Below are 226,001 nucleotides of genomic sequence, written 5' to 3' on the forward strand. Positions count from 1 at the left end.
TGTCCGAATTGAGCCTGAACGCCAGCACACGTTTCATCGTCAATAATCCATCTCGTATTCTTGATCAGGTTCTTGATCATTTTGTCGAACATGCTGATGTAGAGCGGCAGGAAAACAGTGCGCGACTTGTGTTAAGCTTCGGACAGGCTGATGTTCAGTGGGACAAGGACGCAGTATCGGTCGATGTGAAAAGCCGCGACGAAACTAGCCTAGCCTATATGAAATACTCCATCGTTGAACATGTGATGGAATTTCTTGAAAAGGGCAGCCCAAAGCCTCGGATCATCTGGGAAGGTGACGGTGCAGCAGGTCTGCCACTGCCTTACTTCCGCGAAATGCAGGTAGTCGCTGTCAGCAATGTTACGCCGCACATGCGCCGTGTCCGCCTGAAGGGAAACGAACTTGCGCGCTTTGCCCATACGGGTCTGCATATCCGTCTGTTGTTCCCACCAAAAGGTCTCGCTACGCCGCAATGGCCTGTGTCCGGTGAAGACGGTCGCCCCGTCTGGCCGGAAGGCGAAGCCAAGCTCGCTACCCGTGTTTACACGATCCGCCAGATTGATGCTCAAGCTGGCTGGGTTGATATCGATATGGTTGTTCATGGTGACGATTGCGATGCGCCGGGTTCCGGTTGGGCTATAAGCGCCAAGCCGGGCGATATTGTTGGCATGACAGGGCCTGGGGGTGGTGATGCTGCCGCTGATGCGAACTGGTATCTGCTGGCGGGTGATGAAACGGCTCTGCCGGCAATCGGACGGATTCTGGAGCGTCTTCCAGAAGGTGCCAAAGCTGTCGTACGCATTGAAATCGACAGTGATGCGGAAGAACAGGCCATTCAATCGCGTGCTGACGTTGATCTGCAGTGGCTACACCGCAAAGGTGCTGAAGCTGGAACCACGACGCTTCTGCAGGATGCCGTACGCGCAGTTGAACTGCCCGAAGGCGAAGAGAGCATCTATGTGTGGGCGGGATGCGAATTCAACGCATTCAGGTCCATCCGCACCTATATGCGTAAAGAGCGGAATATTCCAAAGGATAAGCAGCTGATCGTTGCCTATTGGCGCCGTGGTCTGGATGGCGATAGTGCACGCCGCGGTGCAGACGACTAAAGTACCAACCGTGCATTGATTTACAGCGTTTCCAACGATTCATTCTTAACTGGAACCGCTGTAAGCCGGTTTTATCCGACGTGCGTTTCACGCTTTTCAGAATGGCTATTGAAAAAGGGGACCTTTTGGTCCCCTTGTTTTTAGCGCCTGAAGCCTTCACTGGCCCTCATCAGGTTCTTTGTATAGTCAGCATTGATATTGCCTCTGACAAGATCCCCGGCTTCAAGCTGCTCGACAACTTCACCGTTGCGCATCACCGCCAACCGATCACACATATGCGTAACGACTGCGAGATCGTGGCTGACCATAACGAAGGTCAGCTTGCGGTCGCGCCGCACTTGTTCAAGCAGGTTGAGTACCTCAGCCTGTACGGAGGCATCGAGCGCAGATGTAGGTTCGTCGAGAAGCAAAATACTTGGCTCGATGATGAGTGCGCGTGCAATGGCGATACGCTGACGCTGACCGCCCGATAGCTGGTGCGGATAGCGGAAACGGAAGCCTGAACCCAGGCCCACCTCATCAAGCGCGCGAACGATGCGCTTTTCTGTATCACCTATGCCATGCACTGCAAGCGGTTCAAGCAGCAGGCGATCGACCGTCTGACGTGGATGCAGAGAGCCGTAAGGGTCCTGAAACACCATCTGAACATTGCGGTAGAACGCTTTGTCGCGCGGTGTCTTAAGTGGCTTTCCGTCAATACGGATTTCACCGTCGTCGACAGGTGCAAGCCCGGCTACTGCACGCAGAAGCGTGGATTTACCGGAGCCGGACTCGCCCACCAGTCCATAAGATTCCCCGCGTGCGACATCGATGCTGACCGATTTGAGCGCGTGGAATTCGTCGAAAAATACGTCGATCTTGTCGACGCTGAGAGCTGGTGCGGTGCTCATAGACGCCATGCCTCCTCACGCTGCAAGGTAGGTAGCGGATGGCGGTCAGCTCCGAGTTTGGGCATGCAGTTCAGCAATCCTTGCGTATAAGGGTGTTTCGCATTTGCAAGATCACTTGCCGCAAGTTCCTCAACGATCTTACCAGCATACATGACGATGACGCGGTCGCAGAAGGACGATACGAGACGCAAATCGTGGCTCACGAAGATGAGGCCCATGCCGCGCTCTGCCACGAGCTTGTCGAGAATGCCAAGCACTTCGAGCTGAACTGTCACATCAAGTGCAGAGGTTGGCTCATCTGCGATCAGCATTTCCGGTTCCGCGACCAGCATCATAGCGATCATGACGCGCTGTCCCATGCCGCCCGAAACTTCGTGCGGATAGAGTTTCATCACGCGTTCAGCATCTCTGATCTGTACGGCTTCCAGCATGGCAATTGAACGAGTGCGGATTTCCGAACTCGAAAACTTGCCATGTGCTTTCAGCGTTTCCGCGATTTGCTTGCCGATAGTCATGACAGGATTGAGCGAATATTTCGGGTCCTGCAACACCATGGCAACCCGGCCGCCGCGCAAGGCGCGACGTTCACGAGGTGACGCATTGAGAAGATCGATTCCGTCAAATTCAAGCTTCTTGGCGGTGATCTTCGCGTGCGGTGGGGTAAGCCCCATGATCGCGCGTCCGGTCTGCGATTTGCCGGACCCGGATTCACCAACGATCCCGAGACGCTCGCGACCAAGCGTAAAGCTTACGCCACGTACTGCTTCAATCGCGCCTGTGCGGGTAGGGAAAGTGACGCGGAGGTCTTCAACTGTCAGAAGTGGCTTCATTGGTTGTTACCCCGCGGATCGAGTGCATCACGCAGGCCATCGCCAAGGAAGTTGAAGCCAAGGCTGACCACGAGAATCGCAATACCCGGCATGGCTGCTACCCACCACTGGTCGAGAATGAAGCGACGGCCAGACGCAATCATTGCGCCCCACTCAGGCAATGGTGGCTGAGCACCAAGGCCAAGGAAGCCAAGGCCCGCTGCTGTCAGAATGATGCCAGCCATATCAAGCGTTACGCGCACAATCAGCGAAGATGTGCAGAGCGGCATCACATGGCGCAGGATGATGCGGAAAGGTGACGCGCCCATCAGACGCACGGCGGAAATATAATCCGAGTTGCGAATCGTAAGGGTTTCAGCGCGCGCAATACGCGCGTAGGGCGGCCATGAGGTGATCGCGATTGCGATGATGGCGTTTTCAATGCCCGGTCCCAAAGCTGCGACAAAGGCGAGTGCCAGAATGAGCTTCGGGAAAGCAAGGAAAATATCGGTGATGCGCATGAGAACAGCATCGACCCAGCCACCGGCGTAACCAGCAACTGTACCGACGAGAAGGCCGATAGGCGCAGCAATGACGGCAACCAGCAAGACGACGTAAAGTGTCAGGCGTGAGCCATAGATCAGGCGTGAGAGAATATCACGTCCCTGATCATCGGTTCCAAGCAGATAGCCCGGTGTGCCCGGAGGCAGCAGACGAGCATTGGCCAAGTCGCCACTATAAGGCGAATGCGGTGCCAGTAAATTGGCGAAGGCTGCAACGAGCAGCAATGCAATGATGATAAGCAGACCGAGAACGGCCAGCTTATTGGCCGTAAAGCGGCGCCAGACCATGTAAGAACGGCCGAGGCGTGCCTGCATACGCGATTGCGGACGCTCGGAGAGCAGCCAGTCGCGCCACGAAAGATTGGATGTTTCTGTCATTTGGCTCATCGTGCGCGCGTCCTTGGATCGAGAAGCCGATACAGCAGATCGGATACCAGGTTGAGCGCGATAAAGACCGACCCGATGATGATTGTGCCACCGAGGACGGCATTCATGTCAGCATTTTGCAGCGAGTTGGTGATGTAAAGACCAAGACCCGGCCACGAGAAGATTGTCTCGGTCAAAACTGAACCTTCGAGCAAGCCTGCATAGGAAAGCGCAATCACCGTCACAAGTGGCACTGCGGCATTGCGAAGAGCATGGCCCCATATGATGCGGGTTTCCGAAATGCCTTTCGCGCGCGCTGCTACGATATATTCCTGTTCAAGCTCGTTGAGCATGAAAGAACGCGTCATGCGGCTGATATAGGCCAAGCTGAAATAGCCTAGCAGAGCCGACGGCAGAATGAGATGCGAAACGATGTTGCGCAGTGCTTCCCAATCGCGCTGGATGATGGCGTCGACAAGGTAGAAGCCAGTGATCGGTGTGAAGGTGTATTCGAACGTGATATCGATGCGTCCGGGGCCAGACGTCCAGCCGAGGCGCGCATAGAAAATCAGAAGTGCGAGCATACCGAGCCAGAAGATTGGCACAGAATAGCCGACAAGGCCGATCACGCGTACGATCTGGTCAATGATGCTGCCGCGCTTGACTGCCGCCAGAACACCGAGCGGAATTCCGAGCAGGGCGCCGATGATCGTTCCAATGGTTGCGAGTTCCATCGTTGCTGGGAATACGCGGCGAATATCAGTCATGACCGGATTTGTGGTCAGTACCGATGTGCCGAAATCGCCTTGCAAGACACCTTTCACATAAAGGTAGAACTGCTGGTAATAGGGGAGGTTGAAGCCCATCTCCTGACGCACGCGCTCGACCACATGTGCGGGTGCGCGGTCGCCGACAATGGCGAGAACCGGATCAATCGGCACAACGCGGCCGATGAAAAACGTGACGGCCAGAAGGCCGAGATAAGTGGTAATAACGATGACCAGAAAGCTGGCAATCGCTTTAGCGATGGAAGAGGAGCGCCGTCGGGCGCCCCTCTTTTTAGTTACAGTTGTTGTCGTGCTCAATTGTCTGACCGTTCTTCAGATCAGTCTTTGCTGATCGGTGCGAGGAAGTTCGAGTCGAATGTCGGGCCGAGCTTGTAGCCCTTCACACCGCCACGAACGCCGGCAACTTCGGTCTGCTGGAACAGCATTACGAATGGGCTCTGATCAAGAGCTTCCTGCTGAAGCTTCTGATAGATTGCGGCGCGCTTGTCGTTGTCGCGTTCCAGAAGTGCAGCCTTGGTTTCCTCGGTCAGTGCAGGAATGTCCCATGCATTACGCCATGCGAGCGTCTTGTTGGAAGCATCGTCGCCATTGTCCGGGTTGGACGTGAAGGCTTCAGCATTGGAGTTTGGATCCCAATAGTCCATGCCCCACTGGCCGATGTAAAGATCGTGGTTACGCGCGCGATACTTGGTCAGCGTCTGCTTACCGTCGCCCGGAATGATCTCGATCTTGACGCCAGCCTTGGCGGCGGACTGCTGGAAGGATTCGGCAATGCCGGTCACAGGCTGTGTGTTGCGAACGTCGAAGGTGATCGAAAGACCGTCCTTGAGACCAGCTTTTTCGAGCAGTTCCTTCGCCTTTTCAACGTCGAGCTTGTAGGGGGCAGCGTCAAGAGCGCCGAGAACACCCTTTGCCTGATAGGTCTGGCGAACTTCGCCGATGCCCTTGATGAGAGTAGCGCCGATTGCATCGTAATCAACCAGATATTTGAAGGCTTCGCGAACTTCTGGCTTAGCCAGGTTCGGATTTTTCTGGTTGAGCGAGATATAATAAACGGTACCCTTTGGAGCACTGGCGACGGCCAGATCCTTGTTTTTCTGAACTGCTTCCAGATCGCCCGGCTCAAGATTGCGCGCGACATCGACGTCACCCGATTCAAGCATCAGACGCTGCGTGGCGCTTTCCTTGACGTGACGATAGAAGACGCGGGCGAGCTTCGGCTTTTCGCCATAGTAATTGTCGTTGCGTTCCAGAACGACAACTTCATTGGCGCGCCAGTCACGGATCTTGAATGGACCCGAACCTGCATAGCCGGTCTTGAGCCATGCTGCGGCATAGTCGGTTTCGTACTTATAATCGTCAGTCGGAGTGACCTTTACAGAATGCTCTTCAAGCAGCTTCTGATCCACAACCGCGCCAATCGTAGCGGTGAGACAGTTCAGCACGAAGCTTGGAGCATAAGCCTTGTCGACCTTCAGAACGAAGGTGGTGTCGTCAACCGCCTTGGCATTTTCCGTGACGTTTTCACCATTGAGACCGAACTGGGTCAGAATGAACGCCGGGCTCTTGTCGAGACGAACAGCGCGTTCGAACGAGTAAGCCACGTCCTTTGCAGTCAGCGGGTTGCCGGAAGCAAACTTGATGCCCGGCTTCATCTTGAACGTGTAGGTGAGGCCGTCATCAGAAATGGTCCAGCTTTCTGCCACGCCCGGCACAACTTTCGATGTGTCGTTGATGTCGAGACGAACCAGCATGTCATAGGCGTTGCCGATGAATTCTGCTGGCGAAAGTTCGAAGGATTCGGCCGGATCGAGCGTGATGGTGTCATCGATAGCCCAAGCCTGAACGAGTGTATCGGCCGGCGTTGCCGACAATGCCGGATTTGCAGCCATAACTGCAGCAAGAGCTGCACCGGCTGCAAGAATACGAAAACGTCCGAAATGCATCATTTTAGTTCCCTTTCTGTCATTTTGTTTTGGGATTTTGTTATCGAGCGATCAGGCTGCTTCGTGCCAAGCCTGTTTAAGCACTCTTATCCAGTTGTCGCGGCAAAGCTTCGCGAGTTCATCTTCACTATAACCTGCTTCCCGCAGCGCCGTGACGAGATTTTGCGTACCTGCTGCATCACCGATTTCGTTTGGAATGGTTGCGCCGTCGTAGTCAGAACCGAGCGCCACGCAATCGATGCCCATGCGCTCAACCATGTAATCTACGTGGCGTACCATATCTGAAAGCGGTGTATTTGCATTCTCGATGCCATCGCTGCGCAGCATGGTGGTTGCGTAGTTGAGACCGGCAAGGCCTTTACTGTCACGGATCGCATCAAGCTGACGATCTGTCAGATTGCGTGCGACAGGGGTGAGAGTATGTGCATTGGAATGGCTGGCAATAAGTGGCTGATCGCTAAGCTTTGCCACATCCCAAAATCCTTTTTCGGTGATGTGCGCGAGGTCGATGAGGATGCCTTTGCGATTGCATTCCTTGACCAAACGTTCACCGGCTTCTGTCAGGCCTGGACCTGTGTCAGGGCTCATAGGGAACGCAAAGGGTACGCCATGTGCGAAAATATTGTTTCGGCTCCAGACCGGGCCGAGCGAGCGCAGTCCTGCGGCGTAAAAGACGTCTAGTGCTGCCAGATCGGCGTCGATGGCTTCGCAGCCTTCCATATGAAGAACTGCCGCGAATGTGTCGCTCGTCAGTGCCTCGTCTAATTCTTTGCCGTTGCGGCAAAGTTTCCAGCCGCCAGCTTCTTCGAGGCGGAGTGCCAGCGAAGCAAATTCAAGAGCGATGTCAAGAGATGGAGCGCGTTCCAGTGGAGGCGAAAGCGGCGTTTCGTAATGTCCGTTCTGATCTGGCTTGCCCAGTTTGATATGGTGGCCAGATGGGATGTAGATGGCGCAGATACCGCCAGCCAGACCGCCCTTCAGCGAGCGGGGGCGATCTATGTGGCCAATCGACGTGCCGTCGATGAATTCCTTGATTGGGTCGCCACCATTGCGCTGGTTTTCCCAAAGACGCAGAAGGACATCATTATGTCCGTCAAAAACGCGCTGCATTTTCCATTCCTAGCTGAACGGCGAAGATATGTCTCGCCACCCAATTGAAAGCCGGTTCCCAATAGGGATTCAACGCTGCCGGAATTCACTTGAGAATTACTGGTGATGAGCGCCCCACTCGAACCGTTGATATATAAGAAGTTGGGAGCTAGCGAAGTCAAGTGGCATGAGGGGTGGCACGATAGCCGCTGCAGCCTTTCCAGCCTGAGAAATTGTGCAAAAGAAAAGGCTGCGCCGGTAAGCGCAGCCTTTTGTGCAAAAGCAGAATGAGCTTATGCGAAAATGGACTGAAGTGTCCTTCGTCAAGAATCAGAAGCGGTAGTTTACACCGGCCTTGATCGAATGATTCTTCAAATTGTTCGTCTGGCTAACGCCATTTACCTTCGACTTCACATCGTTGAAGCGCTGGAAGTCATATTCAGCCTTGATGGAAATTGGACCAGAAAGTGCCTGTTCAACGCCTGCGCCGATCAGTGCTCCGCCTTCCCAGCCTGGAGCGGACGTGGTTGCATCCTTGGCCTTGAACTTCGTTACGCCATAGCCAGCAGTGCCGTAAACCAATGTTTTGTCGAAAGCATAGCCGACTTTGCCCTTGGCATTTGCATTCCAAGACTGCTGGAGGCTGCCGCCATTGCCGATACGATGTTCAGCTTCTGCGAAGTTACCCTCGAGCTCACCACCGAAAACAACATTACCGCTCTGCATATTTTTGCCGACAACCGCGCCACCAAGGAAGCCAGTACGGTTCGTGAATGGGCCAGGAACGCGGGACGACGAAGCGCCGATCTGTGCGCCGACGTAGTTGCCCGACCAGTCATGAGGACCGGATGCAATCGGCTCGTTGTAGGTGTAATCCGCGCCGCCCATCATGTCAGCAGCAAAGGACGGGCCAGCAAAGGCAACGATTGCGGCACCGAACGCCGCGGCGATGTAAGAACGCTTCAACATTTTTTACTCCAGTTTTCCCGCCGAAAACGCTGACGAGAAATATACTTTAACTCTTATGACAGGGGCGGATTTGAAGCCCCTTGAACTATTCGCTTCGTCGCTTGTGATTGTGTCTAAATTTAAGAAAATTCGAGCTAATTTGTAGAGGTAAGCCCGCGTTTCCGTTCATATGCTTAATGAATGGTAACCATTCACAGGTCCGAGAATAGAGCATTTCCAGTTTTGATTGAGTTATTGGAAATGCACTGTTCATTTGTTTCTACGGCATCTTTTTCCGAAAACCGCGCCGCACTTTTAGGGATGCGCTCTAAATCAGTTTCAGGCCTCGCATACTGATATGACCGTGCTTGCCGATAATGATGTGGTCGTGGATCGAGATACTCAAAGCTTTGGCCGCATCGATCAGAAGTTTCGTCATGTCGATGTCAGCCCGCGATGGTGTCGGATCGCCAGACGGATGATTGTGAACGACGATTATCGCGGTTGCAGAAAGCTCCAGTGCTCGTCGTACGACCTCGCGCGGATAGACTGGCGTGTGATCGACCGTTCCCTGTTGCTGCACTTCGTCTGCGATGAGGCGATTTTTCTTGTCGAGGAAAAGCACGCGGAACTGCTCTCGCGTTTCATAGGCCATTGCGGTCGTGCAGTATGCGATTACTTGGCTCCATGAGCCTAAAACTTCGCGCTCCATCACCATGCTACGTGCGGAACGTTTGGCTATTGCCTCAACTATTTTGAGTTCAAGCGCTATGGAAGGGCCAACGCCCGGCGTTTCGGCAATAAGTTTTTCGGGTGCACCAAGAACTTCGGCGAGAGAGCCAAAACGGGTAAGCAAAGACTTTGCGATCGGCTTGGTGTCGGCCCGCGGAATAACGCGGAACAGAAGAAGTTCGAGCAATTCATAGTCCGCGAGCGCATCTGATGCCGCCTTGAAACGCTGGCGAAGCCTGTCACGGTGGCCCAAATGGTGCGGTTTTTCGAGCCGCAGGCCGATCTGATTGCCTTCATTGAATCCGGGGAGGTCTAAACTCCCCGTTTTTTTATCTTTCGGTGCCATTCTGTTTAAACCCCCGCAGAAACAGACAGACAATATTTACTTACGCTTACCGCATGGATGGCGGGCCAAAAACATTCTTTGGTGACAGTGTGAATATTTCACAGCCATCTTTAGTAACGCCGACAGTGTGTTCGTATTGTGCCGTCAGCGAACGGTCGCGTGTAACTGCCGTCCAACCATCCGACAGCACTTTCACGCCCGGCTTGCCCAGATTGATCATTGGCTCGATCGTGAAGATCATGCCTTCCTTGATTTCGACGCCTTCGTTGACAGTGCCATAATGCAGAATGTTCGGTGCATCATGGAAAAGCTGACCAACGCCGTGGCCGCAAAAATCGCGCACTACAGAGCAGCGCTCGCCTTCGGCATAGGTCTGGATGGCTGCTCCAATTGCGCCGGTTTTTGCACCGGGTTTTACCGCAGCAATGCCGCGCAGCAGGCTCTCATAGGTGACTTCCAGCAGGCGCTCCGCCGCACGCTTGATTTCACCTACCGAATACATGCGGCTGGAATCGCCGTGCCAGCCATCGAGCAGATAGGTGACGTCGATGTTGACGATGTCGCCTTCACGGAGAGGCTTATCGTCCGGAATGCCGTGGCAAACGACGTGATTGATTGAGGTGCAGGTCGATTTTGTATAGCCGCGATAATTAAGTGTCGCCGGGAAGGCGCCATTATCCATGCCGAATTCAAAGACGAAGCGGTCGATTTCGTTGGTAGTGACGCCCGGCTTGACAATGTCATTCAATGCATCAAGGCAACGAGCGGTGAGGTTACAGACCTTGCGCATACCTTCAAAGGCATCCGGGCCATAGAGCCTGATCTGCCCAGTATATTTCATCGGCGCGCTCGTCGCTTCGATATAAGTCACCATTTCGATCCGTCTTTCTCAAGCGCTTTAAAATCCGTTTTTATCAGACCGGCGCTCTAATCATTTATTCTTACTCATGCGCTGCCCGGAAACCGTTTTAAACAATTCGGGATGCGCTCAGTATTCAATGGGCACCAGAGTTTCAGCGGTGATGCCATTTTCTGTTATTTGGCATCGAATGGCCCAAGCCTCAACCCCGGCCGCTCGTGCGCGTTCAAATGCGCGGGCATAAGCCGGATCAAGATCGCCTGAGATGCTGAATCTGTTGCAATCGCTTCGCTGGATAATAAACACCATCACGCCCCGATATCCAGCGGATACGACATCAACAAGTTCATCAAGATGTTTTGCACCGCGCGCGGTGACAGTATCGGGAAATTCGGCAAGGGAAGGTGTGCGGATGAAGTGGACATTTTTCACTTCGACATAGGCGCGGGGCTGCTCACCTTCATCAAGTAGAATGTCGATCCGCGAGTTTTTGCCATATTTCTGTTCGCGTTTGAGAAGCCCGTAGTTTTTTAGATCAGGAATCATGCCGCAAAGAATGGCTTCTTCCGCGATCTTGTTTGGGAGTCCCGTATTGACGCCGACCAGTGTGTTGTCTGCTTCAACGATCTGCAACGTATGTGGATATTTGCGGTGAGGGGCGTCTGAGACGCTCAACCAGACGCGGGAGCCGGGAGCAGTCAATCCGAGCATGGAACCAGTGTTGGGAACCGATGCGGTGATGAAGCGCCCATCGTCGAGCGTGACGTCGGCGAGAAACCTTTTATAGCGCCGCTCTAAGCGACCGGTGACAAGGGAGGTTTGGAAAAGCATGAGCCGGTGTAGGCTCATGATTGCTTTGTTGCAAGTATGTGCGGAGGAGGATCAGAACAGTACCTTGGCGACGTCTGCCCAGCTCATATCTGCGCCGAGTACCAGCATTGCTGCAATAAGGCCTGCACTGAGCAGTGTCAGTGTCGTTCTTGTTTCACTGTTCATCTTCACCGCCACCAAATCATCTCTGTGTTGGTGAGAATTTTGCGTGGGATTTAGCCCGCAATGTGATGTGAAGATGACTATTCGGGGCAATTTGCGGGCAATTTATCGGAGGGCTGAACGGGCGCCAAAGCGCCTATTCCTTCACCCAGTTGAAGACCAGTTCTTCGCGGAACGCAAAGCGCACGATGTGGCTTGCGACGACGTCTTCCATTTGAGAGAGGCTTTCTTCAGGTGCCTCGACCGTTGCGACGAGATTTTCCGGATTAGCGTCCATCAGAACCAAGCGATTCTCGCCAAGATCGATTCGACCATGCTCGGGTGTGAATTCAACAGTGAATTTATGAGCCCAATGTTTGCACAGCTGCTGTAAATAGCGACTGGCATGGGCGGTCGGTACGATTGCTTTGGTTTTAGCCATAATCTTGCTGTCCATTTTCAAGTTTTACGGACAGTGCGTAACATTGCTGTCGAAGCTATGTCACTTACCAAGATATCAACTTTTCGGGAGAAAAACAAAACCAGCAAATGGTACGCCCAAGGGGAATCGAACCCCTGTCTGCGCCGTGAAAGGGCGCTGTCCTAACCGCTAGACGATGGGCGCCTGTTGCTGGTGTGGGTCGGCTTATAGGCAGGAAATTTCAGACGCGCAAGTCCTTTTTTAGAAAAAATCAAAGAAAATTTTCGAGGACGAACTTTCCGTATGATTCTTTGAAAACAACGAGATAGGGCGGCTTGTGCAAAAAGAACATGAACAACGAAAAGCGTTGGCGGCCATTGTGGCCTTCAACGTACAAGCTGCGAATTATAGTATTCTGGAAAAGAAAAACCAGCAAGTGGTACGCCCAAGGGGAATCGAACCCCTGTCTGCGCCGTGAAAGGGCGCTGTCCTAACCGCTAGACGATGGGCGCCTGTTGCCGGTGTGAGTGGGCTTATATTCAGGAAGATCCTGACTCGCAAGCCCTTAATATAACTTTTCTAAAAAAAACTCGTCTGATTGTCGTTTTCATCTGGAAAAGCGGAGTGGGGAATCTGACAACTATATGAAAAATAACAAAAAAGCCGGACTTTTGATCCGGCGTGATTTGCTGTGATTACTTTTTACAGCTCCAGTTCCAGTCACGTTCCGGACCTACATCGACGTGGACTGAGGTTGTATGGCAATAGGTGCCGACACCGCCGCGGCCTGTCATGTTGCGCGCATATCGGGCGATTTCGTGCTTTGAAACACCATCGATCTGAATGTCGGCTGCTGCACAAATCATATGAAGCGATTTGCGGGCACCATTGACCTTGCGGTTGTAGGAAGGGCTACGATAGCCGGAAGTGACCATGACAGGTTTGCGGAAGTGCCGTTCCATGGTCTTCAGCATAGTGACAAGCTGAGGCTTAAGGCAGGCAACATCGACTGTTTCGCGCTGAACCTTCAGGCCATTTGGTGCGAGCCGCGCAAGACCCGGTGCCGATGCTAGCTGAACGGATGCGTAATCGTCATATTCGTTCGCATCGATATCGCTGTCGTCATAGATGCTCTTGCGATGCTTGATCTCGAAGCCGCCGTTCGGACGCACGCCAGGGAGGGCGTAATTATATTCGTGCTTCGATTTTCCGGCTGGCCTTATAACTGCGAGCTTCTTGTTCTGCGACGTACCAGAGCTGTTCGCTGATTCATCGGTGAAGAGACGAGCGATGCTGCCTTGGCTTGCTGTTGTGTTGGGGCGCTGGGGCGCTGCATATGCATTGGCATTTTTTGCAGAGCCAAAAAGCGATGTCACTTGAGTAGGTTTCTCTGATTCTGCAGGTTTTGGCGCTTCGGCTTGTTTGGCTTCTTCCGCAGTAGGCTTAGCTACCTGTGCGGCAGCCTGCTCTTTTGTCTCTTCAGGTTTTGCAGTCTCAGTTGTTTCGGGCGCCGTTGTTGAATTTACAGGCGGCTCAGCTGGCTTTTTGCCAAACATGCCAAACAGGGAAGTGGATTTCGTCTGTGGTGCGATAGCTGCAACCTGAATAGAGCCGTCTTGGGTCGGTTGCGCGTCGTTTGCGGCTGCTGTTGCTGGCTTTTGTTCTGTATCAGTTGACCTTGTTTCGGCGACAGTGGCTTTCGCCGTTTCAGTCGTTGCATCAGCCTTTTTCGTTTCAGCCTTACCTGCGTCTGCCGCTGCTTCGGCGGCAACTGTCTGATCGGCAGCACTTTGAAGAGTGTCAGCAATCATGGAACCATCGGCGTTGTTCGTCATTTGTAAAGGCGAAGTGCCGTTGCCAGTCGATGTGCAGGATGCGAGTACAAGTGCGAGCAAAGCTACGCTGCTTGTCAGCAATCTGCCGGTCTTCCGGTGTGAAGGTTCTGCAAATTTCAATGTCTGCTCCAGCTCGACGTCCCGGCTGTTTGATCAGCTTATCGGGATTTATCAGTCTGACGAACCGGAAGCCCGTGCCCGCCTGGTTTCGGGAGATCAAATCCCCCATGTGAGTCTCGCCAATTTTAAAGAAGGCGATTTTACTCACGGAAACCGGTCATTTGTACCGGGGTAGATAAACCAAGATTTTCAGCACTTTATAGCGATTACACCACATATGTAGGCGCATTTAAGCGTGAATATACAAATCACTCAGTGATAAGTAGTAACTAATTTTTAGGATTTTTAACTACCAAACGCAACTATTGAAAGTGCTATGTGTTTCAAAAGCGCTTATTAGGTCGTTCAATTACAGAGATATAACACAATATTACTGCTTGTAATTTTTGGTTATACTTATTTATCATTCATACATCCGTCGCCGCGGAATGAAGCCAATCGCAACTCACTTGTTGACATGATGCATCGAGTTAGTGCTATCCATTCCGCACCATACTATCTGTGACGCGCTAAGTAATGTACTAGCGTCTTCAGAGCACCAGGATCGGAACCGGACATATGACCAAAAGCACACGGAAGTTTGCCAATCTCATGCTGGCAGCAACAGCCGTGGTGCTTCTCGCGGGTTGTGCCGGTGGGCCTGAGTTTCAGGGTACGCCTCAGGAAGGTGCCAAGCGCACCGATACCTATCCGACCTTTGGCCGAATGCCAAAAGCTGCGACTACACAGATTACGCCTGAAGAGAAGGCGCAGATGATGTCCGGCCTTGATTCTGACCGCACGCGTCTCGCGGCCACACGTTCTTCCAATGCGGCTCTCACGCCAGCTCAGGCTGCTGCTTTGCGCAAACAGGCGCAGGAAGAAACAGACGCCACCCTCAAGCAGATCGAAGCCGGGGAATAACGGGCTTTTCTTTCTATAAAAGCTTCGTCGCAGAACTGTAACAAGTCTCGACCCGATTCGATAACAGGTGTATAGCTCCTAACCCGGCGCATACGCGCCGTTTCATTCAACTCCCTTCTGGAACAGGATCATGTCGGAAGAATTTCATAAAGTCCGTCGCTTGCCACCTTATGTCTTTGAGCAGGTAAATCGCCTGAAGGCATCGGCGCGAGCGGCCGGAGCCGACATCATTGATCTCGGAATGGGTAATCCTGATCTGCCGACGCCAAAGAACATCGTCGACAAGCTTTGCGAAGCTGTTCAGGACCCGCGCGCGCATCGATATTCGTCGTCGAAGGGCATCCCCGGTCTTCGCCGTGCGCAGGCACAATATTATGCGCGTCGTTTTGGTGTGAAGCTCAACCCGGATACACAGGTCGTTGCGACGCTTGGTTCCAAGGAAGGCTTCGCCAATATGGCGCAGGCGATCACGGCGCCCGGCGATGTCGTGCTTTGCCCGGATCCAACCTATCCGATTCATTCGTTCGGCTTCATCATGTCGGGCGGTGTGATCCGTTCGATTCCTGCAAAGCCGGATGAGGATTTCATTCGTGCGCTGGATCGTGCGGTCAAGCATTCTATTCCAAAGCCGCTCGCGCTTATTCTTAACTTCCCGTCGAACCCGACCGCTTATATTGCTACCCTTGATTTCTACAAGGATGTGGTCGATTTCGCGCGTAAGAACGATCTGATCATTCTGTCGGATCTGGCTTATTCGGAAATCTATTTTGACGACAACAACCCGCCACCATCGGTTCTTGAAGTGCCGGGTGCGATGGATGTTGCTGTCGAGTTCACTTCGATGTCGAAGACGTTTTCGATGCCGGGCTGGCGCATGGGCTTTGCGGTTGGCAATGAACGCCTGATTGCGGCACTGACGCGCGTTAAATCCTATCTGGATTATGGTGCATTCACGCCTATTCAGGTTGCAGCAACCGCAGCACTTAACGGCGACGGTACTGACATTGCTTATGTTCGGAATGTCTATAAGCAGCGTCGCGATGTGCTGGTCGACAGCTTTGGCCGTGCAGGCTGGGATGTGCCGCCACCAGCGGCAACCATGTTCGCATGGGTTCCGATTCCAGAGCGGTTCCGTGCGCTGGGCTCGCTCGAATTCTCCAAGCTTCTGGTTGAAATGGCCGATGTGGCTGTTGCGCCGGGCGTAGGCTTTGGCGAACACGGTGATGAGTATGTTCGTATCGCATTGGTCGAGAACGAACACCGCATCCGTCAGGCTGCTCGTAACATCAAGCGCTTCCTGTCCGCCAAGGACGAGAATGTGCAGAACATCATTCCGCTTGAAGGTCGCCGTTAAGCGATTTTAACCGGACAAAGCAGGGGCCGTCTTCTGGTCGGCCCTTGTTTCCCACCACATAGAAATTCAACGAATCGGAAAGACAGAACAATGAGTGATGCATTGCGGATCGGCGTTGCCGGACTGGGCACCGTTGGTGCTTCGGTGTTGCGTATTCTACGTGACAAGGCCGAAATGCTCACTCGTCAATGCGGCAAGCAAGTTACAGTTACTGCGGTGAGCGCACGCGACCGCACTCGTGATCGCGGTATCAATCTTGATGGCATTGAATGGTTTGACGATCCCATCGAGCTTGCCAAAAGTGCTAATATTGATGTTTTCGTTGAGCTGATCGGTGGCGATGAAGGTCCGGCCAAAACGGCTGTTGAAGCTGCATTGCGTGCGGGTCATCATGTTGTGACTGCCAATAAGGCACTTCTTGCAAAGCACGGCGTGGCGCTTGCCAAGATTGCCGAAGAGAAGGGCGTTCTTCTGAATTTTGAAGCAGCCGTTGCTGGCGGCATTCCCGTCATCAAGGCGATGCGTGAATCATTGACCGGCAACACGGTTTCGCGCGTTTACGGTATCATGAACGGCACCTGTAACTACATCCTCACCCGGATGTGGGAAGAGGGCATTTCGTTTGAAGATTGCCTCGCAGACGCGCAGCGTCTCGGTTATGCCGAAGCTGATCCGACCTTTGACATTGAGGGCAACGATACGGCGCACAAACTTGCGCTGCTCACAAGTCTTGCATTTGGCACTCAGATTGCTGCCGACGACATTTATCTTGAAGGCATCAGCAATATTTCACTGGCCGATATTCGTGCTGCTGACGAGCTTGGCTATCGTATTAAGCTGCTCGGCGTTGCGCAGAAGACCGATACCGGTATAGAACAGCGCGTGCATCCGACCATGGTTCCAACCTCGTCGGTAATTGCACAGGTCCATGGCGTGACCAATGCAGTTGCAATCGAAACTGACCTCCTGGGTGAGTTGCTGCTTTCCGGCCCGGGCGCCGGAGGCAATGCCACGGCTTCGGCTGTGATCGGCGATCTGGCAGATATTGCCAAAAGCCGTCCTGGCTTCCAGCATGGCCCGGTTTTCGGTACGCCTGCGAAAGCCTTGCAGCCATATAAGCGTGCAAAGATGCGCAAACATGCAGGCGGTTATTTCATTCGCCTGACGGTTTATGATCGTATCGGTGCATTTGCTGGAATTGCCAAGCGTATGGCTGAGAATGACATTTCGCTTGAGTCAATCGTTCAACGTCCTTTGATGGACAGCGACGTAAGTGATGGCATCAAGACTGTTATCCTCGTTACGCACGAAACGACTGAATCCGCTGTGAAGAAAGCTCTTGAAGCAATTCTCAAGGATGATCATCTGGTCAACAAGCCACAGATGATCCGTATCGAACGCGCAGGCTGATTATATCCAATAGTGTTGCCACTCTTGAAGGGCGGCAACGACTTTGCTAAGAAGCACTCATCGGAATAGTCCGGTTTAGAGACAATATGGAAAAGGAGGGCTGTAATATGGATGTGACGCGTCACGACCGTCATCGTCAGTATGGCCCTGATTTTGCCCTGCAACATTAAATTGTGCAGGGCCGATTAAGACTGAAACAAAGGTCTTTTTCTGCCTTTTCTGAAGGCTCAGCTTCAATTGCTGTAGCCGCAAATTTGCAAGCATGTTGATTGAAGCTGTTTGAGAACTGCTCGTCAGTGCTTGGCCAAATTGGGCCTATCGTAATGTCTCTTATATCTGTTCAGAATCTTTCGCTTAGCCTCCATCAGACCTTGTTTGCAAACCTCGATTTCGTCGTAGGCGATGGCGAGAGGCTTGGTATCGTTGCCGCCAATGGTCGTGGAAAGACCAGTCTTTTACGATTGATCGTCGGAGAGGGTGAGCCCACCAGCGGTACGATCACGCGCTCGCGTGGGCTCAAAATCGGTTATGTCAGCCAGTATGTCTCAGACGATCTGATGGATCTGTCTTTCTATGACGTCGTGCTCAGCGGACTGGATGAAGACGCACGCGCTTATGAAAGCTGGCGTGCTGATATCGTGCTTGACGATCTCAATGTTCCGGTCGAATTGCGTGAACTTGCAATTCGGCAGTTGAGTGGTGGCTGGCAGCGGCTTGCGCTTCTGGCACGCACATGGGTGTCCGAGCCTGACGTGCTATTGCTGGACGAGCCGACAAACCATCTCGACCTTGAGAAAGTGCATTTGCTGGAAAACTGGCTTGATGCGCTCCCGCGTTCAGTAGCCGTCATTGTTTGCAGTCATGACCGCGCCTTTCTTGATGTGGTCACGAAACGCACGCTTTTCCTGCGTGCGGATAAGTCGTTCGTCTTTGCGTTGCCGTACAGCCAAGCGCATGTGGCGCTTGACGAGATAGATGCGGCTGACGCCCGCCAGTTTGAAAAGGACATGAAGACTGTCCAGCAATTGCGCAGACAGGCCGCGAAGCTCAACAATATAGGCATTAACTCGGGAAGTGATTTGCTGGTGGTGAAAACCAAGCAGTTGCGTGCGAGAGCCGAGAAAATCGAGGAAAGCGCGAAAGCAGCACATGTCGAACGCTCTGCTGGCAAGATAAGGCTTGATGGTCGGGGTAGCCATGCCAAGGCACTGATCGTAATCGATCAGGCCGAGATTGCGACCCCTGACGGTCGCCCCCTCTACAAAGCCGGGCAGTTGTGGGTCAATCCCGGTGACAGAATCGTGCTGCTTGGCGCTAACGGTACGGGTAAGACGCGATTGCTTACACTGGTTCGTGAAGCAATCCTTCAGCCGGAACAATCGCTTGCGGGCATCAAAGCGACGCCTTCACTCGTGTTGGGCTATAGTGATCAGGCTTTATCCGAGCTGAATGGTAACTGGACGCCATTTGAGACGATCATGAAGCGTTTCGATGTCGGCGACCAGCGAGCACGATCCTTGCTTGCCGGCGCCGGTATGACGCTTGAGATGCAGGCCAAACCTTTGTCGCGGCTTTCGGGCGGACAAAAGGCGCGGCTTGCCATGCTGGTTCTGCGTCTGACCAAGCCGAACTTCTACATTCTCGATGAGCCGACCAATCATCTGGATATCGATGGGCAAGAAGCGCTGGAAGCAGAACTGTTGAGCGATGAAACAGCAAGCCTCATCGTATCACATGATCGCAGTTTCGTGCGTAACGTTGGAAATCGTTTCTGGGTAATCGATAGAAAAAAGCTGGTCGAAGTTGATAGCCCAGAGTTTTTCTTCGAAGCAGCTTTAGGTTGATCTGCAGAAGCTTCTTCTGGTTGCTTTCAGCTTTCTGGTCTCAATGGTTGGGTGTGTTCGTTCACGCCCGACCAAGACATGAAACCAAGTGTGTGACCTTAAATCGATTAAGCGCTTGAGTGCAAAATCTTTTTACCCTTCATTCTCTTGCAGGCGGCAGGGGACTTTGACAAAAGATTTGCATATTGTCGCTATAAGTGACGACACTGTCGTTCTGTCGACGCAGCAACCTCATTCGAATTCAGGACTTTGTTCACATGGCCAAGACCGCAGAGCAGCAACCACATGGATCAGCCCAGGGACTGGATCGCATTCTCACACTCGAACTCGTTCGTGTGGCAGAACGCGCGGCAGTGGCTGCAGCACGCCTTCGTGGACGTGGCGATGAAATGGCTGCCGATCAGGCCGCAGTTGACGCCATGCGTCAGGAGCTTAATCGTCTGCCGATTGCTGGTACCGTCGTAATTGGTGAAGGCGAACGCGATGAAGCGCCGATGCTCTATATCGGTGAAGAAGTTGGCACCAAGCAGGGGCCTGATGTCGATATTGCGCTCGACCCCCTGGAAGGTACGACGATTTGCGCCAAGAATCTGCCGAACTCGCTGGCTGTTATCGCCATCGCTGAGAAGGGGAATCTACTCTATGCGCCAGATGTTTACATGGAAAAGATTGCTGTTGGTCCGGGTTATCCGAAGGGCGTGGTCGATCTCGATGCAACACCGACCGACAACATCATGGCCATTGCAAAGGCCAAGGGCGTAAAGCCACATGAAATTACGGCCTGCATTATGGATCGTCCACGCCACGCGCGTCTGATCGAAGAAGTGCGTGCGACTGGTGCGTCCATTCGTTTGATCGGCGATGGTGACGTTGCGGGTGTTATGCACACGACCAATCCGGATGAAACCGGCATCGATATTTATATCGGTATCGGTGGTGCGCCGGAGGGTGTGCTGGCAGCTGCTGCATTGCGTTGCATTGGCGGCCAGATGCAGGGCCGACTTCAGCTTAATTCTGATGAGAAAATCGCACGCGCGGCCAAGATGGGCATTTCCGACCCGAAAAAGGTCTATACGCTGGAAGAGATGGCGAAGGGCGACGTGCTTTTTGCTGCAACCGGTGTGACGGATGGTAATATGCTTTCTGGCGTCAAGTTCGCCCGTGATTATATCCAGACCCACACAATCGTCATGCGCTCAAGTTCGCAGACGGTTCGTGAAATCAAGGCACGGCATCAGGATTTGTCGAAGTTCTAACAGAGCTATCATAGGGTTGTTTAAAAGGCGGCATTGCAAAAATGCCGCCTTTTGTGTCTTTAAGAAACCATGACAACAGAACGTTTTTTTCTTGGCATCCGTAAATCTGTCACTGGCCAGAAATGGATGGATCGGCTCGGCCCGCGTGAGGCCAATACGGCGCTCGCAATCGCGCAGCATCATGGCATTTCCGATCTGGTATCGCGCGTGCTTGCAGGGCGCGGGGTTTCTGTAGAAGGCGCGCCGGAGTTTATCGATCCGAGCCTGCGCAACCTGATGCCAGATCCAGCCATGCTGACCGATATGGATGAAGCCGCAAACCGCATCGCCGACGCTATTATGCGGCGCGAGACGGTTGCTATTTTCGGCGACTATGACGTTGACGGTGCATGTTCATCCGCCCTCATGGCGCGGTTTTTGAAACATTATGGTATCACGCATTCAATCTATATTCCGGATCGTATCTTTGAAGGATATGGCCCGAACCCCGATGCCATGCGTGAACTGGTCGCAAAGGGTGCCTCGTTAATCGTGACGGTTGATTGCGGCACCAACAGCGCGCCGTCGATTACGGCTGCAAAAGAAGCTGGTGCCGATGTCGTGGTTATCGACCACCATCAGGTAGGCGGTGATCTACCGGATGATGCGGTGGCCATTGTCAACCCGAACCGCGAAGACGATATTTCACAGCAGGAGCATCTGTGCGCCGCGGGCGTTGTTTTTCTGACGCTTGTTCAGGTGACAAAAGTTTTGCGCGAACGCGGGAAGGGGGCAGGGCCGGACCTTCTCTCGCTGCTCGATTTGGTGGCACTTGCGACAGTTTGCGACGTGGTTCCGCTGAAAGGTGTCAATCGCGCCTTCGTCGTGAAAGGACTCCTGGTTGCGCGTAGCCAGAGCAATGCGGGCCTGGCAGCGCTTGGCAGGGTTTCGCGCATTGGCGAGCCGCTCAATGTTTTCCATCTTGGCTATCTGATCGGCCCACGTATCAATGCCGGGGGACGTATTGGTGATGCAGGGCTGGGCGCTCGGTTGCTTACACTGGACGATTCAACCGCTGCTGATCCAATTGCCGCAGAACTCGACCGACTCAATCAGGAGCGACAGGCTATGGAAGCCGAAATGCTGATTGAGGCCGAAGCGGAAGCTTCACTTGAGCTTTCAGGCGGTGCAGGTGCATCGGTGATTGTGACGGCAAGTGATCGCTGGCATCCGGGTATCGTCGGATTGCTGGCATCGCGGCTCAAAGAAAAGGCGCGTCGGCCTGCCTTTGCCATTTCATTTAATGCGAATGGCATTGGCTCGGGGTCGGGGCGTTCTATTTCCGGACTTGATCTTGGCAAACTGGTTCGCGGTGCGATGGAGCGCGGGTTGCTGGTAAAGGGCGGTGGTCACGCCATGGCAGCTGGTATTACCATTGAGCGCGGCAAGCTTGGTGCGCTTCGTGCATATCTTGAGGAAGAATCGGCTGATACGGTCGCAAGGCTTCGTGAAAATCAGAGTCTTTCGATTGACGGGGCGGTTGCTGCTTCGGGCGCGACTGTTTCGCTTTATGAATCGTTGCAGAAAGCTGGTCCTTTCGGCTCAGCGCATCCACAGCCGGTGCTTGCACTTCCGCATCATATATTGGCAGATGTGCGTTTAGTTGGACGGGATCATGTGCGTGTTGCTCTGCGTGGCGCAGATGGCAAACGCGTCAACGCGATCGCCTTCCGCGTTGCTGAAGGCGATCTGGGGCGGTTTTTGTTTAATAATATCGGTCAGAGTGTCCATATTGTTGGGAATCTTTCGCTCAATCACTGGAACGGTTCAGTCACTCCTCAGATACAGATTCTGGATGCAGCTGTGCCTATTTGAATTTTCTCAACTTTTTTGTCTTCACGCTCTTGTGAAAACGGGGAGCGAATTCCCATATAATCACGGACTAAAATATTCTGTGATTACTCTATTGGGAGATACTTATGCCGGGTTCCGGAAACCGCCTGACCAAACTGACCGCTGCAATGGTCCTTGGGCTTATAGCCTCTTTTGCCGCTGTTGATTTCGCCGAGGCTCGCCGTGCTGGCGGGGGCGGTTTTGGTAGCCGTGGTGCACGTACATATCAGGCGCCTGCACCGACACGCACCGCACCAAACAATGCAGCGCCTATGGAACGGTCAATGACGCCAAACACTGGCGCAACCCAGACCAATCGTCCGGGTGCAGCGGCAAGCACACAGAATGCAGCTGCGGCTCGTTCTGGCGGCATGTTTGGCAATTTCGGCCGTTCGATGCTTGGTGGTCTCCTTGTTGGTGGTCTGATCGGCATGTTGCTGGGTAATGGGCTTGGCGGTATGGCTGGCATGTTAGGCCTTCTGCTGCAGGTCGCTGTCATTGCGCTGATCGCGATGTTCGTTATGCGCATTATTGCAAATCGTCGTCAGACGGCAGCAGCGGGTGCAGGCAACGCCGGTGGCCAGCCTTTTAATGCTGCACAGGTTTTTGGTTCTGCAAAGACTGCTGCACCACCGTCAAATACTGCAAGCCGCACGCCTTCGGTAAATCCCTTTGGCGCTAAGCAGGAAGAAACCCCGGTTGCAGCTGCGGTTGAAGAAGAGCCAATGGATGTTGGCCAGGAAGAACTGGATCGCTTCGAGCAGATGTTGTCAGAAATCCAGACCGCTTATGGCCGTGAGGATTATGCAGCACTCCGAAAGCTCGCAACACCGGAAGCCATGTCTTACCTGGCTGAAGAATTGGGTGAGATCGCTTCCAGCGGTATGCGTAATGAAGTCAAGGACGTGAAGCTGCTTCAGGGCGATGTTTCCGAAGCATGGCGTGAAGGCAATGTGGACTATGCGACTGTCGCCATCCGTTACTCGGCTATCGATGTTATGCTTGACCGCAATACAGGCGCAGTCGTTGAAGGCAACCCTGATGAGCCGGTTGAAAGCGTCGAAGTCTGGACGTTCACCCGCGTTGATGGTGGCGACTGGTTGCTCGCAGCGATTCAAGGCACCGAATAAGCCTAACAGTTTTAATGAAAAGGCCCGGTCGAGATACCGGGCCTTTTTCTTGATTACCAGCTGCCGATATTTTCGGCCGAAGCCCATGGCTCCTGCGGAGCGAGGCGCTCACCCTTCTGGATCAGTTCGATGGAAATGCCGTCGGGTGACTTGATGAAAGCCATGTGGCCGTCGCGTGGTGGACGGTTGATTGTGACGCCAGCGTCTTTCAGCTTCTGGCAAGTCTCATAGATATTATCGACCGCATAAGCGAGATGGCCGAAGTTACGGCCACCGGTATAGGTTTCCGGGTCCCAGTTGTAGGTAAGTTCCAACTCTGGAGCGCGTTCTGCCTTGGCCTTATCCTTGTCTGATGGCGCGGCAAGGAAGATGAGCGTAAAGCGACCTTTCTCATTTTCAGTCCGGCGAATTTCTTCAAGGCCAAACTTGTTCACGTAAAAATCGAGCGATTCATCAATGTCGCGAATTCTAACCATCGTGTGCAGATAACGCATAGTCTTCTCCTGGTTCGCATGTTTGCCGGTTGTAGGATTTAACGCTTTCCCCAGACAATGGTTCAGCTTTTCGTATCCTTCCGCCCGGTTTCCATTGCACGGCTTGAAAGAGCAATTTCGTGGATAGGCGGCTTACGTGAAAACGCAAGTACACAAGTTGTCGAATTGCCATGCTGCCATATGTTTTCGACGAGGTGCTTGATACGGCAATTTTCAATTTTAGAAATTGGCAAATTAACGCTGAGAGCACAAAGCCTGTGATCATCTTCATGACAGCAAAAGTTTAGGCTTGCCGCCTCCGGTTAAGGAAGTGTTATTCTTTGGGCAAGAATCAGGACAGAATCGCAACGGAACAACAGAGGAGGGACGAGCGCATGGCGGACAAATCTGTGTCGGATGACCAGTTTCGCAGTCAGGCCTCCTCAGAAGAGCTAGGCGAACTTATTGAAGTGTCCGGCCACATCAAGTGGTTCGACGTTGCAAAGGGGTACGGTTTCATCGTGCCCGACCAGCCTGGGCTTTCCGATATTCTCCTTCATGTCACATCGCTTCGCCGCGATGGCTTTCAAACAGCGCTCGAAGGCGCGCGTATCGTTTGTGAAGTGCGCAATGGCGATCGTGGTATGCAGTGCTTCCGCGTTCTTTCCATGGATACGTCTACAGCAGTTCATCCTGCTCAGATGGCGCCACAACGCACGCATGTAACGGTTACGCCATCAAGCGGACTGGAGCGCGTGATTGTGAAGTGGTTCAACCGCACCAAGGGCTTCGGCTTTCTGACGCGCGGCGAGGGCACAGAAGATATCTTCATTCATATGGAAACGCTTCGTCGCTTCGGCATGATGGAACTGCGCCCCGGTCAAGTCGTTCTGATCCGTTTCGGCAATGGAGACAAGGGCCTCATGGCTGCGGAAATCCATCCAGATATTGGCACGGCGATTCCGGTTTCTCATTGAGCAGCCCACCAAAGCTCATAGAATCACTCTATCTCTTCGCTTAATGCATCATCCAACGCAAAAACGTTTCGCACTTTTGCTGGAGATGATCGAACTCCCATTTCATATTCTGTAACAACCGGGTGATGCTGGCGACTTAGTCTTGCCGTACTACAACCTCGTTGTTATCTTCGCGGCTCAATCGCACCATTCGTGAGCGCCCGTGACAGCGCAATTGGCACGAACGCGCAGCACGAGAGCAGGGTATGGGACGGATTCTTTTCGCATTCGCTTTTCTATTTTTTGCTGTTTCTGCCCATGCGCAGGAAACCAAGCCAATGCTATTGCCTTTGGATAAAGAACCGCTGACCTTCGTTACCTCAAAGGGCAAGGTTTCATTCGGGTTGGAGATTGCTGCTACAGATGAAGCGCGTATGCGTGGCCTGATGTGGCGAACCGATTTTCCGAAAGACCGCGCTATGCTCTTTGTTTTCGGCGAAATGCGGAGCGTGATGATGTGGATGCAGAACACGCCTTCGCCGCTGGATATGGTTTTTCTTGACGATACCGGCCATGTGTCGGCGATCCATGAAAATGCAGAACCGTTCTCCGAGGCCATCATTTCTTCGCAAGGGCCTGCGGCTTATGTGGTTGAACTTCTGGCCGGGACTGTTAAACGAACCGGTATCAAGCGTGGTGACAGTGCGATCCACAGGGCCATTTGTGGCGAGTGTCGCAGTTAAGCCTGTCAAAAATCCCGCATTCTGAAATTCAAAAGGAATACAAAATTGAGCGCGCTCGATATCGAATATTTCGAACATGATGGTCTGCGTCTTGCGTATCGTCAGGACGGAGAGGGCGATCCGATCCTGCTCATCCACGGCTTTGCCTCGTCAAGCCTCGTCAATTGGGTGTCGCCGGGTTGGTTCCGCACTTTGACTGAAGCAGGTTATCGTGTGATCGCCATCGATGATCGTGGCCACGGATTTTCTGCAAAGAGCCATGAGGCAGCGGATTACACACCGAGCGCCATGGCGGGTGATGCCGCGGCTCTGCTTGATCATCTTGGCATCGAAAAAGCGCATGTCATGGGATATTCGATGGGCGCGCGCATCACTGCGTTTCTGGCAATCGAGCACCCCGAACGTGTTCATAGCGCCGTGTTTGGCGGCCTTGGCATCGGCATGGTGACGGGCGCAGGCGACTGGGAGCCAATTGGTGAAGCACTTCTTGCAGAAGATCCATCGACCATCACGCATCCGCGCGGGATGATGTTCCGTAAATTTGCCGACCAGACCAAGAGTGATCGAATTGCGCTCGCGGCTTGTGTCATTACATCCAAGGAACTGGTTTCTGCCGAGGCAATTGCGCGCATCATGCAGCCGGTCCTTGTAGCGGTGGGTACGACAGACGATATTGCAGGGAGCGCTCAAGAGTTGGCAGATATGCTGCCAAATGGCCGGGCGCTCGATATTCCTGACCGTGACCACATGTTGGCGGTGGGTGACAAGGTTTATAAGAAAGGTGTTCTGGCCTTTCTCGAAGAAAACCCTCTCTGAGTTCGGGCGCGATACGCTAACGACAGCGATAAGATTTATGCGGTGTAAAGGCACGGCATTTTGAGATATGTTGTCTGCCGAACTCGCATTGCAATGCAGGCTTTATGGGCAACGGGAGTGTTCAATTGTCTGCAATGAGCAAAATTGGAGTATGCATGATGTCCGTTCGTTCGAACGCAAAATTGTCCCCTTCGTTGGGGCAGGTTGATCCGATCTGGCATTCCATTCGCGCTGAAGCGGAGGAAGCGGCCAAGAACGATCCCGTGCTTGGAACGTTTCTGTATGCGACGATCCTCAATCAATCGACGCTCGAAGATGCAGTGATGCATCGCATCGCCGAACGTCTTGGTCATGCGGATCTGAGCGCGGATATCCTGCGTCAGACTTTTGATGCGATGTTTGAGGCCAATCCGGAATGGTCGCATATCGTGCGCGTCGATATACAGGCCGTGTATGACCGCGATCCGGCTTACAGCCGTTTTATGGACCCAATTCTTTATCTGAAGGGTTTTCATGCCATCCAGACGCATCGTCTGGCTCATTGGCTTTATAAAGAAGGTCGTAAGGATTTTGCTTATTACCTGCAAAGCCGTTCGTCTTCGATCTTCCAGACTGATATTCATCCGGCTGCAAAGTTTGGCAGTGGGTTGTTCCTTGACCATGCGACCGGGCTTGTGGTGGGCGAAACGGCTGTCATTGAAGACAATGTTTCGATTCTGCATGGCGTAACGCTGGGCGGTACGGGCAAGGCCAGTGGTGATCGTCACCCTAAGATTCGCCATGGTGTGCTGATCGGAGCGGGTGCGAAAATTCTCGGCAATATCGAAGTTGGAAATTGCTCAAAAATTGCAGCTGGTTCTGTCGTACTGAAACCTGTGCCGAATAATGCGACAGTTGCTGGTGTGCCAGCAAAGGTTGTCGGGGAAAGCGGCTGTTCCGAGCCATCGCGCGTTATGGACCAGACGCTGGGCGAAGCAGCCTTTGGTGAGCACATGTACGGCGAAGGTATTTAGCCCGGCATAGTTCCCATAAATCGTAACGATCTGCCGCGTCTGGTCTTTTCATCAGCGCGGACTATATCGACAAACAGTCATCCAAACTAACGGTGTATGCGCTGAGCCGCTCATGCGTTAGTGCTTTACATCAAACAATGCCGGGTGCATTAAACCGGCCTCAATTCAATATCAGGAGAAGCCGGTTGAAACCCGAAGAACTCAAGAAACTCGACGCATATTTCAAGCGGACTTTCAATAATCCGGGCCTTCAGGTGAAGGCGCGTCCACGTAAGGACGATTCCGCCGAGGTATATCTGGATGATGAGTTCCTGGGTCTGGTCTATAAGGATGAAGACGAAGGCGAACTTTCCTACAACTTCTCGATGGCTATTCTTGACGTCGATCTTTAAGATCCGTCTTGATAGATGAACCAGAACGCCCTTTCTGCTTTGCAGAGAGGGCGTTTTTTATTGGCTTGATGGTCCGAGGAGCGTTCTCTACAAAAGTTGGCGCTGATTGAGGAAGGTGGGAGAAATCATGATTGATTCATTTGCGCGCCATGTTTTGGGTGCCGCCGCAGCCCTATGTTTGGGCCTTGTGGCTTCCTCTGCGCAAGCGCAGGCGATTGACGATGACGGTACCTGTCCCGAACTGGCCCAGAAAATGAGCAAGATCTATTTTGGTTTTCCTGAGATTGTTGATGGTTCCATTGAACGTTTTGCCAGCTGGAAGGCATCCTGTGCCGCTAAGGCTCCTGCGGGACAGGGAAATGTCGTCGCTCTTTGTCAGGGCAAGCTTCAAGGTGAAGGCAATGTCTTCTTCTGGATCAAGGCAGCCGTGGAAGCTGAAAGCAGCGGCTATGAAATCTGCGATTGATCATGGCGCAAGACGACAGAGATAAACAGCTGCCTATCTTGCTTAATATCCGCAATCGTAAAACGCGCGATATTAAGCCGGATCCTGAAAATCGACCGCAATCTGAAATGCGAAAATTTTCGTCGGGTTCGCTTTGGGCCAGTACAGTGCTCGGGGGACTGGTGTCGTTCTTTTTGCTTCGTAGTGCTTTTAATAACGTAACCACAGGAAAAATGGCGGTTTCATCGCAGATGGGGAGGCTTCGCAGCACCTATTACTGGCCGGATGATTGGGGATTCTTCTCGACAATTGTTGGCTTCAAAGTGCTCTCCGGTATCATCTTCCTAGCGGCAACACTCTATTGCCTGAAAGCCGCATTCCGTTCCCATGATAATTAGCGCATGTTGTTCGAAGAATTTGTGATGGAGGAAAGCTCATGCCGATCTATGCGTATAATGGTCACAAACCTGAATTTGCCGACCGGGCCAGTAACTGGATCGCACCGGATGCAACGCTGATTGGTAAAATTCTCGTTGGCGAGAATGTCGGCTTTTGGTTTGGAGCGGTTCTGCGCGGCGATAATGAGATGATCTCGGTTGGTGCGAACACCAATGTGCAAGAACACACCATCATGCATACGGATATTGGGTTTCCGCTCAGCATTGGGGAGGGCTGCACGATTGGCCATCGCGCGATTCTTCACGGTTGCACAATTGGCGATAATAGTTTGATCGGCATGGGGGCCATTTTGCTCAACGGTGCGAAAATCGGGAACAATTGCCTCATAGGCGCGGGCGCGCTGGTGACAGAAGGCAAGGAGTTTCCGGATAATTCGCTAATTGTCGGCTCGCCAGCGCGCGTTATTCGCGAGCTTGATGTTACCGCTGTCGAAAAGCTGAAGTTGTCAGCCAAGCATTACGTCGAGAAAGGCCAATCTTTCATGCGTGGCCTGGAACCGGCATAAGCAGAATCTGACAAATATAAAAAGGGACGGGGAATGACGACCCGTCCCTTTTTAATGTGATATTTGATGAAAATCAGTTGCGGATGCTGCTGACGAAGGTTTCGCGGCCATCCTTGATAGAGACCCAGGTGCCAGTGTTGGTCGTCGATTGGCGCTTAAGATAGGTGTAGTCGGTTTCGTTCCAAAGGCGCACACGCTGATCGAGATTGTCGAGAATGAAGTCGCCGCGATCTGTGCGTACCGTCAGAACCGCATGACCTTCGCCATTTGCCTGACGAACGACTGTCATCAGGAGCGTGTTGACCGGGATACCGAGAGCAATAAGCTCGCGGCGCTTGAGCAACATATAGTCATCGCAATCGCCAGCCGTGGTTGGGTATTCCCAATATTCCTCGCGGCCCCAGACGTCCATATCGGTGCGTGGTGCGATTCGTTCATTGACGCTGGCGTTAACAGCGATGATTTCTTGCCAGACTTTCTGATTGAGCGTCAGCGGTGCGCTGTTAGCGCTGGTGATCTTGCACTCTGTGTCATGGCGCTCGCAAAATTCATAATGGCCGATCGGCTGAGATGTACGCTCACCCGTTGGCATCCAGTGCGACTTGGATGCTGGATTCGCTGCTTGCGCAAAAGCCGTACCCAGTATCAGCAGGATTGCTGCGATGATTGTTTGCTTCGTCATTCTTTTGTCTCCCTGTTGGAAACAAGAATGCGTGCAAGACTTTGAGGGCTGGGAAATTCAGACGCGAAAATGCGAATCTAATTTGAATAAAACTGCGCGGAACTCAGCAATGTTTTGTTCAGAAATGGCGCGTTTAAGACCATTTTAGAGGGTTTTATGGCCTTTTGATGCCCAAATTTCCCAAAAATGCGGTTTGCCAATCCGTAACCTTAGTGCGCGTTTACCTTTATATTGCTGACCTTAAATGTTTCCAGTCAGGCTTTGCCGCCATTGATGACCCGGAGAGCTGGCATATTGTGCGCAGGAACCGGCGTACCCCAGCGGCGTGTGCTGTTTGCTACATTGACGGTCATCACGGAAGGTTTGCGGACCTCCTGCTCAATGATTAGATCGGGTGCAAGCGGTTCAACACTGTTAAGATGGCCCAAGACCAGTGGATCAGCACCGGCCCATGCGACATCACTAAGAACAACGATGCTGCCAAGCAGATTGATTCTTCCGCCTTCACCTCTTTCGAGCGGTGCCAGCAACATCTCAAAGGCTAGGCTGCGCCCTGAGAGACTAATGCCGTCATTCTGGCTCAAAGCCGGGACCAACAGAGAATCAATGTTTCTGGCAAGTTCGTTAAGGGCAGAGCGATTGCGTTCAGGCCAGAGTGACAAGAACCGAGTGGCTTTAAGTTCGCGACCGAACAGGGCACAAACGCGTGTGCCCGCGAGGCGGAACATCAGGTCCCCCGTTTCATCTTCTTCAAGAATGAACAGATCCGACAAATGCCGTCCGAGCTTGCGAGGCTGGATCAGTTCGCGCTGCGGCGCATGGAGCGCGTTACCCTGACTTAAAGCCAGTCGCTGCCATTCGCTAAAGATTGCGATCGTGCTGCGGTTTTTCATTATGCGCTGCTTGCCGTTTTATCCTGATTTCGGGCAGTGCCCGTTGGTCAGCGCATTAAAATAGTATTAACGGCGAGGGCGCCAGCTTAACCCTTTCTTCATCCACTAGGGTTGGTTGTTAAGGTTAACAAGAAGTAATAGTTGCAAAAGTTCTTTTATAGCAGTTTGATGGGTTGTCAGTTGAAGCAATTGACTTGGTTGGCTTTTTTCTGATCTCCAGATTCTGTCTCGCAAAAGTCAGACATTTGCGACAAGGCCGTACGGGATACTCCGGCGGCCTTTATTTTTAACGAATTGTCACTTATCAAGAATCCATATCCAGATGAGCGCGGCCGCTAAGAGCGATCAGCGCGACAGGTCTTTCGCAGACGGAAAGTGGCAATCGATGAGCACGCCTCAGCCTGAAATGCGCGGAAACTCCAACGATTCGAGACGTTCGGGCGGCAGCGAACCAATATTCAACATACCAAGCGTCATTCTTGCGCTAATGGCGATCTGCGCTGGCGTCTATATCTATCAAAATTACATTATCAGTGAGCAGCAGAACTATGAGTTTATGCTGAATTTTGCTTTGATTCCCGCGCGGCTCTCACTTGCAGGTGGCTTTACCGATCCGTCCGCACTTTTCACGCTCATCAGTTACTCTTTAATGCATGGCGGGTTTGCGCATATTGCGGTCAATATGATCTGGTTTGCGGCTTTCGGTTCTCCGCTCGCGGGCCGTATCGGTACTGGTCGAATGATTATTTTCTGGATTCTAACGTCGGTGATTGCGGGCCTCACGCATTATGCGATCTATCCCGAAAGCGTAACGCCACTCGTTGGTGCTTCCGGCGCAATCTCCGGCATGATGGGGGCTGCCGCGCGTTACGGGTTCCGCCGTGTCGGCTTTGGGCGCAGGTCGGAATTTGCAGGGCCGGTGCTGCCTATTGGTCTCACGCTCACACTTAAGCCTGTGCTGACCTTCGTGGGTATCTGGTTTCTGATCAATATTTTCACAGGTCTTTATTCTACAGGCGGCGCTGACTTATCGGGAATTGCATGGGAAGCCCATATTGGTGGCTTCATCGCAGGCTTTTTCGGGATTTCACTGCTTGATAAGCCCCGAAGCTACGACGCTGTGATTAGGCGCTGAGCTTAGGTCTCCCAATTTAGTCTGCTTGCAAAGCGGCTAATCAAAGCGCACCATTATTGGAACGCAGCTGGAGGAGTTGCGTTAGAATCATGCAGCGATCCTGCAGATTGGATTGCTGAACCTTGGGAGGGACTTTGGCATGACTGTTAGATCGATTCTCGAGACAAAGGGCAGAGATGTTGTTGTTATAGGCCCTGAGGAAACGCTTTCTCATGCTGTTGCTGTCTTAGCTCAACACAAAATCGGTGCTTTGGTCGTCTGTGATGAAGCAGGTCGGATAAAGGGCATTTTTTCTGAACGTGATGTGGTGCGTGCTATCGCGTCTATGCAAGAAAAGATCGCCGACCGGCTTGTGTCTGAGTTTATGACTACAAAGGTACAGGTTTGTCGGGAACATCACACTGTGAATCAGGTGATGGAAATCATGACTCGAAACAGGTTCCGTCATATGCCGGTGGAAGAAAATGGCAAGCTTGCTGGAATCATCTCAATCGGTGACGTAGTTAAGCGGCGCATTGAGGATGTGGAGCGTGAAGCAGAGGATATTCGGACTTACATCGCCACGGCCTAAATCCGTGTGTCCTATTCTTCAAATCATCTGGAGCGCATGAAACGCTCCAGATAGAAACTTGAATCGCTTTTAAGAACCGTTGCGCGCACGCAGATAGCGTTCCGCTGCATAGAGCGAAATTGCTGCAGCATTGGAGACGTTAAGCGATTTGATTTCGCCCGGTATATCGAGACGTGCCAGTGCAGTCACCGTTTCGCGGGTCTTCTGACGAAGACCTTTGCCTTCTGCGCCAAGAACGAGTGCAACACGACCACCCTCAAGTGTCGCTTCCATTTCAAGCGGACCTTCCGAATCAAGGCCGATGGTCATGAAACCGAGCGAATGAAGTTCTTCGATCGCTTCTGCAAGGTTGCGAACCTCAATATGAGGAATCAGTTCGAGTGCACCCGAGGCAGCCTTTGCCAGAACACCGCTTTCTTGAGGGCTGTGACGGCTCGTGGTAATGATCGCTCCTGCACCAAAAGCCACTGCCGAGCGGATGATCGCACCAACATTGTGTGGATCGGTAACCTGATCCAGCACCAGCAAAAGCGGGCTATCTTTCAATTCTGACAACTTTTTATGACGAAGTGGTTCTGCTTCGATCATGACGCCCTGATGGACGGCATCCGAACCGGTCTCTTTGTCGATCTCTTTTGGTTCGACGATTTCGACTGGGAAGGGGAGGCTTTCTGCTTCGCCAATTTCAAGGCGCGCAAAGCCATTGCGAGTCGCACGCATACGCAAAATCGTGCGTGCGGAATTCTCTACAGCTGCGCGAACCGTATGCAGGCCATAAAGGCGTACGGTTCCATCCGCTACTCGACCGGCCGGAATAGGCGCTCGTTGAGGCCTGTGCGGTGCTTTGCCTTCTGCGGCTGCCTTATGGTCACGATGTTCGCGACGCAGGCGCGCATAATGAGAATCTTTAGGGGTACGGGGTGAGTTTTTATCATTCATGCGGCGCTTATACCCTGTCCACAACATGGAAGATAGCGTGCTCGATTTTATTTAATGTGAGAATTTATATCTCTTTATAGGCGTCGAATCCCGGTTTCGCGCGGTTCTCGGGGGCTGAGGGCGACCTGATCTGTCCAAGCTGTGGAATGTTCTGCATTCTTTTCACTTTTACCCTGTTGACAGGAGCGACGCATATCGGCATAAGCCCGCTCACAGAACGACGGCGGGCCCAGCGCCAACCGGAAACTCTGTGAAAAATGCCTAGTTACTCGACTCTGCTGATAGTGATATTAGGAGGAATGCCCGAGCGGTTAAAGGGGACGGACTGTAAATCCGTTGGCTAAGCCTACGTTGGTTCAAATCCAACTTCCTCCACCACTGTCGGATTAGAGTTTAGAGTGCGCGGGTATAGCTCAATGGTAGAGCAGCAGCCTTCCAAGCTGAATACACGGGTTCGATTCCCGTTACCCGCTCCAGATTTTCAAGAGCGGATAGGCGTGTAAGGAATCATCGACGGGCGGTTCGCCGTTCCGTTTTGGCATAAATGTCGGCCTGGAAATCTGATTGGTTTCTATGCGGGCGCTCGAGCGGTTCTAGAACAAAGAGAACAACGGCGATGGCAAAGAGCAAGTTTGAACGTAATAAGCCCCACGTAAACATCGGCACCATTGGTCACGTTGACCATGGCAAGACCTCGCTGACGGCAGCGATCACCAAGTTCTTCGGTGAATTCAAGGCATACGACCAGATCGATGCTGCACCAGAAGAACGCGCTCGCGGTATCACCATTTCGACGGCTCACGTTGAATATGAAACTGCAAACCGTCACTATGCACACGTCGACTGCCCAGGCCACGCTGACTATGTTAAGAACATGATCACCGGCGCTGCACAGATGGACGGCGCGATCCTGGTTGTTTCGGCAGCTGACGGCCCGATGCCACAGACCCGTGAGCACATCCTGCTCGCTCGTCAGGTTGGCGTTCCTGCGATCGTCGTGTTCCTGAACAAGTGCGATCAGGTTGACGATGCTGAACTTCTCGAACTCGTAGAACTCGAAGTTCGTGAGCTTCTGTCGAAGTACGACTTCCCAGGCGACGAAGTGCCAATCGTTAAGGGTTCGGCTCTTGCAGCTCTCGAAGATTCCTCGAAGGAACTCGGCGAAGACGCAATCCGTAACCTGATGGACGCAGTTGACTCGTACATCCCAACCCCAGAGCGTCCAATCGACCAGCCATTCCTGATGCCAATCGAAGACGTGTTCTCGATTTCGGGTCGTGGTACGGTTGTTACCGGTCGCGTTGAGCGCGGTATTGTCAAGGTTGGCGAAGAAGTCGAAATCGTCGGCATCAAGGCAACTGGCAAGACGACTGTTACCGGCGTTGAAATGTTCCGCAAGCTGCTCGATCAGGGCCAGGCTGGCGACAACATCGGCGCACTGGTTCGCGGCGTTGGTCGTGAAGACGTTGAGCGTGGTCAGGTTCTCTGCAAGCCAGGTTCGGTTAAGCCACACACCAAGTTCAAGGCAGAAGCTTACATTCTGACCAAGGACGAAGGTGGCCGTCATACACCATTCTTCACCAACTACCGTCCACAGTTCTACTTCCGTACGACTGACGTGACCGGTGTTGTTACCCTGCCAGAAGGCACGGAAATGGTTATGCCTGGCGATAACGTCACTGTAGACGTCACGCTGATCGTGCCGATCGCGATGGAAGAGAAGCTCCGCTTCGCTATCCGTGAAGGTGGCCGCACCGTCGGTGCAGGCATCGTCGCTTCGATCATCGAGTAAAGAATTTGACTGGCGGTTATGCCGCCGGTCTGGCATCTTGAATGCCAAATAGGGGTATAGCTCAGTTGGTAGAGCGACGGTCTCCAAAACCGTAGGTCGCGGGTTCGAACCCTGCTGCCCCTGCCATTTAAAACGAGTACTCATGGCTTGACTGTGAGTGCTCGTTTTTTGTATTAAGAGTTAGCGGTTTCGCTGACTATTCTGATTAGCGCTCTGGCCTTTTGGCAGCGAAGTCAGATATCGATAACTTTCCGCCGGTTATTCAGATCGGGCAGGGGAGGTCGCGGCGGCACGATTGAATGGTGCAGCAAGCGATGTTCGTAAGGATCGGATTTCCGATAAGCCTGTATGGTATTCTTTTAACTATTGGGCTTGTTTTTTTTGGGAATCGATTCTATGTAACGTCAACAGACACGCGGTGCGTGGGGCTGAATCTTCAGCTTTACGTGCCGTATACGCATGGGTATCGGGTTCTGATTCGTTTTGAACGGTCCGGTTTCCTCAAGCAAGAACAGAGTGGCAGATGGCATCTAAGACGAATCCGATCACCTTTCTTCAGCAGGTTCGCGCCGAAACGGCGAAGGTGAGCTGGCCGACCCGGCGTGAAACAGTCATTTCCACCATTATGGTGGTTGTAATGGCCTTTTTTGCTGCTGCATTCTTTTTTCTTGCCGATCAGCTTATGGCCTATGGCGTAGAATTTATACTTGGCCTTGGCCGCTAAGCAGGATTGGGGAGTTACGAGATGACAGCGCGCTGGTACATCGTTCACGCCTATTCCAACTTCGAAAAGAAGGTGGCTGAGGATATTCAGGCTAAGGCTGCACAGAAGGGTCTTTCTGGCCTTATTGAGCAGATTGTCGTGCCGACCGAGAAGGTTGTTGAAGTTCGCCGTGGCCGCAAGGTTGATGCTGAGCGCAAGTTCTTCCCGGGTTATGTTCTCGTTCAGGCTACCCTGACCGATGCTGTATTCTCGCTGATCAAGAATACGCCTCGTGTGACTGGCTTCCTTGGTGATTCCAAGCCTGTTCCGGTTTCACAGAAGGAAGTAGATCAGATTCTGAATCAGGTTCAGGATGGTGCAGAGCGTCCGAAGACTTCTGTGACCTTCGAAATCGGCGAAAATGTTCGCGTTTCCGATGGTCCGTTTGCCTCGTTCAATGGCATTGTGCAGGAAGTCGACGAAGAGCGCGCGCGCCTCAAGGTTGAAGTTTCCATCTTCGGGCGTGCTACGCCTGTTGATCTTGAATACGGTCAGGTCGATAAGCTCTGATCGTTTAGCTCGCGAGGGCGTTCACCGTAACAGGTGAAAAGGGTGGAAGGGTAGGTGGCTTTAGCCGGTCGCTGATCTCGAACCACCGAACTGCCAGTCAGTTTTACTGACGTCAGTCGAGAGCCGGATTTCCGGCATTAATCGAGAACGCCGGTTTCCGGTATTTTTATGAAGGCAGAATGCAATGGCTAAGAAAATTGCAGGCCAGCTGAAGCTCCAGGTAGCAGCAGGTGCGGCCAACCCATCGCCTCCGATTGGCCCAGCTCTGGGTCAGCGCGGCATCAACATCATGGAATTCTGTAAGGCATTTAACGCTGCCACACAGGAACTGGAAAAAGGTTCGCCGATTCCAGTCGTGATCACATACTACCAGGACAAGTCTTTCACTTTTGTGATGAAGACCCCTCCGGTAACCTACTTCCTTAAGAAGGCTGCCAACCTTAAGTCGGGTTCCAAGGCGCCTGGCAAGGAAAAGGCAGGCACGATTGCGCGTGATAAAGTTCGCGAAATCGCTCTTGTTAAGATGAAGGATCTGAACGCATCTGACGTGGAAGCGGCTATGCGTATGATCGAAGGTTCTGCCCGTTCGATGGGCCTGGAAGTGGTGAGCTAAGACCATGGCAAAGATTTCCAAGCGTGTAGCTAAGATCCGCGAAGGCGTTGACGTCAACAAGCTCTATGACCTGTCCGATGCTATCGGCCTGGTTAAGGAACGTGCAGTTGCCAAGTTCGACGAAACCATCGAAATCGCAATGAACCTCGGCGTTGACCCACGTCATGCTGATCAGATGGTTCGTGGCGTTGTTAACCTTCCAAACGGCACCGGCCGTACTGTTCGCGTTGCTGTTTTTGCACGCGGCGACAAGGCTGAAGAAGCCAAGAAGGCTGGCGCTGACATCGTTGGTGCGGAAGAACTGTTCGAAATCGTCAACGGCGGCAAGATCGACTTTGATCGTTGCATTGCAACCCCAGACATGATGCCACTCGTTGGTCGTCTTGGTAAGGTGCTCGGCCCGCGTGGCCTGATGCCAAACCCTAAGGTTGGTACTGTTACTGTCGACGTTGCAGCTGCAGTTACCGCTTCTAAGGGCGGCGCAGTTGAATTCCGCGTTGAAAAGGCTGGTATCATCCACGCCGGTATTGGCAAGGTTTCCTTCGACAACCAGAAGCTCGAAGAAAACATCAAGGCTTTTGCCGATGCAGTTATCAAGGCTAAGCCTTCGGCTGCTAAGGGTGAATACGTCAAGCGCGTATCGATTTCTTCGACCATGGGCGTTGGCGTCAAGGTCGACCCGTCAACCGTTAAGGTTGTCGCTTAAGTTATTTAGGCTCCGGCTCGCCGGAGCTTAGCCTTTCTTCGAGAAGGGCGAATGGTGGTACACCTGCATCGTGAAAGCGGTCAAAAGTGCAAGAATTCCGGATCGCAAGATCCGGATAGCCGGACGAAAGTCCGGTTATCCTGTCCGAGATTGCAGGCGGACATTCATCTTCGGGTGATTGTCCTTAAACATATGGCCTGCATGAGACGTGGAATAACCCTGTTTCGCATGAATGTGCATGCAAGGTTTGAACCGTAGTTGCCTTTGAGTGATGCCTGGTTTCCAGGATAGCTGAAGGGGACAGGATCCTCGAACGTCGGACTGACTGTGAAGTTCGTCCGGCAAAGGCAACCCGGCAGGACCATGTGGTCCTGTCTACTGGAGAGAGACAGTGGATAGAGCGGAAAAACGCGAATTTGTCTCGTGGCTGAACGGAGCTTTTAAAGATTCCGGTTCGGTCGTCGTGGCCCACTATACCGGTCTCACTGTTGCGCAGATGAGCGATCTTCGCTCAAAGATGCGCGATGCTGGTGGTACCGTTAAAGTCGCGAAAAACCGCCTTGCCAAGATCGCTCTTCAGGGCACGGAATCGGAAGGTATCTCTGATCTGTTTACAGGTCAGACGGTTGTTGCTTATGCAAACGACCCAATTACCGCTCCGAAAGTAGCCGTCGAATTCGCTAAGGCTAACGACAAGCTCGTTATCCTCGGCGGTGCAATGGGCGCAACGACACTTAACGCCGATGGCGTAAAGTCGCTTGCTTCGCTCCCATCGCTCGACGAACTGCGCGCAAAGCTGGTTGGAATGATCCAGACCCCGGCTCAGCGTCTCGCAGTACTTACCAGCGCACCAGCGGGCCAGATCGCTCGCGTTATTGGCGCGCACGCCCGGAAGAACGAGGCGGCGTAAGGCCGTTTTTCGCTGTCAATTGTTCAAACCTTGAAACTAAGGAAATACCAAAATGGCTGATCTCGCAAAGATCGTTGACGACCTGTCGGCACTGACCGTTCTCGAAGCTGCAGAGCTTTCGAAGCTTCTCGAAGAGAAGTGGGGCGTTTCGGCTGCTGCTCCTGTAGCAGTTGCTGCTGCTGGTGGCGCTGCTCCAGCTGCTGCTGCTGAAGAAAAGACTGAATTCGACGTCGTCCTCGCTGACGGTGGCGCAAACAAGATCAACGTGATCAAGGAAGTTCGCGCAATCACCGGTCTCGGCCTCAAGGAAGCTAAGGACCTTGTTGAAGCTGCTCCAAAGGCAGTTAAGGAAGGCGCTTCGAAGGACGAAGCTGAGAAGATCAAGGCACAGCTCGAAGCAGCTGGCGCTAAGGTCGAACTCAAGTAAGTTCGAAAATTCCGACGGACGGTTTCCGTCCGTCGGTTTCACTCTGGACTTGCATCTGGAGTAAATGCATGAAAAGAAACGAAAAGTGCGGAATTCGCTTTGATTTGTGCATCTTATAATCGGAACGGATATTTGAAGAGCGTTCTGATCCCGTTGAACCCTTTTTCTGATGGCCTTGAAGGGGCTTTCAGAAAACGGGTTTTAGCCCGTTAGAAGGACCGCCGAAAGGCGGCGCACGATAAAGGCCGCAAGGCGTGAGCAAGCCGTAAGGCTATAGAACGAGGAGCGACGATGGCTCAGACCCATTCTTTCAATGGTCGCAAGCGCGTACGCAAATTTTTCGGCAAGATTCCCGAGGTCGCGGAAATGCCTAACCTCATCGAGGTTCAAAAGGCATCTTACGACCAGTTCCTCATGGTTGAGGAACCAGCTGGCGGGCGTTCTGACGAGGGTTTGCAGGCGGTTTTCAAGTCTGTTTTCCCAATTCAGGATTTCTCCGGCGCTTCAATGCTCGAATTCGTTCGCTACGAATTCGATGCACCAAAATTCGACGTTGACGAATGCCGTCAGCGCGATTTGACGTATTCGGCACCTCTCAAGGTGACGCTGCGTCTGATCGTGTTCGATATTGATGAAGATACCGGTGCGAAGTCCATCAAGGACATTAAGGAGCAGGACGTTTACATGGGCGATATGCCGCTCATGACGGACAACGGCACCTTCATCGTCAACGGTACAGAACGCGTTATCGTTTCGCAGATGCACCGTTCGCCGGGCGTATTCTTCGATCACGACAAGGGCAAAACCCATTCGTCGGGTAAGCTTTTGTTCGCAGCTCGCGTTATTCCTTATCGCGGTTCGTGGCTTGACATCGAATTCGATGCCAAGGACGTAGTCTATGCACGTATCGACCGTCGCCGTAAGCTTCCAGCTACGACGCTGTTGATGGCGCTTGGCATGGACGGCGAAGAGATTCTGTCGACGTTCTATAAAACTGTCACCTATTCGCGTGACGGTGATAACTGGCGCATTCCTTATTCGGCTGACCGCTTCAAGGGTATGAAGATCATTTCTGATCTCGTCGATGCGGACACCGGAGAAGTCGTTCTCGAAGCTGGCAAGAAGTTGACCGCTCGCTCGGCAAAGCAGCTCGCTGAGAAGGGCCTCAAGGCTATCAAGGCGACTGAAGACGATCTGTTCGGCTCGTACCTTGCAGAAGACATCGTCAATTACGCTACCGGCGAGATTTATCTGGAAGCTGGTGACGAAATCGACGAAAAGGTTCTCAAGACGCTTCTCGACACCGGTGTTGAAGAGATCAACGTTCTCGATATCGACCATGTCAATATCGGTGCGTATATCCGCAACACGCTCGCTGTCGACAAGAACGAAAGTCGTCAGGAAGCTCTGTTCGACATCTATCGCGTTATGCGTCCAGGTGAGCCGCCGACAATGGACTCGGCTGAAGCCATGTTCCATTCGCTGTTCTTCGATTCGGAACGCTATGACCTTTCTGCTGTTGGTCGCGTGAAGATGAACATGCGTCTTGATCTGGATGCAGAAGACACCGTGCGTGTTCTGCGCAAGGAAGATATCCTTGCTGTGGTCAAGATGCTGGTTGAACTGCGCGATGGCCGCGGCGAAGTTGATGACATCGATAACCTCGGTAACCGTCGTGTGCGTTCGGTTGGCGAACTGATGGAAAATCAGTACCGCGTTGGTTTGCTCCGTATGGAGCGTGCGATCAAGGAACGTATGTCCTCGATCGAAATCGACACGGTTATGCCGCAGGATCTGATTAACGCGAAGCCTGCAGCCGCAGCAGTGCGCGAGTTCTTCGGTTCTTCGCAGCTGTCGCAGTTTATGGATCAGACCAACCCGCTTTCGGAAATCACCCACAAGCGCCGTCTTTCGGCTCTTGGACCTGGTGGTCTTACCCGTGAGCGTGCTGGCTTCGAAGTCCGCGACGTGCATCCGACCCACTATGGCCGTATCTGCCCGATTGAAACGCCGGAAGGCCCGAATATCGGTCTGATCAATTCGCTTGCAACTTTTGCCCGCGTCAACAAGTACGGCTTTATTGAAAGCCCGTATCGTAAGGTTGTCGACGGCAAGGTAACGAGCGACGTTGTTTACCTTTCGGCTATGGAAGAAGCGAAGCACTCGGTTGCTCAGGCAAACGTTGAGCTGGACGAGCAGGGCGGTTTTGTTGACGAATTCGTCATCTGCCGTCACGCAGGCGAAGTTATGATGGCTCCGCGTGAAAACGTGGACCTGATGGACGTTTCGCCGAAGCAGCTCGTTTCGGTTGCAGCAGCTCTTATTCCGTTCCTTGAAAACGACGATGCTAACCGTGCTCTCATGGGTTCGAACATGCAGCGTCAGGCCGTTCCACTCGTTCGTGCGGAAGCTCCGTTCGTTGGAACCGGTATGGAAGCAGTTGTTGCACGTGACTCAGGTGCTGCTATTGCCGCTCGCCGTGGTGGTGTGGTTGACCAGGTTGACGCAACGCGTATCGTTATTCGCGCTACTGAGGACCTCGATCCTTCTAAGTCTGGCGTTGATATCTATCGTCTGCAGAAGTTCCAGCGCTCGAACCAGAGCACCTGTATCAACCAGCGTCCGCTTGTACGCGTTGGTGATCCTATCGGTAAGGGCGACATCATTGCTGATGGCCCATCGACTGATCTGGGCGATCTGGCTCTTGGTCGTAACGTGCTTGTCGCGTTCATGCCTTGGAATGGTTACAACTACGAAGATTCGATCCTTCTTTCCGAGAAGATTGTTTCGGACGACGTCTTCACCTCGATCCACATTGAGGAATTTGAAGTAGCTGCACGCGACACGAAGCTTGGACCTGAGGAAATCACACGCGATATTCCGAATGTGTCGGAAGAAGCGCTGAAGAATCTCGACGAAGCAGGTATCGTTTATATCGGTGCTGAAGTGCATCCTGGCGACATCCTTGTCGGTAAGATCACGCCGAAGGGCGAAAGCCCGATGACGCCGGAAGAAAAGCTTCTGCGCGCTATCTTCGGTGAAAAGGCGTCCGATGTTCGTGACACCTCGATGCGTATGCCTCCAGGTACTTACGGTACTGTTGTTGAAGTTCGCGTTTTCAATCGCCACGGCGTTGAAAAAGACGAACGTGCAATGGCGATCGAACGCGAAGAGATCGAACGTCTTGCCAAGGACCGTGACGACGAACAGGCTATTCTCGACCGTAACGTTTACGGCCGTCTCGCCGACATGATCGATGGTAAGGTTGCTGCTGCAGGCCCTAAGGGCTTCAAGAAGGGCACGACCATTACTCGCGATATCATGACCGAGTATCCGCGTTCGCAGTGGTGGCAGTTTGCTGTTGAAGATGAAAAGCAGCAAGGTGAACTCGAAGCTCTGCGCGGCCAGTACGATGAATCCAAGAAGCTGCTTGAAGCACGCTTCATGGACAAGGTCGAAAAGGTTCAGCGCGGCGACGAGATGCCTCCAGGCGTCATGAAGATGGTCAAGGTCTTTGTCGCTGTTAAGCGCAAGATCCAGCCGGGTGATAAGATGGCTGGCCGTCACGGCAATAAGGGTGTGGTTTCCCGCATTCTTCCTGTCGAAGACATGCCATTCCTCGAAGACGGTACGCATGCCGATATCGTTCTTAACCCGCTTGGCGTGCCGAGCCGTATGAATGTGGGCCAGATTCTGGAAACACATCTTGGCTGGGCTTGCGCAGGTATGGGCAAGAAGATCGGTGAGCTGATCGATGTTTATCGCAAGACGGCAGACATTCAGCCGCTGCGTGATACGCTCGAGCACATCTATCCGGACAATGACCGCAATGAGCCTGTTCGCTCTTATGACGATGATTCAGTCATGATGCTGGCGAACCAGGTCAAGCGCGGCGTGTCTATCGCAACGCCGGTCTTCGACGGTGCGGTGGAAGCTGACATCAATGCGATGTTGACGGATGCAGGTCTTGCGACCTCGGGTCAGTCGACGCTGTATGATGGACGTACGGGTGAGCCGTTCGACCGTCAGGTGACAATGGGCTACATCTACATGTTGAAGCTCCACCACCTGGTTGACGACAAGATCCATGCTCGTTCGATCGGACCTTACTCGCTCGTCACTCAGCAGCCGCTTGGTGGTAAGGCGCAGTTTGGTGGTCAGCGCTTCGGTGAAATGGAGGTCTGGGCTCTGGAAGCATACGGTGCAGCTTACACGCTGCAGGAAATGCTTACGGTCAAGTCCGACGACGTTGCCGGCCGTACCAAGGTCTATGAAGCCATCGTTCGTGGTGACGATACGTTCGAAGCTGGTATTCCAGAAAGCTTCAACGTTCTGGTCAAGGAAATGCGTTCGCTCGGTCTCAATGTTGAGCTGGACGACACACGCGACGAGCAGCCGGCACTTCCGGACGCGGCGGAATAAAAAAACATCAAGGCGCGCCATGGTATTGCCGTGGCGCGCCCGTAAGGTGTTTCCAGACAATGCAAGAAGTGATTTGCGTGACGGAAATGCTGAAACGGAATGTGCAGTTTCAAACTGCTTAATACCGCGATTTCTTTTCAAGATGGCAGGGACTTTCAGCCTGTCATCGACGACACACAGGGCGGCGGATCGCCCTCAAGGAGAACGGCATGAACCAAGAGGTCATGAATCTTTTCAATCCTCAGGCTCCGGCACAGACGTTCGATTCCATCAGAATCTCGATTGCCAGCCCTGAGAAGATTCTGTCCTGGTCATACGGCGAGATCAAGAAGCCGGAGACGATCAACTATCGTACGTTCAAGCCTGAACGCGATGGTCTCTTCTGCGCGCGTATCTTTGGCCCGATCAAGGATTATGAATGCTTGTGCGGCAAGTACAAGCGTATGAAATACAAGGGCATTATCTGCGAAAAGTGCGGCGTGGAAGTCACGCTCTCTCGCGTTCGTCGCGAGCGCATGGGTCACATCGAACTCGCAGCGCCTGTTGCTCACATCTGGTTTCTGAAGTCGCTGCCTTCGCGCATCGGCACACTGCTGGACATGACGCTCAAGGATATTGAGCGCGTTCTGTATTTTGAAAACTACATCGTTACCGAACCGGGTCTGACTTCGCTTAAGGAGCATCAGCTTCTTTCGGAAGAAGAATACATGATCGCTGTCGACGAGTTCGGCGAAGATCAGTTCACAGCCCTTATCGGTGCAGAAGCTATCTTTGAACTCCTGGCTTCGATGGATCTGCCAAACATCGCTGCAGACCTGCGCGTTGAACTTGCAGAAACCACTTCGGAACTGAAGACGAAGAAGCTGATGAAGCGTCTCAAGATTGTTGAGAACTTCATGGAATCCGGCAATCGTCCTGAATGGATGATCATGAAGATCGTTCCGGTCATTCCACCGGATCTGCGTCCTCTGGTTCCACTGGATGGCGGTCGTTTTGCTACGTCCGATCTCAACGACCTTTACCGTCGTGTGATCAACCGTAACAACCGTCTGAAGCGTCTCATTGAACTGCGCGCTCCTGGCATCATTATCCGTAACGAAAAGCGTATGTTGCAGGAAGCTGTTGACGCGCTGTTCGATAACGGCCGTCGTGGCCGTGTCATCACCGGTGCTAACAAGCGTCCGTTGAAGTCGCTCTCCGACATGCTCAAGGGTAAGCAGGGTCGTTTCCGTCAGAACCTTCTCGGTAAGCGCGTCGACTATTCTGGTCGTTCGGTTATCGTGACCGGTCCTGAACTGAAGCTGCACCAGTGCGGCCTGCCGAAAAAGATGGCGCTCGAACTCTTCAAGCCATTCATCTACGCTCGTCTTGACGCCAAGGGTTACTCCTCGACTGTCAAGCAGGCGAAGAAGCTTGTTGAAAAGGAACGTCCAGAAGTTTGGGATATTCTTGACGAAGTGATCCGTGAGCATCCGGTTCTTCTGAACCGTGCGCCTACGCTGCACCGTCTTGGTATTCAGGCATTCGAACCCACGCTGATTGAAGGCAAGGCCATTCAGCTGCATCCGCTCGTTTGTACAGCGTTTAACGCTGACTTCGACGGTGACCAGATGGCTGTTCACGTTCCGCTGTCGCTTGAAGCCCAGCTTGAAGCACGCGTGCTAATGATGTCCACCAACAACATCTTGCACCCAGCGAACGGCGCACCAATCATCGTTCCTTCGCAGGACATGGTTCTCGGCCTCTACTATCTGTCGATCGTGGCAGACAAGGAGCCAGGTGAGGGCATGGTGTTTGCCGATATGGGCGAACTTCAGCATGCACTTGAGAACAAGGTTGTCACGCTGCACACCAAGATCAAAGGCCGTTTCAAGACGGTTGATGCGGAAGGCAAGCCTGTTTCCAAGGTTTATGACACCACGCCTGGTCGCATGATCACTGGTGAGCTTCTGCCGAAGCACGCCAATGTGCCTTTCGATATCTGCAATCAGGAGATGACGAAGAAGAACATCTCCAAGATGATCGACCACGTCTACCGCCATTGCGGTCAGAAAGAGACGGTTATCTTCTGCGATCGCATCATGCAGCTCGGCTTCGCCCATGCATGTCGCGCCGGTATTTCCTTCGGTAAGGATGACATGGTCATTCCAGACTCGAAGGCCAAGATCGTTGCAGAAACCGAAGCTCTAACGACTGAATACGAACAGCAGTACAATGACGGTCTGATTACTCAGGGCGAAAAGTACAACAAGGTCGTTGATGCCTGGGGTAAGGCGACTGACAAGATCACCGAAGAAATGATGGCCCGCATTAAGGCTGTTGAATTCGATCCGGTGACCGGACGTCAGAAGCAGATGAACTCGGTCTACATGATGTCTCATTCGGGTGCCCGTGGTTCGGTCAACCAGATGCGTCAGCTGGGCGGTATGCGTGGTCTTATGGCCAAGCCGTCGGGCGAAATCATCGAAACCCCGATCATTTCGAACTTCAAGGAAGGCCTGACGGTTAACGAATACTTCAACTCGACACACGGTGCCCGTAAGGGTCTTGCCGATACCGCATTGAAGACCGCTAACTCGGGTTATCTGACACGTCGTCTCGTTGACGTTGCACAGGATGCGATTATTTCGGAAGTCGATTGTGGCGCCGAAATCGGTCTCACCATGCAGCCAATCGTTGATGCTGGTCAGATCGTTGCTCCAATTGGACAGCGCGTTCTGGGCCGTACGGCACTTGATCCGATCATCAATCCGGCAACCGGCGAAGTCATCGTCGAAGCTGGCCGCATGATCGAGGAAAAGGACGTTGAAGTCATCGAGAAGGCCGGCATCCAGTCGATCCGTATTCGTTCGGCTCTGACCTGTGAAACCCGTAACGGCGTTTGCGCCAAGTGCTATGGTCGTGACCTTGCACGCGGTACGCCTGTTAACCAGGGTGAAGCAGTTGGCGTTATCGCTGCTCAGTCGATCGGTGAGCCTGGCACTCAGCTGACCATGCGTACGTTCCACCTTGGTGGTACTGCACAGGTTGTTGACTCGTCTTACCTGGAAGCTTCGTATGAAGGCACCGTCAAGCTGCGTAACCGCAACGTGGTTCGCAACTCGGATGGCAATCTCGTGGTGATGGGCCGTAACATGGCTGTTCTGATCCTCGACTCGACCGGCAAGGAACGTGCGGTTCACCGCGTAACCTACGGTTCACGCCTGTTCGTTGACGAAGGTGATGCAGTGAAGCGCGGCCAGCGTATTGCTGAATGGGATCCGTACACCCGTCCAATCTTGACGGAAGTTGAAGGTTACATCGAGTTCGAAGATCTCGTTGATGGCCTTTCGGTTTCGGAAACAGCGGACGAGTCGACCGGTATCACGAAGCGCGTCATCATTGACTGGCGTTCGACACCACGCGGTGCGGACCTCAAGCCTGCTATGGTCATCAAGGACAAGAGCGGCAAGATCGCGAAGCTGTCGAAGGGTGGCGAAGCTCGCTTCCTGCTTTCGGTAGAAACGATCCTTTCGTTCGAGCCTGGTGCACATGTTAATGCTGGTGATGTTATTGCGCGTCTGCCGATGGAAAGCGCGAAGACCAAGGATATTACCGGTGGTCTTCCACGCGTTGCGGAACTGTTCGAAGCTCGTCGTCCGAAGGACCACGCCGTCATCGCAGAGATCGATGGTACCGTTCGTTTTGGTCGCGATTACAAGAACAAGCGTCGCATCATCATCGAGCCAAACGACGATACGATCGAGCCTGTTGAGTATCTGATCCCTAAGGGCAAGCCGTTCCATCTTCAGGACGGTGACGTTATCGAAAAGGGTGAATATATCCTCGACGGTAACCCGGCACCGCATGACATTCTGGCGATCAAGGGCGTTGAAGCACTCGCTTCGTACCTCGTGAACGAAATCCAGGAAGTCTATCGTTTGCAGGGTGTTCTCATCAACGACAAGCACATCGAAGTGATTGTTCGTCAGATGCTGCAGAAGATCGAGATCACGGAATCCGGTGATACCGGCTACATTCCGGGCGATCACGTGGACCGCATCGAACTGGACGAAATCAATGATCGTCTGATCGAAGAAGGCAAGAAGCCAGGTTCGGGTAATCCGGTTCTGCTTGGTATTACCAAGGCGTCGCTTCAGACTCCTTCGTTCATCTCGGCGGCATCGTTCCAGGAAACCACTCGCGTACTCACCGAAGCTGCAGTTGCAGGCAAGATGGATACGTTGCAGGGTCTCAAGGAAAACGTCATCGTCGGTCGTCTCATCCCGGCTGGTACAGGTGGCATGACCAACCAGATCCGTCGCATTGCAACTGCTCGCGACGAACTGATCATCGACGAGCGCCGCAAGTCGACCGGTTCTTCGGAAGCCAACGTGATGCTGGCAGATATGACCAACAACGCCGCCGAGTAATCGGAAAGCAATCAACAAAGAAAAGGCCGCCTTTCGAGGCGGCCTTTTTGTTATGCAAATTTAAAAAAGAAAGGGCGGTTTAAAACCGCCCTTGAACATTATGCAAAGCGGAAGATGCTCCACATTTTTCGGTGTTCGCTTACGTCGAACTTATTCTTCTTCTTCATCGCCTTCGAACTCAATCAGTGCAACTTCGCCGGTGAGGGCGGTGTGCCATGCGCTCTTGTGTGGTTCTTCTTCTGGTTCTTCCGTGATGGTACCCATCTCGACCAGCTCTGCTTCGTGATAACCTTCTTCTGCCAGGATCGCGAGAACCGTCTGAACGAGATCTTCGTCTTCATCGGATTTCAGCAGGATATGGACTTCGATAGATTCCTCTTCACCTTCGTTCCAGACGTCGGCGATCACCAGGTGAACAATCGGCGAATCGTTCTCTGTGGATGTGGTGGTGGATGACATTGAGAATCCCTTAATATTGTGTTGCGTTTCGACTCGGATGTGCTTCAATAGCGACTGTTGATGTCTGGCGCTATGCTGGCATACGAAAATGACAGTTTTGCCGCGAAATATTAGCGATATGAAGCCTAATGCGGCGCAATAACCTGTCCGGCGGACCCCAAAACGCCCCCGAGCGGCCTTTTGGATAAGAAACTTAACGTCCTGCCCTTGACGAAACGCCTGTAAACACGTATCAGCAGCCCATCTGAGCCGATGTGAGGCTGGCATTTTCGGAGCGACGCGCTCTGGAGTTCGCCTCAAACAGGGTTCGTTTTACGATCGAAATGCAACTTGCCGTTCGCATGAAGCTTATGCTTCCTCTGCTTTTGTTCGGGTGGCCGCTGATGGAGTGGCTCGTCCCGAATTTGTGCATGAGCACTCCGGTGAAACGGCCCTTATTGGGCGCCGATACGAGATTTTTTATAGAGGAAGGTTCAATGCCTACCGTAAACCAGTTGATCCGCAAGCCGCGCACTGCGCCGGTAAAGCGTAATAAGGTTCCTGCCCTGCAGGCAAACCCACAGAAGCGCGGCGTTTGCACCCGCGTTTATACAACGACCCCTAAGAAGCCAAACTCGGCTCTCCGTAAGGTCGCCAAGATCCGTCTGACCAATGGCTTTGAAGTCATCGGTTACATTCCTGGTGAAGGTCACAACCTTCAGGAGCACTCCGTGGTCATGATCCGCGGCGGTCGCGTAAAGGATTTGCCGGGTGTGCGTTACCACATCATCCGCGGCGTTCTCGATACCCAGGGTGTTAAGAACCGCAAGCAGCGTCGTTCGAAGTACGGTGCGAAGCGTCCTAAGTAAGAATTTTCCGGGGATACCGGCCGCCGGAATGGCGAGTTGAGCCCGATGTAATTGAAAGTTGAGACGAAATGTCCAGACGCCATAAAGCTGAGAAGCGTGAGATTAATCCGGATCCAAAGTTCGGCGATCTCGTTATCACGAAGTTCATGAATGCAGTTATGCTTCATGGTAAGAAGTCGGTTGCTGAAAGCATCGTTTACGGTGCGCTGTCTGCAATCGAAGCTAAGGCGAAGTCAGAGCCGGTCGCGCTGTTCCATCAGGCGCTCGACAATGTTGCTCCGCACGTTGAAGTCCGTTCGCGCCGCGTTGGTGGTGCAACCTATCAGGTTCCGGTCGATGTGCGTTCAGAACGCCGCCAGGCACTTGCCATTCGCTGGCTGATCAATGCAGCTCGTGGTCGCAATGAAACGACGATGATTGACCGTCTCTCCGGCGAACTGCTGGATGCGGCAAACAATCGTGGTTCCGCTGTCAAGAAGCGTGAAGACACGCACCGCATGGCAGAAGCCAACCGCGCGTTCTCGCATTACCGCTGGTAATCGTCGAACCCTATTCAAAGAGCAAAAACATGGCCCGCGAATATAAAATCGAAGACTACCGCAATTTCGGTATTATGGCTCACATCGACGCCGGTAAGACGACGATGACCGAGCGTATTCTGTTCTACACCGGTAAGAACCACAAGATCGGTGAAACCCATGATGGCGCGTCCACCATGGATTGGATGGAGCAGGAACAGGAACGCGGTATCACCATCACGTCCGCTGCCACGACCACTTTTTGGCAGGGTCAGGATGGCAAGAAGCGTCGCTTCAACATCATCGACACCCCGGGCCACGTTGACTTCACCATTGAAGTTGAGCGTTCGCTCCGCGTTCTCGATGGCGCAATCGCTCTTCTCGATGCGAATGCTGGCGTTGAGCCACAGACAGAAACCGTATGGCGTCAGGCTGAGAAGTATCACGTTCCACGTATGGTCTTCGTCAACAAGATGGACAAGATCGGTGCTGATTTCTACCGTTGCGTAGAAATGGTTGGCTCGCGTCTTGGCGCAATCGCTCTCCCAGTCCAGCTGCCAATCGGCGCTGAAAACGAGTTCGAAGGCGTTATCGACCTTATCGAAATGAAGGCTTTGACTTGGGATGGCACGATCGGCGCAGCTGCGACCGTTAATGAAATTCCTGCAGACCTTAAGGATCAGGCTGAAGAATACCGCGAAAAGCTCATCGAGCTGGCCGTGGAAATCGACGAAGCTGCGATGGAAGCTTACCTCGAAGGCACCATGCCTACGAACGACCAGCTCCGCGCACTGATCCGTAAGGGCACGATCGACGTTAAGTTCCATCCGGTTCTTTGCGGTACTGCGTTCAAGAACCGTGGCATTCAGCCGCTTCTCGACGCTGTTGTTTCTTTCCTTCCAGCTCCAACCGATGTTCCTGCAATTAAGGGTATCGACGTTAAGACGGAAACCGAAACAACCCGTGAATCTTCGGATGAAGCACCCCTCTCGATGCTCGCATTCAAGATCATGAACGATCCGTTCGTTGGTTCGCTGACCTTCGCTCGTATCTACTCGGGCAAGATGACCAAGGGCATTTCGCTCGAAAACACTGTTAAGGGCAAGCGTGAGCGCATCGGCCGTATGCTGCAGATGCACTCGAACAGCCGTGAAGACATCGAAGAAGCTTTTGCAGGCGACATCGTTGCTCTGGCTGGCCTCAAGGAAACCACCACTGGCGATACGCTCTGCGATCCGCTGAAGCCGGTTATCCTTGAACGTATGGAATTCCCAGATCCGGTTATCGAAATCGCGATCGAACCAAAGACCAAGGCTGACCAGGAAAAGATGGGCATCGCGCTCAACCGTCTGGCTGCTGAAGATCCTTCGTTCCGCGTTAAGTCGGATGAAGAATCGGGTCAGACCATCATCGCCGGCATGGGCGAACTTCACCTCGACATTCTCGTCGATCGCATGAAGCGCGAATTCAAGGTTGAAGCTAACGTCGGTGCTCCGCAGGTTGCTTACCGTGAATCGATCACCCGTCAGGCTGAAATCGACTACACACATAAGAAGCAGTCGGGTGGTTCGGGTCAGTTCGCTCGCGTCAAGATTATCTTCGAACCGCATGACGGCGACGATTTCATCTTCGAATCCAAGATCGTTGGTGGTGCTGTTCCTAAGGAATACATCCCAGGCGTTCAGAAGGGTATCGAAAGCGTCATGGGTGCAGGCCCGCTGGCAGGCTTCCCGATGCTCGGCGTGAAGGCAACCCTGATCGACGGCGCATACCACGACGTTGACTCCTCGGTTCTCGCGTTTGAAATCGCGTCCCGTGCAGCATTCCGTGAAGGCGCACAGAAGGCTGGCGCACAGCTTCTCGAGCCAATCATGAAGGTTGAGGTGGTAACACCTGAAGATTACGTCGGTGACGTTATCGGTGACCTGAATTCGCGTCGTGGTCAGATTTCTGGCACCGAAGCACGCGGTATCGCTACGGTCGTCAACGCAAATGTTCCACTGGCCAACATGTTTGGTTATGTGAACAACCTGCGTTCGATGTCTCAGGGCCGCGCCCAGTACACGATGCAGTTTGACCATTATGAGCCGGTCCCAACTGCAGTCGCACAGGAAATCCAGAAGAAGTTCGCGTAACCTCCGGGTTACGCCAAACATTAAAAAGCCTGAGCAGGCTGTAATTTTAGGAGAGCTCAGATGGCAAAGAGCAAGTTTGAACGTAATAAGCCCCACGTAAACATCGGCACCATTGGTCACGTTGACCATGGCAAGACCTCGCTGACGGCAGCGATCACCAAGTTCTTCGGTGAATTCAAGGCATACGACCAGATCGATGCTGCACCAGAAGAACGCGCTCGCGGTATCACCATTTCGACGGCTCACGTTGAATATGAAACTGCAAACCGTCACTATGCACACGTCGACTGCCCAGGCCACGCTGACTATGTTAAGAACATGATCACCGGCGCTGCACAGATGGACGGCGCGATCCTGGTTGTTTCGGCAGCTGACGGCCCGATGCCACAGACCCGTGAGCACATCCTGCTCGCTCGTCAGGTTGGCGTTCCTGCGATCGTCGTGTTCCTGAACAAGTGCGATCAGGTTGACGATGCTGAACTTCTCGAACTCGTAGAACTCGAAGTTCGTGAGCTTCTGTCGAAGTACGACTTCCCAGGCGACGAAGTGCCAATCGTTAAGGGTTCGGCTCTTGCAGCTCTCGAAGATTCCTCGAAGGAACTCGGCGAAGACGCAATCCGTAACCTGATGGACGCAGTTGACTCGTACATCCCAACCCCAGAGCGTCCAATCGACCAGCCATTCCTGATGCCAATCGAAGACGTGTTCTCGATTTCGGGTCGTGGTACGGTTGTTACCGGTCGCGTTGAGCGCGGTATTGTCAAGGTTGGCGAAGAAGTCGAAATCGTCGGCATCAAGGCAACTGGCAAGACGACTGTTACCGGCGTTGAAATGTTCCGCAAGCTGCTCGATCAGGGCCAGGCTGGCGACAACATCGGCGCACTGGTTCGCGGCGTTGGTCGTGAAGACGTTGAGCGTGGTCAGGTTCTCTGCAAGCCAGGTTCGGTTAAGCCACACACCAAGTTCAAGGCAGAAGCTTACATTCTGACCAAGGACGAAGGTGGCCGTCATACACCATTCTTCACCAACTACCGTCCACAGTTCTACTTCCGTACGACTGACGTGACCGGTGTTGTTACCCTGCCAGAAGGCACGGAAATGGTTATGCCTGGCGATAACGTCACTGTAGACGTCACGCTGATCGTGCCGATCGCGATGGAAGAGAAGCTCCGCTTCGCTATCCGTGAAGGTGGCCGCACCGTCGGTGCAGGCATCGTCGCTTCGATCATCGAGTAATTAGATTTGTGCAGGAGCGTCTCTCCGGAGGCGCTCCGCGTAACAAGGAACAGATGAAATGAACGGTCAAAACATCCGCATTCGCCTCAAGGCGTTTGATCATCGGATCCTTGACGCTTCGACGCGGGAAATCGTGTCGACTGCCAAGCGTACCGGTGCCAACGTGCGCGGACCGATCCCACTTCCAACGCGGATCGAAAAGTTCACAGTTAACCGGTCGCCGCACATCGACAAGAAGAGCCGCGAGCAGTTCGAGATGCGCACGCACAAGCGTCTTCTCGATATCGTTGACCCAACTCCACAGACTGTAGACGCGCTGATGAAGCTCGATCTGTCTGCCGGTGTTGATGTCGAGATCAAGCTTTAATCGGCTTGAGGACGGAAGGAACGAACCCGATGCGTTCAGGTGTTATTGCACAGAAGCTGGGCATGACCCGCGTCTATAACGACGCTGGCGAACATGTACCAGTGACAGTTCTCCGTATGGAAGACTGCCACGTGGTAGCTCAGCGTACAGTTGAAAAAAACGGTTATACGGCTGTTCAGCTTGGCGTTGGGCTTGCCAAGGTAAAGAACACAACAAAGGCTCTGCGCGGTCATTTCGCGAAGGCTGAAGTTGAGCCTAAGGCGAAAGTAGCGGAATTCCGCGTTTCGCCAGATAACCTTCTCGAAGTAGGCTCGGAGATTCTTGCCGAGCATTTCGTCGCCGGCCAGAAGGTCGATGTGACGGGCACTTCTATCGGTAAAGGTTTTGCCGGTGTTATGAAGCGCCACAACTTTGCTGGTCATCGTGCTTCGCACGGTAACTCAGTTACCCACCGCGCTCACGGCTCGACCGGTCAGCGTCAGGATCCGGGTAAGGTGTTCAAGGGCAAGAAGATGGCTGGTCACATGGGTCAGACCCGCGTGACGACGCAGAACATCGAAGTTGTCTCTACAGATAGCGATCGTGGCCTTATTCTGGTTCGCGGCGCGGTTCCTGGCTCCAAGGGTGCCTGGATCCTCGTACGTGATGCAGTCAAGGTTTCGCTGCCTGAGAATGCACCTAAGCCGGCTGCCCTGCGTTCAAGCGCAAACAATGCAGCTGCGGATGCAGTCGCGACTGAGGGAGCCGAATAATGGATCTCACGATTACAACTCTTGAAGGCAAGGATGCCGGCAAGGTCAAGCTGAACGAAGAAATCTTCGGCCTCGACCCACGCGACGACATTCTTCAGCGCGTCGTGCGCTGGCAGCTGGCTCGCCGCCAGCAGGGCTCTCATGATGCCAAGGGCCGCAGCGACATCAGCCGCACCGGTTCGAAGATGTACAAGCAGAAGGGTACGGGTCGCGCTCGTCACCACTCGGCTCGTGCACCGCAGTTCCGCGGCGGTGGTCAGGCTCACGGACCAGTAGTCCGTACGCATGATCATGATCTGCCAAAGAAGGTTCGCGCTCTCGGCTTGCGTCATGCTCTGTCGGCTAAGGCTAAGGCATCCGACCTGATCATCATCGATGATCTGGCTGCCTCTGAAGCCAAGACAAAGCAGCTTGTTTCGCAGTTCGCAAAGCTCGGTCTTGAAAATGCACTCCTCATCGGTGGTGCAGAGATCGACGTGAACTTCCAGCGCGCTGCTTCGAACATCCCGAACATCGATGTTCTGCCAGTACAGGGCATCAATGTTTACGACATCCTGCGTCGTGGCAAGCTCGTGCTTTCCAAGGCAGCTGTCGAAGCCCTCGAGGAGCGTTTTAAATGACCGATCTTCGCCATTATGACGTGATCGTCAGCCCAGTTATTACTGAGAAGTCGACCCTTGTTTCCGAACATAACCAGGTCGTCTTCAACGTAGCTCGCAAGGCGACGAAGCCGGAAATCAAGGCTGCAATCGAGGCGCTTTTCGGCGTCAAGGTAAAGGCCGTTAACACCACTGTGCGCAAAGGCAAGGTGAAGCGGTTCCGCGGCATTGTCGGGCGCCAGAGCGATGTCAAGAAAGCGATCGTTACTTTGGCTGAAGGCCAGAGCATCGACGTTTCGACAGGTCTCTGAGAGGCCATGGAGTAAAGACAATGGCACTCAAGCACTTTAATCCGACCACGCCAGGCCAGCGTCAGCTGGTCATCGTGGACCGTTCGGAACTCTACAAGGGCAAGCCGGTCAAGTCCCTGACCGAAGGTCTGTCCAAGAAGGGTGGCCGTAACAACACCGGTCGTATCACTGTTCGCTTTCAGGGCGGTGGTCACAAGCGTTCTTACCGTTTTGTTGACTTCAAGCGTCGTAAGCACGACGTCGTCGCTACGGTTGAACGCCTGGAATACGATCCAAACCGCACCGCGTTTATCGCGCTGATCCGCTATGAAGACGGCGAGCTGAGCTACATTCTGGCTCCGCAGCGTCTGGCAGCCGGCGACAAGGTCATTTCCGGCCAGTCCGTCGACGTTAAGCCAGGCAATGCAATGCCGCTTTCGTCGATGCCTGTTGGTACCATTATCCACAACGTGGAAATGAAGCCGGGCAAGGGCGGCCAGATTGCTCGTTCGGCTGGTGCATATGCACAGCTCGTCGGACGTGACCAGGGTATGGCTATCCTGCGTCTCAATTCTGGTGAACAGCGTCTGGTTCCAGGTGCATGTTTCGCAACGGTTGGCGCAGTTTCCAACCCAGAGCATAGCAACATCAATGACGGTAAGGCCGGTCGTTCGGTCTGGCGCGGTAAGCGTCCTCACGTTCGCGGTGTTGCAATGAACCCAGTTGACCACCCGCATGGTGGTGGTGAAGGCCGCACTTCCGGTGGTCGTCATCCGGTCACGCCTTGGGGCAAGCCTACGAAGGGTAAGAAGACCCGTTCGAATAAGGCGACCGATAAGTTCATCATGCGCTCGCGTCATCAGCGCAAGAAGTAAGAGAGGTAGTCTGAAGTGGCTCGTTCAGTTTGGAAAGGTCCGTTCGTCGATGGCTATCTTCTCAAGAAAGCTGAGAAGGTACGCGAGGGCGGTCGTAGTGAAGTCATCAAGATGTGGAGCCGTCGCTCCACTATCTTGCCGCAGTTCGTTGGCCTGACCTTCGGTGTTTATAACGGCAACAAGCATGTGCCGGTATCGATCTCCGAAGAAATGGTTGGACACAAGTTCGGTGAATTCGCGCCGACACGTACCTATTACGGTCACGGCGCGGACAAGAAGGCAAAGAGGAAGTAACGATGGGCAAGGCCAAGGCTCCCCGCCAGCTTAAGGATAACGAGGCGAAAGCCGTCGCCCGTACGCTTCGCGTCAGCCCGCAGAAGCTTAATCTTGTCGCGGCATTGATCCGCGGTAAGAAAGTAAATGCGGCACTTGCTGATCTGACGTTCTCGCGCAAGCGGATCGCGGAAACAGTGAAAAAGACGCTCGAATCGGCTATCGCCAACGCAGAGAACAATCATGATCTCGATGTTGACGCGCTGATCGTTGCTGAAGCTTATGTCGGCAAATCCATTGTCATGAAGCGTTTCCACGTTCGTGGACGTGGTAAGGCAAGCCGCATCGAAAAGCCGTTTTCGCATCTCACCATTGTTGTCCGCGAAGTTGCGGAAAAAGGGGAGGCCGCATAATGGGCCAGAAGATTAATCCAATCGGTCTTCGTCTCGGCATCAACCGCACCTGGGATTCGCGTTGGTACGCGAATACCGGTGAGTACGGCAAGCTTCTGCATGAAGACGTGAAGATTCGCGAATATCTTAAGAGCGAACTCAAGCAGGCTGCGATCTCCAAGATCGTAATCGAGCGTCCGCACAAGAAGTGCCGCGTGACGATCCACTCGGCTCGTCCGGGTATCATCATCGGCAAGAAGGGTGCAGACATCGAAAAGCTTCGCAAGAAGCTTTCCGAGATGACGAATTCCGATGCGTCGCTCAACATTGTTGAAGTTCGCAAGCCGGAAGTCGATGCTACGCTGATCGCTCAGTCGATCGCTCAGCAGCTCGAACGCCGTGTGGCATTCCGTCGCGCCATGAAGCGTGCTGTTCAGTCAGCAATGCGTCTGGGTGCGGAAGGTATTCGTATCAACTGCTCCGGCCGTCTGGGTGGCGCTGAAATCGCACGTATGGAATGGTACCGCGAAGGCCGCGTTCCTCTTCACACGCTGCGTGCTGATATCGACTACGGTACAGCAGAAGCGCAGACCGCTTACGGCATCTGCGGCGTGAAGGTTTGGGTATTCAAGGGCGAAATCCTTGAGCACGACCCAATGGCTTCTGAACGTCGTGCGGTTGAGGGTGACAATCAGGGTTCCCAGCAGAACCGTCGCCGCGAAAGCGCTTAAAAAGCGGGCCGCGGGCGAGAAATTTGGAGTAGAGAACAATGATGCAGCCTAAGCGCACCAAGTTCCGTAAGCAGTTCAAGGGCCGTATTCACGGCAACTCGAAGGGCGGTACGGACCTTAATTTCGGTGCATTCGGTTTGAAGGCCGTTGAGCCTGACCGCGTCACAGCACGACAGATCGAAGCGGCTCGCCGCGCGATCACCCGTCACATGAAGCGTGCCGGTCGTGTATGGATCCGTATCTTCCCGGATCTGCCAGTAACATCGAAGCCTACCGAAGTCCGTATGGGTAAAGGTAAGGGTTCAGTTGACTACTGGGCATGCCGCGTAGCACCAGGTCGTATAATGTTTGAGCTTGACGGCGTACCCGAAGATGTGGCACGCGAAGCCCTGAGACTCGGCGCTGCAAAGTTGTCGGTCAAGACGCGCTTCATTCAGCGCATCGCAGAGTAAGAGAGGCAGTCATGAAAGCCGCAGACGTTCGGGCCAAAAGCCTCGATCAGATGAACGATGAGTTGGGCGCCCTGAAGAAAGAGCAGTTTAATCTGCGCTTTCAGAAGGCAACCGGCCAGCTCGAAAAAACCGCGCGCGTGAAGCAGGTTCGCCGTGACATTGCGCGTATTAAGACCATCGCCCGCCAGAAGGCGGCCGAAAGCAAGGCATAAGGAACAAGTATAATGCCTAAACGCGTTCTGCAGGGCGTTGTCGTCAGCGACAAAAACGATAAGACTGTTGTGGTTAAGGTTGAGCGTCGCTATTCGCACCCGCTCCTCCAGAAGACCGTTCGCCAGTCGAAGAAGTATAAGGCGCACGACGAAAACAACCAGTTCAAGATTGGTGATCAGGTTTCTATCGAAGAATCCAAGCCAATTTCGAAGGACAAACGCTGGGTCGTTCTTTCGAACGTAACAGCGGGCTAAATTACAAACACGCAGCTTAGGTAGGGCAGGAGCCCTTAACCAGCTGAAGGAAAAGAAGGCGGCCAGTCATGATTCAGATGCAAACAAACCTCGACGTGGCGGATAACTCCGGCGCACGTCGTGTCATGTGCATCAAGGTGCTGGGCGGCTCGAAGCGGCGTTATGCTTCCGTTGGCGACATCATTGTGGTGTCGATCAAGGAAGCTATTCCGCGCGGCCGCGTCAAAAAAGGTGACGTGATGAAGGCGGTGGTCGTACGGACCGCCAAGGACATCCGTCGCGCAGACGGTAGCGTTATTCGTTTCGATAATAACGCAGCTGTTCTCATCGATAACAAGAAAGAGCCTATCGGCACGCGTATCTTCGGACCGGTTCCGCGCGAACTTCGCGCAAAGAGCCACATGAAGATCATTTCGCTGGCTCCGGAAGTTCTGTAAGGAAGCAAGACGATGCAAAAGATTCGCAAAGGCGACAGCGTTGTCGTGCTGTCCGGTAAGGACAAGGGCCGTACAGGCGAAGTTCTTCAGGTTATGCCTAAGGACGACAAAGCCGTTGTTCGTGGCATTAATGTTGTGAAGCGTCATCAGCGCCAGACACAGACTCAGGAAGCCGGCATCATCTCGAAAGAGGCGCCGATTCATTTGTCGAACCTGGCAGTTGCTGATCCTAAGGACGGCAAGCCAACTCGCGTTGGTTTCCGCGTTGAGGACGGCAAGAAGGTTCGCGTCGCAAAGCGTTCGGGAGCAGTGATCTGATGGCTGAAGCTAAGGCACTTCCACGCTTCAAGAAAGTTTATCTGGATACGATCCGCAAGGCTCTTCTTGAAGAATTCAAATATGACAACGCGATGCAGATCCCACGCATCACCAAAGTTGTTCTCAATATGGGCGTAGGCGAAGCGACTTCTGATTCGAAGAAGCCAGCTGTTGCAGCAGAAGATCTGGGCTTGATTGCCGGTCAGAAGGCTGTCATTACTCGCGCCCGTAATTCGATCGCGACCTTCAAGTTGCGTGAAGACATGCCAATCGGTACGAAGGTAACTCTTCGTGCGGACCGCATGTACGAATTCCTTGATCGTCTGATCACGATTGCGCTTCCGCGCGTTCGAGATTTCCGCGGTCTGAATCCGAAGAGCTTTGATGGCCGCGGCAACTTCGCCATGGGTATTAAGGAACACATCGTGTTTCCAGAAATCAACTACGATAAAGTTGATCAGATCTGGGGCATGGACATCATCGTTTGCACGACCGCTAAGACGGATGATGAAGCACGCGCTCTTCTGCGCGCCTTCAACTTCCCGTTCCGGCAGTAACGGCAAGCGTAGCGAGGTATATTAATATGGCCAAGACTAGCGCAGTCGAAAACAACAAGCGCCGCGAAAAGTTGGTTAAGCGTCATGCTGAAAAGCGTGCACGTCTGAAGGCGATCGTAATGGATCAGAGCCTTCCGCTGGATGAGCGTTTCCGCGCTACTATCCAGCTCGCCGAACTGCCGCGCAATTCTGCTAAGGTCCGTATTCGCAATCGTTGCGAAGTTTCGGGTCGCCCGCGTGGTTATTACCGTAAACTGAAGATGTCGCGTATTGCGCTTCGCCAGTTGGGTTCGCTTGGACAGATTCCAGGCATAGTTAAGTCGAGCTGGTAAGGAGTAGCATATGTCTGTGTCAGATCCTATCGGCGATATGCTGACCCGTATCCGCAACGCAGTTGGCCGCAAGAAGACCAAGGTTTCGACCCCGGCTTCAAAGCTGCGCGCTCGCGTACTGGATGTTCTTCAGTCTGAAGGTTACATCCGCGGATACACGCAGAGTGAATTCGTGAACGGCAAAGCCGAGATCGAAATCGAACTGAAGTATTATGAAGGCGTTCCAGTCATTCGTGAACTGACCCGCGTTTCGAAGCCTGGCCGTCGCGTTTACGTGTCGGTCAAGTCGATCCCGCAGGTTGCGAATGGCCTTGGCATCTCGATCCTGTCCACCCCTAAGGGTGTGATGGCTGATCATGAAGCTCGTGAACAAAACGTTGGTGGTGAGCTGCTCTGCCGCATCTTCTGATGCGGCCGACAGTGAACAGATAAAAGACAGGTATAAAAATGTCTCGTATCGGTAAAAAACCCGTGCCGGTCCCGGCGGGCGTGACCGCCAGCGTTGAAGGTCAGACCGTCAAGGCTAAGGGCGCGAAAGGCGAATTGTCTTTCGTAGTGCACGATGAAGTTCTGGTTAAGCTCGAAGACGGCGCTGTAAGCGTCGATCCTCGTGACCAGTCCAAAGAAGCTCGCTCCAAGTGGGGCATGTCGCGTTCGATGATCGTTAACATCTTCGAAGGCGTCGAAAAGGGCTTTGAAAAGAAGCTTGAGATTAGCGGCGTTGGTTACCGTGCTGCTATGCAGGGCAAGAATGTCCAGCTTTCGCTCGGCTTCAGCCACGAAGTGGTCTATGACGTGCCTGCTGGCATCACTGTTGCTGTTCCTAAGCCGACGGAAATCGTCGTCACTGGTATCGACAAGCAACAGGTCGGTCAGGTCGCGGCTGAGATCCGCGAATATCGCGGCCCCGAGCCTTACAAGGGCAAGGGCGTCAAGTATGCTGGCGAGAAGATCGTCCGCAAAGAAGGCAAGAAGAAGTAAGGGAAGCGCGTCATGGCATCGCCAAAAGAAACTTTGCAGCGTCGCGCTGCTCGTGTACGCCGTCAGGTCAAGGCTGTCGCAAACGGCCGTCCACGTCTCAGCGTACACCGCTCTTCCAAGAACATCTACGTTCAGGTTATCGACGACGTTCGCGGTGTTACCATCGCAGCTGCTTCGACCCTGGATGGCGACCTGAAGGGCAAGCTCAAGACCGGCGCCGACTCCGCAGCAGCAGCTGCAGTTGGCAAGCTGGTTGCAGAGCGCGCTAAGAAAGCAGGCGTCAGTGAAGTAGTGTTCGACCGTGGTGCATTCATTTACCACGGTCGTGTGAAGGCTCTCGCCGAAGCTGCCCGCGAAGGCGGACTTAGCTTCTAATAATTTTGTGCTTCCGGAAAAAAATAAAGGAATAGGATATGGCACAGAAAGAACGTAACCGCGAAGATCGCGGTCGTGAGGAGCGCGACAGCGAATTCGTTGACAAGCTCGTTCACATTAATCGCGTCGCCAAGGTTGTTAAGGGTGGCCGTCGTTTTGGTTTCGCTGCGCTCGTCGTAGTTGGCGACCAGAAGGGCCGCGTTGGCTTCGGTCACGGTAAGGCACGCGAAGTGCCTGAAGCGATCCGTAAGGCAACTGAAGCTGCTAAGCGCGACATGATTTTCGTTCCGCTTCGTTCGGGCCGTACTCTGCATCACGATGTGCAGGGCCGTCACGGCGCTGGCAAGGTTCTCCTCCGTGCAGCTCCTGCCGGTAAGGGTATCATTGCTGGTGGTCCAATGCGTGCAGTGTTCGAGACGCTTGGCGTTCAGGACGTTGTTGCTAAGTCGCTCGGCTCCTCGAACCCTTACAACATGGTTCGTGCAACCTTTGACGCTCTGAAGCATCAGATGCATCCAAAGGACATCGCTGCACAGCGCGGTATCAAGTACTCGACCCTTCAGGCTCGCCGCCATGATGTGGTCGGTTCGGAAGAATAGCCGATAGTTTGTGCCAGTCCGGTGCACAAACACCGGATACGCCATAGACAAGGGATTTGAGTGATGGCTGAGAAGAAGGGTAAGACGGTTACGGTCGAACAGATCGGAAGCCCTATCCGTCGTCCAGCCGAACAGCGTGCAACGCTGATCGGACTCGGACTTAACAAAATGCACCGCCGCCGCACACTGGAGGATACTCCTTCGGTTCGTGGTATGATCGCCAAGGTTCAGCATCTCGTCCGCGTTGTGGACGAGGCCTGATAACGCAGGGGATAGAGACATGAAACTCAACGATCTGCGTGATAAGCCAGGTTCAGTAAAGGCGCGTAAGCGCGTCGGCCGTGGTATCGGCTCCGGCACCGGTAAGACCGCTGGCCGCGGCGTCAAGGGACAGAAGTCCCGTTCTGGCGTAGCGATCAACGGCTTTGAAGGCGGCCAGATGCCAATCTACCGCCGTCTGCCTAAGCGCGGCTTCACCAACATCTTTGCAAAGAGCTTCAACGTTGTTTCGCTCGGCCGTGTTCAGGCTGCGATCGACGCTGGTAAGCTGGATGCAAAGGCAGTTGTGAATAGCGATTCGCTTAAGGCTGCTGGCGTGATTCGTCGCGCTCTGGACGGTGTTCGCGTTCTTGCGGACGGCGAACTGAAGGCAAAGGTAGCCTTCGAGGTTGCTGGTGCTTCCAAGGCTGCGATCGAAAAGATCGAAAAGGCCGGTGGTAGCGTAAAGCTTCCTGAAGCTGCTGCCGAATAAGGCATCGACATAAAAATAAAAAGCGGCGGCCCTTGTGCCGCCGCTTGCACATTTATGCCAATGCGCATATCTGGGTAGGGTCTTCTTGTCCGAAGGGATGCGAGTTGGAAAAACGCGCGTCGATGGGAGTGGGGGACCGGAGACTTTTCACCGGAGAAATTTAATGGCATCGGCTGCTGAACAGCTAGTTTCCAATCTCAATTTTTCGGCTTTCTCTAAAGCTGAAGAACTCAAGAAGCGCATCTGGTTCACACTGGGCGCTTTGCTGGTGTACCGTTTCGGCACCTATATTCCGCTGCCCGGCATCAATCCTGATGCGCTTGCGCAGGCTTTCCAGCAGCATAGCCAGGGTGTGCTCGGACTTTTCAATATGTTCGCCGGTGGTGCGGTTGGCCGTATGGCTATCTTCGCTCTTGGCATCATGCCGTACATCTCTGCCTCGATCATCGTGCAGCTTATGACGTCGGTTGTTCCGACGCTTGAAGCGCTGAAGAAAGAAGGCGAGTCGGGTCGCAAGATTATCAATCAGTATACCCGCTATGGTACGGTGCTTCTTGCAATCGTACAGGCTTATGCCATTTCGGTGGGTCTGCAGTCGGGTAATGGGATTGTCACCAATCCTGGACCGATGTTCCTGATTTCGTCGGTGATTACGCTTGTTGGCGGTACCATGTTCCTGATGTGGCTTGGTGAGCAGATCACTGCTCGCGGCATTGGTAACGGTATTTCGCTCATTATCTTCGCCGGCATTGTTGCAAACCTTCCACATGCTATTTCCGGTACGCTGGAACTAGGTCGTACTGGCGCTCTTTCGACTGGTCTGATCCTCGGCGTTATCGTTCTGGCTATCGCGCTGATCGCTATCATCGTTTTTGTTGAGCGTGCACAGCGTCGTCTTCTGATCCAGTATCCGAAGCGTCAGGTTGGCAATCGCATGTTCCAGGGCGATACTTCGCATCTGCCTCTCAAGCTCAATACGGCTGGCGTTATCCCTCCGATTTTCGCGTCGTCGCTGTTGCTTCTGCCTGCCACCGTTGCTGGCTTCGCAAATACAGCTGAAATGCCGGCTTGGGGCACAACTATTCTCAACGCTCTCGGTCATGGTCAGCCGCTTTACATGCTGTTCTATGCGGGCTTGATGGCATTCTTCTGCTTCTTCTACACGGCTATCGTGTTCAATCCCAAGGACACAGCTGACCAGCTTAAGAAGCACTCCGGCTTTATTCCGGGCATTCGTCCGGGTGAACGTACAGCTGAGTACATAGACTATGTGTTGACACGCATCACTGTTGTCGGCGCCATCTATATTGTGCTTGTCTGTCTTCTGCCGGAATTCCTGATTTCCGCGACCGGTGTACCATTCTATCTTGGCGGTACTTCGCTGTTGATCGTGGTCAGCGTAACGCTCGATACGGTTGCGCAAATTCAGGGACATCTTGTCGCCCATCAGTATGAAGGGCTGATCAAGAAGTCCAAACTCAGAGGTGGGAAACGTAATAAATGAGACTGATACTTCTTGGGCCGCCCGGAGCAGGTAAGGGGACGCAGGCTGGACTTCTTACCAAGAAGCATGGAATACCTCAGCTTTCGACTGGCGACATGCTGCGTGCAGCAGTCGCTCAGCAGAGCGAGATCGGGAAGCGCGCCAAGGCAGTGATGGATGCCGGGCAGCTGGTTTCTGATGAAATCGTCAACCAGATCGTTTCAGAGCGCATTGATGCGCCCGACTGCGCAAGCGGTTTCATTCTGGACGGTTATCCGCGTACTGTGCCTCAGGCGCAAGCCCTCGGCGAAATGCTGGTTGGCAAAGGTCTCAAGCTTGATGCGGTCATCGAGCTTAAGGTTGACGAGAATGCATTGGTCAAGCGGATGGAAAGCCGCGTGGCTGAAACGATTGCCAAGGGTGGTCAGGTTCGTTCCGACGATAACCCTGAAGCCTTCCGTAAGCGTCTCGTTGAATACCGTGAGAAGACTTCGCCTCTTTCCAGCTATTACGCTGGAACCGGTGAACTTCGCGTCATCAATGGTATGGCTCCGGTTGAAGAAGTTACTGCCGAAATTGAGAGAATTCTCGTTCCGGCTTGAGGCTTGAAAAAGTCGTTTAAAAATTGCGGACAGGAAGACGTTTAGCGTTTTTCTGTCCGCTTCTCGCTTTCAAGAGTTGCTTTTAATGTCTGTGCAGTTGCTTTGGCAGCTTTACGGACAGTTAAGAGTTGACTTTTTCGGGCGATTCCGTCAAAGACTGCCCCACTTCAATTGGTTTGAATGGTCGGTTCTGGCGGAAATAGTAAGAGGCCGGGACCGGTCAAACAATGCTGTCTGGTTGATCGCATCTGCCAGATCGATTTTTATGTAACTCAAGGAGAACAGACGTGGCACGTATCGCTGGCGTCAACATCCCGACGAACAAGCGCGTAATCATTGCGCTTCAGTACATCCACGGGATTGGACCTAAATTTGCTCGTCAAATCGTAACGAAGGTCGGCATTGCTGACGATCGTCGCGTAAACCAGCTGTCGGATGCTGAAGTACTTCAGATTCGTGAAGCTATCGATGCTGAATACCGCGTCGAAGGTGACCTGCGTCGTGAAGTTTCCATGAACATCAAGCGTCTGATGGACCTTGGCTGCTACCGCGGTCTGCGTCATCGTCGTTCGCTGCCAGTTCGTGGTCAGCGCACGCATACCAATGCACGTACCCGTAAGGGTCCTGCAAAGGCTATCGCAGGTAAGAAGAAGTAATTTTCGGCAGAACCAATCGTTCTGCCGGGCTTGCCCGATAATCGGGTGGGTTCGGTGCTGGTCCTTATCAAAGGGCCGGTGGAGCCGCTGGAATTACGGCGGTGTCGAGATCGAGTTTTGAGAGGACTATCATGGCTAAGGAAGCCCAGCGTATTCGCCGTCGCGAGCGCAAAAACATCTCGTCGGGCGTTGCCCACGTTAATTCGACGTTCAACAACACCATGATCACCATCACAGATGCACAGGGCAATGCGATTGCCTGGTCGTCTGCAGGTGCTCAGGGTTTCAAGGGTTCGCGTAAGTCGACCCCGTTTGCCGCACAGATCGCTGCTGAAGATTGCGCCAAGAAGGCTCAGGAACATGGCATGCGCTCCCTCGAAGTCGAGGTTTGCGGACCGGGTTCTGGTCGTGAATCTGCGCTGCGCGCCCTTCAGGCTGCCGGCTTTGTGATCACGTCGATCCGCGATGTTACGCCGATCCCGCACAACGGCTGCCGTCCGCGCAAGAAGCGCCGGGTCTAATTTCTTTTATATGCCGCATGAACCTCGGACCATGTGTCCGGGGTTCCTCTACGGTTCTTCACAAGATCGCTACGATTGGATGGTAGCGACGGTTGATAGAGGAAAATAAAATGATCCAGAAGAACTGGCAGGAACTGATTAAGCCGAACAAGGTGGATTTTATCACCAACGGCTCACGCACGCATGCAACCGTCGTTGCTGAACCGCTGGAACGCGGTTTCGGTCTGACGCTCGGTAACGCACTGCGTCGCGTGCTTCTGTCGTCGCTGCGCGGCGCTGCTGTAACCGCCATTCAGATCGATGGCGTTCTGCATGAATTCTCTTCCATTCCGGGCGTCCGCGAAGACACCACGGATATCGTTCTGAACGTCAAGGAAATCGCTATCCGTATGGAAGGCGAAGGCCCAAAGCGCATGGTTGTCCGTAAGGAAGGCCCTGGCGTTGTTACGGCTGGTGACATTCAGACTGTTGGCGATGTCGAGATCCTTAATCCGGATCACGTCATCTGCACGCTGGATGAAGGCGCTGAAATCCGCATGGAATTCACTGTCAACACCGGTAAGGGCTATGTGCCTGCCGACCGTAATCGTGCGGAAGATGCTCCAATCGGCCTTATTCCGGTTGATAGCCTTTATTCGCCGATCCGCAAGGTATCGTACAAGATCGAGAACACCCGTGAAGGTCAGGTTCTTGATTACGACAAGCTGACGCTCAACATTGAAACCAATGGTTCCGTGAGCGGTGAAGATGCAGTTGCTTATGCAGCTCGTATTCTTCAAGACCAGCTGGCGATCTTCGTCAACTTCGAAGAGCCGCAGAAGGAAGCTCCGCAGGAACAGGTTGCGGAACTGGCTTTCAATCCGGCTCTGCTCAAGAAGGTGGACGAGCTCGAACTGTCGGTACGTTCGGCAAACTGCCTGAAGAACGACAACATCGTCTATATCGGCGATCTGATCCAGAAGACGGAAGCCGAGATGCTGCGGACTCCGAATTTCGGCCGCAAGTCGCTCAACGAGATCAAGGAAGTTCTGGCGTCGATGGGTCTCCATCTTGGTATGGAAATCCCAGCCTGGCCGCCTGAAAACATCGAAGATCTCGCTAAGCGCTACGAAGACCAATATTAAGACCGGACGTTTCCGGCAGAACTGAGTTAAAAGGAGAAGGCCATGCGCCACGGTAATGGACAGCGTAAGCTGAACCGCACTGCCTCGCATCGCAAGGCAATGTTCGCCAACATGGCGGCTTCGCTCATCGAGCACGAACAGATTGTGACCACGCTTCCTAAGGCTAAGGAAATCCGTCCAATCGTAGAAAAGCTTGTCACTCTCGGCAAGCGTGGTGACCTGCATGCACGTCGTCAGGCGATTTCCGCCATCCGCGACGTCAATCTGGTTGCTAAGCTGTTCGATACGCTGGCTGCACGTTATGCAACCCGCAACGGCGGCTACATCCGCATCATGAAGGCAGGCTTCCGCACTGGCGATAATGCGCCACTCGCAGTTGTCGAATTCGTTGAACGCGATGTTGATGCCAAGGGCAAAGCTGACCGCGCACGCGTTGAAGCTGAAGCTGCTGCAGAAGCTGACGCAGCGTAATCTACGCTTCGTACTTATTGAAAAGGGCTGCCTCGTGCGGCCCTTTTTTCGTTTGCAGATAGTTTTTATTGAATTGTTGCGAGGTTAGGAGAAGCGTAACGTAATTCATTACGAAGCTGTAATGCGCTTTGCCATATTCCAGCCCTTTATACTTGGCCTTGTTAGCTCCATATTGCCGATATTGGCTCCGAGGAATCGGATGCGAGATGAGGAAAACTGGAGTTTGCGAATGAATTGGCGGCGTTATGGAATTGCGGGTCTGCTTATCGCGTCGATCAGCACAGTCACTTTGCCTGCGATCGCGCAGGAAACAGCCGTTCCAGCTCAGGGCAAACAGATCCCTCTAAGCCGTGGCGATATGCAGCTTTCCTTCGCGCCTCTGGTGAAGGAAACAGCGCCTGCAGTCGTTAACGTCTACGCCGCGCGTCAGGTGCAGCAGCAGGCATCACCATTTGCAGGCGATCCGTTTTTTGAGCAGTTTTTCGGGAAGCAGTTTGGCGGCGGTGGCAAGTCGCGCACTGAGCAGTCGCTCGGTTCGGGCGTCATCGTTGATGCGTCTGGTATTGTTGTCACAAACAATCACGTCATTAAGGACGCCGACGAAATTAAGGTGGCGCTTTCAGATGGCCGCCAGTTCGAAAGCAAGGTGCTGCTGCGCGATGAAACGACCGATCTTGCGGTTTTAAAGATCGACGCGAATGACAAATTCCCGGTTCTGTCGCTGGGTGATTCCGATGGTGTTGAAGTTGGCGATCTTGTGCTGGCTATCGGCAATCCGTTTGGGGTAGGCCAGACCGTTACCAACGGTATTGTTTCCGCCCAATCTCGTACGCAGGTTGGCGTGTCAGATTTTGACTTCTTCATTCAGACTGATGCCGCTATCAATCCCGGAAATTCGGGCGGCGGTCTGATTGACATGCGTGGACGCCTGATTGGCATCAATACCGCAATTTATTCCCGCTCAGGTGGATCTGTCGGTATCGGATTCGCTATTCCTTCCAATATGGTACGCGCCGTTGTTGATGCCGCATTGAGCGGGAGCACGAGCTTTGAACGTCCATTTATCGGTGCGACCTTCCAGAACATCACGCCTGACGTTGCTGAAGGTCTCGGCATGGATAAGTCCTTTGGCGTGCTGGTGACAGCCGTCACCAAGGGCGGTCCTGCCGAACAAGCTGGCTTGAAAGTTGGCGATGTGGTGCTTTCGGTACAGGGTGTCAGGGCCGATAATATCGATGTGCTCGGTTATCGTCTTTCGACAGCTGGCATCGGCAATACAGTGACGCTGGATATTGTGCGTAACGGTAAGGACAGCAAACTGCCTGTTAAGCTTGCAAAAGAGCCTGAAGCCAAGCCGCAACAGAAGCAGACCATAGAGGGTGATAATCCCTTTGCAGGTGCCGTGGTTGAAGAAGTAACACCACAAACGGCTTCAAAAATGCGTCTGCGTGATGGGGCGCGGGGCGTTATTGTGACTGATGTCGTCATTAATTCGCAGGCCGCACGACTTGGTTTGCGTCAACGTGATATTATCAGAGGTATCAATGGTAACCCGATCCGCACGATTAATGATCTGACTGCAGCGCTTAATGATGGCCGAGGTTTGGCCTGGAGACTGGAAGTTGAGCGTAATGGCGCGCTGATCCGACAGTTTGTTCGCTGACCTCATCGCCAAGCATTTAAAGTTGCATGTCGTTTCAGGCGGGACTATGCCTGAGACGACATCTGTTTTTCTGGCATTGAGCGAAGCGAAATGAGCGACCTTTTTTCAACTGCGGTTGATCCGAATGCGGACCGTAACAGGCCACTCGCTGATCGCTTGCGCCCGCGCCACCTTTCGGAAGTGACGGGGCAGGAACACCTGATAGGACCAGAAGGTGTGCTGACACGCATGATCGCGTCCGGCTCGCTCGGCTCGATGATCTTCTGGGGCCCTCCGGGCACTGGCAAGACAACAGTTGCCAGGCTGCTTGCCGGAGAGACTGATTTGGCTTTCGAGCAAATTTCAGCGATTTTCTCCGGTGTTGCTGACCTCAAGAAGGTTTTTGAATCAGCGCGCGCACGACGCATGTCGGGTCGCCAAACACTGCTCTTTGTAGACGAGATTCATCGTTTCAATCGCGCGCAACAGGATAGTTTTCTGCCAGTAATGGAAGACGGCACGGTCATCCTGATTGGCGCTACGACAGAAAACCCTTCGTTTGAACTCAACGCCGCTTTGTTGTCGCGGGCGAGGGTGCTGACTTTTCATCCGCATAATGGCGAAAGCATCGCTACGCTTCTCACGCGTGCAGAAGAACAGGAAGCACGTCCGCTGCCGCTGGACGAAGAAGCACGAGCAAGCCTGGTTCGCATGGCCGATGGTGACGGTCGTGCCGCGCTAACACTTGCAGAAGAAGTATGGCGTGCAGCACGGCCCGACGAGGTGTTTGACGCTGCAAAGCTTCAGGATGTTGTTCAGCGTCGCGCGCCAGTTTATGACAAGGGACAAGACGGCCACTACAATCTGATTTCCGCTTTGCATAAATCGGTGCGGGGATCTGATCCTGATGCCGCTCTTTATTATCTCAGCCGCATGTTCGATGCCGGTGAAGATCCGCTCTATCTTGGGCGTCGTCTTGTCCGCATGGCGGTTGAAGATATTGGCCTGGCTGATCCACAAGCGCTTGTTATCTGCAATGCCGCGAAAGATGCCTATGACTATCTGGGTTCACCGGAGGGGGAACTGGCGCTTGCCCAAGCCTGCGTCTATCTCGCGACAGCACCCAAATCCAATGCGGTTTACATGGCTTATAAGGCTTCGATGCGTGCCGCCAAAGAGAATGGCTCATTGTTGCCGCCGAAGCACATTCTCAACGCGCCGACGAAGCTGATGAAAAATGAAGGCTATGGTGATGGTTATGCTTATGATCATGATCAACCTGATGCCTTTTCCGGTCAGGATTATTTCCCGGAAGCCATGGGACGGCAGGTTTTCTATGATCCGCCGGAAAGAGGCTTTGAGCGCGATATTCGCAAGCGGCTTGATTATTGGTCACGCCTAAGGGTTGAACGTCAAACACGTCGTTGAACGGATGGTTTTTTGCGTGACGTCAGAGTTGTGCTTCGATGCCTGCTTTATCGAGAACAGACCAGACCTTGCTGATTTTGTTGTCCGAAAACTCATAAAAGACGTTCTCGGAAAAACGGATATTCCTGCCATTTATGGGAAGGCCGAGAAATTGCCCGACAGGCGTGCAATCAAAATCTAATCTGCTTGCGACAACTGGTGGCTCAACAACCAACAAGCCTATCTTAAACTGTAGATCCGGTATCTGTTGATAATCTCGAATGAGCATGTCGCGATATCCGTCAACGCCCAATCTCTGACCATTATGCTGAGCATCTTCAGCCACATAAAGCTTTACCGATGGCCAATCCTGAGCATTAAGACAGGATATATATGCTTCGTAAACTTCACGCAGCTTTTGCACATTCATGAAAGCTCCTCCGTTGTTCTATGCATGAACACACTCTGCATCAGACACGTTTTAACAGCGTTTTTGACTTTAGTCACAATTCGGCCTTCATCCTGCGAGCCGCAGTCAATGTGTAAGCAATTAAAGGTTGTATTCGGTGGCCGTGCTGAAATTGGTTTTACCAATGAATTCAAACGTTCAGCAACCAACGGAAGAGGCTGTAAACATTGTAGTAACCATAAAGAAATCAATGCCTTAGTTTAAGTCCTCTTTAATTTTTACAATTTATCAATTTTTGTAATTGCAATGAGGTTTCCCATGACGCGCGTTTTGCTTCTCGTCGCGCTCGTTATTCTTGGCGGCTGCGCGACTGCTCCACGACAGGTCAGCAATGTTTGCGCAGTCTTTGATCAACGCGACGGTTGGATAAATAATTGGCAGAAAGACGCGACCCGCGCTTCGCGCGAGTTTGGCGTACCGGTCCATGTTCTAATGGCGACAATTTATACTGAATCCGGTTTCCGCCCTTATGCTCGTCCACCGCGTACCAAGCTGCTTGGATTTATCCCATGGAAACGCGCTTCGAGCGCCTATGGCTATTCGCAGGCACTGAACGGAACCTGGGATCGCTATAAGCGTGAGACTGGTCGCTGGACCGCTTCTCGCAGCAACTTCGGCGACGCGATCCACTTCATCGGCTGGTATCACAATCAGAGCTATCAGAAGAATGGTATCAATCGGGCTGACGCTTACAGTCTCTATCTCGCGTATTACTCGGGACATGGTGGATATTCCCGTGGAGTCTGGCGCGGCAATGCGACAGCGTTGAACGGTGCGAGACGCGCCCAATCCATGGCCAACCGTTACGCAACTCAGCTGCGTCAATGCGGGCGGATTGGCTAACGCGCGGCGATCAAATGTCGGCAAGCTGTTGTAAACAAGCCAAATTGCGTTCTAAAAGTCGCGGATGGGGATTTAAAGACACCATCCGGCCTTAATCGAAGCTATCATTCGCGACGAATCGACAATTGAGGATTACCAATACATGCTGAAGAAAATCGGGATTGCCCTAATTGGTGCCACATTTCTGGCAGGCTGCACCACCGATCCTTATACCGGTGAACAGAAGGTATCAAACACCGCCGGTGGCGCTGCAATCGGTGCGGCTGTTGGTGCGCTTGGCGGCCTCATGGTCGGCGGCTCCAGCCGCGCTCAGCGCAATGCAGTCCTGATCGGCGCCGGTATTGGTGCTTTGGGTGGCGGCGCAATCGGCAATTACATGGATCGTCAGGAATCCGAACTGCGCAATCAGCTGCAGGGCACTGGCGTTTCAGTTACGCGTAATGGCGACCAGATTATCCTGAACATGCCTTCAGCCATTACCTTCGATACAGATCAGGATCAGGTTAAGAGCCAGTTCTACCCAACGCTGAACTCGGTTGCGATTGTTCTGCGTAAGTTCAACCAGACTCTTGTTGACGTTCTCGGTCACACTGACTCGACCGGTAGTGCTAGCTACAATCAAGGTCTCTCGCAGCGCCGTGCGTCGTCTGTTGCAAGCTATCTGGGTTCGCAGGGTATCGATCCACGTCGCTTTGCGGTTATCGGTTACGGCGCTAGCCAGCCAGTTGCGACCAATGCGACGCCGGATGGCCGCGCACAGAACCGCCGCGTTGAAATTCAGATTTCGCCGCTTCGTGGCGCGAGCTGATAAATCAAGAATCAGTCAGATTCTTTTTCAGCGCAGTCCTTCGGAAGAAGGGCTGCGTTTTGTATTTTGAAGAATCGTGTATCAAAAACTTCAGTTTTTCTTAACTAATGCGTGGATAGCGATTCACATTTGCCATTTCTAATATTATAGAACAATAATAGAACAAAAAAATTATATCTATTTAAATCAATTACTTGACTAGGTTGCTAAATTGGAACAAAACGGATACAAATAGATATTGGCGATGAGCCCTATGGGCTTCTAGCGAGGCAAGAGGATGGTGTAAGATGTCTCAGAAATCATTGCGACTCGTTGAGGAAAATTCAGTGGACAAGACTAAAGCACTTGATGCGGCGCTGTCGCAAATTGAACGTGCGTTCGGCAAGGGCTCAATCATGCGGCTCGGTCAGAACGAGGTCGTCGATATTGAGACTGTGCCAACCGGCTCGCTTTCTCTCGATATCGCATTGGGCGTCGGCGGTCTGCCCAAGGGACGTATCGTAGAAATCTATGGCCCGGAAAGTTCGGGTAAAACCACACTCGCACTGCATACGATTGCAGAAGCACAGAAGAAGGGTGGTATTTGCGCATTCGTGGATGCGGAACACGCACTTGATCCGGTATATGCCCGCAAGCTTGGCGTTGATCTTGAAAATCTGCTGATTTCTCAGCCTGATACTGGCGAACAGGCACTTGAAATCACGGATACGCTTGTGCGCTCCGGTGCTATTGATGTTCTCGTTGTCGACTCGGTTGCTGCTCTTACGCCGCGTGCTGAAATTGAAGGCGAAATGGGCGATTCTTTGCCGGGCCTTCAGGCGCGTTTGATGAGCCAGGCTCTGCGCAAGCTTACCGCTTCGATTTCACGTTCGAACTGCATGGTCATCTTCATCAACCAGATTCGTATGAAGATCGGCGTTATGTTCGGTTCGCCTGAAACAACGACCGGCGGTAATGCACTGAAGTTCTATGCTTCTGTACGTCTTGATATTCGCCGTATTGGTTCGATCAAGGAACGTGACGAGGTCGTTGGTAACCAGACTCGCGTGAAGGTGGTCAAGAACAAGCTTGCCCCTCCATTCAAGCAGGTCGAGTTCGATATCATGTATGGTGCAGGTGTTTCCAAGACTGGCGAACTGGTTGACCTTGGCGTTAAAGCCGGTGTGGTCGAGAAGTCTGGCGCATGGTTCTCCTATAATTCCCAGCGTCTCGGGCAGGGCCGTGAAAACGCCAAGCAGTACCTCAAGGATAATCCGGAAGTCGCGAAAGAAATCGAAACGACGCTCCGTCAGAACGCCGGCTTGATCGCCGAGCAATTCCTTGAAGATGGTGGTCCGGAAGCGGATGACGGTCCAGACGCAGCCGAAGCATAAGTTTCCTGGCTCTATAATTTGACAAAAGCTCCGCATGAAAATGCGGGGCTTTTGCTTTTGAGCTGGGGCGCATCGCGTCAGGCATTACGCGCAGCATTTACCGTGAAGCCGAATTATTGGCTCTCCTATGGTTCAACACTGTTGCATAGTTGCCGTTTTCTGGGTTTCCGGGCGAAATTGCTTTTATAGCGCACACTGCTTATCTGGACAGAAAAGCAGCACGCCGCTAAAAGCGGACAACCGAAACTCTACCTCACGGACTTTCCATTATCGGGTAGTCGAAGCGTGGCGGCAGAATGTGCCGTATATCGCCGCATTCCTGCGGGTGGAGATTATATAATTGATGCGTATTTTATTGCGCATCTCATGCAGGGCAGAAAATGTCCAAGGGTGAATTATGGCTGGCGTCAACGAGATAAGGTCCACATTCCTCGACTATTTCCGCAAAAACGGACATGAAGTCGTTTCATCAAGCCCGCTCGTTCCTCGTAACGACCCGACGCTGATGTTCACCAATGCGGGTATGGTGCAGTTCAAGAACGTTTTTACTGGTCTTGAGCAGCGCCCTTACAGCCGCGCGACCACTTCGCAGAAATGCGTACGCGCTGGCGGCAAGCATAACGATCTGGATAATGTGGGCTATACAGCACGCCACCACACTTTCTTTGAAATGCTCGGCAATTTCTCGTTTGGTGATTACTTCAAGGAAGAAGCGATCAGCCATGCCTGGAACCTGATCACCAAGGAATTTGGCCTTAACAAGGACAAGCTGCTCGTCACCGTCTATCACACGGATGATGATGCTGCGAATTTCTGGAAGAAGATTGCCGGTCTTTCGGATGATCGTATCATCCGCATTGCAACGAATGACAACTTCTGGGCTATGGGTGATACCGGGCCTTGCGGTCCTTGCTCGGAAATCTTCTATGATCATGGCGATCATATTTGGGGTGGACCTCCCGGATCAGCTGATGAAGACGGCGATCGTTTCATTGAAATCTGGAACCTCGTTTTCATGCAGTTCGAGCAGGTTACTCCTGATCAGCGCATTGATCTTCCACGCCCGTCGATTGACACAGGCATGGGCCTTGAGCGTGTTGCGGCCGTCCTTCAGGGCGTGCACGATAACTACGATATCGATCTGTTTAAGGCGCTTATCCGTGCTTCGGAAGAAGCAACAGGCGTTAAGGCTGAAGGCGATTTCCGCGCCAGCCATCGCGTGATTGCCGATCATCTGCGTGCATCGAGCTTCTTGATTGCCGACGGCGTTCTGCCGTCTAATGAAGGTCGCGGTTATGTTCTGCGCCGCATCATGCGTCGCGCTATGCGCCATGCGCAGCTGCTTGGCGCGAGCCAGCCATTGATGTGGCGTCTGCTGCCAGCGCTGATCCGCGAAATGGGCCAGGCCTACCCGGAACTCATCCGCGCAGAAGCGCTTATTTCCGAAACGCTCAAGCTGGAGGAAACCCGTTTCCGCAAGACGTTGGAACGCGGCCTCGGCCTGCTTTCCGATGCTTCGGAAAACTTGGTTGAAGGTGATCGTCTTGATGGCGAAACCGCGTTCAAACTTTACGATACCTATGGTTTCCCGCTTGATCTGACGCAGGACGCTTTGCGCCAACGTGGCGTGACGGTCGATACTGATGGCTTCAATGTCGCTATGCAGCGCCAGAAGGCCGAAGCTCGCGCCAACTGGACCGGTTCGGGCGAAGCTGCAACGGAAACCATCTGGTTCGGCATCAAGGATAAGGTCGGCGCGACCGAATTCCTCGGCTATGAAACCGAAAGTGCGGAAGGCGTTATTGCTGCCCTCGTACGCGATGGCGCAGAAGTGGCATCGGCTGCCGAAGGCGAAACCGTGTCCGTCGTAGTTAACCAGACGCCATTCTACGGCGAATCTGGTGGTCAGCAGGGCGATACCGGAACAATTTCCGGGGAAGGCTTTGTCATCAACATCAAAGACACGCAGAAGAAGGGCGAAGGTCTCTTCGTTCATACCGGCGAAATTACCAACGGTTCCGCGAAGGTTGGTGAACCGGTTGAGTTGAAGGTTGATGGAGAGCGTCGCACGCGCATCCGTTCCAATCACTCGGCCACTCACCTCTTGCATGAAGCGCTGCGTGAAACTTTGGGTTCTCACGTTGCACAGAAGGGTTCGCTCGTCGCGCCTGATCGTCTGCGCTTTGACTTCTCGCACCCAAAGCCGATTTCGGCTGAGGAACTGACAGCTGTTGAAAATCTCGCCAACGAGATCATTCTGCAGAATGCGCAAGTCACCACGCGCTTGATGGCTGTGGATGATGCTATTGCCGAAGGTGCGATGGCGCTGTTCGGCGAAAAATACGGCGATGAAGTCCGCGTTGTTTCGATGGGCACGGCGAAGCACGGCGAAAAGGCTGGTAAGGCTTACTCGGTTGAGCTTTGCGGTGGTACGCATGTGCGCCAGACCGGCGATATAGGTCTCGTTCGCATTCTATCTGATAGCGGAGTTGCTGCCGGTGTTCGTCGTATGGAAGCTCTGACGGGTGAGGCGGCTCGTCTTTATCTCGAAGAACAGGACGAGCGCGTCAAGGCAATCGCTGGCGTGCTGAAAACCACGCCATCGGAAGCACTGGAGCGCGTCAATGCTCTGGTTGATGAGCGCAAGAAACTCGAACGCGAACTTACCGAAGCGCGCAGACAGCTTGCGTTGAGCGGTGGTTCTTCGGACGGTGGCAGCGCTGTGGAAACCGTCAACGGTGTCAATTTCCTTGGCAAGGTTGTGACAGGTGTCTCGCCGCGTGATCTCAAGCCACTTGCCGACGAAGGCAAGAAGCAGGTTGGCTCTGGTGTTGTCCTCTTCATCGGTGTTGGTGAAGATGGCAAGGCAAGCGCAGTTGCTGCCGTGACCGAAGATCTGGTTGGTCGTTTCAGTGCAGTTGATCTGGTTCGCACTGCTTCTGGTGCGCTCGGTGGCGCGGGCGGCGGCGGTCGCCCGGACATGGCTCAGGCCGGTGGTCCCGATGGCGCCAAGGCAAATGATGCAATCGCAGCGGTTAGAGCGCTGATCGTCTGATAAATTTTTTATAAAAATGAAAAGGCCGGGATTTTCCCGGCCTTTTTTTATGCTGCGTGAATCTTGCGGCTATCGTCAGGAGCTTCTTCGCGCTGATCGAGCCCGTAATCGCGAGTGACATTCGCAACACGTAGACGGTAGCTTTCAAAAACACCTTCGTGTCCCTTCGTCTGCGCTATCCGATGTGTTGGCAGATTACGCCACTGCTTTACGGCCTCTTCGTCCCGCCAGAAGGAGAGAGACAGCAGCTTTTCTGGCTCAACCAGGCTTTGAAAGCGTTCAATGGATATGAAGCCGTCAATTTTTGCCAAATCGGCGCGCAGGCTTGCGGCGATATCGAGATACTGCTCGCGCCTTTCATCATCTGCTGGCCAGACTTCAAAGATGACAGCGATCATGGCTTGATAAACTCCGCATGTGGAGCTGATTGAAGCTTAAGAAATATGCGTTCTTCAGACCGGATGAATTGCTCGCGCTTCGCGAATTCATAGTTTGCCCGGCCGATTGGGTCTGCGGCCAGACGTGCGCGAAACTGTTCATAGGCAGCAAGGTCTTCGACTGAATAAACGCCATAAGCGGTTGTGGTGGAGCCCTCATGCGGGCCGAAATAGCCAATCAGCTTCGCGCCACAACGGGGGCTTGCCTGTCCCCAGTTGCGTGCATATTCCGCGAAAGCATCGGCTTTGAACGGGTCGATTTGATAGCGGATGAAGCAGGTAATCATTCTTATCTCCTGAAATTGGCTGATTTGCTGGAGACGTTTTAGCGTATTGAACTTCATTCATGCTTCGGTTAGCATCGAAGTATGAAAGACGGACCGATCATAGCTTCTGTCGCAGCACTTTTGGGTGATCCGGCGCGCGCAAACATGCTCACTGCGCTGATGGACGGACGTGCTTTGACGGTAAGCGAACTTGCCGCAGCAGCAGGTGTGACACTTCAGACAGCCAGCGGGCATCTTTCCAAGCTTGATGCTGCCAATTTGCTGGTGGCTGAGAAGCAGGGCAGGCATCGTTATTTCAGGCTATCAGGTACGGATGTGGCGCAGGTTCTCGAAGTGCTTATGGGGCTTGCACAGCGAACCGGCGCCGTGCGTGTTCGCACTGGTCCGAAAGATCATGCGCTGCGTAAGGCGCGGATTTGTTACGATCATCTGGCGGGCGAGCGCGGCGTGGAAATGCTTGATGCATCGTATAAGCTCGGTTTGATCAATGATGCCAACGAGCCACTGCTTACTGATGAAGGAAAGTCATTCTTCTCTTGCATGGGCATCGATGTTGATACGCTGCAAAAGGGCAAACGGCCACTCTGCCGTCATTGTCTAGACTGGAGTGAGAGACGCAACCACTTGGGCGGTGCGCTCGGTGCAGCGCTTCTGAAAAACTTCATCGATAAAGGTTGGGCGCGTCGGGAGGAAGGTCGTGTTATTGCCTTCTCACCCAATGGCGCCCAGGCCTTTGTCAAGGCTTTTCAGCTTTAGAGCGGTTCCAGTTAATAGTGAATCATTGAAACTGCTATATCTCTTTGTTTTTGTAGCATTATCCATGCGAAATCGCTTCGCACTTTTGCTGGAAATGCTTTAACTAATGTTTTGAAGCAGCTGCGGCTGCGGCGGCATCATCCAGTTCATTGGCACGTTTCATCGCAGGACGATCTTTCAGACGATCCCAATAAGCCTTAAAGGCAGGCTTCGCTGGCAAGGTGCCGAAGCGCAAACCCCATCCGATATGTGAGCCGACATAGACATCAGCCGCATTAAAGCGTGATCCGGTGATGTAGGTATGGCGTGACACTGCATTTTCAAGCGTACTAACAACCGTATCGTAATTGCCATAGCCGACCATACCCTGCTTGTCGGCTGGCACTTCATAACCCAGCGCGTGGTTGGACAGAGCGGCTTCGACCGGGCCAGATGTGAAGAAAAGCCAGCGATAGAAATCGGCGCACTCGTCCGGATGCGGGGCAAGACCAGATTCAGGGAAGGTGGTCGCAAGATAGGCACAGATGGCTGCTACTTCCGTGACGATGTCGTTGCCATGACGAAGGGCAGGCACTTTGCCCATCGGATTGATGGCGCAATAGTCTGGCCCTTTCATTGGTGGGCCGTAATCCAGTATTTCAACATCATAGGGTTGCCCGATCTCTTCGAGCATCCAGCGTGCAATGCGTCCGCGTGACATGGGATTGGTGTAAAGCTTCAAATCGCTCATTGCTGATCCTCCCTGCAAACTCTGAGCAAGGATGCTCTTTCTTGCAGCAAAAAGAAACGGGAAACCAGCTTTTTTAGAGCGCCTTGCGATATTGAATGAAACCAGACTCTTGCGCGATGCTGTCATAAAGACGACGCGCTTTCGCATTGCTTTCATGCGTAAGCCAATAGAGGCGGCCAGCACCTTCTTCACGAGCAAGATCGACCACAGCCTCAATCAGTGCGGCACCTGTGCCTTTTCCACGCTGAGAGTTTTCGACATAGAGATCCTGGAGATAGCAGGTCCATTTTGGCAACCAGCAGGAGCGATGAAAGATCACATGGACGATGCCAACAAGGCGTCGATCGTCATCAAACGCGCCCAGTGCGTGCATGGGCTCAGACACATCGTGAAAGCGACCCCATGTAATGTCAGTTGTCTCTACGGGAATGTCGACTTCGTAAAAGACCTGATAGGCTTTCCATAATGGCTCCCACGCAGTCCGGTCTTGTGGCGTTAACGCCCGAATTGTCGACATATCAGTTCTCCCTGTTTCTGAATCAACAGACTATCGGGGAGCATTTGCGCTTACGAGCGATAAATAGTGCGGTGCAAACAAAAAACGGCGGGAAAATCCCGCCGTCTTTATGTGACTTTGCTTGCGTTTAAGCAGCCATTGCCTTCTGAAGGTTTTCGTCGATCTTGTCGAGGAAGCCAGTGGTCGAGAGCCAAGGCTGATCTGGACCGATGAGCAGCGCCAGATCCTTGGTCATGTAGCCGCTTTCGACTGTATCGACGCAGACCTTTTCCAACGTGTCGGCAAAGCGCTTCAGCTCAGCATTGTTGTCGAGCTTTGCACGATGTGCGAGGCCGCGGGTCCATGCGAAGATCGAAGCAATCGAGTTGGTCGAAGTTTCTTCGCCCTTCTGATGCTGGCGATAGTGACGGGTCACGGTGCCGTGTGCAGCTTCCGCTTCAACGGTCTTGCCATCTGGCGTCATCAGAACCGAGGTCATCAGACCGAGCGAGCCGAAGCCCTGTGCCACGATGTCGGACTGAACGTCGCCGTCGTAGTTCTTACAAGCCCAGACATAGCCGCCCGACCACTTGAGGGCCGAAGCAACCATATCGTCGATCAGGCGATGTTCGTACCAGATCTTTGCTTCCTTGAACTTCTCAGCGAATTCAGCCTGATAGACTTCTTCGAAGATGTCCTTGAAGCGGCCGTCATAGGCCTTCAGAATGGTGTTCTTGGTCGAGAGATAGACCGGATAGTTGCGCTGCAGGCCGTAGTTCAGCGAAGCGCGTGCAAATTCGCGGATCGATTCGTCGAGATTGTACATGGCCATTGCCACGCCAGCAGCCGGAGCCTGATAGACTTCGTGCTCGATGGTTTCGCCGTCTTCACCGACGAACTTGATCGACAGCGTGCCCTTGCCAGGGAACTTGAAATCGGTCGCGCGGTACTGGTCACCAAAAGCGTGGCGGCCAACGATGATTGGCTGGGTCCAGCCTGGAACCAGGCGAGGAACGTTCTTGCAGATGATTGGCTCGCGGAAGATAACGCCGCCGAGGATGTTACGGATGGTGCCGTTAGGCGACTTCCACATCTTCTTGAGCTTGAATTCTTCAACGCGGGCTTCGTCCGGCGTGATGGTTGCGCACTTGACGCCAACGCCGTGTTCCTTGATGGCGTTTGCAGCATCAATGGTAACCTGGTCATTGGTCGCATCGCGGTGCTCGACCGAAAGATCGTAATATTTCAGATCGATGTCGAGGTATGGATGGATCAGCTTGTCCTTGATGAACTGCCAGATGATGCGGGTCATCTCATCGCCGTCGAGTTCAACGACCGGGTTTGCAACCTTGATTTTTGCCATTGATAATGCCTCTCATTTAATGCGTCGCGCTCGTATAGCATCGGTAAACGCGAAGGCAAAGCGTAAGAGGCTTATTCTTTGGCCTATAGGCACATTTTCAGGCGGCGTGATGGGTGGATTTTCGCCATTCTGAGCGCTGATCACGATAAGTTTCCTGCTCACGCAGCAATATGGCATCTGCATCCAGTGTCGAGATCGCAGTTGATTTGTCTGTTGGTACCAAACCATTGACTTGTAGTGCCAGATAGCGCCCGCAGCAAACGCGCAGAAACGATGCGAAATTATCGAGGTCGTGGCCTTCCGTGCGGGATTCCTCATAGAGGCGACCGAGAAGGCGATTGACGGTCAGATCGTCACACGTGGCTACTTCTTCCAGCGTCCACCAGAAGAAATTTTCGAGCCGCACACTGGTTACGACGCCATGAATGCGCAGCGAGCGCGTGACGCTTTGCCAGAGTTCGGTATCCGCCCCGATGAACAACCTGCACATATGTTCCTCCCGAAATATCTCCCGTCCCAATGTCGCGCAGTTTGGAGCTGCCTGCAACCAGCTTAGCATTGCAGGCAGCTTACAATCAGGCGTGTATGATTTTGGTACCGAGAACGGCGAGGAATTGTGACAGCCATGCCGGATGGGCCGGCCATGCGGGCGCTGTTACCAGATTGCCATCAGTGACAGCCTGATCCACCGGAATATCAGCATAAGTGCCGCCAGCCAGCTCTACCTCAGGGCGGCAGGCGGGATATGCCGAGCAGGTGCGACCTTCCAGAACGCGTGCAGCCGCGAGCAACTGTGCGCCATGGCAGACGGCTGCAACAGGTTTGCCAGCTTCAAAGAAGTGTTTGACGATGGCGATGACCTTTTCATCAAGGCGCAGATACTCAGGGCCACGACCGCCGGGAATGACGAGTGCGTCATAGCCTTCGGCTTTGACGTCAGCGAAAGTAGCGTTGAGCGTGAAATTATGGCCTGGCTTTTCGGTGTAGGTTTGATGGCCTTCAAAGTCGTGGATAGCGGTGGCAATGGCGTCGCCTGCCTTTTTCCCGGGGCAGACGGCATGGACTTTGTGGCCTACGGCGAGCAGCGTCTGAAACGGAACCATGGTTTCGTAATCTTCGCAGAAGTCGCCGCAAATCATGAGAATCTTTTTGCCGGACATGATTTTCCTCCCTGTAAACGTCAATGTCGGTGCCGACAGTCTGACATGGATGGGAAGAAGACTGGTGTTATTCCGCTACTACACGCGATTTTCGATATGGAATGTAAGGGGAATCTTTGCGATTTTTCGTCAATTATGTCAGGGAAGCGCCGTGTTTATAAAGTAGTGACGGAAATTACCATGGCAGGAACAGACAAACAGCGCCCTTTGATCACCGAGGGACCGGCGATCATTCTGGTGAACCCGCAATTGCCGGAGAATATCGGCATGGTGGCGCGCGCTATGGCGAATTTTGGTCTTGCCGAATTGCGTCTGGTTGAGCCGCGCGAAGAATTTCCTAGTGAAAAGGCACGCGCAGCCGCAAGCAAGGCCGATCACATCATCGACAATGCCGTTGTTTATGACGATCTTCCATCAGCGCTTGCTGACCTCAATTTCGTTTATGCCACCACAGCACGCGAACGCGATGGTTTTAAACAGGTGCGCAGCCCTGTCGAAGCAAATGGCGAATTGCGTCGTCGTTTTACCGCTGGTGAAAAGACTGGCATCATGTTCGGACGCGAGCGTTTTGGTCTCAGCAATGAGGAAGTTGGCCTCGCAGATGAACTGGTGACATTTCCTGTCAATCCGGCTTTCGCTTCGCTCAACATCGCGCAAGCCGTGCTGCTTATGTCTTATGAGTGGATGAAGTCGGGCCTTGAGAGCGATACCGATACGGTTTTCCGTGGCCCGGAAATGGAAGCAGCGCCCAAGCTGGAATTGCAGAGTCTTTTCAATCATCTGGAAGAAGCGCTTGATATTCGGGGTTATTTCCGCCCCGAGGCGAAGAAAGAAATCATGGTCAACAATCTGCGCTCGGTGCTGACGCGCGCGGGTTTTGCATCTGCAGAGCTTAAGCTTCTGCGTGGCGTCATCACTTCGCTCGATGTTTTCACACCAAAAAAGCCGCGCGGCTCAGGCGCACCGGAAAGTCGGGCCCGCAAGCCTGCAACAGAGGACAAGGCTGAATGAAACACGCGCCCGCAGCAGACGTTTCTGCCAAACCGCTGGTGACAGATGAAAGACCCGTTCTGGTCTTCGATAGCGGTATTGGCGGATTGACGGTTCTGCGCGAGTTGCGGGTGATGATGCCGGACCGGCGATTTGTCTATATCGCGGACGATGCCGGTTTCCCTTACGGCGATTGGGAAGAGGAAGCACTGCGCGCACGCATCGTCGAGCTCTTTGGCAAGTTCATCGCCGGGTATGATCCTGAAATCGCGGTTATTGCGTGCAATACGGCCTCGACACTGGTGCTGGATGATTTGCGCCGCGCTTATCCTGCTGTGCCATTTGTTGGTACGGTGCCTGCGATCAAGCCTGCCGCTGAACGTACGTCGTCGGGGCTTGTTTCCGTTCTGGCAACGCCGGGCACAGTCAAACGCGCCTATACACGCGACCTTATCCAGTCATTCGCCACGCAATGCCATGTGCGACTGGTGGGAGCTGACAGGCTTGCAGGAGTTGCGGAAGCCCATATTCGCGGTGAAAAGATCGATGAGGCGCTGGTTGTTGAGCAGATCGCGCCATGTTTTGTCGAAAAAGATGGGGAACGGACGGATATCGTCGTGTTGGCCTGCACGCATTACCCATTCCTCGCAAATGTTTTCCGCAGGCTTGCGCCATGGCCGGTGGATTGGCTTGATCCGGCAGAAGCCATTGCGCGCCGTACTGTATCGCTATTGCAGCCAAGACAGATTGATGAGGAATTGCACCATCACGATGATCTGGCGGTGTTTACATCGCAGAAGCCGGATTATGCCATCCGCCGCTTGATGCAAGGCTTTGGCTTGCAGTTCGCCTGATCTAGCCTATGTTTTCCGTAGTCGCGATTTTATGCGCTTACTGAAGCATCAAGAGGCGAACCATGACCGGACAAATTCCGCAAGTGAAACTGGCGTCGGGCACCCATGTGCCAGCGCTTGGGCAGGGCACATGGTATATGGGTGAGGATGCGCGGCAGCGGCGGCTTGAAGTTGAGGCGCTGCAATGCGGTATAGAACTCGGCATGACCCTGATCGACACCGCAGAAATGTACGCAGACGGTGGAGCGGAAGAGGTCGTCGGCGAGGCGATTGGAGGCCGTCGCGATGATGTATTTCTCGTCAGCAAAGTGCTTCCCTATAATGCATCTGCTGAGGGAACGATTGAAGCGTGTGAGCGCAGCCTGAAGCGGCTTGGCACAGAAAAGATCGATCTTTACCTGTTGCATTGGCGTGGTCGCTATCCATTGGAAGAAACCCTGTCTGCATTTGAAGAGCTACAGCAGGCCGGTAAAATCGGCGCATGGGGTGTCAGCAATTTCGACACGGATGACATGCAGGAGTTGACCAATATTGCTGGTGGCAAGGCGGTCGCGACCAATCAGATTTTGTATAATCTCATCCGGCGCGGACCAGAATTCGATTTGTTGCCATGGTGTGCCGCTCGCGAAGTGCCATTGATGGCCTATTCTCCGATCGAACAGGGGAGGCTTTTGGGCAACAACGTTCTTCATGAAGTTGCGGATGAAATCGGCGTGTCGCCTGCTGCAGTCGCGCTTGCATGGACGATGCGAAATGGCAATGTCATTGCTATTCCAAAAACATCAAAGCTCAGTCATGTTCGCGAAAATCGAAATGCAGCAGATGTCAGGTTAACGGAAGAGCAGCTGACTTTGCTGGATCGGACTTTTGCGCCTCCAACCCGGAAAACGGCATTGGAAATGCTGTAGGTAATTTTACAAGAAAAGACTTCAATATATTGTTTTAATTGCCTCTCTCGATACGATTCCGCTCGAGAGAGGCTTGGATAAAAACGGGATCAGCTGGCGGCTTCCTGTCTGGAATCGCGCTTAGCCTGAGCGACGCTTGCAGCCTTTTTCAGACGGCCACGCTCCATAGGTCGTATCAAGCTATCGGTCTTTTCATTCGGTATGTTGCGCATCCCATGGCGCGCATGACGCGTGTTGAATGTTTTATCCGGCTTTTCATTGGCTTTCTTTGTTGCCAATGCTTTTTGCGCATTTGCCATAAGTTCATTGCTGGCTGACATGCTGCGGCGGCGGTCGACTTCTGCATTGATGCGACGCATGGCCATTGCCAGCACAGACACCTTCAAATGCGAACCTTCATCAGCCTTGGATGCAGAAGCGCCTCTTGCGGCAGTTTTTCCGCGCATCTCACGACGCCGCTGGTGGGCCTGATCGCGCGCCTTGCTGCGACGGTCGCGCAATAGCTTTGCCAATTGTGATAGCTCGGAGTCTGGTACGTCCTGAAGGTGAGGGTGATGAGATTTCTCGACCAGCTCCTTCTCTTCAGCATTGAGGGCGCGGGCTTCTTCCTTTCTTGTGATGGCCATAAGACGTCCTTTCTGTTTTTGATTAATTCGTCCACATTTTTGATATAGGCACGAGTTGTTTCAGGAAAAGGCGGCTGCGTCGTTTCATTCATTCTCTTCCTGCACGGCGGCGGCAGTTGCGCGTTTTTCGCCTTCCTGTTCGAGATGTTTTAAGATCAACTTGAGCTTATCGAGTGGGAGATGCTCTGCACCAATCGTCTCGCTTCGTGTTTTGGAAACGAGGTTTAGGATTTCATCGAGCTTTGCCTGGGTGGCGCTGGCTTCGCGGTCCTGTGAGTTTTGGATAAGGAACACCATCAGAAAAGTGATGATCGTCGTCGATGTGTTTATCACCAGCTGCCAGGTGTCTGAAAAATCGAAAAATGGCCCGCTGATACCCCAAACGACAATGAACAGTGTTGCCAGAATAAACGCAGCATAGTGCCCTGCAAGTTCTGCGGCTTTCTCACTCACTTGCGTGAAAAACTGAGACATCGCTTCCTCCCACAATTTGCCAGAAAACGTTTCAGCATGACACAGGTTCCTTTTCGGGAACTATCGTGGTCGTTTGCCGTTGTTTCAGCAGGTGAAACACGGAGGTAAAAGCCATGGATATCGTTGAAACCCGTGTCAGTTCGCTTGGCGGTTTCGCGACCTATATGGTCGAATTTGTAACCGAAAGCGAAGAACGCATTACCGTCAAGGTCGAGAACGACACAGGTGCCGAGCTTTCACGCGATGCTGTGATCCGCAAAGCAGCACTCAAGCTCGGTGAAGCGCTAAGCGTTGCCTGTATTGAATGCGGTATTGAACCGGCAAGCCAGATCACCATTCCAAGTGCGCGTCGCGCCGGTGATCGTACCGAGCTTGAACGACAGCTGGATGAGGGATTGGAAGATACTTTTCCGGCTAGTGACCCAGTGTCCGTGACAAGTTCTGCCATTGCAGGTTTCGCGGGACCGAAGAACTGATTGGATCTAGACAATGAGAAGCCGGACAATTCATCCGGCTTCTGAAACGGCTCATAAAATGAGTCTCATAGTGCCCGTATATTATTGATAATATTATAAATTGCGCCGCTTGCCTTCCATGAGGTCGAGTACGGCACGTGCGCAATCGAGTACATTGCTGCCGGGGCCGAATACTGCTGATACGCCGTGGTCGAACAGATATTGATAGTCCTGGCGCGGGACGACACCACCACATACAACGATGATATTTTCGGCACCTTTTTTGCGAAGTGTTTCGACTAGCTGCGGCAACAGTGTCTTGTGCCCGGCTGCGAGCGAAGACACGCCAAGCACATGTACCTTAGCCTTGATCGCCATGTCCGCGGCTTCATCGGGCGTCTGGAATAGAGGCCCAGCCAGTACTTCAAAGCCGATATCGCCAAAGGCAGAGGCAATGATTTTCGCGCCACGGTCGTGGCCGTCCTGACCGAGCTTGGCCACCATCAGGCGAGGTTTGTCACCGCTATGTCTGGAGAACTCTTCAAGGCGCTCTACGAGGGTCAGATATTCCGGCTCATTTTCGTAGGCGGTGCCATAAACCTTGCTAACGACCTTCGGCACCGCGGCATAATCACCGAAGGCGCTACGCATGACATCGGAGATTTCTCCAACGGTTGCGCGGGCGCGGGAAGCTTCGACAGCCGCCGCAAGGATGTTGCCTTCTCCGGTTTTCGCGACTTTTTCCAGCTCGGCAAGAGCCGCTTCAACCTTCGTCTTGTTGCGGGTTTCCTTGATCCGGTTGAGGCGCGCTATCTGCGAATTGCGGACGGCGGTGTTATCGATTTCAAGAATGTCGATATTGTCTTCCTGTTCGAGCCGGAACTTGTTGACGCCGACGATAACTTCTTCACCCTTGTCGACGGCTGCCTGTCGGCGCGTGGCTGCTTCTTCGATCAGGCGCTTGGGCAGGCCGCTTTCGACGGCTTTGGTCATGCCGCCAAGACCTTCAACCTCTTCGATCAGCGCCCATGCTTTTTCTGCTAGCTCGTTGGTGAGGCTCTCAATGTAATAGGAGCCCGCAAGCGGATCGACGACTTTGGTGACGCCGGTTTCGTTTTGTAGAATGAGCTGTGTGTTACGCGCGATACGGGCGGAAAATTCCGTTGGCAAAGCAATGGCTTCGTCAAAAGAATTGGTATGCAGCGATTGCGTGCCGCCAAGGGCGGCGGACATGGCTTCAAAAGCTGTGCGGACGATGTTGTTATAAGGGTCCTGTTCCTGCAGTGAGACGCCTGATGTCTGGCAATGGGTGCGCAGCATCAGCGAGCCGGGCTTCTTCGGGTCGAATTCCTTCATGATGCGCGACCAGAGCAGACGCGCAGCACGAAGCTTGGCGATTTCCATAAAGAAGTTCATGCCGATAGCGAAGAAGAACGACAGGCGCCCTGCGAACTCATCGACATTGAGACCTTTATTGAGCGCAGCACGGACATATTCGCGGCCATCTGCCAATGTGAAAGCCAGTTCCTGCACTAGCGTCGCACCGGCTTCCTGCATGTGGTAGCCGGAAATGGAAATCGAGTTGAATTTTGGCATTTCTGTCGCCGTATAGGCGATGATGTCTGCAATGATCCGCATGGATGGTTCCGGCGGATAGATATAGGTGTTGCGAACCATGAACTCTTTCAGAATATCATTCTGAATGGTGCCAGACAGCAGGTCGCGTGAAACGCCTTGCTCTTCACCAGCGACAATAAAATTGGCAAGGATCGGGATCACCGCGCCGTTCATCGTCATGGAGACGGATATTTTCTCAAGCGGAATGCCGTCAAAGAGGATTTTCATATCCTCGACGGAATCAATTGCCACGCCTGCTTTGCCGACGTCGCCTTCAACGCGCGGATGATCGCTGTCATAACCGCGATGGGTTGCAAGATCAAAAGCAACCGATACGCCTTGCTGACCAGCTGCAAGTGCCTTCCGGTAAAAGTTGTTGGACTCTTCGGCAGTCGAAAAGCCCGCATATTGGCGGATCGTCCACGGACGGCCCGCATACATGGTTGCACGCGGGCCACGCAGAAATGGTTCGAAGCCGGGCAGGGTGCCGAGGTGTCCTATCTGATCAAGATCGTCGGCGGTATAGAGCGGCTTCACATCAATGCCTTCGGGCGTGTGCCAGACGAGGCTGTCGGCGGGACGCTTCAGTTCCTTCTCGGCCGACGCCTCCCAATCCGCACGGGTTTTCTGCGTCATTGGCTTATTCTCCATCCCATAAAGCCTTTGTGTCCTTGAGAGGCGCAAGCGCGCTTCCTCAAAGCTTATTCAAATTCCATAATCAGTTCATCGACGGCGAGGCTCGCACCTGCTTCCGTGGTGATTCGTTTGACGGTAGCGCGGCGTTCCGCACGCAGGACATTTTCCATTTTCATGGCTTCAACCGTTGCCAGTGGCTGGCCTGCCTCGACCGTATCACCATCTTTGACGAGAACTGAGGTGATCACGCCCGGCATAGGGCAGAGCAGCATCTTCGACGTATCTGGTGGCAGCTTGACAGGCATCAGCTTTGCGAGCTCTGCCACGCGTGGCTTGCGAACATGAGCGATCACATCAATGCCGCGCCAGCGTAAACGCCAGCCCGTGCCGGAGCGCAAAACCTTGACTGCAATTGACTTGCCGCCGACCGTGAACGAGCCGAGCTGCTTCCCCGGATGCCAGTCACTGGCGACAGGGAGGCTGTTACCATCAGCGAAGTTGATTATCGTACCGCCTTCACCCTCAGCGATCCTGATAGGCAAATTGAAGCCGCCTAGGGTGACGACCCAATCGGTTGCAACAGATTGAGCCTGTGAAGAGATACGGCCGGAAATCAGGCCATTGCGTTGTTCAATAGCCATGTTGATCTGCGCTGAAACCGCCGCCAGCACATGTGCATCTTCTTCAGACACGGCAACGCCTGCAAAACCATCGGGATATTCCTCAGCGATGAAGGCTGTGGTGAGCGCGCCAGCACGAAAACGCGGATGTTCCATAACGGCGGAAAGGAATGGCAGATTGTGGCCGATGCCTTCCACTTCAAATGCATCCAGTGCGTCGCCCATCGCTTCAACTGCGCTGGTCCGGTCCGGTCCCCAACTGCAAAGTTTTGCAATCATGGGGTCATAATACATCGAGATTTCGCCACCCTCAAAGACACCTGTGTCGTTGCGGATGACAGTGCCATTATCGCGCCGACCTTCGACCGGTGGACGATAGCGGGTCAGCCTGCCAATAGAGGGCAGGAAGCTGCGATAGGGGTCTTCGGCATAAAGACGACTTTCGATAGCCCAGCCGTTGAGCTTTACATCGGCTTGGACGATGCGCAGCTTTTCGCCCGATGCCACGCGGATCATTTCCTCAACCAGATCGATGCCGGTGATGAGTTCCGTCACCGGATGCTCGACCTGCAAGCGCGTGTTCATTTCAAGGAAGTAGAAATTGCGCTCGCCATCAACGATGAACTCGACTGTGCCTGCGGAATAATAGCCGACAGCCTTGGCAAGAGCGACGGCCTGTTCGCCCATAGCCTTGCGTGTTGCTTTATCCAGAAACGGCGACGGCGCTTCTTCAATCACCTTCTGATTGCGGCGTTGAATGGAGCATTCGCGTTCGCCCAGATAGATGACATTGCCGTGCTGGTCGCCGAGTACCTGAATTTCGATATGCCGCGGCTGGGTGACGAATTTTTCGATGAAGATGCGATCATCACCGAAAGAAGCTTTGGCTTCGTTGCGTGAAAGCTGAAAGCCTTCGCGCGCTTCGTCATCATTCCATGCGATACGCATTCCCTTGCCGCCGCCGCCAGCGGAAGCCTTGATCATCACCGGATAGCCGACAGTACGTGCGATTTTTACCGCTTCGTCTGCATCCTCGATCAGTCCCATATGACCGGGAACGGTGGATACATCAGCTTCGGCCGCGAGCTTCTTTGAGGTGATCTTGTCACCCATGGCCTCGATGGCATTCACTGGCGGGCCGATGAAAGTGACATTGGCAGCTTTCAGTGCTTCAGCAAAACGTGGGTTTTCGGACAGGAAGCCATAACCCGGATGTACTGCGTCGGCACCCGTCTCTTTGATCGCCGCCAGTATCTTATCGATGACGATATAAGACTGGTTTGAGGGCGCTGGTCCAATATGCACGGCCTCGTCGGCCATTTTGACATGCAGCGCATTGCGGTCGGCGTCAGAATAGACCGCAACCGTTGCAATGCCCATTTTCTTTGCGGTTTTGATAACCCGACATGCGATTTCACCGCGATTGGCAATGAGGATTTTCTTGATCATCTGTATCGTACCCGTGGCTATCAGAGCGGAATCGTGTCGTGTTTCTTCCATGGCGTGTTCTGGCTTTTGTTACGAAGCGCAGAGAACGCACGGGCGATACGGCGGCGGGAAGAATGCGGCATGATCACTTCGTCGATGAAGCCACGCTCGGCAGCAACGAAGGGATTGGCAAAACGCTCTTCGTATTCCTTGGTGCGGGCGGCGATCTTTTCAGTGTCCCCCAGTTCTGAGCGGTAGAGGATTTCGGTGGCACCCTTGGCACCCATCACTGCGATTTCGGCAGTCGGCCATGCATAATTGATGTCAGCGCCAATATGCTTTGATGCCATCACGTCATATGAGCCACCATAGGCCTTGCGGGTAATGAGCGTGACCATTGGGACGGTCGCTTGTGAATATGCGAATAGCAGTTTTGCTCCGTGCTTGATGACACCGCCATATTCCTGGCTCGTGCCGGGGAGGAAGCCAGGAACATCGACCAGCGTGAGGATCGGGATGCTGAAAGCATCGCAGAAACGCACGAAACGCGCTGCCTTGCGTGATGAATCGATATCGAGACAGCCAGCCAGAACCATCGGCTGGTTTGCGACCACGCCAATAGTCTGACCATCCATGCGGATAAACCCAGTGATGATGTTTTTGGCGAAAGCTTCCTGAATCTCAAAGAAATCGCCTTCATCCGCCAACGCCAGGATCAGCTCCTTCATGTCGTAAGGCTTGTTGGCGCTATCCGGGATCAGTGTATCCAGGCGCATTTCAAGACGCGCGGGGTCATCGAAGACAGGGCGAGTGGGTGGCTTTTCCCGATTGTTGAGCGGCAGGAAGTCAAACAGGATGCGTACCTGTTCAAGCGTTTCGATGTCGTTTTCATATGCGCCATCGGCAACGGAAGATTTTTTCGTATGGGTCGAAGCGCCGCCGAGTTCTTCCGCCGTAACGATTTCATTGGTGACTGTTTTGACCACATCAGGGCCGGTCACGAACATATAAGAGCTATCGCGCACCATGAAGATGAAGTCTGTCATGGCAGGCGAATAGACCGCGCCACCAGCGCATGGCCCCATGATCACGGAAATCTGCGGAATAACACCTGATGCATCGGCATTGCGTTTGAAAACATGGGCATAGCCTGCGAGCGAAGCAACGCCTTCCTGAATGCGTGCGCCGCCAGAATCGTTCAGTCCGATCACGGGAGCACCGTTCTGCATGGCCATATCCATGATCTTGCAGATTTTCTGCGCGTGCGTCTCAGACAGAGAGCCGCCAAGAACAGTAAAGTCCTGACTGAAGACATAGACCTGCCGGCCATTGATCGTGCCCCAGCCGGTCACAACGCCGTCGCCTGCTACTTTCTGCTTTTCCATGCCGAAGTCGGTACAGCGATGCGTGACATACATATCGAACTCTTCGAACGAACCTTCGTCGAGGAGCACTTCGATTCTTTCGCGGGCGGTGAGCTTGCCTTTGCCGTGTTGCGCATCGATACGCTTTTGTCCACCGCCAAGACGGGCTTCGGCGCGACGGGCTTCAAGCTGTTCGAGAAGTTCCTGCATTCGCTATAACCTTGAAAGCTATGAATATGTCTAACTGCTTAGAGCCAGTATGCCGCATTCTGAAAGCTTGAAAAGGTACGATTGTGTAATTTATAAATTTGCAAATAGCGAAATGCAAAGTTGCAAACATGGCACCGAAAAAACTCTATGTCGGCAGGAAGATCCGCGAAATACGTGAGCAGCATAAGACGACACAGTCGGGCTTTGCTGAACGCTTAGGTATTTCAACGAGTTATCTGAATCAGATTGAGAACAATCAGCGTCCCGTTTCGGCAGCTGTGCTACTGGCTTTGGCTGAAAATTATCAAATCGATATCGGTGCGATTTCGCTTGGCGATGATGATCGGCTGTTATCGGCAGTATCCGAGGCGCTGGCCGATCCGGTGTTCGATAATTACAAGCCGAATTTGCAGGAGCTGAAACTCATCACGCAAAATGCGCCGGGTTTGGCTCATGCACTGATCGCTTGTCATCAGGCCTATCGGCGCAACAGTGAGCAGCTTGCAAGTCTCGATAACCAGCTAGGGCGCGCGCCTTCTATCGCCGAGCCCGCGCCATATGAAGAAGTACGAGACTTCTTTCATTTTATCGATAACTATGTTCATGAGCTTGATATTGCAGCAGAAAAGCTCGCGGATGAGCTGAAGATACCGGCGCGCGATATCGGTGTTGCCCTACCGCAATATATGGATGAGCGCTATCGTGTTCGTGTTGCACGCGCTGATCCCGATGAAGCTATTCTGCGTCGCTTCGATCCAATTGCTCGCGTCCTTTATCTTAATCCCTATTCGCCAGCTTCGACTCGCAATTTCCAGATAGCGTTTCAGATTGCCGAACTGGAGATGGAAGAGCTTGTGACTGCAATTGCTAAGCGTGCGGATTTCCGTTCGGCAGAAGCGGTCGAGATTTGCAAAATCGGTCTGCGCAATTATTTCGCTGGTGCGCTGGTCTTGCCCTATCAGACGTTTCTTTCAGCCGCCAAAGAGCTGCGGCATGATCTGGAATTGCTCGCCTCGCGCTTTGGAGCAAGTCTGGAGCAGGTTGCGCATCGTCTCAGCACATTGCAGCGTTCAGGCCAGCGCGGCGTGCCGGTGTTCTTCGCGCGGATCGACCGAGCCGGAAACATCACCAAGCGGCACAGTGCCGCCAAGCTGCAATTTGCGCGTTATGGCGCGGCATGTCCGTTGTGGAATGTTCATCAGGCATTCGAGACGCCTGGGCGGATTATTCGACAGTTGGCCGAAACCCCGGACGGTGCGCGTTATCTCTGTGTTGCCACCGAACTCACCAAGAGTGAAGGCGGGTTTCACGCGCCGCAGCGTCGTTATGCTATCGCTTTGGGATGTGAAGTCACACACGCGCAGGATTTTGTCTATGCGGATGGGCTGGATATTGCGACACGCTCGGCATTTGATCCGATTGGTGTTTCCTGCCGTATCTGCGACCGAGCTGAGTGTGTGCAGCGTGCGGTCCCGCCTTTGAAAAGTAGACTGGCGGTCGATCACGACCGCCGTGGTATCTTGCCTTACAAGCTGCTCTAACAATCAGAAGCCGGAATGCTCTTTGAGGAATTCGGCTTCCTCGCTGGTCGTTTCGCGATCCAGAACCTTGTTACGGTGCGGGAAACGACCAAAACGCTCGATAATATCGTGATGCTGGCGGGCAAAGCCCAACGAGAACTCATCACCCAGCTTTTCGTAAAGATCGACACAGCGTTTCTGATCACTGAGATGTTCGCTGTGCATGAATGGCAGGTAGAAGAACTGACGTTGCTCAGCTGAAAGTTTGCGGTCGAAGTCATGATCGAGCGCCTGCGCTGCAACATCACGGGCAAGGCCGTCGCTTTCAAATGAGCGTGGAGAGCCGCGGAACATATTACGCGGGAATTGGTCGAACAGGATAGTCAGCGCGAGTGCGCTTTCCGGCTGCTGTTTCCAGTCTTCCAGCTTGTCAGCGCGAGCATCTTCATAAGCTGCCAGAAACTTTTCGCGAATTTCCGCATCGATGTCATCGCTTTTGCTGAACCAGTTTTCGCGCATCTTTGCTGAAAACCAGAAATCGAGGACATCTTGGGGTTGAATGGCCATTACTGCCTCTTTTCAAGTTATGGATTTTGGTTCGGGTTGTCGGGCTGCGGGCAGGCCGTCTCGCCCTTCATGTTACGAGACATGCAAGCGAATCGATCAAAGCCTTTGCCTGCATCCATTGCCGCTTTTCCGGCACCACAGCCGGAAAGAACGGCCAGCGAGATCAGTAGGACAACTTTGTTCATCTGGAGCGTTTCCGGTTTCAAAATGATGCCAATCACGGGATTTAATAATAAGCATCGTGACTTCTAGCGGCAATAGTTACAGGGATTTGTGATCAACCGCGACCGCGATAATTGGGTACAGACTGTTCAGGAATCCAGACATTCTTTGGTGTTTCGCCCGTCTGATAAAACACATCAATCGGGATGCCGCCACGCGGATACCAATAGCCGCCAATGCGCAGCCATTCCGGGGCTAACAGTTCAGCAAGCCGTTTGCCGATTGTGACCGTGCAGTCTTCATGGAAAGCACCATGATTGCGGAATGAGAACAGGAAAAGCTTAAGCGATTTGCTTTCAACCAACCACTTGCCCGGAACATAATCGATCATCAGATGTGCAAAGTCCGGCTGTCCGGTCATAGGACATAGAGAGGTGAATTCTGGTGCTGTGAAGCGAATGCAGTACGGCGTTCCTGCTTGCGGGTTTGCGACCCTTTCAAGAACGGCCTCTTCCGGAGATTGCGGTATCGTGCTGTTCGATCCGAGTTGTTTGAGATCGGAATATATTGTCTTTTCAGACATTTGCGTGCCTTTTTAAAAGCCACGGTGCAGTCTTCACGCTTGCATATCAAGCGCTTGTCCTTGTTTTGACCGGGTAGGCTGCGACCGGTGGCAGATTGCCAATGGTTTCGAGTAGCAGTCTTGGTCAGGCAGGTAAAGCCCATAGAAAAACCCGCGCTGGGAGGGCGCGGGTTAGTCGGGAGGATTTTTTTGATCAGCGGCGATCGGAGGAGATCACGCAACCAATTGCAACGCCGATTAAAATTCCGAGCACACCGGCGGTGCCGAAAAGCGTCGTTGCCGTACCAGGGTTTTCCTTGACTGTTTCCGCGACAGCCTGACCACGCTCACGAACAACCTGTGCCGCGTGGCGAAAACGTCCGGATGCATCATCAAACGCATCTTCGGCAGAATCCCTCAGATCGCTTGAGCGGGATGCTAAGGATTTCGACAGGCGCTTCAGTTCACCACGAAGATCAGAAATCTGCTGTTCCAGAGCCTGTTGAACGTCGCTAGCAGTCTTATTGTCGGCCATTTGAAACCTCCATTGGAATTGATGCGGATAAAACGTACCGACAACCAATTGGTTCCATTAGAGGAAAGAGATTTTACCTCTTCAATTTGCTTTCAAAGAAAGGCAGGAGGCTCAAGCCTCGGCCTATACAAACGCCCGCAAGGGCACCAACCGCTTTGAAAAGGAAATCGGCAAATTCACCGTGCCGTCCGGGTGCGAGCCGCTGAAGCAGCTCAAACATGCCTGCGCAACCGACCGTCAGTAGCAGGACTGCCAGCCATTGGCGGGGGTAGGCCAGTGCAAAGAGAAAACCGACCAGAAAAAAAGCAGCAAAACGCTCCAGATCAGCAGGCTCGCCGGTGATCGGACGGAACTGGATTGGGCTGATCGTTACCACGAGGATTAAAACCAGAATCGACCAGGCAGCGATACGCAAAAGTCGCGTCATTAAATAAAGGCCTTCTATTCTGCCGTATAGTTGCCGACAGGTTCGTCCTGATTAGGGTCGCCGCAGCGCTGATACATGCGATCGGTTATTGCTTTTTTCAGCCCGTTCGCAAATGGCAATTCATAATGAGCGATGACATCGACGCCCATGCACCATTTTACGTTCTGCGGTGAGAGACCGTAATTGGTTTCGAGGAAGCCAATGGCATAGTTTATACCTTCTTCGCAATTCTCAGTTGTGCAGAAATTTCCATCTTTTGCCAGCTGACGGATTGAGCCTTCGCCGATCTTCTGGACGATTGGTTCAACGGCAAAGGGAGTTGCCCCGGCAAGCGCAACAATAACCAGTCCAATAAGGGTAAATTTGATAGAGCGCCGCATGAATCGCCGTCAGTTATTGATCCTATTGTCATTTCATAACGCATGGGTGGCACTATGATGGCAAGGTCATACGTTAAATGTAGTGGCTTGTATTAGCCAATGTGCGGGATTGTGACGGTTTAATATTGACTTTTACGTAAATGCGGTTGCACAACATTCGCCTGCATATTGCAAGATTGGAATATTGTGGTGCGCGAATATTATACGATCACAGAACTGACGCGGGAATTCGGGATATCGACCCGGACATTGCGTTTTTATGAGGATGAGGGGCTGATCTCGCCGGTAAGGCGTGGTCGCACACGCTTGTTCAGGCCTTCTGATCGGCATCTTCTGAAGCAGATTATGCGTGGAAAGCGTCTTGGTTTTTCAATCGCCGAGATACACGAAATCGTACAGATGTATCGCGAGCCGCCGGGTGAAACCGGCCAGCTCAAGCTATTGATGAAGCGCGTTGAGGAAAAGCGTGCCGATCTGCGCCAGAAGCGTCGCGACATTGACGAAACGCTTTCCGAACTCGATCAGGTTGAAGAAGCCTGCATTGAACGTCTTGCAGAACTTGGTGTTTCTACCTGATTTAAGGCTGATTATCCGGCACTGGTGAGCACATCTCGGCGATCTGCTGAACCGTGCTGTTATTGTTCTGGTCAGCCTTGCCGTTAAAGACGTCGTCGAACAGTTTTGCCTTGTCGAGTTCGCTCACAACACAGCCGCAGAACTGCGTGCATAGCGTTTCACTTCCATTCTGAATGCAGGATGCGACGCAGGATTGCGTAAAGGCTTGGCGTGGCGCTGGCTGTGCTGGCGGCATGATCTGCGAGAACAGATAGACAAGCGCAATCAGCACAGGCTGATGGATCAGATAGAATGCAAGACTGTGGCGACCGATAAAGGTGAGCGGCTTTTGCAGAAAGGCGGGCTTAATGTCGCCGGATAGTATCGGGAGCCAGTTAAAGCGCTTGAAGATACGTGCCGCCGCTATACCAATCAGCACAGCGCCAAACCATGGAAACAGCGGCACGTAATCGTTGGAGCGAGGCGGGACTGTCGAAAGCCCGATCCATGCAAGCCACATCTGGTTGAAAATATCTGACTGCGCATAAAACGGTGCGGTTATGACGAAAGCTGCCACGATCAGTGTAACAACAGGTGGCAGGCGCAAGAACAGTAGACCCAGCACGCTTGCCAGTGCGATCTGATGCAAAATGCCGAAGAAAATGAAGTTATCGGGTGACATATAGAATGTCACAGCGGAAATGGCTGCTGCTGCCGCTCCGATCTGCAACAGACGCTTTCCCATTGCTTCCCAGCGGATGGCTCTGCCATGCGCGAGCACAAGACTAAAACCGACCAGAAACAGGAAGCTTGATGCGATGCAGCGCGCAAAGAGCTTCCATCCGCCATGTGCTGTCGTTGCCGGTGCCATGTAGCCGAAGAACTCAAGATCCCAGCCGAAATGATAGATCGCCATCGCAATAAGCGCGACGCCGCGCGCAATATCAATGCGCGTCAGGCGCGGACGGCTTGCGGGCGTTACAGTCATTTCAGCATTGCTCTGCATGTTATTTCCTGAGCTGTGACACTAAGAGTCGAGCCGATTCCTATCACATGCGATTGCATGGCTGTAGCACTGGCACGAAAATCAGAATGATTTTTGGAAAGCGCGATGCACCGAATTGAACTATGTCAAAGGACCGGATTCGTTCGGTTCGAGTTATATCGTGCAGCTTATCGGTGGAGATCGCGTTGTTTTTCAGTGTTTCCAAGCTTTTCTGGCTGTTTTTTCAGCCGCTGACAATCATCCTCGTATTTCTGTTGATCGCACTTTTGCTGATCTGGACCGGCTTTAGAAAACTCGGGCTTACAACGCTTATTGCCGCTGTATTGGTGTTGTTTATCAGCGCTTATACAACGCTTGGCACCGTGTTGCTTGCGCCGCTGGAAGATCGCTTTGCAAAACAGACCGAGCTCCCGCAACGTGTTGATGGCATTGTAGTTCTGGGCGGCTATATGAATGGTGACATCAATACAGGACGTCCCGGATTTGAATTGAATAGCGCTGCCGATCGAATTTTTGAGACGATGCGGCTTGCACGACTTTATCCCGACGCGAAAGTCATTGTGTCCGGTGGGGACGGTGCTTTTTTTGAAGACACCAAGCCCGAAGCCGATAGCACACGCACAATGTTGTCTGATCTGGGCTTTTCAGGTGATCGCTTCATTTTTGAGAACAAATCCCGCAATACAGTAGAAAATGCGGAGTTTTCCAAGGCGCTCGCTGAACCAAAGCCCAGTGAAACATGGCTTCTGGTGACGTCGGCCTATCATATGCCGCGGTCTATCGGGTGCTTCCGCAAAGCAGGCTTTGACGTTGTTGCATGGCCGGTTGATTATAAGACACCAGCAAAGCAGGGCCTTTCAATCTATCTTGAATCGCCGAACGAAGCCTTGTCGCGCTTTAGTGTAGCAATGCGTGAATGGGTAGGGCTTACAGCCTATTGGATGACCGGCAAGACAGATATGCTGCTGCCTCAACCCTGATGCCCCATTTCTGCCGTGACTTTAAAGCTTTTGTTAAGCATAGCTGTTGTTAAGGTTCTGATACTAAATCAGTTTTTGAATCGTGCTGTTGCGAGATGATGAAATGCGCCGCATTTCCGCCATTTTTCACAGTTGCGTTTCATCTGCGTCAGGATTATATCTCCGGTAACAGCGTTGTGAAGGACGCTGCTTATAAGAGTTGCACAACAAGGTTGTAAAAAAATCTCCATGGACGAAACCGTTCAAAAATCCTGCTGGGGCGTGACGCTCTGGGCAGTCGTTGGCCTCGCTACAATCATTCTCATGGCTTATCTTTTCTCCGCTTGATGCAGATGCATTCGGTCCCGAAAAGTTGAATGGCTTTTCGGATATGGCTTTGCATTGAAAATGGACAGAACGTGCGTTCGTATCTTAATTGAGGTTCGACGTGCTATGGAGTTGCGTAAACCGGAAATTTAATGCCGCATTTCGGCATTCTGTTGGCGTTGTTCCTCTCCTACACTATCTGTTAATGGTGTAATATTATTGCGCATTGGCGCGTGACATTGCGCTGCCCGTTTGCGGGGCGAAATAGGTGTAGAATGTTTCTGTCGGTATTCGATCTGTATAAAATTGGTATTGGGCCTTCGAGTTCGCACACGATGGGTCCGATGACGGCTGCCCATATGTTCCTCGATGAACTGGTCAGCGGCAATTGGCCGAAGCCCGCCAATGCCAAGGTTTATCGATTGAAGGCGAGCCTGCATGGCTCACTCGCCTATACCGGCGTCGGCCACGCCACGGATCGCGCTGTGATTTTGGGCCTTTGTGGTTTCACACCTGATTCGATTGATCCGGATATTATGGATAGCGAAGTCGAGAAGGTTTCGCGTGCCAGGACGGTTCAGCCCGCTGGGCATCCGGCATATCAGTTTGATCCCAAGACCGATTTGGTTCTTGATCGTAAGACGCCTTTGCCCGGCCATGCGAATGGCATGGCTTTCGAGGCATACGACAAAAGTGACCGATTGCTGCTCCGCCGTGTGTACTTTTCGATTGGCGGCGGCTTTGTTGTGACTGCGGAAGAATTGAGCCGCGTGCAGACCAGTGGTGGAAAGCGCGAGGAAAAGGCCAATGTGCCTTATCCGTTCAACAATGCAGCTGAAATGCTCGCTATGGCACGTTCAAGTGGGCTTTCCATTGCCGACATGAAGCGCGCCAATGAAGAGTGCCATATGTCGTGCCTTGATCTCGACGAAGGTCTTGATCGCATCTGGGGTGCGATGCGCGGTTGTATCGAACGTGGCCTGAGCCGCGATGGTATCATGCCGGGGGGCTTGAAGGTCCGTCGCCGTGCGCGTCAGCTATTTGAGCGTCTGGAAGACGATTGGCGCAACAACAAGCTGAATCCGCTGCTCGCAAATGACTGGCTGTCCGTCTATGCGATGGCCGTCAACGAAGAGAATGCTTCGGGCGGGCGTGTTGTAACCGCACCGACCAATGGTGCGGCGGGTGTCGTGCCTGCTGTTCTGCGATATTACCTTCATTTCCACGACGATGCCGATGCAAAGGGCATTCGAGACTTCTTGCTGACGTCAGCGGCAATTGGTGGCGTGATCAAGCACAATGCTTCGATCTCAGGCGCAGAAGTCGGTTGTCAGGGTGAGGTCGGTTCTGCATCAGCTATGGCCGCTGCCGGTCTTGCGGCTGTTATGGGCGGCACGCCTGAGCAGATTGAGAATGCAGCTGAAATAGCCCTTGAGCATCATCTGGGCATGACCTGCGATCCGGTTGCCGGTCTCGTGCAGGTGCCTTGTATTGAACGCAATGCGCTTGGCGCTGTGAAGGCTGTTACGGCTGCATCGCTCGCTGTTAAGGGGGATGGTCAGCATTTCGTGCCGCTTGATGCCTGTATCGAAACCATGCGTCAGACGGGTCACGATATGAGCGAGCGCTACAAGGAAACCAGTCAGGGCGGACTGGCCGTCAATGTGGTTGCCTGCTGAGGATAACATTCTTATCACTTGAAGCCTGCATTCAGCTTGGCTAAATCAGCCTCATGGCACTTAATCTCGTCAAACTTTGCGTCGGCTGCGATAGCATCGAAGATCTCGCAGCCTGGATCGATTTCAGGCTTGCGGAGCAGCGCACTGCCGGGCTTGTCCCGGAACAGTTTCACACGACACGCATGGTTCCCAAACGTATTGATGAACTGCTTGAAGGCGGATCGCTTTACTGGGTGATCAAAGGCAATGTTCAATGCCGCCAGCGCTTGCTCGATATACGTCCGTTTACGGATGAGCAGGGCATCAATCGCTGCCATCTGGTGCTGGAACCGAAAATCCATCCGACTCAGTGGCAACCACGCCGCGCTTTTCAGGGCTGGCGCTATCTCAGTGAAAACGAGGTTCCGCTTGATGAAGCCGCTGGTAAGTCGGGCAGGGCAGCATTGCCGCCAGAGCTTCGACAGGAGCTTGCAGCGCTGGGATTGCTTTAGTTTATAAACAAAAAGGCCCGTCGAAATGACGGGCCTTTTTTGTTGGTGAGATATTTCAGCTCTCAATTGTGATGCGTACTGCCACTTTATCGGACGTAACCGGCAGGGTCATACGCATCATGGTGCGCGGCTGCACCATGCGGCGATTGCGAGCGGCGTGGCCAACCAGCAATCCAACCAGATCACGCGTATGGAAACCTTTTCCATGACGCACATCGGCAAGACGAATCGCAGCCTGCTTAAGAGCCTGAACGGAGAACAGTGAACCCAGTCCGGATGGGCGAGGCGCTTGTTCAGTCCATATGCTGGACTTCAGTGCATATTGTCCGATCGTTTCATTCATATTCGACATCTCGAAACCCTCTACGCAATACTATTTTCGGGTTTAAAGCGGTTACGAGAGAGCTTCCCCTCTCGCTCGGATTAATTTGCGACTGCGTAGCAGCCAAAGTTCTTCTTTTTGAGCGATGCGCATGCATCCCATGCAGCCTGCTTCGAGGAGAAGCCTACAAAGCGAGCACGGTAGAAAGTGGAGTTACCCTTCACGAATGTTTCCGTGTAAGGCGATGCGGAACGAAGTGGCGCACCGACTGATGAAGAGACCTTGGTCAACATATCGCGTGCCTGGCCTTCGCTTGGCAGCGAGCCGACCTGAATGGCCCAACCACCGGAAGCGGGTGCTGATGCTGTCGTTACAGGGTCGATATCGTGTGCTGGAGCCGATGGAACTGCGGCCTTTGGCGTTGGGCGCACAGCTGCCTGCGCTGCCATTGCAGCTGGGCGCTGTGTCGGTGCGGCGAGAGCCAGAACCTGTGGCTGGTCAATATCGCCTTCGCCGCTTTCGTTGTTGATGACATCAGCAACTTCAGTTGTCTGACGAGCAACTGGAACCGGTGCATTACGTGCCTTTGGCAGATCAACCGATGCGACAACCTGTGGAACTTCACCACGCATCGCAACAAGTGGTTCCGAAACGCGACCACGAGTGGCTGCAGGAAGATACTTGCGGATCAGCTGGGTCATGTGTGCATCGCGGCTGGCGCCGGTGTTGCCGCCCATGACAACGGCAACGAGACGACGACCGTCATAGTTGACCGATGAAGCGAGGTTGTAGCCCGATGCATTGGTGTAACCGGTTTTAATACCGTCAACGCCTTCAACACGACCGAGCAGGCGGTTGTGACCATTGATTGTCTGACCACGGAACACGAAGCTACGACGCGAGAAGTATGAAAACTCCTGCGGGAAGTGCTGACGAAGCGCAATGCTGAGGATTGCCATGTCGCGTGCAGTCGTAACCTGCGACATGTTCGGAAGGCCCGACGCGTTGCGGAAAGTGGTGTTTGCCATGCCCAGACGACGGGCTTTGGCCGTCATCATCTGTGCGAAACGCTCTTCCGAGCCGCCAAGGAATTCGCCAGAAGCAGTTGCAACGTCGTTGGCTGACTTGGTCACCATGGCGAGAATAGCATCTTCAACACGGATGGTCTGACCTGGCTTGAAGCCAATCTTTGTCGGTGGACGCGCTGCTGCATAAGAAGAGATAGGAATACGGGTATCTTTATTGATACGACCTGACTTCATGCCTTCAAATAGCATGTACATGGTCATCATCTTGGTCAGCGATGCCGGATAGCGTTTAGCGTCTGCGTTGGATGCAAACAGCGTTTTTCCGGTGTTTGCATCGATCACAATAGCGGCATATCTGTCATTTGCCACAGCAGGAACTGTCGTTGAGGCCGTAGAGCAGCCTGTTACAACAGCGAGAAGAAGTGTGGCTTGCGCCGCTCTTTTCAAGGCATATGCTACTTTGCTGAATGCGGTACGCACGATGATGACCTGCCTGTATTCCGGTTTTTTTGAACTGCGGCGCGAAGGGCACACAGCTGTCTAATTCCGTAACCTTACTGTCATCAGCGTTACCAATCCGTTTATGGTAACTACAATATTCATAAATTTTCAAAAAATGTGTCCAGCGGTTTCGGGTGCCCATTCGTCTTATTGATAGCTATTTTTGATTTTGAACATCTTTCGATGGTTGCCTACTCGTAAAAGTGACTGAGATAACTGTGCCAATGCAGCACCTTGCAATAAGTCTCGGTTGCAAGTGTCGATGAAGGGCTTAAAATCAGATCATGACGCCCTACATATGAGGGCAGGCAGGCCAGATAGTTGGGCATTCGGGTGTTAGGTTTCATGAGGCATTTTAATCCAGTCATGCAGAGCAAGACCAACGGCGGGAACGGACCGGATAACGGTACGGTTGTGGTCACGCGCACGCAGCCTAAAACCAAGAAGCCAAGCCTCTATCGTGTCCTGCTTCTCAATGATGACTACACTCCTATGGAGTTTGTCATTCATGTCCTGCAGCGGTTTTTTCAAAAGAATATGGACGACGCAACGCGTATTATGTTGCATGTTCATAACCACGGTGTCGGTGAGTGCGGTGTATTCACTTACGAAGTTGCCGAAACCAAGGTTAGCCAGGTCATGGATTTTGCCCGCCAAAACCAGCATCCATTACAATGTGTAATGGAGAAAAAGTGAGGTCATATGCCATCGTTTTCTCCCAGCCTTGAAAGGGCGCTGCATCAAGCGCTTACCATCGCGAACGAGCGGCATCACGAATATGCGACGCTCGAACACCTCTTGCTTGCCCTGATCGACGATCAGGATGCGGGCGCAGTGATGCGCGCCTGTAACGTCGATCTCGAGCATCTCAAACGGATCGTGACCGATTATATCGACCGTGAGCTGGACAATCTCGTCACCGGCTATGACGAGGATTCCAAGCCGACGGCAGCTTTCCAGCGCGTGATCCAGCGCGCCGTGATTCACGTCCAGTCCTCCAACCGCGAAGAAGTTACCGGTGCGAATGTACTGGTTGCCATCTTTGCCGAGCGCGAAAGCCATGCTGCCTACTTCCTGCAGGAGCAGCAGATGACGCGCTATGATGCCGTCAATTATATTTCGCACGGCATTTCAAAACGCACGCAGAGTAGCGAAACGCGTACCCCGCGTGGCGCTGAAAGCCCGAGCGAAGAACGTACGAGTGTGGAGCCGGAAGAAGGCGCAAAGAAAAAGCAGGATGCGCTTACTGCCTATTGCGTCAATCTGAACGAGAAAGCCAAGTCTGGTCGTATCGATCCGCTGATCGGTCGTGACAGCGAGATCAGCCGCACCATTCAGGTTCTCTGCCGTCGCTCCAAGAACAATCCGCTTTATGTGGGTGATCCGGGCGTTGGTAAAACCGCAATCGCCGAAGGTCTGGCAAAGCGAATTGTGGAAGGCGATGTGCCTGAAGCGCTTGCTGATGCCACGATCTTCTCGCTCGACATGGGTACGCTGCTTGCCGGTACACGTTATCGCGGTGATTTCGAAGAGCGTCTGAAACAGGTCGTAAAAGAGCTCGAAGAATATCCGGGTGCGGTTCTGTTCATCGACGAAATTCACACCGTCATCGGTGCCGGTGCGACTTCCGGCGGTGCGATGGATGCATCGAACCTATTGAAGCCAGCTCTTTCTTCGGGTGCAATCCGTTGCATTGGTTCGACGACATATAAAGAATATCGTCAGTTCTTCGAGAAGGATCGCGCTCTGGTGCGTCGTTTCCAGAAGATCGATGTCAATGAGCCATCGATTCCGGATGCGATTGAGATCATGAAAGGTCTGAAGCCGTATTTTGAAGACTTCCATAAAGTCAAATATACGGTTGATGCTATCAAGTCGGCTGTGGAGCTTTCCGCACGCTATATCTCCGACCGCAAGTTGCCCGACAAAGCCATCGACGTGATCGATGAAACTGGTGCAAGCCAGATGCTTCTGCCGGAAAACAAGCGCAAGAAGACCATTGGCGTCAAGGAAATCGAAGCAACCATTGCCACCATGGCACGGATACCGCCGAAATCTGTTTCGAAGGATGACGAGCAGGTGCTCGCACATCTTGAATCGGAACTGAAGCGCGTTGTCTATGGTCAGGATCTGGCGATTGAAGCGCTTTCCTCTGCGATCAAACTTGCCCGCGCAGGTTTGCGGGAAGCAGACAAGCCAATCGGCTCCTATCTGTTCTCAGGCCCAACAGGTGTCGGTAAGACGGAAGTGGCCAAGCAGCTTGCTTCTTCGTTGGGCGTTGAACTGCTTCGTTTCGACATGTCGGAATATATGGAGCGTCACACTGTATCGCGTTTGATCGGTGCCCCTCCAGGATATGTCGGCTTCGATCAGGGCGGCCTTCTGACCGATGGCGTCGATCAGCATCCGCATTGCGTGCTGTTGCTCGACGAAATCGAAAAGGCGCATCCAGACCTCTACAACATTCTGTTGCAGGTTATGGATCATGGCTCGCTCACCGATCACAACGGCAAGAAGATCGATTTCCGCAATGTGATTCTGATCATGACCACCAATGCCGGTGCTGCCGATATGGCAAAGGCTGCGATTGGTTTCGGTTCGACACGGCGCGAAGGCGACGACATGGAAGCGATCAACCGGCTGTTCACGCCGGAGTTCCGCAACCGTCTCGACGCAATCGTTCCATTCGGTCCGCTGCCGGTTCCGGTCATTCATCAGGTCGTTCAGAAGTTCGTGCTGCAGCTCGAGGCACAGCTTGCAGAACGTGGCGTGACATTCGAACTGACCGAGCCTGCTATCGCTTGGCTTGCTGACAAGGGTTATGACGAGCGCATGGGCGCGCGTCCGCTGGCTCGCGTGATTCAGGAACACATCAAGAAGCCATTGGCCAATGAAGTGCTGTTTGGCAAGCTCAAGCATGGCGGTACAGTTCGCGTCGATGTGACGACAAAGGACGACGGCAAGACCGATCTTGCTCTCGAGACTGTTTCCGACAAGCCGGTTACTCCGAAGAAGGATATTCCGGCTGAAAAGAAGCAGCCTGTGCGCAAGAAGGCAGCACCGAAGAAGGCTGAAAAGGAAAAGGTTCTGGCTGGCAAGGATGAGGCCGCGCCAAAACCTGTCACCAAGGCTTCGACGGCGAAATCGTCGGTTCCTAAAGTGCCTCGTAAGAAATAAGAACTTAAAAAGGCCCTTCACATGAAGGGCCTTTTTTATTGACGGCATTTGCGGCTGAAAAACCGCTTCGCAATTTTGGCTTAAATACATCTTCAGTTTTTAATATGCATTATCCTGCGCAAAACCGCTTCGCACTTTTGCTGGAAATGTTTTAGTTTGAAGCATGTCTTCGAGTCTTTCCCCCAGTTCCGACCAACAGTCAGCAGAGCAATCTGGCCATCTTGGCTGGTTTTTTCGCGGTACGCGCCGAATCGTGAGCGTGCCTGCCATTTTACTGATGAGTTCGTTCATCGGCTTTTCAGGGCTTGCAATTGAAAGCGGCATAACAGCAGGGCAGGCGGTGTTTATGACACTGACCATTTGGGCTCTGCCTGCAAAGGTCGTACTCATTGGTGCGATCAGCGCCGGGGTATCAATCCCAGCAGCGGCCTTGGCTGTCGGGTTGTCGTCTGTTCGCCTTATGCCGATGGTTGTCGCGCTTTTACCGGAATTGAAAGGCCCAAAGACACGCAAGCTGACACTTGCGGCCCTATGCCATTTTGTGGCGGTGACGGCCTGGGTCATGGCAATGGAAGAGCTGCGTAATGTGCCGCGCACGATGCGGACCAGCTATTTTGCAGGCATCGGCACTGTTCTTGTCGGCACGAATGCGCTTGTGGTCGCCCTGGTTTATATGCTGTCGGCATCTTTTCCACCTGTAGTGTTTGCAGCGCTTTTCATGCTCACGCCGATGTATTTTCTAACATCGCTCTGGAGATCGGCGCGCGAACGGGCAGGGCAGATTGCGATGGTTTCGGGCATCGTGCTTTTCCCGATCTTCCACCAGTTTGCACCGGGCTATGATCTGCTTCTGACTGGTGTTTTCGGCGGGCTGATTTCATTCGCCTTTCACCGCTCGCGCAAGGCGAGCAAGGAGGCTCTGCAATGAATTGGGACAGTTATTCCGATTGGTGGTGGCCGCTTGTATTCATCCTGCTTGCAGGAGCACTTCCGACATACATCTTCCGCGTCATGGGAGTGGTTGTCGGTGGCCGGGTACGTGAGGATTCGGAGGTTCTGGTGTTTGTGCGCTGTGTTGCGACGGCACTGGTTGCAGGCGTGATCGCACAGCTTATTCTGTATCCGAACGGGGAGCTCGCAAACTCCCCGATGTGGCTTCGTGTTGGATCGGCAGCTGCCGGATTCGTCGCTTATCTTATCGCGGGCAAGCGCTTGCTTGTCGGTATTGTGGTGGCTGAAGCGCTGCTGATTGCCGGATTGTTGAGCTTATAAAGACGATTCTTATCAAAGTGCTGCGCGGATTTTCTCAGCATTTGCTGTAAGAACGGCTGCGTCTGCCATTTTTCCGGTGTGAGGCTTCAGTTCTACGCCTTCAAAACGCGGGATGACGTGGAAGTGCAGGTGGTAAACTGTCTGGCCTGCTGCCGGTTCGTTAAACTGAATGACAGTGACGCCATCCGCGTCAAAAGCCTTCTTCACGGCATTTGCGATCTTCTGCACGGCTTTGATGGCTTCGGCGAGCGCTTCCGGCTTTGCATCAAGCAGGTTGCGTGAAGGGGCTTTTGGAACAACCAGCGTGTGGCCGGTTCCCTGCGGCATGACATCCATGAATGCCACAACATCATCCGTTTCATAGACGCGCGTTGACGGAATCTCGCCGCGCAGGATTTTTGCAAAGATGTTGTTGTCATCATAGGTGGCGGACATGCTGTTCTCTCCAGTTCAGTCTCTTATTCGGTTGTTATCGTCATGCCTGCTTGAAGGGCGTGTGCTCTTCCAGTGCTGCATGTATCTGATCGACTTCTCGCCGTTCACGTTCCAGATAGTCGCTGACAGCGCGGCGGAAACCTTTATGCGCAATATAATGCGCGGAATGGGTCGTAACAGGCACATAGCCACGCGCAAGCTTGTGCTCGCCTTGTGCACCTGCTTCCACAACCCGTAATTTGCGATCAATCGCGAAGTCTATCGCCTGATGGTAGCACACCTCAAAATGGAGGTATGGGTGATCCTCGATGCAGCCCCAGTGACGTCCATAAAGTGTATCGCTGCCGATGAAATTGATCGCACCGGCAATGTAACGACCATTACGTTTCGCCATGACCAGCAGGATATCCTGCGCCATCGTTTCGCCAATCAGCGAGAAAAACTTGCGGTTGAGATAGGGGCGGCCCCACTTGCGGCTGCCTGTATCAATATAGAATTCATAAAAGTCATCCCAGACCGATTCCGTCAACTCCTTGCCGGTCAGCCAGTCGATTTCGATGCCTTCTGAAAGCGCCTCTCGGCGTTCTTTTTTGAGAGCTTTACGTTTTCTCGACACAAGCTCATTTAGAAAATCATCATAATCGGAAAAGCCATTGTTTATAAAATGAAACTGCTGATCGGTTCGATGCAGAAAACCGGCTGCTTCGAGCGATGAAATCTCGGTCTGAGGCGCGAATGTAACGTGAGCAGAAGAAGCGCCTGTTTGATCAGTGAGTTGCCGCAGTCCCGTCGCGAGAGCAACCTGGATGGCTTCGGGTTCAAACTCCCGATGGTGAAGCAGGCGCGGGCCAGTTGCGGGTGTGAACGGAACTGATGCCTGAAACTTGGGGTAGTAACGCCCGCCTGCGCGTTCAAAAGCATCTGCCCAGTCGTGGTCGAATACATATTCGCCCTGACTATGGCCTTTCAGGTAATTGGGAATTGCCCCGATAAGATACCCCTGATCGTCCTCGAGGCGGAGATAGTGAGGCAACCAGCCAGCCTGTTGTGACACGGAGCCTGACTGTTCCAGCGCTAGAAGAAATGCGCGGGAAATAAACGGATTATAATTGCCATCCTGCCGGGAAGTTCCGGCAAGATGGTTCCATTCGTCTTCCGAAAAGTCGCCAACGCTTTCAACGATGCGAAGAGCGAAGCTTTGCTCAGTCTGCTTCTCGTCGTCACTCATGGCGAAATGTCCTGTTAAGCGACCAGTGCGTGCGGATCGAAGCCTTCAAAGGTGATCTGATCCACGTTGAGATCGCTATGCTTTTTCATTTCTGCATCGCGTACTGTCCAGCTGATAACCGGAAGGGCGAGCTTTTCACGAACGAAGCTGACGAATGGGTTCGGCAGGTGATGCACATTATAGGATACGAAGGAAATCTGATGCGCGAGCATTGAGAAATGTGCTTCGAAATCCTTTGTACGCGTGCCTTCTGCGGTCAGGCCTCCCGGGATGCCGGGAGCGTCGCTTGCAAACAGTCGAACCAGATGATGGTCGAAAGACATGATTGCAGCTTGGCCCTTATAAGAAGCGAGTTCTTTTGCAACAGCCGCCACGAGACCATCGTCGCGGCCTTCAATGCCCTTCAGCTCAATCACGACAGGCACGCGGCCAGCAATCAGATCAAGCATCTGTTTGAGCGTTGGCGCGCGATCAGCAGTGCCGCCAATATGAAGCTCAGTAGCCTCTGCGAGCGTCAGATCGCTGATACGGCCTTCGCGCCCGGTAAGGCGCTTGAGGTCGTCATCATGAAACACGATGACGCCGCCGTCTTTGGTCAGATGCACGTCGCATTCAATTGCAAAGCCAGCTTTCGCTGCTGCATCAAAGGCTGCGAGTGTGTTTTCCCAGCGCTCTTTATTGAGATCGTGGAGGCCACGATGCGCAATTGGCTGTTTCTTGAGCCATTCAGGAGATGACATTATGCAACCTCGATGATTGCTTCGATTTCAACCGGTGCATTCAGCGGCAGGCTTGCAACGCCGACAGCTGAGCGGGCGTGTTTGCCAGCATCGCCGAGGACAGCGACGAGAAGATCTGATGCGCCATTGGCAACCAGATGCTGTTCAACGAAATCAGCTGTCGAGGAAACGAACACTGTGATCTTTACGATGCGCTTGATCTTGTTCAGATCGCCAAGAGCAGCCTTTGCCTGTGCGAGAATATTGACGGCGCAGGCGCGTGCTGCGGCCTGGCCGTGAGCAACCGTCAGCGCATCGCCGATCTGACCAGTGTGAATGAGCTTGCCGTTTTCCAGTGGAAGCTGGCCTGAAGTCAGCAACAGAGGGCCGGTTTGCGCGAAAGGCACATAGTTTGCAGCCGGTGCTGCAGCTTCCGGTAAAGATATACCCAGATTTTTAAGACGGCTGTCGATTGTGTCGGTCATTCCATTAATCCTTGCTAACTTAATGCCTTTCGCACCCGATACATTAAATAGAATCGGTGAAGCTTTTGGGGAGGGTGCGTTTTTTGCCTCGCTTCCGCCACGAGTTTTTTTATCATGCTCCTCAATAGATCGGGAGATTCATGTATGCGTTTTTTGAGAATGGCATTTGCGGCGACTGGAGCGGCAGTTTGTGTTTGGGGTGGTTCGGCAACGATTGCCAATGCTGCTTCGACGGTAACGTTGGTTCCGCATCGCGCAGTGTATGATCTCACATTGGATCGTGCCGATGAGAAATCCGGGATTAGTGGCCTGACGGGGCGTATGGTCTATGAGTTCAATGGCTCGGCTTGCGAAGGCTATACGACGAATTTTCGCTTTGTGACGCGCATCGATATGGATGAGCAGCCGCAACGCGTGACCGATCAGCAGACGACAACGTTTGAAAGCGGCAACGGCAAGGATTTCCGTTTCGTCAACAAAACCTTCGTTGACAAGGAACTGGTCAAGGAAGTTCGTGGCGATGCCAAGGTTGCAGATGGCAAGACCCTTGTTGAACTGACCAAGCCGAAGGAGAACAAGCTCGATCTCAAGGCGACGCAGTTTCCGACGATGCATATGGAAGAGCTGATCGCCAAAGCGGCAGCTGGTGAAAAGTTCTATCAGACGTCTCTTTATGATGCGTCAGAAGATGCGGACCGCGTTGTCTCGACGACGGTTGTCGTTGGTAAGGAGCAGGAAGCCAAGAACGACGAAACCAAAGCCATGGGCAAGTTCACGAAGGACAATGTCTGGCCGGTGACGATCTCCTACTTCGATGACAAGGAAAAACAGGACGGTCTTCCAATCTATCGCATCAACTTCAAGCTTTACAAAAACGGCATCACCCGCGACTTGACTATGGATTACGGTGATTTCGCCATGCGTGGAAAGCTGGTTAAGCTTGATGTCTATGATGACAAAGCACCCAAAGCGGATTGCAAATAGGTCGTTTGCCACAGCCTTTGGCGTTATAATGGTCGCAAGGCTTGCATTTATTGGCGTGTTGGTTTAACAGCGCGCCTATTCCACACACGGGATTGGGCTTTTGCAGGGAGAAATCCTGCCTCAGCCTCCGGTGGCGAGCAATCGCCTCAGCCCGTGGAGGTTCAACCGGAAAAGGAAAATACAGATGGCATTGCCTGAATTCAGCATGCGTCAGCTTCTGGAAGCTGGTGTTCACTTCGGTCACCAGACCCACCGCTGGAACCCAAAGATGGCTCCTTACATCTATGGCGACCGCAACAACATCCACATTCTTGATCTGTCCCAGACCGTTCCTCTGCTGCACAACGCGCTGAAGATCGTTTCGGACACCGTTGCTCGCGGCGGTCGCGTTCTGTTCGTTGGTACGAAGCGCCAGGCTTCGGACATCATCGCTGACGCAGCAGCTCGTTCGGCTCAGTACTACGTCAATGCACGCTGGCTCGGCGGCATGATGACCAACTGGAAGACGATCTCAAACTCGATCCAGCGTCTGCGCAAGCTCGACGAAATTCTCGCTGGCGACGCTCAGGGTTACTCGAAGAAGGAACGCCTGAACCTCGAACGCGAACGCGAAAAGCTTGACCGCGCTCTCGGCGGCATCAAGGACATGGGTTCGGTTCCTGACCTGATGTTCATCATTGACACCAACAAGGAAGCAATTGCTATCCAGGAAGCCAAGCGTCTTGGTATTCCAGTTGTTGCGGTTATCGATTCGAACTGCGATCCAGACCAGATCGACTTCCCAATCCCAGGCAACGACGACGCTGCACGCGCTATTTCGCTCTATTGCGATCTGGTTGCTCGCGCTGCTCTCGACGGTATTGCACGTCAGCAGGGCGCTCTCGGCATCGACGTTGGCGCACAGGCTGAAGCTCCTATCGAGCCAGCTCTCGAAGCTCCAGCTGAAGGCGCATAATCAGCGCTCATGAATTTCATCCATCCGTCACATGACGGGTGGATAACTTCATTCGTTCCGATGCAATGAGCGTCGGTTAAAAGTTGGCACACCCATTCGGTGTGCCTTCGCTTTCGTGAAAGGCGACACAATGAGCATTTCCGCATCACAGGTTAAAGAACTCCGCGAACTGACCGGCGCAGGCATGATGGACTGCAAGGCAGCGCTTGCTGAAACCAACGGCGACGTAGAAGCCGCTGTTGATTGGCTGCGCGCCAAGGGTATTGCTAAGGCTGACAAGAAGGCTGGCCGTACGGCTGCTGAAGGTCTGGTTGGCGTTGCTGCTTCCGGCAACAAGGCTGTTGTCGTTGAAGTCAACTCCGAAACCGACTTCGTTGCTCGTAACGACGCTTTCCAGGATCTCGTCCGCAAAATCGCTCAGGCTGCTCTTTCGACCGACGGTTCGTCTGAAGCAGTTGCTGAAGCAAACATCGACGGCAAGTCCGTTACGCAGGTTGCTAAGGACGCAGTTGCTACCATTGGTGAAAACATCAGCTTCCGTCGTTCGGCAGCTCTTGAAGTTTCCAAGGGTGCAGTTGCTACCTACATCCACAACGGTGTTTCGGATGGCCTCGGCAAGCTCGGCGTTCTCGTTGCAATCGAAACCGAAGGCAATGCAGAAGCTGCAACGGCGTTCGGTCGTCAGGTTGCGATGCACGTTGCTGCTATCAACCCACTCGCTCTGACCGCTGCTGACGTTGATCCAGCTGCTGCAGAACGCGAAAAGGCGATCTTCATCGAGCAGGCTCGTGAATCGGGCAAGCCAGATGCAATCATCGAAAAGATGATCGAAGGCCGTATGCGCAAGTTCTATGAAGAAGTTGTTCTTCTTTCGCAGGCTTTCGTTATCAATCCTGATCTGACTGTGGAAGCTGCCCTCAAGGAAGCTGAAAAGTCGATCGGCGCTCCTGCTAAGATCACTGGCTTTGCACGTATCGCTCTCGGTGAAGGCATCGAGAAGGAAGAAAGCGATTTCGCTGCTGAAGTTGCTGCTGCAGCCAAGGGCTAATTCGTCTTTTCATCTGAAAAGGCTTTTGATTATGAAGGGCATCGCGTGACAACGCGGTGCCCTTCGTGTATCGGAACCCCAATACTAACAGTTGATCACAATCTGCGGAGAACACTCCATGTCCGTTAAGTCCGCCTATAAACGCGTTCTTTTGAAAGCCTCGGGCGAGGCATTGATGGGCAGTCAGGGCTTTGGCATCGATGTTTCGGTTGCTGACCGCATTGCCAATGATATCAAACAAGCGCGGGAACTTGGTGTTGAGGTGGGCGTCGTTATTGGCGGCGGAAATATTTTCCGTGGCGTAGCGGTTGCATCGAAGGGCGGCGATCGCGTGACAGGCGACCATATGGGGATGCTTGCCACCGTGATCAATTCGCTGGCGCTGCGTACTTCGCTTCACAAGATCGGCGTGGATGCGGTTGTTCTCTCCGCCATAGCAATGCCTGAAATTTGCGAGAGCTTCTCGCAGCGACAGGCAACTGCTTATATGGACGAGGGCAAGGTTGTGATCTTTGCAGGCGGCACGGGCAATCCTTTCTTCACGACAGATTCTGCGGCAGCTCTGCGTGCAGCTGAAGTGGGCGCCGATGCGCTTCTTAAAGGTACTCAGGTTGACGGCATCTATTCCGCCGATCCGAAGAAAGACCCAACCGCAACGCGATTTGACGCGCTTACGCACAAGGAAGTTCTTGATCGCGGGCTTGCCGTCATGGATACAACGGCGGTCGCCCTTGCACGCGAGAACAACATTCCGATAATAGTCTATTCCATCCATGAAAACGGCGGCTTGGCCGAAATTCTACAAGGCAAAGGACGCTGCACGATCGTTTCCGATAATTGATCGGCGTATTGATCGTTTGTCTTGTCGCGCACTGAAGGAGAACATGCATGAGCGATGTTTTTGACATCAACGACCTGAAGCGACGCATGGAAGGCGCTGTTAATGCCCTGAAGCATGACCTTGGTGGTCTGCGTACGGGTCGCGCTTCTGCAAGCTTGCTCGAACCAATCACGATTACGGCTTACGGATCTGAAATGCCGATCAATCAGGTTGCCAATATTACGGTACCTGAATCGCGTATGCTGTCAGTTTCCGTATGGGATAAGACCATGGTTGGCGCTGTAGAGCGTGCGATTCGTGATTCCGGTCTCGGCCTTAATCCGATTACTGACGGTATGACGTTGCGTATTCCTTTGCCGGAGCTCAACGAACAGCGCCGCAAGGAACTGGTCAAGATTGCGCATCAGTATGCGGAACAGGGTCGTATTGCAGTCCGTCACGTTCGTCGTGACGGTATGGATACGCTGAAGAAGCTCGAGAAAGACGGCGATATCAGCCAGGATGACAGCCGTGGTCTTTCTGAGAAGGTTCAGAAGCTCACCGATGATACGATCGCTGAAATGGATAAGATCGTTTCGGTCAAGGAAGGTGAGATCATGCAGGTCTAGTTTCCTGATTTTGGAGCGCGCGAATTCTTTTTTCAGAAAAGTGCGGCTTTGAAAGCATGGGCTACTAGAAACAAGTTGTTGCCAGTGTCTGGTAAGTTATGAAATTCTGATTGTGTTTTTCAAAGCGCTACAGATTTATGACGTTAGGCACTGGCTGTGCATGATTTACCAATGAGGAGAGCTTCGCCATGTCCGATCCGCGCCACATAGCCATTATTATGGATGGCAATGGCCGTTGGGCGAAGGCACGCGGTTTGCCGCGCAGCGCCGGTCACAGGGCCGGTGTCGAAGCTTTGCGTGAGACGGTGAGGGGCGCTGGCGACCGCGGCCTTGGCTATCTTACCCTCTTTGCATTCTCGTCAGAAAACTGGTCGCGCCCAAGCGGTGAAGTCGGCGATCTCATGGGATTGCTGAAGCTTTTTATCCGCCGCGATCTTGCCGAACTGCATCGTAATAATGTGCGCGTGCGCATTATTGGTGAGCGCGAAGGGCTGGCCGCAGACATTTGCAGCCTGCTTGGCGAAGCAGAATCTCTGACCCGCCATAATAGCGGCCTTAACCTCATTATCGCTTTCAACTATGGTTCTCGCGATGAAATCGTCCGCGCGGTGCAAAGCCTTGCGCGTGATGTGGCGGCTGGCCGTCTTGACCCATCATCGATTTCTGCGGAGCTGATCTCCGCCAATCTGGACACGGCCGGTATTCCCGATCCGGATTTGATTATCCGTACCAGTGGCGAAATGCGCCTGTCTAATTTTCTGCTTTGGCAGGCAGCCTATGCAGAATTTCTGTTCGTTCCTGGCCACTGGCCAGACTTCAAGCCTGCCGATCTTGATGCGGCTTATGAGGTCTTCCGTCAGCGCGAGCGCCGTTTTGGTGGTGTAGAGGTGCGTGACAAGCTCGAAGAGTGTTCACCTGCAATCGAATGCACTTCAGCAAAAGGTGCAGCGGTTTGATGCGGCCTGGCCGCATAGAGTGCCGTGCGGCCGGTGGGGCGCACAAAGGCCGCTCTAACAGTTTAGGTTAGCCGAAAGGTATCAATGTCAAATCTGCAAACTCGCATTCTGACCGCCATCGTTCTCGGCGCTGCAGCTCTCTGGCTGACCTGGGTAGGCGGACTGGGTTTCACGCTTTTTTCCATCGCGATCGGTTTGGCGATGTTTTATGAGTGGACGGAACTCAGTGCGACAAAGCAGACGTCCTTTTCCCGCCTCTTTGGCTGGGCTTGGCTTATTCTCACATTTATTCTTCTTGTGCTTGATCGTAGCGCGCTGCTGACTATCGGGGCGCTGCTTGCAGGTTCAATTGTTCTTCTCGTAACTCAGTGGAAGACCGGGCGTGGTTGGCCCGCTGCAGGCCTCTTTTACGCCGGTTTTTCTGCAATTTCGCTTTCGCTGCTTCGAGGCGATGAGCCGTTCGGTTTCACAACTATCTGCTTTCTTTTTGCCGTCGTATGGTCCACCGACATCGCAGCCTATTTCAATGGGCGCGCTCTGGGCGGACCGAAACTGGCGCCGCGTTTTTCACCAAACAAGACATGGTCTGGTGCTTTAGGCGGAGCCGCTGCTGCAGTTGCGGGTGGTATTCTGGTTGCATCGCTCGTTGCACCTCCCGGAAGCTGGGTTGTGCCATTGCTGGCATTGCTGCTGTCGATTGTTTCGCAGATTGGCGATCTCGCAGAATCATGGGTGAAGCGTCAGTTCGGTGCAAAGGATTCGGGCCGCCTTCTGCCAGGACACGGCGGCGTTCTGGATCGGGTTGACGGACTTGTTGCGGCTGCTGCACTTTTGTACATCTTCGGTGCGATTATTGCCGAGCCAGATGTTCCGTCTGCAATTTTCTTTAGTTTCTGATGCGTGTGAATTCGTAGGAGTGGTGATTTGCAGGAGGCTCTGGCCTTTTTTATCGGCAGCGAAAGTCTGCTTGTAGGAACGATAATTCCATTTCTATTTGTACTGACGGTTGTCGTCTTTGTGCATGAAATGGGCCACTATCTCGTTGGACGCTGGTGCGGCATCGGTGCGAGTGCCTTTTCCATCGGCTTCGGACCCGAACTGATCGGTTTCACCGACAAGCATGGCACGCGTTGGAAGCTTTCTGCGATTCCGCTCGGCGGCTACGTGAAGTTTTTGGGTGATGAGAGCGCCACAAGCTCACCTGTGGGTGTGGATAACTCCAATCTCAGTGCAGAAGAACAGAGCAGGGCATTTCATACCCAGCCTGTCTGGAAACGTGCCGCGACTGTTTTTGCAGGTCCCGCCTTCAACATCATTCTTACGGTTGTCATCTTTAGCGTGTTCTTTGCGCTTTATGGTCGGCAGATCGCTGATCCGCTTGTTGCTGGTGTTCAGCCCGGTAGCCCGGCTGCTGAAGCTGGTTTTGAGCCGGGCGACCGCTTTATCAGTGTTGAGGGACAGAAAATCACAACTTTCTCCGATGTTCAGCGGATAGTTTCTGGTCGCTCAGGTGATGAGTTAGACTTTACCGTTGAACGCGGCGGCAAGATGGTCGATTTGAAAGCGACACCTGCCCTTGTCGAACGCACTGATCCGCTGGGTAACAAGGTCAAGATGGGCGCTATCGGCGTGGAAACTACGCAGGCGGTCGGTAATTTTCGACGCATTGAGTATGGTCCGCTCGAATCAGTGGGGCAGGCGATTGTCGAAACCGGGCACATCATCAGCCGGACTGGTGAGTTTTTTCAACGCTTTGCCGTTGGCCGTGAAGATAAGTGCCAACTCGGCGGTCCAGTTAAAATTGCCAATATGGCTGGCAAAGCCGCAAGCCAGGGATTCGACTGGCTTATCCAGCTGACAGCCATGCTTTCCATTGGTATTGGGCTTTTGAACCTGTTTCCGTTGCCACCATTGGATGGCGGACATTTGGTTTTTTATGCTGTGGAAGCAATCAAGGGCAGCCCAGTGTCTGTTGGGGCACAGGAAATTTTTTATCGTGTTGGGTTCCTCGTTGTGATGGGATTCATGGGGTTCGTACTTTTCAACGACCTGTTTGCCTGCTAGATCACTGTCCGGCTGGCAAACGGGGAGCCGGGTCGCGCTGCTGATTGGCGAGACTCTCCACCGTAAGGAGCGCAACGTGTGGCGGAAGCCGTACGGAGGCGTTAATCAGAAATGAACATTGGGAGTGAGGACTGGAAAAGCGTAGTGATCTGTTTACCATAACAGTTAAATCGCGTGGCGCGGATGCCACGCCGGTTGTTTAAGTAAACAGTTTTTAACCGCGACGCTTGCTTGTATAGAAAAACCGGCTATTACGGTTGTATCTATACGTGCATTTCTGGGAAATTCGCCCCGGGGACAGAAAGAAACGAAGGTTCGGAAAGCCTATGACGGCAAGTTCTAAATTCTTTGGCGCCGCTTCAGCGCTCGCCATGTCGGTGGCTCTTGTAGCTTCGGGTACTGCTGCGCTCTCTCTGGCATCGATCAATGCTGCTGAGGCTGCGGTCGTCAATCGCATTGAAGTTCGCGGTAATACGCGCGTCGATGCTCAGACAATCCGTGACAACATCGACATTCGCCCGGGCAAAGCTTTCAACAGCAATGATATTGATGCTGCTGTTAAGCGCTTGTTCGCAATGGGGCTGTTCTCGGACGTGCGCATCAACCAGTCGGGTGGTTCGCTGATCGTTCAGGTGAGCGAGCGCCAGGTTGTGAACAATGTTCTCTTCCAGGGCAACAAGAAGGTCAAAGATCCTGATCTGGCTCGTGCTGTTCAGCTTAAAGCCCGTTCGCCGTTTGATGCGGCAACGATGGAAGCTGATAAGGAAGCCATCAAGGGTGCATATGCTCATATCGGCCGCAGCGATGCGACTGTAAACGCTCGCACTGTTGATCTCGGTCAGGGTCGCGTGAACGTGGTTTATGAAATCACTGAAGGTTCGCGCACGAAGATCGCCAGCATCAATTTCGTTGGTAACAGCGCATACAGCGCCCGTCGTCTGCGTGACGTGATCTCCACAAAGCGTTCGAACCCGCTTTCGTGGCTGACCCGTAATGACGTTTACGATGAAGGTCGTCTGCAGGCTGACGAAGAAACGCTACGCCGCTTCTACTACAATCGCGGTTATGCAGATTTCCGCGTACTGTCATCGAATGCGGTTCTGAATCCATCGACCAACGAATACGACATCACCGTTACGGTTGATGAAGGTCAGCGCTATACCTTTGGTAATGTCAGCGTCGAAAGCACCGTTGATGGCGTTGATACGCAGTCGCTCGGTCATTTGGTCAAGACCCGCGAAGGTAAGCCTTACAGCGCCAAGGAAATCGAAGACTCCGTTCTTGCGGTTACCGAAAACGTTGCTGGTAGCGGTTACGCTTTCGCCAAGGTTGAGCCACGCGGCGACCGCGACTTCGACAATCACACAATCTCGGTTGTTTATAGCGTTGATCAGGGTCCACGCGCTTACGTTCAGCGCATTGAAATCCGCGGCAACGACAAGACGCGCGACTACGTGATTCGTCGTGAATTCGACATGAACGAAGGCGACGCCTTCAATCAGGTCATGGTTCAGCGCGCTAAGCGCCGTCTTGAAGCTCTCGACTTCTTCCAGACCGTCAATATCTCGACTGCTCCAGGCTCCGAGCCAGATCAGGTTATCCTGGTGGTTGACGTTGTCGAAAAGTCGACCGGTGAGTTCTCGATCGGTGGTGGTTACACGACCGGCGGAGAATCGCCAGGTGCGCAGGTTGAAGCTGCGATTACCGAGCGTAACTTCCTTGGTCGTGGTCAGTTTATCCGAATCAGTGCTGGTGCAGGTCAGGACGAAATGCGTAACTACGCACTGTCGTTCACTGAGCCTTACTTCCTCGGTTATCGCATGTCGGCCGGTTTTGACGTATTCCGTCGTTCGTACCGCGTAGACAACGGTGGTCGTTATGACGTTCAGCAGACGGGTGGTACGATCCGCTTCGGCCTGCCGATTACTGACAACTTCTCGGCTGGTCTGGCCTATAACCTGGTTCAGGAAAAGTACGACCTGTACGTTTCTGACCAGAATGGCAATCCAGATCCTAACTATTATGCTCCAGCACTTATTGAAGCTGCTGAGCATAGCCCATGGCTGCGTTCGTCGATCAGCTACTCGCTGACGTATAACTCGATCGACGACATGAAGAACCCACATGAAGGTCTTTATGCCAAGTTCACGCAGGAATTCGCAGGTCTTGGTGGCGACGCGAAGTATCTGAAGACGACTTTCAAGGGTAACTACTACACCACGCTTATGCAGGAAGCCGACATTGTCGGTATGCTGGGTGTTGGCGGTGGTTACATCCACGAATTTGGTAGTGACGGCGTTCGTATCTTCGATCTGTTCAAGAACAACACCGACATTATCCGCGGCTTCAAGTTCAACGGTATTGGTCCTTATCAGGATGCTGCTAACGGCAACCGTTACTGGATGGGTGGCACCACCTACTTCAGCGGTACTGCTGAAGTTCAGTTCCCGATGCCGCTCGTTCCAGAAAGCCTTGGTATCCGTGGTGCTCTGTTCGCAGACGCTGCAACCTTGTACGGAAACGATACCCCGGGCGTCTTGGGCGATGACAAGAAACTCCGCGCTTCGGCTGGTGTGAGCTTGATGTGGGCTTCTCCATTCGGTCCGCTCCGCTTCGACTATGCGTTCCCGATTGCAAAGGCTGACACCGATAAGGTTCAGAATTTCAACTTTGGTGTTTCGACCAAGTTCTAATAGATTTGCCTTTTCCCGGGGCAGACATGCCCCGGGCAAGAAAGTGCTTTGATGGCAGATCCCATTTTCTTCAAGCCTTCTCGTGACCTCACGATTGGCGATATTGCTGATTTTACCGGTGCAAGCCTTCGCAACCCGAAGCTTGCACCGCGTTCTGTTGCGCGTCTGGCGTCATTGAATGACGCGAGTGATGATGCCCTCGTATTTGTCGATGGTAAGAAGAACGCACAGGCTCTTGCTGGCATAAAAGCCGCAGGTGTTTTGTGTTCTGAAGATGTTGCTGACAGCGTGCCTTCCGGTGTTGCTACGCTTGTAACCAGAAATCCACAACGCGATTTTTCGTCCGTTGGGCGAATGTTGTTTCCTGTTTCTGTGCGGCCTGAAAGCTGGCTCGGGGAAACGGGCGTTTCGCCAGCTGCTTATGTGCATCCTACTGCATCGATTGAGGCGGGTGCTACGATTGAAGCAGGCGCAGTCATCGGCAAAGGTGTGAGCATAGGCACAGGAACGCTTATTGCGGCGACAGCTGTGGTCGGTGAAGGCTGCCAGATCGGCCGCGATAGCTATATTGCGCCGGGCGTTGCTGTTCAGTTCGCTATGATCGGTAATCGCGTATCCCTGCATCCGGGTGTCCGTATAGGGCAGGACGGATTTGGCTATGTTCCCGGTCCTAGAGGCCTTGAAAAAGTCCCTCAACTCGGCCGCGTCATCCTTCAGGATGACGTTGAGATTGGTGCGAACACCACGATCGACCGTGGCGCTTTGAGCGACACTGTTATCGGTGAGGGCACCAAGATCGATAATCTGGTGCAAATCGCACACAATGTGCGTATTGGCCGGTTTTGTATCGTTGCCGCGCATTGCGGTATTTCGGGAAGTTGCGTGATCGGTGACCAGACGATGCTTGGAGGCCGCGTTGGTCTTGCGGATCATCTGGTTATTGGTTCGCGCGTGCAGATTGCCGCAGCAAGCGGTGTGATGAATGACATACCCGATGGCGAGCGTTGGGGGGGCTTCCCCGCTCGTCCTATTAAACAATGGTTCAGGGATATCGCAAATATCCGGAGCATCGGGAAACCAAAAAAGGAGCAATCCTCTGATGAGTGAAACTAATCAGAAGCTGGAAGTTGCAGATATTCAGGCTGTTCTGCGTGCGCTCCCGCATCGTTATCCATTTTTGCTGATTGATCGCATCATTAATATCAATGGTGATGAGTCTGCGACTGGCATCAAGAATGTCACGATCAATGAGCCGCATTTTACGGGTCATTTTCCCGACAAGCCGATTATGCCAGGTGTTCTCATCATTGAGGCCATGGCGCAGACGGCAGGCGCGATCACTGTTCTCAATCAGGGCTCTGACGCGCCAAGCCTCGTCTATTTCATGACAATCGACAAAGCCAAGTTCCGTCGTCCAGTTGTTCCTGGTGATCAGCTTCACCTTCACGTGAAGAAGGTTAAACAACGCGGAAATATCTCTAAATTTGAGTGCGTGGCTGAAGTTGATGGCGTAAAGGTTGCCGAAGCTGAAGTCGCCGCAATGGTTGGCGTAGCCGAAGAGAAGGCATGAGTACTTCAATGAAGGAAACTTTTATCCACCCTACCGCTCTCGTGGAGCCGGGTGTGGAACTTGGACAGGGCGTTTCCGTCGGTCCTTTTTGTCACGTTCAGTCCGGCGCCGTTATCGGCGATAATTCTGAACTGATGAGCCATGTTGTTATTAGCGATGCTGTTCGTCTTGGCGCCAATGCCAAGGTTTATCCGCACGCTGTTTTGGGTTGCGATCCACAGAACGGTAAGCACAAGGGCGGCCCGACGACGCTAGTTGTTGGCGATAACTGCCTTGTCCGCGAAGGTGTCACCATGCACCGCGGTTCTGACAGCAGTCGTGGTTACACGAGCGTTGGCAACAATTGCCAGTTTCTCGCCTATGCACACGTCGCGCATGATTGCGATGTCGGCGATCACGTCACATTTGCTAACAACGTTATGATTGGTGGCCACGTCGAAATCGGTCATCACGCCATTCTCGGCGGCGGTTCTGCTGTTCACCAGTTCACGCGTGTTGGCCATCATGCTTTTGTTGGCGGTATGGCGGCACTGGCCCATGATCTCATTCCTTACGGCAGTGCGATCGGCAACCATGCTTATCTCGGCGGTCTGAACATCATCGGAATGAAGCGTTCCGGTATGCAGCGCAAGGATATCCATAATCTGCGTCATGCAGTCCACATGCTGTTTGACCGAACCAAGCCGGTGCGTGAGCGTGCACAGGATGTGCTTAAGGCTATTCCTGATTCTGATGGTGTGGCTGATCTTATCTCCTTCATTCTGGTGGAAAATAAGCGCGCTTATTGCACGCCGCCGCTTGGCTCATCGGTAGGTGGAGCGATGGATGACGGCGACGACGATTGATAGCGCGACAAGCGCGGTAAAGCGTCAACGCACAGCCATTATTGCTGGCAATGGCCTTTTGCCGATAAAAGTAGCTGAAGCTCTGAAGGCGGATGGAAATCCGCCTTTTATGCTTCCACTGCGTGGTGAGGCTGACGCCTCGCTCTATGAATATGAACATCAGGAAATCGCAGCTATTGATTTTGGCATGCTCATCCGTGCCATGCGGTCGGCTGGCGTCACTCAAGTTGTCCTTGCCGGTGGCCTTCGTAACCGTCCGCATCTGAGTGATCTTAAACTCAATCTCCCGACGATAAGGGCTGTGCGCTATGTTCTGACCGCGCTCGGTCAAGGCGATGATGCGTTACTGCGTGCATTCATGCGCCTGCTTGAGCGCTATGGCTTCAAGATGGTCGGAGCGCATGAAGTTGTTCCTGATCTTCTCTCACCGACACCGCCGAGAGCGATCACGCGTCTGACGCCCGATTCCCGCGAACGCCGGAACGTTTTGCTCGCTATGGAAGCTGCGCTTCGTCTTGGCGAATTGGATGTCGGGCAGGGTGCAATTGCTGCAGGTGGCCGGGTTGTGGCGCTTGAAGGTGCAGAAGGCACCGATCAGATGATCGAGCGTGTTTACGCGCTTCGTCAGGCAGGTCGTATTCCCAAGCGTGGCGGCGTACTTGTCAAAATGGCCAAGCCAAGACAGGATGAGCGCGCAGATTTGCCGGCAATCGGCGTATCGACAGTGGAGAACGCAGCCCGTGCTGGCTTGTCCGGTATTGCGATTGAAGCTGGTCGCACTTTCATTCTCGGCCTTGGTGAAACCATGGCTGCGGCCAATGAAAAAGGTCTTTTCATTGAGACGATCAGTCGAAACCAAAGGGACTTAGCACGTTGAGCAAAACCAGCCGGCCATTGAAAATTGCGATCGTGGCCGGAGAGGAATCCGGCGATCTCCTCGGTGCTGATTTGGTTGATGCTCTTCGCGGCCAGACAGATCGGCTCGTCGATATCGTTGGTGTTGGTGGTGACCATCTTGCTGAACGTGGATTGAAAACCTTCTTTGACCCGCATGAAATAGCCTTGATGGGGCTTGGTGCTATTCTCAAGAATCTGCCTGGGCTTATTCTGCGTATAAATCAGACAGCAAAGCGGATCGTTGCAGAAAAGCCTGATTGTGTTTTGCTCATCGACAGCCCGGAATTCACGCATCGTGTTGCAAAAAAAATCCGCGCAGCCAGTCCTTCAATTCCAATCGTAAAATATATCGCTCCGAGTGTCTGGGCCTGGCGTCCGCAGCGCGCCAAAGCGATGCGTGCCTATGTCGACCATGTGCTCACGGTATTGCCGTTTGAAGTTGAGGTCATGAAGCGGCTTAACGGCCCGCAATCGACCTATGTCGGACATCGTCTCAGTAGCTACGCGCCGATTGTGAAAGTACAGGCTGCACAGCGCGACGCTGAAGCGCAACGCTGGCCTGATGGCTCACGCTGCCTGTTGTTGCTTCCCGGATCGCGCCGTGGCGAAATCCAGACGCTTATGGAACCCTTCGGCAAGGCTGTAGAAGAGCTGTCAAAGCGTGTCGAAAAGCTTGAGGTCATTCTACCTACATTGCCGCGCATTGAGGAAATGGTGCGTGAGCTTTCCAAGGATTGGGCTGTTAAGCCGCTTATCGTGACCGGTGATGAAGCCAAGTGGGATGCCTTTGCGCGTGCAGATGCAGCACTGGCTGCGTCGGGTACTGTCTCGCTGGAGCTTGCACTGTCGCGCATCCCGACCATTTTGTCATACAAGGCTGATTGGTTTGCACGCCAGTTTCTGCTGTCCAAGATCACGATCTGGAGTGCGGCTCTTCCGAACATTATCGCTGACGAACCCGTTGTACCGGAGTTTTTCAATGAATCGGTGAGGCCGGGTAATCTTGCCCGTTATGTCGATAAGCTTATGCAGAAAAGTGCGTCGCGTCAGGCGCAGCTTGATGGCTTTGATAAAGTGATATCAATAATGGCCACGGAGCGACCTTCCGGCGAGATCGGAGCAAAGGTCTTGCTCGATCTGGCCGAGAACGGCAGAAAACGCTGAACTCAAATTGAGAACAAACAAAAACCCCGGCAAATTGCCGGGGTTTTCTGTATTCTGGGATAGGATTATTTGCGCTTTGCAACTGGCACGTAATCGCGTTCTGGAGCACCAGTATAGAGCTGGCGCGGACGACCGATCTTCTGCTGTGGATCTTCGATCATTTCCTTCCACTGAGCGACCCAGCCGACGGTGCGGGCGAGGGCGAACAGAACCGTAAACATTTCGGTTGGGAAGCCGAGAGCCTTCAGCGTGATGCCGGAGTAGAAGTCGATGTTTGGATAGAGCTTCTTTTCGATGAAATATTCATCGGTAAGAGCGATCTTTTCGAGTTCCAGAGCTACGTCGAGAAGCGGATCGTCCTTGATGCCGAGTTCGCCGAGAACTTCATGGCAGGTCTTCTGCATGATCTTGGCGCGCGGATCGTAGTTCTTGTAAACGCGATGGCCGAAGCCCATCAGACGGAACGGATCGTTCTTGTCTTTGGCGCGAGCAATGAATTCCGGAATGCGGTCAACAGAACCGATTTCAGCCAGCATGTTGAGCGCTGCTTCATTTGCGCCGCCATGTGCAGGGCCCCAGAGGCAGGCAACGCCAGCAGCGATACATGCAAATGGGTTTGCGCCTGACGAACCAGCGAGACGAACGGTCGATGTCGAAGCGTTCTGTTCGTGGTCAGCGTGCAGAATGAAGATGCGGTCCATGGCGCGTGCCAGAACCGGATTGACCTTGTAATCTTCGCAAGGAACGCCAAAGCACATGTGCAGGAAGTTCGACGCGAAATCGAGGTCGTTCTTCGGATACATGAATGGCTGGCCAATGTGATACTTATAGGCCATTGCAGCGAGCGTAGGCAGCTTGGCGATCAGACGGATCGAAGCAACCATGCGCTGATGCGGATCAGTGATATCGGTCGAGTCGTGATAGAATGCTGACATTGCGCCGACGCAGCCGACGATGACAGCCATTGGATGTGCGTCACGACGGAAGCCGGTGAAGAACTTCGTCATCTGCTCGTGGATCATCGTGTGACGGGTCACGCGGTAATCGAAATCGGCCTTCTGGGTTGCTGTAGGCAGTTCACCGTAAAGCAGCAGGTAGCAGGTTTCGAGGAAGTCGCCATGTTCAGCAAGCTGATCAATCGGATAGCCACGATAAAGCAGCACGCCTTCATCGCCGTCGATATAGGTGATCTTGGATTCGCAAGAAGCGGTCGAAGTGAAACCTGGATCGTAAGTGAAAGCGTGGGCGTTCTTGTAAAGTGGACCGATGTCGACGACGTCCGGCCCGACAGTGCCTTGTCGTACAGGCAGGTCGAACGTTTTGCCGTCGAGGGTAAAGCTAGCTGTCTTATCTGACATCGTGTTTCCTTTCGTGTCCACTTTGCCGCCCGTGTGGCGGCTGAATTTTAATCGTCGTTATAACTTGTCTCTTGTAACATCTATGTGTTTCCCGCCAACGCGGGAAACCGCATTATTTTTATGTGTTAGCCGTTCCCGTAGAAGAACGGATTTTCAACGCATTATCCAAACGATTTCGCCCGCCAAACTATCCCAATGATTTTGCGATGCAATGCGTAATTTGGTCTAATTAAGTCCGATTTGTCACGTCAGCGTGAATGCTAACAGTTCAAACGATTTGATCTTTTATGCGTGCAAGTGACTCTTCACGGCCGAGCACAAACAGTACGTCGAATACACCCGGAGATGTAGCCCGACCCGTAAGGGCAGCGCGCAGTGGTTGTGCTACCTTGCCAAGTTTGAGGCCTACTGTTTCTGCATGGGCCCGAACAGCCGCATCGAGCGCGTCTACGGTCCATTCGCTGACTGATTCCAAATGCGGAAGGACAGCTTTCAGAACTTCGCGACCTTCGTCGTTAAGCAGAGATGCGGCCTTCTCATCAAATACAAGCGGGCGCTTTGCGAAGATAAACTTCGTACCATCAGCAAGCTCCACCAGTGTCTTTGCGCGATCTTTAAGGCCCGGCATTGCGGTGAGAAGCTGAGCGCGACCCTTTTCATCAAGGGAGGCTTCCAGTTCTTTGCCGCCTTCGATTTCCGGCAATACGGCAATCAGCGCATCAAACAGAGCCTTGTCGTCGCTTGCGCGCATGTAAAGGCCGTTGATGGCTTCGAGCTTCTGGAAGTCAAAGCGCGCAGCACCTTTGTTGATGTCGGTGACGTCAAACCACTCGATCATCTGTTCGGTCGACATGATTTCGTCGTCACCATGGCTCCAGCCAAGACGGACGAGATAGTTGCGAAGCGCTTCCGGCAGATAACCCATGGCGCGATAGGCATCGACGCCCAGCGCACCATGACGCTTGGAGAGCTTGGCTCCGTCTGCACCATGAATAAGCGGAATATGCGACATCTGAGGGACTTCCCAGCCCATCGCATCGTAGATCACGGTCTGGCGTGCCGCATTGGTCAGATGGTCGTCGCCACGAATGATGTGGGTGACGCCCATGTCGTGGTCGTCCACGACAACCGCGTGCATATAGGTCGGTGTGCCGTCGGAGCGCAGGATGATGAAATCATCAAGGTCTTTGTTCGGGAAGCGAACATCGCCCTGAACAGCATCGCGTACAAGGGTTTCACCTTCGCGTGGTGCCTTGATTCTAATAACGGGCTTTACGCCTGCAGGTGCCTCCGAAGGATCGCGGTCACGCCAGCGGCCATCATAGCGCGGCGGACGACCTTCAGCGCGTGCCTTTTCGCGCATTTCTTCGAGCTCTTCCGGCGTTGCATAGCAATAATAGGCTTTGCCATCTGCAACCAGTTCTTCGGCCACTTCACGGTGACGTGGAGCGCGCTCAAACTGAGAAATTGCATCGCCATCCCAATCAAGACCAAGCCAGTTCAGGCCGTCCAGAATTGCGGCTGTGGCTGCATCGGTGGAGCGTTCGCGATCGGTATCTTCGATGCGCAGCAGCATCTTGCCGCCGGTGTGCTTTGCGTAAAGCCAGTTAAAAAGAGCCGTGCGAGCTCCGCCAATATGCAGATAACCCGTGGGCGAAGGGGCAAAACGGGTGACGACCGGTTTCGACATGACAGCTCCACTGTGTCAGAGCCTCGCGGGACTGCGGCAGGACGCCGAGGGCGAGGCAGAATTAGAGTATATAGTGCCCGTTTGATTGTGTTCTACAGGCAATCGGGGTTCTCGACGCGAACCCTCTCGATTTTGGCTGGCGTTCATGTAGCATAGGTAGCACAGCGCGCAAGGGCTTGACGTCCCTTTCGCACCGATCCGGTATTCTTCTTTAGGTTAGCGGGGAGCACTTTTGCAGTCAGGCGGGGGCATGACGGGCACAAGGGAAGCACAGGAGATCAGCGAACGGACATTTGTCAAAGACATGCCAGATGGTTTGGCTCGCGCTTTGATGCCCGCTCCGTGGGCTCCGGATGAACACGAAAAAATTTATCCTATTGCCCTGCCAGAGCGAGTTCTAACGCCTTCTGAACGCGCGCGCGTTCTACTAGACGCCGCGTGGTTGAACTTAAGCAGAGCGCTGAGTCGGGAAGTGGGGCGCGGGATATTCTTCCTTCTGTTTCCCGTGATGATGGGTGTGGGAGCAGTTGTCTATTTCACGCTTTCTTTCGAGCCTGACTGGGTGCCGCTCCTTTCGATCGTGACAGCGGTCTTTATATTGCGTTTTTTTGTGCGCAAACGCTTCTTGCTATCGCAATTGCTGACGCTCGTCGTGGCTCTGCAGCTTGGCATGATAGCGGGGAAATTTGAGACTGAACGACAAAGCACGCAATTGTTGGGTTCAGAGGTTGCAACGCACGTTACCGGCGGAGTGGCTGGTCTCGAATATCGCGACAATGGCAGTTGGCGTGTGACGCTTGATCTGCTTGAAACGCAAAGGCCGAAACTTCGCTACGCACCGCACCGCATCCGCATTACTGCACGCGACATACCGGCCAAGACGACTATTGGTAGCGGGCTAACCGGCTTTGCGCGCCTGAGGGTGCCTTCGGGACCTGTGCGGCCGGGGAATTACGATTTTGCCTTCCATGCCTATTTCGGCGGTATCGGTGCCAACGGTTTCTTTCTTGGAACACCAAAGATTGCCGATGTGCCAGGACCGACCGACATGACGGCAAAAATTGCGAGTTCCATTGCTCAGTTACGCGTGCATGTTTCCGAACGTATTGCGGAAGTGCTCTCTGGTGAGGATGGCAGTGTTGCCGCTGCGCTCATAGCGGGTGAGCGAGCAGGGATCAGCGAAGAAACGAATGAGGATCTGCGCAAGGCAGGTCTGGCGCATATCCTGTCAATTTCCGGCCTGCATATGGTGCTGGCCGCTGGCGTTGTGATGATGTCGTTGAGATCGCTGTTTGCTCTGATGCCGGGGTTTAGCGCCCGATATCCGGTCAAAAAGTTTGCGGCTTTTCTCTCGCTTCTAAGCTGCACATTTTATCTCGCCATGTCGGGTGCGGATGTTGCAGCACAGCGCAGTTACGTCATGATTGTCGTGATGCTCTGCGCATTGCTGGATGACCGTGCTGCCATCAGTATGCGCAATTTGGCGATTGCGTCTGTCGCGATGATTGCAATTTCTCCGCATGAAATTCTTGGTCCGAGTTTTCAGATGTCTTTTTCGGCGACTGCGGGATTGATTGCTGCATTTGCATGGTGGAGCGACAGGAAAGCACGTAATCAAACGGCCAATGAAAATCGACGTTCTAACCCACGCGGGTTCGTATCAAAAATGCTCATTCCTGCGGTGGCGACAGGAGCAACATCGATTGTTGCCGGTATAGCGAGCGGAATATTCGCCGCCTATCATTTCAACAACACCGCACCCTTAGGCCTTGTCGGAAACGTATTGGCCTTGCCGGTTATCTCGATCCTTGTGATGCCCTTTGCAGTGCTGAGCTTGGTGATGATGCCATTGCAGCTTGATTGGCTGCCACTACAGATCATGGGATTTGGTGTCCTATTGGTCAGGCATATTGCAAGTCTGGTCGCTAGCTTTTCTCCTGACGGTAATCCCGGCGTCATGCCTGCAAGCACGCTTATCCTCTGGACTGTAGCGCTTGTTATCGCGGTTGTTTCCACGACCCGGTTGCGATGGCTGGCTTTACCTTTTGTCATTGCCGGGCTTGTCGTTTTTATACGAACGCCATTGCCGGATATTCTCGTTAGCGAGGATGCAAAATTTGTGGCCGTGCGCTTGCCTGATGGTAAATTCGCAGCCAATCGCAGCAGACCGCCAAAATTCACAGGTCAAAACTGGCAGACAGCCTATTTGATCGAAACGTTTATTCCGCCGCAGATTATAAAAAAGCAGAAGCTGGTATCCGCCACTGATGCGTTTGTCTGCGAAGAGGGACTGTGTACGATCCCTTTGCGGGACGGGCGGATGTTTGCTTATACCGCGCAGGAGGAAATGAAGGACATCGCCTGCAATATTGGCGACATCGTCGTTCTTGCGATAGCAGGCAAAAATCTGAGCTGCGAGCGCCCTGATGTGCTCGTGGTGGATCGAAAAGAGCTTGCCTTAAAAGGAACGCTTGAACTCAGGTTGGGGCAGAAAAAGCCCTCGAAAGGCGAAGCTGCAACAGTTTCGGCTGTCCATGAAGTCGACAACGAAGATAAGATCTACCGATTCGAACCGGCAAAACCTCGTAAATTAGCCGGCTATGCAGATGATCTGAGCTTTGCCATTGATGCGCCCGCGAGGCCTTGGCACCTTCATCGTCTTTATTCGCGAGCAGCGCGGGGGCTAGCTGAGCGCGAATATCAAAAGAAGGCTGGCTCTGAAAAGAACTCCAAGCTCGAAGCGGCTCCAGCTTTTACAGATAAATCAGAGCCACTCTAGTTCATGGTTTTCTGGCAGACTTACAGCCATTCCAGCTAAGAATGAATCGTTGGAACCGCTGAAATTGATTGTCTTTACGCATTATCCGACGCATCGCAGCAGAAAAAGAAATCAGTCCGGCGAACTGATTTCCCTGCGGAGACGCTTCGCACTTTTGCCGGAAATACTATGAACATTAACCGCCACATATCTCACGGAAGTGCAGCGGTTATGTGTAACATTTAATAGCGTCGGATCAGACCGATAAGCTTGCCCTGAACGCGCACGCGATCAGGTCCGAAGATGCGGGTTTCGTAAGCCGGGTTTGCTGCTTCCAATGCGATGGAAGCACCTTTGCGGCGAAAACGCTTCAATGTCGCTTCTTCGTCGTCCACCAGTGCGACGACAATTTCGCCCGGATTGGCTGTATCACCACGTTTAATGATGACTGTATCGCCGTCGAAAATACCGGCGTCGATCATCGAATCGCCTTTGACTTCCAAAGCGTAGTGTTCACCGGCACCCAGCATTTCCGGAGGAAGGCTCAGTGAATGTGTCTGATTCTGGATAGCCGAGATCGGCACACCGGCAGCGATGCGTCCCATCATAGGCACAGAAACCATTGTTGAGGAATCATTGTCCGCCATGACCGGAGCAGGGCGCGCCGGTGGAGGAGGGGGAGCTTTACCAAGGCTTCCTTCGATGACGCTCGGAGCGAACTTCTTTTGCGAGTTCAAGCCCGGTGCTATCGAATCTGGCAACCGCAGGACTTCCAGAGCGCGTGCTCTGTTAGGAAGTCTGCGGATAAAGCCACGTTCTTCCAATGCCGTGATGAGGCGATGAATGCCCGATTTCGAGGCTAGATCGAGAGCCTCTTTCATCTCGTCAAAAGACGGAGGGATGCCCGTCTCTTTAAGACGTTCATGAATGAACAGCAGAAGCTCGTGCTGCTTACGGGTCAACATGCGCTACACCCTCCAAACCAGAATCAAATAAAAACAAAACCAGAACGAACACTATATGTTCCAGTCTTGTTCTGCAATGGTTTTAAAATGATTAATGAGGGCGGGAATTGATGCCGTTCGTTACAGCATCAATATTGTGCAAGGATCTCCAAGCGCTGCAGCTGGCGCATTTTCTTCTCTGATCAGTAGTGCATTGGAACGCACAAGAGCAGAAAGCATCGAAGAATCCTGAACTGGAAATGGCTTTACAATCAATGTGCCGTCGATTGCCTTTTCTACCGTCGCACGAACAAAGTCCCTACGATGATCGTTTGCATTCATTGGCTGACCCAATTTCGCGGGACGAATATCTGCAGTTAAGTCAGTGCCCGATAGCTTTGCCACCAATGGGCGCAGAAATACGAGACTGCAGACGAGACTTGAAACCGGATTACCCGGCAGGCCGATGACATGCACGGTTTTACCCGAAACCGTCTTGCGGCCATACATCAGCGGTTTACCCGGGCGCATGGCGATCTTCCAGAAGTCTAGATCGACGCCGCAATTCTGTAAAGCCCCGTGAACGTAATCGCGATCTCCAACCGACGCGCCGCCAATCGTCACAAGAACATCGATGCCATCTTCGAGAACGGCACTAATTGCGGATTCGATCTTCGCAGGGTCGTCGATGATGATGCCCATATCTTCAGGCCTGCCGCCTGCGCGGCGAACGATTTCGGCGATGCCGACGCTGTTGGAGGCGACAATCTGGTCCTGGCCGGGAGCCGTACCGGGCGGTACGAGCTCGTCTCCTGTCGCGAGTATTGCAATGCGGGGTTGTTTGAAAACCGAGATGGCTGCGTTGCCGCTGGCCGCAGCAAGGGAAAGTGCCGGGGCGTCGAGTGCTTTTCCAACTGGAAGAACAACATTGGCCGGTGCAAAATCGAGACCTGCACGACGAATGTGGCGGCCTTTATCGAGACCTTGCCGGATCGTCAGCTTGTCGCCGGAGCGCTCCGTGTCTTCCTGGATAACGATGCTATCAGCGCCTGCTGGCATTGGTGCGCCGGTGAAAATGCGGACCGCCTGACGTTCGCCCAGCTGCCCATCGAAACGCTTACCGGCTGCTGATTCGCCAATTACGGTGAGTTCAAGCGGATAGCTGATATTTTCAGGTGAGATCAGCGCATAGCCATCCATGGCAGAGCAATCAAAGGGAGGTTGCAGAAGGTGAGCCTTCACAGGTTCAGCAACGACGCGTCCACCGGCTGAAGTCAAAGGAACCTGCTCAGAACCGTGTGGCTCTGCCGAGCTCAGGATACGTGCAAGGGCTTCATCGACCGGGAGAAGGGACATTGGCTTCCTCTCGTAGAAAATAATCTCGTTATTTCGCTTGTTCTGCGCATTATCTCACACAGGCTGCTAAATGCTCATGCTGGAAATGCTTCGCTGCTTAAAGCAGATTAACTGCGGCCATGAATTGATTTGCCGCAAGTTCGTTTGAAAATCAGGCTGTCCAGTCGCCTGATTTGCCACCACTTTTTGCGGAAACGCGAATATCGGTAATTTCCATGTGGCGATCAACGGCCTTTGCCATGTCATAGATGGTCAGGCAGGTGACTGATACGGCAGTCAGCGCTTCCATCTCAACCCCTGTGCGGCCTTTCAGCTTCGCAGTCGCAGAGACGCGTAGGCCGGGAAGTGATTGATCCGGTTCGATTTCCACCGAGACCTTTGTCAGCATCAATGGGTGGCAAAGCGGAATGAGATCAGCAGTCTTCTTCGCAGCCATAATGCCTGCCAGGCGGGCAGCACCGATAACGTCGCCTTTGGCGGCATTGCCTTCCAGAATGAGAGCCAGAGTTTCTGGCTTCATTTTGACTGCACCTTCAGCCGTTGCCTGGCGTTCAGTCTCAGCCTTATCGCCGACATTGACCATATGGGCGGCGCCAGTCTGGTCGATATGGGTGAGTTTGGCTGTCATGGCTTACACCTTGCCGGTCAGAAGTTCGCGGGTCGCCTGAGCAACGTCATCCTGGCGCATCAGGCTTTCGCCGATGAGGAATGTTCCGATATCCGACTTTTCAAGACGCAGGCAATCATCATGGGTGAAGATGCCGCTTTCGCCGACCAGAAGACGGTCCGAAGGCACCATCTTTGCGAGGCGTTCGGAAACAGCAAGATCGACTTCAAACGTGCGCAGATTGCGATTATTAACGCCAACAAGACGCGATGAAAGCTTCAGCGCGCGTTCGGTTTCTTCTTCGTCATGGACTTCAATGAGAGCATCCATACCGAGTTCGAAAGCGGTTTCTTCGAGCGCTTTGGCCAGATCATCATCGACGCTTGCCAGAATGATGAGGATACAATCTGCACCCCAGCTGCGCGCTTCATAGACCTGATAGGTGTCGAAAAGGAAATCCTTGCGCAAGGCGGGCAGCGAGCAGGCATTGCGTGCCGCTGTCAGAAATTCCGGTGCGCCCTGAAAAGATGGCGCATCTGTGAGAACGGACAGGCAGGCCGCGCCGCCGTCTTCATAAGCCTTGGCCAGCGCTGGCGGATCAAAATCAGGGCGGATAAGGCCTTTGGAAGGGCTCGCCTTCTTGATTTCAGCAATGAGCGCGAACTTGTTGGCTGCGCGCTTGGCTTCCAGTGCCTTGAGAAAACCGCGTGTTGCAGGCTGATCCTTGGCCTGCGCCTTCACTTCTTCGAGTGGAAGACGAGCCTTGGCAGCAGCGATTTCCTCGCGCTTGTAAGCTTCGATTTTCCGCAAAATGTCGGTGGACATGGTTTGATCCTCTCCGTCAGAGCGGGTTATCGTTTGACACAGCAATGACCTTTTGCAGAACGGCCAAAGCTGCTCCGCTGTCGATGGACTGCGCTGCAAGAGCAATGCCGTCCTTCAGGTCTTTCGCCTTGCCGGAAATCACCAGAGCTGCGGCAGAGTTCAAGAGCACAATATCGCGATATGCGTTCTGTGCACCTTCAAGAACACCAAGCAGCGCTTTTGCGTTAACTTCGGCCTCTCCACCCTTGAGCTCCGACATATCGACCCGACGAAGGCCAACGTCTTCCGGTGTAATCTCAAAAGTACGAATAGTGCCGTTTTCAAGTGCTGCAACCTTTGTGGTTCCTGCCGTGGTCATCTCATCGAGACCATCGCCATAGACCACCCAGGCGGTTTCAGAGCCCAGTTCTTTGAGAACCTGAGCCAGAGGCTCAACCCATTCTGCCGAGAACACGCCAACCAGCTGGCGCTTGACGCTTGCCGGGTTTGAAAGCGGACCGAGCAGATTGAAAATCGTTCGGGTGCCGAGTTCAACGCGCGATGGTCCGACATGACGCATCGCAGAATGGTGCATCGGCGCAAACATGAAGCCAAGACCGGCTTCATTGATGCTGCGGCCAATCGTGTTTGCATCGGCTTCGATGTTCACACCAAGAGCTGCCAGCGCATCTGCTGCACCTGATTTGGAAGAGAGAGCGCGATTACCATGCTTTGCAACCGGAACGCCTGCACCGGCCACGACAAAGGCGGAACAGCTGGAAACGTTGTAGGAGCCGGACTGATCTCCGCCAGTGCCGACAATATCTACAGCGCCCGCCGGAGCGGAAACTGGAAGCATTCGTGAGCGCATAGATGAAACAGCACCGGCTATTTCCGGCACTGTTTCACCGCGAACACGCAGAGCCATCAGAAAGCCGCCGATCTGTGACGGCGTAGCCTGTCCGGACATCATGATGTCGAAAGCTGCCTTGGAATCCTCGAGCGACAACGGATTGCCGGAGGCAGCCTTGGCGATATAGGGTTTTAAGTCAGCCATTATTCCATGTCCGCCGCTGATCAGAAGGCCAATGCATTGTTGATGACGGTCTGGTTGATCCGCACCGGATACTGCTTCTGCAGTTCGCCAACCATCTGTTCAAGAACATCATCTGTGAGTGTCGTTGACAGATAGGTCCGCTGCTGTTCAGGAATTGCTTCCGGACCTGCAGCGGTTGGTTCGGTGACTTCAACAACCTTGAACAAGATCTGCGCATCGTCAGATGCCGCAGCCGCTGTACCGGTGTGGTCGTTTGCGCCACGGAATACCTGAGCGGTTGCAGCCGAGCCAAAATCCGCATCGTTAGTGTTGCGGGTGATGCCGCGCTTGGTCTGCTTTTCAAGGCCAGCTTCAGCAGCAATCGCATCGAGCGTCTCACCGCCATCCAGGCGCTTCTTCAGCTCTTCCAGACGCTGGTTCAAACGCTTGACGGCTTCTTCGCCCTTCCATGCTGCAATGACCTTGTCCTTAACTTCATCAAGGGTGCGGTCGCGGGCAGGGGTGGTGCCATCAATCTGGTACCAGAGATAACCGGTGTTACCCATGGTGAGCGCATCGTTATCGAAGCCCTGTTCTGCCTGGAATGCGGCAGCGAGAAGCGCTTCGGAGTTTGGCAGTTCAACTGCTTTGCCAGTTGGATCGTTGCCTTCGGCATCGATCGCGTCAATAGTTACGGTCTTGAGGCTGAGACCCTTGGCAACATCGGCCATGCTTGCGCCGTCTGAACGCTGCTGTTCATAGGAATCGTGAATGCCGTTGATGCTGCTGATTGCAATGTTGGTTGCAACGGTATCGCGAATTTCGCCTTCAACATCCGACAGCGACTTGGTGTTTGCCGGATTAACTTTGGTAACGCGGAGAATGACCGGGCCGAATGCGCCCTTAACAACGTCACTTACGCCGCCTTCATTAAGGCCAAATGCTGCTTCTGCGATAATTGCATCTGGAAGAGCGGTCTTTTCGAAGGTTCCGAGAACCAGATCAGCTTCGCTCTTGCCCTGTTCTTTGCCGATATCGACAAAGCTTGTGCCTGCTGCGATTTTCTGCTGTGCGGCCGTAGCAGCTGCTTCATCAGCAAAGTTCAGCTGTTCGATGGTGCGCGTTTCAGTGGTGCTGAAACGGCTCTGGTTCTTTTCGTAATATTCCTTGATTTCATCCTGCGTGACAGCAGCAGCATCGGCAATGTCCGACGGCTCAAGCTTCACATAGGTAATCTTGCGGTATTCCGGAGCTTTGTATTCATCCTTGTGCTCTTCAAAGTAAGCCTTGAGAGCGTCATCGGAAGGCGCTAGAACAGCATCGGCCTTTTCAGCCGGGATTGTGATGTAATCCGCGCTGCGGCTTTCACCCTGATAAAGAGCAAGCGCCTTGAGCATGGTGTTTGGCATTTTCATGCCGTCGGTTGCTGCTTCAACAATCTGCTGGCGACGAGCAACTTTCGCGCGGTTATCGAGATAGTCCTGCGCACGAATGTTTGACTGGCGCAGAACTGCATCGAACTGTGCGCGGCTGAAGTTGCCGCTGGCATCCTGGAACGATGGGTCTTCGCCGGTCAGACGCGCAATGCCATCCTTGGAAAGACCAAGCTGCATGTTGCGTGCTTCTTCATCCAGAACAACGCCAGCTGCGAGCTGTGCAAGAACCTGATTGTCGACACCGAACTGTTGTGCCTGTTCGCGGGTCAGTCGCTGACGGAACTGCTGCGACAGACGCATCAGCTGTTGCTCGTAAGCAAAGCGATAATCTGTTGCGCTCACTTCCGACTTGCCAGCGCTCAGCGCTGCATTGCCAGACATGTCGCCTCGGAATGCATCAGCGATGCCCCAGACTGCAAAACTCAGAACGAGCAGACCGAGGAGAAGCTTAGCAACCCAGGATTTGGCGGCATCACGCATACTGTCGAGCATTGGAAACCCTTTAAGAACAAAACAAAGCCCGGCTATCGATAAAGATAACCCGTGTGAGGGGATAACCTTAAGCTAGGCCATGATGCAAGTTCTCATTGAGCGTCAACCACCAAGAACATCGCCAAGAACGTTGCATTGCGTGACGAATACGCTTAGTCAGTGGCAAAATTTGGCGCCGCTCACGCAAAAATATGCGGTCCGGTGTTCTTTAAGGCGAGGAGAATGAAATGACTCCGGGAATCCGTCCTCTGGTTGCTGGCAACTGGAAAATGAATGGTACAGGAGAATCCCTCACGGAATTGCGCGCGATTTCTGCGGGCCTGAGTTCCGATCTGGGTCGTAAGCTTGATGCCGTGATCTGCGTTCCGGCGACATTGTTGTCGCGCGCTGCTGAAACGCTTGAAGGTGAAACAGTTGCGCTTGGCGGTCAGGATTGTCACCAGAAAGTGTCTGGCGCACATACCGGCGATGTTTCGGCAGAAATGCTGAAAGAAGCAGGCGCAAGCCACGTTATCCTCGGCCACTCGGAACGTCGTACCGATCATCGCGAAGCCAGCGAGCTGGTGCGCAGCAAGACTGAAGCCGCCTGGGCTGCTGGTCTTATTGCGATTGTCTGCGTTGGCGAAACCGCTGATGAGCGCAAATCAGATCGTACACTTGATGTGATTGGCGACCAGCTTGCAGCTTCGCTTCCCGAAGGTGTGAAGGCTGAAAACACGATTGTTGCTTATGAGCCAGTTTGGGCCATTGGTACTGGTCTGACGCCAACTGTTCAGGATGTGCGCGCAGCCCACGCATTCATGCGTGACAAGCTCACCGAACGTTTTGGCACCAGCGGCGCGCATCTGCGACTTCTCTATGGTGGTTCGGTCAAACCAGCCAATGCCATCGAATTGTTGAGCGTGCCGGATGTCGATGGTGCATTGGTTGGCGGAGCCAGCTTGAAAGCAACAGACTTCCTCGCCATATGCGAAACTTATCGTAATCTGTGATGAGCATCTGCGTCCTTTAATCTATATCGGGCGCGGGGCTTGGATTATCATGCAATAGCGTGTAAAGAGCCGCTCTATCTATTTGTATCATCGCTATCCGGGGCGGAAATCGCTTGGTTTTTCCCGGTTATGCATTAGTCCAGAGATATAAAGACCGTAACCTATGCAGACCATAGTCATTGTCATTCATTTGTTGATCGTTCTGGCGCTTGTTGGCGTTGTGCTCATCCAGCGTTCCGAAGGCGGTGGCCTTGGTATCGGCGGTGGTTCGGGCTTCATGACGGCACGCGGCGCGGCTAACGCGCTGACCCGCACGACAGCTATTCTTGCGATTGGCTTCTTCGCCACTTCGCTCGTTCTCGGCATCATGGCCCGTTATGGCGAAAAGCCAACGGACATTCTGAACCGTATTCCTGCAGCTGGCAGCACGCAGAATCCTCCTGCTGGTGGAACTGGTACCGGTACTGGCGGTGGCATTCTCAATCAGCTGGGTGGTGAGTCTTCGCGCACCAATGAAGCTGAAACACCTGCTTCGGGTGAAGCTCCATCAACTGCACCAGCGCAGCCTGACAGCACTCAGCCACAGGCTCCACAGGTTCCAAGCTCACAATAAGAGCTTTGTAATTGCTGAAAATTTGAAAACCGGCTCGAAAGGGCCGGTTTTCTTTTTGTTAAGCATCAGATTGCAAAGTGTTGCACACGGGCAATAGCCCCTCTCGAATCGTGAGGGATAGCTATTGTGGATAATTGAGTAGTGCTGCCCTTTGCAGTATGGAGAGCGAAAGCCTGAACGCGATACTGCGACAGGTGTTTTCCGCACTGCTTGGGTTTTCGGGAACAGATCATGTCTTCACGTTTTATTTTGATGGCTGGCATTGCAAGCCTTTGCATTGGACTTACGGGCCCAAGTTTTGCAGCTGGTGCTGAAGCTGAACTTACGGCTGCGGCAACGGGTGTTCAGCAGGTCGCTATGGCAAACGATGCCAAGGAAAAGCCTGCAAAGAAGAAAAAGAAGAGCGCTTCGAACGCAGGTGCTGCGAAGAAGGTTGCCCTCAACCGCTACAATATCGACCCGCGCTATCAGGCGCAGACCGTATCCTTCACCGGTTACGAAGCTGGCACGATCGTCATCGATCCTGCGAAGTATTTCCTTTATCTCGTCGAAAGCTCGACCACTGCGCGCCGTTACGGCATTGCGGTCGGTAAAGTCGGACTTGAGTTCAAGGGAACAGCAACTGTCAGCGCAAAGCGCGAATGGCCACGCTGGATTCCGACTAAGGAAATGATTGAGCGCAATCCTGCTCAGTATGGTCGCTACAAGAACGGTATGGACGGCGGTCCAGGCAATCCACTTGGTTCGCGCGCCATGTATCTGTTCCAGGGCAACAAGGATACGTATATCCGTATTCACGGTACCACTCAGCCATGGACAATCGGCAGTCCGGCTTCGAACGGTTGCTTCCGTATGACCAATGACGACATTCTGGATCTCTATGATCGCGTCGGCATGGGCGCAAAAGTCGTCGTTCTCTAATTTTTTGTAGAAATACCCGAAAGGCCGGGATTTTCCCGGCCTTTTTTCGTGCGCGTGTAACAAACAACGCTACAGGCTGCGAGCAGGACTGAACTTGGTGGAAGCATCCGGTTATCCCATATGGGAGGCTGAACGGGTGTGATTTTGATGGAAAAAACGCTGTTCACACTTTTTTTAGTGGCGGAATCAGCAAGAAGGGTCTAACGACATAAGCCCATGGCGCGATATGTATTCATCACAGGCGGCGTGGTTTCTTCCCTTGGAAAAGGCATTGCCGCAGCAGCATTGGCTGCACTCCTTCAGGCACGCGGTTACCGCGTGCGTATCCGTAAACTCGACCCTTATCTGAACGTCGACCCCGGCACGATGTCGCCTTACCAGCACGGTGAGGTGTTCGTCACTGACGATGGTGCCGAAACAGACCTTGATCTGGGCCATTACGAGCGGTTCACCGGTCGTCCTGCAAATCAGCGGGATAACATCACCACCGGTCGCATCTACCGCAACATCATCGAAAAAGAACGCCGCGGCGATTATCTCGGCGCGACGGTTCAGGTCATTCCTCACGTCACGGATGAAATCAAGAACTTCATTCTTGAAGGCAATGACGATTATGATTTCGTGCTGTGCGAAATCGGCGGTACGGTTGGCGATATCGAAGCCATGCCGTTCCTCGAAGCTATTCGTCAGCTCGGCAACGAACTGCCACGCAACAGCGCAGTCTATATCCATCTGACATTGATGCCGTATATTCCAGCGGCAGGTGAACTCAAGACCAAGCCGACACAGCATTCGGTCAAGGAACTGCGTTCGATCGGTATTGCTCCGGATATTCTTCTGGTTCGTGCAGATCGCGAGATTCCGGCTTCCGAACGCCGCAAGCTGTCGCTTTTCTGTAATGTGCGCGAAAGCGCGGTTATTCAGGCGCTCGACGTCTCGACCATTTATGATGTGCCGATTGCCTATCATAAGGAAGGTCTCGACAACGAAGTGCTTGCAGCATTCGGCATCGAACCGGCACCTAAGCCACGTATGGAACGCTGGGAAGGTATTTCCCATCTTCTGCACAACCCTGAAGGCGAAGTTACCATTGCCGTTGTCGGCAAATATACCGAGCTGAAGGATGCTTATAAGTCGCTGATCGAAGCGCTGCAGCACGGTGGCATTGCCAACAAGGTCAAGGTCAATCTCGACTGGATCGAAGCTGAAGTCTTTGAAAGCGAAGACCCGTCGCCATATCTCGAAAAAGTCCACGGCATTCTGGTGCCAGGCGGCTTTGGTGAGCGTGGTGCGGAAGGCAAGATCCTTGCGGCCAAGTTCGCACGCGAACACAAGGTTCCTTATTTCGGCATCTGCTTCGGTATGCAGATGGCATGTCTCGAAGCCGCGCGTAATCTCGCCGGTATCGAAAATGCCTCTTCGACCGAGTTTGGCCCGACCAAGGAACCTGTTGTTGGTCTGATGACCGAGTGGCTCAAGGGCAATATGCTCGAAAAGCGTACGAAGTCGGGTGATCTGGGTGGCACGATGCGTCTTGGTGCGTATGATTCCACGCTCAAGGCTGGAACACGTATTGCCGAGATTTACGGTTCGACCGAGATTTCTGAACGTCATCGTCACCGCTATGAAGTGAACGTTGATTATAAGGACCGTCTTGAAGCAAGCGGCTTGGTATTTTCGGGCATGTCACCCGACGGCGTTCTGCCGGAAACGGTTGAGTATGCTGACCATCCTTGGTTCATCGGCGTTCAGTACCATCCGGAACTGAAGTCGCGTCCGTTTGAACCACACCCACTATTCTCTTCCTTCATCGCGGCTGCGATGGAACAGGGCAGACTGGTTTGATGCATGACAAATGATCTTGCGCGCAAAGCTCGTTCAGTTGACCATCTGGTGCTTCCAGTTTCTCAACTGAGTGAGGCGCGCAGGAGACTTTCCCTTCTGGGATTTACAGTGGCGCCGGACGCACAACATCCGTTCGGCACCGCTAACGTTTGCAGTTTCTTTGCAGACGATACTTATCTCGAAATGTTGGCTGTAGACCGTTCGCCGCTTTATGAAGCCGCCGCACAGCGAAACAACAGCTTTATCCAGCGTGACTTATCTTACCGTTTTCGAAACGGTGATGATGGTTTTTCCGGGATAGCCTTCAAGACCGACGATTCGCGTGGCGATCATGCGGAATTCAAGCGGCGCGGTATTTCCGGCGGTCGCATGGTCGAGTTTTCGCGCAGCTTCATCTCGTCTGAGGGAAAACGTGAGAAAGGCAGCTTCCGGTTGGCTTTTGCAGCGGATTTGCGCGCGCCGGACGCATTCTTCTTTACCTGTCAGCGTTTGGCATACCCCAAGACTGACCGTTCGCACCTGATCACGCATGAAAATGGTGTAACAGGCTTACGTGAGATATTGCTGTGTGAAGAACAACCGGAAAACTTCTCCGATCTCTTGCAAGGCGTATTTCATGCCGCTGCTCGGAGACGTGAAGATGGCTCCCTGGCAATTACGGCTAGAAATTCCAATATAGAGGTTATGACGCCGACACAGTTTAATCGCTGTTTCGGATGGTCGCCGGAACTGCATGGTCGTGGCCTGCGGCTATCAGGACTGGTTTTCTCGGTTGCTTCGCTTTATGCCGTTGAGCAACTCCTCACTCGTAACGGAATCGCTTTTACAAAGAGCGATGGTCGTGTTCTCGTCCATCCTGCCGCAGGTCAGGGGACATTGTTTGTATTTGAAGGTTCACAATCATGACGACCGCTAATTCTGCCGTGAAAATCGGCAATGTTACGTTCTCCAACAGCGCGCCACTGGCTTTGATTGCCGGGCCTTGCCAGATGGAAAGCCGTGAACATGCGTTCGACATGGCCGGACGTCTGGTGGAGATCACCAACAAGCTCGGCATGGGCCTCGTTTATAAGTCGAGCTTCGACAAGGCCAACCGCACCTCGCTTAGCGCACAGCGCGGCATTGGTCTGGATAAGGCACTCGAAGTTTTTGCCGATCTCAAAAAAGAGTTCGGCTTTCCTGTTCTCACTGACATCCATACTGAAGAGCAATGCGCAACCGTTGCTGAAGTTGTCGATGTTCTGCAGATTCCAGCGTTCCTTTGCCGCCAGACTGACCTTTTGGTCGCCGCTGCGAAGACAGGCCGTGCGGTTAATGTGAAGAAGGGCCAGTTTCTGGCGCCCTGGGACATGAAAAACGTGCTGGCCAAGATCACTGAGAATGGCAATCCGAATGTTCTGGCCACCGAACGCGGCGCGTCTTTCGGTTACAACACACTTGTTTCCGACATGCGTTCGCTGCCTATCATGGCAGGCTTCGGCTCGCCGGTGATTTTCGATGCAACCCATTCCGTGCAGCAGCCTGGCGGGCAGGGTGGTTCGTCCGGTGGCCAGCGCGAATTCGTTGAAACGCTTGCAAGCGCTGCGGTTGCTGTGGGTGTAGCCGGTGTATTCATCGAAACGCATGAAGACCCGGATAATGCACCATCTGACGGTCCAAACATGGTTCAGATCGATAAAATGCCTGCACTTCTCGAAAAACTCATGGCTTTCGACAGGATTTCTAAATCGATTTAAAATTTCATTAGAAATTCACAGGCGGGGGATGTTCCTCCGCCTTTTATTTCTGTAATGAAGTCTCACATCGGATTTCTTCAATGTGCCTCGCGGCAGGAGCGGGGCTATCTACAGGGAAGGACTTGCCCCTATGACTGCAATCATCGACATCGTTGGTCGCGAAATTCTCGACAGCCGCGGTAACCCGACTGTTGAAGTCGACGTCGTACTCGAAGACGGCTCTTTTGGCCGCGCAGCTGTGCCATCGGGCGCTTCTACTGGCGCACATGAGGCTGTTGAGCTTCGTGACGGCGGCAGCCGCTATCTCGGCAAGGGCGTTGAAAAGGCTGTTGAAGCAGTCAATGGCAAGATTTTCGACGCAATCGCCGGCATCGATGCTGAAAATCAGCTTCTCGTTGACCAGGCTCTGATTGAACTTGATGGCACGCCAAACAAGGGCAATCTCGGTGCAAACGCAATTCTCGGCGTTTCGCTTGCTGTTGCCAAGGCTGCTGCACAGTCGACCGGCCTGCCACTTTATCGTTACGTTGGCGGTGCTAACGCCCATGTTCTGCCAGTTCCAATGATGAACATCATCAATGGTGGCGCTCATGCCGACAATCCAATCGACTTCCAGGAATTCATGATCCTGCCAGTTGGCGCTCCATCGCTGCGCGAAGCTGTTCGTTATGGTGCGGAAGTTTTCCACACGCTCAAGAAGCGCCTCAAGGATGCTGGCCACAACACCAATGTTGGTGATGAAGGCGGCTTTGCTCCGAACCTGCTGAGCGCAGAAGCTGCTCTCGATTTCGTTGTAGAATCGATCGAAAAGGCTGGCTTCAAGCCGGGCGAAGACATTGCTATCGGTCTCGATTGTGCTGCGACTGAATTCTTCAAGGACGGTAACTACGTCTATGAAGGTGAGAACAAGACCCGCGATCAAAAGGCTCAGGCTGAGTATCTCGCAAAGCTTGCTGCTGATTACCCAATCGTTTCGATTGAAGACGGCATGGCTGAAGACGATTGGGAAGGCTGGAAGTATCTGACCGACCTGATTGGCAAGAAGTGCCAGCTCGTTGGCGACGATCTTTTCGTAACGAACTCGGCTCGTCTGCGCGATGGTATCAAGATGGGTGTTGCCAACTCGATCCTCGTCAAGGTCAACCAGATCGGTTCGCTCAGCGAAACGCTGGATGCCGTCGAAACCGCACACAAGGCTGGTTACACCTCGGTCATGTCGCACCGTTCGGGTGAAACCGAAGATTCGACCATTGCCGATCTCGCAGTTGCAACCAACTGCGGTCAGATCAAGACCGGCTCGCTGGCTCGTTCAGACCGTACTGCAAAGTACAACCAGCTCATCCGCATCGAAGAAGAACTTGGCAAGCAGGCTCGCTATGCAGGCCGCAGCGCATTGAAGTTCCTCTAAGATCGAATTGATATCTGAATTAAAAAGGCGGGCTTCGGCTCGCCTTTTTCTTTGTGTCTTCGTGCGGACATATTTGCTTGTTCTCTAAGTTTACAAACGGGGAGCAAGGTCATGTCGAACGATACGCTGGGTTTTTACGCCAATAACGCCGCGACTTATGCTGCGAGCTCCAGCATTAATCGCAAACTCGATAGCTTTCTCAAGCATGTTCGTCCAACTGGGCGCATTCTCGAACTTGGTACGGGAAGCGGGCAGGATGCGAAGGCAATGCTTTCGCGTGGCTTCGATGTCGATCCGACCGACGGTTCACCCGAACTTGCTCAGGAAGCCTCGGCGCTGTTGCAGCGTCCTGTTAGGCAGCTGCTTTTTCACGAGCTTGATGCAGTTGCCTGCTACGATGGCATTTATGCTTCGGCATCGCTTCTTCATGCAAAGCGTGCCGATTTACCAAATATCGTGAAACATATGAATCGTGCATTAAAACCCGGCGGTTGGCTGTGGGCCAGTTTCAAAGACGGCCCCGGTGAGGGCTATGACGCATTGGGACGTTACTATAATTATATGAGTGCTGAAGAGATCGCCCGCATCTGGAACGACAATGCAGCTTGGAATGTTGTGTCACTGGAGAGTTGGCAGGGCGGTGGGTACGATCAGAAGCCGACTTTGTGGCATTCGGTGCTTTCACAGCGCTGAGCTTCCTCGTAAACCATTCGAACTAAATCACGCAGAGCCTTTATCTTATAGTTGTCTTCCATTCCTCTTATGGCCTTTGCAGCCGTTATAGTCGATTTGACAAAACAAATTACATTGATATCAATATAAGTGCGGTTGCCCGTTTCAATCGGTGTCCTACTTCTAGGGAATGCTGACCGAGGGCAGGCGCATCTAATCAAAAATGGGTGGGCCAAAATGGGAGAGAGAAATGGCTTACATAGAAGGATTTGTCGTCGCAGTTCCTAAGGCGAACAAGGAAACCTATCAGAAACACGCAGCCAAGGCTTCGGCCTTGTTCAAGGAATTCGGTGTGACGCGGATGGTGGAAGCCTGGGGCGACGATGTGCCTGATGGCAAAGTTACCGATTTCCGCCGTGCGGTACAGGCCAAGGACGACGAAGAGGTTGTCTTCTCGTGGTTCGAATACCCGGACAAAGCCACGCGCGATGCTGCCAATGAAAAAATGATGAGCGATCCGCGCATGAAGGACATGGGCGATACCATGCCATTTGATGGCAAGCGCATGATCATGGGTGGCTTCTCAACAATTCTTGATGTGTGATTTGCACAGGATTCGTTGGTGAGATGGCGGCTTCGGCCGCCATTTCTGATTCAGACGAAAGCCATATGTCGTAAAAATTCTACGCCTGAAGTGTCCTGTCATCACTCCGCGGTAAAGCTCTGTTAAGCAAAATAATGCTTCATGGTGGAAATCGGATTGACGTGGTCAGAACGCGTGCGATCTGATTCTAACGGATCGGCACTCTGACTATCTTTATTAATGCGCAACCTGTTCCGAAGACTGGTTCCCGTTTTTCGGGGTGCGCTTTAATTCAGAATCAAAGCCGCTCTGAATGTCCGGGAAGGAAGTCGAAATGTGGACCAAGCAGAAACGTAAATCTATCCGCGGCCGTTTTGTGCTGCCTATTCTGACAGCTGCGTTTCTTAGCTATTTCGGCTTTCACGCCTATCATGGCGAATTCGGTCTTTATTCCCGCATCCAGCTTGAAGAACAGAAGAGCTTGCTGACGCAGCAGCTCGATAAGGTGACTGCCGACAGAGCAGCACTTGAAAAGCGAGTCACGCTTTTACGTGATGGTTCGATTGAAAAGGACATGCTTGACGAGCAGGCCCGCAGAGCGCTTAATCTCTCTCATCCCGATGAAATGACAATTATCGTTTCTCGGGAGGATCGATCGAATTAACCAAATCCCGGTTAATTGTCTTTTTGTGATATGTTTTTAAGGGCTTGGCGGCATAGCAGCTATGCTCTACGCGCATATTGTATCTTGTAAATTGCCCGTATAACGTCACAATAGAACGACAATCGTAGAGCGCCGCGCGTCCTTCGTGTGCGTGAATGTGCTCTGATAATTTGAATCGACGCATGTTGCTTTCAAAATCGATCCCGATTTTGGGTGCATGCTGTAGGGAGCGAGATATGGCACCGAAGGCTAATAAGGCGTCGGCTGGAAAATCGCAGGCGTCTTTTGGGAATGTTCCCAAGACTCCAGCGCCAGCTGATTTCACTAAAGAGCAGGAACTGAACGCTTACCGCGAAATGCTGTTGATCCGCCGTTTCGAAGAAAAGGCCGGACAGCTTTATGGTATGGGCTTTATCGGTGGCTTCTGTCACCTTTATATCGGTCAGGAAGCTGTCGTCGTTGGTATGCAGAGTGCGCTCAAGGAAGGTGATCAGATCATCACTTCCTATCGTGACCATGGCCACATGCTGGCAACCGGCATGGAAGCGCGTGGCGTTATGGCCGAGCTGACTGGCCGCCGTGGAGGTTACTCCAAGGGCAAGGGCGGCTCCATGCACATGTTCTCGAAGGAAAAGGGCTTTTACGGCGGTCATGGTATCGTCGGCGCTCAGGTTCCTCTTGGCACTGGTCTTGCCTTTGCGAACAAGTATCGCGGCAATGACAATATCTCCGTCACCTATTTCGGTGATGGTGCCGCCAATCAGGGCCAGGTCTATGAAGCTTTCAACATGGCATCGCTGTGGAAGCTTCCGGTGATCTACGTGATCGAAAACAACCGCTATGCAATGGGCACGTCGGTTTCGCGTTCTTCCGCTGAAACAGATTTCTCCAAGCGCGGCGTTTCGTTCAACGTTCCGGGCATCAAGGTTGACGGCATGGACGTTCGCGCCGTTGCTGCTGCTGCTGAAGCCGCTGCTGAATGGGCGCGTGCTGGCAAGGGCCCATTGATTCTCGAAATGGAAACCTATCGTTATCGCGGTCACTCGATGTCCGATCCTGCGAAGTATCGCTCGAAGGACGAAGTGCAGAAGATGCGCTCCGAGCACGATCCGATTGAACAGGTCAAACAGCGCCTGATTGAAAATAACTGGGCCACTGAAGAAGAGCTGAAGGAAATCGACAAGGAAGTCCGCGACATCGTCGCTGATTCGGCCGATTTCGCTCAAAACGATCCAGAGCCGGATGTTTCCGAGCTCTACACGGATATTCTGCTCTAATTCAGGAAAGGTATTGTCATGCCCGTAGAAATTCTCATGCCTGCCCTTTCCCCGACGATGGAAGAAGGCAAACTGTCCAAGTGGCTGAAAAAAGAAGGCGACAAGGTCACATCCGGTGACGTGATCGCTGAAATCGAAACCGATAAGGCGACGATGGAAGTCGAAGCTGTTGACGAAGGCACCGTCGGTAAAATTCTCATCGCAGAAGGAACCGAAGGCGTGAAGGTCAACACGCCGATTGCTGTTTTGCTCGGCGATGGCGAAAGCGCCTCCGACATCGGTTCTGCTCCTGCTGCAAAAGCTGAAGCACCGAAAGAAGAAGCAAAAGAAGCACCAAAGACTGAGGAAAAGAAGGCCGATAGCGTGCCTGCTGCTCCGAAAGTTGAAGTTGCTTCCGATCCGGACATTCCAGCCGGTACAGAAATGGTTTCGATGACTGTGCGTGAAGCACTGCGCGACGCCATGGCTGAAGAAATGCGCCGCGACGAGAACGTCTTCATCATGGGTGAAGAAGTAGCCGAGTATCAGGGCGCCTACAAGATCACACAGGGCCTTCTCGACGAATTCGGCGCACGCCGCGTTGTAGATACCCCGATCACCGAGCATGGTTTTGCCGGCGTCGGCGTTGGTGCTGCAATGGCTGGCCTGAAGCCGATTGTCGAATTCATGACGTTCAACTTCGCCATGCAGGCGATTGACCAGATCATCAATTCGGCTGCGAAGACGCTTTATATGTCGGGTGGCCAGATGGGCGCACCGATGGTGTTCCGCGGTCCTTCGGGCGCTGCTGCCCGCGTTGCTGCCCAGCACTCCCAGTGCTATGCAGCATGGTACAGCCAGATCCCAGGCCTGAAGGTCGTCATGCCTTACTCGGCTGCTGACGCGAAGGGTCTTCTCAAGGCTGCTATCCGCGATCCGAATCCAGTCATCTTCCTTGAAAACGAAATTCTCTACGGTCATCATTTCGATGTGCCGAAGCTTGACGATTTCGTTCTGCCCATCGGCAAGGCCCGCATTCACAAGCAGGGCAAGGACGCGACCATCGTTTCGTTCGGTATCGGCATGACCTATGCGGTCAAGGCTGCTGAAGAGCTGGCTGTACAGGGCATCGATGTCGAAATCATCGATCTGCGCACCATCCGCCCAATGGATATTCCAACGGTCGTTGAATCGGTCAAGAAGACCGGTCGTCTCGTCACCGTTGAAGAAGGCTACCCACAGTCTTCCGTTGGCACTGAAATTGCCACCCGCGTCATGCAGCAGGCTTTCGATTATCTCGATGCGCCGATCCTGACGATCGCTGGCAAGGACGTTCCGATGCCATATGCGGCAAATCTCGAAAAGCTGGCTCTGCCAACTGTTGCAGAAGTGGTGGAAGCGGTGAAAGCCGTGACCTACACCGCCTGAGGAGGTACTGGACATGCCGATTAAAATCACCATGCCAGCACTTTCGCCAACCATGGAAGAGGGCAATCTCTCCAAGTGGCTGGTCAAAGAAGGCGACAAGGTTACGTCCGGCGATGTGATCGCTGAGATCGAAACCGACAAGGCGACGATGGAAGTCGAAGCTGTCGATGAAGGTGTTGTTGCCAAGCTCGTCGTTCCTGCTGGAACCGAAGGCGTCAAGGTTAACGCGCTGATCGCAATCCTCGCCGAAGACGGCGAGGATGTTGCAGAAGCAGCCAAAGGCGGCGATTCCGCTCCTGCACCAAAGGCAGAAGCGGCTAAGGAAGAGCCAAAAAAGGAAGTTGCAACCGCAGCTCCTGCAAAGGCTGAAGCCCCAGCAGCTGCTCCGGCAGCAGCCAAGAGTGCTGAGAACAAGGGCGACCGCGTTTTCGCATCGCCGCTTGCTCGTCGCATCGCCAAGGATGCAGGCGTTGATGTTTCCGCTGTAAAAGGCACTGGTCCTCATGGCCGTGTCGTTCAGCGTGACGTTGAAGCTGCAATTAAATCCGGCGGAGCGAAAGCAGCATCCGCTGCACCTCAGGCAGCTGCATCGGCTCCAAAGCCTCAGTCGGATGATGCCATCCTCAAGCTCTTTGAAGAAGGCACATACGAAATCGTTCCTCACGACGGTATGCGCAAGACCATTGCCCGCCGCCTGGTTGAATCGAAGCAGACTGTTCCGCATTTCTATCTGACGATTGATTGCGAACTCGATGCGCTTCTGGCTCTGCGTTCGCAGATCAATTCGGCTGCACCGCTGACCAAGACGGAGAAGGGTGAGGTTCCTGCCTACAAGCTTTCTGTCAACGATCTGGTGATCAAGGCTGTTGCTCTTGCGCTGCGTGACATTCCTGAAGCCAATGTCTCCTGGACTGAAGGCGGCATGATCAAGCACAAGCGTGCGGATGTCGGCGTTGCTGTGTCGATCCCTGGCGGTCTGATTACGCCAATCGTGCGTCAGTCGGAATCCAAAACGCTGTCCGCCATCTCCAACGAGATGAAGGATCTTGCCAAGCGTGCGCGTGATCGCAAGCTGAAGCCTGATGAATATCAGGGTGGTTCGACCTCTGTGTCCAACCTCGGTATGTTCGGCGTGAAGGACTTTGCAGCAATCATCAACCCACCACATGCGACGATTTTCGCAATTGGTGCAGGCGAACAGCGCGCAGTGGTCAAGAACGGTGAAATCAAGGTTGCGACGGTTATGTCCGTAACCCTTTCCACCGATCACCGTGCTGTCGATGGTGCTCTGGCCGCTGAACTTGCACAGGCCTTCAAGCGTCACATCGAAAACCCGATGGGTATGCTGGTCTGATTGGATGACCTTTAAATGCGCCGCATTCTCAGAATGCGGCGCTTGAGGTTTTGAATGGCAGGACTACTCAAACTTCGCCCGGCTGAACGCCATGATGCTGCCGAGATAGCCATTTTGGTCGATATCTCTTCTCATGGCTTCGCACATTGGTTGTGGCAAAGTGTTATGCATGATTGCGACGCTGAGACCGTGATGGAGGCGGGCTTACGTCAGATGCAGGAAGCTGGCATGGAGGGCTGGCAAGGAACGACCATCGCCGAGTGGGATGGCGTTACAGCTGGATTATCCATCGGTTTTACTCTGGACGAAAGCTTGCATGAGCTAAAGCCACAGAACGAGGTTCTGGCTCAACTTATTGCACTTCAATGCAAGGTGATCGGCAGTCGTTTTATAGACAGCGTTGCCGTTTATCAGAAATTTCGTGGCAAGAGCATCGGTCGCGCACTCGTTGCAAATGAAATCGAGCAGGCAAAACTGAGCGGGAACGCCAGTCTCAGCCTGATAACAGAAAGCCATAATAGCGTAGCGCTTTCGCTTTATCGCGGTTATGGATTTGAAGAAATGGAACGGCTCGAAGCTGTGAAGCGTATCGGGCAGGACAAAGTTCATGACTGGGTATTGCTTACCCGGAATGTGAACTGAGCAAAGGCAGGAACAATATGGCCGACACTTACGACGTTATTGTTATCGGATCCGGTCCTGGAGGCTATGTTGCGGCGATCCGCGCAGCACAGCTCGGGCTCAAGACGGCTGTTGTAGAGCGCGAACATCTCGCTGGCATCTGCTCCAACTGGGGTTGTATCCCGACCAAAGCGCTTCTGCGTTCGGCTGAAGTGAAGCACCTCGCTGATCATGCCAAAAATTATGGTCTGAAGCTTGAAGGTTCAATCACTGCCGATATCAAGGCTGTTGTTTCCCGTTCGCGCGGCATTGCCGAGCGCATGAACGGTGGCGTCGGCTTCCTGATGAAGAAGAACAAGATCGATGTGATCTGGGGCGAAGCAAAGCTTTCCAAGCCGGGTGAAATCGTCGTTTCCAAGACTTCCAAGGCGCCGATGTTGCCACAGGCACCTCAGCCGAAGAACACACTTGGCGAGGGCACTTACAAGGCTAAGCACATCATCGTTGCAACAGGTGCGCGTCCGCGTGCGCTTCCAGGCATTGAGCCAGATGGCAAGCTGATCTGGACTTACTTTGAAGCGATGGTGCCGCAGGAACTGCCGAAAACCATGCTGGTCATGGGTTCGGGCGCAATCGGCATTGAGTTTGCCTCGTTCTATAACGAGATGGGCGTTGATGTTACCGTCGTTGAACTGATGTCGCAGATCATGCCTGTTGAAGATGCGGAAATTTCGGCTTTCGCACGCAAGCAGCTCGAAAAGCGCGGTCTCAAGATCATCACCGAAGCCAAGGTTTCCAAAGTTGAGAAGGGCGCAAACAATGTGACCGCTCATATCGAAACCAAGGATGGTAAGGTTCAGACACTCACCGTTGATCGCATGATTTCGGCTGTTGGCGTTCAGGGCAATATCGAAAATATCGGTCTTGAAGCACTTGGCGTTAAGACTGATCGTGGTTGCATTGCCATCGACGCTTATTGCAAGACCAATGTTGACGGCATTTATGCGATTGGTGATGTTGCTGGTCCGCCGATGCTGGCTCACAAGGCTGAGCATGAAGCTGTTATCTGCGTTGAAAAGATTGCAGGTCTGCCAAATGTTCATCCGCTTGACCGCAATATGGTCCCAGGCTGCACCTATTGTAACCCACAGGTTGCATCGGTTGGTTTGACTGAAGCCAAGGCAAAGGAAAAAGGCCTCGACATTCGTGTCGGTCGTTTCCCATTTGTAGCAAACGGTAAAGCGATTGCACTTGGTGAAGATCAGGGACTGGTCAAGACGATCTTCGACAAGAAGACCGGACAGCTGCTGGGCGCGCATCTTGTTGGCGCCGAAGTGACCGAACTTATTCAGGGCTTCGTCGTTGCGATGAACCTTGAAACCACTGAAGAAGAACTGATGCACTCGGTCTTCCCGCATCCAACGATTTCCGAAACGATGAAGGAAAGCGTACTGGATGCATATGGCCGCGCGCTGAATATGTAATTCAGAGATCTGATTCCGACATTTGCACCTCTTCACAACAAGTGTTGTGCAAATGTCGGTTTTCAAACTTTGAATTCAATTCACGAGGAAACGCTCTTAAAGGAGTGAACTCATTCCGCTGATTGATAATGGAGGGCCATGGCGGCGTGCCGCTTGGCCCATGATTAAATGGTGTACGACAGGCGGTCTTGCTTTAGGCTTTCTGGCAGGAAGCTTGAGCTTGCTCGGCGGAAACACCATATCGGTCAACGGAATGGCTATCGCTGGCTGGTACGGCGTCTGGATACTGACATTCGCTCTCGGATTAGGCGGCTTTCTGTTTGGCCTCATCTGGGCGTTGGTTTTCAGAGCATTAGGTATGGCAGCGAGACGGTAAGCCGCAGCAAATGCCATTGCATTGCAGCGTATCAAATTGTTAGGGCAAGCGTTAAGTCAGGGGTCTACCCATTATTGGAACAGATTAGCTCTCAGGCATTTGTTTCAGATAGGCAGGAAACAGCATGGTTACAGTTCTCGATACAGTGAACCAGAGACGTCAGCGGCACCCTGAAAAGGCTCACCGTCCAGACACCGAAATTCTGAAGAAGCCGGACTGGATCCGCGTCAAGGCCCCGGTTTCTCGCGGCTATAACGAGACGCGCGAGATCGTCCGCTCGAACAAGCTTGTTACCGTTTGCGAAGAAGCAGGTTGCCCGAACATTGGCGAGTGCTGGGAAAAGAAGCACGCGACCTTCATGATCATGGGCGAAATCTGCACCCGCGCCTGTGCTTTCTGTAACGTATCGACCGGTATCCCAACGGCTCTTGATCCAAATGAGCCGGAAAATGTCGCTAAGGCCGTCAAGCAGATGGGCCTTACCCACGTCGTTATTACCTCTGTTGACCGTGACGATCTGGCCGATGGCGGCGCACAGCATTTTGCCGAGGTTATTCGCGCGATCCGCGCGGCGACCCCGAAGACAACGATTGAAATTCTTACACCAGACTTCCTGCGCAAGGAAGGCGCGCTTGAGATCGTGGTCAAGGCACGCCCTGACGTGTTCAATCACAATCTGGAAACGGTTCCGTCGAAGTATCTCAAGGTTCGCCCGGGCGCTCGTTATTTCCATTCGATCCGCCTGTTGCAGCGCGTGAAGGAACTCGACCCGACAATCTTCACGAAGTCCGGCATCATGGTTGGTCTTGGCGAAGAGCGGAACGAAATCCTTCAGCTGATGGACGACCTTCGTTCTGCTGAAGTGGATTTCATGACCATCGGTCAGTATCTCCAGCCAACCCGCAAGCACCATCCGGTGATCCGTTTCGTGACGCCAGACGAATTCAAGTCTTTCGAGACAATTGGTCGTACCAAGGGCTTTGCGCTCGTTGCGTCCAGCCCGCTGACGCGTTCATCGCACCATGCCGGTGACGATTTCGCAAAGCTCAAGGCTGCTCGCGAAGCGCAGGTTGCAGCACAGGCTTAAGTTCGCATGCCGCAATTTACGAATGTCAGACGCGTTCATCACAGGGCAGACCAGATGTTTGCCCTGGTATCGGATGTTGAAAAATATCCGCAATTCCTGCCGATGTGCGAAGCACTCTCAATTCGCTCCCGAAAGGAGCGGGAGGGCAAGACGCTTTTGATCGCCGACATGACGGTTGGCTATAAGCTGATCCGCGAGACATTCACCAGCCAGGTGCTTCTGAAGCCGGACGAAAATGTCATCGACGTGAAATATGTCGATGGCCCGTTCCGCTATCTCGACAATCGCTGGACATTTAAGCCGGTTAGCGATGGTTATGAATGTGACGTCGAATTCTTCATCGACTATGAATTCAAAAGTCGCACGCTTGGGCTGCTGATGGGATCAATGTTCGATCTGGCTTTCCGCAAGTTCTCAGAAGCCTTTGAGAAGCGTGCTGACGCAATTTACGGTCTGGCTTAGGCTTTAGAGTTCAGCGCCTCAAGGACCAGTGCCAGCGCAGAAAGCACGGTTTCATGCCGAATGTCTTCGCGTGACTTTTCACCAAAACGGCATTCTTTGTGTAGCGTGGCAAAACCTTTGCGCGCGCTGGCAATGTGCACGAGACCGACCGGCTTTTCTGCTGACCCGCCACCGGGGCCGGCAATACCGGTAACGGCAATGCTGATGCCAGCGCGTGAATTGTTCAGCGCGCCTTCTGCCATAGCTATTGCCACTTCTTTTGAAACCGCACCCACCTGGTTGATCAGTTCCATCGGGACGCCGATCATCTCATTCTTGGCTTCATTGGAGTAGGTTACAAAGCCGCGATCCACCACATCGGAGGAACCTGCAATATCGGTGAGTGCTGCCGCGATAAGCCCGCCTGTGCAAGATTCTGCTGTCGCAATCATGATGCCGTGTTTGCGGCAAGCGTTGAGTACGTCAATGGCCTGGGCTTCCGCAACAAGTGTCATTCTGGAACCTCATGGGCAGGAACCTCACCGGGATAGATGACTGTTGCCGTAACAATAGCAGCAATGCCTTCGCCGCGACCGACAAAGCCCATTTTCTCGTTGGTGGTCGCTTTGACGGAAACACGGTCATGCGAAATGCCGAGCATATTGGCCATGGCTTCCATCATTGCCGGGCGATGTGGACCGATCTTAGGTTCTTCAGCGATGATCGTCACGTCCGCGTTGGCGATACGACCACCGGCTTCACGCACGATCTTGACCGCATGTTCGACGAAGATATGCGATGCTGCGCCCTTCCACTGCGGATCGGAAGGCGGGAAATGTGTGCCAATATCGCCTGCGCCGCGTGTAGCAAGCAGGGCATCGGTCAGTGCGTGGAGGGCCACGTCGGCATCCGAGTGACCGTTCAGTTTCCTGTTGTGTGGAATGGCCACGCCGCAAAGCGTGACGTGGTCGCCCGGCTCGAAACTGTGAACGTCATAGCCATTGCCGGTGCGGATATCTGGAAATGAAGTCATGCCATGCCTCAAGCGTTTGTCGGCCATTTCAATATCTTTGGCCCATGTGAGTTTGGTATTGTCTGCCGAACCCTCGATGATACGCACGGAAAGTCCATAAGCTTCCGCAATCGAGGCATCGTCGGTAAAATCCGAGCGGCCGCTGAGATAAGCTTTTTCGTGGGCGTCCAGGATCGGGTTAAATGGAAAGGCCTGCGGCGTCTGTGCTGCAAAAAGACCAGCACGAGGGATAGTCGTTCTAACAGTGCCATCACTGGCCGATTGCTTCAGCGTGTCCGAAACGGCAAGGGCAGGCAGCACTCCTTCCTGCGGTGTCAGATTGTCGAATATGCGTGCAAGCAAATCCTGCTCAATGAATGGACGCACACCATCATGGATGAGGACATAGTCTGGGGCGTTCTTGTTGAGCGCCAGCAATCCAAGTCGCGTGGATTCCTGTCGCGTCGGTCCACCGGTAACAACGCGCACATTCTCATAATATTCGGTGATGGCATTTTCATAAAGTGCCGCATCATCGGCATGGATGACCACGATGATCTGATCGATCTCAGCGCAATGCGCAAAAGCACGCAGCGTGCGCGAAAGCACTGCTTCGCCGCCGATCCGCCGATATTGCTTCGGCCCTTCAGTGCTCTGTCCCGCCCGTTCGCCGCGTCCTGCGGCTACGATGACTGCTGCTGCCCGTGAAATGTCGGTCGCCTTCGCCAAAAGATTCATCTAGTTACATGCGGAATAATGCCTTGCGCAAATAATTGCCAGACGGCAATCGATTTATCATCGCAGCTACGCGCTTTTCCTTGCGTTCAATGCATTGAGTGATTAAAGTGTGTGCTAATTGCATCATGCACATCAAATGGGCATTTCTTGGTGACTACCCTTGAACAACCTCTGAATATACGCGGTGTGACACTGCCAAACCGCGTATTTCTCGCGCCCATGTCGGGCGTTTCCGATCTTCCGTTCCGAAAACGCGCCGCCGAGGCTGGTGCGGGCATGGTTGTTTCGGAAATGGTGGCAAGTGCTGAACTCTGCAATCGCCATAAGGAAAGCATGTTGCGCTTATCCGGCGAAGGGCTTGGCACGCATGTCGTGCAGCTTGCAGGTCGCGAAGCGCATTGGATGGGCGAAGCAGCCATCATCGCCGAAGGCGAGGGTGCGGATATTATCGACATCAATATGGGCTGCCCTGCCAAGAAAGTGACGGGCGGCTATTCCGGTTCAGCCCTTATGCGCGATCTCGATCATGCCATGACGTTGGTTGAAGCAACCGTTAATGCCGTGAAAGTGCCAGTCACGCTGAAAATGCGTCTTGGCTGGGACGAAAACAGTATCAACGCACCGGAGCTTGCAAAGCGTGCCGAAGATGCGGGTATTGCGATGGTGACGGTACATGGACGCACACGCTGCCAGTTTTATGAAGGCAAAGCCGACTGGGACGCCATTCATGCGGTACGCGATGTCGTGAAGATTCCACTTGTCGCCAATGGCGATGTGTCGTCACGCGAGGATGCGGAAGAATTGCTGCGTCGCTCAGGCGCTGATGCCGTGATGGTCGGACGCGCCTCCTATGGTCAGCCCTGGCTTGCTGGTTTGATCGCAGGCAGCGATTTCGCACCGCGGTCGCAGGATGACATTCTTTCTTATATTATAAGGCATTACGAAGATATGCTCGACCATTATGGCAGCAAGACGGGTATTCGCCATTCAAGAAAGCATCTTGGCTGGTATCTGGATCGCCATGCAGTCGAAGCATTTTCTCCCGCAGATAAGGCTGAAATCATGACGCTCATCGACCCGGAAGCGGTTATCGCGGCATTGACCCGCGTTTTTCTGCGTGAAGCAGACAGAAAGGTCGCGTGATGGGCGTTAGAGGTGAAACGAACGGCATTCCAGCAATCATTCTGGATGCAATCAATCAGCCTGTCATTATGGTCAGCGCCGACAATCATATTGTTTATGCGAATATGGATGCGGAGCAGTTTTTCCGCTCGGGTTCGTCCATTCTGGCGCGTAACCGTCTTGAATCTTTTCTGCCTTTCGGAAGCCCATTGCTGGCTCTTGTCGATCAGGTTCGCACCGCTCAGGTTCCGGTGAACGAGTATCGCGTCGATATTTCATCTCCGAAACTCGGTGCCGAACGCATTGTCGATCTTTACGTGGCACCGGTCATCGAAACGCCGGGTGCTGTGGTTATTCTGTTTAAAGAAAAGACCATGGCGGAGAAGATCGACCGTCAGATGACCCATCGCGGGGCCGCACGTTCGGTGACGGGGCTTGCTTCCATGCTGGCGCATGAGATCAAGAACCCGCTTTCAGGCATTCGTGGGGCCGCTCAACTGCTTGAACAGGTGGTTGGTGATGAAGACCGCGCATTGGCACGGTTGATTACCGATGAAACTGATCGCATCGTGAAGCTCGTTGATCGTATGGAAGTGTTTTCCGATGAGCGCCCCATCGAGCGCACGGCGGTCAATATCTATTCGGTACTGGATCATGTGAAAACGTTGGCGCGAAACGGTTTTGCGCGGCATATCCGCTTTGTCGAGGAATATGATCCATCGCTGCCGCCGGTTTATGCTAATCGCGATCAGCTTGTGCAGGTTTTTCTCAATCTGGTGAAAAATGCTGCTGAGGCGCTTGGTGACCGTGAAGGTGCCGAGATCACGCTCTCGACGGCTTATCGTCCGGGCATTCGCCTGCAAGTGCCGGGCGCCAGTGACCGTGTTGCGCTGCCACTTGAGTTTTGCGTCCATGATAATGGTCCGGGCGTGCCGGAAGATATGCTGCCGCATCTGTTTGATCCGTTTGTGACGACCAAGACCAACGGGTCAGGTCTCGGACTGGCGCTTGTGGCCAAAATCATTGGAGATCATGGCGGTGTGATCGAGTGCGATAGTTATCCATCGCGCACTACGTTCCGCATTCTCATGCCTGCATGGAAAAGTTCTGCTGATAACACGGGCTCCAAGAGCCCAAGCATGTCTGCAAAGACGGGAGATAACGCATGATTGCCGGACGTCCGACAGGTACGATTCTAGTTGCGGATGACGATGCTGCAATTCGCACAGTGCTTAATCAGGCACTTTCGCGTGCTGGCTACGATGTTCGGGTTACGTCCAATGCGACCTCGCTGTGGCGTTGGGTGGCAGCTGGCGATGGCGATCTGGTTATTACCGACGTCAATATGCCAGACGAAAATGCATTTGATCTGCTGCCACGCATCAAGAAAATGCGCCCCGATCTGCCGATTGTGGTGATGAGCGCGCAAAATACATTCATGACCGCGATCCGGGCTTCGGAAGCGGGAGCTTATGAATATCTGCCAAAGCCGTTCGATCTGACAGAGCTCATCAATATTGTTGGTCGTGCGCTTTCAGAGCCAAAGCATAAGCCAGCTGCCGTGTTGCAGGATGAGCAGGCAGAAAATATGCCGCTCGTTGGCCGTTCGCCAGCCATGCAGGAAATCTATCGCGTCTTGGCCCGTATGATGCAGACCGACCTGACCATGATGGTCACAGGTGAGTCGGGCACAGGCAAGGAACTGGTTGCGCGCGCGCTGCATGAATATGGGCGCCGTCGCAAAGGGCCGTTTGTTGCCATCAATATGGCTGCAATTCCGCGCGATCTGATCGAATCCGAACTGTTTGGCCATGAAAAAGGTGCCTTTACCGGCGCACAGAACCGTTCAAGCGGACGTTTTGAGCAGGCCAATGGCGGTACGCTGTTCCTTGACGAAATCGGCGACATGCCGATGGAAGCGCAGACGCGCTTGCTGCGCGTGTTGCAGCAGGGCGAATATATGACGGTCGGTGGCCGCACGCCCATCAAGACTGATGTGCGTATCGTGGCCGCGACCAACAAGGATTTGCGCCAGCTCATAGCACAGGGTCTGTTCCGCGAAGACCTTTATTATCGCCTGAATGTCGTGCCACTGCGCTTGCCACCACTTCGTGAGCGCAGCGAAGATGTGCCTGATCTGGTTCGTCACTTCTTCAAGCGCGCTGCCGAAGAAGGCCTGCCAGAGAAACGCATTACGCCCGCTGGCATTGAAATGATGCGTCGCTATCCGTGGCCGGGTAACGTGCGCGAACTCGAAAATCTCGTGCGCAGGCTTTCAGCACTTTATCCGCAGGACGAGATTTCGCCGGAAATCATCGAGACCGAGCTGAAATCAGAGCTTTCAAAGCCTGATATTCCAATTGCGGTTGCGGGCGACATTGAAAACATCACCATATCGCAGGTCGTTGAGCAGAATATGCAGCGATACTTCGCATCGTTTGGTGCTGATCTGCCCCCACCAGGGCTTTATCATCGCGTGCTGGCGGAACTGGAATATCCGCTGATTCTTGCTTGTCTGACCGCAACGCGGGGTAATCAGATCAAGGCTGCAGAAATTCTCGGACTTAATCGCAATACGTTGCGCAAAAAGATCAGAGAGCTTGGCGTGAACATCTATCGGGGCACAAAGCAGTAAAAAACGGGCAGTAAGACCGCTCACAGTTTCGCGAAGTCTTATTTAAGCTGTAAACAATCGTTGCATTTTCGCCACAATGCGTTGCATAGATGCAACGCTATTGGATAACATGGTTAACATGAATACAGCGAATCTGACGACGGATATGGATAAGGTGGGGCGATCATCGCAAGGCGGTGAGGGGCGCAGGCTTCTTGCATTGCCCGGTATTATTACCGTTGTGTTGGCGCTGGTTACAGCGTCAATTTCTTTTGCCATACTCATCGGTATCACGCCAATCACGCCTGATCGCAACGTGACGATTGCGTTGGTTATCGTCAATGTGGCGCTGATTGTTTTTCTTATCCTGCTGATTTGCCGCGAGATTTTCCGTATCGTATCGGCTCGCAGATCGGGAAAAGCAGCTTCTCGTCTGCATGTCCGCATCGTTGCGCTGTTCTCATTGATTGCGGCTGTTCCGGCAATCGTGGTGGCAATTGTCGCTTCCGTGACGCTTAATCTTGGACTTGATCGGTGGTTTGATACGAATACACGCGATATCGTGAGTTCGTCGCAGAGTTTGGCCGATTCCTATCTCCGCGACACGGCACTTAACTTGCAGAGCACGTCTTTTTCGATGTTGCAGGAGTTGGATGCTCAACGCACGCTTTACAGTCTCGATAGGGGCGGGTTCATCCGCTATATGACGCTGCAGGCCGGTGGCCGCGGGCTGCTCGGTGCATTTCTGGTTCGTGAAGACGGCACCGTTATCGTTAAAAGCGAAACTGGTGTGGAAACACGACTTCCACCTCCTACCGAAGATGCTCTGCAAACAGCCTCTGACGGTAAGCCGGTTATCATCCCCCCGGGTGATCTGAACTTCGTCGGCGCTGTTATCAAGATGCGCGAAATACCGGATCTGTATCTTTACACGGTTCGGGCTATCGATCAGCAGATATTGGACGCAATGCGTCTGATGAAAGCCAATACAGAACGCTATCAGGAGATGGATGCTACGCGCATCCCGACCCAGATCGCTTTTGCGCTTCTCTATTTTGGTCTGACTCTCATTGTTCTGTTGTCGGCTATTTGGACCGGTATTGCCGTTGCAGACCGTCTGGTTCGCCCGATCAGGCTGCTGATTGGTGCTGCTGATGATGTGGCTGCTGGCAATCTCGATATTTCTGTGCCGGTACGCTCGTCGGATGGTGACGTTGGTGCGCTTTCGGGCACCTTCAACAACATGGTCGCCGAGCTTAAGAGCCAGCGTAACGAACTTCTGTCGGCGAAAGACCAGATCGACGAGCGCCGTCGCTTCTCCGAAGCCGTGCTTTCGGGCGTTACAGCCGGTGTTATCGGCATCGAAACGGATGGCTCGATTTCGATCCTCAATCGCTCTGCCGAGCATATGTTCGGGGTCAGCTCAGAGGATGCAATCGGCAAGAGCCTAAGCAGCATTGCTCCTGAAATCGGACAGGCCTTTGAAGTTGCCCGCACGACGGGTCGCACCGTTCATCGCGAGCAGGTCAGCATGACTCGTGGCGGTGTTGCGCGTACCTTCAACGTGCAGGTAACTGTTGAGGATGCGGAATCCGACGATCACTCTTATGTCGTCACCGTTGATGACATTACCGATCTCGTTCAGGCACAGCGTTCGTCTGCATGGGCTGATGTTGCGCGCCGCATAGCACATGAGATCAAAAACCCGCTCACACCGATCCAGCTTTCGGCGGAACGCATTCGTCGTCGTTATGGCAAGGTGATTACCGAGGATCGCGAAGTCTTCGATCAATGCACCGACACGATCATTCGTCAGGTTGGCGATATTGGTCGTATGGTCGATGAATTCTCCGCTTTTGCGCGTATGCCCAAGCCTGAAATGAAGGCCATGGATATGCGCGAGGCGCTGCGGGAAGCATCGTTCCTCATTGAAGTCAGCCGTCAGGATATTCAGTTCGCCAATGAATATGGTTCTGAGAAGCTGATTGGTTCGTTTGATAGCCGCTTGCTCGGTCAGGCATTTGGCAACGTCATCAAGAATGCCAGTGAAGCAATTGATGCTGTGCCCAAGGAAGAGCGCGGCGAGGGGCATATTCTTGTGCGCTCAATGAAAGCGGACGGGAACCTGATCGTCGATGTCATCGATAACGGCAAAGGTCTGCCGGGTGATGATCGTCAGAAGCTCCTGGAGCCTTATATGACGACGCGAGAAAAAGGCACGGGTCTTGGCCTCGCGATCGTCCGCAAGATCGTGGAAGACCACGGTGGACATTTGGAATTGCATGATGCGCCAGCAGATTTCCACGGAGGACGTGGCGCAATGATACGTATGATCTTTCCTGAGGTTTCCGCCGGTCCATCCGGTGCGGAAGAGGGAAATCCCGGAAACGAGATAATTGGACAGGTGAACTGATATGGCAGCCGATATTCTTGTAGTTGATGACGAAGCGGATATTCGGGAACTCGTTGCAGGTATCCTCAGCGACGAAGGCTATGAAACCCGCACAGCCTTTGATGCCGATAGTGCGCTTGCGGCGATTGATGATCGCGTGCCACGGTTGGTGTTTCTCGATATCTGGTTGCAGGGCAGCCGCCTTGATGGTCTTGCGCTGCTCGATGAAATCAAGAAGCAGCATCCCGATCTGCCAGTGGTGATGATTTCCGGTCACGGCAATATTGAAACGGCTGTGTCTGCGATCCGCCGCGGTGCTTATGATTTTATCGAAAAGCCTTTCAAGGCGGATCGTCTTATTCTGGTTGCTGAACGTGCGCTGGAAACGTCGAAGCTGAAGCGTGAGGTTTCCAATCTGCGCAAGCGCGGCGGTAACAGTATGGAACTGATTGGCGCGTCACTTGCGATCAACCAGCTGCGCCAGACCATAGAGCGCGTTGCACCAACCAATAGCCGCATTATGATCACTGGCCCTTCGGGTGCGGGGAAAGAGCTGGCGGCACGCGCCATTCATGCGCAATCGAGCCGCGCCAATGGCCCGTTTGTTACCGTGAATGCTGCAACCATTACGCCGGAGCGTATGGAAATCGAGCTTTTCGGCACTGAAATGGATGGTGGTGAACGCAAGGTCGGTGCGCTTGAAGAAGCGCATGGCGGCATTCTTTATCTCGATGAAGTCGCCGACATGCCGCGCGAAACGCAGAACAAGATTTTACGCGTTCTCGTCGATCAGCAGTTTGAACGCGTTGGCGGAACCAAGCGCGTGAAGGTGGATGTCCGCATCATTTCCTCTACGGCACAGAACCTTGAAGGCATGATTGCCGAGGGTACTTTCCGCGAAGACCTTTTCCATCGCCTTTCTGTGGTGCCTGTGCATGTGCCACCGCTTGCAGCGCGCCGCGAAGACATTCCATCGCTGGTCGAGTATTTCATGACTCAGATTGCCGAGCAGGCCGGTATCAAGCCGCGCAAAATCGGATCTGACGCCATGGCAGTTCTGCAGGCGCATAGCTGGCCGGGCAATATTCGCCAGCTGCGTAACAATGTTGAACGCCTGATGATTCTGGCGCGTGGCGATGATCCGGAAGCACCTGTAACCGCTGATCTTCTGCCTGCAGAAATTGGCGACACGCTGCCGCGCGCGCCGACTGAATCCGATCAGCACATCATGGCATTGCCGTTGCGTGAGGCGCGCGAGCGTTTCGAGAAGGAGTATCTCATCGCGCAGATCAATCGCTTTGGTGGCAATATCTCGCGTACGGCTGAATTTGTCGGCATGGAACGCTCGGCATTGCATCGCAAGCTGAAGTCGCTCGGCGTTTAATATTCAAGTAGGCGGGATGATATGCGTGTAATCGTATGCGGAGCAGGGCAGGTCGGCTATGGTATTGCCGAGCGGCTTGCTGCCGAAGAAAATGACGTCTCCGTCATTGATACGTCCGCGCGCCATATCGAGATTGTCCGCGACACACTGGATGTGCGTGGCTTCGTCGGCCATGGCTCGCAACCGGATGTGCTCGCCGCCGCCGGTGCCAACGAAGCCGATATGATTATTGCGGTGACGCTGTCTGACGAAGTCAACATGGTGGCCTGTCAGGTGGCGCATTCGGTTTTCAATGTGCCGACCAAGATTGCGCGCATTCGCGCACAGTCTTATCTCAAGGCCGAATATCAGGACCTGTTCCTGCGCGAAAACCTGCCCATTGATGTGATTATCTCGCCGGAGCTTGAGGTCGGTGAAGTGGTTTTGCGGCGCATCGCCTTACAGGGCGCGACCGATGTGCTGCGATTTGCCGATGATAAGATCATCGGTCTCGCCATCGAATGTCTGGAAGAATGCCCGGTTATCAATACGCCGCTGAAACAGCTGTCCGACCTTTTTCCTGGACTGGCTGCGACAGTCGTGGGCGTTGTGCGCAATGGTAGCCTGTTTATTCCACGCTCCAACGATCAACTACATGCCGGTGATCTTGCCTATGTCGTCACGACCCGCGAGCAGGTCCGCAGAACGCTGTCATTGTTCGGGCATGAGAAGCCGGAAGCGCATCGTATTGTTATCGCAGGCGGTGGCAATATCGGGCTTTATGTCGCCAAGGCTATTGAAGAGCGTAAGTGGCAGACGCGTATCAAGATGATCGAGAGCGAGCACGAGCGCGCCTTCGCGATTGCCGACCAGCTCAACCGGACCATGGTTCTGCATGGCAGTGCGCTTGACCAGGCACTTTTGCAGGAAGCCGATATCGAGGACGCCGATCTTTTTGTGGCGCTGACCAATCAGGATCAGGTCAATATCCTCTCCAGTATCATGGCCAAGCGCCTTGGCTGTAAGGCCAATATGGCTTTGATCAATACGGTTGCGTATCAGGATTTCACCCACATGGTGGGGATTGACGCCTATATCAATCCGAAAGCCGTTACCGTATCGAAGATATTGCAGCATGTCCGGCGTGGTCGTATCCGTGCCGTCTATAGTGTCTATCGGGACATGGCGGAAATCATTGAGGCGGAAGCGCTTGAGACGTCGTCGCTGGTGGGTAGCCCTCTGCGCGATCTCGATCTGCCGGAAGGCCTGCGAATCGGCGCAATCTATCGCGACGGACAGGTTATCCAGCCCAATGGCAATGTTCGCATCAAGCCGAAAGACCGTGTTGTGATCTTTGCGACCGCTGATGCTATCAAGCATGTGGAGCAAATGTTCCGCGTAAGCCTCGAGTTCTTCTAGCTAGCAATTTGATGTATCTATTTTATTAGCTGATCTTTATATGATGCCGCAGTTCTTCTTCCTCGGTGTCATTCATGGATATCTGCACTTTCTGGTATGGGCCGCGGCTGCGCGATGTTGATCGCATCTGTCTGGCATCGATGGTGATGACCGGTCAGCGTGTGAAGCTGTTTTCATACGCGCCTATCGAGAACGTGCCAGCGGGCGTCGAACTACACGATGCCAGCAGCATTCTGCCTGAGCTGGTGTTTAAGCGTCTTGATCCCGGCTATCCGAATTTCCACAGCCGGACAACGATCGTTCAGTTCAGCGATATTTTCCGTATAATGCTGATGAAGCATAAGCAGGGTGTGTGGCTCGATACGGATGTTTACCTGCTCAAGCAGTTTCATCCCGACCCGTCAAAACCATATCTCGCGCGCGAGAATCGATTCCGTGTTGGCGTGTCCGCGCTTTATCTGCCGCATGACCATCCGATTATCCGCGAATTTGAAGCTTATGTGGCTGCCAGCTATCCGTTGCCGCGTTGGCTTGGATTGCGACGTGGAAAGCTGCGCCCGCTTTATTATCGCGTGATCGGTAAGGAAGTTACGCCCGCCGCCATTGGAATCACTATTTTTGGAAATGACGGCATATCCCGGCTGGCGCGCAAGTATGGCATCTTCAGAAATGCAGCTCCGCAGGAGAATTTCTATTACTGGGTCGGTAAGGAAGCTACGCGGATTTACGATCCGGCTTATGGGATTGAACCTACCAAACATCCTGATTTCATTGGCTTTCATATCCATAAGAAGCATAAGGAAGTCGTCTCGATGCAACCGGGAAGCTTCTATATGTGGGCAATTGACCGCGTGAGACCTCTGCTTGGTGAGCCACTTTCTTTCGAGCAAAATCAGTGCTCATCCGTTGGTGCCTAGAAAGAATTGCTTACCTGCATTTGAATTTGCTGGTTGCGCAAAGATTCCCATCCTGTTAACCGAAGCTAAAGAGCGAAGCAGTTGTCTTTCCACAGCAATTGCGATCAGTGCCAGGCTTTGCGCAATCCGGGTGCTTGATTTATGTGTGTGCGCGTGTTCGTCTGGCATTAAACGAACAAACTGCTGATCGATTAAAGGAATAAAAACAATGGCTGAACGATCGCAAAATCTTCAAGACCTTTTCCTCAATTCTGTACGCAAGCAGAAAATTTCACTGACCATCTTCCTTATTAATGGCGTGAAGCTCACGGGTATCGTGACGTCCTTTGACAATTTCTGCGTATTGCTGCGTCGCGATGGTCATTCGCAGCTTGTCTACAAGCATGCAATTTCGACCATCATGCCGAGCCAGCCGGTACAGATGTTCGAGGGTGAGGAAGTCTGACGCTTATCAGTTTATAACTGACCAGTTTTATGCTGGAGCGTGGTGATCTCTTGAAACTGTCACACCGCTCCAGTTTTTTCGATTCCGATCCACGCCCGGTTTGGGCCATTTGGATCATGATTTGATTAGCCGGGGCGTCTTCTGTTTGAAACCGCAAGTGCGGAGACCTATCTGCTGGATAGTTCGTTTCCGTATCCCGGAGTAAGTTTATTTGTCGAAATTCAAGGGTAAGAACGTATCGCCTGCCGATGAAAATAAGGGATTTGGTGTGTCTGAACCAGAACCCACAAGAGCGGCGGTTATCGTTCCAATTTTGCCAGAGCGGCACAATACAAGCACTGCAAGTGAAGAAGGCGAGAGACCCCAGTTCCAGCGCTCTAATGAAGCGCGGCTGGAAGAAGCCGTCGGTCTTGCGCGTGCGATCAATCTCGAAATTGCCCATGCCGAAAACGTGATCGTCAATCAGCCGAGGCCTGCGACCCTTCTGGGAACCGGCAAGGTTGAAGCTGTTGCTGAAGTCGTCAAAGAAAAGGCGATTGGCCTTGTTATCGTTGATCATGCGCTGACGCCTGTGCAGCAGCGCAATCTTGAAAAGGAGTGGAACGTCAAGGTTATTGACCGTACCGGCCTCATTCTCGAGATTTTCGGCGAGAGAGCGCGCACCAAGGAAGGTGCGTTGCAGGTAGAGCTTGCGCATCTGAACTATCAGAAGGGCCGTCTTGTACGAAGCTGGACCCACCTTGAGCGTCAGCGCGGCGGTAGCGGCTTCCTCGGTGGTCCGGGTGAAACGCAGATCGAAGCCGACAGACGTATGCTTCAAGACAAGATTTTGAAGATCAAGCGTGAGCTTGAAACGGTTGTGCGTACGCGTACGCTGCACCGGCAGAAGCGCCGCAAGGTGCCGCATCCGGTTGTCGCGCTCGTTGGTTATACGAATGCGGGCAAATCAACGCTGTTCAATCGTATGACGGGCGCGGATGTGCTGGCGGAAGATATGCTGTTCGCCACGCTCGACCCGACATTGCGTCGTATTCGTTTGCCGCATGGCGAGACGGTCATTCTGTCTGATACTGTGGGTTTCATTTCGAACCTTCCACACCATCTGGTTGCTGCATTCCGTGCAACACTGGAAGAAGTGGTTGAGGCCGATCTGATTCTGCATGTCCGTGACATTTCCGATCCCGATAATGCAGCACAGGCCGAGGATGTCGAAAGCATTCTGTCTGGTCTCGACGTCGAGCCGCATGATCATAAGCGCGTGATCCAGATATGGAACAAGATCGACAATCTGGATGAAGCTGGCCGTGAAGCGGCTTCCCGTCTGGCTGCTGCAGGCAGCGAGGAGGGACGTCCCATCCCGCTTTCAGCCTGGACCGGTGAAGGCGTTGACAGGTTGCTTTCTTTGATCGAGACCCGCATTGCAGGTGCGCTTGGTACTGTTGATGTTGTGCTTTCTCCGTCCGAGCTTCGTATACTCGACTGGATGTACCAGCATGGCAGCGACGTGAAGCGCGAAGATCTGGAAGATGGCTCTGTTCGTATTCAGGCCCGCCTGACTGAAACGGCACGCAAAATGCTCGATGAGAAACGCGGCATTAAGCCTGTCGAACAGGATTCCGACTGGGATTGATCGGCATCTTGCGGAACAGGGCTGCAAAGCCCTATGTATGGAACATCCGTACGATTCATATTCGCCATAAATATGCAGAGGCCCATTATGAGAGATCCCATTGAAACCGTCATGAACCTCGTGCCGATGGTGGTCGAGCAGACCAACCGTGGCGAGCGGGCCTATGATATCTTCTCGCGCTTGCTGAAAGAACGCATCATCTTCGTCAACGGTCCTGTCGAAGATGGCATGTCGATGCTGATCTGCGCGCAGTTGCTCTTCCTCGAGTCTGAAAACCCGAAGAAAGAGATCAACATGTACATCAATTCGCCAGGTGGCGTTGTTACGTCCGGCATGGCGATCTACGACACGATGCAGTTCATCAAGCCTCCTGTTTCCACGCTCTGCATGGGCCAGGCTGCTTCCATGGGCTCGCTGCTTCTGACTGCAGGCGCCACTGGCCAGCGTTATGCGTTGCCAAATGCCCGCATCATGGTTCACCAGCCTTCGGGCGGCTTCCAGGGGCAGGCGTCGGATATTGAGCGTCATGCGCAGGACATCATCAAGATGAAGCGCCGTCTGAATGAAACCTACGTCAAGCACACCGGTCGCGATTATGAGACGATTGAGCGTACCCTTGATCGCGATCATTTCATGACCGCACAGGAAGCTCTCGAGTTCGGTTTGATCGATAAGGTGATCGAATCGCGCGACGCAGGCACTGAAGAAGCCAAGTAATTTTGAGGAGGCAGTTTGACTGCCTCTCCATATTTTGGTGCTCTTTGCCACAAAAGCGGCTTATTTGTTGTTCGTACCTGAAGGTTAACGAGTGGCGTTAAGCATCTGTTGGGGTTCAGGGCGCTAAAATCACTCAGATTGTGCAGAAACTGGCGGGAATGGCGATTTTTCAATTGTTCCCCGCCTAAGGTTCTGCAAAAGTCGCCAAAACAGGCTTCTTCGGTCGGGAAGCCTGCGGTGACTGGAATCCAGAGAATGTAAGCAGTGCGTTTTGACTGCTGATACGACCATTGAGGCGGCGGTGTATTGTTCCCTCAATTGGATCCGAACCGGAAGAAACGATTGAAGTGGGCGCATCGCGGAATGGCGTTCAATTCGGTCAATTGAAAGGAAACTGCAATGAGCAAAGTCAGCAACAGCGGCGGCGATTCAAAGAATACGCTTTATTGCTCGTTCTGTGGCAAAAGCCAGCATGAAGTTCGTAAGCTGATTGCAGGCCCGACCGTATTTATCTGCGACGAGTGCGTCGAACTTTGCATGGACATCATCCGCGAGGAAAACAAAACCTCGATGGTGAAGTCGCGCGAAGGTGTACCTACGCCGCAGGAAATTATGGACGTTCTTGACGATTATGTCATCGGCCAGAAGGGCGCCAAGCGCGTTCTCGCTGTAGCCGTGCACAATCACTACAAGCGTCTCGCGCATCAGACGAAGAGCAGCGACATCGAACTGGCAAAGTCCAACATTCTGTTGGTTGGCCCTACGGGTTGCGGCAAGACCTATCTTGCTCAGACACTCGCACGCATTATCGATGTTCCGTTCACCATGGCTGATGCCACGACGCTCACAGAAGCCGGCTATGTCGGTGAAGACGTCGAAAACATCATTCTGAAGCTGCTTCAGTCGGCTGATTACAACGTTGAACGCGCGCAGCGCGGCATCGTTTACATCGACGAAGTCGATAAGATTAGCCGCAAGTCGGACAATCCTTCGATCACCCGCGACGTGTCGGGCGAAGGCGTTCAGCAGGCGCTTCTGAAGATCATGGAAGGCACCGTTGCTTCCGTACCGCCGCAGGGCGGTCGCAAGCATCCGCAGCAGGAATTCCTGCAGGTGGATACGACGAACATTCTGTTCATCTGTGGTGGCGCTTTTGCTGGTCTCGACAAGATCATCTCGGCACGCGGCGAGAAGACATCGATTGGTTTCGGTGCAAACGTGAAGTCGGTTGATGAGCGTCGCATCGGTGACGTGTTCAAGGAACTGGAACCCGAAGATCTGCTGAAATTCGGTCTCATTCCGGAATTCGTCGGTCGTCTGCCTGTTATCGCTACTCTGGAAGATCTGGATGTCGATGCACTGGTACAGATCCTGACCGAGCCAAAGAACGCGCTCGTGAAGCAGTATCAGCGTCTGTTCGACATGGAAAGTGTCGAGCTGAGCTTCCACGACGACGCTCTGCGCGCGATTGCCAACAAGGCAGTTGAACGCAAGACCGGCGCTCGCGGCCTGCGCTCGATCATGGAAAAGATCCTGCTCGACACGATGTTCGAGCTTCCAACGCTGGAAGGCGTGCAGGAAGTGGTCATTTCCGGTGATGTTGTGGATGGAAGCGCTCGTCCGCTCTATATCTACGCTGAGCGGCAGGAAGAAAAGGGCAATGCGTCGGCCTGACGATTGCGAGAACTTTTGGAAAAGGCCGCGCAAGCGGCCTTTTTCTTGTCTATGTCTTGGCTGATGCTGAATACAACGAGCGCTTGTTATTGTACAAATTCCCGTGACGGCGCAGGATAGATGACGATTCTATGAATGCTGCCCCTTAAAGCAGCTTGAATTAAGGAGTTCGACACTCCAATTATGGACCGAAGCACTGGTTGTGGACTGCCTCATAATGAAAGGGGCCACAGCCTGTGGCAATCGGGTCGAATGACCTGAGAAAGGACTGAATAATGACGGGTATTGAACAGAAGACCCCAGCGGGTGGCGAAGACGGGCTGTATGCCGTTCTGCCGTTGCGCGATATCGTAGTCTTCCCCCATATGATTGTTCCGCTGTTTGTTGGACGTGAAAAGTCGATCAAAGCACTTGAAGAAGTGATGGGTGTCGACAAGCAGATTCTGCTCGCAACGCAGAAGAATGCGGCTGACGACGATCCGGCACCGGATGCAATCTATGAAATCGGCACGATCGCCAATGTGCTGCAGCTCCTCAAGCTGCCAGACGGTACCGTAAAGGTTCTCGTCGAAGGCACTGCGCGCGCCAAGGTTTCCAAGTTTACCGATCGTGAGGATTATCACGAAGCTTACGCAACGGCTCTGCCTGAGCCGGAAGAAGATGCTGTTGAAGTTGAGGCTCTGGCCCGCTCGGTGGTTTCCGACTTCGAAAACTACGTCAAGCTGAACAAGAAGATTTCGCCGGAAGTGGTTGGCGCTGCCAGCCAGATCGACGACTATTCCAAGCTCGCCGATACGGTTGCTTCGCATCTCGCTATCAAGATTCCTGAAAAGCAGGAAATGCTGTCGATTCTCTCGGTGCGTGAGCGTCTTGAGAAGGCACTTGCCTTCATGGAATCCGAGATTTCGGTTCTGCAGGTTGAGAAGCGCATCCGTGGCCGCGTTAAGCGCCAGATGGAAAAGACGCAGCGCGAATACTACCTCAACGAACAGATGAAGGCGATCCAGAAGGAACTTGGTGATGGTGAGGATGGTCGCGATGAAGCGGCTGAACTCGAAGAACGCATCAACAAGACCAAACTTTCCAAGGAAGCTCGCGAAAAGGCACAGGCTGAGCTGAAGAAGCTGCGCAGCATGAGCCCGATGTCGGCGGAAGCGACTGTTGTTCGCAACTATCTCGACTGGCTGCTGTCTATTCCTTGGGGCAAGAAGTCGAAGATCAAGCAGGATCTGAACTTTGCCGAAGGCGTACTCGGTGACGATCACTTTGGTCTAGAAAAGGTCAAGGAGCGCATTGTCGAGTATCTCGCGGTGCAGGCTCGCTCGACCAAGATCAAGGGTCCGATCCTTTGCCTCGTTGGACCTCCCGGCGTTGGTAAGACCTCGCTTGCTCGTTCGATTGCCAAGGCTACCGGCCGTGAATATGTCCGTATGTCGCTCGGCGGCGTGCGTGACGAGGCTGAAATCCGCGGTCATCGCCGCACCTATATCGGCTCGATGCCCGGCAAGGTCATCCAGTCGATGAAGAAGGCGAAGAAGTCCAACCCGCTCTTCCTGCTCGATGAAATCGACAAGATGGGCCAGGATTTCCGCGGCGATCCGTCATCGGCAATGCTTGAGGTACTGGACCCAGAACAGAACTCAACCTTCATGGATCATTACCTTGAGGTTGAATATGATCTGTCGAACGTCATGTTCGTGACGACCGCCAATACGCTGAACATTCCTGGTCCGCTTCTGGACCGTATGGAAGTCATCCGTATTGCCGGTTACACCGAAGATGAAAAGCTCGAGATTGCCAAGCGGCACCTGCTGCCAAAGGCGATCAAGGACCATGCTCTGCAGCCGAAGGAGTTTTCGGTTACGGACGATGCCCTGCGTAACGTTATCCGTCTTTACACGCGTGAAGCCGGTGTTCGTAGCCTCGAACGCGAGATGATGACTCTGGCACGTAAGGCCGTGACCGAGATTCTGAAGTCGAAGAAGAAGTCGGTGAAGATCACTGACAAGAACCTCTCCGATTATCTCGGTGTCGAGCGCTTCCGTTATGGTCAGATTGATGGCGAAGATCAGGTCGGTGTCGTCACAGGCCTGGCATGGACTGAAGTGGGCGGCGAATTGCTGACCATCGAAGGTGTCATGATGCCTGGTAAGGGCCGCATGACTGTCACGGGTAATCTCCGCGATGTGATGAAGGAATCGATTTCTGCGGCGGCATCTTATGTTCGCTCGCGTGCGGTTGATTTCGGCATCGAACCTCCGTTGTTCGACAAGCGCGACATCCACGTTCACGTACCGGAAGGTGCGACGCCAAAGGATGGCCCGTCGGCTGGTATCGCCATGGTCACGGCAATTGTCTCTGTTATGACCGGTATCCCGGTTCGTAAGGACGTTGCGATGACCGGTGAAGTGACGTTGCGTGGCCGTGTGCTTCCTATCGGCGGTCTCAAGGAAAAGCTGCTTGCTGCATTGCGTGGCGGCATCAAGAAGGTTCTGATCCCGGAAGAAAACGCCAAGGATCTGGCGGATATTCCGGACAATGTGAAGAACAATCTTGAGATCGTTCCAGTGTCGCGAGTCGGTGAAGTGCTGAAACATGCACTGGTTCGTGAGCCGCAGCCGATCGAGTGGACAGAGCCTGAAACGCCTGTTGCATCCGCTCCTGTGGACGACGATGCAGGTGTTTCAACAGCACATTAGTCATTGCTAGTGGCTAATAAGCATACAATGCCGGGCTAAATGCCCGGCATTTCTGTGTTTAACCCCGGTTTTCCGGGGGTTTTTCGTGTTGACAGGCTTGGTTTGTCAACCGATTTGAATAAACTGCACCCAATCCGGTCGCGTTATTCGTTCCGGTAGATAAAGAAAGGAAATGCCTATGAACAAGAACGAATTGGTCGCCGCAGTAGCGGAAAAGGGCGGTTTGACTAAGGCCGACGCAGGAACTGCTGTTGACGCTGTACTCGCAGCTGTCACCGGTGCTCTCAAGGCTGGCGAAGAAGTACGCCTGCCAGGCTTCGGCGTTTTCTCCGTTTCGCATCGCGCAGCTTCGACTGGCCGTAACCCTTCGACCGGTATGGAAGTTGCTATTCCTGCCCGCAACGTGCCGAAGTTCTCGGCTGGCAAGGGCCTGAAGGATGCCGTTAACGGCTAATCCTTATGAACTGGCGCGGCATGATCGCGATCAGTTATGCGAGAAGGCCCGGTTTGACCGGGCTTTTTTCATTTCTACGGTCTATAATTTTGATTGGGAGGTTTCGCGATGCGCTTTCGTAAAATGAGTATGGCTCTCCCGGTTATTGGCTTTGCAGGGCTGCTTTTGGGTATCCAATCCGCGCAGGCGGAAAGCTGTGGCGAGCAGGTCTTTCAGGACACCAAATTCATCATCTGCACGGTGAAGGCCAAAGAAAACCTGCGTCTGTTCTGGAAGGGCGCAGATGGCGAGCCTTATCGCAATTTCTCGAAAGTTGCGGATGCTGTGGCTGCAAAAGGCAAAACGCTGTCGTTCGCGTTTAATGCGGGAATGTACAGGGAAGATTTTGCGCCTATGGGGCTTTTTGTCGAGGACTGGCAGGAACTGGTTGCTGCCGATACGAAAGTGCCTCAGCGCGCATCTGGCCCAATTCCGAACTTCTATAAAAAGCCCAATGGTGTTTTCTATTTTGATAATGACAGCGCCGGCATTGTTTCGACTGACAGGTTTTTGAAACGTCGGCCGCAGGCGCGCTTTGCGACTCAATCCGGACCGATGCTGGTCATTCAGAACAAGCTCAATCCGATTCTGATCAAAGGATCGACGGACCGGACCCGCAGAAGCGGCGTTGGTGTTTGCGCCGATGAGACCATCCGCTTTGCCATCAGCGAAGATGCGGTGAATTTCTATGATTTCGCGTCACTGTTTCGAGATGAGCTGAAATGCGCGAACGCACTGTTCCTCGACGGTGGTGGCGGTGCTGGAATTTACAATCCAGCCATGGGGAGAAACGATATCTCGTGGCATGGCGGATATGGCCCGATTGTGGGATTTGTTGAATAGCAAAAAGCCGGGCACTAGGGCCCGGCTCTGATATATACACTTACTCAGCAGCTTCTGCTTTGCCCTTTGGGCGCCGCTCCAGCAGTTCTTTCAGGAACTGGCCTGTATAAGAGCGCTTTTCCTTCACGATGTCTTCCGGACGTCCAACGGCCACGATTTCGCCGCCGCCATCACCACCTTCCGGACCAAGGTCGATAACCCAGTCGGCAGTCTTGATGACTTCGAGATTGTGCTCGATGACCACAACCGTATTGCCCTGTTCGACCAGCTCGTGCAGCACTTCGAGAAGCTTTGCAACGTCGTGGAAGTGCAGGCCGGTCGTCGGCTCGTCAAGAATATAGAGTGTGCGACCCGTTGCGCGGCGCGACAGTTCCTTGGCGAGTTTCACGCGCTGCGCTTCACCACCCGAAAGTGTCGTTGCCTGCTGACCGACCTTGATATAGCCGAGGCCAACCTTCACCAGCGTTTCAAGCTTGTCACGCACGGCTGGAACTGCGGAGAAGAACTCAGCGCCTTCCTCAACCGTCATGTCGAGAACATCGGCAATCGACTTGCCTTTGAACTGCACTTCCAGCGTTTCGCGGTTGTAGCGCTTGCCGTGACAGACATCACAGGTGACATAGACATCCGGCAGGAAGTGCATCTCAATCTTGATGACGCCATCGCCTTGGCAGGCCTCACAGCGTCCACCTTTCACGTTGAACGAGAAGCGTCCGGGCTGATAACCGCGAGCCTTGGCTTCCGGCAGGCCGGCGAACCAATCGCGCATCGGTGTAAACGCGCCGGTATAGGTCGCCGGGTTGGAACGCGGCGTGCGGCCAATCGGCGACTGATCGATGTCGATGACTTTATCGAGGAATTCCAGTCCTTCGATGCGGTCATGCTCCGCGGGATGTTCGCGCGAGCCCATGATACGGCGCGAAGCGGCCTTGAACAGCGTTTCGATCAGGAAGGTGGACTTGCCACCACCGGATACGCCTGTAACTGCCGTGAATGTGCCAAGCGGAATATCCGCTGAAACATCCTTCAGATTGTTGCCACGCGCGCCGACAACGCGGATGCGCTTGTTCTTGGTGAGCTTGCGGCGCTCAGCGGGAACAGCTACTTCCATCGCACCCGACAGATATTTGCCGGTGAGCGAATTCGGGTTGGACATAACGTCTTTCGGCGTGCCCTGCGCGATGATCTTGCCGCCATGAACACCAGCAGCCGGGCCGATATCGACCACATAGTCTGCTGTCAGGATCGCATCTTCATCGTGTTCGACGACGATAACGGTATTGCCGAGATCGCGTAGGTGACGAAGTGTGTCGAGAAGGCGGGCATTGTCGCGCTGATGCAAGCCAATGGACGGCTCATCGAGCACGTAAAGCACGCCAGTCAGACCGGAGCCGATTTGTGAGGCAAGGCGAATACGCTGGCTTTCACCACCCGACAGCGTGCCGGAATTGCGTGCCAGTGTCAGATAGTCGAGACCAACATCGTTGAGGAACTCCAGACGTTCGCGGATTTCCTTGAGAATACGGGCAGCAATTTCGCGCTGCTTGTCGTTGAATGTGCCATCGACATCGCGGAACCACTGATCCGCATTGCGGATCGACATGCTGGTGATTTCACCGATATGCTTCATGCCAACCTTCACCGCCAGCGCTTCCGGCTTCAGGCGAAAGCCTTTACAGGCCGGGCAGGGCGTCGAAGACATGAAGCGTTCGATTTCCTCACGCGACCATGCCGAATCGGTTTCTTTCCAGCGGCGCTCGAGATTGGGAATCACACCTTCAAAAGCCTTGGTGGTCTGATACGAACGCAGGCCATCATCATACTGGAAGGTGATTTCCTTGCCCTTGGTGCCATAGAGAATGGCGTCCTGTGCTTCATCGGAAAGATCCGACCACTTGGCACTGACCTTAAAACCATAGGCTTTGCCGAGCGCTTCGAGCGTCTGATTGTAATAAGGCGAAGATGAGCGAGCCCAGGGCGCAATCGCTCCATCTTTCAGGGCTGCATTCACATCTGGAACGATCAGGTTTGGATCGATTGCCTGCTGGGTTCCCAGGCCGTCACAGGTCGGACAGGCGCCAAACGGATTGTTGAAGGAAAACAGGCGCGGCTCGATTTCCGGGATTGTAAAGCCGGAAACAGGGCAGGCGAATTTTTCCGAGAACATTACGCGTTCATGTGTCTCGTTGGCCGATTTGTTCGCGGCACCACCTTCGGCAGTTTCTTCAGGCGGCAGCGGCTTGTCGGCAAATTCGGCGATCGCCAGACCTTCAGCGAGCTTGAGGCAGGTTTCAAGGCTGTCGGCGAGGCGGGTCGAGAGATCAGCGCGTACCACAACACGGTCCACGACCACATCAATATCGTGCTTGTACTTCTTGTCGAGGGCTGGAACGTCAGCGATTTCATAGAAGGTGCCATCGACCTTCACACGCTGAAACCCCTTTTTCTGAAGCTCGGCCAGCTCTTTCTTGTATTCGCCTTTACGACCGCGAACGATAGGCGCGAGGATATAAAGTCGCGTGCCTTCCTCAAATGTCAAAACCCGATCAACCATCTGGCTGACTGTCTGGCTCTCAATCGGCAGGCCGGTGGCTGGCGAATAAGGCACACCCACACGCGCGAAAAGCAGGCGCATATAGTCGTAGATTTCAGTGACGGTGCCGACAGTCGAGCGCGGATTGCGGCTTGTCGTCTTCTGTTCGATGGAGATGGCAGGGGACAGACCGTCGATCTGATCGACATCCGGCTTCTGCATCATTTCAAGGAACTGGCGCGCATAAGCCGAAAGGCTTTCGACATAGCGGCGCTGACCTTCCGCATAGATCGTATCGAAGGCCAGCGATGATTTGCCGGAGCCTGAAAGGCCTGTCATCACGATCAGCTTGTCGCGTGGCAGATCTAGGTCGACATTTTTCAGATTGTGTTCACGCGCGCCACGTATGGAAATGAATTTCTGATCGCTCATTCCGCGTCCTGCCTGTTTGGTCATGTCATGGAGTGTTCGGGCGCCGATATACGTCGCGCCGCTCCATAATATGGGGATGAACCCCTTCCAGGGAAAGGGGGGCGGTCAATCGTTCGATGCAGATTTAGCACCAGAACAAAGATCGAACAACCAGCCTTCTGATAGGCGATACGAAATGTGAACGCAAGAGCGTTGACTGTTACTCCTGACAGGAGCAGACTACATTTACTCGCTGAATGGGGAGATATCGGAAGGGATGAAACGATATCGACAAGAGGTCCCAGTCAGTCGAGCCAACGCAACAGGGAGGTAAAGGAGCATGAGTCCACCTGACTACGTTGCCTAGCTTTCATATTGATGAAAGCACAATTGTCTGCGGTCATAGCTGCCTCATCTGCAAGGAATGATGCATTTTTGATTGAAACAGGTAATTGCAGAAAATTTAAAACATGCGCGGAAATATGGTCTCGTACCTCAGATTTCCGATTAGATTTATCGGCGAAGTACTGTCGATATAAGAGCATTGCTCAACCCCAAGCCCTGCGCGCCTAATAAACAGTGAGCGGCAGGGCTTATCTCTGTTTTCTCAAGAATTATCTTCTGAAAATTGTCAGTAGTTATTGCATTTTGAACAAAACAAGAACATAACTTCTGTGGAACACTATTAAAATAGCCCCTCCAATGAGAGCGCATGGAGAGTGGCTGTTGTAGAGTGTTTGCTGAGTTTCTGGTGATGGCGCATGGTTGCGCCTGATCTTTATTTTGGAAAGCACCCCTTGTCTGGATAAATCTGGATGAAGTCTGGATGAAGACGTGCGGGAAGGCGTGCTTGCGAGACCCGGAGTAAGTTTTCGATGGCTGGTAGCGTCAACAAAGTCATTCTGGTCGGCAATCTTGGTGCCGATCCTGAAATTCGTCGCCTCAATTCAGGCGATCAGATCGCCAATCTGCGCATTGCAACTTCGGAAAGCTGGCGCGACCGTCAGACCGGCGAACGCAAGGATCGTACCGAATGGCACAGCGTTGTCATTTTCAACGAAAATCTTGCCAAGGTTGCCGAGCAGTATCTGAAAAAGGGTGCTAAGGTTTATATCGAAGGCGCACTGCAGACCCGCAAGTGGCAGGACCAGAACGGCAACGACCGCTACAGCACCGAAATCGTGTTGCAGAAGTTCCGCGGCGAGCTTCAGATGCTCGATGGCCGTGGTGAAGGCGGCGGTGAAGGTCGCTCATTCGGCGGTGGTGGCGGTGGCAATCGCAACCAGATGTCGGATTATTCCGGCGGCGGTGATTTCGGTTCCTCCGGCCCATCCAATCAGGGTGGCGGCGGCGGTGGTTTCTCCCGCGATCTCGACGACGAAATTCCATTCTAAGAGCGGATATAATCTGCTTTATAAGATAAGCACGATAAGGCGCTGTTTTTACAGCGCCTTTTCTATTGGTTGTTAGCTGCTAAAATCAAAGAAAGCCAAACTAGGAGCGCATTTAAAGCGCATCCTCACAAATGCGAACCGGTTTTCGGAACAAGATGCGCGTACAAACAAAGAGATAGAGCAGTTCCAATGATTCGGTTTTAACAGAAACCGCGCTAAGGAGGCTTATCAGCGTGGTCCATCCGGATATGTGATCTGCTCGCCGTCTTCTTTCGTGAATGAAGCAACGGGATTTTCCAGAAGAGGCAGAACCAGTTCTGAAGGGCGGCATAGTCTCGTGCCGAGCGGTGTTTCTACAATAGGCCGATTGATCAGGATTGGATGAGCCATCATGAAGTCGATCAGCGCGTCATCGCTCCATTTCGGGTCAGACAAGTTGAGTTCGACATAAGGTGTGCCTTTCTCGCGCAACAATTCCCGCGGCTTTACATTCATAGCCGCCAGAAGCCCTGTCAGACGTTCCCGTGTAGGCGGGTTTTGTACATATTCGATGATGACTGGTTCTTCACCGCTGGCACGGATGATTGCCAACGTATTGCGCGAAGTGCCGCATTTCGGGTTGTGAAAAATAGTCACTGTCATCGGCGTCTTCCTGCCTGAATTAGTTACAGAATAATTCCTTAAACTTGAATCAGTTTAAGGTAAAACTATGCTGTAAATATAAAGTGTTAGAGCGACTTTTGTGCGCCAAAAAGGGCGCACGGCGCACTCGTGGATTGAGTTTGTCGTTTGAATCCCGGCTGACACTTATGCTGAGCAAATGTTAGAATCAGACCACCAGTGCGTGATTAAAGCCGCTTCTGGGCCGCTTTTAGCAGTATCTGAATTAGTATGATCTAGTTCATGTCATTCATCTGAGGATCGCCGGGATAAGTCTCGATTGAGAATTCCATATTGTCGGCAGAGAACCGGGTGAGCGAATATTGGATCGGTTCCCCATCTGTGTTCACATTGATAGCTTTGGCTGTCAGCACAATGGCGCCTGGCGAAAGTTTCAAATGTTTCAGATCATCCGAATCTGCATGTCGGGCGGATATGATTGTCGATTTGCGGAAATAATCCGTAAGACCTGCTTTTCTGAAAGCCACGGTGACAGAACCACTCTCTGCATAGTCCGTGGTGATTTCCGGAAATTTTTCGGCGCTGATCCAAAGTGTAGCGCGCGACACAGGGCGTCCGTCGGCACTGTGTAAGGTTTCCAGTTGCGTAACAGGTGAACCGATCTCAATCGCAAGAGCTTCGGCTATGTCTTGAGAAGCGGGCACTGTGTCGGAAGCGAGCAATGCGCCCTTCATGTCTCGTACCTGCGAAGCCAGCGATTGCGAAATACGCGTGCGGCGCCCGATCTGGTAGGTAAGGCGTTTTGCATTGGCGACAAAAGTGCCGCGTCCTTGTTCCGCGCGCAGGACGCCTTCCTGCGTAAGAGCCGCAATTGCGCTGCGCACGGTATGGCGATTGACGCCAAATCGCTCTGCCAGGTCCATTTCGGCTGGCATACGCGCGCCCGTAGCAAGTTTCCCGGCCATGATGTCGCCGCGTATCTCGTCGGCAATCTGCCGCCAGATGGCTACACCGCTGTTTCTCTCAATCCGTCCGCTCTTTTTCATCTGCGCCTTTGTCATCAATTGTCATCGTCCTGTCATTGGCAGGGTGTATCCATTCTGGTATTGTATAGTTGTCTATATGAATAGACAATTAAGGCGATCAAGTCAACCGGATTAGATAGGTCGGATAAGCTCATGAACACGACGGGGCATACTACGCGGCACAGCACAGTTGAAAGTGGAGGTGGCTCCACCGCTGGAAGCAATTTGGCGCCGGATGCAACGCAGGCAGCACGTCAAGCAGCACGTCAGGCCAGTATGGCGCTTCTCGCTCGCGCAAGCGGCGAAGAATTGAAAACGTTCTGGCAGAACTGGGCAGACAAGCCTGAATTTGAAGTTTTGCGTGGTCCGGAAACCGGGCTGGTTATGATGCGCGGTCGTATTGGCGGTGGCGGTGCTCCGTTCAATGTTGGCGAAGCAACCGTCACCCGCGCAACTGTTCGTCTGGCGAATGGCTCGGTTGGGCACTCCTATGCGCTGGGACGTGATCAGGAAAAGGCGAAGCTCGCTGCATTGTTTGACGCGCTTTGGCTCGATGAGGCCACCCGCGATGCGATCGAAAGCAGCGTGCTCAACGCATTGCGTGGTCGTGTCGATACTGCAGATGCAAAACGGCGCGGCGAAGCTGCTGCCACGAAGGTCGATTTCTTCACAATGGTTCGGGGAGACAACTGATGCTCCATTCTTCTTCTGCATTTGAAGGCGGACTGGCTGATCCAGTCAATGAAGCGCAGTCGGCGTTTCATGCAGTCATGCACGCAATGGCCAATCCTGGTCGTATCCATTCGCTGCCTAGTGCGGCTGTGCCATCAAAGCCGCTTACGCCTGAGCTTGGCCTGATCGCAGCAACGCTTCTTGATCACGACGCAAGCGTCTGGGTCGATGCTGAAATTGCAGCCAATCAGGACGCAACGGCATGGCTGACATTCCATACCGGTGCACCAATCGTCGGCGATCAGTCGAAAGCGCAGTTCGCACTTGTAACGGATGCGCAATCGTTGCCGGCACTTGCTTCCTTCGCGCAGGGAGACCCTGAATTTCCGGATCGTTCGACGACTGTTGTTCTAGCAGTTTCGTCTTTGACGAGCGGGCAGGGTTTCAGCCTCAAAGGCCCGGGCATCAAGGATGAAACTGTGCTGACCGTTGATGGTTTGCCGCAGGATTTTGCTGCGCAATGGCGTGAAAATGGCGCGTTGTTTCCGCTGGGCATAGATCTGGTGCTTGTCGCTGATGGCAAAGTCGCAGGGCTTCCCCGCACCACGCGTATAGCAAGTTTGGAGGATTGATCCATGTATGTTGCTGTAAAGGGCGGTGAAACCGCCATCCGCAATGCCCACCGTCTGCTTGATGATCGCCGTCGTGGCGACCGCTCGGTTCCGGCGTTGCGTCTTGACCAAATTGCCGAACAGCTGGGTCTCGCCGTTGATCGCGTCATGGCCGAAGGTTCGCTTTATGACCGAGAACTCGCAGCACTTGCCGTGCGCCAGTCGCGGGGCGATCTGATTGAGGCAATCTTTCTGGTTCGTGCCTACCGCACAACCCTGCCGCGTTTCGGCTATTCGCTACCACTTGAGACCGCGAATATGCTGATCGAACGTCGCATTTCGGCCACCTATAAAGATCTGCCCGGCGGGCAGCTGTTGGGACCGACATTTGACTACACGCATCGTCTGCTTGATCCGGAACTGGCGGGTGATGTCAGTGTTCCCGAGCCGGAAGTGCGTGCGACTGAGCCTGAAGAAACGCCACGCGTGACCGATATTCTCGGTGTCAACGGCATGATCGAAGAAGACGGTGCGATGCCGGAGGGGCATGAGCCGGGCGATCTTACCCGCGAACCTTGGACGTTCCCGATGCCGCGTGATCTGCGCTTGCAGGCTTTGGCGCGCGGTGATGAAGGCTTCCTGCTGGCGCTGGGTTATTCCACGCAACGCGGTTATGGCAACACGCATCCATTTGTCGGTGAAATCCGCATTGGCGAGGTGGAGGTTGAGTTTGATGTGCCTGAGCTCGGCTTTGCCGTTTCGCTTGGCCGTGTTCAGCTGACCGAATGCCAGATGGTGAGCCAGTTCAAAGGCTCGTCCAAGCAGGCACCACAATTCACCCGTGGCTACGGTCTGGTGTTCGGACAAAGCGAGCGCAAAGCCATGTCGATGTCGCTTTGCGACCGGGCGCTGCGTGTCCGCGAATTCGATGCGGATGTGACAGCACCCGCGCAGGACGAAGAATTCGTCATTTCCCATTCCGACAATGTGCAGTCGACGGGCTTCGTAGAGCATCTGAAATTGCCCCATTACGTGGACTTTCAGGCTGAGCTCGATCTAATCCGCCGTATGCGTGCGGAATATGAACAAGCGAACAACGAGACTGAAGTTTTGGCAACCGAAGCAGCAGCCAATAACGGCACAGGCAAGGAAGCAGCAGCCAATATTGCCGCAGGCAAGGAAGCAGCAGAATGAGCGATCTAGCCAATTACAATTTCGCCTATCTGGACGAGCAGACAAAGCGGATGATCCGTCGTGCTATCCTGAAAGCCATTGCTATTCCGGGCTATCAGGTTCCGTTCGCAAGCCGTGAAATGCCGATGCCTTATGGCTGGGGCACAGGCGGTGTGCAGGTGACGGCGGCAATTCTCGGTCAGGATGATGTACTCAAAGTTATCGATCAGGGCGCTGATGATACGACCAATGCCGTTTCCATCCGGGCATTCTTCCAGAAAACTGCAGATGTTGCCGTGACCACCCATACGGGTGAGGCGACTATCATCCAGACACGTCACCGCATTCCGGAATATCCGCTGACTGAAGGGCAGGTGATTGTCTATCAGGTGCCAATTCCTGAGCCGCTGCGTTTTCTGGAACCGCGTGAAACCGAAACGCGCAAGATGCACGCGCTTGCCGAATATGGCCTCATGCATGTGAAGCTTTACGAGGATATCGCGCGCCATGGCCATATCGCCAAGACCTATGATTATCCGGTGATGATCGAAGGGCGCTATGTCATGGCACCGTCGCCGACGCCCAAGTTCGACAATCCAAAGATGCATATGTCGCCAGCTTTGCAGCTGTTTGGTGCCGGTCGTGAAAAGCGCATCTATGCCGTACCGCCTTATACGGATGTCGTGAGCCTCGATTTCGAGGATCATCCATTTGAAGTGCAGAAATTCAAACAGCCTTGCGCATTGTGTGGCGCACGCGGCGTCTATCTGGACGAAGTCGTGCTCGATGACCGTGGCGGCTCGATGTTTGTCTGCTCCGATACCGATTATTGTGAAGATCGTCAGGCGAATGGCCACTTTGGTCATCTGGCAGCGAACAATGAGGCCGCAGCCAAGGGAGCCCTGAAATGAGTATTGAAATGAGCGTCGAACCTCTGCTGAAAGTCAGCAATCTCTCGAAGTTTTATGGCAGTCGTCGCGGTTGCGCGGATATCGATTTCTCGCTGTGGCCGGGCGAAGTGCTGGCCATCGTCGGTGAATCGGGTTCGGGCAAGACGACTTTGCTCAACTGTCTGGCGACACGTCTGGAACCGACATCGGGCAGCGTGGAATATCGAATGCGTGATGGCGAGTTCCGCGATCTTTACAAGATCGGAGAGGCTGAACGCCGCTTTCTGATGCGTACCGACTGGGGCTTCGTGCATCAGAATCCTTCGGACGGTCTGCGCATGACAGTTTCGGCGGGTGCCAATGTCGGTGAACGGCTGATGGCTGTTGGCGAGCGCCATTATGGCAATATTCGCAACACGGCAACTGAATGGCTCGGACGTGTCGAAATCGCTGCTGACCGCATCGACGACCAGCCCCGCGCTTTCTCCGGCGGTATGCGTCAGCGTCTGCAGATTGCGCGCAATCTCGTCACAGCGCCGCGTCTTGTTTTCATGGATGAACCGACTGGCGGTCTCGACGTGTCCGTGCAGGCACGTCTTCTCGACCTGCTGCGCGGTTTGGTGAGCGATCTCGGCCTTTCGGTTGTCATCGTGACCCACGACCTCGCAGTGGCGCGTCTTCTGTCCCATCGCATCATGGTCATGAAAGACGGCCATATTGTCGAACAGGGCCTGACAGACCGCGTTCTGGATGACCCGCAAGCGCCTTACACGCAGCTGCTCGTGTCGTCTATTCTGCAGGTTTAGTAAATTAAAACAGATGTTTGCAGCGTGTTGTTCGTAAATTAGCGAAACTTCATGCGTGAGGTGAGAAATGACACAAGTTAGAACATCCTCTCCGCTGGCCGTGTCGGGTCTGGCGAAGACGTTCACGATGCATTTGCAGGGTGGCATTCAGTTGCCAGTCGTAAGTGGCGTGGACTTCAATCTGGAAGCAGGCGAATGCGCCGTGCTTGGCGGACCTTCCGGTGCTGGTAAAAGCTCCATTCTCAAGATGGTTTATGGCAACTACGCCGTGAATGCAGGTTCTATCCTCATTCGTCACGAAGACCGTATGGTGGATCTGGCAACAGCCGATCCGCGCGAAGTGCTGGCCGTTCGGCGTGATACGATTGGTTATGTCAGCCAGTTCCTGCGCACATTGCCGCGCGTGGCGGCAATCGATGTCGTTGCGGAGCCATTGGTGGCTCGTGGTGTTGATCGCGATGCTGCTCGCAATCGTGCAAGCGAATTGCTCGCGCAGCTCAACCTGCCGGAACGGCTCTGGGTATTGCCACCTGCAACCTTCTCCGGCGGTGAGCAGCAGCGCGTGAATATTGCGCGCGGTTTCATCACGGACCATCCGGTGTTGCTGCTTGATGAGCCGACAGCTTCGCTCGATGCCAAAAACAGGGCAGTCGTTGTTGATCTCATCAAGGCCAAGAAGGCGCAAGGCGTCGCAATGCTTGGCATTTTCCACGATGAAGATGTGCGTGAACAGGTTGCTGATCGCATTATCGACGTAACCGCTTTCTCGCCGAAGGCAGCAGCATGACCAAGCTCTCAGTAGAACCACTGGTTCACGAAACGGCTGAAGTAAACGGTAGCAAGCTCGGTCGATATACCGAGATCGGCGCGCGCAGCCGTGTGTCGGAAACTGTGCTGGACGACTATTCCTATCTCGGTATCGATTGCGAAATCTGGTGTGCTGAGATCGGCAAGTTTTCCAACATCGCCAGCCATGTGCGTATCAACGCCACCAATCATCCGACATGGCGTCCGACGTTGCATCATTTCACCTATCGCGCCGGTGATTACTGGCCGGAAGAAAAGGATGAGACGGAGTTCTTTGATTGGCGTCGCGGCAATGCCGTGAAAATTGGTCACGACACATGGCTCGGCCATGGCTCCACCATCTTGCCGGGTGTGACGGTTAGCAATGGTGCGGTTGTCGGTGCCGGAGCTGTCGTGAGCAGGGACGTGGCGCCCTATACAATTGTTGGTGGTGTCCCGGCGCGTCTCATTCGTGAACGCTTCGACGCTGCGACCGGCAATCGTCTGGATCGACTGGCCTGGTGGGACTGGAGCCATGATCGTCTGCGCCAAGCGCTCGATGATTTCCGCGCGCTCGATATTGAAGCTTTCCTCTCGAAATATGAAACGGCCGCTAATACGAATGCGGTCATGAAAGAGCTATCCAATGGCTAATGAAACCGTTCTGAAAAATGCGCAGATCGTGCTTGCTGATGAGATTGTTACCGGTTCTATCCTGATCCGTGATGGCAAAATTGCCGCCATCGATCAGGGCAATACCAACGGCGGCGATGACATGGATGGCGATTATGTCATTCCGGGCCTCATCGAGCTGCATACCGATCAGCTGGAAAGCCATTACGCGCCGCGTCCAAAGGTGCGCTGGAATGTCGATGCAGCGGTTCAGGCGCATGATGCGCAGGTTGCAGCATCGGGCATCACGACAGTTTTCGATGCGATGCGCGTTGGTTCTGATTATGACCGTGACTTCGTGGGCAAGGATATGCGGATGCTTGCGGACGCCATCGAAAGCGGTGTTCGCGAAAATCGCCTGCGTGCAGACCACTTTCTGCACCTGCGCTGCGAAGTATCCTCAGCAGATTGCCTTGAAACATTCGAGCTTTTCGCAGGCGATGACCGCGTTAAACTCGCTTCGCTGATGGATCATGCACCGGGACAGCGTCAATTCGTTGATCTTAATACGTATCGCACTTATTACATGCGCAAGATGAAGCTCACGGATGAGGAGTTCCGGGTGCATTGTGAGAAGCGTATGGCGGATTCTGACGCCTATTCGGCCAAACATCGTCGCGCCATTGCCGAACTGGCAGCAGCGCGCAGCATCGTGCTGGCCAGCCATGATGATGCGACCAGCGCGCATGTCGATGAATCACTCGACCATGGTGTGCGGATCGCCGAGTTTCCGACCACGATGGAAGCAGCCAGTGCCTCAAAAGGTGCAGGCCTTTCCATTCTGATGGGCGCGCCCAATATTGTGCGCGGTGGCTCGCATTCCGGCAATATCGCTGCACGCGATCTCGTCGATAATGGCAGCCTCGACATTCTGTCATCGGATTACATTCCGTTCAGCCTCATTCAGTCGGCTTTCGGCCTTGCTTCGGGGGAGCGTCCGATTGCGCTGCCACAGGCTGTCCGCCTCGTAACCAAGAACCCGGCTGATGCCATGGCTATGGATGATCGCGGCGAAATCGCTATCGGAAAGCGTGCCGATTTGGTTCGTGTGCGTCCGAAAGGTGCAATTCCGGTTGTGCGCACTGTCTGGCGCGAAGGCGAACGGGTGCTTTGATGCAGATGCAATCCGATACGCCGAAAGGCTGTTTCGTTGCCGTTGTCGGCCCCAGTGGGGCCGGCAAAGACACGATTATGGATGCAGCGCGTGTGGCTCTTGCGGGCGACACGCGGTTTCATTTTGTGCGCCGGATCATCACGCGTCCGCAAATGCCGGGCACGGAAGATCACGACAGTCTGGATGAAACAGCGTTTACGAAAGCCGCAGGCGAGGGTGCTTTCGCGCTGCACTGGCAGGCGCATGGCCTGAGCTATGGATTGCCGAAATCGCTTGATGATGAAATCGCCGACGGTATCGTGGTGATTGCCAATGTCTCGCGGCGTGTACTTGGCGATATCCGCAGGCTTTATTCGGAACGGTCCGTGGTCGTCATTTCAGCTAGGCCGGAAGTACTTGCAGAGCGGCTTGCATCGCGCGGACGTGAAAGTCGAGAAGAAATCGCTTTGCGACTTAAGCGTGAAGTGAGCTTCGATGACGGTGCAGACGATGTCGTCATAATAGACAATTCAGGTGAAGTCGCTGCTTCCACAGATGCCTTCCTGCGTCACCTGCAGGAAATGAGCATTAAAACAATTGCCTAAATTAAAATCTTAAAGTGGAATGTAAGTTTACACAAACGTCATGGTCCGTTCATTGCAGTGTCATTGAACGGATCAATAGTGAGCATGAATGGAGACGAATTCATGCTTCAACTAAAAAACGTAACGCGCCGCTATAATGATAAGGTGGCGGTTTCGGGTGTTGACCTCGAGATCGAGCCGGGCTCGTTTGTTGGAATTATTGGTCGCTCGGGCGCGGGAAAGTCGACGCTGCTGCGTATGATCAATCGCCTTGTTGAGCCTTCAGAGGGAACAATTCACTGGGATGGTCGCGACGTTACCGGGCTCAAGGGTTCGGGATTGCGCGATTGGCGCGCACAATGCGCGATGATTTTCCAGCATTTCAATCTGGTTGATCGTCTTGATGTTCTGACCAATGTTTTGATGGGGCGTCTCAACTATGTTTCGACGCCTAAGTCGCTCCTGCGTATCTGGAGCGATGAAGAGCGTTTGATCGCTCTTTCGGCGTTGCAGCAATTCGATATTGCGCATCTTGCAGCGCATCGCGCTGACGAGCTTTCGGGTGGTCAGCAGCAGCGCGTGGCCATTGCCCGTGCACTTGTTCAGCAGCCGCGCATCATTCTCGCAGACGAGCCGATTGCATCGCTCGATCCGCGCAATACCCGCAGCGTCATGGACGCTTTGCGTCGCATCAATCGCGAATATGGCATCACGGTTCTCTGCAATCTGCACTCGCTCGATATTGCGCGCAGCTATTGCGACCGCCTCGTCGGCATGTCTGCCGGCAAGATCGTATTCCGCGGCACACCGTCGATGCTGACCGATATGGCATCACGCGACCTTTACGGCATGGAAGCCGATGACGTCATCGATGCCGATGAACAGGCTGAAACAATGCCAATGCCAGTTCCGCAGTCGGCCGAAGCCGTTCTGCGCCAGCTTTCCGCCTGAGCGCACAAAGCTCCGGAAAAAATTACGCTCCAAAATCAGGGATTAACAGGAGATACCTATGCTTAACCGTAGAAACTTTCTGGCGGCTGCTGCGCTTACCGCTACGCTGACCATGCCGATGATGGCTTCCACTGCACAGGCTGCAGACTGGAGCAAGGATTATCCAGAAATCGTTCTGGGCGTGATCCCAGCTGAAAACGCTTCGACCACTTCCGACCGTTATGCGCCTCTGGCAGCTTACCTCGGCAAGGAACTCGGCACGAAGGTTACGCTGCGCGTTGCTAATGACTATGCGGCTGTTATCGAAGGTCAGCGCGCTGGCAACATTCAGATCGCATTCTATGGCCCGGCTTCTTACGCCCGCGCTGTGATGACTGGCGTTGAAACCACTCCGCTCGTCAACCAGCGTCATGACACCGGCGTAAACGGCTATTATTCGGTTGTTTATGTTCGCGCCGACAGCCCTTACCAGAAGATGGATGACCTCAAGGGCAAAGCGATTGCTCTCGTCGATCCTAACTCGACATCGGGCAACAACGCGCCACGCTTCTTCTTGAACCGCGATGGCTATAGCGTCGATACGTTCTTTGGTAAGAACTTCTTTGCTGGCAGCCACGAAAACGCAGTTCTCGCTCTCGCACAGGGCACCGCAGACGCTGCTGCAAACTCCTGGAACTCGGAAGACGATTCCAACCTGACCCGCATGGTCAGCCGCGGCGTTCTCAAGGATGCAAACGGCAAGGCAATGACGAAGGGTGATTTCCGCATCATCTTCAAGTCGGACTTTCTTCCAGAAGGCCCATTTGCGGTTCTCAGCACCCTGCCAGATCAGCTCAAGGCTGACATCAAGCAGGCTTTCCTCGACATGCCAACCAAGGACAAGGCTGGCTTTGACGCTCTTTCCGACGGCAAGGATAAGGAATTCGTAGCGACCGAAGCCAAGGAATATGAGCCAATCATCGAGATGCTCAAGTTCAACGACAAGGCTCGCAAGTCTTAATCCGTAGAACAATTGAAGTGCCCGGAACGTAACCCGTTCCGGGCATTTTTATAGGAAAGATCGCATGACGGTATCCTCACTCGACGGCAACGGAGCAAAAAGCCTGCTTGCCGATTATCGGAGAGAAGTCGGCAAACGGCGTCTCTACGGTATCGCGCTCCTCCTTGCGCTCGTCGTTGTCGCCATTGCTGCCTCCGTCGTTGCCGATGTTCGGCCGGGCACTCTGGTCGAAAATCTCTTTCGCTTTACAAGCTATCTTGGCCGCATCCTGCCGGATCTGACGATTGCCAATTTCTGGGGCGATCTCGCTGCCTGGTACTGGAATCTCGGCGGCTGGCTCAAGATGCTGTTTGAGACGCTGCTCATTGCCTATCTGGCAACATTAATCGGCGGCATCATCGCTTTTGCCGCGTCATTTGCGGCGTCATCCAACATGGCTCCCAATTCGACGGTGCGTTTCGTCGTTCGCCGCGGGCTTGAGCTGCTGCGTACGGTTCCCGAAATCGTGTTCGCGCTGCTTTTCGTCATCGCTTTCGGTCTTGGGCCGATGGCCGGTGTGCTGGCGCTGATGCTTCATACAACGGGAGCGCTGGGCAAATTGTTCTCCGAAGTTGTTGAGAACATCGATATGCGTCCGGTGGAAGGCATTCGTGCATCGGGTGGTTCTGGCTTTCAGGTCATCCGCTTCGCCGTGCTTCCGCAAGTCGCCGCAAATTTTGCGTCCTATGGCCTGCTGCGTTTTGAGATCAATGTGCGCGGCGCTTCAGTTATGGGTTTTGTGGGTGCGGGCGGTATCGGGCAGGAACTGCTGACTTCGATCCGTCAGTTCTATTACAGCGATGTCAGCGCCATTCTGCTTTTGATTATCGTGACCATTGTTGCCATCGATCTCATTACACAGCGTATTCGCCATGCGCTTTTGGGCCGTATTGGTTGAGGAGCGTGATCCCGAAAAGTGGGAACCGGTTTTCGGAAAAGATCATGCTCAAACAAAAGAGAGAATTATGACCGATATTGCACAAAGTCTCTCCCGTGAGGCGCACGCGCATGAAAAGGAGCTTCGGGCAGAACATGCCGAATTGTTCGGAAACACGCGTGCCTGGCGAAATCTGGCGATTTTAACCGTAGCTTTGATTGCTTCCGTCTGGTTCGCTTTCTACTGGCTCGATTTTTCGCTGCTGCGCATTCTCAATGGCCTGGGTCGCCTCGGCGATTTCACGCTTATGATGATGCCGCCATCGTCCGGCGGGCGTTTCAGCCTTTATCTGGGGTCGATGATGGAAACGCTGGCAATTGCCTATCTCGGCACATTGCTGGCGGCAATTCTTGCTTTCCCATTCGGCTTTCTTGCTGCGAAGAACGTCATCCCGAATGTGTTCCTACATTTCGGCATCCGTCGCTTCCTCGATACCATTCGTGGCGTCGATACGCTGATCTGGGCACTGATCTGGGTGTCGGTTGTGGGTCTCGGACCGTTTGCCGGTATTCTCGCAATTGCCTGCTCTGATTTCGGAGCATTCGGCAAGCTGTTCTCGGAAGCCATTGAAGGCGCTGACAAGAAGCCGGTGGAGGGAGTTGTCTCATCAGGCGGCAGCAAACTGCACGGCCATCGCTTCGGCGTGTTGCCGCAGGTTCTGCCGCTGATCGGCAGTCAGGTGCTTTACTTCTTTGAGTCAAATACCCGTTCGGCAACCATCATCGGTATCGTTGGGGCAGGCGGCATCGGCGCGCATCTGGCTGAGCAGATCAAGGTTCTCAATCTTCAGGACGTTTCCTTCCTGATCATCATGATCCTGATCGCTGTCGCTGTTATCGACTGGTTCTCGTCCAAGCTTCGCCACGCGATGATTGGCAAGAAGGCGATGAAATCGGCCTAAAGCACACCCCGAAAACCGCTTCGCACTTTTCGGGATGTGCTCTAACCATTGATGAGCGTCTTAACGCCATCTGCCACAAACTGAACCGCAAGTGCTGCGAGGATCACACCGAGCAGACGGGTCAGAATAGAACGGCCGGTTTCGCCAAGAAACCGGTCGACGCGTTCTGCGAGCAGCAACACGAAATAGGTAATCAGCAAACAGACGGCTATGACGCCGAGAAGGGCGGCACGGGGACCGATGCCGTCAAAAGAATCTGATGTCAGCACGATAGCCGAAATAGCACCCGGACCTGCGATCAGCGGAATGGCCAGCGGGAATGCCGCGATATTACGGATATGGTCCTTGGTAATGGCAACTTCGGCGCTCTTTTCCTTACGCTCGGTTCGCTTTTCGAAAATCATCTCGAAAGCGATCCAGAAGAGAAGCAGGCCACCTGCAACACGGAAGGCGCCGATGCTGATGCCGAACATGCCGAGTATCTGCGCGCCAGCAATCGCAAACAGCGCCATAACGATGAAGCCGATGATGGATGCGCGCAGCGCGACCTGTCCGCGATGGTTGCGATCCATGCCGGGTGTGAGTGCCAGAAACAGTGGCGCGAGACCGGGCGGATCAATGGTGACGAGGAGGGTGACGAAGGCGCTGAAAACCGTATCGTAGAACCCCATGCTAAACTCGCCCCTTTTGTTGGTATTCTCTGCCTGATTTGTGAAACGGATTGTAGCCGATGAGTGGCGCTCGGTCGACGCAAAGCGCACGCTCAGGCAACATCATTGCGCGATCTTTATGTGAATATCTTTCAAGTTATTGATTCGATGAATGAAATTCGCCGGTTGAAATGGCCCCGAAATTGGCGTTTTGTGACGTTTTATTCTATAAAGTGACTTTATCGATTCTGTTGAGAAAGATATCTGAATAGTGTCAGATCAAACACCTCCACCCGGTTCCGAAGATATGGATGGCGGCCCAAGCGGCCCTACAGGTATCGAACCGATTTCCATTATTGAGGAGATGCAGCGCTCCTATCTCGATTACGCAATGAGCGTTATCGTGAGCCGTGCTCTGCCTGATGTGCGCGATGGCTTGAAGCCCGTACATCGCCGTATTCTCCACGCCATGAACGAGATGAACCTCGCTTACAATCGCCCCTACCGAAAGTCGGCAGGTGTGATCGGTGAAGTGATGGGTAAATACCATCCACACGGCGACTCTTCTATTTATGACGCCTTGGTGCGTATGGCGCAGGACTTCTCCTTGCGCGATCCACTTGTGGACGGACAGGGTAATTTCGGTTCCATCGATGGCGATCCGCCAGCGGCGATGCGTTATACCGAATGCCGTCTGGAAAAAGTCACCGAATCCCTTCTGTCGGATATCGACAAGGATACGGTTGATTTTCAGGACAACTATGATGGCCGCGAGCGGGAACCTATGGTTCTGCCTGCCCGCTTTCCAAACCTGCTTGTCAATGGTTCGGGCGGTATTGCGGTTGGTATGGCAACCAATATTCCGCCGCACAATCTTGGCGAAGTCATTGATGGCTGCGTAGCGCTGATCGACAATCCGGCTCTTGAGCTGGAAGAAGTCATGGAAATCATTCCTGGTCCGGATTTCCCGACCGGTGGTATTATCCTTGGGCGTGCCGGCATCAACTCGGCTTACAGCACGGGTCGTGGTTCCGTTATTATGCGCGGTCGCGTGGCGATTGAGCCAATGCGCGGCGACCGTGAAGCTATTATCATCACCGAGATACCGTATCAGGTGAACAAGGCTTCGATGATCGAGAAAATGGCCGAACTGGTGCGCGACAAGCGTATCGAGGGCATTTCTGATCTGCGCGATGAATCGGACCGCGATGGCTATCGCGTTGTGGTCGAGCTCAAGCGCGATGCTGTTGCCGATGTCGTGCTGAACCAGCTTTATCGCTACACGCCGCTGCAGACCTCGTTTGGCTGCAACATGGTGGCGCTGAATGGCGGCAAGCCGGAACAGCTCAATCTTCTCGACATGCTGCGCGCTTTCGTGGCGTTCCGTGAAGAAGTGGTAACGCGCCGCACCAAGTTCCTGCTCAACAAGGCGCGTGATCGCGCGCATGTGTTGGTTGGTCTTGCGATCGCAGTTGCTAATATTGACGAGATTATCGCTCTCATTCGTCGTGCGCCAGATCCGGCAACCGCGCGTGAGCAGTTGATGGAACGTCGTTGGCCTGCCGCCGATGTGGCACCGCTGATCCGTCTTATCGATGATCCGCGTCATGCGATCAACGACGATAACACGTATAACCTCTCGGAAGAACAGGCGCGTGCTATTCTTGATCTTCGCTTGCAGCGCCTGACAGCACTTGGCCGCGATGAAGTTGCGGACGAGCTGAACAAGATCGGCGAAGAAATCCGCGATTATCTGGAGATTCTTGGCTCGCGCATTCGCGTTATGACAATCGTCAAGGAAGAGATGATTGCCGTTCGTGACGAGTTCGCTACGCCGCGCCGTACCGAGTTTGGTCTTGGCGGCGCCGAAATGGACGATGAAGACCTCATCGCTCGCGAAGATATGGTCGTCACCGTCAGCCATGCCGGTTATATCAAGCGTGTGCCGTTGGCGACTTATCGTGCGCAGCGTCGTGGCGGCAAGGGCCGCTCCGGCATGGCAACGAAGGATGAGGATTTCGTAACCCGTCTGTTCGTCGCCAATACGCATACGCCGGTGCTGTTCTTCTCCTCGCGCGGTATCGTCTACAAGGAAAAAGTCTGGCGTCTGCCAGTCGGTAATCCGCAGTCGCGTGGCAAGGCACTCATCAATATGCTGCCATTGCAGCAGGGCGAGCGTATTACCACGATCATGCCGCTGCCGGAGGATGAAGAATCCTGGGCAAATCTCGACGTCATGTTCTCGACCACGCGCGGTACGGTTCGCCGTAACAAGCTGTCGGACTTCGTTCAGGTCAACCGTAACGGCAAGATCGCGATGAAGCTCGAAGACGAGGGTGATGAAATCCTCTCGGTCGATACCTGTACGGAATTCGACGACGTGCTTCTGACCTGTGCTGGTGGCCAGTGCATTCGCTTCCCTGTCACGGATGTTCGCGTCTTTGCTGGTCGTAACTCGATCGGCGTGCGCGGTATCAATCTGGCGGAAGGCGATAAGGTCATCTCTATGGCAATTCTGCACCACGTTGATGCAGACGCTTCGCAGCGCGCCGCTTATCTCAAGCGCTCGATTGCTGAACGTCGGGCACAGGGTGCAGACGACGCCGATGATATCGTTGTTGTCGGTGAAGAAGTTGCGGTGGAAGCCGATCTTTCCGAAGAGCTCTATCAGGAACTCAAGGCTCGCGAGCAGACCGTTCTCACGGTTAGTGAGTATGGCTACGGCAAGCGTTCCTCGTCTTATGAGTTCCGCGTTTCTGGCCGTGGCGGTAAGGGTATCCGTGCAACCGATACGTCGAAAACCGACGAAATCGGCAAGCTGGTAGCTCTGTTCCCGGTCGAGGCAAGCGATCAGATCCTGCTGGTTTCCGATGGTGGTCAGCTGATCCGCGTGCCGGTTGGCGGCATTCGTATCGCTGGACGCTCGACCAAGGGTGTCACGATCTTCAATACGGCTGACGGCGAAAAGGTCGTCTCGGTCGAGCGCATTTCGGAAACCGAAAGCGATGAAGAGAATGGCGCTGCCGAGGTTGATGAAACCGCAGCTGAAGGTGATGCGCCTGCAGCTGGTGGCGAAGAATAAAGGAAATTCCCTGATGCAAGCAGTATCAGGGGATTTCATGTTCCAAATAAAAAGGCCGATGGTTCACCATCGGCCTTTTTCAGATGCCAGGACTGGAGGGAACTGGCGATCTCTGGAAACTCAAAACTGTACTTAATGCGAACTCAGTTTACGCATGGCGCTTAGACTAAAAGCGGCGGGACGTACGCGTTGGCGCTTCGCTTCATTCTCTTCCAGAAGCAAAACAATCGCCGATGCAGCCATTGCTACCATCATGGATAATGCCAGAAGAAATATCATCATCGCGGTATCCTTTCGTTATAGATACGCTTCAGAAGCGAAAAGGTTGCACCAAACTTGCGCCTATCTTGGTAAATCGGTTGTGAACTTCTCGTGAAATCGTTGTTCATATCGCATTCATCTGTTTTCTTGGTTTCTGATTTCTTTCAATTGTGGTTGTTGTTGAAAATCTGATGAGAAAAGGCTAGCTGGAAGAAATGACGATCGCGATTTATGCGGGTTCATTCGACCCGGTCACCAATGGCCATATGGATGTTCTGAAAGGCACGCTGCGTCTTGCCGATCAGGTTATCGTCGCTATTGGCGTGCATCCGGGCAAGAAGCCGCTGTTCAGTTTTGAAGAACGTGTCGAGCTTATCAATGCAAGCGCCAAGGCTTTGCTTGGGGCTGACGCGAAGCGCGTTTCCGTGATTTCGTTTGATGCCCTTGTCATTGATGCTGCGCGTAAGCATGGCGCCAAGCTCATGGTGCGTGGTCTGCGCGATGGCACCGATCTCGATTATGAAATGCAGATGGCGGGCATGAATGGAACGATGGCGCCGGAATTGCAAACCGTCTTTCTGCCAGCCGATCCTGCTGTGCGCACGATTACTGCCACATTGGTTCGCCAGATTGCCTCAATGGGAGGCGATATAAAGCCCTTCGTTCCTGCAGCTGTTGCGGCTGCGCTGGAATCAAAATTCAAATCCTGATTCAGGGAGTTTCTCGATTATGTCATTCGTTCGTTCGGCGCTTGTCGCAGCCAGCATTGTTGCGTTTTCTCAAGGTGCGGCCTTTGCTGCTGACACCCTCAATCTGCAGCTCAAAGACGGCAATGTCGCTATTGAGCTGAGCCCAAACCTTGCGCCAAAGCATGTCGCACAGATTGAAAAGCTGGCTCAGGAAGGCGCTTACAACGGCGTGGCTTTCCATCGCGTGATTCCCGGCTTCATGGCTCAGACCGGTGATGTGAAGTTCGGTAACGTTGACAAGGGCTTCAATGCATCGCGCGTTGGTACCGGTGGTTCTGAACTGCCGAACATTCCGGCTGAATTTTCGCAGGAACCATTTGTGCGTGGCACGGTTGGTATGGCGCGCAGCCAGGACCCGAATTCCGCCAACTCGCAGTTCTTCATCATGTTCAATGATGGCGCATTCCTGAACGGCCAGTACACGGTTGTTGGCAAGGTTGTCAGTGGCATGGACGTGGTTGATAAGATCAAAAAGGGAAGTGAATCCGATAATGGTTCGGTCGAAAGCCCTGACAAGATCATCAAAGCCACGATCGAAAAGAAATGAGTTTTAGAGCGCTTTTCGATCTGATTGAAACAGATCAGCGCTCTAAATATCTGTTTTAACGCGCATCTTATCTGAAAATTGTTTCACACTTTTCGGGATGCGCTCTAAATTCAACACGTATCCCTGTCCCAAAAAATGATTCAAACTTTTGGGGATACGCTCAATAGGAGAGGCCCGATGGCTTACAAAGACCCGGAAAACACGCTCGTTCTTGAAACCACCAAGGGCAATGTCGTTCTCGAACTCTTCCCTGATCTGGCTCCTGGCCATGTCGAACGCATCAAGGAACTGGCACGCGAAGGCGCTTATGACGGCGTTGTGTTCCACCGCGTTATCGACGGTTTCATGGCGCAGACCGGCGACGTGAAGTTCGGCAAGACGGGCGGCGCGCATTTCAATGGCTCGCGTGCTGGTATGGGCGGTTCGGACAAGCCTGACCTAAAGGCTGAATTCTCGAACACCTCGCACAAGCGCGGCACTGCTTCGATGGCTCGTTCGCAGAACCCGAACTCGGCAAATTCGCAGTTCTTCATCTGCTTCACCGACGCTCCATGGCTTGACCGTCAGTACTCCGTATGGGGTCAGGTTATCGAAGGCATGGACAATGTCGACAAGATCAAGCGCGGCGAACCTGTTACCGATCCAGACGTGATCGTAACTGCACGCATCGCTGCAGACATCTAATTCTGTCGTTTCTATAGAAATATAGCGGCTCCGGTTTTGCCGGGGCCGCTCTTGCTTTGATGCATTTCTGAAGTTTGAAATGCTTTGATGAGGTTTATGATGCGTGTTGATCTTTTCGATTTCGATTTGCCGGAAAAGAGCATTGCTCTGCGTCCAGCCGAACCGCGCGACCACGCCAAGCTTTTGCGCGTGCGTCCCGGTCAGCCATTCGAAGATCGACAGGTATTCGAGCTGCCTGATCTGTTGCAGCCGGGCGATGCGCTCGTTTTCAACGATACAAAAGTCATTCCTGCACAACTTGAAGGTATGCGCGAGCGCGATGGCAATATTTCGCAGGTGAGTGCGACGCTTCACATGCGTACCGGCCCTGATCGCTGGAAGGCATTCCTGCGTCCTGCCAAGCGCGTGAAGGAAGGCGACCGCATCCGTTTCGGTCATTCCGGTTCAAGCTGCTTCCTCGGAACACTCGACGCAACCGTTGCCGAAAAGGGTGACGCTGGCGAAGTTCTGCTGGTGTTCGACCTCTCTGGCGCGATGTTGGATGAAGCCATTGCTTCGGTCGGCCATATTCCTTTGCCGCCTTATATCGCATCCAAGCGCGCTGAGGATGAGCGCGACCGCAGCGATTATCAGACTGTTTATGCGCGTGAGGAAGGGGCTGTTGCTGCCCCGACTGCCGGGTTGCATTTCACACCCGATCTGCTCAAAAAAATCCGTGATCGTGGCATCGAAGAACATTTCGTGACGCTGCATGTAGGGGCGGGCACATTTCTGCCCGTCAAAGCCGACGACACGACGGACCACAAGATGCATTCCGAGATCGGTTACGTTTCGCAGGAAACTGCCGATGCGCTGAATGCCGTTCATGCCCGAGGCGGCCGGGTAATCTGTGTCGGCACAACATCGCTGCGCCTGATCGAGAGCGCTGCCGGTGAAGATGGCATCATTCGCCCATGGGCGGGCCCGACCGATATTTTCATCACACCGGGCTATAAGTTCCGGGCGGTCGATCTGCTGATGACTAATTTCCATCTGCCGCGCTCGACGCTCTTCATGCTTGTTTCGGCCTTTAGTGGCTTTGAGACGATGCAGGACGCTTATAAGCGCGCAATCGAGACAGGCTACCGCTTCTATTCCTATGGAGACTCCTCTCTTCTTGAGAGGAAATGAAACGGTTCCCTTTTTCGGCATAATTCATTAGAGACACGGCATGACCAGCGAAAATTTTGAATTCAAAGTGCTTGCGCGTGATGGCGCAGCCCGTCAGGGCGAAATTTCCATGCCGCGCGGCGTGGTGCGTACGCCTGCCTTCATGCCAGTTGGCACAGCCGGAACCGTCAAGGCCATGTATATGGATCAGGTGAAGGATTTGGGAGCCGACATCATTCTCGGCAACACCTATCATCTAATGCTGCGTCCGGGTGCGGAACGCGTTGCTCGTCTTGGTGGTCTGCATGAATTCGGCGGCTGGAAAGGCCCAATTCTGACCGATTCCGGCGGCTTTCAGGTCATGTCGCTCGCGCAGCTCCGCAAGCTTAACGAAAACGGTGTGACTTTCCGCTCGCATATCGACGGCAAGCCTTATGAAATGACGCCGGAGCGCTCCATCGAAATTCAGGGGCTGCTTGATAGCGATATTCAGATGCAGCTCGATGAATGCGTAGCGCTGCCATCGCCTGAAAAGAACACCGAGCGCGCAATGGAATTGTCGCTGCGCTGGGCAGAACGCTGCAAGGTGGCGTTCGGCACACAGGCTGGAAAGGCGATGTTCGGCATCGTGCAGGGCGGTGACAATGCGCGCCTGCGTGAGCGCTCGGCTGAAGCATTGAAGGCGATGGACCTCAAAGGCTATTCCGTTGGTGGTCTGGCGGTTGGTGAACCGCAGAATGTCATGCTCGAGATGCTCGAAGTGGTTTGCCCCATTCTGCCTACAGAAAAGCCACGCTATCTGATGGGCGTTGGCACGCCGGATGACATTCTGAAATCGGTCGCCCGCGGTATCGACATGTTTGATTGTGTGATGCCGACGCGTGCTGGTCGTCATGGTCTGGCGTTCACGCGCTTTGGCAAGGTGAACCTGCGCAATGCGCGTCATGCCGATGATCATCGTCCGCTTGATCCAGAATCAAACTGCCCGGCGTCGCGTGATTACAGCCGCGCTTATCTGCATCATCTGGTCAAATCGGGTGAAGCACTGGGCGGGATGCTGCTGACATGGAACAATCTGGCCTATTACCAGTATCTCATGCAGGGCATTCGGGCGGCAATCGCTGAAGGTCGTTTTGAAGACTTCGCGGCTGAAACAACAGCCGGATGGGAAAGGGGCGACATACCAGCCCTTTGATTTTCATCTCTGTTAGAGTTGTAAAGCGCGCCTCTAAGGCGCGTTTTTTGTATCTATTACAGCGGTTTCAGTTAAAAATGAATCGTTGAAACCGCTGTAACTGTTTGTTTTTACGCATTATCCGACGCAAAACTACTTCGGACTTTTGCTGGAAATGCTATAAACCTATCCAGCTTCGAGCAGCTTTTCCAGACGGCAGATGACGGAATGGCGCTCTTCTTCGCTTACGATGTCACAATCAAGCAAGCGGCCGCATTCAAGTCCGGAAAGCGCAAGATAAGTAATCAAAACGAGATTGGAGTCGGAAGCGTCTTTTAGCATCCGATCAAGTACGGCCCGGTGATAATGTCTGACCGGGATCATGAAATCCGGGTTCTCGACCAGCGCAGCAAGAATTCCGCTGGCCGGTGGCTCATCGTCAGCCTGAACGCGATAAACATCAAAAAAAGCACGCGCGACACGGTTTTTATCTCCGCTCTGCAGGCGTTCCTGAACCTCCATCGCACGTTCATGCTCTTTCATATACTCTTCGACCACGCCCTCAAGCAGCTTTGCTTTCGTTGGAAACGAGTAAAGCAATCCTCCTTTTGAGAGGCCCGCGCGGGCGGCAACCGCGTCGAGAGATATATGTGCTGGTCCGACCTCTTGGGCGAGTTCCACTGCTGCGCGCAAAATGCGCTCTCGCGAAGAGACCTTATTCTTTGTGTGCAATTCCTATGGTCTCCTGACAGTTCGATAGTTGACAATACCGTCCAGACGGTACAGTTATTTTCATCTGATATTCAAGTAAAATACGTGCGACCAAATTGTGAGGAACATAAAGGAAGCACGCCAACGACACCCTGGAGTGCATCCGCAATGATCAAACGCCTCATTCTGGCAATAATTTTTCTCGTGATCGTCGTGGGGGGGCTCGTTGGTTTCAACCTGTTCAGAACGCAGGCGATCAAGGATTTCTTCGCGAATATGCAGCAGCCTGCCAAGACGGTTTCGACTGTCACGCTTGAGCCGGGCGTCTGGACTCCAGGCATTGAAGCGATTGGTTCTGCCAATGCAATCAATGGTGTCGATCTGACAGTTCAGGTCAATGGTATCGTTGATAAAATCGAATTCACCGCCAATCAGGAAGTAAAGAAGGGCACTGTCCTTCTTCAGCTGGAAAACAGCATTGAGACTGCCGATCTGGTGGCTGCTCAGGCTGAAGCTGTGCTTGCTGATCAGAACCTGAAGCGCGCTGAAACCTTGCGCACGCGTGGCGTGGGTGCAGTTTCTGACGTTGACACAACAGCTGCTGCTGCCAGCGCCAAGAAGGCCGCTGTTGCCAAGATGCAGGCAGTGCTTGATCAGAAGACCGTAACGGCGCCATTTGACGGTGTTATCGGTATTTCCAAGGTCGATCTCGGTCAGTACCTGACGCCGGGCACCGTTATCGGCACTTTGCAGGAAACCGACAAGATGCGTATCGACTTCTCTGTACCGGAGCAGTCGCTTTCTTCCCTGAAGCTTGGACAGCCTGTGAAGGTCGGACCAAACATGGACGCCCTGAAATATAACGGCACGATTGTTGGTATTGATCCGAAGATCGACCCTGCAAGCCGTCTGGTCTCCGTGCGTGCAGAAGTGCAGAATGATGAACCACGTCTGACGCCTGGTCAGTTCGTTCAGGTTCGCGTTGAGCTTCCACAGGAAGACAATATTCTGGCTTTGCCACAAACAACAATCGTGACAAGCCTTTACGGTGACTATGTTTATGCTGTTCGTCCCGAGCAGCCAAAAGAAGGCGAAAAAGCTCCTGAAGGACAGGCTGCAAAGCAGGTCGCGCAGCAGGTTTTCGTCAAGGTTGGTCGTCGTTATGGCGGCGTTGCTGAAATCACCGATGGCCTGAAGGCTGGTGATATCGTGATCACTGCAGGTCAGAACCGGCTTTCGCCGGGTGCTGCTGTTACGATCGACAACACAGTCAATCCGCTGCCTGCGGCTGACAAGTAATAGGCGAGCAAGATGAGTTTTTCCGATATTTTCATCCGGCGACCCGTACTTGCTACCGTGGTCGCTCTCATGATCATTCTCCTTGGCCTTCAGGGTATCGCGCAGCTTTCGGTGCGTGAATATCCAAAGGTCGATGAAACCGTTATTACCGTCACCACTGCTTATGCGGGTGCGAGTGCGGAGCTTATTCAGGGCTTTATCACATCGCCAATCGCGGAATCCGTGGCGACCACTGAAAACATCGATTACGTCACTTCATCCAGCCGTCCATCGTCGAGCACGGTGACGGTGCAGATGAAGCTTGGCGCAAATCCTGATGCGGCACTGACCGAGGTGATTGCAAAGGTTAATCAGGTTCGCGGCAATCTGCCGTCTGAATCCGATGACCCGGTTATCGTCAAGGGAACGGGCCAGAGCTTTGCTACCATGTATCTGGCAGCACAGAACCCGAACATGACGAGCGAGCAGATTACTGAATATCTGGAACGCGTCATGCAGCCGCGCATCTCCACGGTGCAGGGTGTGGCCAAGGCCGAAATTCTGGGTGGTCAGGTCTATTCGATGCGCGTGTGGCTTGATCCAATTCAGCTCGCCGCACGCCAGATCACCGCACCGGAAGTTCTGGCTGCGATCAATGCGTCGAACTTCCTGTCAGCACCGGGTACGACCAAAAACCAGTTTGTTGCTTCTTCGATTACACTTGAATCGACCTTGCAGACACCGGAAGCTTTCGGTGCGATGCCGATCAAGACTTCCGGCGATGAAGTCGTTCGTCTGCGTGATGTGGCCAAGGTGGAACTTGCGGCGAAAAGCAAGGACACGATCGTTTCGTTCAATGGTTCTGCGGGTACATTCCTTGCAATCTACCCAACGCCTTCAGCGAACCCTATCGATGTTGCGACAGCGTTCAGGAAAGAACTCCCGGCCATTCAGGCATCCTTGCCTGAAGGCATGACGCTTGATCTGGTCTATGATGCGACCGAACAGATCAGCTCATCGATCAACGAAGTGTTCACGACCATCGGCGAAGCAGTCGCTATCGTTATTCTGGTCATTATCGTGTTCCTGGGTTCGTTCCGGTCGGTGCTTATCCCGATTGTAACAATCCCGATTTCGCTGATTGGCGTCTGTTTCTTCCTGTATATTCTGGGCTTCTCAATCAACCTTCTGTCACTTCTGGCAATGGTTCTGGCGATTGGTCTGGTGGTGGATGACGCCATCGTGGTTCTGGAGAACATTCACCGACATATCGAAGAGGGATTGCGTCCTATGGATGCGGCCTTCAAGGGTATGAAGGAAATCACAGGCTCCATTATCGCGATGACGATCACGCTGGCTGCGGTGTTTGCGCCTCTCGGATTTACGGGTGGTTTGACCGGATCGCTGTTCCGCGAGTTTGCCTTCACGCTTGCAGGTGCGGTTATCATTTCCGGCGTTGCCGCTTTGACAATCTCGCCGATGATGTGCGCGCGTATGTTGAAACATGGCGAGGCATCGCGCTTCCAGAAGTTCATTGATACGAACTTCAAGAAGCTCGAAAAGGGATATCATCGTCTGGTATCGGGGTCGCTTAATTATCGCCCGATTACGCTGATGATCGTTATTGCTCTGGTTGGTCTCACAGGCTTCCTGTTTGTGAACACATCGAGCGAACTGGCACCGGAAGAAGATTCAGGCGCATTGTTCTCGATGTTCCAGGCTCCGCAATATGCAACCTCTGCCTATACCAACCTCTATGCCGAGCAGATCGATGGTCTGACCAAGGATTTGCCGGAACTCGACACACGCTTCCAGATTGTCGGCATGGACGGTGGCACAACCTCCGGTATCGCCCTCTGGGTGCTGAAGGACTGGTCTGAGCGCACGCGTTCGCAGAAGCAGATTCAGGAAGACCTGACTGCCCGACTGACCAAGGTTGCCGGCGTTGACGCTTTCATCTTTGCGCCTCCGTCGCTGCCGGGTGCTGGTGGTGGCTTGCCGATTTCGATTGCTCTTCAGTCGACCGGACCGTCAAGTCAGGTGTTCGAGCTTGCTGAGGAAATCAAAAACGAAGCACAGGCGACTGGCCAGTTCATTATCGTTCAGAACTCCATGTCCTATAATGCGCCGCAGACCACCATCACAATTGATCGTGACCGGGCTGCAACGCTGGGTGTGCAGGTGAGTGATATTGGCTCGACGCTTGGTCTTCTGACCGGTGGTGCAAAGATTGCTCAGTTCGACCGCGATTCAAACAGCTATGACATCATCAGTCAGGTGCCGGACATCTATCGTTCCAATCCTGAAAAGCTCGGTGATTTCTATGTTCGCAGTGTTTCGGGCGAGATGGTTCCTCTGTCTTCTGTCATCCAGATCAAGACGAACTCTTCGCCTGCCGCTATCGAGCAGTTCAACCAGCTGAATTCGGCAACGATTTCCGCTCTGCCAATGCCGAGTGTCACCACAGGTCAGGGCCTGCAAACACTCGTCAATCTGGCGCAGCAGAAGATGCCGGAAGGCTTCTTCCTTGACTATTCCGGTCAGTCGCGTCTGGAAGTCGAGCAGGGCAACACGATCATGATCGCCTTCGGCCTTGCCGTTATCGTGATCTATCTGGTGCTTGCGGCGCAGTTCGAAAGCTTCCGCGATCCGTTCATCATCATGATGTCGGTTCCGCTTTCGATCTTCGGTGCTATCGTTCCGCTGAACCTGGGACTTGGCACGCTCAACATCTATACGCAGGTTGGTATGATTACCCTTGTCGGGTTGATAACCAAGCACGGTATTCTGATGGTGGAGTTTGCCAATCAGCAGCGTCGCCTGCATGGGCATTCGCGTCGTGAGGCCATCATCCTCTCGGCAGAAACCCGTCTGCGTCCGATTCTGATGACCACGGCTGCAATGGCGCTTGGCGTTGTTCCGCTGATCATCGCGAGTGGTGCGGGTGCGGCGGCTCGTTACTCGATGGGTCTGGTGATCTTCACCGGTATCACCATCGGTACAGTCTTCACGCTCTTCGTGGTTCCGATGTTCTATACGTTCATCGCCAAGAAAGACGTGGAAGGCGAGTTCGTACCATCGCAGGAAGATGGCAAGGAGCCTGCGGCAGCAGCCCATCACTGAAACTTGTCCATCACTGAAACTTGTATTGAATAATCAGATTAAGGGCGGCCACATGTGGGCCGCCCTTTTTGTTGGGAATTAATCGCTTTTCGATCTGATTTTATCAGATCGGCGCTCTGATTTCTTTCCAGCATAATCTTGTCGATCCTCGTTTCACTCCGGTCGGATTACGCTCTGTTGCATTCCAACCGTTCCACACCATATGAGCAGGCATGATACCTTTATCCGTACTCGATCTTTCACCCGTCCCTGAAGGCAGCGATGCAGGACAGTCTCTGCGCAACACGCTCGAATTGGCCCAGCAGGCCGAAAAACTGGGCTTTACGCGCTATTGGCTGGCGGAGCATCACAACATGCCCGGTATTGCCAGTGCGGCTACCTCGGTCGTCATCGGCCATGTAGCAGCGGGCACGTCCACCATTCGCGTTGGTGCGGGCGGCATCATGTTGCCGAACCATTCGCCATTGGTGATCGCCGAACAGTTCGGCACGCTGGCTTCGCTGTTTCCGGGGCGTATCGATCTGGGCCTTGGTCGTGCGCCGGGCACCGATCAGCTGACGGCACATGCGCTTCGCCGGAATCTTGAAAGCAGCGCCAATGATTTTCCGCGCGATGTCGTAGAGCTTCTCAATTATTTCAAGCCCGCCGATCCCGCACAGCGCGTTCAGGCTGTGCCGGGCGCAGGACTGAATGTCCCGGTCTGGATTCTCGGCTCCAGCCTGTTTGGCGCGCAACTGGCTGCGATGCTGGGACTGCCTTATGGCTTCGCCTCCCATTTCGCACCGGCTGACATGGAACGCGCTGTAGAGCTTTATCGCGAACGATTTGAGCCGTCCGAATATCTGCAGAAGCCTTATGTCATGCTTGGGCTTAATGTCATTGCAGCGGATACGGATGAAGAAGCGCATCATCTGTTCACGTCGCAATTGCAGGCATTTGTGAACTTGCGCAGCGGCCGGCCGGGCAAGTTGCCTGCGCCTGTGGCGGGTTATCAGGAGCAGCTTGATCCTTCCGCACAGGCACTGGTTCGCCAGATGCTATCATGTCGTGTGGTGGGCGGTCCTGAAACCGTCGACAAGGGCATTCGCGAGTTTGCTGAACGCACCGGTGCGGACGAATTGATGGTGACGGGCATGATCTATGACCATCAGAAGCGTCTTCGCTCTTATGAGATCGTCAGCAACTCGATGGCGTGAGGATCGAACTCGCGATTGACCTCAGTAAGAAGCCAATCGCGGAAAGCTTTGACCGCAGGCGTGTTTGCACGCGCCTGCGGTGTCACAAAGTAATAGCTGCTCGGACTTTTGACTGTGTGCTGATAGGCCACCACAAGCTGCCCGCTTTCAATTTCCGCACTGATCAAAAACAGCGGCATCAGTGCAATCCCAAGACCTGCGACACAAGCCTGAGAGACATTTGAGAACTGCTCAAAGCGCATTCCGCCCGCAACCGGTGCTGCAATGTCGAGGCTTTTAAACCAGTGGCTCCATGCGCCGGGGCGAGATGCCATGTTGAAAAGCGGCAGGCGCAACAGGTCATTCGGCTCGGTGATGGCGTGCTGTTTCAGAAAAGCTGGACTGCAAACAGGCGCAACCGTTTCCTCCATCAGAAATGTGCAATCGGCATTCGGCCAGTCCGGTTGGCCAATATGGATTGCCGCATCAAGGCCCTCGCGTTCAAAGTCGAACTGGCCAATGCGGGTGGCAAAATTCAGAATAATATCCGGATATTGCGCGACGAAACGCGGGATTCTCGGGATCAGCCAGCGGGTGCCGAAGGTCGGCAGAAATGCAAGATTGAGCGTTGTCCCACGCATTTGCGACATGACCTGCAATGAGGCCGCGCGAATGGAGGCAAGGGCAGGGCTGATCCCACTCAGATAGGCACGTCCGGCATCGGTCAGTAAAACATGGCGGCTGGTGCGGTCAAACAGAGCAGCGCCAAGTTGTTCTTCTAATGCTGCTATTTGACGGCTGACAGCCCCTTGCGTCAGAGACAGCTCTTCCGCCGCACTCGAAAAGCTCTCGTGTCGCGCCACTGCATCAAAGGCAGCAAGCGCGCTTGTCGAAGGAAGCAGGCGTCTCGATAGTGATGTCATCATCTATTACTAAACGGAATAGATCGATGAGTAAACGTTCATTGCATGATTCCGCTTTTCCAGTCACATTTGGGCACCTGAATTTGAGGAGATTATTCATGTCGCGTGCCGCATTTAACTGGGAAGATCCGTTTCTGCTTGATGAGCAGCTGACCGAAGACGAGCGGATGATCCGCGACTCGGCGCAGGCTTTCGCGAGCGATGTCCTGCTGCCGCGCATTGAAAAAGCTTATCTTGATGAAACGACCGATCCGGACCTGTTTCGTCTGATGGGGCAGGCTGGCCTTCTTGGTGTAACGCTTCCCGAAGAATACGGCGCAGCCAATGCTGGCTATGTTTCCTATGGTCTGGTGGCACGCGAAGTCGAGCGCATCGATTCCGGCTATCGTTCGATGATGAGCGTTCAGTCGTCGCTCGTCATGTATCCGATCTATGCTTATGGCTCCGACGAACAGCGCAAGAAATATCTGCCGGGTCTGGTTTCCGGCGAATTGATCGGCTGCTTTGGTCTCACTGAGCCTGATGCCGGTTCCGACCCTGCTGGCATGAAAACCCGCGCAGATAAGATTGATGGCGGCTATCGCATCAGCGGTTCAAAAATGTGGATTTCCAATTCGCCGATTGCCGACGTTTTCGTTGTCTGGGCCAAGTCGACTGCCCATGATGGTGCGATCCGTGGCTTTGTGCTTGAAAAGGGCATGAAGGGTCTTTCTGCCCCCAAGATTGGCGGAAAGCTTTCGTTGCGTGCTTCGATCACTGGCGAAATCGTTATGGATGGCGTGGAAGTATCGGAAGATGCATTGTTGCCGAATGTATCGGGCCTCAAGGGTCCGTTCGGCTGTCTCAACCGTGCGCGCTATGGCATTTCATGGGGTGTGCTGGGCGCGGCAGAAGATTGCTGGTTCCGTGCGCGTCAGTATGGTCTTGATCGCAAGCAGTTCGACAAGCCGCTGGCTGGAACGCAGCTTTATCAGAAGAAGCTTGCCGATATGCAGACAGAAATAGCGCTGGGCTTGCAGGCAAGCTTACGCGTTGGTCGTCTGTTTGACGAAGGCAAAATGGCGCCCGAAATGATTTCTATCGTCAAGCGCAACAATTGCGGCAAGGCGCTCGATATTGCGCGCCAGGCTCGCGACATGCATGGCGGCAACGGTATTCAGATCGAATATCACGTCATGCGCCACGCGCAGAATCTTGAAACCGTCAACACCTATGAGGGTACGCATGATGTTCATGCGCTTATTCTCGGACGTGCGCAGACCGGAATTCAGGCGTTCTTCTAAAGCATGTCTCCCAAAAGTGGGAACCGGTTTTGGGATAAAGACATGCTTCAAAACAAAGGAATAGAGCGAGCGTGGTGGCTACAATTAAGCGCAACACGCTCTGATCGCCGGAAAGGTTTTGAGAAATGCAGAATACACCGCTTGCGGGTCTTAAAGTCATTGAGCTGGCCCGCATTCTGGCAGGTCCATGGGTCGGACAGACACTGTCCGACCTTGGTGCCGACGTCATCAAGGTCGAAAGCCCTGAAGGTGACGATACCCGCACATGGGGGCCGCCATTTATCGAGGTTGAAGGCGAAAAGTCGGCAGCCTATTTCCACGCCTGTAATCGTGGCAAGCAATCGATTATTGCTGATTTTCGCTCTGATGAGGGCAGGGAGCTTGTGCGCAAGCTGGTTGCCGATGCGGATGTGGTAATTGAGAATTTCAAGCTCGGCGGTCTTGATAAATACGGCCTCGACTATGAAAGCCTGAAAGCGATCAATCCGCGGCTGATCTATTGCTCAATCACGGGTTTTGGCCACACCGGGCCTTATGCAGAACGTGCGGGTTATGATTTCATGATCCAGGGCATGGGCGGCATCATGGATCTGACTGGCGAGCCGGACGGGCAACCGCAGAAGATTGGCGTGGCTTTCGCAGACATTTTCACCGGGCTTTACAGCGTCATCGCTATCCAGTCGGCACTCATCATGCGTGAGCGCACGGGCAAGGGTCAGCATATCGATATGGCGCTGTTTGATTGCATGTCGGCGGTTCTTGCCAATCAGGCGATGAATTATCTGGCGTCCGGCGTTTCGCCCAAGCGTATGGGCAATGCGCATCCCAATATCGCGCCTTATCAGACACTGCCTGTATCGGACGGTTATTTCATTATCGCCTGCGGCAATGACGGGCAGTTTGCAAAACTGACGGCTTTGCTGGGAATCGGTGAAATCGCGCGCGATTCCCGCTTCCTCACCAATGCATCGCGCGTCGCCAATCGCGATGCACTGACAGCAATACTTGAAGAGCGTACAACGCAATGGTTACGGGATGATCTTCTGGCAGCGCTTGCTAAGGCAGGGGTGCCCGCCGGGCCGATCAACACGGTTGAAGATGTGTTTGCCGATCCGCAATTCATCGCGCGGCAGATGAGAATCGATCCCGATGGTGTGCCGGGCTTGCGTACGCCAATCCGATTCTCGGACGCCGAACTGAAGCTCGACAGGCGATCACCGAAACTGGGCGAGCATAAGAATGATATATAACAAAAACCCCGCTTTAAGCGGGGTTTTTAGTAGGTCAGTCGTCGGTGGCGACCATCACGTCTGATGCTTTAACCACCGCATAGGCTGTCTTGCCAACCTTGAGGTCAAGTTCATCCACGGCTTCATTGGTGATGGATGAGGTAACAACGACACCATTTCCGATATCAATGCGGATATGCGCTGTGGTTGCACCTTTGGTGACATCGACGATTGTGCCTTTGAGGCGATTGCGTGCGCTGATTTTCATTGTCTCTTCCCGTCGTTGATCGGCGTCTGCACGATGCAATAAAGCATTTTAGCAGGTTGGATAACATCCCAAATTCGAGAAGCTATTCATTGCTGCAGCGCAAAAAAATCAAATTTTTAAGGGGAGAGAATGGTGCGGTCGAGAAGACTCGAACTTCCACGGGTTGCCCCACAGCGACCTCAACGCTGCGCGTCTACCAATTCCGCCACGACCGCACTGTGTGGTAGAAGCTGAACAATGTCAGCGAGAGGGCATTTAGCAAATCAATCTGGACTGCACAAGGCCATTCTTGCAGTTGAGCACAATTGAATGAAATTATTTTATGTTGGGCTTAAATATCTGATTTTAAAACGCAAAAAATCCCTGCTTCATCTGGTGTTTAACCAGATCGCAGAGCTGCGTTTTAAAAGAAATCAAAACTCTTGGAAGAGAATGGTGCGGTCGAGAAGACTCGAACTTCCACGGGTTGCCCCACAGCGACCTCAACGCTGCGCGTCTACCAATTCCGCCACGACCGCACTGTGTGGTAGAAGCTGAACTTGTCAGCGAGGAGGCATCTAGCAAATCGATCAGACAGGCACAAGCCTGATCTTGTGCTTCTGCCGATCTTTTTCAAAAAAGAGTGCCTAAAAGTCGTAATACTGCAATTTAAGGCGCTTAAAACTTCAGTTTTCCTGGCTTCTTGGTGTCAAGATTGTGGCCATTCTGCGGCTTTCGGGGTCGATCTATGCGGATTTGCCATAGATGACGACGAATCTGCTGCACCCATCAGCCGCTTATTCCCTGCAATCTTTTAATGTCTTCCAGCCGCTTTACGGTTTCCGCATAGCCAATATCGATTGCTTCTGATGCCCGGTGAAAGTCGGCAAGGCCGATTTGCCCGACAGTGGGCATCAGCGAAACATCGGGTGGGTCGCCAGCCATACGCGCGCGGGAAATACGGTCCTGTATGATGTTGAAGGCTTCCATCATCACGCCGGTAATACCGAGGCGGCTTTCCTTCTCACCGTGAATCGTTTCGCTCAATGTGTCCTGACGAGACTGAGCGTGTTTGATGACCGCAGCACGTCCAAACTGGTCGTAATGCAGGTTTACAGCCAGAACGAGGCGTTGCTCATAGGCGCGGCAGACCGAGACCGGAACCGGATTGACCAGCGCACCATCGACCAGCACGCGCTCCTGCCAGCGGACGGGTTCAAACACGCCGGGCAGGGCGTAGGATGCCCGCATGGCTTCAACCAGTGGACCTGTAGAGAGCCAGATTTCGTGGCCTGTGCGCAGTTCGGTACAAACGGCAACGAATGGGCGATCCAGATCTTCAAGACGCAAGCCGTCGAGGTGCTCGCGCATACGGCTATCAAGTTTCATGCCGCCAAACAGGCCGCTGCCGCGAAATGTGATGTCGAGAAGGTTGAACATACGGCGGCGTGTGAGGCTGCGCGCGAATTCTTCAAGCTGATCGAGCTTGCCCGCAAGGTAGCAGCCGCCAACCAGTGCGCCGATTGAGGTGCCGGCGATCATTTCGATTTCGATGCCTGCTTCATCAAGCGCACGCAGCACACCGATATGTGCCCAGCCACGCGCCGCACCACCGCCAAGCGCAAGCGCAATGCGGCGTGGTTCATGCCGTACCTGAAGCAGTTCGATGACTTCTTCTTCCGGCTTCAAGGGTTGCGTATTGGCTGCCTTGCGCCTTTGACCCCATGCGAGCATATCGACCAAGCACCTTTCATTTCGGTGAGTGTATCAAAACACTGTATCGAAACAATAAATGCTGCAAATTGAAGGCGCGAGAGAAAATCACGCCTTCACATCGATTTGAGAGGGGTCACAGATCGTGAGAGAATTTAGTGATCGTGGTCGCAGGAACCATTTAGCGACAAGCTGACCTGACCATCTTCTGACTGAACCTGTCGGTAAAAACACGAGCGCCGACCGGTGTGGCAAGTTGGACCATCACCAGCAACGCGGACTTTCAGCCAAAGCGCATCCTGGTCGCAGTCTGTACGCAGCTCGATCACGCTTTGCAGATTGCCAGAGCTTTCGCCCTTTTTCCAAAGCGTATTGCGGGAGCGCGACCAGTAATGCGCGATCCCGGTTTCGAGCGTCAGGCGCAGTGCTTCCTCGTTCATATGAGCGACCATCAGCAACTCGCCATCACGTTCGTCGGTGACGACTGCCGTGATCAAACCTGATGCGTCAAAGCGCGGCATGAAAACCGCGCCTTCTTCAATCGCCTTCTTGTCGGAAGGCTGGACGGGAAAAATACTCATTGTTGCGCCTGGTTGTCTTTTTACTGGCGGATAAGGCTCATGAAGCGAACCTGTTCGTTCACTTCTTCCTGAAACGTGCCGGTAAAGGTCGTCGTGATTGTGCTTGAACCCTGCTTGCGAATGCCACGCATCGCCATGCACATATGTTCTGCATCAATCATTACTGCAACGCCGCGCGGTTTCAGAATGCGCTGAATGCTTTCAGCGATCTGGGCAGTGATGCTTTCCTGCGTTTGTAGGCGGCGCGCAAAAATATCGACAACGCGTGCAATCTTCGACAGGCCAAGCACCTTGCCATCTGGCAGATAAGCGACATGCGCTTTGCCGATGATCGGAACCATATGATGTTCGCAATGCGAGAAGAAGGAGATGTCCTTCACCAGTACCATGTCATTATAGCCGGATACTTCTTCAAAAGTGGTGCCAAGCACATCCTCCGGGCTTTCGGCATAGCCGCCGAAAAGTTCGCTGTAGGATTTGGCAACGCGTTTTGGTGTATCCAGCAGGCCTTCGCGGTCAGGATTGTCTCCTGCCCAAAGAAGAAGAGTGCGCACAGCAGCTTCTGCTTCGGCCTGAGTTGGCCGTGGCAGGTCTGCAGACGGATTGGATTCGTCATCAATCTTGAGGATGCGAGCGTCCATCAGTATTCTCCAGTAGTCTCCTTCAAGGAGGAGACGAGTTAAACGGACAATACAACGATGCGCCCAATAGTCTGATTTGCGAGCGTGCGATGTATTGATCCGGCAACACCAAGCTGCCGGACGGGCATTTCCGCGGCTACTCATCACCATGTGATAATCTACCCATGGCGCAGTCGCTACTTGCCTATTATATAGACAGGAAATTGCAACTTCAAACCGTAACCGGACGACAATTTTACATTTTTCTCCGGAAAGGCGGAAGGTTTCCCTCAATGATCGACGATGTTTATAACAAACGTATCCTTGAATTTGCAGGGAATATTGAAAGACTCGGACGAATTGCTGACCCCGATGCGGTCGCAACTGTTCACTCCAAATTATGTGGGTCCAAAGTTACCGTCTATCTGCGCATGTCAGACGGCGTGGTTACAGACTTCGCGCATGAGGTGAAGGCCTGCGCATTGGGACAAGCTTCATCGTCGGTCATGGCGCGCAATGTGATTGGCTGCACGTCGGAAGAGCTGCGCGTCGTGCGCGATTCGATGTATAAGATGCTCAAGGAAAACGGCCCTGCGCCGGAAGGCCGTTTTGAGGATCTCAAATATTTTGAACCGGTTCGTGAATATAAAGCCCGTCATGCATCGACGCTTCTGACATTCGACGCGGTTATCGATTGCATTCGCCAGATCGAAGAAAAGGTGCAGGCGGCTTAGGATAGCATATGTGCAGTTGCGGGAAAGATCATTCGGGCGGTGCGACGGCAACCGGAAAGCGCCAGACCCGCAATTTTACCGATCCATGGCGCAAAACGCCGGGCAGGGTGCTCGGCACCAGTCTGATAAGGCTTTATCAGCTCACGCTGTCCTCCTTTATCGGCAATTCCTGCCGACATATGCCGACCTGTTCTGAATATACCTACGAATCTGTGGCCCGTTACGGATTGTGGAACGGCAGCTGGATGGGACTGTTCCGGATAATGCGTTGCGGCCCCATGGGAACTCACGGATTCGATCCTGTTCCGCGAGAATTGTCGGCCTATTATCGCTGGTATTTGCCTTGGCGCTACTGGCGGGTCTCGTCACCCACAAGCTAAGTGTTTGTTTTTAAAAGATTGCAACAAATCTGTTAGTTTATTGCCCGTTGATTAGAATTCGTTAATGATAATTCTGTTTTATCGGGAAAAGGAAATCAGGTCGGCCCGGCGTCTTTTTCGCGCCGCAATTCGGCTTCATTTGCATCTAGTTTTCTTTTCATGTGAGCCAATATGCATAAATCGTTGTCCCGCATCTCCCAGCTGATTGCCGGTGTTGCGCTTGGTGCCAGCATCTTCTGCGCTACCAACGCCATGGCGAATGTTTCATGGGTGGTTTTTGATGCCGATACTGGCGTCGTTTTGGGACAAGACGATGCAACCGAGCAGCACGCGCCTGCTTCATTGGCCAAGATGATGACGCTCTATCTGACCTTTGAGGCTCTCAAGACTGGCAGGCTGAATTGGGATGATCAAATGCCGATCTCCAAGAACGCATCTGTAAAAGTCAGAATGAAGCTGTATCTGAAAGCTGGCGAAACAATTTCTGTTCGTGATGCCGTCATGGGTATGGTTATCGTTTCGGCAAATGATGCCGCAACGGTTGTTGGCGAATATCTCGGTGGATCGGAAGCGGGCTTTGGCCGCCTGATGACGCAAAGAGCCCGAAACCTCGGCATGAAAAGCACTTATTTCGCCAACCCATCGGGTTTGACGGCGAAGATGACCCAGCTGACAACCGCGCGCGATATGGCTGTGCTTGGCATGTCGCTGCGTCGCGATTTTCCAAAAGAGTATGCGCTGTTTTCGGAGCGCTCCTTTACCTATAAAGGCCGTCCGTTCAACGGCCACAACAATCTGATGTATCGCTATCAGGGCGTAGACGGCATCAAGACCGGCTATACAGATGTTTCTGGCTATAACCTCGTTTCGTCAGCAATCATCAATGACAAGCATCTCGTAGGCGTTGTGCTTGGCGCTGGCTCATCGCGCGAGCGTGATGACCGCATGGCGAAACTCCTGACGCGCTTCGGCACGGAAGGCGCTGGAAAGTCCACAGACGAAATCGTTACAGCTTCGATTCAGACACCTTTGCCCGTTATCTCGCCGCTTAAGCCACAGAAGCCAAAGGTTGATGCTGTTGCCGATATGATCGACGACAACAAGATCGAGCAGGGCGACGGCGGCTTTCTGGTGAAGTCTGCCATGTCTGCATGGCGTGTTCAGGTTGGTGTAACGCCATCTCGCAAGGGCGCAGACGAACTGCAAGCCAAGTATTTGCCGGTTGTAAGCAACCTGGTGCCGGGTACAAAGGCTGAAATTTCGACCGCTCCGCGCGGCCGCAAGATGTACCGTGTTCGCTTCTCCGGATTCAAGGATTCGGATGCAGCTGAAAAGACTTGTGCGAAGCTCAAGCAGCAGGGCGTTCCCTGCCTCGCCATCCGCAACTGAGTTCATCCAGTTTCCAGAATGCCGAAGGCGCCGTGATGCAGTTTGCCACGGCGCTTTTGCTTTACCTATTAATCAAAAAAGATTAATACCCAAACGTTACAGCGGGTCCAGTTAAGACTGAATCTTTGGAGCCGCTGTAACTGTTTGTTTCTACGCAGTATCCGACGCAGAACCGCTCGCGCTTTTGCTGGAATGCTACAATTCCTGTTGTGCAAGCAACATATAGGCGGTTCTGACAGCTTGAGCAGGATCGTTTCATGCAAAACCACCCGCAATCGTTGGCGGGACTGGATAAGGAAGAAAATGATGTCGAATGTATCTATGCAGTTTCCTGATGGCTCGGTGCGCGAATATGATGCCGCAACAACCGGTGCCGAATTAGCTGAATCCATCTCCAAATCACTTGCAAAGAAGGCCGTGGCTTACGCCGTTGACGGTACCGTGCGCGATCTCTCCGATCCGCTTGGCGCTTCCGGTGCAATCGAAATTCTGACCCGCGAAGACCCGCGCGCGCTGGAACTGATCCGTCACGACACGGCTCACGTTCTCGCTGAAGCTGTGCAGGAACTCTTTCCGGGAACGCAGGTAACAATCGGTCCAGTCATCGAGAACGGTTTCTATTACGACTTTGCGCGTAATGAGCCTTTCACGCCCGATGATCTTCCGGTGATCGAAAAGAAGATGCGCGAAATCATTCAGCGCAACAAGCCGTTCACCAAGCAGGTGTGGTCGCGCGAGAAGGCCAAGCAGGTTTTTGCCGATAAGGGCGAGAGCTACAAGGTCGAACTCGTTGATGCGATCCCTGAAGGCCAGGATCTTAAGATCTATAATCAGGGCGAATGGTTCGATCTTTGCCGTGGCCCGCATATGGCATCCACGGGTCAGATCGGCAATTCATTCAAGCTGATGAAGGTTGCTGGTGCTTACTGGCGCGGCGATGCCAACAACCCGATGCTGACCCGCATCTACGGCACGGCATTTGCCAATGATGCCGATCTCAACGCTTATCTTCATATGCTTGAAGAAGCCGAGAAGCGAGATCACCGCCGTTTGGGCCGTGAAATGGACCTGTTCCATTTTCAGGAAGAAGGTCCGGGCGTTGTGTTCTGGCACGCCAAAGGCTGGCGCATGTTCCAGACGTTGGTCGCCTATATGCGCCGCCGTCTCGACAGCCACGGCTATCAGGAAGTCAATGCACCACAGGTTCTGGACAAGTCCCTTTGGGAGACATCCGGTCACTGGGGCTGGTATCGTGACAACATGTTCAAGGTGACTGTTGCCGGTGACGATACCGACGATGATCGCGTGTTCGCGTTGAAGCCGATGAACTGCCCAGGTCACGTTCAGATATTTAAACATGGTCTTAAGTCTTACCGCGATCTGCCTATAAAGCTTGCAGAATTTGGTAATGTGCATCGTTACGAACCATCGGGCGCATTGCATGGTCTGATGCGTGTGCGTGGCTTCACGCAGGACGACGCGCATGTGTTCTGCACCGAAGAGCAGATGGCAGCCGAATGCCTTCGCATCAATGATCTTATCCTGTCGGTCTACAAGGACTTCGGCTTTAAAGGGATCACGATCAAGCTTTCGACGCGCCCTGAAAAACGTGTGGGTTTGGATGAATTGTGGGATCGCGCTGAAAGCGTGATGATGACGGTTCTTGAGCAAATCGCGGAACAGTCGGAAGACATCAAGACCGGTATTCTGCCGGGAGAAGGTGCGTTTTACGGTCCTAAGTTCGAATACACGCTGAAGGATGCGATCGGCCGTGAATGGCAGTGCGGAACGACACAGGTTGACTTTAACCTGCCGGAACGTTTTGGCGCATTCTATATCGACAGCAATTCGGAGAAGACGCAGCCGGTGATGATCCATCGCGCGATCTGCGGTTCGATGGAACGCTTCCTTGGTATTCTGATCGAAAACTTCGCCGGTCACATGCCACTGTGGTTTGCACCGATTCAGGTTGTCGTTGCGACCATTACGTCTGAAGCTGACGGCTATGCTGCTGAAGTTGCAGCAAAGCTCAAGGCTGCTGGCCTCCAGGTCGTGACTGACGTTCGTAACGAGAAGATCAACTACAAGGTTCGCGAACATTCGTTGCAGAAGGTTCCGGTCATTCTCGTCTGCGGTATGCGTGAAGCAGAGGAAAAGACGGTCAATATGCGCCGTCTCGGATCGCGCGATCAGGAAGCCATGACGCTGGACGAAGCGATTGCTCGTCTGACAGAAGAGGCGACGCCACCAGATCTTCTTCGTCTGAAGAAGTAATCAAATAAAACCGCGCTTAGGCGCGGTTTTTTATGCATCCATACACAGAACGATAATTCTTACGGGCTGAATTTGACAGGCGTAGGGAAGCAATGCGCTATAGATGGGTGAGAAATCAATCTACAGTGTCGTCGGACGCTTCAAATTCCTTGCTTGTGACAACCTCGACATCTTCATTCTTGCCCGATGAAACCTTGAAATCACGCTGATAAATCCGGTCCTTGTTCTTGGCAACGGCGACATAGTCCCCCTCGATGAGAACGAGTGAAGAATAGGCGCCAGCGCTTTCGCGAACGACGTCACCGGAAGCGTTCAAGATTGACCAGGAGGTATCGGCGAGCGCTTCGCCACCTTTTTCGCGAACAAGCTTCAGCACAACTTCGGCCGCACGATGCTGAACGGTGGCTTCCGTCAGCTTGCCTGCTTCGACGCGAATATCTGCGCGAATGATGGCATTTGCAGAACCGTAGTTGGAAACGACATGATAGGTGCCGCTGTTCAGACGGATGATCGTATCTGGTTTTACATCCGGCACGATGAGCGAGCGGTCATTGTTGTCTTCGTCGGCATAAATCGAGAATCGCACCAGGTCGCTCTTGATTTTGCCTTCATCTGGCAGAACTGCACTGAGCTTCATGCCGCCTGCATCGAGGGTCATTACTTCATGGCGGCTGGCATTGGTCAGTGTGATGCGCTTGGTTGCTCCCGCACGGCCATAGGCGGCGTGTACGAGATAACTACCTTCAGGAAGATTGAAAACTGTGCTGCCGCCCTTTGAAGAAGCGATGAGCGCGAGTTGTCCATCTGCCCCAACCTCAGGTGCGAAGACGCGCCAGACAAGCCCGGTCGAAATATCCGGACCGTCTTGTTTGAGACGTGCCTTGAGATCCAGTTCGCTTGTTTTCACAAGAGGATTGTTTTCAGGGCTTATTGGGCTTGCGTAGGGGCTGAGCGTTGGCAAATTAAGCTTTGGCTCTGGAAAATTTGGCAAGCCGCTAGTGCTGTTGGTCTGAACTGATCCATTTCCGCCGGAAGGGGCCTGCATGGCAGGTGGTGCAGCTGGTGTCTCAAGCTGGAAATTCGGTAATTTGAAGCCGCCGCCGGGACCTCCCTGCGGACCGCCGCCAAATCCCCCGCCCATTCCGCCGCCGGGACCACCCGGTCCGCCCGGGCCACCGGGGCCTTGCGCTAAAGCAGACGAAGCAATCAGGACAAAAGAAAGGGTCGCGGCAAGTGACTTGCTGCGCGATGATTTTGCACTGTTTGCTCGAAACAGACCCATAGTATCTGACATGGACATGTTTTGACCCCAAGCGGGTGGCGAATTCAAGGCCAAATCGACCATAGACATGGCAATTTATATGGGCGCTTCATGCGTTGTCACAGATTCTTGGCTTTACAGGCCAACAATGACAGGTGAGAAGCAGTCACATTCCATTTCCAGCATAATCTTGGCGATCTCCATTTCACTCTGGTCGCATTATGCTTTAAGTGGAGTGACATATGCAGATTTTAGCGATGAGGTTTCCCCCCGTGACACATCCGGTGTTTGATTTTCTGGCTCAGCGCAGCTCCACACCTATTTCGGCTATTTCAGAACCAGCACCCGAAGGCGCTGAACTGGACGAATTGCTGAAAGTGGCAGCGCGCGTGCCGGATCATGGTCGTCTGACACCTTGGCGTTTCATTCTTTATCGTGGTGATGTTCGTCACAAGGTTGGTGAATATCTTGCCAAGCGCGCAGAAGAGCGGGAAGGCCCATTGCCGGACAGTCGGAAGGATCAGGAGAGGGCGCGTTTTGCGCGCGCACCACTGGTAATCGGTGTGGTTTCTTCGCCAGTCGCTCACGAGCGCATTCCGGAATGGGAGCAGTTTCTGTCGGCAGGCGCTGCTGCAATGAACCTTTGCACCGCAGCAAATGCGCTTGGTTATGCCACCAACTGGATCACCAATTGGTATTCCGACGATGCGCCTGCACGCGCTCATCTGGGGATTGCTCCGAATGAACGGGTTGCCGGTTTCGTGCATATCGGGACAGCAGAAAACAAGATGCCTGAGCGTCCGCGCGCCGATATGGAAAAGATCGTTTCCGACTATAGTGGACCTTGGACTGAATAAACTAGGTTAGTTTTCTCTGATAAACTACGGAAAACAAGATGTTTTATAAGCCAGAAGATGGTCACGGACTGCCCCATAATCCGTTCAAGGCAATTGTCGCTCCGCGTCCGATTGGCTGGATCGGTACGCGTTCGGCATCAGGAAGCGTCAATCTGGCTCCGTACTCGTTTTTCAATGCCATCTGCGATACGCCACCTATGGTGATGTTTTCGTCTTCAGGTGTGAAAGACAGCGTTACATTCATCGAGGAAACAGGTGAGTTTACCGCCAGTCTGGTCAGTGACCATCTGAAAGAGAAGATGAATGCTTCTTCGGTCAATGCGCCACGCAGTGTGAGCGAGTTTGAATATGCAGGCCTTGGTATTGCCCACAGCAAGGTCATTGCAGCACCATATGTAAAAGAAGCTTATGCAGCACTCGAATGCGTTGCAGTCGAGACCAAACGTCTACAGGACAAAGAGGGCAGGCCGACCGACAATTATATGGTCATCGGTGAAGTTGTCGGCGTTCACATCGATGAAAGCGTGCTGACTGATGGACTGTTTGACATAAGAAAAGCCAAGCCCGTCACACGGCTTGGCTATATGGACTATGCGACGACCGATGATGTCTATCAAATGTTCCGACCGAAGTGGGACGATTAGAGAGCCGTGCACCCTGCTGGGCGCGCAATTGCCGCTATAAAATTTTGATTTTAAAGCATAATTTCATTTTAAGCTGATTCAAGTTTTAGAAATTATGCTATAGATTTGAGGGGCTGATTACAGCCCCTTTTTCTTTGCTTCGATCCAGATATTTTCCATCTCGTCGAGTTCTGCGGCCTCAAGACTGCTGCCTGTATCCTTCAAGGATTTCTCAATGAAATCAAAGCGGCGCTTGAATTTGTCATTCGCCGCGATCAGGGCTGTTTCGGCATCTATTTCCAGATGTCGACCCAGATTGACCATCGCGAAAAGCAGATCACCGTATTCTTCGGCGATATTAGCTTTGTCTTCAGCGGCCATTGCTTCTTTGAGTTCAGCAGTTTCTTCAGCGATCTTGTCAAGAATCGGCGCTGCTTCCGACCAGTCGAACCCTACCTTGGCGGCTTTCTGCTGGAGTTTCAGCGCGCGTAGAAGGGCAGGGAAGGCATTTGGAATATCATCGAGATAACGTGTTTTCTCAACGGTTTCCAAACCAAGTTTAGCGCGGCGTTCTGCACGCTCGGCCTTCTCTTCCGCTTTGATGCGATTCCACGAGCCCTTCGCCATGCCAGCGCTTCTGGCCTCAGTATCGCCAAAGACATGCGGATGACGGCGGATCATTTTGTGCGTGATGGCTTCCACGACATCACCGAAACCGAACTTTCCCTGTTCTTCCGACATGCGCGCATGAAATACGACTTGTAGCAACAGATCGCCAAGCTCTTCGCGCAGATCATCCACATCGTCGCGTTCAATGGCATCCAGAACCTCATAGACTTCCTCCAGCGTGTAAGGTGCGATGGATTTTGAAGTCTGCTCGACATCCCATGGGCAGCCGGTTTCCGGATCGCGCAGAGCGACCATGATTTCGAGAAGACGGTCGATATTGCGGGAGGGTTCCATCTTCGCTCCATTAAATTGATGTCGCATTGTTGAGGCAATCTGCGAGAATCGAAGGGTTTGGGTTGCAGTCCGCTATGGTTTTTGCATAGTCAGCCAATAAACGCCTTTGGGGGATCGCACATTGGGGCAGTATGTTCAACAAGCAGGTATTTAAAGAATGACGATTCTTGTAACTGGTGGTGCCGGATATATCGGTTCTCATACATGCGTACAGCTGATTGAGGCTGGCCACGACGTGGTTGTGGTCGATAATTTTGATAATAGTAATCCGGAAGCTCTCCATCGTGTGGAAAAGATCACGGGGCGTGCGCCAATTCGCGAACCTGGTGATATTCGCGACCGTACCCTGCTGGAACAGATAATTACACGTCACAAATGCACGGCTGTTATTCATTTTGCCGGGCTGAAAGCCGTAGGTGAGTCGAGCGAAAAGCCGCTGCATTACTATGATTGCAATGTGCTAGGTACGCTACGCTTGTTGCAGGCGATGGAAACTACAGGCGTCAAAACGCTGGTTTTCAGCTCTTCGGCCACGGTTTATGGCGATCCGGAAAAACTCCCCATCACCGAAGATCAGCCACTGTCCGCAACAAATCCTTATGGCCGCACGAAGCTCGTCATCGAAGATATGCTGCGCGATCTCTATAACAGCGATAACAGCTGGAAAATTGCGATCCTGCGCTATTTCAATCCAGTTGGGGCACATGAAAGCGGTCTGATTGGGGAAGATCCAAAGGGTATCCCAAACAATCTGATGCCAATCATCGCGCAGGTTGCGACGGGCCGTCGCGAGAAGCTCAATATCTGGGGCAATGATTATGACACGCCGGATGGCACAGGTGTCCGCGATTATATCCATGTTGTTGATCTTGCAGCCGGGCATCTGAAAGCGCTTAAAAAGCTTGATGAACCGAAGTGCTTTTCAGTCAATCTGGGTACAGGGCAGGGCTACAGCGTTCTTGATGTAGTCAAGGCTTTCGAGCATGTGTCAAACCGTGAGATCAAATACGAGATCGCGCCGCGCCGCCCAGGTGATATTGCCGAATGCTATGCCGATCCTGCTTTCGCGCGTGATTTTCTGGGCTGGACCGCTGAAAAAGACCTTCGTGAAATGTGTCAGGACATGTGGAACTGGCAGTCTAAAAATCCAAACGGATATGAATAAAGCGGCAGAGTAGGGCTGTTGTATTTCAGTCCTGTTCTCCCGGAAAAGTGAACCGGCTATATGCGCCACCTATCCTTAAGTATTGTACCAAAGTCTGATTGGACTATTACAACTGGAGGGATGGCTGGCCGGTTTACGGCCCGAAGTAATGAAGGACTACCGAGATAATGCGTTTTCTGCCCGATAAGTTCACTTGCATGTTGATTGCAACCATTTTGCTTGCGTCATTCCTTCCGGTGCAGGGCGATTTCGCTGAGTGGTTCGGGATTGCTACTAAAATCGCGGTTGGACTTCTGTTCTTCCTGCATGGCGCACGTTTGTCGCGTGAAGCGGTTGTTGCGGGTGTTACGCACTGGCGACTGCATTTGGCGGTCGTATGCTCGACATTCGTCTTGTTTCCGATTTTGGGACTGGCCGCAGGCTGGACAATTCCGGGACTGGCACAATCGCCGTTCTATCTCGGCATTCTCTATCTCTGCGTTCTGCCTTCTACGGTTCAATCGTCAATCGCCTTTACCTCGATGGCAGGCGGTAATGTTTCCGCTGCCATTGTTTCGGCCTCTGCATCCAACATTTTCGGTATGTTCCTGACGCCATTGCTTGTCGGCCTGCTTTTCGCAGTGAAAGGTGGCGGCGGTATTTCTGTCGATGCGCTTGAATCCATTCTGCTTCAATTGCTTGCACCGTTTGTTCTTGGGCAAATTTTGCAGCCGTGGATCGGCAATTTCATGCGTCGTCACAACAAATCGCTCGGATTTGTCGATAGGGGCTCGATCCTGATGGTTGTCTATCTGGCGTTCAGTGAAGCGATTGTCGAAGGTCTATGGCATACAGTTTCCTGGAATGATCTCGGTGTAATGATCGGCGTGAATATTCTGCTTCTGGTGATTGTCATGCTGGCGACTTGGTATGGCAGCAAGGCGCTGGGCTTTAATCACGCCGACCGTATCACGATCATGTTCTGTGGCTCCAAGAAGAGCCTTGCCAGTGGTGCGCCGATGGCCAGTGCTATATTTGCAGGCGCAAATGTCGGTAGTGTGGTGTTGCCTTTGATGCTTTTCCACCAAATCCAGCTGATGGCTTGCGCAGTGATTGCGCGTAAACTTGCCGATCATAAGCCTGCTGCAAATACGGCGACTGCAGCAGCTGAATAGAACTGGTTCTTGCTGTGATCCTCATATGAGGGTAGGAGGGCAGGCGAGTGGTTTCGCCTCGCCCTTTCCTTTTATGGAGCAGACGGCCCTAACCCAGTTATTTGCTTTCTAGTGGCTATCCGCGTTCACTAAGGGCTCAAGAAAAGGCGATTGATATGTCCAAGCAGAACGGCAAATCCGGCACGACGGATTCATTTGATCAGGAGGCTTTGGCCGAGGCTTACAACCATGCGCTTGCGCTGGAAAAAGCCGGTGATCTGGATGCCGCTGAAAAGGCATATCAGGCCGTTCTGGAACTCGACCCGGGAGACCATGGTGGCGCTGCGGTGCGCCTTGCCAGCATGGGGCGCGGAAACGTGCCGCCAAAAGCGCCAGACGCTTATGTTGCAACGCTGTTTGATCAACACGCCGAGATGTTTGACACGATCCTTGTCGATCAGCTTGGTTACGATGTGCCATTGCAGCTGCGCGAAATGCTTCTTGAAATGGACGAAGAGTTTCAGGCTGAGCGTATGCTTGATCTTGGCTGCGGTACTGGCCTTTCTGCCGATGCGCTGGACGACATGGCAGACCACAAAACGGGCGTCGACATTTCTGAAAACATGATCGAAGTGTCGTATGAAAAAGGCGATTACGACGCGCTGTTCGTTGGAGAAGCTGTTCGCTTTCTTGAGACCACTGAAGAAGACAATTGGGATCTGATCGTCGCGACTGACGTGCTGCCTTATATGGGCGGGCTGGATGAGTTCTTTTCAGGCGTAGCAAATCATCTGCAAGCCGGAGGCTATTTCGGCTTCTCCAGTGAAACGCAGCCTGACGAGCGTTTTGCCGGACGTGATTTCATGGTGGGTGATTATCAGCGCTTTGCCCATGCACAATCCTATGTGCGTGCGCTTTTATCTGCGCATGGCATGGAATGCATACGTTGTGAGGATATTGTCGTCCGTAGCGAGCAAGGTTCGCCAGTTCCAGGACATTTATATATCGCTCAGCGCCGATAATATCGGCGTAAGCTGGCTCCAAATCAAAGAGTTATGTTCCATAATCTATCTTATGCAATCGATGTGTATAACGGGGGTGGGTTCTAGTTTGAAGTGCGACTTGCAAATGATAACAATGAGTTATCCAATGCAAGGAACTCGTCATGGACCGTACCTATTCGCATCTTGATCT

The 226,001-nt window shown here is 53.3% G+C and carries 225 protein-coding genes, 7 tRNA genes and 2 pseudogenes (1 of these 234 only partly in view); 163 read left to right on the top strand and 71 right to left on the bottom strand.

Features of this window, described 5'->3' with window-relative positions; genetic code table 11:
- Positions 1–1,109: the 3' portion of a siderophore-interacting protein gene (locus QSJ70_RS01870; protein WP_285534610.1), read on the top strand. 1 nt of this gene lie to the left of the window's left edge; the window shows 1,109 of its 1,110 coding nt (coding positions 2–1,110); only part of the start codon is in view: it crosses the left edge, with 2 bases visible at positions 1–2; it ends in the stop codon at positions 1,107–1,109.
- 140 nt (positions 1,110–1,249) lie between these two features.
- Here QSJ70_RS01870 and QSJ70_RS01875 read toward each other — a convergent pair whose 3' ends face one another.
- The 14 genes from QSJ70_RS01875 to QSJ70_RS01940 form a co-directional block, all read right to left on the bottom strand.
- Positions 1,250–1,999 carry an ABC transporter ATP-binding protein gene (locus QSJ70_RS01875; RefSeq protein ID WP_285534611.1) on the bottom strand — a complete coding sequence of 250 codons (750 nt, stop codon included), beginning with the start codon at positions 1,997–1,999 and terminating at the stop codon, positions 1,250–1,252.
- Entirely contained in the window at positions 1,996–2,829 is an 834-nt protein-coding gene (locus tag QSJ70_RS01880; protein ID WP_007875530.1) for an ABC transporter ATP-binding protein, read from the bottom strand. Before QSJ70_RS01880 ends, QSJ70_RS01875 begins: the two co-directional genes overlap by 4 nt.
- Positions 2,826–3,758: an ABC transporter permease gene (locus QSJ70_RS01885; RefSeq protein WP_285534613.1), complete on the bottom strand. Its 933-nt coding sequence runs from the start codon at positions 3,756–3,758 to the stop codon at positions 2,826–2,828. The genes QSJ70_RS01880 and QSJ70_RS01885 overlap by 4 nt, the downstream gene beginning before the upstream one ends.
- The gene (locus QSJ70_RS01890) at positions 3,755–4,822 is read right to left on the bottom strand and encodes an ABC transporter permease (RefSeq protein ID WP_007875525.1); all 1,068 of its coding nucleotides are present in this window, start codon (positions 4,820–4,822) and stop codon (positions 3,755–3,757) included. Before QSJ70_RS01890 ends, QSJ70_RS01885 begins: the two co-directional genes overlap by 4 nt.
- A gap of 20 nt (positions 4,823–4,842) precedes the next feature.
- Positions 4,843–6,474: an ABC transporter substrate-binding protein gene (locus QSJ70_RS01895; RefSeq protein WP_039859854.1), complete on the bottom strand. Its 1,632-nt coding sequence runs from the start codon at positions 6,472–6,474 to the stop codon at positions 4,843–4,845.
- 48 nt (positions 6,475–6,522) lie between these two features.
- Complete coding sequence (locus QSJ70_RS01900; protein WP_079212004.1) at positions 6,523–7,581, bottom strand: dipeptidase; 1,059 nt, start codon at positions 7,579–7,581, stop codon at positions 6,523–6,525.
- 309 nt (positions 7,582–7,890) lie between these two features.
- On the bottom strand, positions 7,891–8,529 hold the full coding sequence (locus QSJ70_RS01905) for an outer membrane protein (protein ID WP_007875519.1): 639 nt from the start codon (positions 8,527–8,529) through the stop codon (positions 7,891–7,893).
- A gap of 307 nt (positions 8,530–8,836) precedes the next feature.
- Entirely contained in the window at positions 8,837–9,586 is a 750-nt protein-coding gene (radC, locus tag QSJ70_RS01910) for a RadC family protein (RefSeq protein WP_285534616.1), read from the bottom strand.
- A 46-nt stretch (positions 9,587–9,632) separates the two neighbouring features.
- Entirely contained in the window at positions 9,633–10,460 is an 828-nt protein-coding gene (gene map / locus QSJ70_RS01915) for a type I methionyl aminopeptidase (protein WP_105518661.1), read from the bottom strand.
- A gap of 114 nt (positions 10,461–10,574) precedes the next feature.
- Positions 10,575–11,276: a DNA/RNA nuclease SfsA gene (gene sfsA / locus QSJ70_RS01920; protein WP_113485417.1), complete on the bottom strand. Its 702-nt coding sequence runs from the start codon at positions 11,274–11,276 to the stop codon at positions 10,575–10,577.
- A gap of 298 nt (positions 11,277–11,574) precedes the next feature.
- Positions 11,575–11,859: a DUF2218 domain-containing protein gene (locus QSJ70_RS01925; RefSeq protein ID WP_007875507.1), complete on the bottom strand. Its 285-nt coding sequence runs from the start codon at positions 11,857–11,859 to the stop codon at positions 11,575–11,577.
- 108 nt (positions 11,860–11,967) lie between these two features.
- A tRNA-Glu gene (locus QSJ70_RS01930) sits at positions 11,968–12,042 on the bottom strand.
- A gap of 233 nt (positions 12,043–12,275) precedes the next feature.
- Positions 12,276–12,350 (bottom strand) — tRNA-Glu (locus QSJ70_RS01935).
- Positions 12,351–12,533: 183 nt separating this feature from the next.
- Positions 12,534–13,793, bottom strand: coding sequence for a D-Ala-D-Ala carboxypeptidase family metallohydrolase (locus QSJ70_RS01940; protein WP_285534617.1), 1,260 nt, complete (start codon positions 13,791–13,793; stop codon positions 12,534–12,536).
- 558 nt (positions 13,794–14,351) lie between these two features.
- Between QSJ70_RS01940 and QSJ70_RS01945 the strand changes: the two genes are divergently transcribed.
- From QSJ70_RS01945 to QSJ70_RS01975, 7 genes are all read left to right on the top strand, one after another.
- On the top strand, positions 14,352–14,696 hold the full coding sequence (locus QSJ70_RS01945; RefSeq protein WP_105518659.1) for a hypothetical protein: 345 nt from the start codon (positions 14,352–14,354) through the stop codon (positions 14,694–14,696).
- 130 nt (positions 14,697–14,826) lie between these two features.
- Positions 14,827–16,050 (top strand): LL-diaminopimelate aminotransferase, encoded by a 1,224-nt coding sequence (locus QSJ70_RS01950; protein WP_007875500.1) that lies wholly within the window; start codon positions 14,827–14,829, stop codon positions 16,048–16,050.
- A gap of 90 nt (positions 16,051–16,140) precedes the next feature.
- Positions 16,141–17,460, top strand: coding sequence for a homoserine dehydrogenase (locus tag QSJ70_RS01955; RefSeq protein ID WP_285534619.1), 1,320 nt, complete (start codon positions 16,141–16,143; stop codon positions 17,458–17,460).
- A gap of 323 nt (positions 17,461–17,783) precedes the next feature.
- Complete coding sequence (locus QSJ70_RS01960; RefSeq protein ID WP_285534620.1) at positions 17,784–19,304, top strand: ABC-F family ATP-binding cassette domain-containing protein; 1,521 nt, start codon at positions 17,784–17,786, stop codon at positions 19,302–19,304.
- Positions 19,305–19,561: 257 nt separating this feature from the next.
- On the top strand, positions 19,562–20,560 hold the full coding sequence (gene glpX / locus QSJ70_RS01965; protein ID WP_007875494.1) for a class II fructose-bisphosphatase: 999 nt from the start codon (positions 19,562–19,564) through the stop codon (positions 20,558–20,560).
- Between the two features lie 69 nt (positions 20,561–20,629).
- Entirely contained in the window at positions 20,630–22,414 is a 1,785-nt protein-coding gene (recJ, locus tag QSJ70_RS01970) for a single-stranded-DNA-specific exonuclease RecJ (protein WP_285534621.1), read from the top strand.
- Between the two features lie 104 nt (positions 22,415–22,518).
- Positions 22,519–23,562: a Tim44 domain-containing protein gene (locus QSJ70_RS01975; protein ID WP_285534623.1), complete on the top strand. Its 1,044-nt coding sequence runs from the start codon at positions 22,519–22,521 to the stop codon at positions 23,560–23,562.
- 53 nt (positions 23,563–23,615) lie between these two features.
- On the opposite strand, the gene gloA is transcribed toward QSJ70_RS01975, so the two are convergent.
- On the bottom strand, positions 23,616–24,056 hold the full coding sequence (gloA, locus tag QSJ70_RS01980; protein ID WP_064320732.1) for a lactoylglutathione lyase: 441 nt from the start codon (positions 24,054–24,056) through the stop codon (positions 23,616–23,618).
- 374 nt (positions 24,057–24,430) lie between these two features.
- Between gloA and QSJ70_RS01985 the strand changes: the two genes are divergently transcribed.
- From QSJ70_RS01985 to QSJ70_RS02020, 8 genes are all read left to right on the top strand, one after another.
- A complete protein-coding gene (locus tag QSJ70_RS01985; RefSeq protein WP_007875475.1) occupies positions 24,431–25,012 on the top strand; it encodes a cold-shock protein in 582 nt (193 codons plus the stop codon).
- 245 nt (positions 25,013–25,257) lie between these two features.
- Complete coding sequence (locus QSJ70_RS01990) at positions 25,258–25,734, top strand: DUF192 domain-containing protein (protein WP_285534624.1); 477 nt, start codon at positions 25,258–25,260, stop codon at positions 25,732–25,734.
- A 45-nt stretch (positions 25,735–25,779) separates the two neighbouring features.
- Positions 25,780–26,550: an alpha/beta fold hydrolase gene (locus QSJ70_RS01995; RefSeq protein WP_079211992.1), complete on the top strand. Its 771-nt coding sequence runs from the start codon at positions 25,780–25,782 to the stop codon at positions 26,548–26,550.
- Between the two features lie 158 nt (positions 26,551–26,708).
- Entirely contained in the window at positions 26,709–27,563 is an 855-nt protein-coding gene (cysE, locus tag QSJ70_RS02000) for a serine O-acetyltransferase (RefSeq protein ID WP_007875465.1), read from the top strand.
- A gap of 185 nt (positions 27,564–27,748) precedes the next feature.
- Positions 27,749–27,955: a DUF3126 family protein gene (locus QSJ70_RS02005; RefSeq protein WP_007875463.1), complete on the top strand. Its 207-nt coding sequence runs from the start codon at positions 27,749–27,751 to the stop codon at positions 27,953–27,955.
- Between the two features lie 127 nt (positions 27,956–28,082).
- Positions 28,083–28,421, top strand: coding sequence for a hypothetical protein (locus QSJ70_RS02010; protein WP_113159966.1), 339 nt, complete (start codon positions 28,083–28,085; stop codon positions 28,419–28,421).
- A gap of 2 nt (positions 28,422–28,423) precedes the next feature.
- Positions 28,424–28,798: a hypothetical protein gene (locus tag QSJ70_RS02015; RefSeq protein WP_285534625.1), complete on the top strand. Its 375-nt coding sequence runs from the start codon at positions 28,424–28,426 to the stop codon at positions 28,796–28,798.
- 38 nt (positions 28,799–28,836) lie between these two features.
- Positions 28,837–29,364 carry a gamma carbonic anhydrase family protein gene (locus tag QSJ70_RS02020; RefSeq protein ID WP_113159965.1) on the top strand — a complete coding sequence of 176 codons (528 nt, stop codon included), beginning with the start codon at positions 28,837–28,839 and terminating at the stop codon, positions 29,362–29,364.
- 73 nt (positions 29,365–29,437) lie between these two features.
- Here the strand turns inward: QSJ70_RS02020 and QSJ70_RS02025 are convergent, their stop codons facing one another.
- Together QSJ70_RS02025 and QSJ70_RS02030 are read right to left on the bottom strand one after the other, a co-directional pair.
- Positions 29,438–30,046: a transglutaminase-like cysteine peptidase gene (locus QSJ70_RS02025; RefSeq protein ID WP_285534626.1), complete on the bottom strand. Its 609-nt coding sequence runs from the start codon at positions 30,044–30,046 to the stop codon at positions 29,438–29,440.
- Positions 30,047–30,300: 254 nt separating this feature from the next.
- On the bottom strand, positions 30,301–30,939 hold the full coding sequence (locus QSJ70_RS02030; protein WP_113485425.1) for a PAS domain-containing protein: 639 nt from the start codon (positions 30,937–30,939) through the stop codon (positions 30,301–30,303).
- Positions 30,940–31,324: 385 nt separating this feature from the next.
- Here QSJ70_RS02030 and QSJ70_RS02035 point away from each other — a divergent pair, with 385 nt between their 5' ends.
- Positions 31,325–32,074, top strand: a complete 750-nt coding sequence (locus QSJ70_RS02035) for a rhomboid family intramembrane serine protease (protein ID WP_285534627.1) — start codon at positions 31,325–31,327, stop codon at positions 32,072–32,074.
- Positions 32,075–32,213: 139 nt separating this feature from the next.
- Positions 32,214–32,645 (top strand): CBS domain-containing protein, encoded by a 432-nt coding sequence (locus tag QSJ70_RS02040; protein ID WP_007875447.1) that lies wholly within the window; start codon positions 32,214–32,216, stop codon positions 32,643–32,645.
- Between the two features lie 69 nt (positions 32,646–32,714).
- On the opposite strand, the gene rlmB is transcribed toward QSJ70_RS02040, so the two are convergent.
- Positions 32,715–33,584, bottom strand: a complete 870-nt coding sequence (gene rlmB / locus QSJ70_RS02045) for a 23S rRNA (guanosine(2251)-2'-O)-methyltransferase RlmB (protein WP_285534629.1) — start codon at positions 33,582–33,584, stop codon at positions 32,715–32,717.
- Positions 33,585–33,877: 293 nt separating this feature from the next.
- Here rlmB and QSJ70_RS02050 point away from each other — a divergent pair.
- From QSJ70_RS02050 to rpoC, 12 genes are all read left to right on the top strand, one after another.
- Positions 33,878–33,962 (top strand) — tRNA-Tyr (locus QSJ70_RS02050).
- 24 nt (positions 33,963–33,986) lie between these two features.
- A tRNA-Gly gene (locus tag QSJ70_RS02055) sits at positions 33,987–34,060 on the top strand.
- Positions 34,061–34,200: 140 nt separating this feature from the next.
- The gene (gene tuf, locus QSJ70_RS02060; RefSeq protein WP_007875417.1) at positions 34,201–35,376 is read left to right on the top strand and encodes an elongation factor Tu; all 1,176 of its coding nucleotides are present in this window, start codon (positions 34,201–34,203) and stop codon (positions 35,374–35,376) included.
- A 50-nt stretch (positions 35,377–35,426) separates the two neighbouring features.
- Positions 35,427–35,502: transfer RNA gene (locus QSJ70_RS02065), tRNA-Trp, on the top strand.
- A gap of 397 nt (positions 35,503–35,899) precedes the next feature.
- Entirely contained in the window at positions 35,900–36,100 is a 201-nt protein-coding gene (gene secE / locus QSJ70_RS02070; RefSeq protein WP_007875444.1) for a preprotein translocase subunit SecE, read from the top strand.
- Between the two features lie 21 nt (positions 36,101–36,121).
- Positions 36,122–36,649, top strand: coding sequence for a transcription termination/antitermination protein NusG (nusG, locus tag QSJ70_RS02075; RefSeq protein ID WP_007875442.1), 528 nt, complete (start codon positions 36,122–36,124; stop codon positions 36,647–36,649).
- Positions 36,650–36,833: 184 nt separating this feature from the next.
- Positions 36,834–37,262 (top strand): 50S ribosomal protein L11, encoded by a 429-nt coding sequence (gene rplK / locus QSJ70_RS02080; RefSeq protein WP_007875441.1) that lies wholly within the window; start codon positions 36,834–36,836, stop codon positions 37,260–37,262.
- A gap of 4 nt (positions 37,263–37,266) precedes the next feature.
- A complete protein-coding gene (gene rplA / locus QSJ70_RS02085) occupies positions 37,267–37,968 on the top strand; it encodes a 50S ribosomal protein L1 (RefSeq protein ID WP_007875439.1) in 702 nt (233 codons plus the stop codon).
- A gap of 391 nt (positions 37,969–38,359) precedes the next feature.
- A complete protein-coding gene (gene rplJ / locus QSJ70_RS02090) occupies positions 38,360–38,878 on the top strand; it encodes a 50S ribosomal protein L10 (RefSeq protein ID WP_007875437.1) in 519 nt (172 codons plus the stop codon).
- A 52-nt stretch (positions 38,879–38,930) separates the two neighbouring features.
- A complete protein-coding gene (gene rplL / locus QSJ70_RS02095; RefSeq protein ID WP_007875435.1) occupies positions 38,931–39,305 on the top strand; it encodes a 50S ribosomal protein L7/L12 in 375 nt (124 codons plus the stop codon).
- Positions 39,306–39,596: 291 nt separating this feature from the next.
- The gene (gene rpoB / locus QSJ70_RS02100) at positions 39,597–43,727 is read left to right on the top strand and encodes a DNA-directed RNA polymerase subunit beta (protein ID WP_105518650.1); all 4,131 of its coding nucleotides are present in this window, start codon (positions 39,597–39,599) and stop codon (positions 43,725–43,727) included.
- Positions 43,728–43,936: 209 nt separating this feature from the next.
- Complete coding sequence (rpoC, locus tag QSJ70_RS02105; RefSeq protein ID WP_064320723.1) at positions 43,937–48,139, top strand: DNA-directed RNA polymerase subunit beta'; 4,203 nt, start codon at positions 43,937–43,939, stop codon at positions 48,137–48,139.
- Positions 48,140–48,289: 150 nt separating this feature from the next.
- On the opposite strand, the gene QSJ70_RS02110 is transcribed toward rpoC, so the two are convergent.
- Positions 48,290–48,598 carry a hypothetical protein gene (locus QSJ70_RS02110; RefSeq protein ID WP_064320722.1) on the bottom strand — a complete coding sequence of 103 codons (309 nt, stop codon included), beginning with the start codon at positions 48,596–48,598 and terminating at the stop codon, positions 48,290–48,292.
- A 476-nt stretch (positions 48,599–49,074) separates the two neighbouring features.
- Here QSJ70_RS02110 and rpsL point away from each other — a divergent pair, with 476 nt between their 5' ends.
- The 33 genes from rpsL (at position 49,075) to QSJ70_RS02275 (ending at position 70,810) form a co-directional block, all read left to right on the top strand.
- Positions 49,075–49,446 carry a 30S ribosomal protein S12 gene (gene rpsL, locus QSJ70_RS02115; protein WP_006168377.1) on the top strand — a complete coding sequence of 124 codons (372 nt, stop codon included), beginning with the start codon at positions 49,075–49,077 and terminating at the stop codon, positions 49,444–49,446.
- A gap of 68 nt (positions 49,447–49,514) precedes the next feature.
- Entirely contained in the window at positions 49,515–49,985 is a 471-nt protein-coding gene (gene rpsG, locus QSJ70_RS02120) for a 30S ribosomal protein S7 (RefSeq protein ID WP_007875422.1), read from the top strand.
- A 29-nt stretch (positions 49,986–50,014) separates the two neighbouring features.
- A complete protein-coding gene (fusA, locus tag QSJ70_RS02125; RefSeq protein WP_285534632.1) occupies positions 50,015–52,099 on the top strand; it encodes an elongation factor G in 2,085 nt (694 codons plus the stop codon).
- 60 nt (positions 52,100–52,159) lie between these two features.
- Positions 52,160–53,335 carry an elongation factor Tu gene (tuf, locus tag QSJ70_RS02130; protein WP_007875417.1) on the top strand — a complete coding sequence of 392 codons (1,176 nt, stop codon included), beginning with the start codon at positions 52,160–52,162 and terminating at the stop codon, positions 53,333–53,335.
- Positions 53,336–53,393: 58 nt separating this feature from the next.
- Complete coding sequence (rpsJ, locus tag QSJ70_RS02135) at positions 53,394–53,702, top strand: 30S ribosomal protein S10 (protein ID WP_002964363.1); 309 nt, start codon at positions 53,394–53,396, stop codon at positions 53,700–53,702.
- Between the two features lie 29 nt (positions 53,703–53,731).
- A complete protein-coding gene (gene rplC / locus QSJ70_RS02140; protein WP_007875345.1) occupies positions 53,732–54,454 on the top strand; it encodes a 50S ribosomal protein L3 in 723 nt (240 codons plus the stop codon).
- Complete coding sequence (gene rplD / locus QSJ70_RS02145; protein ID WP_007875344.1) at positions 54,454–55,074, top strand: 50S ribosomal protein L4; 621 nt, start codon at positions 54,454–54,456, stop codon at positions 55,072–55,074. The genes rplC and rplD overlap by 1 nt, the downstream gene beginning before the upstream one ends.
- Entirely contained in the window at positions 55,071–55,364 is a 294-nt protein-coding gene (locus tag QSJ70_RS02150; protein ID WP_007875343.1) for a 50S ribosomal protein L23, read from the top strand. The genes rplD and QSJ70_RS02150 overlap by 4 nt, the downstream gene beginning before the upstream one ends.
- Positions 55,365–55,384: 20 nt before the next feature.
- Positions 55,385–56,218: a 50S ribosomal protein L2 gene (rplB, locus tag QSJ70_RS02155; RefSeq protein WP_007875341.1), complete on the top strand. Its 834-nt coding sequence runs from the start codon at positions 55,385–55,387 to the stop codon at positions 56,216–56,218.
- Between the two features lie 15 nt (positions 56,219–56,233).
- Complete coding sequence (gene rpsS, locus QSJ70_RS02160) at positions 56,234–56,512, top strand: 30S ribosomal protein S19 (protein WP_007875339.1); 279 nt, start codon at positions 56,234–56,236, stop codon at positions 56,510–56,512.
- A 2-nt stretch (positions 56,513–56,514) separates the two neighbouring features.
- Positions 56,515–56,904, top strand: a complete 390-nt coding sequence (rplV, locus tag QSJ70_RS02165) for a 50S ribosomal protein L22 (RefSeq protein ID WP_007875336.1) — start codon at positions 56,515–56,517, stop codon at positions 56,902–56,904.
- Positions 56,904–57,614 carry a 30S ribosomal protein S3 gene (gene rpsC / locus QSJ70_RS02170; RefSeq protein ID WP_200635130.1) on the top strand — a complete coding sequence of 237 codons (711 nt, stop codon included), beginning with the start codon at positions 56,904–56,906 and terminating at the stop codon, positions 57,612–57,614. Before rplV ends, rpsC begins: the two co-directional genes overlap by 1 nt.
- A 38-nt stretch (positions 57,615–57,652) precedes the next feature.
- The gene (gene rplP, locus QSJ70_RS02175; RefSeq protein ID WP_007875332.1) at positions 57,653–58,066 is read left to right on the top strand and encodes a 50S ribosomal protein L16; all 414 of its coding nucleotides are present in this window, start codon (positions 57,653–57,655) and stop codon (positions 58,064–58,066) included.
- 11 nt (positions 58,067–58,077) lie between these two features.
- Positions 58,078–58,278 (top strand): 50S ribosomal protein L29, encoded by a 201-nt coding sequence (rpmC, locus tag QSJ70_RS02180; protein WP_007875331.1) that lies wholly within the window; start codon positions 58,078–58,080, stop codon positions 58,276–58,278.
- A gap of 12 nt (positions 58,279–58,290) precedes the next feature.
- Positions 58,291–58,533, top strand: a complete 243-nt coding sequence (rpsQ, locus tag QSJ70_RS02185; protein ID WP_007875330.1) for a 30S ribosomal protein S17 — start codon at positions 58,291–58,293, stop codon at positions 58,531–58,533.
- A 68-nt stretch (positions 58,534–58,601) separates the two neighbouring features.
- On the top strand, positions 58,602–58,970 hold the full coding sequence (gene rplN, locus QSJ70_RS02190) for a 50S ribosomal protein L14 (RefSeq protein WP_007875329.1): 369 nt from the start codon (positions 58,602–58,604) through the stop codon (positions 58,968–58,970).
- Positions 58,971–58,982: 12 nt separating this feature from the next.
- Positions 58,983–59,288, top strand: a complete 306-nt coding sequence (gene rplX / locus QSJ70_RS02195) for a 50S ribosomal protein L24 (protein ID WP_007875328.1) — start codon at positions 58,983–58,985, stop codon at positions 59,286–59,288.
- Positions 59,288–59,845 carry a 50S ribosomal protein L5 gene (gene rplE / locus QSJ70_RS02200; protein ID WP_285534635.1) on the top strand — a complete coding sequence of 186 codons (558 nt, stop codon included), beginning with the start codon at positions 59,288–59,290 and terminating at the stop codon, positions 59,843–59,845. The genes rplX and rplE overlap by 1 nt, the downstream gene beginning before the upstream one ends.
- 26 nt (positions 59,846–59,871) lie before the next feature.
- Entirely contained in the window at positions 59,872–60,177 is a 306-nt protein-coding gene (rpsN, locus tag QSJ70_RS02205; protein WP_007875326.1) for a 30S ribosomal protein S14, read from the top strand.
- Between the two features lie 10 nt (positions 60,178–60,187).
- Positions 60,188–60,586, top strand: a complete 399-nt coding sequence (rpsH, locus tag QSJ70_RS02210; RefSeq protein WP_007875325.1) for a 30S ribosomal protein S8 — start codon at positions 60,188–60,190, stop codon at positions 60,584–60,586.
- A 38-nt stretch (positions 60,587–60,624) separates the two neighbouring features.
- Positions 60,625–61,158: a 50S ribosomal protein L6 gene (gene rplF, locus QSJ70_RS02215; RefSeq protein WP_007875324.1), complete on the top strand. Its 534-nt coding sequence runs from the start codon at positions 60,625–60,627 to the stop codon at positions 61,156–61,158.
- A 12-nt stretch (positions 61,159–61,170) separates the two neighbouring features.
- Complete coding sequence (rplR, locus tag QSJ70_RS02220; protein WP_064320721.1) at positions 61,171–61,533, top strand: 50S ribosomal protein L18; 363 nt, start codon at positions 61,171–61,173, stop codon at positions 61,531–61,533.
- A gap of 38 nt (positions 61,534–61,571) precedes the next feature.
- The gene (gene rpsE / locus QSJ70_RS02225; RefSeq protein WP_007875318.1) at positions 61,572–62,132 is read left to right on the top strand and encodes a 30S ribosomal protein S5; all 561 of its coding nucleotides are present in this window, start codon (positions 61,572–61,574) and stop codon (positions 62,130–62,132) included.
- Positions 62,133–62,195: 63 nt separating this feature from the next.
- Positions 62,196–62,393, top strand: a complete 198-nt coding sequence (gene rpmD / locus QSJ70_RS02230) for a 50S ribosomal protein L30 (protein ID WP_007875314.1) — start codon at positions 62,196–62,198, stop codon at positions 62,391–62,393.
- Positions 62,394–62,412: 19 nt separating this feature from the next.
- Positions 62,413–62,883: a 50S ribosomal protein L15 gene (gene rplO, locus QSJ70_RS02235; protein ID WP_064320720.1), complete on the top strand. Its 471-nt coding sequence runs from the start codon at positions 62,413–62,415 to the stop codon at positions 62,881–62,883.
- Between the two features lie 163 nt (positions 62,884–63,046).
- Complete coding sequence (gene secY, locus QSJ70_RS02240) at positions 63,047–64,387, top strand: preprotein translocase subunit SecY (protein WP_007875310.1); 1,341 nt, start codon at positions 63,047–63,049, stop codon at positions 64,385–64,387.
- The gene (locus tag QSJ70_RS02245) at positions 64,384–64,968 is read left to right on the top strand and encodes an adenylate kinase (RefSeq protein ID WP_007875309.1); all 585 of its coding nucleotides are present in this window, start codon (positions 64,384–64,386) and stop codon (positions 64,966–64,968) included. The genes secY and QSJ70_RS02245 overlap by 4 nt, the downstream gene beginning before the upstream one ends.
- Positions 64,969–65,255: 287 nt before the next feature.
- Positions 65,256–65,624 carry a 30S ribosomal protein S13 gene (rpsM, locus tag QSJ70_RS02250; RefSeq protein WP_064320719.1) on the top strand — a complete coding sequence of 123 codons (369 nt, stop codon included), beginning with the start codon at positions 65,256–65,258 and terminating at the stop codon, positions 65,622–65,624.
- Positions 65,625–65,755: 131 nt separating this feature from the next.
- Positions 65,756–66,145, top strand: coding sequence for a 30S ribosomal protein S11 (gene rpsK / locus QSJ70_RS02255; protein ID WP_024897028.1), 390 nt, complete (start codon positions 65,756–65,758; stop codon positions 66,143–66,145).
- Positions 66,146–66,255: 110 nt separating this feature from the next.
- Positions 66,256–67,269: a DNA-directed RNA polymerase subunit alpha gene (locus tag QSJ70_RS02260; RefSeq protein WP_007875304.1), complete on the top strand. Its 1,014-nt coding sequence runs from the start codon at positions 66,256–66,258 to the stop codon at positions 67,267–67,269.
- Positions 67,270–67,311: 42 nt separating this feature from the next.
- Entirely contained in the window at positions 67,312–67,740 is a 429-nt protein-coding gene (gene rplQ, locus QSJ70_RS02265; protein WP_285534637.1) for a 50S ribosomal protein L17, read from the top strand.
- A gap of 229 nt (positions 67,741–67,969) precedes the next feature.
- Positions 67,970–69,403, top strand: coding sequence for a DegQ family serine endoprotease (locus tag QSJ70_RS02270; protein ID WP_285534639.1), 1,434 nt, complete (start codon positions 67,970–67,972; stop codon positions 69,401–69,403).
- A gap of 90 nt (positions 69,404–69,493) precedes the next feature.
- Positions 69,494–70,810 (top strand): replication-associated recombination protein A, encoded by a 1,317-nt coding sequence (locus QSJ70_RS02275; protein ID WP_285534640.1) that lies wholly within the window; start codon positions 69,494–69,496, stop codon positions 70,808–70,810.
- A 22-nt stretch (positions 70,811–70,832) separates the two neighbouring features.
- On the opposite strand, the gene QSJ70_RS02280 is transcribed toward QSJ70_RS02275, so the two are convergent.
- A complete protein-coding gene (locus QSJ70_RS02280; RefSeq protein ID WP_285534641.1) occupies positions 70,833–71,219 on the bottom strand; it encodes an ester cyclase in 387 nt (128 codons plus the stop codon).
- A gap of 297 nt (positions 71,220–71,516) precedes the next feature.
- Between QSJ70_RS02280 and QSJ70_RS02285 the strand changes: the two genes are divergently transcribed.
- The 4 genes from QSJ70_RS02285 to alaS all read left to right on the top strand — a co-directional run bounded on the left by QSJ70_RS02285 (position 71,517) and on the right by alaS (position 77,337).
- Positions 71,517–72,101, top strand: a complete 585-nt coding sequence (locus tag QSJ70_RS02285) for a transglycosylase SLT domain-containing protein (protein WP_007875296.1) — start codon at positions 71,517–71,519, stop codon at positions 72,099–72,101.
- 142 nt (positions 72,102–72,243) lie between these two features.
- Entirely contained in the window at positions 72,244–72,909 is a 666-nt protein-coding gene (locus QSJ70_RS02290; RefSeq protein WP_064320715.1) for a YiaD family glycine zipper/OmpA-like lipoprotein, read from the top strand.
- A 287-nt stretch (positions 72,910–73,196) separates the two neighbouring features.
- On the top strand, positions 73,197–74,282 hold the full coding sequence (recA, locus tag QSJ70_RS02295; protein ID WP_064320714.1) for a recombinase RecA: 1,086 nt from the start codon (positions 73,197–73,199) through the stop codon (positions 74,280–74,282).
- Between the two features lie 397 nt (positions 74,283–74,679).
- Positions 74,680–77,337 carry an alanine--tRNA ligase gene (alaS, locus tag QSJ70_RS02300; protein WP_285534642.1) on the top strand — a complete coding sequence of 886 codons (2,658 nt, stop codon included), beginning with the start codon at positions 74,680–74,682 and terminating at the stop codon, positions 77,335–77,337.
- A 47-nt stretch (positions 77,338–77,384) separates the two neighbouring features.
- Here alaS and QSJ70_RS02305 read toward each other — a convergent pair whose 3' ends face one another.
- Positions 77,385–77,735 (bottom strand): antibiotic biosynthesis monooxygenase family protein, encoded by a 351-nt coding sequence (locus tag QSJ70_RS02305; RefSeq protein ID WP_285534643.1) that lies wholly within the window; start codon positions 77,733–77,735, stop codon positions 77,385–77,387.
- Complete coding sequence (locus tag QSJ70_RS02310) at positions 77,732–78,061, bottom strand: NIPSNAP family protein (protein ID WP_079211981.1); 330 nt, start codon at positions 78,059–78,061, stop codon at positions 77,732–77,734. The genes QSJ70_RS02305 and QSJ70_RS02310 overlap by 4 nt, the downstream gene beginning before the upstream one ends.
- Before the next feature lie 81 nt (positions 78,062–78,142).
- Between QSJ70_RS02310 and QSJ70_RS02315 the strand changes: the two genes are divergently transcribed.
- Positions 78,143–78,817 (top strand): ArsR/SmtB family transcription factor, encoded by a 675-nt coding sequence (locus tag QSJ70_RS02315; RefSeq protein WP_285534644.1) that lies wholly within the window; start codon positions 78,143–78,145, stop codon positions 78,815–78,817.
- Positions 78,818–78,920: 103 nt separating this feature from the next.
- Here the strand turns inward: QSJ70_RS02315 and QSJ70_RS02320 are convergent, their stop codons facing one another.
- The 5 genes from QSJ70_RS02320 to QSJ70_RS02340 all read right to left on the bottom strand — a co-directional run bounded on the left by QSJ70_RS02320 (position 78,921) and on the right by QSJ70_RS02340 (position 82,566).
- The gene (locus QSJ70_RS02320) at positions 78,921–79,547 is read right to left on the bottom strand and encodes a glutathione S-transferase family protein (RefSeq protein WP_285534645.1); all 627 of its coding nucleotides are present in this window, start codon (positions 79,545–79,547) and stop codon (positions 78,921–78,923) included.
- 73 nt (positions 79,548–79,620) lie between these two features.
- Positions 79,621–80,064 (bottom strand): GNAT family N-acetyltransferase, encoded by a 444-nt coding sequence (locus QSJ70_RS02325; RefSeq protein WP_285534646.1) that lies wholly within the window; start codon positions 80,062–80,064, stop codon positions 79,621–79,623.
- Between the two features lie 127 nt (positions 80,065–80,191).
- Positions 80,192–81,406, bottom strand: coding sequence for an NADP-dependent isocitrate dehydrogenase (locus tag QSJ70_RS02330; protein WP_007875282.1), 1,215 nt, complete (start codon positions 81,404–81,406; stop codon positions 80,192–80,194).
- A gap of 97 nt (positions 81,407–81,503) precedes the next feature.
- On the bottom strand, positions 81,504–81,896 hold the full coding sequence (locus QSJ70_RS02335; protein ID WP_285534647.1) for a ribbon-helix-helix domain-containing protein: 393 nt from the start codon (positions 81,894–81,896) through the stop codon (positions 81,504–81,506).
- 85 nt (positions 81,897–81,981) lie between these two features.
- Positions 81,982–82,566, bottom strand: coding sequence for a DJ-1/PfpI family protein (locus QSJ70_RS02340; RefSeq protein ID WP_285534648.1), 585 nt, complete (start codon positions 82,564–82,566; stop codon positions 81,982–81,984).
- A 180-nt stretch (positions 82,567–82,746) separates the two neighbouring features.
- Here QSJ70_RS02340 and QSJ70_RS02345 point away from each other — a divergent pair, with 180 nt between their 5' ends.
- The 3 genes from QSJ70_RS02345 to QSJ70_RS02355 all read left to right on the top strand — a co-directional run bounded on the left by QSJ70_RS02345 (position 82,747) and on the right by QSJ70_RS02355 (position 85,318).
- Complete coding sequence (locus tag QSJ70_RS02345; RefSeq protein ID WP_007875278.1) at positions 82,747–83,577, top strand: RNA methyltransferase; 831 nt, start codon at positions 82,747–82,749, stop codon at positions 83,575–83,577.
- Positions 83,574–84,410 (top strand): glutamate racemase, encoded by an 837-nt coding sequence (gene murI, locus QSJ70_RS02350; RefSeq protein ID WP_285534649.1) that lies wholly within the window; start codon positions 83,574–83,576, stop codon positions 84,408–84,410. The genes QSJ70_RS02345 and murI overlap by 4 nt, the downstream gene beginning before the upstream one ends.
- 62 nt (positions 84,411–84,472) lie before the next feature.
- Positions 84,473–85,318, top strand: a complete 846-nt coding sequence (locus QSJ70_RS02355) for an aldo/keto reductase (protein ID WP_285534650.1) — start codon at positions 84,473–84,475, stop codon at positions 85,316–85,318.
- An 89-nt stretch (positions 85,319–85,407) separates the two neighbouring features.
- Here QSJ70_RS02355 and QSJ70_RS02360 read toward each other — a convergent pair whose 3' ends face one another.
- Together QSJ70_RS02360 and QSJ70_RS02365 are read right to left on the bottom strand one after the other, a co-directional pair.
- Positions 85,408–85,944 carry a hypothetical protein gene (locus QSJ70_RS02360; RefSeq protein ID WP_285534651.1) on the bottom strand — a complete coding sequence of 179 codons (537 nt, stop codon included), beginning with the start codon at positions 85,942–85,944 and terminating at the stop codon, positions 85,408–85,410.
- Positions 85,945–86,028: 84 nt separating this feature from the next.
- Positions 86,029–86,418 carry a low affinity iron permease family protein gene (locus QSJ70_RS02365; RefSeq protein WP_007875274.1) on the bottom strand — a complete coding sequence of 130 codons (390 nt, stop codon included), beginning with the start codon at positions 86,416–86,418 and terminating at the stop codon, positions 86,029–86,031.
- 113 nt (positions 86,419–86,531) lie between these two features.
- Here QSJ70_RS02365 and QSJ70_RS02370 point away from each other — a divergent pair, with 113 nt between their 5' ends.
- Positions 86,532–86,894, top strand: a complete 363-nt coding sequence (locus QSJ70_RS02370; protein ID WP_007875272.1) for a hypothetical protein — start codon at positions 86,532–86,534, stop codon at positions 86,892–86,894.
- Positions 86,895–86,987: 93 nt separating this feature from the next.
- Here the strand turns inward: QSJ70_RS02370 and scpA are convergent, their stop codons facing one another.
- The 3 genes from scpA to QSJ70_RS02385 all read right to left on the bottom strand — a co-directional run bounded on the left by scpA (position 86,988) and on the right by QSJ70_RS02385 (position 92,748).
- The gene (gene scpA / locus QSJ70_RS02375) at positions 86,988–89,126 is read right to left on the bottom strand and encodes a methylmalonyl-CoA mutase (protein WP_285534652.1); all 2,139 of its coding nucleotides are present in this window, start codon (positions 89,124–89,126) and stop codon (positions 86,988–86,990) included.
- A 65-nt stretch (positions 89,127–89,191) separates the two neighbouring features.
- Positions 89,192–91,195 carry an acetyl-CoA carboxylase biotin carboxylase subunit gene (locus tag QSJ70_RS02380; protein WP_285534653.1) on the bottom strand — a complete coding sequence of 668 codons (2,004 nt, stop codon included), beginning with the start codon at positions 91,193–91,195 and terminating at the stop codon, positions 89,192–89,194.
- Between the two features lie 20 nt (positions 91,196–91,215).
- Positions 91,216–92,748 carry an acyl-CoA carboxylase subunit beta gene (locus tag QSJ70_RS02385; RefSeq protein ID WP_285534655.1) on the bottom strand — a complete coding sequence of 511 codons (1,533 nt, stop codon included), beginning with the start codon at positions 92,746–92,748 and terminating at the stop codon, positions 91,216–91,218.
- A gap of 128 nt (positions 92,749–92,876) precedes the next feature.
- Here QSJ70_RS02385 and QSJ70_RS02390 point away from each other — a divergent pair, with 128 nt between their 5' ends.
- The gene (locus tag QSJ70_RS02390; protein ID WP_285534657.1) at positions 92,877–94,289 is read left to right on the top strand and encodes a helix-turn-helix domain-containing protein; all 1,413 of its coding nucleotides are present in this window, start codon (positions 92,877–92,879) and stop codon (positions 94,287–94,289) included.
- 3 nt (positions 94,290–94,292) lie between these two features.
- Here QSJ70_RS02390 and QSJ70_RS02395 read toward each other — a convergent pair whose 3' ends face one another.
- The 6 genes from QSJ70_RS02395 to QSJ70_RS02420 form a co-directional block, all read right to left on the bottom strand.
- Positions 94,293–94,835 carry a DUF924 family protein gene (locus QSJ70_RS02395; protein WP_285534659.1) on the bottom strand — a complete coding sequence of 181 codons (543 nt, stop codon included), beginning with the start codon at positions 94,833–94,835 and terminating at the stop codon, positions 94,293–94,295.
- Positions 94,836–94,852: 17 nt separating this feature from the next.
- Complete coding sequence (locus QSJ70_RS02400; protein WP_285534660.1) at positions 94,853–95,020, bottom strand: hypothetical protein; 168 nt, start codon at positions 95,018–95,020, stop codon at positions 94,853–94,855.
- Between the two features lie 92 nt (positions 95,021–95,112).
- A complete protein-coding gene (gene queF, locus QSJ70_RS02405; RefSeq protein WP_285534662.1) occupies positions 95,113–95,580 on the bottom strand; it encodes a preQ(1) synthase in 468 nt (155 codons plus the stop codon).
- A 193-nt stretch (positions 95,581–95,773) separates the two neighbouring features.
- On the bottom strand, positions 95,774–96,094 hold the full coding sequence (locus QSJ70_RS02410) for an ElaB/YgaM/YqjD family protein (protein WP_007875256.1): 321 nt from the start codon (positions 96,092–96,094) through the stop codon (positions 95,774–95,776).
- A gap of 73 nt (positions 96,095–96,167) precedes the next feature.
- Complete coding sequence (locus tag QSJ70_RS02415; protein ID WP_064320696.1) at positions 96,168–96,521, bottom strand: VanZ family protein; 354 nt, start codon at positions 96,519–96,521, stop codon at positions 96,168–96,170.
- Positions 96,522–96,535: 14 nt separating this feature from the next.
- Positions 96,536–96,901 carry a hypothetical protein gene (locus QSJ70_RS02420; RefSeq protein ID WP_064320695.1) on the bottom strand — a complete coding sequence of 122 codons (366 nt, stop codon included), beginning with the start codon at positions 96,899–96,901 and terminating at the stop codon, positions 96,536–96,538.
- A gap of 189 nt (positions 96,902–97,090) precedes the next feature.
- On the opposite strand from QSJ70_RS02420, the gene QSJ70_RS02425 reads away from it, so the two are divergent.
- Positions 97,091–97,477: a MerR family transcriptional regulator gene (locus tag QSJ70_RS02425; protein WP_007875253.1), complete on the top strand. Its 387-nt coding sequence runs from the start codon at positions 97,091–97,093 to the stop codon at positions 97,475–97,477.
- Between the two features lies 1 nt (position 97,478).
- On the opposite strand, the gene QSJ70_RS02430 is transcribed toward QSJ70_RS02425, so the two are convergent.
- Positions 97,479–98,444, bottom strand: coding sequence for a heparan-alpha-glucosaminide N-acetyltransferase (locus QSJ70_RS02430; RefSeq protein WP_152027338.1), 966 nt, complete (start codon positions 98,442–98,444; stop codon positions 97,479–97,481).
- A 203-nt stretch (positions 98,445–98,647) separates the two neighbouring features.
- Here QSJ70_RS02430 and QSJ70_RS02435 point away from each other — a divergent pair, with 203 nt between their 5' ends.
- The 3 genes from QSJ70_RS02435 (at position 98,648) to QSJ70_RS02445 (ending at position 101,918) form a co-directional block, all read left to right on the top strand.
- Positions 98,648–99,442, top strand: coding sequence for a YdcF family protein (locus QSJ70_RS02435; RefSeq protein ID WP_285534663.1), 795 nt, complete (start codon positions 98,648–98,650; stop codon positions 99,440–99,442).
- A 581-nt stretch (positions 99,443–100,023) separates the two neighbouring features.
- On the top strand, positions 100,024–101,427 hold the full coding sequence (locus tag QSJ70_RS02440) for an L-serine ammonia-lyase (protein ID WP_079211965.1): 1,404 nt from the start codon (positions 100,024–100,026) through the stop codon (positions 101,425–101,427).
- Positions 101,428–101,480: 53 nt separating this feature from the next.
- A complete protein-coding gene (locus tag QSJ70_RS02445) occupies positions 101,481–101,918 on the top strand; it encodes a DUF1489 family protein (RefSeq protein ID WP_079211964.1) in 438 nt (145 codons plus the stop codon).
- A gap of 55 nt (positions 101,919–101,973) precedes the next feature.
- On the opposite strand, the gene QSJ70_RS02450 is transcribed toward QSJ70_RS02445, so the two are convergent.
- Together QSJ70_RS02450 and QSJ70_RS02455 are read right to left on the bottom strand one after the other, a co-directional pair.
- Positions 101,974–102,270: a hypothetical protein gene (locus QSJ70_RS02450; protein ID WP_007875237.1), complete on the bottom strand. Its 297-nt coding sequence runs from the start codon at positions 102,268–102,270 to the stop codon at positions 101,974–101,976.
- Positions 102,271–102,341: 71 nt separating this feature from the next.
- Positions 102,342–103,748: a D-alanyl-D-alanine carboxypeptidase gene (locus tag QSJ70_RS02455; RefSeq protein WP_007875235.1), complete on the bottom strand. Its 1,407-nt coding sequence runs from the start codon at positions 103,746–103,748 to the stop codon at positions 102,342–102,344.
- A 366-nt stretch (positions 103,749–104,114) separates the two neighbouring features.
- Here QSJ70_RS02455 and clpS point away from each other — a divergent pair, with 366 nt between their 5' ends.
- Positions 104,115–104,465: an ATP-dependent Clp protease adapter ClpS gene (gene clpS / locus QSJ70_RS02460; RefSeq protein ID WP_171380119.1), complete on the top strand. Its 351-nt coding sequence runs from the start codon at positions 104,115–104,117 to the stop codon at positions 104,463–104,465.
- A 6-nt stretch (positions 104,466–104,471) separates the two neighbouring features.
- Positions 104,472–106,946, top strand: coding sequence for an ATP-dependent Clp protease ATP-binding subunit ClpA (gene clpA, locus QSJ70_RS02465; RefSeq protein WP_231194098.1), 2,475 nt, complete (start codon positions 104,472–104,474; stop codon positions 106,944–106,946).
- A gap of 99 nt (positions 106,947–107,045) precedes the next feature.
- On the opposite strand, the gene QSJ70_RS02470 is transcribed toward clpA, so the two are convergent.
- Complete coding sequence (locus tag QSJ70_RS02470) at positions 107,046–107,306, bottom strand: hypothetical protein (protein ID WP_285534738.1); 261 nt, start codon at positions 107,304–107,306, stop codon at positions 107,046–107,048.
- Between QSJ70_RS02470 and QSJ70_RS02475 the strand changes: the two genes are divergently transcribed.
- On the top strand, positions 107,224–107,874 hold the full coding sequence (locus QSJ70_RS02475; protein WP_285534729.1) for an AzlC family ABC transporter permease: 651 nt from the start codon (positions 107,224–107,226) through the stop codon (positions 107,872–107,874). The two genes, QSJ70_RS02470 and QSJ70_RS02475, sit on opposite strands and share 83 nt — an antisense overlap.
- Entirely contained in the window at positions 107,871–108,218 is a 348-nt protein-coding gene (locus QSJ70_RS02480) for an AzlD domain-containing protein (RefSeq protein ID WP_079211960.1), read from the top strand. Before QSJ70_RS02475 ends, QSJ70_RS02480 begins: the two co-directional genes overlap by 4 nt.
- A 12-nt stretch (positions 108,219–108,230) precedes the next feature.
- On the opposite strand, the gene QSJ70_RS02485 is transcribed toward QSJ70_RS02480, so the two are convergent.
- The 4 genes from QSJ70_RS02485 to QSJ70_RS02500 are packed head-to-tail and all read right to left on the bottom strand — an operon-like array spanning position 108,231 to position 111,085.
- Positions 108,231–108,653 (bottom strand): HIT family protein, encoded by a 423-nt coding sequence (locus tag QSJ70_RS02485; protein ID WP_285534667.1) that lies wholly within the window; start codon positions 108,651–108,653, stop codon positions 108,231–108,233.
- 40 nt (positions 108,654–108,693) lie between these two features.
- On the bottom strand, positions 108,694–109,881 hold the full coding sequence (locus QSJ70_RS02490; RefSeq protein WP_285534668.1) for a GNAT family N-acetyltransferase: 1,188 nt from the start codon (positions 109,879–109,881) through the stop codon (positions 108,694–108,696).
- A gap of 14 nt (positions 109,882–109,895) precedes the next feature.
- Complete coding sequence (locus tag QSJ70_RS02495; protein WP_285534669.1) at positions 109,896–110,621, bottom strand: glycerophosphodiester phosphodiesterase; 726 nt, start codon at positions 110,619–110,621, stop codon at positions 109,896–109,898.
- Positions 110,621–111,085, bottom strand: a complete 465-nt coding sequence (locus QSJ70_RS02500; protein ID WP_007875216.1) for a RidA family protein — start codon at positions 111,083–111,085, stop codon at positions 110,621–110,623. Before QSJ70_RS02500 ends, QSJ70_RS02495 begins: the two co-directional genes overlap by 1 nt.
- 144 nt (positions 111,086–111,229) lie before the next feature.
- Here QSJ70_RS02500 and eipB point away from each other — a divergent pair, with 144 nt between their 5' ends.
- The 14 genes and pseudogenes from eipB (at position 111,230) to lpxB (ending at position 125,710) form a co-directional block, all read left to right on the top strand.
- Positions 111,230–112,069: a cell envelope integrity protein EipB gene (eipB, locus tag QSJ70_RS02505; protein ID WP_079211956.1), complete on the top strand. Its 840-nt coding sequence runs from the start codon at positions 111,230–111,232 to the stop codon at positions 112,067–112,069.
- A 184-nt stretch (positions 112,070–112,253) separates the two neighbouring features.
- Complete coding sequence (gene rpsB / locus QSJ70_RS02510) at positions 112,254–113,024, top strand: 30S ribosomal protein S2 (RefSeq protein ID WP_007875213.1); 771 nt, start codon at positions 112,254–112,256, stop codon at positions 113,022–113,024.
- A gap of 130 nt (positions 113,025–113,154) precedes the next feature.
- A complete protein-coding gene (tsf, locus tag QSJ70_RS02515; protein WP_064320684.1) occupies positions 113,155–114,072 on the top strand; it encodes a translation elongation factor Ts in 918 nt (305 codons plus the stop codon).
- 118 nt (positions 114,073–114,190) lie between these two features.
- Positions 114,191–114,913, top strand: coding sequence for a UMP kinase (pyrH, locus tag QSJ70_RS02520; RefSeq protein ID WP_007875209.1), 723 nt, complete (start codon positions 114,191–114,193; stop codon positions 114,911–114,913).
- A 47-nt stretch (positions 114,914–114,960) separates the two neighbouring features.
- Positions 114,961–115,521, top strand: a complete 561-nt coding sequence (gene frr, locus QSJ70_RS02525) for a ribosome recycling factor (RefSeq protein ID WP_007875208.1) — start codon at positions 114,961–114,963, stop codon at positions 115,519–115,521.
- 173 nt (positions 115,522–115,694) lie between these two features.
- Positions 115,695–116,477 (top strand): annotated as a pseudogene (locus tag QSJ70_RS02530) (isoprenyl transferase); the annotation flags it as partial.
- 84 nt (positions 116,478–116,561) lie between these two features.
- Positions 116,562–117,374: a phosphatidate cytidylyltransferase gene (locus QSJ70_RS02535; RefSeq protein WP_285534670.1), complete on the top strand. Its 813-nt coding sequence runs from the start codon at positions 116,562–116,564 to the stop codon at positions 117,372–117,374.
- Between the two features lie 27 nt (positions 117,375–117,401).
- Positions 117,402–118,541, top strand: a complete 1,140-nt coding sequence (gene rseP / locus QSJ70_RS02540) for an RIP metalloprotease RseP (protein WP_064320682.1) — start codon at positions 117,402–117,404, stop codon at positions 118,539–118,541.
- A 326-nt stretch (positions 118,542–118,867) separates the two neighbouring features.
- Positions 118,868–121,234 carry an outer membrane protein assembly factor BamA gene (gene bamA, locus QSJ70_RS02545; RefSeq protein WP_007875200.1) on the top strand — a complete coding sequence of 789 codons (2,367 nt, stop codon included), beginning with the start codon at positions 118,868–118,870 and terminating at the stop codon, positions 121,232–121,234.
- Between the two features lie 51 nt (positions 121,235–121,285).
- Positions 121,286–122,341 carry a UDP-3-O-(3-hydroxymyristoyl)glucosamine N-acyltransferase gene (gene lpxD / locus QSJ70_RS02550; RefSeq protein WP_285534671.1) on the top strand — a complete coding sequence of 352 codons (1,056 nt, stop codon included), beginning with the start codon at positions 121,286–121,288 and terminating at the stop codon, positions 122,339–122,341.
- Positions 122,334–122,804, top strand: a complete 471-nt coding sequence (fabZ, locus tag QSJ70_RS02555) for a 3-hydroxyacyl-ACP dehydratase FabZ (RefSeq protein WP_007875195.1) — start codon at positions 122,334–122,336, stop codon at positions 122,802–122,804. Before lpxD ends, fabZ begins: the two co-directional genes overlap by 8 nt.
- 8 nt (positions 122,805–122,812) lie before the next feature.
- On the top strand, positions 122,813–123,649 hold the full coding sequence (lpxA, locus tag QSJ70_RS02560; protein ID WP_007875193.1) for an acyl-ACP--UDP-N-acetylglucosamine O-acyltransferase: 837 nt from the start codon (positions 122,813–122,815) through the stop codon (positions 123,647–123,649).
- A complete protein-coding gene (locus QSJ70_RS02565; RefSeq protein ID WP_064320681.1) occupies positions 123,630–124,526 on the top strand; it encodes an LpxI family protein in 897 nt (298 codons plus the stop codon). Before lpxA ends, QSJ70_RS02565 begins: the two co-directional genes overlap by 20 nt.
- On the top strand, positions 124,523–125,710 hold the full coding sequence (gene lpxB, locus QSJ70_RS02570; RefSeq protein ID WP_112806594.1) for a lipid-A-disaccharide synthase: 1,188 nt from the start codon (positions 124,523–124,525) through the stop codon (positions 125,708–125,710). The genes QSJ70_RS02565 and lpxB overlap by 4 nt, the downstream gene beginning before the upstream one ends.
- 65 nt (positions 125,711–125,775) lie before the next feature.
- Here the strand turns inward: lpxB and gltA are convergent, their stop codons facing one another.
- Both gltA and gltX read right to left on the bottom strand, forming a co-directional pair.
- Positions 125,776–127,068: a citrate synthase gene (gene gltA / locus QSJ70_RS02575; protein ID WP_007875170.1), complete on the bottom strand. Its 1,293-nt coding sequence runs from the start codon at positions 127,066–127,068 to the stop codon at positions 125,776–125,778.
- Positions 127,069–127,336: 268 nt separating this feature from the next.
- The gene (gene gltX, locus QSJ70_RS02580) at positions 127,337–128,758 is read right to left on the bottom strand and encodes a glutamate--tRNA ligase (RefSeq protein WP_285534672.1); all 1,422 of its coding nucleotides are present in this window, start codon (positions 128,756–128,758) and stop codon (positions 127,337–127,339) included.
- 250 nt (positions 128,759–129,008) lie between these two features.
- Here gltX and QSJ70_RS02585 point away from each other — a divergent pair, with 250 nt between their 5' ends.
- Positions 129,009–131,537 (top strand): ComEC/Rec2 family competence protein, encoded by a 2,529-nt coding sequence (locus tag QSJ70_RS02585; RefSeq protein WP_285534673.1) that lies wholly within the window; start codon positions 129,009–129,011, stop codon positions 131,535–131,537.
- 221 nt (positions 131,538–131,758) lie between these two features.
- Here the strand turns inward: QSJ70_RS02585 and lexA are convergent, their stop codons facing one another.
- The 6 genes from lexA to QSJ70_RS02615 form a co-directional block, all read right to left on the bottom strand.
- The gene (lexA, locus tag QSJ70_RS02590) at positions 131,759–132,481 is read right to left on the bottom strand and encodes a transcriptional repressor LexA (protein ID WP_007875164.1); all 723 of its coding nucleotides are present in this window, start codon (positions 132,479–132,481) and stop codon (positions 131,759–131,761) included.
- 120 nt (positions 132,482–132,601) lie between these two features.
- Entirely contained in the window at positions 132,602–133,816 is a 1,215-nt protein-coding gene (locus QSJ70_RS02595) for a molybdopterin molybdotransferase MoeA (protein ID WP_285534674.1), read from the bottom strand.
- Positions 133,817–133,967: 151 nt separating this feature from the next.
- Positions 133,968–134,444 (bottom strand): cyclic pyranopterin monophosphate synthase MoaC, encoded by a 477-nt coding sequence (gene moaC / locus QSJ70_RS02600; RefSeq protein WP_285534675.1) that lies wholly within the window; start codon positions 134,442–134,444, stop codon positions 133,968–133,970.
- Between the two features lie 3 nt (positions 134,445–134,447).
- A complete protein-coding gene (gene trpC / locus QSJ70_RS02605; protein WP_285534676.1) occupies positions 134,448–135,248 on the bottom strand; it encodes an indole-3-glycerol phosphate synthase TrpC in 801 nt (266 codons plus the stop codon).
- Positions 135,249–135,264: 16 nt separating this feature from the next.
- The gene (gene trpD, locus QSJ70_RS02610) at positions 135,265–136,284 is read right to left on the bottom strand and encodes an anthranilate phosphoribosyltransferase (protein WP_007875158.1); all 1,020 of its coding nucleotides are present in this window, start codon (positions 136,282–136,284) and stop codon (positions 135,265–135,267) included.
- 20 nt (positions 136,285–136,304) lie between these two features.
- A complete protein-coding gene (locus QSJ70_RS02615; protein WP_285534677.1) occupies positions 136,305–138,191 on the bottom strand; it encodes a peptidyl-prolyl cis-trans isomerase in 1,887 nt (628 codons plus the stop codon).
- A gap of 227 nt (positions 138,192–138,418) precedes the next feature.
- Between QSJ70_RS02615 and tpiA the strand changes: the two genes are divergently transcribed.
- The 18 genes from tpiA (at position 138,419) to QSJ70_RS02705 (ending at position 155,693) form a co-directional block, all read left to right on the top strand.
- The gene (gene tpiA / locus QSJ70_RS02620) at positions 138,419–139,183 is read left to right on the top strand and encodes a triose-phosphate isomerase (protein WP_079211947.1); all 765 of its coding nucleotides are present in this window, start codon (positions 138,419–138,421) and stop codon (positions 139,181–139,183) included.
- A gap of 163 nt (positions 139,184–139,346) precedes the next feature.
- Positions 139,347–139,796 (top strand): preprotein translocase subunit SecG, encoded by a 450-nt coding sequence (gene secG, locus QSJ70_RS02625; RefSeq protein ID WP_113160144.1) that lies wholly within the window; start codon positions 139,347–139,349, stop codon positions 139,794–139,796.
- A 231-nt stretch (positions 139,797–140,027) separates the two neighbouring features.
- The gene (locus QSJ70_RS02630) at positions 140,028–140,717 is read left to right on the top strand and encodes a L,D-transpeptidase (protein WP_007875152.1); all 690 of its coding nucleotides are present in this window, start codon (positions 140,028–140,030) and stop codon (positions 140,715–140,717) included.
- A 216-nt stretch (positions 140,718–140,933) separates the two neighbouring features.
- Positions 140,934–142,562: a CTP synthase gene (gene pyrG / locus QSJ70_RS02635; RefSeq protein ID WP_007875151.1), complete on the top strand. Its 1,629-nt coding sequence runs from the start codon at positions 140,934–140,936 to the stop codon at positions 142,560–142,562.
- A gap of 3 nt (positions 142,563–142,565) precedes the next feature.
- Positions 142,566–143,468, top strand: a complete 903-nt coding sequence (locus tag QSJ70_RS02640) for a VOC family protein (RefSeq protein WP_285534678.1) — start codon at positions 142,566–142,568, stop codon at positions 143,466–143,468.
- Positions 143,465–144,298, top strand: coding sequence for a 3-deoxy-8-phosphooctulonate synthase (gene kdsA, locus QSJ70_RS02645; protein ID WP_079211944.1), 834 nt, complete (start codon positions 143,465–143,467; stop codon positions 144,296–144,298). Before QSJ70_RS02640 ends, kdsA begins: the two co-directional genes overlap by 4 nt.
- 130 nt (positions 144,299–144,428) lie before the next feature.
- Positions 144,429–145,706 (top strand): phosphopyruvate hydratase, encoded by a 1,278-nt coding sequence (eno, locus tag QSJ70_RS02650; RefSeq protein WP_285534679.1) that lies wholly within the window; start codon positions 144,429–144,431, stop codon positions 145,704–145,706.
- A gap of 111 nt (positions 145,707–145,817) precedes the next feature.
- Positions 145,818–146,399 carry a class I SAM-dependent methyltransferase gene (locus tag QSJ70_RS02655; protein WP_064320670.1) on the top strand — a complete coding sequence of 194 codons (582 nt, stop codon included), beginning with the start codon at positions 145,818–145,820 and terminating at the stop codon, positions 146,397–146,399.
- A gap of 229 nt (positions 146,400–146,628) precedes the next feature.
- Positions 146,629–146,982 (top strand): DUF1428 domain-containing protein, encoded by a 354-nt coding sequence (locus tag QSJ70_RS02660; RefSeq protein ID WP_007875146.1) that lies wholly within the window; start codon positions 146,629–146,631, stop codon positions 146,980–146,982.
- A gap of 313 nt (positions 146,983–147,295) precedes the next feature.
- Positions 147,296–147,625: an FtsB family cell division protein gene (locus tag QSJ70_RS02665; RefSeq protein ID WP_007875144.1), complete on the top strand. Its 330-nt coding sequence runs from the start codon at positions 147,296–147,298 to the stop codon at positions 147,623–147,625.
- A 236-nt stretch (positions 147,626–147,861) separates the two neighbouring features.
- Entirely contained in the window at positions 147,862–148,902 is a 1,041-nt protein-coding gene (gene pdhA / locus QSJ70_RS02670; RefSeq protein WP_007875142.1) for a pyruvate dehydrogenase (acetyl-transferring) E1 component subunit alpha, read from the top strand.
- 18 nt (positions 148,903–148,920) lie between these two features.
- A complete protein-coding gene (locus tag QSJ70_RS02675; protein WP_285534680.1) occupies positions 148,921–150,309 on the top strand; it encodes a pyruvate dehydrogenase complex E1 component subunit beta in 1,389 nt (462 codons plus the stop codon).
- Between the two features lie 31 nt (positions 150,310–150,340).
- Entirely contained in the window at positions 150,341–151,663 is a 1,323-nt protein-coding gene (locus QSJ70_RS02680; protein ID WP_412842019.1) for a pyruvate dehydrogenase complex dihydrolipoamide acetyltransferase, read from the top strand.
- 54 nt (positions 151,664–151,717) lie between these two features.
- A complete protein-coding gene (locus tag QSJ70_RS02685) occupies positions 151,718–152,305 on the top strand; it encodes a GNAT family N-acetyltransferase (protein WP_105518606.1) in 588 nt (195 codons plus the stop codon).
- 17 nt (positions 152,306–152,322) lie between these two features.
- On the top strand, positions 152,323–153,768 hold the full coding sequence (lpdA, locus tag QSJ70_RS02690) for a dihydrolipoyl dehydrogenase (protein WP_285534681.1): 1,446 nt from the start codon (positions 152,323–152,325) through the stop codon (positions 153,766–153,768).
- Positions 153,769–153,928: 160 nt separating this feature from the next.
- Complete coding sequence (locus QSJ70_RS02695; RefSeq protein WP_039859805.1) at positions 153,929–154,144, top strand: hypothetical protein; 216 nt, start codon at positions 153,929–153,931, stop codon at positions 154,142–154,144.
- A 124-nt stretch (positions 154,145–154,268) separates the two neighbouring features.
- Entirely contained in the window at positions 154,269–155,231 is a 963-nt protein-coding gene (gene lipA / locus QSJ70_RS02700; protein ID WP_112812785.1) for a lipoyl synthase, read from the top strand.
- Positions 155,232–155,237: 6 nt separating this feature from the next.
- Positions 155,238–155,693, top strand: a complete 456-nt coding sequence (locus tag QSJ70_RS02705; protein ID WP_007875135.1) for a type II toxin-antitoxin system RatA family toxin — start codon at positions 155,238–155,240, stop codon at positions 155,691–155,693.
- On the opposite strand, the gene QSJ70_RS02710 is transcribed toward QSJ70_RS02705, so the two are convergent.
- A complete protein-coding gene (locus QSJ70_RS02710; RefSeq protein ID WP_105518605.1) occupies positions 155,690–156,187 on the bottom strand; it encodes a CinA family protein in 498 nt (165 codons plus the stop codon). The genes QSJ70_RS02705 and QSJ70_RS02710 overlap by 4 nt on opposite strands.
- A complete protein-coding gene (locus QSJ70_RS02715; protein ID WP_285534683.1) occupies positions 156,184–157,422 on the bottom strand; it encodes a bifunctional 2-C-methyl-D-erythritol 4-phosphate cytidylyltransferase/2-C-methyl-D-erythritol 2,4-cyclodiphosphate synthase in 1,239 nt (412 codons plus the stop codon). The genes QSJ70_RS02710 and QSJ70_RS02715 overlap by 4 nt, the downstream gene beginning before the upstream one ends.
- Before the next feature lie 150 nt (positions 157,423–157,572).
- On the opposite strand from QSJ70_RS02715, the gene dusB reads away from it, so the two are divergent.
- From dusB to QSJ70_RS02785, 15 genes and pseudogenes are all read left to right on the top strand, one after another.
- Positions 157,573–158,565: a tRNA dihydrouridine synthase DusB gene (gene dusB, locus QSJ70_RS02720; RefSeq protein ID WP_285534684.1), complete on the top strand. Its 993-nt coding sequence runs from the start codon at positions 157,573–157,575 to the stop codon at positions 158,563–158,565.
- Positions 158,565–159,713 carry a two-component system sensor histidine kinase NtrB gene (locus QSJ70_RS02725; RefSeq protein WP_285534730.1) on the top strand — a complete coding sequence of 383 codons (1,149 nt, stop codon included), beginning with the start codon at positions 158,565–158,567 and terminating at the stop codon, positions 159,711–159,713. The genes dusB and QSJ70_RS02725 overlap by 1 nt, the downstream gene beginning before the upstream one ends.
- On the top strand, positions 159,710–161,179 hold the full coding sequence (ntrC, locus tag QSJ70_RS02730) for a nitrogen regulation protein NR(I) (protein ID WP_007875118.1): 1,470 nt from the start codon (positions 159,710–159,712) through the stop codon (positions 161,177–161,179). Before QSJ70_RS02725 ends, ntrC begins: the two co-directional genes overlap by 4 nt.
- Positions 161,180–161,255: 76 nt before the next feature.
- Positions 161,256–163,571: an ATP-binding protein gene (locus QSJ70_RS02735; protein WP_285534685.1), complete on the top strand. Its 2,316-nt coding sequence runs from the start codon at positions 161,256–161,258 to the stop codon at positions 163,569–163,571.
- Between the two features lies 1 nt (position 163,572).
- Entirely contained in the window at positions 163,573–164,934 is a 1,362-nt protein-coding gene (ntrX, locus tag QSJ70_RS02740) for a nitrogen assimilation response regulator NtrX (protein WP_007875116.1), read from the top strand.
- 21 nt (positions 164,935–164,955) lie between these two features.
- Positions 164,956–166,332, top strand: a complete 1,377-nt coding sequence (gene trkA / locus QSJ70_RS02745; RefSeq protein ID WP_064320661.1) for a Trk system potassium transporter TrkA — start codon at positions 164,956–164,958, stop codon at positions 166,330–166,332.
- Between the two features lie 74 nt (positions 166,333–166,406).
- Positions 166,407–167,249 (top strand): glycosyltransferase, encoded by an 843-nt coding sequence (locus QSJ70_RS02750; protein ID WP_007875114.1) that lies wholly within the window; start codon positions 166,407–166,409, stop codon positions 167,247–167,249.
- Positions 167,224–167,452 (top strand): annotated as a pseudogene (locus QSJ70_RS27645) (hypothetical protein). The gene QSJ70_RS02750 and the pseudogene QSJ70_RS27645 overlap by 26 nt, the downstream one beginning before the upstream one ends.
- 5 nt (positions 167,453–167,457) lie before the next feature.
- A complete protein-coding gene (gene hfq, locus QSJ70_RS02755) occupies positions 167,458–167,694 on the top strand; it encodes an RNA chaperone Hfq (RefSeq protein WP_007875113.1) in 237 nt (78 codons plus the stop codon).
- Positions 167,695–167,905: 211 nt separating this feature from the next.
- On the top strand, positions 167,906–169,324 hold the full coding sequence (gene hflX, locus QSJ70_RS02760) for a GTPase HflX (RefSeq protein ID WP_079211936.1): 1,419 nt from the start codon (positions 167,906–167,908) through the stop codon (positions 169,322–169,324).
- Between the two features lie 87 nt (positions 169,325–169,411).
- Positions 169,412–170,041 carry an ATP-dependent Clp endopeptidase proteolytic subunit ClpP gene (gene clpP, locus QSJ70_RS02765; protein ID WP_007875110.1) on the top strand — a complete coding sequence of 210 codons (630 nt, stop codon included), beginning with the start codon at positions 169,412–169,414 and terminating at the stop codon, positions 170,039–170,041.
- Positions 170,042–170,440: 399 nt separating this feature from the next.
- Positions 170,441–171,715, top strand: a complete 1,275-nt coding sequence (gene clpX, locus QSJ70_RS02770; RefSeq protein ID WP_007875108.1) for an ATP-dependent Clp protease ATP-binding subunit ClpX — start codon at positions 170,441–170,443, stop codon at positions 171,713–171,715.
- 275 nt (positions 171,716–171,990) lie between these two features.
- A complete protein-coding gene (gene lon, locus QSJ70_RS02775; RefSeq protein ID WP_007875107.1) occupies positions 171,991–174,414 on the top strand; it encodes an endopeptidase La in 2,424 nt (807 codons plus the stop codon).
- A gap of 178 nt (positions 174,415–174,592) precedes the next feature.
- Positions 174,593–174,868, top strand: a complete 276-nt coding sequence (locus QSJ70_RS02780) for an HU family DNA-binding protein (protein ID WP_007875106.1) — start codon at positions 174,593–174,595, stop codon at positions 174,866–174,868.
- A 108-nt stretch (positions 174,869–174,976) separates the two neighbouring features.
- Entirely contained in the window at positions 174,977–175,750 is a 774-nt protein-coding gene (locus QSJ70_RS02785) for a phosphodiester glycosidase family protein (RefSeq protein WP_007875105.1), read from the top strand.
- 40 nt (positions 175,751–175,790) lie between these two features.
- Here the strand turns inward: QSJ70_RS02785 and uvrA are convergent, their stop codons facing one another.
- The gene (uvrA, locus tag QSJ70_RS02790; protein WP_112806556.1) at positions 175,791–178,715 is read right to left on the bottom strand and encodes an excinuclease ABC subunit UvrA; all 2,925 of its coding nucleotides are present in this window, start codon (positions 178,713–178,715) and stop codon (positions 175,791–175,793) included.
- An 854-nt stretch (positions 178,716–179,569) separates the two neighbouring features.
- On the opposite strand from uvrA, the gene ssb reads away from it, so the two are divergent.
- Complete coding sequence (gene ssb, locus QSJ70_RS02795; RefSeq protein WP_285534691.1) at positions 179,570–180,088, top strand: single-stranded DNA-binding protein; 519 nt, start codon at positions 179,570–179,572, stop codon at positions 180,086–180,088.
- 228 nt (positions 180,089–180,316) lie between these two features.
- Here ssb and arsC read toward each other — a convergent pair whose 3' ends face one another.
- Positions 180,317–180,730 (bottom strand): arsenate reductase (glutaredoxin), encoded by a 414-nt coding sequence (arsC, locus tag QSJ70_RS02800; protein ID WP_285534693.1) that lies wholly within the window; start codon positions 180,728–180,730, stop codon positions 180,317–180,319.
- Between the two features lie 254 nt (positions 180,731–180,984).
- Positions 180,985–181,755 carry a phosphonate metabolism transcriptional regulator PhnF gene (phnF, locus tag QSJ70_RS02805; protein WP_285534732.1) on the bottom strand — a complete coding sequence of 257 codons (771 nt, stop codon included), beginning with the start codon at positions 181,753–181,755 and terminating at the stop codon, positions 180,985–180,987.
- A gap of 132 nt (positions 181,756–181,887) precedes the next feature.
- Between phnF and phnG the strand changes: the two genes are divergently transcribed.
- From phnG to phnE (QSJ70_RS02870), 13 genes are all read left to right on the top strand, one after another.
- Positions 181,888–182,427, top strand: a complete 540-nt coding sequence (gene phnG / locus QSJ70_RS02810; RefSeq protein WP_157094139.1) for a phosphonate C-P lyase system protein PhnG — start codon at positions 181,888–181,890, stop codon at positions 182,425–182,427.
- Positions 182,427–183,038, top strand: coding sequence for a phosphonate C-P lyase system protein PhnH (phnH, locus tag QSJ70_RS02815; RefSeq protein ID WP_285534694.1), 612 nt, complete (start codon positions 182,427–182,429; stop codon positions 183,036–183,038). The genes phnG and phnH overlap by 1 nt, the downstream gene beginning before the upstream one ends.
- 3 nt (positions 183,039–183,041) lie before the next feature.
- Positions 183,042–184,211 carry a carbon-phosphorus lyase complex subunit gene (locus QSJ70_RS02820; RefSeq protein ID WP_113160088.1) on the top strand — a complete coding sequence of 390 codons (1,170 nt, stop codon included), beginning with the start codon at positions 183,042–183,044 and terminating at the stop codon, positions 184,209–184,211.
- Positions 184,208–185,101 carry an alpha-D-ribose 1-methylphosphonate 5-phosphate C-P-lyase PhnJ gene (locus QSJ70_RS02825; protein ID WP_007875096.1) on the top strand — a complete coding sequence of 298 codons (894 nt, stop codon included), beginning with the start codon at positions 184,208–184,210 and terminating at the stop codon, positions 185,099–185,101. Before QSJ70_RS02820 ends, QSJ70_RS02825 begins: the two co-directional genes overlap by 4 nt.
- A gap of 8 nt (positions 185,102–185,109) precedes the next feature.
- Positions 185,110–185,886, top strand: a complete 777-nt coding sequence (gene phnK / locus QSJ70_RS02830; RefSeq protein ID WP_007875095.1) for a phosphonate C-P lyase system protein PhnK — start codon at positions 185,110–185,112, stop codon at positions 185,884–185,886.
- 67 nt (positions 185,887–185,953) lie between these two features.
- A complete protein-coding gene (gene phnL, locus QSJ70_RS02835) occupies positions 185,954–186,673 on the top strand; it encodes a phosphonate C-P lyase system protein PhnL (protein ID WP_285534696.1) in 720 nt (239 codons plus the stop codon).
- Positions 186,670–187,326 (top strand): DapH/DapD/GlmU-related protein, encoded by a 657-nt coding sequence (locus QSJ70_RS02840; protein WP_285534698.1) that lies wholly within the window; start codon positions 186,670–186,672, stop codon positions 187,324–187,326. The genes phnL and QSJ70_RS02840 overlap by 4 nt, the downstream gene beginning before the upstream one ends.
- Positions 187,319–188,458, top strand: a complete 1,140-nt coding sequence (locus tag QSJ70_RS02845; RefSeq protein ID WP_112812774.1) for an alpha-D-ribose 1-methylphosphonate 5-triphosphate diphosphatase — start codon at positions 187,319–187,321, stop codon at positions 188,456–188,458. Before QSJ70_RS02840 ends, QSJ70_RS02845 begins: the two co-directional genes overlap by 8 nt.
- Positions 188,459–188,463: 5 nt before the next feature.
- Positions 188,464–189,042: a phosphonate metabolism protein/1,5-bisphosphokinase (PRPP-forming) PhnN gene (gene phnN / locus QSJ70_RS02850; protein WP_285534733.1), complete on the top strand. Its 579-nt coding sequence runs from the start codon at positions 188,464–188,466 to the stop codon at positions 189,040–189,042.
- A 102-nt stretch (positions 189,043–189,144) separates the two neighbouring features.
- On the top strand, positions 189,145–189,972 hold the full coding sequence (gene phnC, locus QSJ70_RS02855; protein WP_064320649.1) for a phosphonate ABC transporter ATP-binding protein: 828 nt from the start codon (positions 189,145–189,147) through the stop codon (positions 189,970–189,972).
- A gap of 58 nt (positions 189,973–190,030) precedes the next feature.
- The gene (gene phnD / locus QSJ70_RS02860; RefSeq protein WP_285534700.1) at positions 190,031–190,972 is read left to right on the top strand and encodes a phosphonate ABC transporter substrate-binding protein; all 942 of its coding nucleotides are present in this window, start codon (positions 190,031–190,033) and stop codon (positions 190,970–190,972) included.
- A 64-nt stretch (positions 190,973–191,036) separates the two neighbouring features.
- Complete coding sequence (phnE, locus tag QSJ70_RS02865; RefSeq protein ID WP_024897149.1) at positions 191,037–191,909, top strand: phosphonate ABC transporter, permease protein PhnE; 873 nt, start codon at positions 191,037–191,039, stop codon at positions 191,907–191,909.
- 67 nt (positions 191,910–191,976) lie between these two features.
- Positions 191,977–192,849: a phosphonate ABC transporter, permease protein PhnE gene (phnE, locus tag QSJ70_RS02870; protein ID WP_285534703.1), complete on the top strand. Its 873-nt coding sequence runs from the start codon at positions 191,977–191,979 to the stop codon at positions 192,847–192,849.
- Between the two features lie 41 nt (positions 192,850–192,890).
- On the opposite strand, the gene QSJ70_RS02875 is transcribed toward phnE (QSJ70_RS02870), so the two are convergent.
- Positions 192,891–193,520 carry a MarC family protein gene (locus QSJ70_RS02875; RefSeq protein ID WP_007875070.1) on the bottom strand — a complete coding sequence of 210 codons (630 nt, stop codon included), beginning with the start codon at positions 193,518–193,520 and terminating at the stop codon, positions 192,891–192,893.
- Between the two features lie 286 nt (positions 193,521–193,806).
- On the opposite strand from QSJ70_RS02875, the gene gyrA reads away from it, so the two are divergent.
- Positions 193,807–196,581 (top strand): DNA gyrase subunit A, encoded by a 2,775-nt coding sequence (gyrA, locus tag QSJ70_RS02880; protein ID WP_007875069.1) that lies wholly within the window; start codon positions 193,807–193,809, stop codon positions 196,579–196,581.
- A gap of 132 nt (positions 196,582–196,713) precedes the next feature.
- Here the strand turns inward: gyrA and QSJ70_RS02885 are convergent, their stop codons facing one another.
- Positions 196,714–196,863 carry a hypothetical protein gene (locus tag QSJ70_RS02885; RefSeq protein ID WP_007875068.1) on the bottom strand — a complete coding sequence of 50 codons (150 nt, stop codon included), beginning with the start codon at positions 196,861–196,863 and terminating at the stop codon, positions 196,714–196,716.
- A gap of 194 nt (positions 196,864–197,057) precedes the next feature.
- On the opposite strand from QSJ70_RS02885, the gene coaD reads away from it, so the two are divergent.
- From coaD to tgt, 5 genes are all read left to right on the top strand, one after another.
- On the top strand, positions 197,058–197,552 hold the full coding sequence (gene coaD / locus QSJ70_RS02890) for a pantetheine-phosphate adenylyltransferase (RefSeq protein WP_285534704.1): 495 nt from the start codon (positions 197,058–197,060) through the stop codon (positions 197,550–197,552).
- 19 nt (positions 197,553–197,571) lie between these two features.
- Positions 197,572–198,138, top strand: coding sequence for a peptidylprolyl isomerase (locus QSJ70_RS02895; RefSeq protein ID WP_105518591.1), 567 nt, complete (start codon positions 197,572–197,574; stop codon positions 198,136–198,138).
- 177 nt (positions 198,139–198,315) lie between these two features.
- Entirely contained in the window at positions 198,316–198,822 is a 507-nt protein-coding gene (locus tag QSJ70_RS02900; RefSeq protein WP_007875065.1) for a peptidylprolyl isomerase, read from the top strand.
- A 99-nt stretch (positions 198,823–198,921) separates the two neighbouring features.
- Positions 198,922–199,992, top strand: coding sequence for a tRNA preQ1(34) S-adenosylmethionine ribosyltransferase-isomerase QueA (gene queA / locus QSJ70_RS02905; RefSeq protein WP_285534705.1), 1,071 nt, complete (start codon positions 198,922–198,924; stop codon positions 199,990–199,992).
- A 40-nt stretch (positions 199,993–200,032) separates the two neighbouring features.
- Positions 200,033–201,166, top strand: a complete 1,134-nt coding sequence (tgt, locus tag QSJ70_RS02910) for a tRNA guanosine(34) transglycosylase Tgt (RefSeq protein ID WP_285534706.1) — start codon at positions 200,033–200,035, stop codon at positions 201,164–201,166.
- Positions 201,167–201,331: 165 nt separating this feature from the next.
- Here tgt and QSJ70_RS02915 read toward each other — a convergent pair whose 3' ends face one another.
- Positions 201,332–201,877: a TetR/AcrR family transcriptional regulator gene (locus tag QSJ70_RS02915; RefSeq protein ID WP_007875056.1), complete on the bottom strand. Its 546-nt coding sequence runs from the start codon at positions 201,875–201,877 to the stop codon at positions 201,332–201,334.
- Between the two features lie 147 nt (positions 201,878–202,024).
- Here QSJ70_RS02915 and QSJ70_RS02920 point away from each other — a divergent pair, with 147 nt between their 5' ends.
- The 3 genes from QSJ70_RS02920 (at position 202,025) to QSJ70_RS02930 (ending at position 207,453) form a co-directional block, all read left to right on the top strand.
- A complete protein-coding gene (locus QSJ70_RS02920; protein WP_007875055.1) occupies positions 202,025–203,155 on the top strand; it encodes an efflux RND transporter periplasmic adaptor subunit in 1,131 nt (376 codons plus the stop codon).
- Positions 203,156–203,167: 12 nt separating this feature from the next.
- The gene (locus QSJ70_RS02925) at positions 203,168–206,257 is read left to right on the top strand and encodes an efflux RND transporter permease subunit (protein ID WP_007875054.1); all 3,090 of its coding nucleotides are present in this window, start codon (positions 203,168–203,170) and stop codon (positions 206,255–206,257) included.
- 212 nt (positions 206,258–206,469) lie between these two features.
- Positions 206,470–207,453 carry an LLM class flavin-dependent oxidoreductase gene (locus tag QSJ70_RS02930; protein ID WP_285534707.1) on the top strand — a complete coding sequence of 328 codons (984 nt, stop codon included), beginning with the start codon at positions 206,470–206,472 and terminating at the stop codon, positions 207,451–207,453.
- Here QSJ70_RS02930 and QSJ70_RS02935 read toward each other — a convergent pair.
- Positions 207,423–208,355 (bottom strand): LysR family transcriptional regulator, encoded by a 933-nt coding sequence (locus QSJ70_RS02935; protein WP_007875052.1) that lies wholly within the window; start codon positions 208,353–208,355, stop codon positions 207,423–207,425. The genes QSJ70_RS02930 and QSJ70_RS02935 overlap by 31 nt on opposite strands.
- A 98-nt stretch (positions 208,356–208,453) precedes the next feature.
- On the opposite strand from QSJ70_RS02935, the gene QSJ70_RS02940 reads away from it, so the two are divergent.
- Positions 208,454–209,638, top strand: coding sequence for an acyl-CoA dehydrogenase (locus QSJ70_RS02940; RefSeq protein WP_064320643.1), 1,185 nt, complete (start codon positions 208,454–208,456; stop codon positions 209,636–209,638).
- A 125-nt stretch (positions 209,639–209,763) separates the two neighbouring features.
- Entirely contained in the window at positions 209,764–210,888 is a 1,125-nt protein-coding gene (locus QSJ70_RS02945) for a CaiB/BaiF CoA transferase family protein (protein ID WP_285534708.1), read from the top strand.
- A gap of 34 nt (positions 210,889–210,922) precedes the next feature.
- Here the strand turns inward: QSJ70_RS02945 and QSJ70_RS02950 are convergent, their stop codons facing one another.
- The 6 genes from QSJ70_RS02950 to folE all read right to left on the bottom strand — a co-directional run bounded on the left by QSJ70_RS02950 (position 210,923) and on the right by folE (position 214,049).
- Complete coding sequence (locus QSJ70_RS02950) at positions 210,923–211,135, bottom strand: TOBE domain-containing protein (protein ID WP_064320641.1); 213 nt, start codon at positions 211,133–211,135, stop codon at positions 210,923–210,925.
- Between the two features lie 130 nt (positions 211,136–211,265).
- Positions 211,266–211,350: transfer RNA gene (locus QSJ70_RS02955), tRNA-Leu, on the bottom strand.
- A gap of 218 nt (positions 211,351–211,568) precedes the next feature.
- Positions 211,569–211,653: transfer RNA gene (locus QSJ70_RS02960), tRNA-Leu, on the bottom strand.
- A 250-nt stretch (positions 211,654–211,903) separates the two neighbouring features.
- Entirely contained in the window at positions 211,904–212,848 is a 945-nt protein-coding gene (locus QSJ70_RS02965; RefSeq protein ID WP_285534735.1) for a patatin-like phospholipase family protein, read from the bottom strand.
- 134 nt (positions 212,849–212,982) lie between these two features.
- The gene (gene hisI / locus QSJ70_RS02970) at positions 212,983–213,408 is read right to left on the bottom strand and encodes a phosphoribosyl-AMP cyclohydrolase (protein WP_285534710.1); all 426 of its coding nucleotides are present in this window, start codon (positions 213,406–213,408) and stop codon (positions 212,983–212,985) included.
- Between the two features lie 20 nt (positions 213,409–213,428).
- Positions 213,429–214,049 carry a GTP cyclohydrolase I FolE gene (folE, locus tag QSJ70_RS02975; RefSeq protein ID WP_079211921.1) on the bottom strand — a complete coding sequence of 207 codons (621 nt, stop codon included), beginning with the start codon at positions 214,047–214,049 and terminating at the stop codon, positions 213,429–213,431.
- Positions 214,050–214,321: 272 nt separating this feature from the next.
- Between folE and QSJ70_RS02980 the strand changes: the two genes are divergently transcribed.
- The 4 genes from QSJ70_RS02980 (at position 214,322) to thrS (ending at position 218,805) form a co-directional block, all read left to right on the top strand.
- Complete coding sequence (locus tag QSJ70_RS02980; RefSeq protein WP_113485248.1) at positions 214,322–214,762, top strand: iron-sulfur cluster assembly scaffold protein; 441 nt, start codon at positions 214,322–214,324, stop codon at positions 214,760–214,762.
- An 8-nt stretch (positions 214,763–214,770) separates the two neighbouring features.
- A complete protein-coding gene (gene yidD / locus QSJ70_RS02985) occupies positions 214,771–215,142 on the top strand; it encodes a membrane protein insertion efficiency factor YidD (RefSeq protein WP_007875042.1) in 372 nt (123 codons plus the stop codon).
- 171 nt (positions 215,143–215,313) lie between these two features.
- Positions 215,314–216,531: a D-alanyl-D-alanine carboxypeptidase gene (locus QSJ70_RS02990; RefSeq protein ID WP_285534711.1), complete on the top strand. Its 1,218-nt coding sequence runs from the start codon at positions 215,314–215,316 to the stop codon at positions 216,529–216,531.
- Positions 216,532–216,834: 303 nt separating this feature from the next.
- On the top strand, positions 216,835–218,805 hold the full coding sequence (gene thrS, locus QSJ70_RS02995; protein ID WP_285534712.1) for a threonine--tRNA ligase: 1,971 nt from the start codon (positions 216,835–216,837) through the stop codon (positions 218,803–218,805).
- A gap of 115 nt (positions 218,806–218,920) precedes the next feature.
- Here thrS and QSJ70_RS03000 read toward each other — a convergent pair whose 3' ends face one another.
- Entirely contained in the window at positions 218,921–219,850 is a 930-nt protein-coding gene (locus QSJ70_RS03000; RefSeq protein ID WP_079211919.1) for an RgsD C-terminal domain-containing protein, read from the bottom strand.
- A gap of 488 nt (positions 219,851–220,338) precedes the next feature.
- Between QSJ70_RS03000 and QSJ70_RS03005 the strand changes: the two genes are divergently transcribed.
- Positions 220,339–220,923, top strand: a complete 585-nt coding sequence (locus tag QSJ70_RS03005) for a nitroreductase family protein (protein WP_064320635.1) — start codon at positions 220,339–220,341, stop codon at positions 220,921–220,923.
- Between the two features lie 38 nt (positions 220,924–220,961).
- Positions 220,962–221,567: a flavin reductase family protein gene (locus QSJ70_RS03010; RefSeq protein ID WP_285534713.1), complete on the top strand. Its 606-nt coding sequence runs from the start codon at positions 220,962–220,964 to the stop codon at positions 221,565–221,567.
- A gap of 117 nt (positions 221,568–221,684) precedes the next feature.
- Here the strand turns inward: QSJ70_RS03010 and mazG are convergent, their stop codons facing one another.
- Positions 221,685–222,509, bottom strand: coding sequence for a nucleoside triphosphate pyrophosphohydrolase (gene mazG, locus QSJ70_RS03015; protein ID WP_007875035.1), 825 nt, complete (start codon positions 222,507–222,509; stop codon positions 221,685–221,687).
- Positions 222,510–222,666: 157 nt separating this feature from the next.
- Here mazG and galE point away from each other — a divergent pair, with 157 nt between their 5' ends.
- The 3 genes from galE to QSJ70_RS03030 all read left to right on the top strand — a co-directional run bounded on the left by galE (position 222,667) and on the right by QSJ70_RS03030 (position 225,829).
- On the top strand, positions 222,667–223,674 hold the full coding sequence (gene galE, locus QSJ70_RS03020) for a UDP-glucose 4-epimerase GalE (RefSeq protein WP_007875034.1): 1,008 nt from the start codon (positions 222,667–222,669) through the stop codon (positions 223,672–223,674).
- 167 nt (positions 223,675–223,841) lie between these two features.
- Positions 223,842–224,828 carry a bile acid:sodium symporter family protein gene (locus tag QSJ70_RS03025; protein ID WP_007875033.1) on the top strand — a complete coding sequence of 329 codons (987 nt, stop codon included), beginning with the start codon at positions 223,842–223,844 and terminating at the stop codon, positions 224,826–224,828.
- A 155-nt stretch (positions 224,829–224,983) separates the two neighbouring features.
- Positions 224,984–225,829, top strand: coding sequence for a class I SAM-dependent methyltransferase (locus QSJ70_RS03030; protein ID WP_285534714.1), 846 nt, complete (start codon positions 224,984–224,986; stop codon positions 225,827–225,829).
- Positions 225,830–226,001 lie beyond the last annotated feature (172 nt).

Source organism: Brucella sp. NBRC 12950 (genome assembly GCF_030268145.1).
Taxonomy (GTDB): Bacteria; Pseudomonadota; Alphaproteobacteria; order Rhizobiales; family Rhizobiaceae; genus Brucella.

Excerpts from the sequence above, each read along its gene's own strand:
- QSJ70_RS02980 (WP_113485248.1), top strand. The coding sequence starts at position 214,322 with ATGATCGACGATGTTTATAACAAACGTATCCTTGAATTTGCAGGGAAT.
- gltX (WP_285534672.1), bottom strand. The coding sequence starts at position 128,758 with ATGTCGAAACCGGTCGTCACCCGTTTTGCCCCTTCGCCCACGGGTTAT.
- QSJ70_RS02710 (WP_105518605.1), bottom strand. The coding sequence starts at position 156,187 with ATGACACTTGTTGCGGAAGCCCAGGCCATTGACGTACTCAACGCTTGC.
- QSJ70_RS02275 (WP_285534640.1), top strand. The coding sequence starts at position 69,494 with ATGAGCGACCTTTTTTCAACTGCGGTTGATCCGAATGCGGACCGTAAC.
- alaS (WP_285534642.1), top strand. The coding sequence starts at position 74,680 with ATGGCTGGCGTCAACGAGATAAGGTCCACATTCCTCGACTATTTCCGC.
- QSJ70_RS02355 (WP_285534650.1), top strand. The coding sequence starts at position 84,473 with ATGACCGGACAAATTCCGCAAGTGAAACTGGCGTCGGGCACCCATGTG.
- lon (WP_007875107.1), top strand. The coding sequence starts at position 171,991 with ATGACGGGTATTGAACAGAAGACCCCAGCGGGTGGCGAAGACGGGCTG.
- QSJ70_RS01895 (WP_039859854.1), bottom strand. The coding sequence starts at position 6,474 with ATGATGCATTTCGGACGTTTTCGTATTCTTGCAGCCGGTGCAGCTCTT.
- QSJ70_RS02705 (WP_007875135.1), top strand. The coding sequence starts at position 155,238 with ATGCCGCAATTTACGAATGTCAGACGCGTTCATCACAGGGCAGACCAG.
- lpxA (WP_007875193.1), top strand. The coding sequence starts at position 122,813 with ATGAAGGAAACTTTTATCCACCCTACCGCTCTCGTGGAGCCGGGTGTG.
- QSJ70_RS02685 (WP_105518606.1), top strand. The coding sequence starts at position 151,718 with ATGGCAGGACTACTCAAACTTCGCCCGGCTGAACGCCATGATGCTGCC.
- QSJ70_RS02715 (WP_285534683.1), bottom strand. The coding sequence starts at position 157,422 with ATGAATCTTTTGGCGAAGGCGACCGACATTTCACGGGCAGCAGCAGTC.
- QSJ70_RS01885 (WP_285534613.1), bottom strand. The coding sequence starts at position 3,758 with ATGAGCCAAATGACAGAAACATCCAATCTTTCGTGGCGCGACTGGCTG.
- QSJ70_RS02245 (WP_007875309.1), top strand. The coding sequence starts at position 64,384 with ATGAGACTGATACTTCTTGGGCCGCCCGGAGCAGGTAAGGGGACGCAG.
- QSJ70_RS02310 (WP_079211981.1), bottom strand. The coding sequence starts at position 78,061 with ATGATTACCTGCTTCATCCGCTATCAAATCGACCCGTTCAAAGCCGAT.
- QSJ70_RS01900 (WP_079212004.1), bottom strand. The coding sequence starts at position 7,581 with ATGCAGCGCGTTTTTGACGGACATAATGATGTCCTTCTGCGTCTTTGG.
- tuf (WP_007875417.1), top strand. The coding sequence starts at position 34,201 with ATGGCAAAGAGCAAGTTTGAACGTAATAAGCCCCACGTAAACATCGGC.
- pyrH (WP_007875209.1), top strand. The coding sequence starts at position 114,191 with ATGTCCGTTAAGTCCGCCTATAAACGCGTTCTTTTGAAAGCCTCGGGC.
- rpmC (WP_007875331.1), top strand. The coding sequence starts at position 58,078 with ATGAAAGCCGCAGACGTTCGGGCCAAAAGCCTCGATCAGATGAACGAT.
- QSJ70_RS02485 (WP_285534667.1), bottom strand. The coding sequence starts at position 108,653 with ATGTCCGCCACCTATGATGACAACAACATCTTTGCAAAAATCCTGCGC.
- trpD (WP_007875158.1), bottom strand. The coding sequence starts at position 136,284 with ATGGCTGACTTAAAACCCTATATCGCCAAGGCTGCCTCCGGCAATCCG.
- clpA (WP_231194098.1), top strand. The coding sequence starts at position 104,472 with ATGCCATCGTTTTCTCCCAGCCTTGAAAGGGCGCTGCATCAAGCGCTT.
- phnH (WP_285534694.1), top strand. The coding sequence starts at position 182,427 with ATGCTCCATTCTTCTTCTGCATTTGAAGGCGGACTGGCTGATCCAGTC.
- QSJ70_RS01975 (WP_285534623.1), top strand. The coding sequence starts at position 22,519 with ATGCCGGGTTCCGGAAACCGCCTGACCAAACTGACCGCTGCAATGGTC.
- kdsA (WP_079211944.1), top strand. The coding sequence starts at position 143,465 with ATGACGACCGCTAATTCTGCCGTGAAAATCGGCAATGTTACGTTCTCC.
- QSJ70_RS03025 (WP_007875033.1), top strand. The coding sequence starts at position 223,842 with ATGCGTTTTCTGCCCGATAAGTTCACTTGCATGTTGATTGCAACCATT.
- phnK (WP_007875095.1), top strand. The coding sequence starts at position 185,110 with ATGAGCGTCGAACCTCTGCTGAAAGTCAGCAATCTCTCGAAGTTTTAT.
- QSJ70_RS02330 (WP_007875282.1), bottom strand. The coding sequence starts at position 81,406 with ATGGCAAAAATCAAGGTTGCAAACCCGGTCGTTGAACTCGACGGCGAT.
- QSJ70_RS02655 (WP_064320670.1), top strand. The coding sequence starts at position 145,818 with ATGTCGAACGATACGCTGGGTTTTTACGCCAATAACGCCGCGACTTAT.
- QSJ70_RS02380 (WP_285534653.1), bottom strand. The coding sequence starts at position 91,195 with ATGATCAAGAAAATCCTCATTGCCAATCGCGGTGAAATCGCATGTCGG.
- QSJ70_RS02675 (WP_285534680.1), top strand. The coding sequence starts at position 148,921 with ATGCCCGTAGAAATTCTCATGCCTGCCCTTTCCCCGACGATGGAAGAA.
- scpA (WP_285534652.1), bottom strand. The coding sequence starts at position 89,126 with ATGACGCAGAAAACCCGTGCGGATTGGGAGGCGTCGGCCGAGAAGGAA.
- QSJ70_RS02325 (WP_285534646.1), bottom strand. The coding sequence starts at position 80,064 with ATGTCGACAATTCGGGCGTTAACGCCACAAGACCGGACTGCGTGGGAG.
- mazG (WP_007875035.1), bottom strand. The coding sequence starts at position 222,509 with ATGGAACCCTCCCGCAATATCGACCGTCTTCTCGAAATCATGGTCGCT.
- QSJ70_RS01945 (WP_105518659.1), top strand. The coding sequence starts at position 14,352 with ATGACCAAAAGCACACGGAAGTTTGCCAATCTCATGCTGGCAGCAACA.
- QSJ70_RS02895 (WP_105518591.1), top strand. The coding sequence starts at position 197,572 with ATGTCATTCGTTCGTTCGGCGCTTGTCGCAGCCAGCATTGTTGCGTTT.
- radC (WP_285534616.1), bottom strand. The coding sequence starts at position 9,586 with ATGGCACCGAAAGATAAAAAAACGGGGAGTTTAGACCTCCCCGGATTC.
- QSJ70_RS02680 (WP_412842019.1), top strand. The coding sequence starts at position 150,341 with ATGCCAGCACTTTCGCCAACCATGGAAGAGGGCAATCTCTCCAAGTGG.
- QSJ70_RS02725 (WP_285534730.1), top strand. The coding sequence starts at position 158,565 with ATGGGCGTTAGAGGTGAAACGAACGGCATTCCAGCAATCATTCTGGAT.
- tuf (WP_007875417.1), top strand. The coding sequence starts at position 52,160 with ATGGCAAAGAGCAAGTTTGAACGTAATAAGCCCCACGTAAACATCGGC.
- moaC (WP_285534675.1), bottom strand. The coding sequence starts at position 134,444 with ATGACAGCCAAACTCACCCATATCGACCAGACTGGCGCCGCCCATATG.
- rplC (WP_007875345.1), top strand. The coding sequence starts at position 53,732 with ATGCGTTCAGGTGTTATTGCACAGAAGCTGGGCATGACCCGCGTCTAT.
- pyrG (WP_007875151.1), top strand. The coding sequence starts at position 140,934 with ATGGCGCGATATGTATTCATCACAGGCGGCGTGGTTTCTTCCCTTGGA.
- rplA (WP_007875439.1), top strand. The coding sequence starts at position 37,267 with ATGGCAAAGATTTCCAAGCGTGTAGCTAAGATCCGCGAAGGCGTTGAC.
- QSJ70_RS02450 (WP_007875237.1), bottom strand. The coding sequence starts at position 102,270 with ATGTCGAATATGAATGAAACGATCGGACAATATGCACTGAAGTCCAGC.
- QSJ70_RS01990 (WP_285534624.1), top strand. The coding sequence starts at position 25,258 with ATGGGACGGATTCTTTTCGCATTCGCTTTTCTATTTTTTGCTGTTTCT.
- secY (WP_007875310.1), top strand. The coding sequence starts at position 63,047 with ATGGCATCGGCTGCTGAACAGCTAGTTTCCAATCTCAATTTTTCGGCT.
- yidD (WP_007875042.1), top strand. The coding sequence starts at position 214,771 with ATGTGCAGTTGCGGGAAAGATCATTCGGGCGGTGCGACGGCAACCGGA.
- QSJ70_RS02360 (WP_285534651.1), bottom strand. The coding sequence starts at position 85,944 with ATGGCCATCACAAGAAAGGAAGAAGCCCGCGCCCTCAATGCTGAAGAG.
- QSJ70_RS02885 (WP_007875068.1), bottom strand. The coding sequence starts at position 196,863 with ATGATGATATTTCTTCTGGCATTATCCATGATGGTAGCAATGGCTGCA.
- rplB (WP_007875341.1), top strand. The coding sequence starts at position 55,385 with ATGGCACTCAAGCACTTTAATCCGACCACGCCAGGCCAGCGTCAGCTG.
- rplQ (WP_285534637.1), top strand. The coding sequence starts at position 67,312 with ATGCGCCACGGTAATGGACAGCGTAAGCTGAACCGCACTGCCTCGCAT.
- QSJ70_RS01875 (WP_285534611.1), bottom strand. The coding sequence starts at position 1,999 with ATGAGCACCGCACCAGCTCTCAGCGTCGACAAGATCGACGTATTTTTC.
- QSJ70_RS02780 (WP_007875106.1), top strand. The coding sequence starts at position 174,593 with ATGAACAAGAACGAATTGGTCGCCGCAGTAGCGGAAAAGGGCGGTTTG.
- QSJ70_RS02040 (WP_007875447.1), top strand. The coding sequence starts at position 32,214 with ATGACTGTTAGATCGATTCTCGAGACAAAGGGCAGAGATGTTGTTGTT.
- QSJ70_RS03030 (WP_285534714.1), top strand. The coding sequence starts at position 224,984 with ATGTCCAAGCAGAACGGCAAATCCGGCACGACGGATTCATTTGATCAG.
- rplD (WP_007875344.1), top strand. The coding sequence starts at position 54,454 with ATGGATCTCACGATTACAACTCTTGAAGGCAAGGATGCCGGCAAGGTC.
- phnN (WP_285534733.1), top strand. The coding sequence starts at position 188,464 with ATGCAATCCGATACGCCGAAAGGCTGTTTCGTTGCCGTTGTCGGCCCC.
- gloA (WP_064320732.1), bottom strand. The coding sequence starts at position 24,056 with ATGCGTTATCTGCACACGATGGTTAGAATTCGCGACATTGATGAATCG.
- rplV (WP_007875336.1), top strand. The coding sequence starts at position 56,515 with ATGGGCAAGGCCAAGGCTCCCCGCCAGCTTAAGGATAACGAGGCGAAA.
- murI (WP_285534649.1), top strand. The coding sequence starts at position 83,574 with ATGAAACACGCGCCCGCAGCAGACGTTTCTGCCAAACCGCTGGTGACA.
- queF (WP_285534662.1), bottom strand. The coding sequence starts at position 95,580 with ATGTCTGAAAAGACAATATATTCCGATCTCAAACAACTCGGATCGAAC.
- pdhA (WP_007875142.1), top strand. The coding sequence starts at position 147,862 with ATGGCACCGAAGGCTAATAAGGCGTCGGCTGGAAAATCGCAGGCGTCT.
- phnD (WP_285534700.1), top strand. The coding sequence starts at position 190,031 with ATGCTTAACCGTAGAAACTTTCTGGCGGCTGCTGCGCTTACCGCTACG.
- QSJ70_RS02150 (WP_007875343.1), top strand. The coding sequence starts at position 55,071 with ATGACCGATCTTCGCCATTATGACGTGATCGTCAGCCCAGTTATTACT.
- rpsH (WP_007875325.1), top strand. The coding sequence starts at position 60,188 with ATGTCTGTGTCAGATCCTATCGGCGATATGCTGACCCGTATCCGCAAC.
- QSJ70_RS02585 (WP_285534673.1), top strand. The coding sequence starts at position 129,009 with ATGACGGGCACAAGGGAAGCACAGGAGATCAGCGAACGGACATTTGTC.
- queA (WP_285534705.1), top strand. The coding sequence starts at position 198,922 with ATGCGTGTTGATCTTTTCGATTTCGATTTGCCGGAAAAGAGCATTGCT.
- QSJ70_RS02630 (WP_007875152.1), top strand. The coding sequence starts at position 140,028 with ATGTCTTCACGTTTTATTTTGATGGCTGGCATTGCAAGCCTTTGCATT.
- QSJ70_RS02385 (WP_285534655.1), bottom strand. The coding sequence starts at position 92,748 with ATGCAGGAACTTCTCGAACAGCTTGAAGCCCGTCGCGCCGAAGCCCGT.
- QSJ70_RS03010 (WP_285534713.1), top strand. The coding sequence starts at position 220,962 with ATGTTTTATAAGCCAGAAGATGGTCACGGACTGCCCCATAATCCGTTC.
- QSJ70_RS02110 (WP_064320722.1), bottom strand. The coding sequence starts at position 48,598 with ATGTCATCCACCACCACATCCACAGAGAACGATTCGCCGATTGTTCAC.
- clpP (WP_007875110.1), top strand. The coding sequence starts at position 169,412 with ATGAGAGATCCCATTGAAACCGTCATGAACCTCGTGCCGATGGTGGTC.
- trpC (WP_285534676.1), bottom strand. The coding sequence starts at position 135,248 with ATGTCCACCGACATTTTGCGGAAAATCGAAGCTTACAAGCGCGAGGAA.
- QSJ70_RS02430 (WP_152027338.1), bottom strand. The coding sequence starts at position 98,444 with ATGACTGTAACGCCCGCAAGCCGTCCGCGCCTGACGCGCATTGATATT.
- QSJ70_RS03000 (WP_079211919.1), bottom strand. The coding sequence starts at position 219,850 with ATGCAGGCCCCTTCCGGCGGAAATGGATCAGTTCAGACCAACAGCACT.
- QSJ70_RS02290 (WP_064320715.1), top strand. The coding sequence starts at position 72,244 with ATGCTGAAGAAAATCGGGATTGCCCTAATTGGTGCCACATTTCTGGCA.
- QSJ70_RS02945 (WP_285534708.1), top strand. The coding sequence starts at position 209,764 with ATGCAGAATACACCGCTTGCGGGTCTTAAAGTCATTGAGCTGGCCCGC.
- uvrA (WP_112806556.1), bottom strand. The coding sequence starts at position 178,715 with ATGAGCGATCAGAAATTCATTTCCATACGTGGCGCGCGTGAACACAAT.
- QSJ70_RS02840 (WP_285534698.1), top strand. The coding sequence starts at position 186,670 with ATGACCAAGCTCTCAGTAGAACCACTGGTTCACGAAACGGCTGAAGTA.
- rplN (WP_007875329.1), top strand. The coding sequence starts at position 58,602 with ATGATTCAGATGCAAACAAACCTCGACGTGGCGGATAACTCCGGCGCA.
- QSJ70_RS02825 (WP_007875096.1), top strand. The coding sequence starts at position 184,208 with ATGAGCGATCTAGCCAATTACAATTTCGCCTATCTGGACGAGCAGACA.
- phnC (WP_064320649.1), top strand. The coding sequence starts at position 189,145 with ATGCTTCAACTAAAAAACGTAACGCGCCGCTATAATGATAAGGTGGCG.
- QSJ70_RS02025 (WP_285534626.1), bottom strand. The coding sequence starts at position 30,046 with ATGACGAAGCAAACAATCATCGCAGCAATCCTGCTGATACTGGGTACG.
- fabZ (WP_007875195.1), top strand. The coding sequence starts at position 122,334 with ATGAGTGAAACTAATCAGAAGCTGGAAGTTGCAGATATTCAGGCTGTT.
- rpsJ (WP_002964363.1), top strand. The coding sequence starts at position 53,394 with ATGAACGGTCAAAACATCCGCATTCGCCTCAAGGCGTTTGATCATCGG.
- rplR (WP_064320721.1), top strand. The coding sequence starts at position 61,171 with ATGGCATCGCCAAAAGAAACTTTGCAGCGTCGCGCTGCTCGTGTACGC.
- QSJ70_RS02260 (WP_007875304.1), top strand. The coding sequence starts at position 66,256 with ATGATCCAGAAGAACTGGCAGGAACTGATTAAGCCGAACAAGGTGGAT.
- rplL (WP_007875435.1), top strand. The coding sequence starts at position 38,931 with ATGGCTGATCTCGCAAAGATCGTTGACGACCTGTCGGCACTGACCGTT.
- eno (WP_285534679.1), top strand. The coding sequence starts at position 144,429 with ATGACTGCAATCATCGACATCGTTGGTCGCGAAATTCTCGACAGCCGC.
- QSJ70_RS02925 (WP_007875054.1), top strand. The coding sequence starts at position 203,168 with ATGAGTTTTTCCGATATTTTCATCCGGCGACCCGTACTTGCTACCGTG.
- QSJ70_RS02695 (WP_039859805.1), top strand. The coding sequence starts at position 153,929 with ATGATTAAATGGTGTACGACAGGCGGTCTTGCTTTAGGCTTTCTGGCA.
- QSJ70_RS01960 (WP_285534620.1), top strand. The coding sequence starts at position 17,784 with ATGTCTCTTATATCTGTTCAGAATCTTTCGCTTAGCCTCCATCAGACC.
- QSJ70_RS02930 (WP_285534707.1), top strand. The coding sequence starts at position 206,470 with ATGATACCTTTATCCGTACTCGATCTTTCACCCGTCCCTGAAGGCAGC.
- rpsN (WP_007875326.1), top strand. The coding sequence starts at position 59,872 with ATGGCCAAGACTAGCGCAGTCGAAAACAACAAGCGCCGCGAAAAGTTG.
- rlmB (WP_285534629.1), bottom strand. The coding sequence starts at position 33,584 with ATGAATGATAAAAACTCACCCCGTACCCCTAAAGATTCTCATTATGCG.
- QSJ70_RS02320 (WP_285534645.1), bottom strand. The coding sequence starts at position 79,547 with ATGAGCGATTTGAAGCTTTACACCAATCCCATGTCACGCGGACGCATT.
- QSJ70_RS02535 (WP_285534670.1), top strand. The coding sequence starts at position 116,562 with ATGTCAAATCTGCAAACTCGCATTCTGACCGCCATCGTTCTCGGCGCT.
- rpmD (WP_007875314.1), top strand. The coding sequence starts at position 62,196 with ATGGCTGAGAAGAAGGGTAAGACGGTTACGGTCGAACAGATCGGAAGC.
- map (WP_105518661.1), bottom strand. The coding sequence starts at position 10,460 with ATGGTGACTTATATCGAAGCGACGAGCGCGCCGATGAAATATACTGGG.
- rpoB (WP_105518650.1), top strand. The coding sequence starts at position 39,597 with ATGGCTCAGACCCATTCTTTCAATGGTCGCAAGCGCGTACGCAAATTT.
- QSJ70_RS02035 (WP_285534627.1), top strand. The coding sequence starts at position 31,325 with ATGAGCACGCCTCAGCCTGAAATGCGCGGAAACTCCAACGATTCGAGA.
- phnE (WP_024897149.1), top strand. The coding sequence starts at position 191,037 with ATGACGGTATCCTCACTCGACGGCAACGGAGCAAAAAGCCTGCTTGCC.
- clpX (WP_007875108.1), top strand. The coding sequence starts at position 170,441 with ATGAGCAAAGTCAGCAACAGCGGCGGCGATTCAAAGAATACGCTTTAT.
- rpsE (WP_007875318.1), top strand. The coding sequence starts at position 61,572 with ATGGCACAGAAAGAACGTAACCGCGAAGATCGCGGTCGTGAGGAGCGC.
- QSJ70_RS02410 (WP_007875256.1), bottom strand. The coding sequence starts at position 96,094 with ATGGCCGACAATAAGACTGCTAGCGACGTTCAACAGGCTCTGGAACAG.
- frr (WP_007875208.1), top strand. The coding sequence starts at position 114,961 with ATGAGCGATGTTTTTGACATCAACGACCTGAAGCGACGCATGGAAGGC.
- QSJ70_RS02990 (WP_285534711.1), top strand. The coding sequence starts at position 215,314 with ATGCATAAATCGTTGTCCCGCATCTCCCAGCTGATTGCCGGTGTTGCG.
- QSJ70_RS02785 (WP_007875105.1), top strand. The coding sequence starts at position 174,977 with ATGCGCTTTCGTAAAATGAGTATGGCTCTCCCGGTTATTGGCTTTGCA.
- QSJ70_RS01880 (WP_007875530.1), bottom strand. The coding sequence starts at position 2,829 with ATGAAGCCACTTCTGACAGTTGAAGACCTCCGCGTCACTTTCCCTACC.
- rpsG (WP_007875422.1), top strand. The coding sequence starts at position 49,515 with ATGTCCAGACGCCATAAAGCTGAGAAGCGTGAGATTAATCCGGATCCA.
- recA (WP_064320714.1), top strand. The coding sequence starts at position 73,197 with ATGTCTCAGAAATCATTGCGACTCGTTGAGGAAAATTCAGTGGACAAG.
- rpsB (WP_007875213.1), top strand. The coding sequence starts at position 112,254 with ATGGCATTGCCTGAATTCAGCATGCGTCAGCTTCTGGAAGCTGGTGTT.
- QSJ70_RS02950 (WP_064320641.1), bottom strand. The coding sequence starts at position 211,135 with ATGAAAATCAGCGCACGCAATCGCCTCAAAGGCACAATCGTCGATGTC.
- fusA (WP_285534632.1), top strand. The coding sequence starts at position 50,015 with ATGGCCCGCGAATATAAAATCGAAGACTACCGCAATTTCGGTATTATG.
- QSJ70_RS02020 (WP_113159965.1), top strand. The coding sequence starts at position 28,837 with ATGCCGATCTATGCGTATAATGGTCACAAACCTGAATTTGCCGACCGG.
- QSJ70_RS01955 (WP_285534619.1), top strand. The coding sequence starts at position 16,141 with ATGAGTGATGCATTGCGGATCGGCGTTGCCGGACTGGGCACCGTTGGT.
- rplE (WP_285534635.1), top strand. The coding sequence starts at position 59,288 with ATGGCTGAAGCTAAGGCACTTCCACGCTTCAAGAAAGTTTATCTGGAT.
- QSJ70_RS02500 (WP_007875216.1), bottom strand. The coding sequence starts at position 111,085 with ATGACCGACACAATCGACAGCCGTCTTAAAAATCTGGGTATATCTTTA.
- rplP (WP_007875332.1), top strand. The coding sequence starts at position 57,653 with ATGATGCAGCCTAAGCGCACCAAGTTCCGTAAGCAGTTCAAGGGCCGT.
- rpsC (WP_200635130.1), top strand. The coding sequence starts at position 56,904 with ATGGGCCAGAAGATTAATCCAATCGGTCTTCGTCTCGGCATCAACCGC.
- QSJ70_RS02030 (WP_113485425.1), bottom strand. The coding sequence starts at position 30,939 with ATGAAAAACCGCAGCACGATCGCAATCTTTAGCGAATGGCAGCGACTG.
- QSJ70_RS02565 (WP_064320681.1), top strand. The coding sequence starts at position 123,630 with ATGACGGCGACGACGATTGATAGCGCGACAAGCGCGGTAAAGCGTCAA.
- secG (WP_113160144.1), top strand. The coding sequence starts at position 139,347 with ATGCAGACCATAGTCATTGTCATTCATTTGTTGATCGTTCTGGCGCTT.
- QSJ70_RS02935 (WP_007875052.1), bottom strand. The coding sequence starts at position 208,355 with ATGACATCACTATCGAGACGCCTGCTTCCTTCGACAAGCGCGCTTGCT.
- QSJ70_RS02335 (WP_285534647.1), bottom strand. The coding sequence starts at position 81,896 with ATGTGCAGGTTGTTCATCGGGGCGGATACCGAACTCTGGCAAAGCGTC.
- QSJ70_RS02015 (WP_285534625.1), top strand. The coding sequence starts at position 28,424 with ATGGCGCAAGACGACAGAGATAAACAGCTGCCTATCTTGCTTAATATC.
- QSJ70_RS02735 (WP_285534685.1), top strand. The coding sequence starts at position 161,256 with ATGCGTTGCATAGATGCAACGCTATTGGATAACATGGTTAACATGAAT.
- QSJ70_RS02920 (WP_007875055.1), top strand. The coding sequence starts at position 202,025 with ATGATCAAACGCCTCATTCTGGCAATAATTTTTCTCGTGATCGTCGTG.
- QSJ70_RS01950 (WP_007875500.1), top strand. The coding sequence starts at position 14,827 with ATGTCGGAAGAATTTCATAAAGTCCGTCGCTTGCCACCTTATGTCTTT.
- coaD (WP_285534704.1), top strand. The coding sequence starts at position 197,058 with ATGACGATCGCGATTTATGCGGGTTCATTCGACCCGGTCACCAATGGC.
- gyrA (WP_007875069.1), top strand. The coding sequence starts at position 193,807 with ATGGATGGCGGCCCAAGCGGCCCTACAGGTATCGAACCGATTTCCATT.
- QSJ70_RS02750 (WP_007875114.1), top strand. The coding sequence starts at position 166,407 with ATGGATATCTGCACTTTCTGGTATGGGCCGCGGCTGCGCGATGTTGAT.
- bamA (WP_007875200.1), top strand. The coding sequence starts at position 118,868 with ATGACGGCAAGTTCTAAATTCTTTGGCGCCGCTTCAGCGCTCGCCATG.
- QSJ70_RS02420 (WP_064320695.1), bottom strand. The coding sequence starts at position 96,901 with ATGCGGCGCTCTATCAAATTTACCCTTATTGGACTGGTTATTGTTGCG.
- rpsQ (WP_007875330.1), top strand. The coding sequence starts at position 58,291 with ATGCCTAAACGCGTTCTGCAGGGCGTTGTCGTCAGCGACAAAAACGAT.
- QSJ70_RS02495 (WP_285534669.1), bottom strand. The coding sequence starts at position 110,621 with ATGTCATCTCCTGAATGGCTCAAGAAACAGCCAATTGCGCATCGTGGC.
- QSJ70_RS02660 (WP_007875146.1), top strand. The coding sequence starts at position 146,629 with ATGGCTTACATAGAAGGATTTGTCGTCGCAGTTCCTAAGGCGAACAAG.
- QSJ70_RS02305 (WP_285534643.1), bottom strand. The coding sequence starts at position 77,735 with ATGATCGCTGTCATCTTTGAAGTCTGGCCAGCAGATGATGAAAGGCGC.
- cysE (WP_007875465.1), top strand. The coding sequence starts at position 26,709 with ATGTCCGTTCGTTCGAACGCAAAATTGTCCCCTTCGTTGGGGCAGGTT.
- QSJ70_RS02845 (WP_112812774.1), top strand. The coding sequence starts at position 187,319 with ATGGCTAATGAAACCGTTCTGAAAAATGCGCAGATCGTGCTTGCTGAT.
- QSJ70_RS02340 (WP_285534648.1), bottom strand. The coding sequence starts at position 82,566 with ATGTCCGGCAAAAAGATTCTCATGATTTGCGGCGACTTCTGCGAAGAT.
- secE (WP_007875444.1), top strand. The coding sequence starts at position 35,900 with ATGGCATCTAAGACGAATCCGATCACCTTTCTTCAGCAGGTTCGCGCC.
- QSJ70_RS01985 (WP_007875475.1), top strand. The coding sequence starts at position 24,431 with ATGGCGGACAAATCTGTGTCGGATGACCAGTTTCGCAGTCAGGCCTCC.
- hfq (WP_007875113.1), top strand. The coding sequence starts at position 167,458 with ATGGCTGAACGATCGCAAAATCTTCAAGACCTTTTCCTCAATTCTGTA.
- QSJ70_RS02365 (WP_007875274.1), bottom strand. The coding sequence starts at position 86,418 with ATGTCTCAGTTTTTCACGCAAGTGAGTGAGAAAGCCGCAGAACTTGCA.
- QSJ70_RS02820 (WP_113160088.1), top strand. The coding sequence starts at position 183,042 with ATGTATGTTGCTGTAAAGGGCGGTGAAACCGCCATCCGCAATGCCCAC.
- folE (WP_079211921.1), bottom strand. The coding sequence starts at position 214,049 with ATGGACGCTCGCATCCTCAAGATTGATGACGAATCCAATCCGTCTGCA.
- QSJ70_RS01905 (WP_007875519.1), bottom strand. The coding sequence starts at position 8,529 with ATGTTGAAGCGTTCTTACATCGCCGCGGCGTTCGGTGCCGCAATCGTT.
- gltA (WP_007875170.1), bottom strand. The coding sequence starts at position 127,068 with ATGTCAGATAAGACAGCTAGCTTTACCCTCGACGGCAAAACGTTCGAC.
- phnE (WP_285534703.1), top strand. The coding sequence starts at position 191,977 with ATGACCGATATTGCACAAAGTCTCTCCCGTGAGGCGCACGCGCATGAA.
- tsf (WP_064320684.1), top strand. The coding sequence starts at position 113,155 with ATGAGCATTTCCGCATCACAGGTTAAAGAACTCCGCGAACTGACCGGC.
- QSJ70_RS01925 (WP_007875507.1), bottom strand. The coding sequence starts at position 11,859 with ATGGCTAAAACCAAAGCAATCGTACCGACCGCCCATGCCAGTCGCTAT.
- QSJ70_RS02400 (WP_285534660.1), bottom strand. The coding sequence starts at position 95,020 with ATGAACAAAGTTGTCCTACTGATCTCGCTGGCCGTTCTTTCCGGCTGT.
- ssb (WP_285534691.1), top strand. The coding sequence starts at position 179,570 with ATGGCTGGTAGCGTCAACAAAGTCATTCTGGTCGGCAATCTTGGTGCC.
- tpiA (WP_079211947.1), top strand. The coding sequence starts at position 138,419 with ATGACTCCGGGAATCCGTCCTCTGGTTGCTGGCAACTGGAAAATGAAT.
- hisI (WP_285534710.1), bottom strand. The coding sequence starts at position 213,408 with ATGAGTATTTTTCCCGTCCAGCCTTCCGACAAGAAGGCGATTGAAGAA.
- lpdA (WP_285534681.1), top strand. The coding sequence starts at position 152,323 with ATGGCCGACACTTACGACGTTATTGTTATCGGATCCGGTCCTGGAGGC.
- QSJ70_RS02445 (WP_079211964.1), top strand. The coding sequence starts at position 101,481 with ATGGCACTTAATCTCGTCAAACTTTGCGTCGGCTGCGATAGCATCGAA.
- phnG (WP_157094139.1), top strand. The coding sequence starts at position 181,888 with ATGAACACGACGGGGCATACTACGCGGCACAGCACAGTTGAAAGTGGA.
- clpS (WP_171380119.1), top strand. The coding sequence starts at position 104,115 with ATGAGGCATTTTAATCCAGTCATGCAGAGCAAGACCAACGGCGGGAAC.
- phnF (WP_285534732.1), bottom strand. The coding sequence starts at position 181,755 with ATGAAAAAGAGCGGACGGATTGAGAGAAACAGCGGTGTAGCCATCTGG.
- eipB (WP_079211956.1), top strand. The coding sequence starts at position 111,230 with ATGCGTTTTTTGAGAATGGCATTTGCGGCGACTGGAGCGGCAGTTTGT.
- thrS (WP_285534712.1), top strand. The coding sequence starts at position 216,835 with ATGATGTCGAATGTATCTATGCAGTTTCCTGATGGCTCGGTGCGCGAA.
- sfsA (WP_113485417.1), bottom strand. The coding sequence starts at position 11,276 with ATGCTTTTCCAAACCTCCCTTGTCACCGGTCGCTTAGAGCGGCGCTAT.
- QSJ70_RS02615 (WP_285534677.1), bottom strand. The coding sequence starts at position 138,191 with ATGCTCGACAGTATGCGTGATGCCGCCAAATCCTGGGTTGCTAAGCTT.
- QSJ70_RS02665 (WP_007875144.1), top strand. The coding sequence starts at position 147,296 with ATGTGGACCAAGCAGAAACGTAAATCTATCCGCGGCCGTTTTGTGCTG.
- QSJ70_RS02480 (WP_079211960.1), top strand. The coding sequence starts at position 107,871 with ATGAATTGGGACAGTTATTCCGATTGGTGGTGGCCGCTTGTATTCATC.
- lpxD (WP_285534671.1), top strand. The coding sequence starts at position 121,286 with ATGGCAGATCCCATTTTCTTCAAGCCTTCTCGTGACCTCACGATTGGC.
- lipA (WP_112812785.1), top strand. The coding sequence starts at position 154,269 with ATGGTTACAGTTCTCGATACAGTGAACCAGAGACGTCAGCGGCACCCT.
- rplO (WP_064320720.1), top strand. The coding sequence starts at position 62,413 with ATGAAACTCAACGATCTGCGTGATAAGCCAGGTTCAGTAAAGGCGCGT.
- phnL (WP_285534696.1), top strand. The coding sequence starts at position 185,954 with ATGACACAAGTTAGAACATCCTCTCCGCTGGCCGTGTCGGGTCTGGCG.
- QSJ70_RS02370 (WP_007875272.1), top strand. The coding sequence starts at position 86,532 with ATGGATATCGTTGAAACCCGTGTCAGTTCGCTTGGCGGTTTCGCGACC.
- QSJ70_RS02900 (WP_007875065.1), top strand. The coding sequence starts at position 198,316 with ATGGCTTACAAAGACCCGGAAAACACGCTCGTTCTTGAAACCACCAAG.
- QSJ70_RS02315 (WP_285534644.1), top strand. The coding sequence starts at position 78,143 with ATGAAAGACGGACCGATCATAGCTTCTGTCGCAGCACTTTTGGGTGAT.
- QSJ70_RS02010 (WP_113159966.1), top strand. The coding sequence starts at position 28,083 with ATGATTGATTCATTTGCGCGCCATGTTTTGGGTGCCGCCGCAGCCCTA.
- rplK (WP_007875441.1), top strand. The coding sequence starts at position 36,834 with ATGGCTAAGAAAATTGCAGGCCAGCTGAAGCTCCAGGTAGCAGCAGGT.
- QSJ70_RS02965 (WP_285534735.1), bottom strand. The coding sequence starts at position 212,848 with ATGCTCGCATGGGGTCAAAGGCGCAAGGCAGCCAATACGCAACCCTTG.
- QSJ70_RS02475 (WP_285534729.1), top strand. The coding sequence starts at position 107,224 with ATGAGTTCGTTCATCGGCTTTTCAGGGCTTGCAATTGAAAGCGGCATA.
- QSJ70_RS02415 (WP_064320696.1), bottom strand. The coding sequence starts at position 96,521 with ATGACGCGACTTTTGCGTATCGCTGCCTGGTCGATTCTGGTTTTAATC.
- QSJ70_RS02640 (WP_285534678.1), top strand. The coding sequence starts at position 142,566 with ATGACAAATGATCTTGCGCGCAAAGCTCGTTCAGTTGACCATCTGGTG.
- ntrC (WP_007875118.1), top strand. The coding sequence starts at position 159,710 with ATGATTGCCGGACGTCCGACAGGTACGATTCTAGTTGCGGATGACGAT.
- recJ (WP_285534621.1), top strand. The coding sequence starts at position 20,630 with ATGACAACAGAACGTTTTTTTCTTGGCATCCGTAAATCTGTCACTGGC.
- QSJ70_RS02285 (WP_007875296.1), top strand. The coding sequence starts at position 71,517 with ATGACGCGCGTTTTGCTTCTCGTCGCGCTCGTTATTCTTGGCGGCTGC.
- glpX (WP_007875494.1), top strand. The coding sequence starts at position 19,562 with ATGGCCAAGACCGCAGAGCAGCAACCACATGGATCAGCCCAGGGACTG.
- QSJ70_RS02595 (WP_285534674.1), bottom strand. The coding sequence starts at position 133,816 with ATGTCCCTTCTCCCGGTCGATGAAGCCCTTGCACGTATCCTGAGCTCG.
- rplF (WP_007875324.1), top strand. The coding sequence starts at position 60,625 with ATGTCTCGTATCGGTAAAAAACCCGTGCCGGTCCCGGCGGGCGTGACC.
- QSJ70_RS02490 (WP_285534668.1), bottom strand. The coding sequence starts at position 109,881 with ATGAGTGACGACGAGAAGCAGACTGAGCAAAGCTTCGCTCTTCGCATC.
- trkA (WP_064320661.1), top strand. The coding sequence starts at position 164,956 with ATGCGTGTAATCGTATGCGGAGCAGGGCAGGTCGGCTATGGTATTGCC.
- nusG (WP_007875442.1), top strand. The coding sequence starts at position 36,122 with ATGACAGCGCGCTGGTACATCGTTCACGCCTATTCCAACTTCGAAAAG.
- rpsL (WP_006168377.1), top strand. The coding sequence starts at position 49,075 with ATGCCTACCGTAAACCAGTTGATCCGCAAGCCGCGCACTGCGCCGGTA.
- rplX (WP_007875328.1), top strand. The coding sequence starts at position 58,983 with ATGCAAAAGATTCGCAAAGGCGACAGCGTTGTCGTGCTGTCCGGTAAG.
- QSJ70_RS02345 (WP_007875278.1), top strand. The coding sequence starts at position 82,747 with ATGGCAGGAACAGACAAACAGCGCCCTTTGATCACCGAGGGACCGGCG.
- QSJ70_RS02390 (WP_285534657.1), top strand. The coding sequence starts at position 92,877 with ATGGCACCGAAAAAACTCTATGTCGGCAGGAAGATCCGCGAAATACGT.
- arsC (WP_285534693.1), bottom strand. The coding sequence starts at position 180,730 with ATGACAGTGACTATTTTTCACAACCCGAAATGCGGCACTTCGCGCAAT.
- rpoC (WP_064320723.1), top strand. The coding sequence starts at position 43,937 with ATGAACCAAGAGGTCATGAATCTTTTCAATCCTCAGGCTCCGGCACAG.
- QSJ70_RS02470 (WP_285534738.1), bottom strand. The coding sequence starts at position 107,306 with ATGGTCAGTGTCATAAACACCGCCTGCCCTGCTGTTATGCCGCTTTCA.
- QSJ70_RS02940 (WP_064320643.1), top strand. The coding sequence starts at position 208,454 with ATGTCGCGTGCCGCATTTAACTGGGAAGATCCGTTTCTGCTTGATGAG.
- QSJ70_RS02395 (WP_285534659.1), bottom strand. The coding sequence starts at position 94,835 with ATGGCCATTCAACCCCAAGATGTCCTCGATTTCTGGTTTTCAGCAAAG.
- ntrX (WP_007875116.1), top strand. The coding sequence starts at position 163,573 with ATGGCAGCCGATATTCTTGTAGTTGATGACGAAGCGGATATTCGGGAA.
- QSJ70_RS02270 (WP_285534639.1), top strand. The coding sequence starts at position 67,970 with ATGAATTGGCGGCGTTATGGAATTGCGGGTCTGCTTATCGCGTCGATC.
- QSJ70_RS02875 (WP_007875070.1), bottom strand. The coding sequence starts at position 193,520 with ATGGGGTTCTACGATACGGTTTTCAGCGCCTTCGTCACCCTCCTCGTC.
- QSJ70_RS02440 (WP_079211965.1), top strand. The coding sequence starts at position 100,024 with ATGTTTCTGTCGGTATTCGATCTGTATAAAATTGGTATTGGGCCTTCG.
- tgt (WP_285534706.1), top strand. The coding sequence starts at position 200,033 with ATGACCAGCGAAAATTTTGAATTCAAAGTGCTTGCGCGTGATGGCGCA.
- galE (WP_007875034.1), top strand. The coding sequence starts at position 222,667 with ATGACGATTCTTGTAACTGGTGGTGCCGGATATATCGGTTCTCATACA.
- QSJ70_RS02280 (WP_285534641.1), bottom strand. The coding sequence starts at position 71,219 with ATGAATGTGCAAAAGCTGCGTGAAGTTTACGAAGCATATATATCCTGT.
- lexA (WP_007875164.1), bottom strand. The coding sequence starts at position 132,481 with ATGTTGACCCGTAAGCAGCACGAGCTTCTGCTGTTCATTCATGAACGT.
- rpsK (WP_024897028.1), top strand. The coding sequence starts at position 65,756 with ATGGCTAAGGAAGCCCAGCGTATTCGCCGTCGCGAGCGCAAAAACATC.